Annotated in this window: 227 protein-coding genes and 1 tRNA gene (2 of these 228 cut by a window edge); 123 read left to right on the top strand and 105 right to left on the bottom strand. The window is 71.7% G+C overall.

The features are described from left to right. Window positions 1–366, bottom strand: partial view of a TetR/AcrR family transcriptional regulator gene (locus ELY19_RS19850; RefSeq protein WP_126197827.1) — the 5' portion only. The gene continues 198 nt to the left of window position 1, outside the view; the window shows 366 of its 564 coding nt (coding positions 1–366); its start codon is at window positions 364–366; the stop codon falls past the left edge of the window. 103 nt (window positions 367–469) lie between these two features. After that, window positions 470–3,286 carry an aconitate hydratase AcnA gene (acnA, locus tag ELY19_RS19845; RefSeq protein WP_126197825.1) on the bottom strand — a complete coding sequence of 939 codons (2,817 nt, stop codon included), beginning with the start codon at window positions 3,284–3,286 and terminating at the stop codon, window positions 470–472. Window positions 3,287–3,455: 169 nt separating this feature from the next. Here acnA and ELY19_RS19840 point away from each other — a divergent pair, with 169 nt between their 5' ends. From ELY19_RS19840 to ELY19_RS19805, 8 genes are all read left to right on the top strand, one after another. Further along, on the top strand, window positions 3,456–4,106 hold the full coding sequence (locus ELY19_RS19840; protein WP_126197823.1) for an Rv1476 family membrane protein: 651 nt from the start codon (window positions 3,456–3,458) through the stop codon (window positions 4,104–4,106). Between the two features lie 240 nt (window positions 4,107–4,346). Further along, entirely contained in the window at window positions 4,347–5,840 is a 1,494-nt protein-coding gene (locus ELY19_RS19835) for a C40 family peptidase (RefSeq protein ID WP_126197821.1), read from the top strand. Between the two features lie 97 nt (window positions 5,841–5,937). Beyond that, entirely contained in the window at window positions 5,938–6,999 is a 1,062-nt protein-coding gene (locus tag ELY19_RS19830; RefSeq protein ID WP_126197819.1) for an AAA family ATPase, read from the top strand. A 2-nt stretch (window positions 7,000–7,001) separates the two neighbouring features. Further along, on the top strand, window positions 7,002–7,967 hold the full coding sequence (locus ELY19_RS19825; RefSeq protein ID WP_126197817.1) for a DUF58 domain-containing protein: 966 nt from the start codon (window positions 7,002–7,004) through the stop codon (window positions 7,965–7,967). Window position 7,968: 1 nt separating this feature from the next. Beyond that, window positions 7,969–8,952 carry a VWA domain-containing protein gene (locus ELY19_RS19820; protein WP_126198952.1) on the top strand — a complete coding sequence of 328 codons (984 nt, stop codon included), beginning with the start codon at window positions 7,969–7,971 and terminating at the stop codon, window positions 8,950–8,952. Between the two features lie 120 nt (window positions 8,953–9,072). Beyond that, window positions 9,073–9,798 carry a 3-oxoacyl-ACP reductase FabG1 gene (gene fabG1, locus ELY19_RS19815; protein ID WP_126197814.1) on the top strand — a complete coding sequence of 242 codons (726 nt, stop codon included), beginning with the start codon at window positions 9,073–9,075 and terminating at the stop codon, window positions 9,796–9,798. A 68-nt stretch (window positions 9,799–9,866) separates the two neighbouring features. After that, the gene (gene inhA, locus ELY19_RS19810; protein WP_126197812.1) at window positions 9,867–10,709 is read left to right on the top strand and encodes an NADH-dependent enoyl-ACP reductase InhA; all 843 of its coding nucleotides are present in this window, start codon (window positions 9,867–9,869) and stop codon (window positions 10,707–10,709) included. Then, window positions 10,706–11,719 carry a ferrochelatase gene (locus tag ELY19_RS19805; protein ID WP_126197810.1) on the top strand — a complete coding sequence of 338 codons (1,014 nt, stop codon included), beginning with the start codon at window positions 10,706–10,708 and terminating at the stop codon, window positions 11,717–11,719. Before inhA ends, ELY19_RS19805 begins: the two co-directional genes overlap by 4 nt. Window positions 11,720–11,725: 6 nt before the next feature. On the opposite strand, the gene ELY19_RS19800 is transcribed toward ELY19_RS19805, so the two are convergent. Then, window positions 11,726–12,502: an Rv1486c family protein gene (locus tag ELY19_RS19800; RefSeq protein WP_126197808.1), complete on the bottom strand. Its 777-nt coding sequence runs from the start codon at window positions 12,500–12,502 to the stop codon at window positions 11,726–11,728. Window positions 12,503–12,688: 186 nt separating this feature from the next. Here ELY19_RS19800 and ELY19_RS19795 point away from each other — a divergent pair, with 186 nt between their 5' ends. From ELY19_RS19795 to ELY19_RS19770, 6 genes are all read left to right on the top strand, one after another. Continuing rightward, the gene (locus tag ELY19_RS19795; RefSeq protein WP_126197806.1) at window positions 12,689–13,807 is read left to right on the top strand and encodes a phosphotransferase family protein; all 1,119 of its coding nucleotides are present in this window, start codon (window positions 12,689–12,691) and stop codon (window positions 13,805–13,807) included. Further along, the gene (locus ELY19_RS19790) at window positions 13,804–14,943 is read left to right on the top strand and encodes an Rv3169 family protein (protein WP_126197804.1); all 1,140 of its coding nucleotides are present in this window, start codon (window positions 13,804–13,806) and stop codon (window positions 14,941–14,943) included. Before ELY19_RS19795 ends, ELY19_RS19790 begins: the two co-directional genes overlap by 4 nt. 41 nt (window positions 14,944–14,984) lie before the next feature. Beyond that, window positions 14,985–15,806 (top strand): DUF3097 domain-containing protein, encoded by an 822-nt coding sequence (locus ELY19_RS19785; protein WP_126197802.1) that lies wholly within the window; start codon window positions 14,985–14,987, stop codon window positions 15,804–15,806. A 35-nt stretch (window positions 15,807–15,841) separates the two neighbouring features. Continuing rightward, window positions 15,842–16,465, top strand: a complete 624-nt coding sequence (locus ELY19_RS19780) for a TetR/AcrR family transcriptional regulator (protein ID WP_126197800.1) — start codon at window positions 15,842–15,844, stop codon at window positions 16,463–16,465. 69 nt (window positions 16,466–16,534) lie between these two features. Then, window positions 16,535–17,440, top strand: a complete 906-nt coding sequence (locus tag ELY19_RS19775) for an AurF N-oxygenase family protein (RefSeq protein WP_126197798.1) — start codon at window positions 16,535–16,537, stop codon at window positions 17,438–17,440. Continuing rightward, on the top strand, window positions 17,437–18,201 hold the full coding sequence (locus ELY19_RS19770) for a DUF4873 domain-containing protein (RefSeq protein WP_126197796.1): 765 nt from the start codon (window positions 17,437–17,439) through the stop codon (window positions 18,199–18,201). Before ELY19_RS19775 ends, ELY19_RS19770 begins: the two co-directional genes overlap by 4 nt. A gap of 1 nt (window position 18,202) precedes the next feature. Here the strand turns inward: ELY19_RS19770 and ELY19_RS19765 are convergent, their stop codons facing one another. Continuing rightward, the gene (locus ELY19_RS19765; protein WP_126197794.1) at window positions 18,203–19,078 is read right to left on the bottom strand and encodes an alpha/beta fold hydrolase; all 876 of its coding nucleotides are present in this window, start codon (window positions 19,076–19,078) and stop codon (window positions 18,203–18,205) included. 67 nt (window positions 19,079–19,145) lie between these two features. Between ELY19_RS19765 and ELY19_RS19760 the strand changes: the two genes are divergently transcribed. Together ELY19_RS19760 and ELY19_RS19755 are read left to right on the top strand one after the other, a co-directional pair. Continuing rightward, a complete protein-coding gene (locus ELY19_RS19760; RefSeq protein ID WP_126197791.1) occupies window positions 19,146–19,577 on the top strand; it encodes an NfeD family protein in 432 nt (143 codons plus the stop codon). 26 nt (window positions 19,578–19,603) lie between these two features. Then, window positions 19,604–20,890, top strand: coding sequence for an SPFH domain-containing protein (locus ELY19_RS19755; protein ID WP_227966981.1), 1,287 nt, complete (start codon window positions 19,604–19,606; stop codon window positions 20,888–20,890). A gap of 21 nt (window positions 20,891–20,911) precedes the next feature. On the opposite strand, the gene ELY19_RS19750 is transcribed toward ELY19_RS19755, so the two are convergent. The 3 genes from ELY19_RS19750 to ELY19_RS19740 all read right to left on the bottom strand — a co-directional run bounded on the left by ELY19_RS19750 (window position 20,912) and on the right by ELY19_RS19740 (window position 23,354). Further along, a complete protein-coding gene (locus ELY19_RS19750; protein WP_227966980.1) occupies window positions 20,912–21,520 on the bottom strand; it encodes a hypothetical protein in 609 nt (202 codons plus the stop codon). Window positions 21,521–21,528: 8 nt separating this feature from the next. Continuing rightward, window positions 21,529–22,131 carry a hypothetical protein gene (locus ELY19_RS19745; RefSeq protein ID WP_126197787.1) on the bottom strand — a complete coding sequence of 201 codons (603 nt, stop codon included), beginning with the start codon at window positions 22,129–22,131 and terminating at the stop codon, window positions 21,529–21,531. 65 nt (window positions 22,132–22,196) lie between these two features. Then, window positions 22,197–23,354: a TDT family transporter gene (locus ELY19_RS19740; RefSeq protein WP_126197784.1), complete on the bottom strand. Its 1,158-nt coding sequence runs from the start codon at window positions 23,352–23,354 to the stop codon at window positions 22,197–22,199. A gap of 71 nt (window positions 23,355–23,425) precedes the next feature. Between ELY19_RS19740 and ELY19_RS19735 the strand changes: the two genes are divergently transcribed. Then, entirely contained in the window at window positions 23,426–24,355 is a 930-nt protein-coding gene (locus tag ELY19_RS19735) for a LysR family transcriptional regulator (protein WP_126197782.1), read from the top strand. Here the strand turns inward: ELY19_RS19735 and ELY19_RS19730 are convergent. The 5 genes from ELY19_RS19730 to ELY19_RS19710 all read right to left on the bottom strand — a co-directional run bounded on the left by ELY19_RS19730 (window position 24,303) and on the right by ELY19_RS19710 (window position 29,242). After that, a complete protein-coding gene (locus ELY19_RS19730; RefSeq protein WP_126197780.1) occupies window positions 24,303–25,094 on the bottom strand; it encodes an ABC transporter permease in 792 nt (263 codons plus the stop codon). The two genes, ELY19_RS19735 and ELY19_RS19730, sit on opposite strands and share 53 nt — an antisense overlap. After that, entirely contained in the window at window positions 25,094–25,954 is an 861-nt protein-coding gene (locus ELY19_RS19725) for a 2-aminoethylphosphonate ABC transporter permease subunit (RefSeq protein ID WP_126197778.1), read from the bottom strand. The genes ELY19_RS19730 and ELY19_RS19725 overlap by 1 nt, the downstream gene beginning before the upstream one ends. Continuing rightward, complete coding sequence (locus tag ELY19_RS19720; protein WP_126198951.1) at window positions 25,951–27,015, bottom strand: ABC transporter ATP-binding protein; 1,065 nt, start codon at window positions 27,013–27,015, stop codon at window positions 25,951–25,953. The genes ELY19_RS19725 and ELY19_RS19720 overlap by 4 nt, the downstream gene beginning before the upstream one ends. A gap of 26 nt (window positions 27,016–27,041) precedes the next feature. After that, window positions 27,042–28,073: a 2-aminoethylphosphonate ABC transporter substrate-binding protein gene (locus tag ELY19_RS19715; protein ID WP_126197777.1), complete on the bottom strand. Its 1,032-nt coding sequence runs from the start codon at window positions 28,071–28,073 to the stop codon at window positions 27,042–27,044. Between the two features lie 65 nt (window positions 28,074–28,138). Further along, window positions 28,139–29,242 carry a TIGR03364 family FAD-dependent oxidoreductase gene (locus ELY19_RS19710; RefSeq protein ID WP_126197774.1) on the bottom strand — a complete coding sequence of 368 codons (1,104 nt, stop codon included), beginning with the start codon at window positions 29,240–29,242 and terminating at the stop codon, window positions 28,139–28,141. A gap of 155 nt (window positions 29,243–29,397) precedes the next feature. Between ELY19_RS19710 and ELY19_RS19705 the strand changes: the two genes are divergently transcribed. Both ELY19_RS19705 and ELY19_RS19700 read left to right on the top strand, forming a co-directional pair. Next, entirely contained in the window at window positions 29,398–30,162 is a 765-nt protein-coding gene (locus ELY19_RS19705; protein ID WP_126197772.1) for a GntR family transcriptional regulator, read from the top strand. Next, entirely contained in the window at window positions 30,159–30,860 is a 702-nt protein-coding gene (locus tag ELY19_RS19700; protein WP_126197770.1) for a phosphonatase-like hydrolase, read from the top strand. Before ELY19_RS19705 ends, ELY19_RS19700 begins: the two co-directional genes overlap by 4 nt. Before the next feature lie 19 nt (window positions 30,861–30,879). Here ELY19_RS19700 and ELY19_RS19695 read toward each other — a convergent pair whose 3' ends face one another. Then, window positions 30,880–31,569 carry a TVP38/TMEM64 family protein gene (locus tag ELY19_RS19695; RefSeq protein ID WP_197715937.1) on the bottom strand — a complete coding sequence of 230 codons (690 nt, stop codon included), beginning with the start codon at window positions 31,567–31,569 and terminating at the stop codon, window positions 30,880–30,882. A 120-nt stretch (window positions 31,570–31,689) separates the two neighbouring features. Here ELY19_RS19695 and ELY19_RS19690 point away from each other — a divergent pair, with 120 nt between their 5' ends. From ELY19_RS19690 to ELY19_RS19670, 5 genes are read left to right on the top strand one after another with little or no spacing between them, the layout of a single operon-like run. Beyond that, the gene (locus tag ELY19_RS19690; protein ID WP_197715936.1) at window positions 31,690–33,483 is read left to right on the top strand and encodes a methylmalonyl-CoA mutase family protein; all 1,794 of its coding nucleotides are present in this window, start codon (window positions 31,690–31,692) and stop codon (window positions 33,481–33,483) included. 1 nt (window position 33,484) lies between these two features. Continuing rightward, window positions 33,485–35,719 (top strand): methylmalonyl-CoA mutase, encoded by a 2,235-nt coding sequence (scpA, locus tag ELY19_RS19685; protein WP_126197768.1) that lies wholly within the window; start codon window positions 33,485–33,487, stop codon window positions 35,717–35,719. Beyond that, a complete protein-coding gene (meaB, locus tag ELY19_RS19680; protein WP_126197766.1) occupies window positions 35,719–36,699 on the top strand; it encodes a methylmalonyl Co-A mutase-associated GTPase MeaB in 981 nt (326 codons plus the stop codon). The genes scpA and meaB overlap by 1 nt, the downstream gene beginning before the upstream one ends. A gap of 20 nt (window positions 36,700–36,719) precedes the next feature. Further along, on the top strand, window positions 36,720–37,118 hold the full coding sequence (locus ELY19_RS19675) for a helix-turn-helix domain-containing protein (protein WP_416222714.1): 399 nt from the start codon (window positions 36,720–36,722) through the stop codon (window positions 37,116–37,118). A gap of 48 nt (window positions 37,119–37,166) precedes the next feature. Beyond that, window positions 37,167–37,625, top strand: coding sequence for a VOC family protein (locus ELY19_RS19670; protein ID WP_126197764.1), 459 nt, complete (start codon window positions 37,167–37,169; stop codon window positions 37,623–37,625). Window positions 37,626–37,632: 7 nt separating this feature from the next. On the opposite strand, the gene ELY19_RS19665 is transcribed toward ELY19_RS19670, so the two are convergent. Together ELY19_RS19665 and ELY19_RS19660 are read right to left on the bottom strand one after the other, a co-directional pair. After that, complete coding sequence (locus ELY19_RS19665) at window positions 37,633–38,283, bottom strand: helix-turn-helix transcriptional regulator (protein ID WP_126197762.1); 651 nt, start codon at window positions 38,281–38,283, stop codon at window positions 37,633–37,635. 15 nt (window positions 38,284–38,298) lie between these two features. Then, window positions 38,299–39,735, bottom strand: a complete 1,437-nt coding sequence (locus ELY19_RS19660) for an amidase (RefSeq protein ID WP_126197760.1) — start codon at window positions 39,733–39,735, stop codon at window positions 38,299–38,301. A 160-nt stretch (window positions 39,736–39,895) separates the two neighbouring features. On the opposite strand from ELY19_RS19660, the gene ELY19_RS19655 reads away from it, so the two are divergent. Genes ELY19_RS19655 through ELY19_RS19640 form a run of 4 tightly spaced genes read left to right on the top strand, consistent with a single transcriptional unit; the run spans window position 39,896 to window position 43,720 of the window. Continuing rightward, the gene (locus tag ELY19_RS19655; protein ID WP_126197758.1) at window positions 39,896–40,363 is read left to right on the top strand and encodes a flavodoxin domain-containing protein; all 468 of its coding nucleotides are present in this window, start codon (window positions 39,896–39,898) and stop codon (window positions 40,361–40,363) included. A 59-nt stretch (window positions 40,364–40,422) separates the two neighbouring features. Further along, window positions 40,423–42,069 (top strand): thiamine pyrophosphate-binding protein, encoded by a 1,647-nt coding sequence (locus ELY19_RS19650; RefSeq protein ID WP_126197755.1) that lies wholly within the window; start codon window positions 40,423–40,425, stop codon window positions 42,067–42,069. Further along, the gene (locus ELY19_RS19645) at window positions 42,066–42,698 is read left to right on the top strand and encodes an SRPBCC family protein (RefSeq protein WP_126197753.1); all 633 of its coding nucleotides are present in this window, start codon (window positions 42,066–42,068) and stop codon (window positions 42,696–42,698) included. Before ELY19_RS19650 ends, ELY19_RS19645 begins: the two co-directional genes overlap by 4 nt. Before the next feature lie 11 nt (window positions 42,699–42,709). Continuing rightward, window positions 42,710–43,720 carry a 3-oxoacyl-ACP synthase III family protein gene (locus tag ELY19_RS19640; RefSeq protein ID WP_416222727.1) on the top strand — a complete coding sequence of 337 codons (1,011 nt, stop codon included), beginning with the start codon at window positions 42,710–42,712 and terminating at the stop codon, window positions 43,718–43,720. A gap of 9 nt (window positions 43,721–43,729) precedes the next feature. On the opposite strand, the gene ELY19_RS19635 is transcribed toward ELY19_RS19640, so the two are convergent. After that, window positions 43,730–44,974 carry an alpha/beta hydrolase gene (locus tag ELY19_RS19635; protein ID WP_227966979.1) on the bottom strand — a complete coding sequence of 415 codons (1,245 nt, stop codon included), beginning with the start codon at window positions 44,972–44,974 and terminating at the stop codon, window positions 43,730–43,732. A 99-nt stretch (window positions 44,975–45,073) separates the two neighbouring features. Here ELY19_RS19635 and ELY19_RS19630 point away from each other — a divergent pair, with 99 nt between their 5' ends. Next, window positions 45,074–46,372, top strand: coding sequence for a TrpB-like pyridoxal phosphate-dependent enzyme (locus tag ELY19_RS19630; RefSeq protein ID WP_126197748.1), 1,299 nt, complete (start codon window positions 45,074–45,076; stop codon window positions 46,370–46,372). A gap of 10 nt (window positions 46,373–46,382) precedes the next feature. Here the strand turns inward: ELY19_RS19630 and ELY19_RS19625 are convergent, their stop codons facing one another. The 7 genes from ELY19_RS19625 to ELY19_RS19600 are packed head-to-tail and all read right to left on the bottom strand — an operon-like array spanning window position 46,383 to window position 54,246. Continuing rightward, entirely contained in the window at window positions 46,383–46,754 is a 372-nt protein-coding gene (locus ELY19_RS19625) for a hypothetical protein (protein WP_126197746.1), read from the bottom strand. 55 nt (window positions 46,755–46,809) lie between these two features. Continuing rightward, on the bottom strand, window positions 46,810–49,335 hold the full coding sequence (locus tag ELY19_RS19620; protein ID WP_164711661.1) for a sensor domain-containing protein: 2,526 nt from the start codon (window positions 49,333–49,335) through the stop codon (window positions 46,810–46,812). Next, window positions 49,332–50,210, bottom strand: a complete 879-nt coding sequence (locus ELY19_RS19615) for a Gfo/Idh/MocA family protein (protein ID WP_227966978.1) — start codon at window positions 50,208–50,210, stop codon at window positions 49,332–49,334. The genes ELY19_RS19620 and ELY19_RS19615 overlap by 4 nt, the downstream gene beginning before the upstream one ends. Then, entirely contained in the window at window positions 50,207–51,670 is a 1,464-nt protein-coding gene (locus tag ELY19_RS19610; RefSeq protein WP_126197743.1) for an amino acid permease, read from the bottom strand. The genes ELY19_RS19615 and ELY19_RS19610 overlap by 4 nt, the downstream gene beginning before the upstream one ends. An 11-nt stretch (window positions 51,671–51,681) precedes the next feature. Next, on the bottom strand, window positions 51,682–52,515 hold the full coding sequence (locus ELY19_RS23895) for a styrene monooxygenase/indole monooxygenase family protein (protein ID WP_232015644.1): 834 nt from the start codon (window positions 52,513–52,515) through the stop codon (window positions 51,682–51,684). A 35-nt stretch (window positions 52,516–52,550) separates the two neighbouring features. Continuing rightward, window positions 52,551–52,985 (bottom strand): 3-hydroxyacyl-CoA dehydrogenase NAD-binding domain-containing protein, encoded by a 435-nt coding sequence (locus tag ELY19_RS23890; protein WP_227966976.1) that lies wholly within the window; start codon window positions 52,983–52,985, stop codon window positions 52,551–52,553. A 37-nt stretch (window positions 52,986–53,022) separates the two neighbouring features. Continuing rightward, window positions 53,023–54,246 carry an acyl-CoA dehydrogenase family protein gene (locus ELY19_RS19600; RefSeq protein WP_126197741.1) on the bottom strand — a complete coding sequence of 408 codons (1,224 nt, stop codon included), beginning with the start codon at window positions 54,244–54,246 and terminating at the stop codon, window positions 53,023–53,025. 101 nt (window positions 54,247–54,347) lie between these two features. Between ELY19_RS19600 and ELY19_RS19595 the strand changes: the two genes are divergently transcribed. Together ELY19_RS19595 and ELY19_RS19590 are read left to right on the top strand one after the other, a co-directional pair. Next, a complete protein-coding gene (locus tag ELY19_RS19595) occupies window positions 54,348–55,601 on the top strand; it encodes a PA0049 C-terminal domain-containing protein (protein ID WP_126197739.1) in 1,254 nt (417 codons plus the stop codon). 116 nt (window positions 55,602–55,717) lie between these two features. After that, window positions 55,718–57,358, top strand: a complete 1,641-nt coding sequence (locus tag ELY19_RS19590) for an AMP-binding protein (RefSeq protein WP_126197737.1) — start codon at window positions 55,718–55,720, stop codon at window positions 57,356–57,358. 18 nt (window positions 57,359–57,376) lie between these two features. Here ELY19_RS19590 and ELY19_RS19585 read toward each other — a convergent pair whose 3' ends face one another. Genes ELY19_RS19585 through ELY19_RS19565 form a run of 5 tightly spaced genes read right to left on the bottom strand, consistent with a single transcriptional unit; the run spans window position 57,377 to window position 61,732 of the window. Further along, on the bottom strand, window positions 57,377–57,994 hold the full coding sequence (locus ELY19_RS19585; protein ID WP_126197735.1) for an ASCH domain-containing protein: 618 nt from the start codon (window positions 57,992–57,994) through the stop codon (window positions 57,377–57,379). A 4-nt stretch (window positions 57,995–57,998) separates the two neighbouring features. Continuing rightward, window positions 57,999–58,472: a mycothiol transferase gene (locus tag ELY19_RS19580; protein WP_126197732.1), complete on the bottom strand. Its 474-nt coding sequence runs from the start codon at window positions 58,470–58,472 to the stop codon at window positions 57,999–58,001. Further along, complete coding sequence (locus tag ELY19_RS23885; RefSeq protein ID WP_126197730.1) at window positions 58,459–59,496, bottom strand: nucleoside hydrolase; 1,038 nt, start codon at window positions 59,494–59,496, stop codon at window positions 58,459–58,461. The genes ELY19_RS19580 and ELY19_RS23885 overlap by 14 nt, the downstream gene beginning before the upstream one ends. 44 nt (window positions 59,497–59,540) lie before the next feature. Further along, the gene (locus ELY19_RS19570) at window positions 59,541–61,007 is read right to left on the bottom strand and encodes an SDR family NAD(P)-dependent oxidoreductase (protein WP_126197728.1); all 1,467 of its coding nucleotides are present in this window, start codon (window positions 61,005–61,007) and stop codon (window positions 59,541–59,543) included. A 14-nt stretch (window positions 61,008–61,021) separates the two neighbouring features. Beyond that, on the bottom strand, window positions 61,022–61,732 hold the full coding sequence (locus ELY19_RS19565) for a hypothetical protein (RefSeq protein ID WP_126197726.1): 711 nt from the start codon (window positions 61,730–61,732) through the stop codon (window positions 61,022–61,024). Between the two features lie 69 nt (window positions 61,733–61,801). On the opposite strand from ELY19_RS19565, the gene ELY19_RS19560 reads away from it, so the two are divergent. After that, on the top strand, window positions 61,802–62,326 hold the full coding sequence (locus ELY19_RS19560) for a gluconokinase (protein ID WP_126197724.1): 525 nt from the start codon (window positions 61,802–61,804) through the stop codon (window positions 62,324–62,326). Window positions 62,327–62,329: 3 nt separating this feature from the next. Here ELY19_RS19560 and ELY19_RS19555 read toward each other — a convergent pair whose 3' ends face one another. Beyond that, the gene (locus ELY19_RS19555; RefSeq protein ID WP_126197722.1) at window positions 62,330–63,496 is read right to left on the bottom strand and encodes an NADH:flavin oxidoreductase; all 1,167 of its coding nucleotides are present in this window, start codon (window positions 63,494–63,496) and stop codon (window positions 62,330–62,332) included. A 23-nt stretch (window positions 63,497–63,519) separates the two neighbouring features. Next, entirely contained in the window at window positions 63,520–64,686 is a 1,167-nt protein-coding gene (locus tag ELY19_RS19550; protein ID WP_164711659.1) for an MFS transporter, read from the bottom strand. A gap of 64 nt (window positions 64,687–64,750) precedes the next feature. Here ELY19_RS19550 and ELY19_RS19545 point away from each other — a divergent pair, with 64 nt between their 5' ends. After that, window positions 64,751–65,365, top strand: coding sequence for a TetR/AcrR family transcriptional regulator (locus ELY19_RS19545; RefSeq protein ID WP_164711658.1), 615 nt, complete (start codon window positions 64,751–64,753; stop codon window positions 65,363–65,365). Window positions 65,366–65,368: 3 nt separating this feature from the next. Here ELY19_RS19545 and ELY19_RS19540 read toward each other — a convergent pair whose 3' ends face one another. Then, complete coding sequence (locus ELY19_RS19540; protein WP_164711657.1) at window positions 65,369–66,358, bottom strand: DUF4185 domain-containing protein; 990 nt, start codon at window positions 66,356–66,358, stop codon at window positions 65,369–65,371. Between the two features lie 95 nt (window positions 66,359–66,453). Between ELY19_RS19540 and ELY19_RS19535 the strand changes: the two genes are divergently transcribed. Further along, window positions 66,454–66,699, top strand: coding sequence for a hypothetical protein (locus tag ELY19_RS19535; protein WP_126197714.1), 246 nt, complete (start codon window positions 66,454–66,456; stop codon window positions 66,697–66,699). A gap of 40 nt (window positions 66,700–66,739) precedes the next feature. Here ELY19_RS19535 and ELY19_RS19530 read toward each other — a convergent pair. After that, window positions 66,740–66,825, bottom strand: a tRNA-Leu gene (locus tag ELY19_RS19530). Window positions 66,826–66,928: 103 nt separating this feature from the next. Between ELY19_RS19530 and ELY19_RS19525 the strand changes: the two genes are divergently transcribed. Then, entirely contained in the window at window positions 66,929–68,269 is a 1,341-nt protein-coding gene (locus ELY19_RS19525) for a M20/M25/M40 family metallo-hydrolase (protein WP_126197712.1), read from the top strand. Between the two features lie 36 nt (window positions 68,270–68,305). Further along, window positions 68,306–68,842, top strand: coding sequence for a YbhB/YbcL family Raf kinase inhibitor-like protein (locus tag ELY19_RS19520; RefSeq protein WP_126197710.1), 537 nt, complete (start codon window positions 68,306–68,308; stop codon window positions 68,840–68,842). 72 nt (window positions 68,843–68,914) lie between these two features. On the opposite strand, the gene ELY19_RS19515 is transcribed toward ELY19_RS19520, so the two are convergent. Genes ELY19_RS19515 through ELY19_RS19505 form a run of 3 tightly spaced genes read right to left on the bottom strand, consistent with a single transcriptional unit; the run spans window position 68,915 to window position 71,324 of the window. Beyond that, entirely contained in the window at window positions 68,915–69,991 is a 1,077-nt protein-coding gene (locus ELY19_RS19515; protein ID WP_126198945.1) for a quinone-dependent dihydroorotate dehydrogenase, read from the bottom strand. Window positions 69,992–70,017: 26 nt separating this feature from the next. Next, window positions 70,018–70,269 (bottom strand): DUF5703 family protein, encoded by a 252-nt coding sequence (locus ELY19_RS19510; RefSeq protein WP_126197707.1) that lies wholly within the window; start codon window positions 70,267–70,269, stop codon window positions 70,018–70,020. Window positions 70,270–70,277: 8 nt separating this feature from the next. After that, window positions 70,278–71,324: a YncE family protein gene (locus ELY19_RS19505; RefSeq protein WP_126197705.1), complete on the bottom strand. Its 1,047-nt coding sequence runs from the start codon at window positions 71,322–71,324 to the stop codon at window positions 70,278–70,280. Between the two features lie 63 nt (window positions 71,325–71,387). Between ELY19_RS19505 and ELY19_RS19500 the strand changes: the two genes are divergently transcribed. Further along, window positions 71,388–72,233, top strand: coding sequence for an undecaprenyl-diphosphate phosphatase (locus tag ELY19_RS19500; protein ID WP_126197704.1), 846 nt, complete (start codon window positions 71,388–71,390; stop codon window positions 72,231–72,233). On the opposite strand, the gene ELY19_RS19495 is transcribed toward ELY19_RS19500, so the two are convergent. Next, window positions 72,220–73,083, bottom strand: a complete 864-nt coding sequence (locus ELY19_RS19495) for a LysR family transcriptional regulator (RefSeq protein WP_126197702.1) — start codon at window positions 73,081–73,083, stop codon at window positions 72,220–72,222. The genes ELY19_RS19500 and ELY19_RS19495 overlap by 14 nt on opposite strands. A gap of 70 nt (window positions 73,084–73,153) precedes the next feature. Between ELY19_RS19495 and dapA the strand changes: the two genes are divergently transcribed. From dapA to ELY19_RS19475, 4 genes are all read left to right on the top strand, one after another. After that, on the top strand, window positions 73,154–74,050 hold the full coding sequence (gene dapA / locus ELY19_RS19490) for a 4-hydroxy-tetrahydrodipicolinate synthase (RefSeq protein WP_126197701.1): 897 nt from the start codon (window positions 73,154–73,156) through the stop codon (window positions 74,048–74,050). Between the two features lie 71 nt (window positions 74,051–74,121). After that, the gene (locus tag ELY19_RS19485; RefSeq protein WP_126197700.1) at window positions 74,122–74,781 is read left to right on the top strand and encodes a histidine phosphatase family protein; all 660 of its coding nucleotides are present in this window, start codon (window positions 74,122–74,124) and stop codon (window positions 74,779–74,781) included. Next, entirely contained in the window at window positions 74,778–75,359 is a 582-nt protein-coding gene (locus ELY19_RS19480; protein ID WP_126197699.1) for an Rv2134c family protein, read from the top strand. The genes ELY19_RS19485 and ELY19_RS19480 overlap by 4 nt, the downstream gene beginning before the upstream one ends. Before the next feature lie 6 nt (window positions 75,360–75,365). Then, a complete protein-coding gene (locus ELY19_RS19475; protein ID WP_227967234.1) occupies window positions 75,366–76,136 on the top strand; it encodes an Rv2133c family protein in 771 nt (256 codons plus the stop codon). 22 nt (window positions 76,137–76,158) lie between these two features. On the opposite strand, the gene ELY19_RS19470 is transcribed toward ELY19_RS19475, so the two are convergent. The 4 genes from ELY19_RS19470 to ELY19_RS19455 all read right to left on the bottom strand — a co-directional run bounded on the left by ELY19_RS19470 (window position 76,159) and on the right by ELY19_RS19455 (window position 79,135). Further along, window positions 76,159–76,341 carry an SCO6045 C-terminal-like domain-containing protein gene (locus tag ELY19_RS19470; RefSeq protein WP_126197698.1) on the bottom strand — a complete coding sequence of 61 codons (183 nt, stop codon included), beginning with the start codon at window positions 76,339–76,341 and terminating at the stop codon, window positions 76,159–76,161. Beyond that, a complete protein-coding gene (locus tag ELY19_RS19465; RefSeq protein ID WP_126197697.1) occupies window positions 76,338–77,204 on the bottom strand; it encodes an MbnB/TglH/ChrH family RiPP precursor modification enzyme in 867 nt (288 codons plus the stop codon). Before ELY19_RS19465 ends, ELY19_RS19470 begins: the two co-directional genes overlap by 4 nt. Further along, window positions 77,201–78,115 (bottom strand): TIGR04222 domain-containing membrane protein, encoded by a 915-nt coding sequence (locus tag ELY19_RS19460; RefSeq protein WP_126197696.1) that lies wholly within the window; start codon window positions 78,113–78,115, stop codon window positions 77,201–77,203. The genes ELY19_RS19465 and ELY19_RS19460 overlap by 4 nt, the downstream gene beginning before the upstream one ends. 99 nt (window positions 78,116–78,214) lie before the next feature. After that, a complete protein-coding gene (locus ELY19_RS19455; RefSeq protein ID WP_164711656.1) occupies window positions 78,215–79,135 on the bottom strand; it encodes a TIGR04222 domain-containing membrane protein in 921 nt (306 codons plus the stop codon). A gap of 248 nt (window positions 79,136–79,383) precedes the next feature. Between ELY19_RS19455 and mshC the strand changes: the two genes are divergently transcribed. Both mshC and ELY19_RS19445 read left to right on the top strand, forming a co-directional pair. Further along, window positions 79,384–80,628 (top strand): cysteine--1-D-myo-inosityl 2-amino-2-deoxy-alpha-D-glucopyranoside ligase, encoded by a 1,245-nt coding sequence (gene mshC / locus ELY19_RS19450; protein ID WP_126197694.1) that lies wholly within the window; start codon window positions 79,384–79,386, stop codon window positions 80,626–80,628. 25 nt (window positions 80,629–80,653) lie between these two features. Continuing rightward, window positions 80,654–80,965, top strand: coding sequence for a hypothetical protein (locus ELY19_RS19445; protein WP_126197693.1), 312 nt, complete (start codon window positions 80,654–80,656; stop codon window positions 80,963–80,965). A gap of 5 nt (window positions 80,966–80,970) precedes the next feature. On the opposite strand, the gene ELY19_RS19440 is transcribed toward ELY19_RS19445, so the two are convergent. Beyond that, complete coding sequence (locus tag ELY19_RS19440) at window positions 80,971–81,834, bottom strand: PAC2 family protein (RefSeq protein WP_249337281.1); 864 nt, start codon at window positions 81,832–81,834, stop codon at window positions 80,971–80,973. Window positions 81,835–81,887: 53 nt separating this feature from the next. Here ELY19_RS19440 and metH point away from each other — a divergent pair, with 53 nt between their 5' ends. Both metH and ELY19_RS23555 read left to right on the top strand, forming a co-directional pair. Then, window positions 81,888–85,493, top strand: a complete 3,606-nt coding sequence (metH, locus tag ELY19_RS19435) for a methionine synthase (RefSeq protein ID WP_126197691.1) — start codon at window positions 81,888–81,890, stop codon at window positions 85,491–85,493. After that, entirely contained in the window at window positions 85,493–85,669 is a 177-nt protein-coding gene (locus ELY19_RS23555; protein ID WP_164711655.1) for a hypothetical protein, read from the top strand. Before metH ends, ELY19_RS23555 begins: the two co-directional genes overlap by 1 nt. Before the next feature lie 140 nt (window positions 85,670–85,809). Here ELY19_RS23555 and ELY19_RS19430 read toward each other — a convergent pair whose 3' ends face one another. Next, window positions 85,810–87,522, bottom strand: coding sequence for a bifunctional metallophosphatase/5'-nucleotidase (locus ELY19_RS19430; RefSeq protein ID WP_126197690.1), 1,713 nt, complete (start codon window positions 87,520–87,522; stop codon window positions 85,810–85,812). A gap of 84 nt (window positions 87,523–87,606) precedes the next feature. On the opposite strand from ELY19_RS19430, the gene ELY19_RS19425 reads away from it, so the two are divergent. Then, window positions 87,607–88,269, top strand: a complete 663-nt coding sequence (locus tag ELY19_RS19425) for an HAD family hydrolase (RefSeq protein WP_126197689.1) — start codon at window positions 87,607–87,609, stop codon at window positions 88,267–88,269. Here the strand turns inward: ELY19_RS19425 and ELY19_RS19420 are convergent. Together ELY19_RS19420 and ELY19_RS19415 are read right to left on the bottom strand one after the other, a co-directional pair. Beyond that, complete coding sequence (locus tag ELY19_RS19420) at window positions 88,256–88,636, bottom strand: hypothetical protein (RefSeq protein WP_126197688.1); 381 nt, start codon at window positions 88,634–88,636, stop codon at window positions 88,256–88,258. The two genes, ELY19_RS19425 and ELY19_RS19420, sit on opposite strands and share 14 nt — an antisense overlap. A 140-nt stretch (window positions 88,637–88,776) precedes the next feature. Then, entirely contained in the window at window positions 88,777–90,675 is a 1,899-nt protein-coding gene (locus tag ELY19_RS19415) for an alpha/beta hydrolase (RefSeq protein ID WP_126197687.1), read from the bottom strand. 36 nt (window positions 90,676–90,711) lie between these two features. On the opposite strand from ELY19_RS19415, the gene ELY19_RS19410 reads away from it, so the two are divergent. Further along, window positions 90,712–90,975 (top strand): phosphoribosyl-ATP diphosphatase, encoded by a 264-nt coding sequence (locus ELY19_RS19410; RefSeq protein ID WP_068525912.1) that lies wholly within the window; start codon window positions 90,712–90,714, stop codon window positions 90,973–90,975. A gap of 34 nt (window positions 90,976–91,009) precedes the next feature. Beyond that, entirely contained in the window at window positions 91,010–91,855 is an 846-nt protein-coding gene (gene hisG, locus ELY19_RS19405) for an ATP phosphoribosyltransferase (RefSeq protein WP_126197686.1), read from the top strand. Window positions 91,856–91,889: 34 nt separating this feature from the next. Here the strand turns inward: hisG and ELY19_RS19400 are convergent, their stop codons facing one another. Next, window positions 91,890–92,759 carry a thioesterase family protein gene (locus ELY19_RS19400; RefSeq protein ID WP_126197685.1) on the bottom strand — a complete coding sequence of 290 codons (870 nt, stop codon included), beginning with the start codon at window positions 92,757–92,759 and terminating at the stop codon, window positions 91,890–91,892. A 64-nt stretch (window positions 92,760–92,823) separates the two neighbouring features. Here ELY19_RS19400 and ELY19_RS19395 point away from each other — a divergent pair, with 64 nt between their 5' ends. From ELY19_RS19395 to ELY19_RS19375, 5 genes are all read left to right on the top strand, one after another. After that, window positions 92,824–93,651, top strand: coding sequence for a tRNA (adenine-N1)-methyltransferase (locus tag ELY19_RS19395; protein ID WP_126197684.1), 828 nt, complete (start codon window positions 92,824–92,826; stop codon window positions 93,649–93,651). A gap of 33 nt (window positions 93,652–93,684) precedes the next feature. Beyond that, complete coding sequence (gene arc, locus ELY19_RS19390; RefSeq protein ID WP_126197683.1) at window positions 93,685–95,412, top strand: proteasome ATPase; 1,728 nt, start codon at window positions 93,685–93,687, stop codon at window positions 95,410–95,412. A gap of 69 nt (window positions 95,413–95,481) precedes the next feature. Further along, window positions 95,482–98,079: an ATP-binding cassette domain-containing protein gene (locus ELY19_RS19385; protein ID WP_126197682.1), complete on the top strand. Its 2,598-nt coding sequence runs from the start codon at window positions 95,482–95,484 to the stop codon at window positions 98,077–98,079. A 63-nt stretch (window positions 98,080–98,142) separates the two neighbouring features. Continuing rightward, window positions 98,143–99,633 carry a depupylase/deamidase Dop gene (gene dop / locus ELY19_RS19380; protein WP_126197681.1) on the top strand — a complete coding sequence of 497 codons (1,491 nt, stop codon included), beginning with the start codon at window positions 98,143–98,145 and terminating at the stop codon, window positions 99,631–99,633. A gap of 22 nt (window positions 99,634–99,655) precedes the next feature. Continuing rightward, entirely contained in the window at window positions 99,656–100,096 is a 441-nt protein-coding gene (locus ELY19_RS19375) for a nitroreductase family deazaflavin-dependent oxidoreductase (RefSeq protein ID WP_416222726.1), read from the top strand. Window positions 100,097–100,211: 115 nt separating this feature from the next. On the opposite strand, the gene ELY19_RS19370 is transcribed toward ELY19_RS19375, so the two are convergent. Continuing rightward, window positions 100,212–100,457: a hypothetical protein gene (locus ELY19_RS19370; RefSeq protein WP_227966972.1), complete on the bottom strand. Its 246-nt coding sequence runs from the start codon at window positions 100,455–100,457 to the stop codon at window positions 100,212–100,214. Then, window positions 100,454–100,597 (bottom strand): hypothetical protein, encoded by a 144-nt coding sequence (locus tag ELY19_RS23880; RefSeq protein WP_227966970.1) that lies wholly within the window; start codon window positions 100,595–100,597, stop codon window positions 100,454–100,456. The genes ELY19_RS19370 and ELY19_RS23880 overlap by 4 nt, the downstream gene beginning before the upstream one ends. Before the next feature lie 74 nt (window positions 100,598–100,671). On the opposite strand from ELY19_RS23880, the gene ELY19_RS19365 reads away from it, so the two are divergent. The 4 genes from ELY19_RS19365 to ELY19_RS19350 all read left to right on the top strand — a co-directional run bounded on the left by ELY19_RS19365 (window position 100,672) and on the right by ELY19_RS19350 (window position 103,316). Beyond that, window positions 100,672–100,866, top strand: coding sequence for a ubiquitin-like protein Pup (locus ELY19_RS19365; RefSeq protein WP_126197679.1), 195 nt, complete (start codon window positions 100,672–100,674; stop codon window positions 100,864–100,866). Between the two features lie 23 nt (window positions 100,867–100,889). Then, window positions 100,890–101,666, top strand: a complete 777-nt coding sequence (prcB, locus tag ELY19_RS19360) for a proteasome subunit beta (protein ID WP_126198943.1) — start codon at window positions 100,890–100,892, stop codon at window positions 101,664–101,666. Continuing rightward, on the top strand, window positions 101,663–102,379 hold the full coding sequence (prcA, locus tag ELY19_RS19355; RefSeq protein ID WP_126197678.1) for a proteasome subunit alpha: 717 nt from the start codon (window positions 101,663–101,665) through the stop codon (window positions 102,377–102,379). The genes prcB and prcA overlap by 4 nt, the downstream gene beginning before the upstream one ends. A 70-nt stretch (window positions 102,380–102,449) precedes the next feature. After that, entirely contained in the window at window positions 102,450–103,316 is an 867-nt protein-coding gene (locus ELY19_RS19350) for a CPBP family intramembrane glutamic endopeptidase (protein WP_126197677.1), read from the top strand. Here ELY19_RS19350 and ELY19_RS19345 read toward each other — a convergent pair. After that, window positions 103,309–104,028 carry an SDR family NAD(P)-dependent oxidoreductase gene (locus ELY19_RS19345; RefSeq protein ID WP_126197676.1) on the bottom strand — a complete coding sequence of 240 codons (720 nt, stop codon included), beginning with the start codon at window positions 104,026–104,028 and terminating at the stop codon, window positions 103,309–103,311. The two genes, ELY19_RS19350 and ELY19_RS19345, sit on opposite strands and share 8 nt — an antisense overlap. Before the next feature lie 54 nt (window positions 104,029–104,082). On the opposite strand from ELY19_RS19345, the gene ELY19_RS19340 reads away from it, so the two are divergent. The 8 genes from ELY19_RS19340 to ELY19_RS19305 all read left to right on the top strand — a co-directional run bounded on the left by ELY19_RS19340 (window position 104,083) and on the right by ELY19_RS19305 (window position 112,873). Beyond that, the gene (locus tag ELY19_RS19340) at window positions 104,083–104,649 is read left to right on the top strand and encodes a TetR/AcrR family transcriptional regulator (protein ID WP_126197675.1); all 567 of its coding nucleotides are present in this window, start codon (window positions 104,083–104,085) and stop codon (window positions 104,647–104,649) included. Window positions 104,650–104,675: 26 nt separating this feature from the next. Beyond that, window positions 104,676–106,034, top strand: a complete 1,359-nt coding sequence (gene pafA, locus ELY19_RS19335; RefSeq protein WP_126197674.1) for a Pup--protein ligase — start codon at window positions 104,676–104,678, stop codon at window positions 106,032–106,034. A gap of 54 nt (window positions 106,035–106,088) precedes the next feature. Continuing rightward, the gene (locus tag ELY19_RS19330; RefSeq protein WP_126197673.1) at window positions 106,089–107,063 is read left to right on the top strand and encodes a helix-turn-helix transcriptional regulator; all 975 of its coding nucleotides are present in this window, start codon (window positions 106,089–106,091) and stop codon (window positions 107,061–107,063) included. Further along, window positions 107,060–108,034: a helix-turn-helix transcriptional regulator gene (locus ELY19_RS19325; protein ID WP_227966968.1), complete on the top strand. Its 975-nt coding sequence runs from the start codon at window positions 107,060–107,062 to the stop codon at window positions 108,032–108,034. The genes ELY19_RS19330 and ELY19_RS19325 overlap by 4 nt, the downstream gene beginning before the upstream one ends. A gap of 95 nt (window positions 108,035–108,129) precedes the next feature. Further along, window positions 108,130–108,384, top strand: coding sequence for a Sec-independent protein translocase subunit TatA (tatA, locus tag ELY19_RS19320; RefSeq protein ID WP_126197672.1), 255 nt, complete (start codon window positions 108,130–108,132; stop codon window positions 108,382–108,384). Window positions 108,385–108,398: 14 nt separating this feature from the next. Further along, a complete protein-coding gene (tatC, locus tag ELY19_RS19315; protein WP_126197671.1) occupies window positions 108,399–109,403 on the top strand; it encodes a twin-arginine translocase subunit TatC in 1,005 nt (334 codons plus the stop codon). Beyond that, entirely contained in the window at window positions 109,390–112,140 is a 2,751-nt protein-coding gene (locus ELY19_RS19310) for a DEAD/DEAH box helicase (protein ID WP_126197670.1), read from the top strand. Before tatC ends, ELY19_RS19310 begins: the two co-directional genes overlap by 14 nt. Window positions 112,141–112,210: 70 nt before the next feature. Then, on the top strand, window positions 112,211–112,873 hold the full coding sequence (locus ELY19_RS19305) for a DUF4333 domain-containing protein (protein WP_126197669.1): 663 nt from the start codon (window positions 112,211–112,213) through the stop codon (window positions 112,871–112,873). Window positions 112,874–112,912: 39 nt separating this feature from the next. Here the strand turns inward: ELY19_RS19305 and ELY19_RS19300 are convergent, their stop codons facing one another. Then, a complete protein-coding gene (locus ELY19_RS19300) occupies window positions 112,913–113,866 on the bottom strand; it encodes a 5'-3' exonuclease (protein ID WP_126197668.1) in 954 nt (317 codons plus the stop codon). A 17-nt stretch (window positions 113,867–113,883) separates the two neighbouring features. On the opposite strand from ELY19_RS19300, the gene ELY19_RS19295 reads away from it, so the two are divergent. Both ELY19_RS19295 and ELY19_RS19290 read left to right on the top strand, forming a co-directional pair. Next, complete coding sequence (locus tag ELY19_RS19295) at window positions 113,884–115,008, top strand: M24 family metallopeptidase (protein ID WP_126197667.1); 1,125 nt, start codon at window positions 113,884–113,886, stop codon at window positions 115,006–115,008. Window positions 115,009–115,029: 21 nt separating this feature from the next. After that, on the top strand, window positions 115,030–116,484 hold the full coding sequence (locus ELY19_RS19290; protein ID WP_126197666.1) for a sugar porter family MFS transporter: 1,455 nt from the start codon (window positions 115,030–115,032) through the stop codon (window positions 116,482–116,484). Here ELY19_RS19290 and ELY19_RS19285 read toward each other — a convergent pair. Further along, window positions 116,481–116,885: a PPOX class F420-dependent oxidoreductase gene (locus tag ELY19_RS19285; protein ID WP_126197665.1), complete on the bottom strand. Its 405-nt coding sequence runs from the start codon at window positions 116,883–116,885 to the stop codon at window positions 116,481–116,483. The two genes, ELY19_RS19290 and ELY19_RS19285, sit on opposite strands and share 4 nt — an antisense overlap. A gap of 41 nt (window positions 116,886–116,926) precedes the next feature. On the opposite strand from ELY19_RS19285, the gene ELY19_RS19280 reads away from it, so the two are divergent. From ELY19_RS19280 to ELY19_RS19265, 4 genes are read left to right on the top strand one after another with little or no spacing between them, the layout of a single operon-like run. Continuing rightward, window positions 116,927–117,712: an SDR family NAD(P)-dependent oxidoreductase gene (locus tag ELY19_RS19280; RefSeq protein WP_126197664.1), complete on the top strand. Its 786-nt coding sequence runs from the start codon at window positions 116,927–116,929 to the stop codon at window positions 117,710–117,712. After that, window positions 117,709–118,848: a precorrin-6y C5,15-methyltransferase (decarboxylating) subunit CbiE gene (gene cbiE / locus ELY19_RS19275; protein WP_197715935.1), complete on the top strand. Its 1,140-nt coding sequence runs from the start codon at window positions 117,709–117,711 to the stop codon at window positions 118,846–118,848. The genes ELY19_RS19280 and cbiE overlap by 4 nt, the downstream gene beginning before the upstream one ends. Continuing rightward, the gene (gene cobM / locus ELY19_RS19270) at window positions 118,845–119,603 is read left to right on the top strand and encodes a precorrin-4 C(11)-methyltransferase (protein ID WP_126197663.1); all 759 of its coding nucleotides are present in this window, start codon (window positions 118,845–118,847) and stop codon (window positions 119,601–119,603) included. Before cbiE ends, cobM begins: the two co-directional genes overlap by 4 nt. Further along, window positions 119,603–120,343, top strand: a complete 741-nt coding sequence (locus ELY19_RS19265) for a cobalt-precorrin-6A reductase (RefSeq protein ID WP_126197662.1) — start codon at window positions 119,603–119,605, stop codon at window positions 120,341–120,343. The genes cobM and ELY19_RS19265 overlap by 1 nt, the downstream gene beginning before the upstream one ends. A gap of 5 nt (window positions 120,344–120,348) precedes the next feature. Here the strand turns inward: ELY19_RS19265 and ELY19_RS19260 are convergent, their stop codons facing one another. Further along, window positions 120,349–121,434 carry an ROK family protein gene (locus tag ELY19_RS19260; protein WP_232015596.1) on the bottom strand — a complete coding sequence of 362 codons (1,086 nt, stop codon included), beginning with the start codon at window positions 121,432–121,434 and terminating at the stop codon, window positions 120,349–120,351. A gap of 223 nt (window positions 121,435–121,657) precedes the next feature. Between ELY19_RS19260 and ELY19_RS24015 the strand changes: the two genes are divergently transcribed. From ELY19_RS24015 to ELY19_RS19225, 7 genes are all read left to right on the top strand, one after another. After that, window positions 121,658–123,202, top strand: coding sequence for a sugar ABC transporter ATP-binding protein (locus ELY19_RS24015; RefSeq protein WP_197715933.1), 1,545 nt, complete (start codon window positions 121,658–121,660; stop codon window positions 123,200–123,202). Next, on the top strand, window positions 123,199–124,212 hold the full coding sequence (locus tag ELY19_RS19250; protein WP_227966966.1) for an ABC transporter permease: 1,014 nt from the start codon (window positions 123,199–123,201) through the stop codon (window positions 124,210–124,212). Before ELY19_RS24015 ends, ELY19_RS19250 begins: the two co-directional genes overlap by 4 nt. A 37-nt stretch (window positions 124,213–124,249) precedes the next feature. After that, window positions 124,250–125,293, top strand: coding sequence for a substrate-binding domain-containing protein (locus ELY19_RS19245; protein WP_126197660.1), 1,044 nt, complete (start codon window positions 124,250–124,252; stop codon window positions 125,291–125,293). After that, complete coding sequence (locus ELY19_RS19240) at window positions 125,283–126,443, top strand: Gfo/Idh/MocA family protein (protein WP_126197659.1); 1,161 nt, start codon at window positions 125,283–125,285, stop codon at window positions 126,441–126,443. The genes ELY19_RS19245 and ELY19_RS19240 overlap by 11 nt, the downstream gene beginning before the upstream one ends. Then, window positions 126,440–127,453, top strand: coding sequence for a sugar phosphate isomerase/epimerase family protein (locus ELY19_RS19235; RefSeq protein ID WP_126197658.1), 1,014 nt, complete (start codon window positions 126,440–126,442; stop codon window positions 127,451–127,453). The genes ELY19_RS19240 and ELY19_RS19235 overlap by 4 nt, the downstream gene beginning before the upstream one ends. Window positions 127,454–127,585: 132 nt before the next feature. Beyond that, the gene (locus ELY19_RS19230; protein WP_126197657.1) at window positions 127,586–127,915 is read left to right on the top strand and encodes a nuclear transport factor 2 family protein; all 330 of its coding nucleotides are present in this window, start codon (window positions 127,586–127,588) and stop codon (window positions 127,913–127,915) included. A 5-nt stretch (window positions 127,916–127,920) separates the two neighbouring features. Beyond that, complete coding sequence (locus tag ELY19_RS19225; RefSeq protein WP_126197656.1) at window positions 127,921–128,187, top strand: hypothetical protein; 267 nt, start codon at window positions 127,921–127,923, stop codon at window positions 128,185–128,187. Here ELY19_RS19225 and ELY19_RS19220 read toward each other — a convergent pair. After that, complete coding sequence (locus ELY19_RS19220; RefSeq protein ID WP_227966965.1) at window positions 128,168–128,521, bottom strand: MerR family transcriptional regulator; 354 nt, start codon at window positions 128,519–128,521, stop codon at window positions 128,168–128,170. The genes ELY19_RS19225 and ELY19_RS19220 overlap by 20 nt on opposite strands. A gap of 27 nt (window positions 128,522–128,548) precedes the next feature. Here ELY19_RS19220 and ELY19_RS19215 point away from each other — a divergent pair, with 27 nt between their 5' ends. Both ELY19_RS19215 and ELY19_RS19210 read left to right on the top strand, forming a co-directional pair. Beyond that, the gene (locus ELY19_RS19215) at window positions 128,549–129,349 is read left to right on the top strand and encodes an alpha/beta fold hydrolase (RefSeq protein ID WP_126197655.1); all 801 of its coding nucleotides are present in this window, start codon (window positions 128,549–128,551) and stop codon (window positions 129,347–129,349) included. 17 nt (window positions 129,350–129,366) lie between these two features. Next, window positions 129,367–129,954: an isochorismatase family protein gene (locus ELY19_RS19210; RefSeq protein ID WP_126197654.1), complete on the top strand. Its 588-nt coding sequence runs from the start codon at window positions 129,367–129,369 to the stop codon at window positions 129,952–129,954. A gap of 21 nt (window positions 129,955–129,975) precedes the next feature. Here ELY19_RS19210 and ELY19_RS19205 read toward each other — a convergent pair whose 3' ends face one another. From ELY19_RS19205 to ELY19_RS19165, 9 genes are all read right to left on the bottom strand, one after another. Further along, window positions 129,976–130,407, bottom strand: a complete 432-nt coding sequence (locus tag ELY19_RS19205; RefSeq protein WP_126197653.1) for a PPOX class F420-dependent oxidoreductase — start codon at window positions 130,405–130,407, stop codon at window positions 129,976–129,978. Window positions 130,408–130,462: 55 nt separating this feature from the next. Then, complete coding sequence (locus ELY19_RS19200) at window positions 130,463–131,668, bottom strand: MFS transporter (protein ID WP_126197652.1); 1,206 nt, start codon at window positions 131,666–131,668, stop codon at window positions 130,463–130,465. Beyond that, window positions 131,665–132,576: an alpha/beta hydrolase gene (locus ELY19_RS19195; RefSeq protein WP_126197651.1), complete on the bottom strand. Its 912-nt coding sequence runs from the start codon at window positions 132,574–132,576 to the stop codon at window positions 131,665–131,667. Before ELY19_RS19195 ends, ELY19_RS19200 begins: the two co-directional genes overlap by 4 nt. Before the next feature lie 88 nt (window positions 132,577–132,664). Then, window positions 132,665–133,510, bottom strand: a complete 846-nt coding sequence (locus tag ELY19_RS19190) for a helix-turn-helix domain-containing protein (protein WP_126197650.1) — start codon at window positions 133,508–133,510, stop codon at window positions 132,665–132,667. Between the two features lie 80 nt (window positions 133,511–133,590). Next, entirely contained in the window at window positions 133,591–133,881 is a 291-nt protein-coding gene (locus ELY19_RS19185; RefSeq protein ID WP_126197649.1) for a DUF1330 domain-containing protein, read from the bottom strand. 16 nt (window positions 133,882–133,897) lie between these two features. Beyond that, on the bottom strand, window positions 133,898–135,376 hold the full coding sequence (locus tag ELY19_RS19180; RefSeq protein ID WP_126197648.1) for a precorrin-2 C(20)-methyltransferase: 1,479 nt from the start codon (window positions 135,374–135,376) through the stop codon (window positions 133,898–133,900). After that, window positions 135,373–136,008 carry a precorrin-8X methylmutase gene (locus tag ELY19_RS19175; RefSeq protein WP_126197647.1) on the bottom strand — a complete coding sequence of 212 codons (636 nt, stop codon included), beginning with the start codon at window positions 136,006–136,008 and terminating at the stop codon, window positions 135,373–135,375. Before ELY19_RS19175 ends, ELY19_RS19180 begins: the two co-directional genes overlap by 4 nt. 9 nt (window positions 136,009–136,017) lie before the next feature. Then, the gene (locus ELY19_RS19170) at window positions 136,018–137,004 is read right to left on the bottom strand and encodes a ferredoxin-like domain-containing protein (protein ID WP_227967231.1); all 987 of its coding nucleotides are present in this window, start codon (window positions 137,002–137,004) and stop codon (window positions 136,018–136,020) included. A gap of 71 nt (window positions 137,005–137,075) precedes the next feature. Continuing rightward, window positions 137,076–138,146 carry a beta-ketoacyl-ACP synthase III gene (locus tag ELY19_RS19165; RefSeq protein ID WP_126197645.1) on the bottom strand — a complete coding sequence of 357 codons (1,071 nt, stop codon included), beginning with the start codon at window positions 138,144–138,146 and terminating at the stop codon, window positions 137,076–137,078. A 170-nt stretch (window positions 138,147–138,316) separates the two neighbouring features. Here ELY19_RS19165 and ELY19_RS19160 point away from each other — a divergent pair, with 170 nt between their 5' ends. Next, window positions 138,317–138,934 (top strand): TetR/AcrR family transcriptional regulator, encoded by a 618-nt coding sequence (locus ELY19_RS19160; RefSeq protein ID WP_164711653.1) that lies wholly within the window; start codon window positions 138,317–138,319, stop codon window positions 138,932–138,934. Next, entirely contained in the window at window positions 138,931–139,413 is a 483-nt protein-coding gene (locus ELY19_RS19155; RefSeq protein ID WP_126197643.1) for an FAS1-like dehydratase domain-containing protein, read from the top strand. Before ELY19_RS19160 ends, ELY19_RS19155 begins: the two co-directional genes overlap by 4 nt. A 6-nt stretch (window positions 139,414–139,419) precedes the next feature. Here ELY19_RS19155 and ELY19_RS19150 read toward each other — a convergent pair whose 3' ends face one another. The 3 genes from ELY19_RS19150 to ELY19_RS19140 are packed head-to-tail and all read right to left on the bottom strand — an operon-like array spanning window position 139,420 to window position 142,276. Further along, the gene (locus ELY19_RS19150) at window positions 139,420–140,058 is read right to left on the bottom strand and encodes a LutC/YkgG family protein (RefSeq protein ID WP_227966963.1); all 639 of its coding nucleotides are present in this window, start codon (window positions 140,056–140,058) and stop codon (window positions 139,420–139,422) included. Next, window positions 140,055–141,491 carry a LutB/LldF family L-lactate oxidation iron-sulfur protein gene (locus ELY19_RS19145; protein ID WP_126198937.1) on the bottom strand — a complete coding sequence of 479 codons (1,437 nt, stop codon included), beginning with the start codon at window positions 141,489–141,491 and terminating at the stop codon, window positions 140,055–140,057. The genes ELY19_RS19150 and ELY19_RS19145 overlap by 4 nt, the downstream gene beginning before the upstream one ends. A gap of 44 nt (window positions 141,492–141,535) precedes the next feature. Continuing rightward, on the bottom strand, window positions 141,536–142,276 hold the full coding sequence (locus ELY19_RS19140) for a (Fe-S)-binding protein (protein WP_197715931.1): 741 nt from the start codon (window positions 142,274–142,276) through the stop codon (window positions 141,536–141,538). Between the two features lie 161 nt (window positions 142,277–142,437). On the opposite strand from ELY19_RS19140, the gene ELY19_RS19135 reads away from it, so the two are divergent. From ELY19_RS19135 to ELY19_RS19110, 6 genes are all read left to right on the top strand, one after another. Then, a complete protein-coding gene (locus tag ELY19_RS19135; RefSeq protein WP_126197640.1) occupies window positions 142,438–143,199 on the top strand; it encodes a FadR/GntR family transcriptional regulator in 762 nt (253 codons plus the stop codon). Window positions 143,200–143,209: 10 nt separating this feature from the next. After that, window positions 143,210–146,797 (top strand): cobaltochelatase subunit CobN, encoded by a 3,588-nt coding sequence (gene cobN / locus ELY19_RS19130; protein WP_126197639.1) that lies wholly within the window; start codon window positions 143,210–143,212, stop codon window positions 146,795–146,797. Window positions 146,798–146,908: 111 nt separating this feature from the next. Further along, window positions 146,909–147,451, top strand: a complete 543-nt coding sequence (locus ELY19_RS19125; protein WP_126197638.1) for an FxsA family protein — start codon at window positions 146,909–146,911, stop codon at window positions 147,449–147,451. Window positions 147,452–147,465: 14 nt separating this feature from the next. Further along, a complete protein-coding gene (locus ELY19_RS19120; RefSeq protein WP_126197637.1) occupies window positions 147,466–149,028 on the top strand; it encodes an amidohydrolase in 1,563 nt (520 codons plus the stop codon). Beyond that, entirely contained in the window at window positions 149,025–150,560 is a 1,536-nt protein-coding gene (gene lnt / locus ELY19_RS19115; protein WP_126197636.1) for an apolipoprotein N-acyltransferase, read from the top strand. The genes ELY19_RS19120 and lnt overlap by 4 nt, the downstream gene beginning before the upstream one ends. After that, window positions 150,557–151,315, top strand: a complete 759-nt coding sequence (locus tag ELY19_RS19110; RefSeq protein WP_126197635.1) for a polyprenol monophosphomannose synthase — start codon at window positions 150,557–150,559, stop codon at window positions 151,313–151,315. The genes lnt and ELY19_RS19110 overlap by 4 nt, the downstream gene beginning before the upstream one ends. 69 nt (window positions 151,316–151,384) lie before the next feature. On the opposite strand, the gene ELY19_RS19105 is transcribed toward ELY19_RS19110, so the two are convergent. Next, a complete protein-coding gene (locus ELY19_RS19105; RefSeq protein ID WP_126197634.1) occupies window positions 151,385–151,720 on the bottom strand; it encodes an RNA polymerase-binding protein RbpA in 336 nt (111 codons plus the stop codon). 65 nt (window positions 151,721–151,785) lie between these two features. On the opposite strand from ELY19_RS19105, the gene ELY19_RS19100 reads away from it, so the two are divergent. From ELY19_RS19100 to ELY19_RS19085, 4 genes are read left to right on the top strand one after another with little or no spacing between them, the layout of a single operon-like run. Further along, entirely contained in the window at window positions 151,786–152,121 is a 336-nt protein-coding gene (locus ELY19_RS19100) for a hypothetical protein (RefSeq protein WP_126197633.1), read from the top strand. 29 nt (window positions 152,122–152,150) lie between these two features. Further along, window positions 152,151–152,963 (top strand): hypothetical protein, encoded by an 813-nt coding sequence (locus tag ELY19_RS19095; RefSeq protein ID WP_126197632.1) that lies wholly within the window; start codon window positions 152,151–152,153, stop codon window positions 152,961–152,963. 28 nt (window positions 152,964–152,991) lie between these two features. Next, on the top strand, window positions 152,992–153,600 hold the full coding sequence (locus tag ELY19_RS19090; RefSeq protein ID WP_126197631.1) for a CPBP family intramembrane glutamic endopeptidase: 609 nt from the start codon (window positions 152,992–152,994) through the stop codon (window positions 153,598–153,600). A gap of 38 nt (window positions 153,601–153,638) precedes the next feature. Beyond that, window positions 153,639–154,295 carry a L,D-transpeptidase gene (locus tag ELY19_RS19085; RefSeq protein WP_126197630.1) on the top strand — a complete coding sequence of 219 codons (657 nt, stop codon included), beginning with the start codon at window positions 153,639–153,641 and terminating at the stop codon, window positions 154,293–154,295. Window positions 154,296–154,374: 79 nt separating this feature from the next. Here ELY19_RS19085 and ELY19_RS19080 read toward each other — a convergent pair whose 3' ends face one another. After that, window positions 154,375–155,859 carry a flavin-containing monooxygenase gene (locus ELY19_RS19080; protein WP_126197629.1) on the bottom strand — a complete coding sequence of 495 codons (1,485 nt, stop codon included), beginning with the start codon at window positions 155,857–155,859 and terminating at the stop codon, window positions 154,375–154,377. 120 nt (window positions 155,860–155,979) lie between these two features. Next, on the bottom strand, window positions 155,980–156,444 hold the full coding sequence (locus ELY19_RS19075) for a Rieske (2Fe-2S) protein (protein WP_126197628.1): 465 nt from the start codon (window positions 156,442–156,444) through the stop codon (window positions 155,980–155,982). Window positions 156,445–156,470: 26 nt separating this feature from the next. On the opposite strand from ELY19_RS19075, the gene ELY19_RS19070 reads away from it, so the two are divergent. Then, window positions 156,471–156,956, top strand: a complete 486-nt coding sequence (locus ELY19_RS19070; protein WP_126197627.1) for a DUF2231 domain-containing protein — start codon at window positions 156,471–156,473, stop codon at window positions 156,954–156,956. Window positions 156,957–157,002: 46 nt separating this feature from the next. On the opposite strand, the gene ELY19_RS19065 is transcribed toward ELY19_RS19070, so the two are convergent. Both ELY19_RS19065 and ELY19_RS19060 read right to left on the bottom strand, forming a co-directional pair. Beyond that, a complete protein-coding gene (locus tag ELY19_RS19065) occupies window positions 157,003–157,521 on the bottom strand; it encodes a gamma carbonic anhydrase family protein (RefSeq protein ID WP_126197626.1) in 519 nt (172 codons plus the stop codon). A 9-nt stretch (window positions 157,522–157,530) separates the two neighbouring features. Beyond that, window positions 157,531–158,253, bottom strand: a complete 723-nt coding sequence (locus ELY19_RS19060; protein ID WP_126197625.1) for a VIT1/CCC1 transporter family protein — start codon at window positions 158,251–158,253, stop codon at window positions 157,531–157,533. Between the two features lie 27 nt (window positions 158,254–158,280). On the opposite strand from ELY19_RS19060, the gene ELY19_RS19055 reads away from it, so the two are divergent. Further along, window positions 158,281–159,438 (top strand): iron-containing alcohol dehydrogenase, encoded by a 1,158-nt coding sequence (locus tag ELY19_RS19055; protein ID WP_126197624.1) that lies wholly within the window; start codon window positions 158,281–158,283, stop codon window positions 159,436–159,438. Between the two features lie 13 nt (window positions 159,439–159,451). Here ELY19_RS19055 and ELY19_RS19050 read toward each other — a convergent pair whose 3' ends face one another. The 4 genes from ELY19_RS19050 to ELY19_RS19035 all read right to left on the bottom strand — a co-directional run bounded on the left by ELY19_RS19050 (window position 159,452) and on the right by ELY19_RS19035 (window position 162,885). After that, entirely contained in the window at window positions 159,452–160,858 is a 1,407-nt protein-coding gene (locus tag ELY19_RS19050) for a hypothetical protein (protein ID WP_126197623.1), read from the bottom strand. 174 nt (window positions 160,859–161,032) lie between these two features. Then, window positions 161,033–161,680 (bottom strand): DUF305 domain-containing protein, encoded by a 648-nt coding sequence (locus tag ELY19_RS19045; protein WP_126197622.1) that lies wholly within the window; start codon window positions 161,678–161,680, stop codon window positions 161,033–161,035. Window positions 161,681–161,760: 80 nt separating this feature from the next. Beyond that, on the bottom strand, window positions 161,761–162,168 hold the full coding sequence (locus ELY19_RS19040; RefSeq protein WP_227967229.1) for a DUF6153 family protein: 408 nt from the start codon (window positions 162,166–162,168) through the stop codon (window positions 161,761–161,763). A gap of 39 nt (window positions 162,169–162,207) precedes the next feature. Then, window positions 162,208–162,885, bottom strand: coding sequence for a FadR/GntR family transcriptional regulator (locus ELY19_RS19035; RefSeq protein WP_126197620.1), 678 nt, complete (start codon window positions 162,883–162,885; stop codon window positions 162,208–162,210). A gap of 84 nt (window positions 162,886–162,969) precedes the next feature. On the opposite strand from ELY19_RS19035, the gene ELY19_RS19030 reads away from it, so the two are divergent. Next, window positions 162,970–164,208, top strand: coding sequence for a CynX/NimT family MFS transporter (locus tag ELY19_RS19030; protein WP_126197619.1), 1,239 nt, complete (start codon window positions 162,970–162,972; stop codon window positions 164,206–164,208). Window position 164,209: 1 nt separating this feature from the next. Here ELY19_RS19030 and ELY19_RS19025 read toward each other — a convergent pair whose 3' ends face one another. The 3 genes from ELY19_RS19025 to ELY19_RS19015 all read right to left on the bottom strand — a co-directional run bounded on the left by ELY19_RS19025 (window position 164,210) and on the right by ELY19_RS19015 (window position 167,809). Further along, complete coding sequence (locus ELY19_RS19025; protein WP_227966961.1) at window positions 164,210–164,797, bottom strand: vitamin K epoxide reductase family protein; 588 nt, start codon at window positions 164,795–164,797, stop codon at window positions 164,210–164,212. 41 nt (window positions 164,798–164,838) lie between these two features. Continuing rightward, window positions 164,839–167,205 (bottom strand): ATP-binding cassette domain-containing protein, encoded by a 2,367-nt coding sequence (locus tag ELY19_RS19020; RefSeq protein ID WP_126197618.1) that lies wholly within the window; start codon window positions 167,203–167,205, stop codon window positions 164,839–164,841. A gap of 115 nt (window positions 167,206–167,320) precedes the next feature. Next, window positions 167,321–167,809, bottom strand: coding sequence for a hypothetical protein (locus ELY19_RS19015; protein ID WP_126197617.1), 489 nt, complete (start codon window positions 167,807–167,809; stop codon window positions 167,321–167,323). 48 nt (window positions 167,810–167,857) lie between these two features. Between ELY19_RS19015 and ELY19_RS19010 the strand changes: the two genes are divergently transcribed. Continuing rightward, entirely contained in the window at window positions 167,858–168,052 is a 195-nt protein-coding gene (locus tag ELY19_RS19010) for a hypothetical protein (protein WP_126197616.1), read from the top strand. Window positions 168,053–168,823: 771 nt separating this feature from the next. Here the strand turns inward: ELY19_RS19010 and ELY19_RS19005 are convergent. The 3 genes from ELY19_RS19005 to ELY19_RS18995 are packed head-to-tail and all read right to left on the bottom strand — an operon-like array spanning window position 168,824 to window position 170,726. Next, window positions 168,824–169,240, bottom strand: a complete 417-nt coding sequence (locus ELY19_RS19005; protein ID WP_126197615.1) for an arsenate-mycothiol transferase ArsC — start codon at window positions 169,238–169,240, stop codon at window positions 168,824–168,826. Beyond that, entirely contained in the window at window positions 169,237–170,310 is a 1,074-nt protein-coding gene (arsB, locus tag ELY19_RS19000) for an ACR3 family arsenite efflux transporter (RefSeq protein ID WP_126197614.1), read from the bottom strand. The genes ELY19_RS19005 and arsB overlap by 4 nt, the downstream gene beginning before the upstream one ends. Then, entirely contained in the window at window positions 170,307–170,726 is a 420-nt protein-coding gene (locus ELY19_RS18995) for an ArsI/CadI family heavy metal resistance metalloenzyme (RefSeq protein ID WP_126197613.1), read from the bottom strand. Before ELY19_RS18995 ends, arsB begins: the two co-directional genes overlap by 4 nt. Before the next feature lie 103 nt (window positions 170,727–170,829). Here ELY19_RS18995 and ELY19_RS18990 point away from each other — a divergent pair, with 103 nt between their 5' ends. Continuing rightward, window positions 170,830–171,183, top strand: a complete 354-nt coding sequence (locus ELY19_RS18990) for an Rv2640c family ArsR-like transcriptional regulator (protein ID WP_126197612.1) — start codon at window positions 170,830–170,832, stop codon at window positions 171,181–171,183. 95 nt (window positions 171,184–171,278) lie between these two features. On the opposite strand, the gene ELY19_RS18985 is transcribed toward ELY19_RS18990, so the two are convergent. Beyond that, window positions 171,279–171,548, bottom strand: a complete 270-nt coding sequence (locus ELY19_RS18985; protein ID WP_126197611.1) for a DUF7218 family protein — start codon at window positions 171,546–171,548, stop codon at window positions 171,279–171,281. A 71-nt stretch (window positions 171,549–171,619) separates the two neighbouring features. Here ELY19_RS18985 and ELY19_RS18980 point away from each other — a divergent pair, with 71 nt between their 5' ends. Both ELY19_RS18980 and ELY19_RS18975 read left to right on the top strand, forming a co-directional pair. Beyond that, window positions 171,620–172,375, top strand: a complete 756-nt coding sequence (locus ELY19_RS18980; protein WP_126197610.1) for a DUF998 domain-containing protein — start codon at window positions 171,620–171,622, stop codon at window positions 172,373–172,375. Window positions 172,376–172,424: 49 nt separating this feature from the next. Further along, window positions 172,425–173,081, top strand: coding sequence for an MBL fold metallo-hydrolase (locus tag ELY19_RS18975; RefSeq protein WP_126197609.1), 657 nt, complete (start codon window positions 172,425–172,427; stop codon window positions 173,079–173,081). Between the two features lie 25 nt (window positions 173,082–173,106). On the opposite strand, the gene ELY19_RS18970 is transcribed toward ELY19_RS18975, so the two are convergent. The 4 genes from ELY19_RS18970 to ELY19_RS18955 form a co-directional block, all read right to left on the bottom strand. Next, the gene (locus ELY19_RS18970; protein WP_126197608.1) at window positions 173,107–173,394 is read right to left on the bottom strand and encodes a DUF1905 domain-containing protein; all 288 of its coding nucleotides are present in this window, start codon (window positions 173,392–173,394) and stop codon (window positions 173,107–173,109) included. Between the two features lie 12 nt (window positions 173,395–173,406). Then, window positions 173,407–174,105: an LGFP repeat-containing protein gene (locus ELY19_RS18965; protein WP_126197607.1), complete on the bottom strand. Its 699-nt coding sequence runs from the start codon at window positions 174,103–174,105 to the stop codon at window positions 173,407–173,409. Window positions 174,106–174,205: 100 nt separating this feature from the next. Continuing rightward, window positions 174,206–175,786, bottom strand: coding sequence for a 5-oxoprolinase subunit B/C family protein (locus tag ELY19_RS18960; RefSeq protein WP_197715930.1), 1,581 nt, complete (start codon window positions 175,784–175,786; stop codon window positions 174,206–174,208). Continuing rightward, window positions 175,773–177,113: an MFS transporter gene (locus tag ELY19_RS18955; protein WP_126197605.1), complete on the bottom strand. Its 1,341-nt coding sequence runs from the start codon at window positions 177,111–177,113 to the stop codon at window positions 175,773–175,775. Before ELY19_RS18955 ends, ELY19_RS18960 begins: the two co-directional genes overlap by 14 nt. 131 nt (window positions 177,114–177,244) lie before the next feature. Here ELY19_RS18955 and ELY19_RS18950 point away from each other — a divergent pair, with 131 nt between their 5' ends. Genes ELY19_RS18950 through ELY19_RS18940 form a run of 3 tightly spaced genes read left to right on the top strand, consistent with a single transcriptional unit; the run spans window position 177,245 to window position 179,758 of the window. Continuing rightward, window positions 177,245–177,943 (top strand): GntR family transcriptional regulator, encoded by a 699-nt coding sequence (locus ELY19_RS18950; RefSeq protein ID WP_126197604.1) that lies wholly within the window; start codon window positions 177,245–177,247, stop codon window positions 177,941–177,943. Window positions 177,944–177,948: 5 nt separating this feature from the next. Further along, entirely contained in the window at window positions 177,949–178,863 is a 915-nt protein-coding gene (locus ELY19_RS18945; RefSeq protein ID WP_126197603.1) for an SMP-30/gluconolactonase/LRE family protein, read from the top strand. Window positions 178,864–178,876: 13 nt separating this feature from the next. Next, entirely contained in the window at window positions 178,877–179,758 is an 882-nt protein-coding gene (locus ELY19_RS18940; protein WP_126197602.1) for a 3-hydroxyacyl-CoA dehydrogenase family protein, read from the top strand. Here ELY19_RS18940 and ELY19_RS18935 read toward each other — a convergent pair. Beyond that, a complete protein-coding gene (locus tag ELY19_RS18935; RefSeq protein WP_126197601.1) occupies window positions 179,745–180,371 on the bottom strand; it encodes a LysE family translocator in 627 nt (208 codons plus the stop codon). The two genes, ELY19_RS18940 and ELY19_RS18935, sit on opposite strands and share 14 nt — an antisense overlap. Window positions 180,372–180,696: 325 nt before the next feature. Here ELY19_RS18935 and ELY19_RS18930 point away from each other — a divergent pair, with 325 nt between their 5' ends. The 3 genes from ELY19_RS18930 to ELY19_RS18920 are packed head-to-tail and all read left to right on the top strand — an operon-like array spanning window position 180,697 to window position 184,099. Continuing rightward, window positions 180,697–182,058, top strand: coding sequence for an MFS transporter (locus tag ELY19_RS18930; protein WP_416222713.1), 1,362 nt, complete (start codon window positions 180,697–180,699; stop codon window positions 182,056–182,058). 6 nt (window positions 182,059–182,064) lie between these two features. Further along, a complete protein-coding gene (locus ELY19_RS18925) occupies window positions 182,065–183,267 on the top strand; it encodes a lipase family protein (RefSeq protein ID WP_126197600.1) in 1,203 nt (400 codons plus the stop codon). A gap of 4 nt (window positions 183,268–183,271) precedes the next feature. Then, entirely contained in the window at window positions 183,272–184,099 is an 828-nt protein-coding gene (locus tag ELY19_RS18920) for an SDR family NAD(P)-dependent oxidoreductase (protein ID WP_126197599.1), read from the top strand. A gap of 99 nt (window positions 184,100–184,198) precedes the next feature. Here the strand turns inward: ELY19_RS18920 and ELY19_RS18915 are convergent, their stop codons facing one another. Then, window positions 184,199–186,436: an NADP-dependent isocitrate dehydrogenase gene (locus tag ELY19_RS18915; protein ID WP_126197598.1), complete on the bottom strand. Its 2,238-nt coding sequence runs from the start codon at window positions 186,434–186,436 to the stop codon at window positions 184,199–184,201. 157 nt (window positions 186,437–186,593) lie between these two features. On the opposite strand from ELY19_RS18915, the gene ELY19_RS18910 reads away from it, so the two are divergent. Continuing rightward, on the top strand, window positions 186,594–187,538 hold the full coding sequence (locus ELY19_RS18910) for a DUF808 domain-containing protein (protein WP_126197597.1): 945 nt from the start codon (window positions 186,594–186,596) through the stop codon (window positions 187,536–187,538). A 1-nt stretch (window position 187,539) separates the two neighbouring features. Here ELY19_RS18910 and ELY19_RS18905 read toward each other — a convergent pair whose 3' ends face one another. Together ELY19_RS18905 and ELY19_RS18900 are read right to left on the bottom strand one after the other, a co-directional pair. Beyond that, complete coding sequence (locus tag ELY19_RS18905) at window positions 187,540–188,367, bottom strand: MerR family transcriptional regulator (RefSeq protein ID WP_126197596.1); 828 nt, start codon at window positions 188,365–188,367, stop codon at window positions 187,540–187,542. Between the two features lie 34 nt (window positions 188,368–188,401). After that, the gene (locus ELY19_RS18900; protein WP_126197595.1) at window positions 188,402–189,112 is read right to left on the bottom strand and encodes a lysoplasmalogenase; all 711 of its coding nucleotides are present in this window, start codon (window positions 189,110–189,112) and stop codon (window positions 188,402–188,404) included. Window positions 189,113–189,140: 28 nt separating this feature from the next. Here ELY19_RS18900 and ELY19_RS18895 point away from each other — a divergent pair, with 28 nt between their 5' ends. The 4 genes from ELY19_RS18895 to ELY19_RS18880 all read left to right on the top strand — a co-directional run bounded on the left by ELY19_RS18895 (window position 189,141) and on the right by ELY19_RS18880 (window position 194,397). Beyond that, on the top strand, window positions 189,141–190,421 hold the full coding sequence (locus ELY19_RS18895) for a serine hydrolase (protein ID WP_126197594.1): 1,281 nt from the start codon (window positions 189,141–189,143) through the stop codon (window positions 190,419–190,421). Between the two features lie 206 nt (window positions 190,422–190,627). Continuing rightward, complete coding sequence (katG, locus tag ELY19_RS18890; RefSeq protein ID WP_126197593.1) at window positions 190,628–192,847, top strand: catalase/peroxidase HPI; 2,220 nt, start codon at window positions 190,628–190,630, stop codon at window positions 192,845–192,847. A 138-nt stretch (window positions 192,848–192,985) separates the two neighbouring features. After that, window positions 192,986–193,753, top strand: coding sequence for an acyl-CoA thioesterase domain-containing protein (locus ELY19_RS18885; RefSeq protein WP_126197592.1), 768 nt, complete (start codon window positions 192,986–192,988; stop codon window positions 193,751–193,753). Between the two features lie 119 nt (window positions 193,754–193,872). Then, window positions 193,873–194,397 carry an LGFP repeat-containing protein gene (locus tag ELY19_RS18880; protein WP_164711652.1) on the top strand — a complete coding sequence of 175 codons (525 nt, stop codon included), beginning with the start codon at window positions 193,873–193,875 and terminating at the stop codon, window positions 194,395–194,397. 13 nt (window positions 194,398–194,410) lie between these two features. Here the strand turns inward: ELY19_RS18880 and ELY19_RS18875 are convergent, their stop codons facing one another. Further along, entirely contained in the window at window positions 194,411–195,262 is an 852-nt protein-coding gene (locus tag ELY19_RS18875; RefSeq protein WP_126197590.1) for a class I SAM-dependent methyltransferase, read from the bottom strand. A gap of 60 nt (window positions 195,263–195,322) precedes the next feature. Beyond that, window positions 195,323–196,744, bottom strand: a complete 1,422-nt coding sequence (locus tag ELY19_RS18870) for a non-ribosomal peptide synthetase domain-containing protein (protein ID WP_126197589.1) — start codon at window positions 196,742–196,744, stop codon at window positions 195,323–195,325. A 110-nt stretch (window positions 196,745–196,854) separates the two neighbouring features. On the opposite strand from ELY19_RS18870, the gene ELY19_RS18865 reads away from it, so the two are divergent. Continuing rightward, complete coding sequence (locus tag ELY19_RS18865; protein ID WP_126197588.1) at window positions 196,855–198,225, top strand: sugar transferase; 1,371 nt, start codon at window positions 196,855–196,857, stop codon at window positions 198,223–198,225. Here the strand turns inward: ELY19_RS18865 and ELY19_RS18860 are convergent. Genes ELY19_RS18860 through ELY19_RS18845 form a run of 4 tightly spaced genes read right to left on the bottom strand, consistent with a single transcriptional unit; the run spans window position 198,222 to window position 201,086 of the window. Then, window positions 198,222–199,319, bottom strand: coding sequence for an IS630 family transposase (locus tag ELY19_RS18860; RefSeq protein ID WP_126194392.1), 1,098 nt, complete (start codon window positions 199,317–199,319; stop codon window positions 198,222–198,224). The two genes, ELY19_RS18865 and ELY19_RS18860, sit on opposite strands and share 4 nt — an antisense overlap. A 51-nt stretch (window positions 199,320–199,370) precedes the next feature. Next, window positions 199,371–199,742, bottom strand: a complete 372-nt coding sequence (gene acpS, locus ELY19_RS18855) for a holo-ACP synthase (protein ID WP_126197587.1) — start codon at window positions 199,740–199,742, stop codon at window positions 199,371–199,373. Continuing rightward, a complete protein-coding gene (locus ELY19_RS18850) occupies window positions 199,739–200,842 on the bottom strand; it encodes a glycosyltransferase (RefSeq protein WP_126197586.1) in 1,104 nt (367 codons plus the stop codon). The genes acpS and ELY19_RS18850 overlap by 4 nt, the downstream gene beginning before the upstream one ends. A gap of 7 nt (window positions 200,843–200,849) precedes the next feature. Next, window positions 200,850–201,086 (bottom strand): acyl carrier protein, encoded by a 237-nt coding sequence (locus tag ELY19_RS18845; protein ID WP_227966958.1) that lies wholly within the window; start codon window positions 201,084–201,086, stop codon window positions 200,850–200,852. A 125-nt stretch (window positions 201,087–201,211) separates the two neighbouring features. Here ELY19_RS18845 and ELY19_RS18840 point away from each other — a divergent pair, with 125 nt between their 5' ends. Genes ELY19_RS18840 through ELY19_RS18810 form a run of 7 tightly spaced genes read left to right on the top strand, consistent with a single transcriptional unit; the run spans window position 201,212 to window position 208,740 of the window. Continuing rightward, window positions 201,212–202,180 carry an amino acid--[acyl-carrier-protein] ligase gene (locus ELY19_RS18840; RefSeq protein WP_227966957.1) on the top strand — a complete coding sequence of 323 codons (969 nt, stop codon included), beginning with the start codon at window positions 201,212–201,214 and terminating at the stop codon, window positions 202,178–202,180. A gap of 17 nt (window positions 202,181–202,197) precedes the next feature. Further along, window positions 202,198–203,241, top strand: a complete 1,044-nt coding sequence (locus tag ELY19_RS18835) for a glycosyltransferase family 4 protein (protein WP_126198933.1) — start codon at window positions 202,198–202,200, stop codon at window positions 203,239–203,241. Beyond that, complete coding sequence (locus tag ELY19_RS18830) at window positions 203,238–204,377, top strand: glycosyltransferase (RefSeq protein WP_126197584.1); 1,140 nt, start codon at window positions 203,238–203,240, stop codon at window positions 204,375–204,377. The genes ELY19_RS18835 and ELY19_RS18830 overlap by 4 nt, the downstream gene beginning before the upstream one ends. Then, window positions 204,374–205,615 carry an oligosaccharide flippase family protein gene (locus ELY19_RS18825; protein WP_126197583.1) on the top strand — a complete coding sequence of 414 codons (1,242 nt, stop codon included), beginning with the start codon at window positions 204,374–204,376 and terminating at the stop codon, window positions 205,613–205,615. The genes ELY19_RS18830 and ELY19_RS18825 overlap by 4 nt, the downstream gene beginning before the upstream one ends. Continuing rightward, window positions 205,612–206,607 (top strand): CgeB family protein, encoded by a 996-nt coding sequence (locus ELY19_RS18820; protein WP_126197582.1) that lies wholly within the window; start codon window positions 205,612–205,614, stop codon window positions 206,605–206,607. Before ELY19_RS18825 ends, ELY19_RS18820 begins: the two co-directional genes overlap by 4 nt. Next, the gene (locus ELY19_RS18815) at window positions 206,594–208,186 is read left to right on the top strand and encodes a hypothetical protein (protein ID WP_126197581.1); all 1,593 of its coding nucleotides are present in this window, start codon (window positions 206,594–206,596) and stop codon (window positions 208,184–208,186) included. Before ELY19_RS18820 ends, ELY19_RS18815 begins: the two co-directional genes overlap by 14 nt. Next, entirely contained in the window at window positions 208,171–208,740 is a 570-nt protein-coding gene (locus ELY19_RS18810; protein ID WP_227966956.1) for a YdcF family protein, read from the top strand. Before ELY19_RS18815 ends, ELY19_RS18810 begins: the two co-directional genes overlap by 16 nt. On the opposite strand, the gene ELY19_RS18805 is transcribed toward ELY19_RS18810, so the two are convergent. The 3 genes from ELY19_RS18805 to ELY19_RS18795 all read right to left on the bottom strand — a co-directional run bounded on the left by ELY19_RS18805 (window position 208,712) and on the right by ELY19_RS18795 (window position 211,192). Further along, window positions 208,712–209,890: an APC family permease gene (locus ELY19_RS18805; RefSeq protein WP_232015642.1), complete on the bottom strand. Its 1,179-nt coding sequence runs from the start codon at window positions 209,888–209,890 to the stop codon at window positions 208,712–208,714. The genes ELY19_RS18810 and ELY19_RS18805 overlap by 29 nt on opposite strands. 62 nt (window positions 209,891–209,952) lie before the next feature. Beyond that, window positions 209,953–210,408, bottom strand: coding sequence for an SRPBCC family protein (locus tag ELY19_RS18800; RefSeq protein WP_126197579.1), 456 nt, complete (start codon window positions 210,406–210,408; stop codon window positions 209,953–209,955). 46 nt (window positions 210,409–210,454) lie between these two features. Further along, entirely contained in the window at window positions 210,455–211,192 is a 738-nt protein-coding gene (locus ELY19_RS18795) for an esterase/lipase family protein (protein WP_126197578.1), read from the bottom strand. Window positions 211,193–211,312: 120 nt separating this feature from the next. Here ELY19_RS18795 and ELY19_RS18790 point away from each other — a divergent pair, with 120 nt between their 5' ends. From ELY19_RS18790 to ELY19_RS18780, 3 genes are all read left to right on the top strand, one after another. Then, window positions 211,313–212,479 carry a zinc-binding dehydrogenase gene (locus ELY19_RS18790; RefSeq protein ID WP_126197577.1) on the top strand — a complete coding sequence of 389 codons (1,167 nt, stop codon included), beginning with the start codon at window positions 211,313–211,315 and terminating at the stop codon, window positions 212,477–212,479. A 14-nt stretch (window positions 212,480–212,493) separates the two neighbouring features. Next, window positions 212,494–213,345, top strand: a complete 852-nt coding sequence (locus tag ELY19_RS18785; protein WP_126198931.1) for an exodeoxyribonuclease III — start codon at window positions 212,494–212,496, stop codon at window positions 213,343–213,345. Between the two features lie 66 nt (window positions 213,346–213,411). Next, the gene (locus ELY19_RS18780) at window positions 213,412–214,281 is read left to right on the top strand and encodes a MetQ/NlpA family ABC transporter substrate-binding protein (RefSeq protein WP_227966955.1); all 870 of its coding nucleotides are present in this window, start codon (window positions 213,412–213,414) and stop codon (window positions 214,279–214,281) included. Here ELY19_RS18780 and ELY19_RS18775 read toward each other — a convergent pair. From ELY19_RS18775 to ELY19_RS18760, 4 genes are read right to left on the bottom strand one after another with little or no spacing between them, the layout of a single operon-like run. Beyond that, window positions 214,214–215,392 carry a cation:proton antiporter gene (locus ELY19_RS18775; protein WP_126197576.1) on the bottom strand — a complete coding sequence of 393 codons (1,179 nt, stop codon included), beginning with the start codon at window positions 215,390–215,392 and terminating at the stop codon, window positions 214,214–214,216. The genes ELY19_RS18780 and ELY19_RS18775 overlap by 68 nt on opposite strands. 10 nt (window positions 215,393–215,402) lie before the next feature. Beyond that, on the bottom strand, window positions 215,403–215,915 hold the full coding sequence (locus ELY19_RS18770; RefSeq protein ID WP_126197575.1) for a hypothetical protein: 513 nt from the start codon (window positions 215,913–215,915) through the stop codon (window positions 215,403–215,405). 34 nt (window positions 215,916–215,949) lie between these two features. After that, window positions 215,950–217,089 carry an alpha-hydroxy-acid oxidizing protein gene (locus tag ELY19_RS18765; protein ID WP_126197574.1) on the bottom strand — a complete coding sequence of 380 codons (1,140 nt, stop codon included), beginning with the start codon at window positions 217,087–217,089 and terminating at the stop codon, window positions 215,950–215,952. 22 nt (window positions 217,090–217,111) lie between these two features. Then, window positions 217,112–217,909, bottom strand: coding sequence for an alpha/beta fold hydrolase (locus ELY19_RS18760; RefSeq protein ID WP_126197573.1), 798 nt, complete (start codon window positions 217,907–217,909; stop codon window positions 217,112–217,114). A 76-nt stretch (window positions 217,910–217,985) separates the two neighbouring features. Here ELY19_RS18760 and ELY19_RS18755 point away from each other — a divergent pair, with 76 nt between their 5' ends. Next, a complete protein-coding gene (locus ELY19_RS18755; protein WP_126197572.1) occupies window positions 217,986–218,429 on the top strand; it encodes a flavodoxin domain-containing protein in 444 nt (147 codons plus the stop codon). 81 nt (window positions 218,430–218,510) lie between these two features. Here the strand turns inward: ELY19_RS18755 and ELY19_RS18750 are convergent, their stop codons facing one another. The 4 genes from ELY19_RS18750 to ELY19_RS18735 are packed head-to-tail and all read right to left on the bottom strand — an operon-like array spanning window position 218,511 to window position 221,638. Continuing rightward, window positions 218,511–219,008: a DUF4395 domain-containing protein gene (locus tag ELY19_RS18750; RefSeq protein WP_126197571.1), complete on the bottom strand. Its 498-nt coding sequence runs from the start codon at window positions 219,006–219,008 to the stop codon at window positions 218,511–218,513. Window positions 219,009–219,065: 57 nt separating this feature from the next. Continuing rightward, window positions 219,066–219,500, bottom strand: coding sequence for a MarR family winged helix-turn-helix transcriptional regulator (locus tag ELY19_RS18745; protein WP_164711651.1), 435 nt, complete (start codon window positions 219,498–219,500; stop codon window positions 219,066–219,068). Window positions 219,501–219,508: 8 nt separating this feature from the next. Further along, the gene (locus ELY19_RS18740) at window positions 219,509–221,068 is read right to left on the bottom strand and encodes a flotillin family protein (protein WP_126197569.1); all 1,560 of its coding nucleotides are present in this window, start codon (window positions 221,066–221,068) and stop codon (window positions 219,509–219,511) included. 42 nt (window positions 221,069–221,110) lie between these two features. Next, the gene (locus ELY19_RS18735; RefSeq protein ID WP_164711650.1) at window positions 221,111–221,638 is read right to left on the bottom strand and encodes an NfeD family membrane protein; all 528 of its coding nucleotides are present in this window, start codon (window positions 221,636–221,638) and stop codon (window positions 221,111–221,113) included. 115 nt (window positions 221,639–221,753) lie between these two features. Between ELY19_RS18735 and ELY19_RS18730 the strand changes: the two genes are divergently transcribed. After that, window positions 221,754–222,526, top strand: partial view of an MFS transporter gene (locus ELY19_RS18730; protein WP_126197567.1) — the 5' portion only. The gene runs 601 nt beyond the window's last position; only the first 773 of its 1,374 coding nucleotides appear in the window; the start codon lies at window positions 221,754–221,756; its stop codon lies off the right edge, out of view.

Genomic DNA, 222,526 nt, shown 5'->3' with positions numbered 1-222,526 from the left:
CTCGGCGCTCCGCTCGGTCCACTCGGCACGGAAGTCGCCGTCGTTCTTGAGCCGGCGGGCGATCTCGAGCCGGGTCCCGAGCCAGTCGAACCGCTCCGGGTGGCTCAGCATGTCGCGCATGACCTGCACGAGGCCCTCCTCCGCGGCGATGTCGGCCATTCGCTCCGCATCCTCGCGAGCCAGCGCGAGGAAGAGCGCGTCCTTGTCGCGGAAGTGGTGGAAGATCGCCCCGCGGGACAGATCGGTCGCGGCCTCCAGCCGCCGCACCGTGGCCCCGTCGTAGCCGTACTCGGCGAAGCACGTGCGCGCACCGTCGAGGATCTGGCGGCGTCGTGCGGCGAGGTGATCGTCGCTCACCTTGGGCATGTGGATGCTCCTGATCGAGGGGACGGTTGCTTCGTGTCCGCTACGCGAACGGCGGGCCCGGCCCCTGGGGCCGGACCCGCCGTCACTGGTCGAAACTCCGCGATCAGCTGTTGACCATGTTCCGCAGCACGTACTGCAGGATGCCGCCGTTGCGGTAGTAGTCGGCCTCACCGGGGGTGTCGATGCGGACGTCCGCATCGAACTCCACCTTCGTGCCGTCCGTCTTGGTCGCGGTCACGTGCACCGTCTTCGGCGTGACGCCGTTGTTCAGCTCCGTGATGCCCTCGATGTCGAAGGTCTCGGTGCCGTCCAGGCCGAGGGTCTTCCACGACTCGCCCTTGGGGAACTGCAGCGGGATCACACCCATGCCGATGAGGTTCGAGCGGTGAATGCGCTCGAAGGACTCGACGATGACGGCCTTGACGCCGAGGAGGCTGGTGCCCTTGGCCGCCCAGTCGCGCGAGCTGCCGGAGCCGTACTCCTTGCCGCCCAGGACGACCAGCGGGGTGCCGGCGGCCTGGTAGTTCATGCACGCGTCGTAGATGAACGACTGCGGGCCGCCCTCCTGCGTGAAGTCGCGGGTGTAGCCGCCCTGGGTGCCCTCGAGCCCGATGGTGTCGAGCACCCGGTTCTGCAGGCGGATGTTCGCGAACGTGCCGCGGATCATCACCTCGTGGTTACCGCGCCGCGAACCCAGCGAGTTGTAGTCCTTGCGGGCCACTCCGTGCGAGTCGAGGTACTGCGCGGCCGGGGTGCCGGGCTTGATCGGGCCCGCCGGGCTGATGTGGTCGGTGGTGACCGAGTCGCCGAGCAGTGCCATGACGCGGGCGCCGGAGATGTCGCTGACGGGCGCCGGCTCCATGGTCATGCCGTCGAAGTACGGGGCCTTGCGGACGTACGTCGAGTTCTCGTCCCACTGGAAGGTGTCGCCCTCGGGGGTGGCGAGGTTCTGCCAGCGGTGGTCGCCCTCGAACACGGTCGAGTAGGACTTGCGGAACATGTCCTGGTTGATCGCGTTCTTGATCGTGTCGTCGATCTCCTGCGCGGACGGCCAGATGTCCTTGAGGTAGACGTCGTTGCCGTCGTGATCCTTGCCCAGCGAGTCGGTCTCGAAGTCGAAGTCCATCGTGCCGGCGAGGCCGTAGGCGATGACGAGCGGGGGCGACGCCAGGTAGTTCATCTTCACGTCGGGCGAGATGCGGCCCTCGAAGTTGCGGTTACCCGAGAGCACCGCGACGACGGTCAGGTCCTCGTCGTTGACGGCCTTGCTGATCTCGTCGGGCAGCGGGCCGGTGTTACCGATGCACGTGGTGCAGCCGTAGCCGCCGAGGTAGTAGCCGAGCTTCTCGAGGTACGGCCACAGGCCGGCCTTCTCGTAGTAGTCGTTGACGACCTGCGAACCCGGCGCCATGTTGGTCTTGACCCACGGCTTGGTGGTCAGGCCCTTCTCGACCGCGTTGCGGGCGAGGAGGGCAGCGCCGAGCATGACCGAGGGGTTCGAGGTGTTGGTGCAGGAGGTGATGCCCGCGACCGCGACGGCGCCGTGGTCGAGGATGAACTCGCCGCGCTCGCCCTTGACGCGCACCGGCTTGCTGGGGCGGCCCTCGGCACCGTTGGCGGCGGACTGGACGTTGACGGCACCGTCGTCGGCGAACGACAGGGCCGCAGGATCGGAGGCCGGGAAGGACTCCTCGACGGCCTCGTCGAGCTGGGTGTGCGCAGCGGGGTGCTGCTCCTCCACGTAGTTGTGGATGTCCTTGCGGAAGGCCGTCTTCGACTCCGAGAGGAGGATCCGGTCCTGCGGGCGCTTCGGGCCGGCGATCGACGGGACGACGGTGCTCAGGTCCAGCTCGAGGTACTCCGAGTAGGCGGGCTCGTGGTCGGGGTCGTGCCACATGCCCTGCTCCTTGGCGTACGCCTCGACCAGCGCGAGCTGCTGGTCGGTGCGGCCGGTCAGGCGCAGGTACTTGATGGTCTCCTCGTCGATCGGGAAGATCGCCGCGGTGGAGCCGAACTCCGGGCTCATGTTGCCCAGGGTCGCGCGGTTGGCCAGCGGCACCTCGGCGACGCCCTTGCCGTAGAACTCGACGAACTTGCCGACGACGCCGTGCTGACGCAGCATGTCGGTCACGGTGAGCACCACGTCGGTCGCGGTGACGCCCGGCTGGATCTCACCGGTGAGCTTGAAGCCGACGACGCGGGGGATGAGCATGGAGACCGGCTGGCCCAGCATGGCCGCCTCGGCCTCGATGCCGCCGACGCCCCAGCCCAGGACGCCCAGGCCGTTCTCCATCGTGGTGTGCGAGTCCGTGCCGACGCAGGTGTCCGGGTAGGCCTGGCCGTTGCGGGTCATGACGACCGGCGCGAGGTACTCGATGTTCACCTGGTGGACGATGCCCATGCCCGGGGGGACGACCTTGAAGTCGTCGAACGCGCCCTGGCCCCAGCGGAGGAACTGGTAACGCTCGCCGTTGCGCTGGTACTCCAGGTCGACGTTGCGCTCGAGGGCGTCCGCGGTGCCGAACACGTCGAGGATCACCGAGTGGTCGATGACCATGTCGGCGGGGGAGAGCGGGTTGACCTTGTTCGGATCGCCGCCCAGCGCGGTGACGGCCTCGCGCATCGTGGCGAGGTCCACGATGCAGGGCACACCGGTGAAGTCCTGCATGATCACGCGCGCCGGCGTGAACTGGATCTCGACGCTCGGCTCGGCCGAGGGGTCCCAGTTCGCCAGGGCGTTGATGTGATCGGTGGTGATGTTCGCGCCGTCCTCGGTCCGCAGCAGGTTCTCTGCGAGGACCTTCAAGGCGTAGGGCAGCTTCTCGGTGCCGGGCACGGCGCTGAGGCGGAAGATCTCGTATGACTGATCGCCCACCTCGAGCGTGCCGCGCGACGAGAAGGAATCGATGCTCTTGCTCACGTCAGCTCCACTCAACGTTTTGTGGTGTGCACCGACGGGCTGTGTCGGTGCCTGAAGTCCATAATACAGTACGCTTGTCCTGTGAGAGTTCATCGGGCTGGAACTCCCCGGACGCAGCTCATTGTGCCTCGTTCCGGGCGGCGCCGTGGGCGTGTCGTACTGTGAGGCCATGGGGCCGCTGCCGATTCTCACCGAAGTGCCGACCGACGTGGACCTGTCCGCGCTCCAGGCGGACCTCGCCGTCGACGGCGTCGCCGTGCTCAACCCCGCGCACGCCGATTCCGTGCCGCAACTGGTCCAGGTCGTCAAGGACGCGCGGGCGCAGGGGATCGAGAACTTCCAGGTGATCGTCCTCGCCCACGACTACAACCCGGACACCTCGTTGCGGGACCTCGGCACCGAGCTCGGCAAACGCATGAAGGCCGACGGTGAGGACACGGTCACGATCCTGGTGATGTCGCCGGCGCAGGTGGCCGGGTACTCGACCCAGCTCTCGCGCTACCAGATCGAGAAGGGGCAGGACGGCTACACCGGCCGGCTCGCCCTCAACAACCCGCCGAAGGCCGCGCACGACTTCGCCGCCGTCGCGCACGACGCGACGTTCCCGTGGACGGGTTTCACCGTCGGTCTGGTCCTCCTCGTCGCCGCACTCGCAGGCTGGGCGCGCGTCGTGACGCGCCGCCGTAGCCGTGCGGTGGACGCCGCCCGCAGGGCGGCCGCGGCGGATGCCGCACCCGTCACCGTCGGGGCGGGTTCGAACGACGTCGTGACGGCGACGTCCGAAGAGAATGGCGGCTCCGCTGTTCGATCGAACGAATAGCGCACATTCATTCGAAATTCCAGCTGTGTAATTCTCAGCTGCTGTCCGTTTCGCAAGCAATGGCGACATCGGGGATCCCTGCTGGTCAGTGGGCTGTTCCGGCTACTCACATGTGTGTAATTTGCGGTTCCTGTTTTCTATTGTTGTGAAAGTGCCGTACGGTACGAATGAAGCCAATGTTGTGCGTGTGAACCATGCGTACTCATCGGGATGAACGAGTCTTGAGTTGAGGGAGACACCTTGAGGCGTACGGCACACCCCGCCACGAATCTCGCTGCGCGGTCGTTGCTCGCGGCAGTCGCCACCGGGTCACTGGTGGCCGGCTCGCTCGCGGGCGCCGGATCGGCCTTCGCCGAGCCCAACGGCCCCGACGCCAATCCCGCCAACGTCGTCGCCGCGCTGGTCGACCGACTCGCCCAGGCCGACCAGCGGATCGCGGACCTCCGCGGGGACGTCGCGGCGAAGCGCCAGTCCGTCAACCGCGCCGTGGTCGACCTCCAGGCCGCCCGCGACGCCGCTACCGCGGCGAATGGCGCGATCAGCGTCTCCGAGGCCGCGGTCAAGGAGTCCGACGCCAAGATCAAGACCGCGCAGGACGCCTTCGACCAGGTGGTGCGCGCCGCGTACGCGCAGGGCAACAGCGCCGGTGCGCTGGTCAACACGCTGGGCGGGAACGATCCCGGTGCCGCGGTCGACCGCGCCACCACGCTCCGCATCGTCGCCGATAAGCAGAAGACCGCACTCGGCGATCTCCAGGCCGCGAAGAAGCGCGCCGAGGCCTCGCGTACCGCCGCCCGCGCCGCGAAGGTGCAGGCCGACGCCGCCACCGCTGCGGCCGCTGAACGCAAGACCACCGCCGAGGACTCGATCACCCAGACCGTCGCCGCCCTGACCACGCAGCAGCAGGAGCAGGCCAAGCTCACCGCGCAGCGGGAGTTGGCGCAGCGGGCGCTCGACCAGGCCAAGCGCGCCGAGGACCGCGCCGCGCAGCAGAAGATCTACGCGCAGTACGTCGTCGACGAGCAGCAGACTCAGCAGATCGCCGCGCCGGCCGCGCCCGCCGCGCAGCCGGCGGCTCCTGCGGCCCAGGCCGCGGCACCGGCCGCGCCCGCGGGGCAGGCCGGCGCCGCCGACGGCTCCGATCCACTGGCGGCCGCCCGGAGCTTCGCGCAGGGCATCGTCGGGCAGGCGTCCTCGTGGTTCACCAATCCCTTCGGCGCGGTCACCGGCCAGGCGGCCCCCGCGGGCCAGCAGCAGCCGACCGCGCCGGCCTCGCAGGCCGTCCCCGGTGTGTCGAGCATGAGCGGTGCGCAGATGATCGAGACGGTGATCCAGCGCGGCATGTCGGTCATCGGTGTGCAGTACGCCTGGGGTGGCGGCAACGCCTGGGGAGCGACCAAGGGTGTGCGCGACGGCGGCGTCGCGGACAGCTTCGGCGACTACAACCGCATCGGCTTCGACTGCTCCGGCCTCATGGCCTACGCCTACGCCGCGGTCGGTATCGCGCTGCCCAAGTACTCGGGCTACCAGTACACGACCGGAACCAAGGTGCCGATCAGCCAGCTCAAGCGCGGCGACATGGTCTTCCGCGGCCCGGGCGGCACCCAGCACGTGGCCATGTACCTCGGGAACAACCAGATCCTCGAGTCGCCGCAGTCCGGCGGCGCGGTGCGCATCGCCCCGTTCGACGCCTCGACGTTCCTCTCCCAGGGCGTCCGCGTGATCAACAGCTGACTCCGCGCCATTCAGTACGCTCGGGGGAACGGGCCGGCGCGGTCCGGGATCGGACGGGTCCTGACGGGCCGGGGGAACGACGACGAAGGGGACGTGCGTGACGCACTCACAGGTGCAGGACACCGCCTCGAGCGATGAGGTCAAGCTGCTGGAACGGGCGGTCTACGAGGTCAAGCGCGTGATCGTGGGCCAGGACCGGCTCGTCGAGCGGATCCTGGTCGGCATGCTCGCCAAGGGCCACGTGCTGCTGGAGGGCGTTCCCGGCGTCGCCAAGACCCTCGCGGTCGAGACCTTCGCGACGGTGGTGGGCGGGTCCTTCTCCCGCATCCAGTTCACTCCCGACCTGGTGCCCTCCGACCTCGTCGGTACCCGCATCTACCGCCAGGGCAAGGAGCAGTTCGACACCGAGATCGGCCCGGTCTCCGCGAACTTCCTCCTCGCCGACGAGATCAACCGCGCTCCGGCGAAGGTGCAGTCCGCGCTGCTCGAGGTCATGGCCGAGCGCAAGGTGTCGATCGGCGGGCAGACCTACCCGATGCCCGATCCGTTCCTCGTGCTCGCCACCCAGAACCCCATCGAGAACGAGGGCGTGTACCCGCTGCCCGAGGCGCAGCGCGACCGCTTCCTGTTCAAGGTCGTCGTCGGCTACCCGTCGATCGAGGAGGAGCGGGAGATCGTCTACCGCATGGGCACCGTCCCGCCCGTGCCCTCGCAGATCCTCGACCCTGCGACGGTGCAGCGCCTGCAGCGCGCCGCGAGCGAGGTCTTCGTGCACCACGCCCTCGTCGACTACGTGGTCCGGGTCATCGCCGCGACCCGCACGCCGCGCGAGTTCGGCCTCGACGACGTCGCCTCCTGGATCACCTACGGCGCCTCGCCGCGCGCGACCCTGGGCATCGTCGCCGCCGCCCGCGCCCTCGCGCTGCTCCGCGGCCGCGACTACGTGGTGCCGCAGGACGTCGTGGAGATCATCCCGGACGTCCTGCGCCACCGCCTCGTCATGAGCTACGACGCCCTCGCCGACGAGGTGACTCCGGATCAGGCGATCACCCGCGTGCTGCAGACCGTCGCGCTGCCCCAGGTCGTCGGCCAGCCCGTCCCGCAGCAGGCGGCGCCCGCCCCGCAGCAGTACGCCCCGGCGCAGCAGCACCAGAGCTGACGATGCCGGCCACACCCTCCGGCTCCACTCCCGGCCCCCGGCACAGCCCGCTCCCGAGCTTCGCCGGCGGCGAGGTCGACGAGGCTCGCATGCAGGCCTCGTTGAAGATGCTCGAGCTGCTCGTGCGCCGGCGGCTCGACGGCGTCCTCAAGGGCGACCATCAGGGGCTGCTCCCCGGCCCGGGCTCGGAGCCGGGGGAGTCGCGCCCGTACACGCCCGGCGACGACGTGCGCCTCATGGACTGGTCCGTCACCGCCCGCACCACCCACCCGCACGTGCGGCAGATGATCGCCGACCGCGAACTGCAGACGTGGATCGTCGTCGACCTGTCGGCGTCGATGGACTTCGGTTCGACGGGCGGCACGAAGCGCGATCTCGCCGTCGCCGCATCGGCCGCGGTCGTGCACCTCGTCAGCGGCGCCGCGAACCGCGTCGGCTGCCTCGTCACCAACGGCACGCAGCTGGTCCGCGTGCAGCCGAAATCGGGTCGCGCGCAGCGGCAGAAGGTGCTCAAGGCCATCGCCACCGCGCCGCGCGCCGTCGAGGGCACCCGCGGCGACCTGCGCGTCGCGCTCGACGCCCTGCGCCGCCCCGAACAGCCCCGAGGCCTCGTCGTGGTGATCAGCGACTTCCTCGGCGACGTGGACTACGTGCGCGAGCTGCGCGGCATCGCCGCGCGGCACGAGGTGCTGGCGGTCGAGGTCCTGGATCCGCGCGACGTCGAACTCCCGGCGGTCGGGGAGATCACGCTCCGCGACGCCGAGTCCGGCGCCGTGCGCGACCTGACCGTGACCCCCGAGCTGCAGCAACGGTTCGCCGCCGCGGCACAGGAGCACCGCCGGCGGGTGGCCCGGACGCTGCGCGGCGTGGGTGCGCCCGTCCTGGAACTGCGCACGGACCGCGACTGGCTCGCCGACATCGTGCGGTTCGTCGCCGCACGTCGACGTGGATTGGCTGGTGCTTCCTGACATGGGCGGACTGACCTCGCTCGCCACCCCGATCTGGCTGCTCGGCATCCTCGTCGTGCTCGCCATCCTCGCGGGGTACGTCTACAACGAGCGGCGGCGCAGCAAGCGCGCGCTGAAGTTCGCGAACACCTCCGTGCTCGATTCCGTGGCCCCGCCCGGACCCAACCGGTGGCGGCACGTTCCCATCGCGCTGTTGAGCATCGGCCTGATCCTGCTCATGATCGCGCTGTCCGGGCCGCAGGCGATGCGGAAGGTCCCGAGGAGCAAAGCGACCGTCGTGCTGGTCGTCGACGTCTCCCTGTCGATGAAGGCCACCGACGTCAGCCCCAACCGGCTCGATGCCGCCAAGGAGGCGGCGAAGAAGTTCGTCGGCGAGCTCCCTCAGGGCATGAACCTCGGCATCGTCTCGTACGCCGGCACCGCGCAGCTGCTCGTCTCGCCCACGCCCGACCGCTCGCTGGCCACCAACGCGATCGACCACCTCGACCTAGCGCAGCGCACCGCCACGGGAGAGGGCATCTACGCGGCGATCCAGTCGATCAAGAACATCCGGGACGTGTTGGGCGGCAAGGACGCCGCGCCGCCGGCCCGGATCATCCTCGAGTCCGACGGCAAGCAGACGGTGCCCGTCGATCTCGACGATCCGCGGGGTGGCTTCACCGCAGCCCGCAAGGCGAAGGAGGAGGGCATCCCCATCTCCACCATCTCCTTCGGCACCCCGAACGGCACCGTCGAGATCGACGGCCAGAACATCCCGGTCCCCGTGGACGACGCCTCCCTCAAGCGGATCGCGGACCTCTCGGGCGGACAGTTCTTCTCGGCGTCCTCGCTCAGCGACCTCAACGAGGCCTACGGCACCCTGCGCGACGAGATCGGCTGGGAGATGCAGAAGGGCGACAACTCGCGGATCTGGGTGCTCTGGGGCACCGGCCTCCTCGTGCTCGGCGCCGCCGGCGCGGTGCTGTTCAACCGGCGCCTACCGTGACGTCCGGGGCGCGGGGAAGAGCCGGGATCGGCGCCGACGGTGCCGTGCGGCGCGCCCGCCCGACGACTCGCTCAGCCGGAGATTTCCCGGCTCGCGAGCGCGATTGATAAGTTGGCACCCATGTCGACTTCTGAATTCACGCCCCGGTCCGTCCTCGTCACGGGCGGCAACCGTGGCATCGGCCTCGCGATCGCACAGCGCCTCGCCGCCGACGGCCACAAGGTCGCGGTGACGCACCGCGGCTCCGGCGCCCCCGAGGGCCTGTTCGGCGTGCAGTGCGACGTCACCGACACGGAGTCGGTCGAGGCCGCGTTCAAGACGGTTGCCGAGCACCAGGGCCCCGTCGAGGTGGTCGTCGCCAACGCCGGCATCACCGAGGACACCCTGCTCATGCGCATGAGCGTCGAGAGCTTCGAGAAGGTCATCAACTCGAACCTCACGGGCGCCTTCCGCGTCACCAAGGCCGCCACCCGCGACATGCTCAAGAACCGCTGGGGGCGCTTCATCTACCTGGGCTCGGTCGTCGGCCTCATGGGCACCCCCGGCCAGGCCAACTACGCCTCCTCGAAGGCCGGCGTCATCGGCCTCGCCCGCTCCGTCACCCGCGAGCTCGGCGCCCGCAACGTGACCGCCAACGTCATCGCGCCCGGCCTCATCGACACCGACATGACCCGCGAGCTCCCCGCCGAGTACGTCGAGGGCGCCGTCAAGCAGGCCATCCCCGCCAAGCGCATGGGCCAGCCCGAGGAGGTCGCGGCCGTCGTCTCGTTCCTCGCCTCGGACGACTCCGCCTATGTCTCCGGCAACGTCATCAACGTCGACGGTGGCCTGGGCATGGGCCACTAGGCCCCGCCCACCCGCACCCCGACGGCGCACCGTCGAACCAGCCCACGAGAACTGAAGGAGGCACGTCCGTGACCGGACTGCTCGAAGGCAAGACCATCCTCATCACCGGCATCATCACCGATGCCTCGATCGCCTTCTCGGCCGCCAAGGTGGCCCAGGAGCAGGGCGCCAAGGTGATCATCACCGGCATCCCGGAGCGGCTCCGCCTCATCGACCGGATCGCCAAGCGCCTCCCGCAGGAGGTGCCGCCCGCCATCCCGCTCGACATCACCGATGAGGAGTACCTCGGCGGCCTGGCCGACAAGGTGCGCGAGCTCGCGCCCGAGGGCATCGACGGCGTGCTGCACTCGATCGCCTTCGCGCCCCGCACCCTCATGGGCCCGGACGCGCTGCCCTTCCTCGAGGGCCCCGGCCCCGACGTGGCGAAGTCCTTCGAGATCTCCGCCTGGAGCTACGCCTCGCTCGCCCGCGCCGTGCTGCCCGTCATGAACGAGGGCGGCTCCATCGTGGGCATGGACTTCGATCCCCGCACCGCGATGCCCGACTACAACTGGATGGGCGTGCAGAAGGCCGCCCTCGAGTCGGTCAACCGCTACGTCGCGCGCGAGGTCGGCTACGCCAAGAAGATCCGCTCGAACCTGGTCGCCGCCGGCCCCATCAAGACCCTCGCGGCCAAGGCGATCTCGGGCACCGCGACCGACGACGCCAAGAAGCTCAACATGCTCAACCAGTACTGGGACGGCGCATCGCCCATCGGCTGGAACGTCGACGACCCGGAGGTCGTGGGCAAGAGCATCTGTGCGCTGCTCTCGGACTGGCTGCCCGGCACCACCGGCTCCATCGTCTACGTCGACGGCGGCGCCAGCCACAACACCTGGTTCCCCGAGGACATGATCAACGCCCAGTCGTGAGCCACGACGCACTCCTCGTGCTCTCCTTCGGAGGGCCCGAGCACCCCGATCACGTCCGGCCGTTCCTCGAGAACGTCGTGCGCGGCCGGGGAGTACCACCCGAGCGCCTGGACGCCGTCGAACAGCACTACCTGCGGTTCGGCGGCGTCTCGCCGATCAACGAGCAGAACCGCTCGCTCATCGCGGCGGTCGAGGCCGAGTTCGGCCGCCGGGGCCGGGAGCTGCCCGTGTACTTCGGCAACCGGAACTGGCATCCGATGGTCGAGGACACCGTCGCGCAGATGAAGGACGACGGGGTGCGCGACGCGCTCGTTTTCGCGACCTCTGCGTGGGGCGGCTTCTCCGGCTGCCGGCAGTACGACGAGGACATCGCCCGCGCGCTCGCGGCAGTCGGAGCCGGTGCGCCCCGGTTGACCAAGCTCCCGCAGTTCCACGACCACGAGCTGTTCCTGGAGTGCTTCGCCGACGCCGCGACCACCGCCCTGGCGGCGGTGCCCGCCGGATCGCGGCTCGTGTTCACCGCCCACTCGATCCCGGACGCCGCGGACCTGAACGCCGGCCCGCCCGGGGTGTCGCGGTTGTACTCGACCCAGGTCCGCGACGCCGCCGCGAACGTCGCCGCACGGCTCGGGGTCGACCACGACGTGGTGTGGCAGTCCCGCTCGGGGCCGCCGCAGGTGCCGTGGCTCGAGCCCGACATCTGCGATCACATCCAGGCGCTGTGGGACGACCGCGTGCCGGGCGTGGCGGTCGTGCCGATCGGCTTCGTCTCCGACCACCTCGAGGTGATCTGGGACCTCGACACCGAGGCGAAGGACCTGGCCGGCGAGCTGGGCATGCCCTTCGCCCGTGCCGCCACGCCGATCGGTGATCCCCGGTTCGCGGCGATGGTGGCGGACCTCGTCGCCGATGCCGATGCGGGCCGATCGAGCGGGCTCGGTGTCAGCGTGGACGGCGCCGCCTGTGTCGAGGGCTGCTGCCCCGCGGTGCGGCGGCCCGTGCGCTCGTGAGCGGGATCAGAGTCGGAGCTCGTCCCGGCAGACGGCGTTGACCGCGGCCACCCGCGCGGCGCGGACGGTGCGCCACAGGTCGCGGTAGGCGGCGTCGCCGCCCTGCGCGGACGCGAGAGTCAGTCCGGCGTACGGGTTCTCCGCGCCCGCGACCAGCAGGATCGCCTCCACCATGCCCGCGCTGTCGAGCACACGGTGCGCCCGCTCGGTGGCAGCGCGGGGGAGCCGGTGCCCACCGAGGTACCGGGTCAGTTCCATCACCACGCCCCGCGGATCCGACGCCGCGTCCGGGGCGGGCGGCAGGCTCGCCAGCGCCGACGGCGCCTCGCGCACCGCGTCGCGCAGCGCGTGCTCCGCCGCGCCCAGCGAGACCGGATCGGGATCGACGAGCGCGGGCTCGTGCAGGAACGCCTGCCAGCGCATCACGTCGCCGGCCTCGGGCGTCGGCACCAGGGCGATCGTCGACGTCGCGCCGTCGAAGAGCACCACCTCGCCGCGGGCCATCGCGGCCTGTTCCAGGTCCGTGCCCGCAGGCAGGCCCCGGGCGTCTCCCGGCGCCGGCAGCAGCAGCCGGACGGCGTGCGGCTCCAGCGCACGGATCTCCGCCAGCAGGTCGGGGAGGTCGCCGTCGACGACGGACTGCACCGGCGCCCATTCGCCGAGCGCCGCGAGCAGCTCGTCGGTGCCCGCCGAGCCCGCCAGCCACGCCGCCGACCACACCGCGAAGCCCTGAGCGGGCCCCGCGGTGGCGCGACGGGCGAGGGTGATGACGGGAGAACTCATGGTCGCCCATCGTAGTCGCGGTACCCGCTGAGATGTGCGATGCAGCGGCGCGACGGCCGCGACACGCGTTGCGGGCGCCGCTGGGGCGCACATCTCAGCGCCTCGCGCGGGGACCGTGCGCTGCGCCCGCCGCCGAATTCCTGAAACATGTTCTAGCAAAGGTCGCGCGGATCTACCCTGACCTGCATGACCGAATCGGACACCTTCGCCGAGCAGGCCCGCCCGGCCTCCTCACAGCGCACGCCGGACGAGGTGCGCGCCCAGTTGCAGCAGTGGTTCGCCGCGCGCGAGCCGGGCGCCGAGGTGCTCGATCTCCAGGTCCCGCAGGGCAACGGCATGTCGAGCGAGACCCTGCTCGCGACCGTCCGGTTCGGCTCCGACGAGCGGCGCCTCGTCATCCGCGTCGCGCCCCGGCCGGAGTCCGACCCCGTGTTCCCGACCTACGATCTGCCCGCGCAGTTCGCCGTGATGCGGCACGTCGAGTCCTACGGTGTTCCGGCCCCGTCGTGCCTGTGGGGGGAGGAGGACTCCGCGGTGATCGGCGCGCCGTTCCTCGTGATGGACCGCGTCGACGGCGACGTGCCGCCCGACGTCATGCCCTACACCTTCGGTGCCTGGCGGCCCGATTCCACCGACGCGGACCTGCGGGAACTCGCCGACGCCTCGGTGGACGTGCTCGCCACCATCCACGCCGTGCCGGCGCCCGCGCCGGGCGTCGTGCCGACTCCCGGACCCGGGGAGACGGCGCTCGCCGCGCACCTGCGTCGGCTGCGGGCGTTCTACGACTGGGCGGCGCAGAACCACGGCGGAGCGCCGCTGCTCGACCGCGCGCTGGACTGGGCCGAGAAGCACCTGCCGGGCCACGCCGACCAGGTGCTCCTCTGGGGCGATGCCCGCATCGGCAACATCATGTACGGCGGGCCGTCCGGCACCACGCCCGTCGCCGTGCTCGACTGGGAGATGGCGACCGTCGGCCCGTGTGAGCTGGACCTCGGCTGGTTCGTCTACCTGCACCGGTTCTTCCAGGACCTCGCCGAGCTCGCCGGGCAACCGGGCCTGCCGGGCTTCCTGCGCCGCGCCGACGTGGAGCGACGGTACGCGGAACGCACCGGCCACGTCCCGCGGGACATGGACTTCTACACCGCCTACGCGGCGATCGTGCACGGCGTCATCATGTACCGGATCCAGACCCGCGCCATCGACTTCGGAGCCGCGGCCGCGCCGCAGAACCCCGACGACATGATCCTGCACCGCGCCGCCATCGAGGCGATGCTCGCCGGCACCTACTGGGAGGCGCTGCCATGACGGCGCAGTGGGCCGGTTCGCCACTGTCCCCGGCGGACGACCTTCCCGTCCACCAGGTCGCCGAGGTGATCCGCCACCCGGCCACCTCCGACCGCAACTTCTACGACCGCTACTACTTCAACGCCCACAACGGCACCGCCGACGAGCCCTTCCTGGTACTCGGCCTCGGCGTCTATCCGAACCTCGGCGTCGTCGACTGCTTCGCCGTCGCGCGTCACGGCGACGACCAGATCGTGTTCCGCGCGTCCAGGGCCCTCGGCGCCGACCGCGCCGACACCGCGGTGGGCCCGATGCGCGTCGCAGTGCTCGACGGCCTGCGGCGCCTGCGCGTCACCCTCGAACCGGGCGCGGACTACGACCTCGCCTTCGATCTCACGTTCACCGGCACCGGCCCGGCGCATCTCGAGCCGCGGCACTTCCACCGCCAGCTCGAGCGCGTCACCTTCGACACACAGCGGTTCGTGCAGGTCGGGTCCTGGGCGGGCGGCCTCACGGTGGACGGGGAGAGCTTCGACGTGAGCACCTGGCGCGGCAACCGCGACCGTTCGTGGGGCGTGCGCCCGGTCGGCGAGGCCGAGCCGCCCGGCCGCCGGGTCACCGAGGCCGGCACCTTCTTCTGGATCTACTCCGTACTCGACCTCGCCGACGCCGCGATCTGCGTGGTCCTGCAGGAGGACGCGCAGGGTCGTCCCGTCGTCGAGGACGCCACCTGGATCCCGCACGACGGTTCCGCGCCGCGCTGGCTGGGTCACGTCGCGCACGACGTCGACTTCGTGCCGGGCACCCGCCAAGCCCGCGCCGCCCGGCTGACCTTCACCGGGTCCGACGGTGCCGCCACCACGGTGGACGTGCGGATCCTGCTCGCGAACCATTTCGGCTTCGGCACCGGCTACGGGCTGGACCAGGACTGGCGGCACGGCATGTGGCAGGGCGAGGAGAAGGTCGAGGGCCGGCGCTTCCGCGTGCCCGACCTCGACGCGAGTCTCACGATGCTGGTGCCCGTCGAATACCTCGCCACGTGCACCGTCCGGCATCCGGACGGGCGCAGCGAGGAGGGCGAGGGACTGTTCGAGTTCGGCGCCATCGGCCCGCACGCGCGGTACGGCTTCACGCAGTACGTCGACCCGGCCCCGTAGATCCCCGGTTCCGGCCGTCCTCTCGACTACCGTTGAGCGCCGTGGCGAACAGCTATGGAGACATCTACGCCGGGCACGCGAGCCGGAGAGCCCGCGCCGTTCCCGAGGTTCCGGCCGACCGCGACCTCGTCGTGGAGGACGCGGCCACGGGGTTCTGCGGGGCTGTCGTGGGCTTCGACAAGAGCTACGACGGGGACTTCGTCAAGCTCGAGGACGGCCGCGGCGCCGTGCGGGTGTTCGCGATGCGCAAGGCCGCCTTCCTCATCGACGGTAAGCCCGTGACGCTGGTCAAGCCGCGGGCGAAGGCACCGTCGGGCCCGCAGCGCAGCGCGTCCGGATCCACCCGGGTGGAGGGCGTGAAGGCCCGCGTCGCGCTGCCGAGCCGGATCTGGGTAGAGGGCATTCACGATGCCGCGCTCGTCGAACGCGTCTGGGGACACGACCTGCGGGTCGAGGGTGTGGTCGTCGAACAGCTCGAGGGCCTCGACCACCTCGGCGCCCGGCTCGCCGAGTTCCAGCCGGGTCCGGGCCGCAAGGTCGGCGTGCTCGCCGACCACCTCGTCGAGGGCTCCAAGGAGTCCCGCATGACCCAGTCGCTCGGCGAGTACGTCATGGTGACCGGCCACCCGTTCATCGACATCTGGGCCGCGGTGAAGCCCTCGTCCGTGGGCATCGACGCGTGGCCCGACGTTCCGCGGGGTGAGGACTGGAAGACCGGTACGTGTGCGCGCCTCGGGTGGGGTACCCCACAGGACGGCTGGCGCCGCGTTCAGGGTGCCGTCACCTCGTTCCGCGACCTCGACGCGTCGCTCATCGGCGCCGTCGAGCGGCTCGTCGACTTCGTCACCGATCCGTCGGCCTGACCCGATCAGCGGGTTTGCAGGGATAGAATCCGCAGGTGGCATCGACCCCGACGACGAAACCCGACACCCGGCAGCAGATCCTGCGCGCGGCGCTCGACTGGGTCGATGAGGCGGGTCTGACGCGGATCTCGATGGGTGCGCTGGCCAAGCGCGCCCGCCTGGCCCGGGCCACGCTCTACCAGCACTTCACCGGCAAGGACGCGCTGGTCGAGGCCGTGGTGTCCAGCGAGCTGGACAAGTTCTACAGCCGGATCCACGCCTACGCCGACGCGATCGAGGACAACGATGAGCGGCTCGCGGCCGGTTTCGGCTACGCCTACGCGTACCTGCGCGAGCACCGTGCGCTGCAGCGCGTCCTCGCCGTCAACCCGGCGCTGATCCTGCCGTACATCCACGGCGATTCCCCGCAGATCAAGCAGGGGCGGCGCTTCTTCCTGCAGGAGATCCGCCGCGGCGAGTACCGCGACGACGCCGACGTCGGCGCCCTCGCCGACTTCTTCGTCCGGCAGTTGCACTCCCTGCTGCTGACGCCGTTGCCGGCAGTCGAGGGCGCCGCCGACGGCCCTGACCACCGCGGCCCGAGCTCCGCGAACGTCGAAGCGGGCCGCCGGTACGCGGAGACGTTCGTTCTGCCTGCGCGGGCCCAGTTCGTGCCGTAGACAGGCCTTGTACCTGCTCGAATAGACAGAATGCTTTACTCTGTCTGCCTTCGGTGTTACGTTCGCCACATGACCGATACGACTCTGCCCGAACGCACCCGAGACGCGGTTGCCGACCGGCTCCTCGGCGGCTCCGTGAAGCGCTCCTACGCACCCGTCGTGGACATCGACTGGGACGCTCCCATCGACCCCGACAAGTTCTTCCTGCCGCCGCACATGTGCACCCTCTACGGCACCGACCTCTGGAACGGCATGACCCGCGAGCAGCAGATCGAACTGTCGCGCCAGGAAATGGTCAACCTGCTGTCCATGGGGATCTGGTTCGAGAACCTGCTCAACCGGCTCCTGCTCCGCGAGTTGCTCTCCAAGGACCCCACGTCGCGCGATTCCTTCTACTCGCTCACCGAGATGGGTGACGAGTGCCGGCACATGGTGATGTTCGGCAAGGTCATCGACCGCGTCGGCGCGCGTCCCTACCGCCTGCGCGGTTGGCAGCTCGCGGTGGTGAAGTTCGTGCTGGCGCCGGTGATCCGCGGCCAGGCCGTCTGGATCGCCGCGCTCGTCGGCGAGGAGATCTTCGACGCCCAGCAGCGGCAGATCAAGGACGACCCCGAGCTGCAGCCCATCGTCGCCCGGCTCATGCAGATCCACGTGACCGAGGAGGCGCGGCACATCGGCTACGCCCGCGACGGCGCCCGGCGCGGGCAGGCCGATCGCAGCCGGTTGCAGACGCTGCTGGTGGGCAACCTGCACGCCGGTGCGGCCTTCGGCTTCCGCATGCTGTTCGCGAACCCGCGCATGTACGCCCGCGTCGGCCTCGACCCGAAGGCGGCCTACCGCGCCGCGATCACCAACCCGCACCACATCAAGGCCAAGCAGGACGGCTTCCGCGACCTCGGCCGGTTCCTCGACTCCGTCGGCCTCATGGGCGGATTCGCGCGGTGGTCGTGGAAGAAGGCGGGGTTCCTGGCGTGATCGCCGAGGAGCAGCCGCGGATCGCCGTGATCGGGTCGCGTGTACCCGGGATCGACGGGACCGTCGTGGCACCGTCGGACGTGGCGGGCCTCCGGTTCCGGCCCGACCGCGACGCCTGGACCCTGACCACCCCCGCCGGAGCGACCGACTACGACCTCGTCGTGCTCGCGGGCACGACGGCCGCGATCGAGGTCCCGGCCCTGGACCCGCGGGTCGTCCCGCCCGGCACCGTCGGGCCCGCGGACGCCGAGCGCGCGTACCTCGGCATGCTCGTCGACGGGGTGCCCAACCTGGTCCTCACCGACGGCTCGTCGCTCCAGGTCACCACGCTGCACGCGTGGCTGCGCTGGATGTACACGGAGGCGGCGACGCGACTGCTGTCACGGCCGCCGGTGACCGCGCGGTGGATCCACAAGGGGCGCCGGGCGCCGTCGCGGCCGGATCGGGACGCGATCGACCTGTCCAACGACCACGTGCGCGACGAGGGCGTCTACGCCGGCGAGGCCGTGCTCCGGTCGGGCGACTACGAGGCGGTCTCGCCCGTGCGGCTCGCCGGGCACCTCGAACCCCTCGACGGGAACTACCACTGGTACGGCACCGTCGACGATGCGGAGATCGGTGCGGCGCTGAAGAAGATGCCGCGCGGCAGCGTCACCGTGTCGGTCGCCGGGGGAGAGGCGTCCCCCGCGATGGTGACCGACAGGACCGTGTGGGGGACCTACCGGCTCGTCGGCGTCGGTGCGCCCCCGTATCCGCTCTGACTCAGTCCACCATCGCCGGCCCGGCGACGAGTCGGCGGACCTCGTCGACGATCACCTCCGGATCGGTCAGCGGAACCTGGTGCCCCGAGTTCGCGGCAACCACGTGCCGTCCCGCGGGCGAGGCCGCGGCCCGCCCGGCGTGCGCCTCGTTGACCCGCGCGCGCACCGCCTTCCCGAGGCCGCCGCTCTTCGCCCCGGACACGACGGTGACGGGCAGGTCGCCGAGGTCCGGCGCGGATCCCCGCCACGACTGCAGCTCCGGATAGAACGTCTTCAGCTCCTGCGCCATCGTGTCGATCGCCCGCGGCGTCGTCGCCTCGCGGGCGAGGTCCGCCCGGACGTCCGCCGGTGCCCGACGGAAGGCGAGCCCGCCCAGGAGTCGGAGGATCCCAGTGCGGGCGAGCCCGCGCATCACGGTCATCATGATCGCTGCGCGCCGGCCTGCTCCCTCCCGGAACATGTCGTCGGCCGCCTCGTCGGACGGGTCCACCAGTACCAGGCCGGCGATCCGGTCGGGCCGCCGCGATGCGGCCAGGCGCACGATGACCCCGCCCAGGCTGTGGCCGACGAGGACGAACCGGGCGCCGTCGCCGTCGTCGAGACCGTCGAGCAGGTCGTTCAGGTCGTCGGCCATCCGCCCGAACGTGCGGTCGGCCGCATCGGGCTCGCTCCGGCCGAGCCCGGACCGGTCGTACACGACGGCCCGTGCGAAGCGGGCGACGGCCGGTTGCACAGTGCCCCAGCTGGATCGAGTGCCGCCCGCACCGGCCTCGAAGACCACGACCGGTGCGTCACGGGGGCCGTCGAGCTGGGCGGTGTGCAGCCTCCTGCCGTCGCGCGTGCTGAAGTATCTGCTCGTCCCCTGGGTGTGCGGCATGGCCACAGGGTAGCGGCGCGCCCTGACGGTTCTCGCCCGTCCTGTCCGATTCTGGCAGGATCGAGGTATGGCAGCGGCGCTCTGGCTCATCGGCGCGATCCTGCTGGCCGCGGCGGAGACGGCGGCCGGCGAGTTCACCCTGCTCATGCTCGGTGGCGGGGCGCTCGTGACCGCCGGCGCCACGGGCGTGTTCGGCCTGCCGCTGTGGGCCCAGGGAGTCGTCTTCGCCGTCTCATCGGTGCTGTTGCTCCTGGTTGCCCGGCCGCCGCTGCGGCGGTACGTCGAACGCCGCCGCGGTGACGCTCCGTCGTACCTCGAGTCGCTCCCCGGGTCGAAAGCGACGGTGCTGCAGTCCGTCTCGGGCGACGCCGGGCGGGTGCTGATCGGCGGCGAGGAGTGGTCCGCACGGACCCCCTACGACGGTGCGCCCATCCCCGTCGGCGTGGAGGTGACCATCGTCGAGATCGACGGCGCGGTCGCCGTCGTGGTCGACAGCTGATCGAAGACCAACGGAGAGGAAGATCCATGGAGGGCATAGGAATCGGGCTGGTCGTACTCCTCGTACTGATCCTGGCGGCGGTGGTCGTCCTGGTGAAGGCACTGGTGCTGGTGCCACAGGCGCAGGCCGCGGTGATCGAACGGCTCGGCCGCTACACGCGCACGGTGTCCGGCCAGCTCGCGCTGCTCATCCCGTTCATCGACAAGGTCCGCGCCCGGGTGGACCTCCGCGAACAGGTGGTCTCCTTCCCGCCGCAGCCGGTGATCACCGAGGACAACCTGACCGTCAACATCGATACCGTGGTGTACTTCCAGGTCACTCGCCCCGAGGCAGCCGTCTACGAGATCAGCAACTACGTCGTCGGCGTCGAGCAGATCACCACCACCACCTTGCGGAACGTGGTGGGCGGCATGACGCTCGAGGAGACGCTCACCTCGCGCGAGGTCATCAACGGCCAGCTCCGCGGCGTGCTCGACGAGGCCACCTCCCGCTGGGGCCTGCGCGTGGCCCGGGTCGAACTGAAGTCGATCCTGCCGCCTCCGACGATCCAGGAGTCGATGGAGAAGCAGATGAAGGCGGACCGCGAGAAGCGCGCGACCATCCTCGCCGCCGAGGGGCATCGCGAGGCCGCGATCAAGTCCGCCGAGGGCGACAAGGCCAGCCGGATCCTCCTCGCCGAGGGTGAGCGCCAGGCCGCCATCCTCTCCGCCGAGGCCGATCGGCAGGCCGAGATCCTGCGCGCCGAGGGGCGCAGGGCGGCCTCCTACCTGGAGGCCCAGGGCGAGGCCAAGGCCATCGAGACCACGTTCTCGGCGATCAAGTCGGGTCGGCCGACGCCCGAGCTCCTCGCCTACCAGTACCTGCAGACGCTTCCGGAGATGGCGCAGGGCGACGCGAACAAGGTCTGGGTGGTGCCGAGCGACTTCAACGCCGCGCTGCAGGGCTTCATGCGCAACCTCGGCACCCCGGGTTCCGACGGTGTCTTCCGGTTCGAGCCGTCGGAGGACGACACGGCGGCGGCACCGGACATCGACACCGAGGGCTGGTTCGACACGCCCGAGCCCGTCTCGCCCGTGGTCGTGACGAAGGACGAGGTGCCCGACGCGCCGGCGGCCGCATCGGCATCCGTGCCCCCGGTGCCGGAGCCCGCGCCGGGCGACCCGTCGACCGCCGCCGCCCGGCTCCCGCTCGGCCAGGCCCAGGGACAGCTGGGGCAGGGACAGCTGGGGCAGGGACACACCCGGTGGCAGAAGCTCACCCAGCCCGAGGCGGGAGAGCCCGAGCCGCAGACGCCGCAGGAGCGCGACGACTGAGCTGCGGGCGTCGGGCGACGGTCAGCGGCCCACCGCGACCGCGACGCCCGCACAGGCGGCCGCCCACAGCACCGAGACGAAGGTGCCGATGATGAACTGCTCCGCGGCGCCGGGGTGACGCAGCTCCGGGTACCGGGCGAGGCCCTTCGCGGCGACGATCACCGCGAGACCGCCGCCGAAGTTCGCGAGCACGCACACCGTGATCGCGGCGCGTTCGAGAACGCCGATCGCGAGGCCGCCGCGCAGCGGGGATGCGGGTACCGGCTCATCGGCGGGCGGGTCCTCCGCCCGGCCGTCACCCTCGGTCGCGCCGGCACCCTCCGTCCCCTCCGGCTGCGGTTCGTCCGTGGAGGGGGCGGGAGGCTCGGTGCCGGGCTCGTCGGCGCCCGTGGCACCGGCCAGTGCGAACGCGGCGGTCACGAGCGCGCTGCCGCCCGCCATCGCCGCGAGGACGGCGGCGACGCGGACGGCGGCCAAGCCGACACCGTGGGCGGCGGGGGCGGCCAGTGCCACGGCCGCGGCGGCGCCCAGCAGCACCGCCGGCACCGCGGCCCACGCGAGTCCCGATGTGCCGCCGCGCCGCGCCGCGAGCACGCCGGTGGCCGCCGCGGCGAGCAGCAGTGCCACCACCGCCGCGATCATCGGCCCGCCCCCGCGCTCGCCGTGTCCGCCTCGGTCAGCAGGTCCACCGCGAGGGCCCGGCCCGCGGGCTCCACTGACCAGCCCGCCGCCGCGGCGCGCTGCGACGCGGCCTGCCGCGAGATGCCGAGCTCCGCGGCCGCCGCCGTGATCGACATGCCCGTGTTCAACAAGGCGGTCACCTCCTGCCCCTCCCGTGATCTGCGGCCCACGATAAGGCCGAGCACCGACAGGATCGCCTCGGCGCGCGCGGCGGAGGCCCCGTCGGTCCCCCGGACCTGCACGGGGACCGCCGTGCTCTTCGCCGCCTCGACCGCCTCCCGCGCCGCCTCGTAGGCGCGGCCGCGCCCCGCGCGGGTCTGGGCGGGGAGTGGCGTCTCGACGGGGCCCACGCCGAGGCCGACGCTCCAGTGCCCATCGGTGAGAAGTGCGAGCGCGGCGTCGACGGCGACGGTGGCCTCGTCCGTGACGGCCTGCAGTTCGTCGCCCGCCGTACGGTCGGGCGCGCGGAGCCACGCGAGCGGTGCGAGCAGCGCGTGGGCCGCCTCCACGCGGTCGATGTCGGCGCGGCTGCCCCGCTGGTCGGCGGTGAGAACGAACATATCGCAAGTGTATGGGCTTGCCTAGGGTGATAGCAAGGTCGTGGTCTTGCGGCCTTGGTCGAGGCTCAGGTCAGCTCGGGGTGCCGCAGGAGCGCGCCACTGACGACGGCGCGCGGTGCGGTGCCCCTGGCCGCGAGCGCCCACCCCGCCACCAGGCCCAGGAAGTAGGCCACCGCGAGCACCCCGTACCCGGTCGCGCCCGTCGCCACCGTCATGGCGCTGAAGCCCGTGGCGCACGTCCCCACGGGGAACGTGAACGACCACCAGGTCAGCGCGAACGGCAACCCTTCCGCGTCGGCCAGTGCGGTGCGGGCGGTGAGGGTCAGCGCGACCGCCGTCCACATCAGCACCGCCACCGTGACCGTCCACCCGTAATCGGTGCCGAAACGCTGCAGCGCGGCGGCCGCATCCGGTCCCACCGCGAGGTGGGCGTTGGCGCCGAGCCCGTTCGCCGCGGTGATCGACTGCCCGAGCGGGCCGAGCACGATCCAGGCGGTCGGAACGATCGCCGGGGTCCACGCCGGCCCCCGGAGCAGGCGCAGGATCACGGCGGGCAGTACCAGCAGCGCGCTGACGAGGGTGAAGGCGAAGCAGCCGTAGCTGAACCACAGGAGCGCCGTGCGCGGCACGCCCGCGGGCGTGTACGGGAGCAGCACGGCCCCACCCGCCGCGGTGACCATGGGGGAGACGACCGGCATGAGCCACCCCGCGAAGGCGGCATCCGCGCGGTAGTGGCCGCCGCGGAACATCAGGGCCGGGATCAGGACCGCGAAGAACAGGCCCAGCGCGGAGCCGACCGTCCAGAGGGTGATCCCCACGACGAGGGCGGCCCGGAGTCCGATCCAATCCCTGCCCACCACTACGGCCCCGATGCCGACGGTGAGGAAGGCCATCGCCATCGCGCCGTAGAAGTTGCCGATCACGGGATCGCGGTGATGCCGGCGGGCGAACGCGGGATACCGGATCCAATGCGCGACGGTGCCGGTCGTCAGGATCGTGAGCAGGATCGCGGCCAGCGCCCAGACCGCGGCGGCAACGGTGCGGAGGCCCGGCACGTGGATCGGGAGGCCGACGGCCGCGGTGGCGACGATGCCGGTCCCCATCACCGACGCGAACCAGTTCGGCGTCAGGTTGGACACCGCCTCGCCCGGGGCCCGGAGATCGCGCAGCAGAACGCCCCGAGCGGGGCGGGTGGTGCGGGAGTCGGTGGTCGTCGCGTGCATGACGACCACACTGTCGCCGGCGGTCGCGACCCGGAACCCACAGGACGTCTATCTACCCATAGAATAGGGCTATGGAGATGCCGTCCGTCGAGTCGTTGCGCCTGCTGGTCGCCGTCGCCGACCTGGGGTCGATCTCCGCGGCCGCTCGCGCGTGCTCGATCTCCCAGCCCAGCGCCAGCTCCCGCCTGCGGCACCTCGAACGCCAACTGCGCCTCGACCTGTTGGACCGCCGCACCCGCGGCGCCGAACTCACCCCGGAAGGTGCCGCGGTCACCGAGTGGGCGCGCTCGGTGGTCAGCGCGATGTCCGCCCTGCAGACCGGTGCCGAGGCGCTGCGCTCCGACCACACCGTGCGCATCGCGTGCAGCCAGACCATCGCCGAGTACCTCATGCCTGCCTGGCTCGCCCGGCTGCGCGAGCACACCGACGAGCCCGTGCACCTGACCGTCGGCAACTCGGCCGCCGTGATCGCCGAGGTGCGGAGCCACATCGCCGACCTGGGCTTCATCGAGGGCCCGACGGTGCCCGACGACCTCGCGTCGCGCTCGGTGCGGATCGACCGGATGGTGCTCGTCGCCGCCCCCGGCGATCGGCTCGCCCGACGGCGCGACGACCGCCCCGTCACCGCGGCGGAGTTGGCGGACCTGCCGCTCGTCACGCGCGAGCCGGGCGCGGGAACCCGCGACGCGCTCGAGGCCGCGCTGCGGCGGGTCGGACTCCCGCCGAACCCGCACGCGGTGGCGCTCGGAACGAACGCGGCCGTCAAGATCATGGTCGCCGCGGGAGGCAGAGCGGCGGTGCTCAGTGAGCTCGCGGTGGCGGCGGAACTGCGCGACGGTCGCCTCGTCGAGATCCCCACCGCCGGTGTCGATCTGCATCGGCGCATGCGCGCGGTGCGGCGCAAGGACGCCGCACCGCGCGAGGTGGTCGACACCTTGCTCGCCGTTGCTAGCGGGCGCGCCGCCGGAACGCCGAGAGCACACCGAGGATCACCACGGTGACCAGCACGAGGAACATCGTGTTCGCGGCCGCACCGAAGAGGTCGCCGCGGTCCGACTGCGTGAACACCGTGACCGGCAACGTGCGCCAGGACGCTGGGTAGACCATGATCGTGGCGCCGAGTTCGCCCATGCACAGGGCGATCGACAGGCCCGCGGCCGCCGCGATCGACGGCAGGAGCAGGGGCAGCCGCACCGTCACGAGCAGGCGCACCGACGACGCACCGAGCGAACCACCCACCTTGTCCAGCATCGGATCCAGCTGCGAGACGGCAGCCGAGACCATCGAGTAGGCGAACGCGAAGACCAGGATCGCCTGCACCAGGATCACGATCGACGGGGTGCCGCCCAGCACCAGCGGCGGTGCTGAGAAGGCCACGAGCACGCCCAGGCCGACCACCACCGACGGGACCGCCACCGGGAGGTGGAAGAACGCGTCGACGGCGCCGCGGAGCCGGCCTGGCAGGCCCGGGACGGCGAGCGCCGCCCAGGTCCCGGCGACCACCGCGACGGCCGACGCGAGGAGCGCGGTCTGCACAGAGACGCCGATGCTGGCCGCGTTCTCGGGCGTGAACACCCCGGCGACGTGGTCCATCGTCAGAGCGGACGGCAGCACCGAGGTCCAGCTCGCACTGAACGCCGTGACCACGGTGACGGCGATCGGGGTGATCACCAGGGCCAGCAGCACCACGGCGAACACCACCCAGACGGCGGCGCGGGCCGCCGGATTGCGCACCAGCATCAGCGCACTCCCTTCCGCACGAGCAGGCGGTACGTGACGTACGCGCCGATGGAGATGACCAACTGCACCGTCGCCAGGACGGCGGCCGAGGCGAAGTCCTGGCCCACGATCGAGCGGGTGTAGATGAGCATCGGCACCGTGATGACGTCCTTGGCGCCCGTGAACAGCACGATCCCGAACTCGTTGAGCGTGAGCAGGAAGGTCAGCGAGCCCGCGGCGGCCAGAGCCGGAAGCACGGCGGGCAGGATGACGCGGGCGATGATGCGCAGCGGCCCCGCGCCGAGCGACGACGCGACATCGATCTGCACCGTCGGGAACTGGCCGAACGCCGCGAGCATCGGGCGCACGACGAACGGGGTGTAGAAAGCGATCTCGGCGAGGACCACGCCCCACAGCGACGTCGTGAACGACCCCGTCGGCACGCCCAGGGCCTGCGCCACGCCCACCGGACCGAGCAGCACGCCGAGCGCCAGCGGGATGAGGAAGCTGGGGAAGGAGACCACGACCTCGATCAGCCGCGCGACCGCCGCTGTCCCGGGGAAGGGGACGAACGCCAGCACCAGCGCGAGGAACGTGCCGGCGATCAGGCATCCGGCCGTCGAGAGTGCCGCGACCTTCACCGTCGTGCCCAGGGCGCTGAGCACCGCGCCGTCGGTGAGGGTGTCGCGCCAGGTCGCGAGGCCGGCGGGGCGCTCCGCCTTGTCGGTGAACGTGCGCGCCACGATCCCGACCAGCGGATACACGACGGCGACGAGGATGAACGCGACCGGCGGCAGCACCCACACCCAGCGCGGGACCGCGTGGCCCGGCTCGGCCGACGGTGCCTGCGGAGCGGTCGGGGCGTCGAGAACAGCGGTCACCTGGGCACCACCATGACGTCGGCGGGAGCGACCTCGACCCACAGCGTCTCGGCCCGCAGGGGCGCCTCGGTGAGCACCGGCACGTCGACACCGATCGTCTCGCCCGTGTCGGTGACCCGCGCGGTGACGTGTCGGACGGCGCCCCGCCATTGCTCCTGCTCGACGGTCACCCGCAGCCCGTTCGACGGTGCCGTGCGGGTGAACCGCCACGCCCACGGCCGGACCGCGAGGAGGTGGTCACCGTCGGGCAGCGGCCGGGAGGTGCGCAGCGCTCCGCCCGGCAGGACGTCCGCGCCGCCGAGGAAGGTCGCGGTGAACCGCGTCGGCGGGCGGTGGAAGAGCTCCTCGGTGGTGCCGATCGCCTCGAGCCGGGCGTCGCGCATGATCGCGACCCGGTCGGCCAGGGCGAGCGCCTCGCTCTGATCGTGCGTCACGTAGACCATCGCGACGTCGGGGAGCTCGCGGCGCAGGCGCTGCAGTTCGCCGAGCATGTCCTTGCGCATCCCGGCGTCGAGTGCGGACAGCGGCTCGTCGAGCAGCACGACGTCCGGGCGGGTGGCGAGCGCGCGGGCAATGGCGACGCGCTGCTGTTGCCCGCCGGACAACTGCCGCGGCAGACGATCCGCGTACTCCGCCATGCCGACCATTCCGAGTACCTCGGCGACGCGGGGCGCGATCTCCGCGCGATCCGCGCGGCGCGACCGCAGGCCGAAGGCCACGTTCTTCGCGACGGTCATGTGCGGGAACAGGGCGTAGCTCTGCACGACGATGCCGATGCCGCGCTTGGCGGGCGAGAGGTGCGTGACGTCGCGGCCGTCGATGGTGACGGTGCCGGACGAGACCCGTTCGAAGCCGGCGATCGCCTTGAGAGCGGTGGACTTGCCCGAGCCGGACGGTCCGAGCAGGGCGACGGTCTCGCCGCGGGCGACCTCGAAACTGCAGTCCCGCAGGGCGACCGTGTCGCCGTAGGCGACGCTGACGTCCTGGAGGCCGACGGCGACCGCGCGGCGGACCGTGCGGTCCACCGCGTCGTCGTCGAGGCCCTTGGGCGCGGCGGACAGGGCGGAGCGGGCGTCCTTCGGCGCGGTCACTGGCCCGTGGCCTTCTCGTACGCCTTGACGTCCGCGTCCAGTCCGCCGAGGACCTCGTCCCAGTTCGGGTACCAGATCTCGACGCCGTCGAGAGCCGTGCGAAAGGCGTCGGCCTCGGGGCCGGAGGCGGTGACGTCCGAGCGGACCGGTGCACCCCAGGCACGCGCCGGAACGTTCTGCTGGACGTCCTTGGAGAGCAGATGCTCCATGAGCTTCGTGCCGTTACCCGCGTGGGGCGCCTTGTCGGCGAGGCCCATGTAGTACGGCAGTGGCAGCGTGGTGCGCTTGCCGTTCCAGGTGGGGTAGAAGACCTCGTAGGCGACCTTGTCGGCGGCGATCGCCGCGAGGGCCATCTGGACGTCGGAGTTCGCGACGGTCAGCTCGCCCTTGGAGGTCTTCGGGCCGAGCTTGCCGGTGGACGTCGACGGGCCGACGTTGTTGGGCTGGAGGTCGGCGAGGTACTTCAGCGCGGCCTCCTTGCCCATGACGTGCTGGAGGAGCAGCAGCAGCGCGGTGCCGTCGCCGGCCTTGCCGGGCGTCGAATACTGGATCTTCTGCTTGAACGCCGGACCCGTGAACTCGGACCAGTCGGCGGGCTTGGGCTGCGCCGCGGTGTTGCGGATCATCGCGAAGTAGTTGTTGACCACCGCCACGTAGGTGCCGTCGGCGGCCTTGAGCTCCGCCGGCACCGCCGAGGTGTCGACGGCGGACTTCGCCAGGGAGCCCTGCTGCTGGGCCTGCTGGATGAACGGGGGCAGGGTGACGAGGACGTCGACCTGCGGATTCGCCTTCTCCTTCTGGGCGCGGGAGACGACCTCGCCCGAGCCGGCTTCGACGAGCGCGACCTTGACGCCGGTGCGGCGGGTGAAGTCCTCGAACTCGGCCTTGTACCAATCGCCGAGGCCGTCGGCGCTGTAGACGGTCACGGTGTCCGAAGATCCGGTGCCGCCGCCGGTGCCGCCGCACGCGGCGACGGCGAAGACCGCGGCGACGGCCGTGATCGCGGAGAGGGATCGGGTGATACGCATGGGGGAGTGCCCTTCGTTCGAGTGGAGCGGAGGTGGTGGTCGGGTTGTGACGGTGTTCGGTGGGGTCAGGCCGGGAAGTGCCGCCGGGCGAAGCCGTGGGCGATGGTCATGCCGACACCGGAGGTCACGATGCGCACGCTGAGGCGCTCCTCCGGTTCGGCGACGAGGTAGGGGCGGAGGGGACTGGAGGCGTAGACGCCCTGCCAGCGCTCGATGATCCGCAGACCTTCGACGCCCAGGACCCGGGTCGCTTCGGCGCGGAGGATCTCGGTGACGGACTCATCGAGGAACGGGTCGACGGTGCGCTCGGTGTGGTGGGAGTCGCCGATGAGCAGGGTGCCGTCGGGACGCTGCGTGAACATGACGTTCGCGTCGATGCCCAACAGGTCGGGCCGGTCCGCCTCCATCCGCGCGCGGAGGGCGGCCGCGGCGCTCGTCTCGGCGAAGGCCGCGTAGCGCAGGAGTGAGGTCGCGGTGAGGACCGCGGGGGTCACGGCCGCGCCGGGGTCGGCCGCGCGGGCCATCTGCAGCGCGCACCGGTCCACCCGGTGCTCCTCGGCGAGGGTGGGGTAGAGGTGATCGAGGTCGTGTCCGACGCACACGATCACCCGCTGTGCCTCGATCGGGCCGCGGCTGGTGTGGGCGCGGGTGCCATCGAAGCCGAGGTAGGCGGTGCCGAAGCGGACCTCGGCGCCGGGCTGCGCGCCGACCCAGGCGGCCAGTCGCGCGACGGTGACCCGCGGGTCGACGCGCAGGTCCGCGAGCAGCGCGGCGCCGCCCACCACGTCGCCGGCGCCGCCGGGCAGTTCCCCGCGGACCTCGTCCGGGGTGCGGAGGGCGACCTCGCCGGGCCGGGCCGCGGCGAGTTCCTCGAGCACGGCGAGCTCGGTGGCGTGGCGCGCGACCGCGAGGCCGCCGGTCGCGCGGACTCCGAGGCCGGCCCGGCCGTCGAGGTCGAGCCAGCGCTCGCGGGCCAGGTGCGCGAGCTCGGCGAGGTCGCCGGACTGTCCGGTGACGCACGCGTGCCCGAAGTTCCGGATGGAGGCGCCCACGGCGCGGCTGTCGCGCTCGACGACGGTGACCGTCAGGCCGCGGTCCAGGGCCTCCACGGCGTGCGCCAGACCCACGATCCCGGCGCCGACGACGAGGACGTCCGTTGCGGTGTTCATGGCTCCCAGCCTGGCGTCCCGGTGCGACCCTTGGCAAGACGGATCGCTCGATGTCTATACAAGTTGGCTAGCTGTACATCGAGGTAACACGGTCGTTCATCGACTGTTCACCGACAGTGCAGGTCTGAATCGGTCTCACTTGTATACTCAGTGGCGTGGTCGCAGCTCAGCCCCTTCATCAACGCCTTGCCGCGGAGTTCCGTGCGCGCATCGCCTCCGGCCGCTGGCCGGAGGGCGAGCAGGCGCCCAGCGAGGCGCTGTTGTGCGAGGAGTTCGGCACGTCGCGCGGGCCGGTGCGCCAGGCGCTGGCCACCCTGCGCGCGGAGGGCCTGATCGTCGGCGGTCAGGGTCGCTCGCCGATCGTCCGCCGCAACGTCCCCAGCCATAGCGCCAGCGCCCTCGGCTCGTTCACCGCCTGGGCCCGCGAACAGGGCCGTGAACCCGGACAGCGCACCACCCTCCAGGCCCGCGTCCCCGCGTCCCCGGACATCGCCGAGCGCCTGCAGGTGGAGCCGGGGGAGCCCGTTCTGGAGCTCCGCCGCGTCCGCACGCTCGACGGTGCTCCCGCGCTCTGCGAGACCATGCACTTCGTCTGGTCGCTCGGCAAGCGCCTGATGGAGTTCGACCCGGACACCGGCTCGGTGAACCGCTTCCTCCTGGACGCCGGCGCCGACCTGTACGCCTCCACCCATCAGATCGATGCCGTCGCCGCGACCGCCGAGGACGCGGCGCAGCTCGGCCTCGCGGAGGGCGCGCCGCTGCTGCGGGTGCGCCGCACCACGACCGACGCCGCCGGCGACGTCGTCGAATACGGCGAGGACCGCTACGTCCCCGGTGTGACCACCGTGATCGTCGAGAACCGACTCTTCGCGGCGCCGAGCCCGGCGTTGCGCTCCGTCCCCGTCAGGAGAGATGCATGACCCGCACCATCGACCTCGTCGCGCTGGACATGGCCGGCACCACCATCGACGACGGCGGCGCCGTGTACGAGGCGCTGCGCGGCGCCGTCGAGGACGGCGGTGCGGCCGTCGCGCAGGCCGACCTGCAGGTGTGGATGGGCACCGACAAGGTGGAGGCCATCACCAACCTGCTGCGCCTCGGCGGTGTCGAACCCACGCCCGAACGGGTCGACGCGGGTTTCGCGCGCTTCCGCGAGCGCCTGCAGGAGGCGTACGCGTCGACCCCGCCCACCGCGATCGACGGGGTACCCGCCGCGCTCGCCGGGCTCCGCGGACGGGGGATCAAGGTCGCGCTGACCACTGGTTTCGACGACGCCGTCGCCCTGCCACTGCTCGCCGCGCTCGGCTGGAAGATCGGCGACGGTGCGGACGCGACCGTCGACGCCGTGGTCACCACCTCCGACGTGGCCGCGGGGCGCCCGGCGCCGTACATGATCCACCGCGCGATGGAGCGCACCGGCGTCCGCGACGTCCGCCGCGTGCTCGCCGCGGGCGACACGGCCGTCGACGTGCAGGCCGCGAACAATGCGGGCGCCGTGTCCGTGGGCGTCCTTACCGGCAAGGCCGACCCGCAGATGCTCGCCGATGCCGGCGCAGACCACGTGCTCGGCGGCGTCGTCGACATTCCGGCATTGCTCGACGGAGCGGCGCAGGACTGAAGGCTTGCGCTTGCCTGCGTCAAGCCTCTCGGCTTGCAGGCATCCGGGCGTCGAGGAGCAGCCCGGCGATGCCGGTGGCCATCAGGACCCCGCTGATCACGACGAGCCACGGCGAGGACTCGCCGGTGAGCGCGTCGCCCAGCAGGACGACGGCGATCGTGCCGGGCGCGAGCCCCGCCACCGTCGCCCCGAAGTACGGCCAGAACGGGACCGGGGACAGCGCCGAGGCGTAGTTGACGAGCGAGAAGGGCGCGGCGGCGATGAGCCGCAGCGAGCCCACGGCCAGCCATCCCCGGGCCCGGAGCCGGGCGGCGATCGGCGCGTAGGCGCGGTGCTCCCGGGCCCGCGCGATGACGCGCGACGGGTGCCGGCGGTCGATCTCCCGGACGCCGAGGAAGGCGACCGACGCCGCGACGGTCGACGCCGCCATGCACACCGCGATCCCCACCACCGGGCCGAACAGGAACCCCGCGGACACCGTGAACATGGTGCGCGGGATCGGGAGGATCGTGACCACCGCGTGCGCGACGAAGAACAGGGCGAGGAACCACGGTCCCGTCGAATCCGCCCAGGCCCGGATCGTGGCGGCGCCGGGGTGCGGCAACAGCATGCCGAGCGCGACCAGTCCGAGGATCACGGCACCGCCGACCGCCGCCCGGACCACCAGTCCGCGGTCGCCGGGCCGGATCCGAGATTCGTTGGCACCCACGGGACGACCCTACTGGGGCGTAGCGAACGCAATCGGTTAACGTGGGTTCTCGGACGCCGTTGTGACGCGACGGCGCGTGCGCGGCCGTGCGTGTGCGCGGCCACAGGTGAGGAGGCCCACGTGGTGGACAGTCCCTTTGAGGCGTGGCGTGAGTCCGTCGGCGCCGTGCTCGCGAAGTCGCGCGGCGGGACGCCGCCCGAGGACCCGATCGCCGCGTTGACCACCCCCACCGAGGACGACGGGGTGCAGATCGCGCCGCTCTACTCGCAGCGGGACGAGTTGCCCGAGGCGCCCCTGCCCGGCGCGTTTCCCTTCGTCCGCGGCGGGAACCCGACCCCGGACGTGCGCCTGGGCTGGAAGGTCGCCGAGCGCTTCGACGGCACGACGGACTCGGCGGACGTGCTCGGCGCGCTGGAGTCCGGTTCGAGCGCGCTCTGGTTGACCCGTCCCGATCCCGCCCCGCTGCTCGAGGGCGTCTACCCGGACATGGCGCCGATCCTGCTCACCGCCGGCGGCCGCGCGGCCGACGCCGCCGCGCAGGTGTACGCGGCCCTCGACAGGGCGGCGCAGTCCGACGCCTACCGCGCCGACCTGGTGCGTGTCAGCCTCGGTGCCGCACCGCTCACCTCGCAGGTGGTCGGTCGTTCCGACGTCACCCTCGACGAGGCGGTCGAACTGGCCGGTGCCGCCGATGCTCGCGCCGAGGACGTCCGCGCGCTCGTCGCCGACGGTGCCGACCTGCACAACGCCGGCGCGACCGCGGCGCAGGAGCTGGGCCTGACCGCCGCCGCAGCGCTCGACCAGGTGCGCGCTCTCGTCGCCGCGGGCCTCCCCGTGGCCGCCGCGCTGCGCCAGCTGACCGTGCGGCTCGCGGCCACCGACGACCAGTTCCTCACCCTCGCCAAGATCCGCGCCTGGCGCACGGTCTGGGCGCGGGTCGCGCGGCAGCTCGGCGCAGCGGAGGCCGGCAACGCCCCCGTGCACGCCGTCACCTCGCTCGCCGCGACCACCCAGCGGGATCCCTGGGTCAACATGCTCCGCACCACCGTCGCCGCCTTCGGCGCGGGCCTGGGCGGCGCCGACTACGTCACCACCCTCGACTACGACGAGGCACTGCCCGGCGGCGTCGACGGGTACTCCGCCGCCTTCGCGCGACGGATCGCGCGCAACACCCAGCTGTTGCTGCTCGAGGAGTCGAACCTCGGCCGCGTCGTCGACCCCGGCGCCGGCTCGTGGCACGTCGAGTCGCTCACCGACGACCTCGCCCGCGCGGCCTGGGCCGTTCTCCAGTCCGTCGAGGCCGCGGGCGGGTTCGCCCGCGGTGCGGCCGAAGAGACCATCGCGACGCAGCTCGGAGAGTCCGCCGACCGCCGCGACGCCGCCGTGGCCCGGCGCGCGAAGAAGCTGACGGGGGTGAACGAGTTCCCGAACCTGGCCGAGCCGCCGGTGGCACCGTCGGCCGCGACCAACGGCCCCGTCGTTCGGGCCCACGCCGCGCCGTTCGAGGCCCTGCGCACCCGTTCGGACGCCTTCCTGCGCGAGCACGGCGTGCGTCCGCGGGTCCGGATGGTGACGATCGGTACCGTCGCGCAGCACAACGGCCGCTCGACGTTCCTGACCAACCTCCTCGCCTCCGGCGGCATCGAGACGGTCCTCGACGCGGCCGAGCAGGCCGCCGGCGCGGCCACCCTCGACGGCACGCCGGGCGCGAAGATCGCCGCGCTGGCCGGATCCGACGCCGGGTACGTCGAGGAGGGCGAGGCGCTGGCCCGCGCTCTGCGCGACGAGGGCTGGCTGGTGCTCCTGGCCGGTGCGCCGGGCACCGTCGACGACGGCCTCATCGACATCTATCTGCACGCGAAGATCGACGCCGCCACGGCGCTGGACGATCTGCTGACCCGGCTGGGGGCATGAGATGACTGACACCACCATCGGCAGCTTCGCCGACGTCCCGTTCGAGGAACTACCCGGCGCGACGCCGTCGTCCGCCGACGTCGACGCCTTCGTCGAGGCCTCCGCGGCGGCGTACGCGTACACCCCGGAGCAGCTCACCTGGACGACTCCGGAGGGGATCGACGTCAAGCCCGTCTACACGCGGGCCGACCGCGACGCCGTCGCCGCGGCGGGGTACCCCGTCGACTCCTACCCGGGCGCGGTGCCGTTCCTGCGCGGCCCGTACCCGACGATGTACGTCAACCAGCCGTGGACGATCCGGCAGTACGCGGGCTTCTCGACCGCCGCGGAGTCCAACGCCTTCTACCGGCGGAACCTCGCCGCCGGGCAGAAGGGCCTCTCGGTGGCCTTCGACCTGGCGACGCACCGCGGCTACGACTCCGACCATCCGCGCGTCACCGGCGACGTGGGCATGGCCGGCGTGGCCATCGACTCGATCCTCGACATGCGGCAGCTCTTCGACGGCATCGACCTGGGCGGCGTCTCCGTCTCGATGACCATGAACGGCGCGGTCCTGCCGATCCTCGCGCTCTACGTGGTGGCCGCGGAGGAGCAGGGCGTCGGCCCCGAGAAGCTCGCCGGCACCATCCAGAACGACATCCTCAAAGAGTTCATGGTGCGCAACACCTACATCTATCCGCCGGTGCCGTCCATGCGGATCATCTCCGACATCTTCGCGTACACCTCGCAGAAGATGCCGAAGTTCAACTCCATCTCGATCTCCGGCTACCACATCCAGGAGGCCGGGGCCACGGCCGATCTCGAGCTCGCGTACACCCTCGCCGACGGTGTCGAGTACATCAAGGCAGGCATCGAGGCGGGCCTCGACGTGGACACGTTCGCGCCGCGCCTGTCGTTCTTCTGGGGCATCGGCATGAACTTCTTCATGGAGGTCGCCAAGCTCCGCGCCGCGCGCCTGCTGTGGAGCGAGCTCGTGGCCGAGTTCGACGCGAAGAACAGCAAGTCCCTGTCGCTGCGCACGCACTCGCAGACGTCCGGCTGGTCGCTCACCGCGCAGGACGTCTTCAACAACGTCGCGCGCACCTGCGTCGAGGCGATGGCGGCGACGCAGGGCCACACCCAGTCGCTGCACACCAACGCGCTCGACGAGGCCATCGCGCTGCCCACGGACTTCTCCGCGCGCATCGCCCGCAACACCCAGCTGGTGCTGCAGCAGGAGTCGGGCACCACCCGGCCGATCGACCCGTGGGGCGGCTCGTACTACGTCGAGACGCTCACGCACGAGCTGGCCGAGCGCGCCCGCGCCCACATCCGTGAGGTCCAGGAGGCCGGCGGCATGGCGAAGGCCATCGGCGAGGGCATCCCGAAGCTCCGCATCGAGGAGGCCGCGGCACGGACGCAGGCGCGCATCGACTCGGGCCGCCAACCCGTGATCGGCGTGAACAAGTACCAGGTGGCCGAGGACACCGCGATCGAGCTGCTCAAGGTCGACAACTCGAAGGTCCGTGCCGAGCAGCTCGCCAAGCTCGAGCGGCTGCGCGCGGAGCGCGACCCTGAGGAGGTGCGGGCCGCCCTCGCGAACCTCACCCGGGCGGCGTCCGCCGAGGGCGGGGCGAACCTGGAGAACAACCTCCTCGCCCTGGCGATCGACGCGGCCCGGGCCAAGGCCACCGTCGGCGAGATCTCCGATGCACTGGAGCAGGTCTACGGCCGGCACCAGGCCGAGATCCGTACGCTCAGTGGCGTGTACCGCGACGAGGCGGGTTCCGCCGATAACATCCAGACCGCTACCGAGCTGGTCGAGAAGTTCGAGGAGGCCGACGGCCGCCGTCCCCGCGTGCTCATCGCCAAGATGGGGCAGGACGGCCACGACCGCGGCCAGAAGGTGATCGCCACCGCCTTCGCCGATCTCGGCTTCGACGTGGACGTGGGCCCCCTGTTCTCGACGCCCGAGGAGGTCGCGCAGCAGGCCGCCGACAACGACGTGCACGTCGTCGGCGTCTCGTCGCTGGCCGCCGGGCACCTGACGCTCGTGCCCGCGTTGCGCGACGCGCTCGCGGAGGTCGGCCGACCGGACATCACGATCGTGGTCGGCGGCGTCATTCCGCCCGGCGACTTCGACGAGCTGTACGCGGCCGGCGCCTCGGCGATCTACCCGCCCGGCACCGTCATCGCCGATGCCGCGGTGAACCTGCTGCACGAGCTGGGGAACAAACTGGGGTACTCGCTGGCGTGATGACCGTCGCCGAGCTCGCGGAAGGGGTCCGGGCCGACAAGCGCGCCGTGCTGGCGCGCGCGATCACCCTCGTGGAATCGCGGCGCCCCGACCATCAGGCCCTCGCGCAGGAACTCCTGCTCGCGGTGACCCCGGGTCCCGACGCGCCGATCGCCACCCGGGTGGGCATCACCGGCGTGCCCGGGGTGGGGAAGTCGACCACCATCGAGGCGCTGGGCAACCACCTGATCTCGCTGGGGCACAAGGTCGCCGTCCTCGCCGTGGACCCGTCGTCCACCCGCAGCGGCGGATCCATCCTGGGCGACAAGACGCGCATGGGCACCCTCGCCGTGAACCCGCGCGCGTACATCCGGCCGTCGCCCACCTCGGGGACGCTCGGCGGCGTCGCGAAGGCCACGCGCGAGACGATGGTGCTCATGGAGGCCGCCGGCTTCGACGTGATCCTGGTCGAGACCGTCGGCGTCGGGCAGTCCGAGGTCACCGTCGCGAACATGGTGGACACGTTCGCCTTCCTCACCCTGGCGCGTACCGGCGACCAGCTGCAGGGCATCAAGAAGGGCGTGCTCGAGCTCGCGGACGTGGTGGCGGTCAACAAGGCCGACGGCGATCACGTCGTGGAGGCGCGCGTCGCGGCCCGCGAGCTGTCGAGCGCGCTGCGCCTGATCCACCCGCGCGGTTCCCTGTGGCGCCCGCCCGTGCTCACGCAGAGCGCCGTCGAGGGCACCGGCATCCCCGAGTTCTGGGACGCGATTCTGCGGCACCGCACCACCCTGCAGGAGGCGGGGGAGTTCGACCGCCGCCGCCGGCAACAGCAGGTCGACTGGACCTGGACGATGGTCCGGGACGCGATCCTCGGCCGCGTCGAGCACTCCGACGGGGTCCGTTCGGTGCGGTCCGAGGTCGAGGCCGCGGTCCAGGACGGCTCGCTGACCCCCGCCCTCGCGGCGCAGCGGATCCTCGACGCCTTCGACGGACGCTGACGCGCGGGATCTGCGCACCCGTGCCTGAGCTGTCGCCCCGGGAGGACGTCAACCGGCGCCTGCTCCGGGCACGGGACGCGATGGACCGGCACTACGCGGAGCCCCTCGATGTCCCGGCGGTGGCGCGGATCGCGCACATGTCGGCCGCCCACTTCTCCCGGGAGTTCGCCGCGGTCTTCGGCGAGACGCCGCACAAGTACCTGCAGCGCCGCCGGATCGAACGCGCGATGGCGAGGTTGCGCGACACCGACCTGGCGATCACCGACATCGCGTTCGACGTGGGCTTCGGCTCGTCCGGCACGTTCAGCCGGACCTTCCGCAAGATCGTGGGGCGCTCGCCGTCCCTGTACCGCCGCGAGGTCGCCCCGGTGCGCGCCCCGGGGTGCGTCATCCGGGCGTGGACGCGGCCGTCGGATTGAGCAGTTTCGGATAAGCGGAGCCCACGCGGGCTTCGTAGGCTCAGTGCCATGTTCACCTCCATCGCCATCACGTCCGTGTTCGTCCTCGACCAGAACGAGGCCCTCGACTTCTACGTCGGCAAGCTGGGCTTCGAGGTCCACGACGACGTCGACATGGGGTTCATGCGCTGGCTGACCGTCGCACTGCCGTCCGAGCCGCAGCGCCAACTCCTCCTGGAGGTCCCGGGAGTGGCCGGCGGTAGCCCGGAGACGACCGCCGCGCAGCGGGATCTGCTCACCAGGGGTGCGCTCGGCGTGGCCTGCATCCTCACGACCGACGACTGTCGCGCCGCCTACGCGAAGCTCAGCGCCCAGGGCGTCGAGTTCACCGAGGAGCCGCAGGAGCAGCCCTACGGCATCGACTGCGCTCTGCGGGATCCGTTCGGCAACCAGATCCGGATCACCCAGCCGAAGCAGGGCCCCGTGGAGATCACCCAGGCCGACGTGGACCGTTGGTCCGGGGCGTGAGCCCACGTCAGGGCAGCAGGCGATCGCGGGCCGCGCGCGCCACCGCGGCCGCGCGACTGGACACGCCCAACTTGGCGTAGATGTGCTCGACGTGCGACCCGACGGTCGAGAGCGCGATCCCGAGTGCCCCGGCTATTCGGCGGTTGGTCGCACCGTCGGCCAGGAGGCGCAGCACGTCAAGTTCCCGGGCCGTCAGCACCGTGCCCGACGGTGCCGTCGCGTTCCGCGCCAGGGCGACCAGCTGTGGGCACAGCCACACCAGGAATCCACGGGCATGCGGCGGGACGTCGGGACTGTCGAAGCTGAGATGCATCGCCCCGATCAGCTCGGTGCCGTCGGTGAGGGCCATCGACGTGCCCTCGCGGAACCCCGCGGGCGCGAGCAGCGATCGGGCGGTGGGACCGTTCCGGAATCCGGGGAGGTCCTCCCAGAACAGGGGGCGCCCCGGATCGGCGACGACCGCCGTGAACGCGGGCTCGGCCTCTATCGAGCCCGCGAGGTACCGCCGGACCGGCTCGCGGTAGCCCCACGTGATGTGTGGTCGCATCACCGCCCTCGAGGACTCCCGGAAGCAGAGCGCCCCCGCGGCGGCGGGGAGCGCCGCGCGCGTGAGTTCGACCAGCCACTGCGCGTCGGCCACCGGCGGGGACGTCGTCATGCCGTCATTGTGTCGTCACTCCGCCAGCGCCGGAGTCGAATCGAGCCACGGGTTCACCTGCTCCAGCACCGCTCCCACGGCGAGCACCACGGCGTCGGCGTGGTGCCCGCCCGCGATCTGCAGTCCCACCGGCAGCCCGCCGGCCGTGAAGCCCGCCGGGACGGACAGTGCCGGCGCGGTGAGCATGTTGTACGGGTAGGTCAGCAGCCAACCGAGGAGACGGCGACGGAGCGGTTCACCGTCGAGCCACTCCGGGGCGAACCGGTCGTTCGGGAACGCCGCCGTCGCCAGCGTCGGGGAGATCAGCACGTCGTAGTCGTGCATGAACGCGGCGTACGTGTCCCACATCGCACCCTGGAAGACGTCGGCGCGACCGATGTCGACGGCGGTGAGGTGCTCGCCGGCGAGGATCACGTCGATCAGTTCGTCGTCGACCGTGCCCCGTGAAGCCCGCCAGTCGAGCAGGTCGTGCTCGGAGGCGAAGGCGGGAAGCCAGACGCCGTTCCACATCGCCTCCTCCGGATCGCCCCAGGCGGGCGTCGCCTCGGTCACGGTGGCGCCGGCCGTCGCGAGTCGCTCGACGGCGGCCGCGCAGATCCCCGCCACCTCCGGGTCGACGTGGCCGAAACCCAGGTCGGGGGAGTAGGCGACGCGCAGGCCTTCGGCGGTCGCTGCGCGCACGGCGGATCCGAACGAGGAGCCCGTCCGCGGGAACGACATCGGATCGCGACTGTCGGCCCCGGACACGACGTCGAGCATGAGGGCGGCGTCGGCGACGGTCCGCGTGATCGGGCCGTGATGGGCCCACTCGTAGAACCGGCCGGGCATGATGGTCTGCGGCACGAGGCCCCTGCTCGGTTTGAAGCCGACGACCCCGCACAGTGCCGCGGGCACCCGCACCGAACCCCCGCCGTCGCTCCCCTCGGCGAGTGGCCCGAGTCCTGCGGCCACGGCCGCGGCCGCGCCGCCGGACGAGCCACCGGGCGTGTACCCCGCGCGCCACGGGTTCTGGGTCGGGCCGAACAGATGATTGTCCGTTCCGCCGTAATAGCCCGATTCGGGGGTGTTGGTGCGGCCCAGGAAGAGTCCGCCCGCGGCGGCGAGCCGCTCCACGATCGGCGCGTCCGCATCGGCGACCTGATCCTTCAAGGGCAGCATCCCGAACGTGAGTGGGCGTCCCTTCTGCGCGGTGAGGTCCTTGATCGTGTACGGCACGCCGCCGAGCGGACCGAGGTCATCACCCGCCTCGCGGCGCCGGTCGAGCTCCGCCGCGTCGGCGCGGACCTGCTCGGCGTCGAAGTGAACGATCGCGTTGAGAGCGGGGTTGATCCGCTCGACGCGGTCGATCACGGCCTCGGCGACCGAGCGCACGGAGACGCTGCCCTCGGCGACCCGGGCCGCGAGATCGGTGGCACTGATCCAGGTGAGATCGACGGCATCGGAGGTGGTCATAGTGGCTCCTTCTTCTCTGGTCCGTGTCGAACGCTAGGCAGGGCGCCACCGCGGTGGTATCGGACGAATGCCCGATACCGGCCGTCGCCCGGAAGTCGTACGGTGCGCGGCCGGGACCGGCTGCGGGGCGGGGGCCGCCGGTCCGTGTCACGATGGGGCCATGTCGGCACTGGTGATCTGCGCGTCCTCCCACCACGGCAACACCCGGAAGGTGGCCGATCGGATCGCCGGGGTGCTGGCCGCGCCGGTGCTGGCGCCCGCCGAGGTGACTGAGGAGCAGATCGACATCGCTGACCTGGTCGGATTCGGCTCGGGCGTCTACTGGATGGCCTTCGACCCCGAGCTCGTCCGTCTGGTTCGTGGGCTCACGGCGAGGCCCCGTGGCACCGCTTTCGTCTACGCCACCAGCGGTCTGCCGGAGACGCCGCTGCGTCGGTACACCCGCGCTCTCGCGGACGAACTCACCACGGTGGGCTTCCACGTCGCCCCCGAGGTGTTCCACTGCCGCGGCTTGGACACGATGGGCCCGTTCGCCCTGGTCGGGGGCATGAACAAGGGACGTCCCAGCGCCGTGGATCTCGCCGCCGCGGAGGGCTTCGGCCGGCGACTGGCGCGATCGCAGCCTTAAGCGGACGGCGTTCGCCTGCTCGGTTGTGGTGCGCATCACACCGGCCTACTGTGGGATCCGTGACGCAGAAGGTCGCGGACGTGATTGCAAATGCTTTGTATGCGTACGGTTTTCGTCACGCGTACGGCATTCACGGCGCCAACTCCGAGGACCTCTTCGCCGCCCTCCTCCGCGCGCCCGCCGGCCGTCGCCTGACGGTGACGATCGCCAAGCACGAGTTCGGCGCGGGGGCCATGGCCGACGGCTCGGCCCGCATGACCGGCCGTCCCGGTTGCCTGATCGCGACCTCCGGCGGGGCGGCCATGAACTGCGTTCCGGCCCTGGCAGAGGCGCATCAATCCCGATCGCCGGTCCTCGCGCTGATCGGCAGCCCCCCGACCGCTGCGGAGGGGCGCGGTGCCTTCCAGGACATGTGCGCCGCCCCGCGCACCGTCGACGCGCTCGCCGTGCTGCGCGGAGTCACGGGCTTCGCCGCCAAGGTCTCCGTCCCGGAGGACCTGGCTCCCGCGCTCGACGGGGCACTCGCGGCCCTCGAGCAGGGGCTGCCCGCAGCGCTCCTGCTGCCCAAGGACGTCCAACTCGCGGAGCACTCCGGATCGGTGAACCGTGCCCCCGCCCCTCCCGGCCCGGAGGCTCCGTCGGACGAGGTGATCCGGCTCGTGCGCGCATCACGCAGGCCCCTGATCCTGCTCGGTGAGGCGGCGTCCCGGGCGGGGCTCGCCGGCCCGGTCGCCGAGCTCGCCGCCGCCACGGGCGCGGTCGTCGCCGTCGGACCCAACGGCCGGGACGCCGCGCCGCGGACCGGCGTCGTGGGCGTCGCGGGCGTCATGGGCCATCCGTCGGTGCCCCGCGTCGCCGCGGAGGCCGACCTGATCCTCACGCTGGGCACCGACCTCGACCTCATGGACCGCAGCGGACTCGACGCCGCGCTGGACGTCACCTGCGCGGTGCACGTCGCCGCCGAGCCGCCGCTGCGGGAGGTCACGATCCACGAGTCGGCCCGCGACCTGACCGCGTACACCCGAGCGCTCGCCGGTGCCGCGGGCGCTCGCCGGCGGACCCCGTGGACCGACACCGCCCCCGTACCGATCACGGTGCCCCGGAACGACTCGGGGCTGATGACCTGCGCGGACGCCGTCGACGCGCTGGCCGCCGCGATCCCGGGCGACGCCCTGGTGTTCGCCGACGCCGGTAACGCCGGCGCCGCGGCGGTCCATCGCCTTCCGCTCGGCACCGGGACGCGCTTCCTGGTGGCACTCGGCATGGGCGGCATGGGGTTCGGCATCGCGGCCGGCATCGGCGCCGCGATCGCCACCGGCCGCCCCACCGTGATCCTCGCAGGCGACGGCGCGTTCTTCATGCACGGCATGGAGATCCACACCGCGATCGAGGCGGATGCGCCGGTCCTGCTCGTCGTGCTCAACAACGACGCCCACGCCATGTGCGTGGCCCGCGAGGAGAAGTTCTTCCCCGACCTGACCAGTATCAACCGGTTCCGGCCGAGCCGGATCGCCGACGGCCTCGCCGCCATGTTCCCGACCCTGCCCGTCCGCTCGGTCACCACGCCCGACGGTGCTCGGTCCGCCGCCGCCGCGCTCCTGTCCGGCCCCGGCCGCGGACCGTCGTGCCTGGAGATCGCGACCGACCCCACGGAGATCCCGCCGTTCACAGCGCTGCTGCCCGACACCGCGAAGGAGCGTTCATGATCCCGGCGATCGACATCGAGGGAACCATCCGGATCGAGAGTCACCCGCGCCCCGTCGCGCAGCCGATCCTCGTCGACCGACTCCGGTCGGTGTACCCGCACCAGCAGATCTACGGCGACTTCTGCCCGGTGCAGTCCTACGTGGACGCGCCGCCCGACGAGCTGTACGACTGGCTGTCCGACACCAGGTCGCTGGAGGAGTGGACCTACAGCCTGCGCGGCTTCCGGGAGACCGACGAGCCGGGCCTGTGGGTCGCGCGCGACATGCTCGGCGCCGACACCGAGATCTACACCCGCACCGTCGCGCACCCGGACGCGCGGACCGTCGACTACCACTGCGCCTGGGATCAGGGGAAACACCTCTGGATGATCTACCTGATGCGGATCGTCGACGCGCAGCCGGTCCTGAACCGGCCCGGCTCCGTGGTGCTGTGGGTCAACTGCCACCACCCGTTCTACGACGACAACCCCTATCCGGAGACGGCGCCGCCCGGACGGCCCGTGTGGGTCGGCGACCTGTGGGACACGTTCTCCGCCGGTCACCAGATGGAGTTGGAGAACCTCAAGGCCATCGCCGAGCACCGGCACGCGCAGGGAGAGCCGGTCAAGCCCGCCTGGATGGCGTCATGACCGCCCCGGCGCTGAACCCGCGCATCGTCGGCCTCGCCTCGTACCTTCCCGAGAACCGCGTCCCCGCGGACTACTTCCGCGAGTACGCCGACGCCGACAGCCGCACGCTGACATCGAATCCGATGTTCGCGCCGCCCGCGTACCGGCACCACGCGGCCGCGGGGGAGTCGAACGTCGACCTCATGTGCGCGGCGATCGACCGGCTCCGCGAGCAGGTCGGCGACGAGGCCCTGCAGGCCGACGTGGTCCTGAGCCACTCGCAGCTGCCGGACCTGCCGGTCGTGGGCTGCGGCGGTGACGTGGTGCGGCGGCTCGGCACCCGGCCGTCGCTGGTGCTGGACATCCACAACGGCGGCTGCGCTGCCTTCCTGCTCATGCTGCACCTGGCGCGCACCATGTTCACCGCCGGCACCGCGCGGTCGGCGTTGCTGCTCACCGCGACCAACGCCGCCGGCAACGTCTTCACCCAGGACCGGGTGCGAACGCTGCCGCAGGCCGCGATCCCGGGTGACGGCGCCGCGGCCGCGCTCGTCGTCGCCGACCCGCAGGCGGGAGGGCTCGAGGTCCGGGAGGTGGTGTGCGCGCAGCACAGCGAGTACGCCGGCGACATGACCGCCGCCGTGGAGCCGCCACGCAAGTACTGGGAGGCCGGCGAGGGCCAACTGCACGTCGGCTTCACGGAGGCCAAGATCGCGAAGGTGTTGGCCCGCGGCAACCGGCTCGTCCCGGAGGTCGCGCTCGCCGCGGCCGCCGCGGGCGGGTTGCGCGGACAGGACGTCGGGCACCTCGTCACCAACCAGCCCAACCGCACCTTCCTGCGGAACTGGCGCGAGGCGCTCGAGCTCCCGCCCGAGCGGCACCCCGATACCTTCGACGAGTGCGGCAACCTGTTCGCCGTGGGCGTCCCGCACACCTTCGCGACCGCCCGCGCCGACGGACGGATCGGCGCCGGCGAGGACGTCGTGCTGGCCGCATTCGCGCACGCGGGCGACTTCGCCGCCGGGGCCCTCCTGCGCACGTAGGCGGAGCGCCTAGCCGGGCAGGCCGAGCCGGCGGCCCAGCCAGTCGAGTTCGGCGGTGAGCCCGCCCGACCACACCGAGAAGTCGTGCCCGCCGCGGAGGCGCAGGACGCGCGCATCCATGCCGGCCGGGCCGGCGGCCGCGGCGAACCGTCCGGCGGCCGCGGAGGACGCGGCGTCGCCGGTGCCTGCGACGAGCACCCCCGCGGAGTCCGGGTAGCGGCGCAGCGATAGTTGCGTCATCGGGTCGGCGAGGGCGTACGCTGCGCGGTCGCCGGCGAAGGCTTCGCGGATCGTGGCCTCGCGCCCGCCGCCGAGATCGGGCTCGGCCTCGGGGGAGAGCGCGAGGAAGGTGCGGAAGACGTCGGGGAACCGCGTGGCCAACTGGAGCGCGCAGGTGCCGCCGTAGGAGTACCCGCCCACGGCCCAGGCCCGCGGCGCGGTCTCGACGGCGAGGTTCTGCCGCACCCACGCGGGCACGTCCTCCGCGAGGTAGGTGGCGGCGCGGGTGCGTCGCGAGTCGGCGCACAGCGGATTCTCGAACTGCCCGCCCGTCGCGTCCGGCACCACCACGATCGGGGCGGCGCCGCCGCGCCGCTGCGCGTAGGCGTCCATCGTCCGTGCGAGCCGCCCGCCCGCGAACCAGTCGCGCGGCGAGCCGGGCTGCCCGTGCAGCAGCACGAGCACCGGAAGCCGCTCGCGGGCACCGGACAGGTAGGCCGGCGGCAGGTAGACCAGAGTCCGCCGGGCGGCGAACCGGGAGCGGGTGGGCGGTACCGTCGCCCGGACGACGACGCCGCGCTCGGCGTTCGTGCCGGGGGAGGGGCGCGGCACCGTCGCCGGATAATCCACCGGCAGCAGGTCCTCCACCGAGGGGTACGCCGAGTACAGCGAGTTCACCTGGCCCGCACCCATGAGGATCACGAGGCCGACCGCGGGGGCGCTGAGCGCTGCGGACCGCCACGACCGGGACCGGGCGATGCTCACCCCCGCCAACAGCAGGGCCAGGACCCCGAGGGCGATCCACAGCAGCACCAGCGGGTCGAGGCGGTCGGGGAAGGGCTTCCACACGAACTCGACGAGGTAGTCGACGACCGCGGTGAGCGCGAGGGCGGCACCCACGCACGCGAACACCGCCCGGGCCGAGCCCGTGCGCCGGGTGACGCTGAGCAGCCCGGCGAGCGCCGCAGCGCCGGCCATCAGCAACAACAGGGGCACCGGACCCGCCGTGAGCTGCAGATTCCGCAGCGGGCTCACCGGTCACCCTCCTGTCCTCGCACGCGCTCAGGATAGGAGGCTTCGATAAGACGGACCTGTGGGGAACCGGCGGAGACCCGTCGTTCTACCCTGTGATCCATGACACTCTCGGACGCCGCCCCGCACCAGGACATCACCACCGTGGAGGTACCCACGCACTGGTACAACCTGGCCGCGGAACTCGACACCCCGATCCCGCCGCACCTGCACCCGGGCACCCGGGAGCCGGTGCAGCCGGAGGACCTGGCCCCGCTCTTCGCGTCCGGGCTCATCGCTCAGGAGGCGTCGACCGAGGCGTACCACGAGATCCCCGAGCCGGTCCGCGAGATCCTGGCCATGTGGCGCCCGTCGCCGCTGATCCGCGCCCGCAAGTTCGAGCAGGCGCTCGGTACCACCTGCCGCATCTACGTCAAGTACGAGGGCGTCAGCCCCGTCGGTTCGCACAAGACGAACTCGGCCGTCGCCCAGGCGTACTACAACGCGATCGACGGTGTGCGGAAGCTGACCACGGAGACCGGCGCGGGCCAGTGGGGCAGCGCTCTCTCCTTCGCGGGCGCCCAGTTCGGCATCGACGTCGAGGTCTGGCAGGTACGCGCCTCCTTCGACTCCAAGCCCTACCGCGGCCACCTCATGCGCACCTACGGCGGCACCGTGCACCCCAGCCCGTCGGACCTGACCGAGGCCGGTCGCGCGATGCTGGCGAAGGACCCGGACACCACCGGCAGCCTCGGCATGGCCGTGTCGGAGGCCGTCGAGGTCGCGGCGCAGGACCCCGAGGCGCGCTACGCCCTGGGCAGTGTCCTCAACCACGTGGTGCTCCACCAATCGGTGATCGGCCTCGAGGCCGTCGAGCAGCTGAACCTGCACGAGAAGGGCGCCGATGTCGTCTTCGGCTGCGCGGGCGGTGGTTCCAACCTCGCGGGCCTCGCCTTCCCCTTCCTGCGCGAGAAGATCCACGGCCGGCAGGACCCGCGCATCGTCGCGGCCGAGCCGGCGGCGTGCCCGTCGATCACGAAGGGCGAGTACCGCTACGACCACGGCGACGTGGCGGGCTCGACCCCGCTGCTGAAGATGCACACCCTCGGGATGGACTTCGTCCCGGACCCCATCCACGCGGGCGGCCTGCGCTACCACGGCATGTCGCCGGCGCTGAGCCACACCGTGGAACTGGGCCTGGTCGAGGGCGTCGCGATCGAGCAGAACGATGCGTTCGCCGCGGGTGTGCTGTTCGCGCGGTCGCAGGGCATCGTGCCGGCCCCGGAGGCGACGCACGCCATCGCGGCGGCCGCGGACTACGCCCGGGAACACGCGGACGAGGTGCTCGTCATCGGCCTGTCCGGTCACGGCCAGCTCGACCTGCCCGCCTACGCGGAGTACCTGTCGGGAGGCCTGGCCTGACGGTGCGCCGCTACGCCTCCGGCGCGTCCGGGGGCGGCGTCGGCGAGCCCAGCGATCGCCGGATCTCCTCGAGCCTGGCCTTCGCCGCCTTCTCGCGCTCGGCGAAGGCCCGTTCCGCGTCCTGCGCGGCGGCCGTGCCGTGCGCCAGTTCCTCGGCGCCCAGCGCCGTGGTGGTGCGTCGCTCGATCTTGTCCCGGACGTGGTCGAAGGTGGGGACGCCCGCCGCCGTGTAACCGGTGACCTCCTCGTAGGACGGCGCCACGGGCCCGCTCGGCGGCGGGTCGACGATCTCCGCGTCGATCGGCTCGGGCGCCGCCGCGGCCGGCTCCGGGGGTACGGGCCGGGAGGGCGGAGGCTGCGCGGGGTCGCCGGGGTGCGTCATGTCCCCAGGGTAGCGCCGGACGGCGGACTTCCGGCCGCGCCGACGGCGGCCGTCGTCACTGCGCCGCGGCCGGGTCCGCCCACCGCGGCAGGCGGTCGATGTCGACGGGGCGGGACCAGAGGAAGCCCTGCGCGTAGTGGGCGCCGGCCGCGGCGAGCGCGGCGGACTCGGCCGGGCATTCGATCCCCTCGGCGATGACGTCGAGGTCGAGGGCCCGGGCCATGGCGACCGCGGCGTCGAGCATCGCCTCGAGTTGCGGGTCGTCGTGCCCCGTCGACGCCGTGACCACGGAGCGGTCGATCTTGACCAGGGCCAGGTTGAGGTCGCGCAGTTGCGCGAGACTCGACCAGCCGGTGCCGAAGTCGTCCAGCGCGATCCGGATGCCGAGCTCGATCAGGCGGTGCGTCGCCGCCAGGACGTGCCGCTCGGGCACCACGCGCTCGTTGATCTCGAGGATGAGCCGGGCGGGTTCCAGCCCGCTCCGCGCCAGCGCGTCCTCCACCACGTGCGGCAGTTGCGGGTCGGCGAGGTCCTCGGAGGCGAGGTTCACCGACACCCAGCCGAGCTCGGGGGCCGCGGCGAAATCGGTACAGGCGCGGTCCAGGACGATGCGCGCCAGGTCGGGGAGCATCCCCAACGCCTCGAGGTGGGGGAGGAAGCCCGCCGGGCTGAGCTCCTCGCCGTCGGGGCCGGGCATGCGGGCGAGTGCCTCGGCGCCCACCATCGCACCCGTCGCGAGGTCGACGACCGGCTGGTAGCGCACCACGACCTCGCCGCGCGCGATCACGGACCGGATGTGGGTCGCGAGGGCCACGCGTTCCTGCTGCGGGGCGTGCAGGCCGGCCGAGTGCTGCACGATCCGGTTGCGCCCGTCGCGCTTGGCCTGCAGGAGCGCCAGGTCGCCGTCGATGAGGAGCTGGGTGATGCCGTCGTCCGCCGCGCCCGATTCGACGAGACCGATCGAACAGGTGACGGTCAGGTGCACCCCGTCGACCTCCACCGGCCGGGCCATCGCGCCCCGGACGCGCTCCGCCCAGTCGGCGGTGCGCCGCGCCGCGTCCACGCGCGGGCGCAGCACGACGAACTCGTCGCCGCCCAGCCGCGCGACCAGGTCGGTGGGCAGGCTCGCCGATTGCAGTCGCCGGGCCACCACCTGCAGTACCTGGTCTCCGATCTTGTGCCCGAGCGAGTCGTTGATCCGCTTGAACGAGTCGAGGTCGATCCACAGCACGGCGAGCGCGTCCCCGTCGGCCCGGCGCTGCTCGACGACGTCCGTGGCGCGCTCGATGAACCCGGCCCGGCCCAGGAGCCCGGTGAGGTCGTCGTGATCGGCGCGCCACCGCAGCCTGCGGTTGAGCTCGCGGATCTCGGACTCGGCCCGGCGCCGCTCCGTGATGTCCGTCAGGGTGCCGATCAACCGGGTGGGGACGCCGTCGGGGCCGACCTCCATCGCACGACCGCGATCGTGGACCCACCGCCAGCTGCCGTCCTTGGTCCGCATGCGGTGCTCGACCGAGAACTCGGCGATCTCGCCCCGCACGACCGCCTGGATGATCCTCCACGACCGGGCGTAGTCGTCCGGGTGCACGCGGCTCGCCCAGTCGTCGAGGGTCTCGCCCAGGTCCTCGGCGGCGTAGCCGAGCAGTGCCCGCCACTGCTGCGATCGGAACACCGATCCCGACGGGACGTCCCAGTCCCAGATGCCGTCGCCCGCGCCGTCGATCGCGAACTGCCAGCGCGCCTCGGCGTGCTGGAGCAGGTCCTGATCGCGGCGCGCGGCCGTGATGTCGCGGGAGATGCCGATGAGGCCCACGACCTCGCCGTCGGCGCCCCAGTAGGGGGCCTTGTTCGACAGGTAGGTCCGCAGCTCGCCGTCGACCTCCGGGTACTCCTCGACCTCGTTGCCGATCCCGGAGTCCATGATCTCCCGGTCCGTCGCCATGAGGGTCTCGGCGATGGCGGGGAAGACGACGGTGTCGTCGGAACCGATCGCGAGCGCCGGGGAGATCCCGGCCAGCTCCGCGACCGCCGAATTGATGTACTGGTACCGGCCCGCCCGGTCCTTGATGTACACCAGGTCGGGTGCGGCGTCGATCACGGCCTGGAGCAGGCTCGCGACCCGCTCCGAGTGATGCGCCGATTCGGCCACGCGCTCCTCGAGGCGGCGCTGCGCGTCGCTCATCGCGCGCACGGAGGCCACCCGTTCGGAGATGTCGCGGGTCAGTCCCGCGATGTAACGGCGCCCGTCGATCTCGTGGCAGAACAGGTGCGCCTCGATGGGGAAGGTGCTGCCGTCCTTCCGGCGATGCATCGCGGGGATCACGCGCATCGTGCCGGCCATCGCGAGGTCCCAGTTGAGGCGCGCCTCGTCGGCGCTGACCTGCACCACGTCGAGCGCGTTCATGCGGAGCAGCTCCGCGCGCGTGTAGCCGGTGCTCGTGCACGCGGCGGCGTTGACGGCGACCAGCCGGCCGTCCTCGTCGTGGACGAAGAAGCCGTCGAGCGACCGCTCGATGAAGGCCCGGGCGACCTCGGGCCCCGGCGACGCGGGGCCGCCCGCGCCGCGCGACCCCGCGCTCACCGGGCCGCCGGACCGGCGGCGGCCCGGATCTGCGCGATCACGCGCTGCAGGTCGAGCCCGTGGCGCACGTTCAGCGGATGGTCCGTGCCGGCGGCGACGGACGCGAGGAATTCGTCGAGCAGCACGCGGAAGCACGCGATCGACGGGGTCTCACGGCTCTCCAGCACCGCCAGCCCGTGCGCGGAATGGGCGGACACGCGCATGACCGTCGGGAGGACGGGGGTCCGCAGTGACAGCGAGAGGGACGAGGCACCGCCGCCCTCGTGACCGAGCTGGGCGGTCCAGGTGTCGCTCGTCGCGTCGTACCGGGCGGCGTCCACGCCGGTGATCGGTCCGGCGGCGGCGTCGAGGAGGTCCAGGACGTGCGGCCCCACATCGAACAGCGCGCCCTGTTCGTGGCGCCACGTGGACGCCGCGAACCTGCCGGACAGTGCCGCGCCGGAGAGCCACTGCGCCTCCGCGGCGACGGGCCCGAGCTCCGCGGTGCGGGCGAGGAAGTCCCGGGTCTCGGGCGCGAAGCGGCGGGTGAACGCGACGATCGAACGGACGCCGGCGGCCTCGACCGCGTCGGCGAGGGCGACGGCGCCATCGAGGTCCAGGGCGATCGGCTTGTCGAGGACGAGGTGCCTCCCGGCCCGGGCCGCCTGCACGGCCAGCTGCGCCTGCACGTCCGGTGGCACGGCGAAGGCGACGGCGTCGACGGCGTCGAACAGCTCCGCCGGGGAGGGGAACGCCCTGGGGAAGACCTCGGCCGCTGCCGCGGGGTCACGGGCCCATCCGCCCACGAAGTCGACGGCCGGATGCGCGGCCAGTGCCGGGGCGTGGGTCTCCCGCGCCCAGGGACCCGCTCCGACCAGACCGATGCGCACCGTCACTCGCCAGAGTCTGCCACGCCCGCCTCCTTCCCCAACACCGAGTGGCGCCGACCGTAGAGGAGATAGATCGCGACGCCGAGCGCGAACCACACAAGGAAGCGCAGCCACGTCGCCACGGCGAGGTTCAGCATGAGGTAGATGCAGGCCAGGCCCGAGAGGACCGGGATGACGGGGGAGAAGGGAACCTTGAACGGGCGCTTCAGGTCCGGCTTGGTGCGCCGCAGGATCGGCACCGCGAGGGAGACGAGGAGGAAGGCGAAGAGCGCGCCGATGCTCACCATCTCCGAGAGCGCCTCGATGGGGATGAACCCGCCCATGAGGGCGCACACCACGACGATGATCACCGTGAGCCGAGTCGGCGTGCCGAACTTCGGCGACACCTTGGCCACGGACGGCGGGATCAGGCCGTCGCGGCCCATCGCGTAGCCGATCCGACCCATCGTCACCAGTTCGACCAAGATCACCGACGTCAGGCCCGCGACCGCGGCGATGGCGACGAGGTCGCCCGCCCAGGACGCCCCGACCACGTCGAACGCCTTCGACAACGGGGCGCTGGAATCGATGTCGGTGTACTTGACCATGCCGGTGAGGACCACCGAGACCAGCACGTACAGCAGCGTGCAGGCGAGGAGCGTGCCGATCAGGGCGCGCGGCATGTCGCGCTCGGGCCGCCGGGCCTCCTCGCCGAGGTTCGCCACCGCCTCGAAGCCGGTATAGGCGAAGAAGACGACCGCCGCGGCGGTGAGGATGCCCGCGACGCCGAAGTGCGACGGCGCGCCGCCGAGGATCGTCTCGATCAGCGGCCGGTCCATGGTGTTGCCCGTGGACTCCGCCGGCACCGACTCCGGGACGAACGGCACCAGGTTGGAGCGGGTGATGAAGAAGGCGCCCACGATCACCACGAACACGGAGATCGCGACCTTCACCAGCACCAGCAGGTTCGTCACGCGGGCGGACTCCCGGATGCCGACGGTGGCGATCACGCCGAGCACGACGATCACGAGGATCGCACCGACGTTGACGGGCGCCTCCTCCGTGAACAGGTGCGGTGGCAGTCCGAACAGGTCCGCGAGGTAGCCGGACCAGCTGCGGGAGACGACGGCGGCGCCGAGCCCGAATTCGAGGAGCAGGTCCCAGCCGATGATCCACGCGAAGACCTCGCCGATCGTGGCGTATGCGTAGGTGTAGGCGCTGCCCGCGGTGGGGACGGCGGAGGCCAGCTCGGCGTAGCAGAGCGCCGCGAACAGGCTGACCACGCCCGCGACGATGAAGGAGATCGCGATGCCGGGACCGGCGTTCACCTTGGCCTGTACGCCGGTCAGGGTGAAGATGCCGGTCCCGATCACGATGCCGACGCCGAAGCCGATCAGGTCGAACAGCCGCAGATCGCGCCGCAGGCCGCCCTCCGCGGCACCGTCGGCCTTGATCCTGGCGAGGGGTTTCGTCCGCAGGATGTCCATTCCGCGGGACGCTACACCCGTTCGTACGCCTCCGCAGACTTCTTCGCGTCGTCGATGAAGCGCTCGACGTCGGCCTCGGTCCGGAAGTCCAGGATCGGGGCCGGCTCCGAGAGCAGGCCGAACAGCGCGGCGCCCACGGTGTCGTCGGCCACCGCTCCGGCGAACAGCAGGCCGGCGGCGAAGGCGTAATCCGGGTCGCCGAGGAACAGGCGGGTGACCTCCGCGGCCGCGTGGCCGCGCTCCTCCCAGTGCCGGTCGAACTGGTCGGTGATCCACTCGGCGGTGAAGTCCGAGCCCCGGGCCTCGATGGCCTTGGCCAGCGCGGCGACCTGGATCAGGCCGGTCTGGGCGCCCTGTCCGGCGATCGGGTCGAAGGCGATCGCGGAGTCGCCGAGCGCGAGGACGGGGCGTCCGCTGCGGGTGTACCCCACGCCCTGGCGCACCGTCGGGGTGACGGCGCCGCGCAGCCACGAGTGGCGGTCCTTCTCGATGACCCGGAGCTTCTCGATGTCGGGCAGGTCGTCGGGGAAGTAGTCGCGGTAGATGCTCACGACCACCTCGAGGGCGCTCTGCGCGTCGGTGACCTCGCCCCAGCGCTGCACCCAGTCGCCCTCGGGCTTGGCGAAGCCGAGGACGCTCCAGGTGGCGCCGGCGTCCTTGTGCCAGTAGGGCCCGATCCAGATCTCGCCGTGGTCGGTGTGCAGGTTGAAGACGTTGTGCGCCCCGGCGCCGTGCCCGCGCGCGGTGAAGACGTCGTCGCCGTGCCCGAGGCCGGTGAACGCCGCGGCGAGCAGGTGCCGCTGCGGGCTGCGGTAGACGGTGCGCGCCTCGTCGACCGGGAACAGGCTCGACAGTCCGCCCTTGCCGGTGGAGACCAGTGTCAGGTCGTGCGCGGCGGCGATGGCGTCGAGTTCCTCGGGGTGACGGTCTCGACGTGGACGGTGCCGCCCGCCTGCTCGAACAGGCGGATCCGGTCGTACGCGCGCAGCCGCACGTCGATACCCGCGGCCGTGTAGGTGAAGTCCGGGTCGAAGGCGAGCACCTGCTCGAGCGCTCCCGGTTCGCCGGTGTTCAGGCGGGTGTTCATCCCGGTGGACAACGGCGCGTCGGGGTAGAGCTCCTCGACCAGCGTGTGGTCGACGTCCCGCGAATGCCCGAAGAGGACGGCGGTTCCGGTGGCGGGGACGTCGTCGCGGAGCTGCTCCGCGGTGCGGTCGCTGTAGAGGTCGACGGGGTGGCCGGCGCGGGCGAGGACGAGCGCGGCGGTGGCTCCCACCACTCCGGCGCCGATGATGGCGATGCGTGCCTGGGTCATGGTCGTGCCTTTCGGTGGTCGGTCTTCTCGGGGGCTACTACGCGGAGGGGGCGGGGGTCGTGGTGCGGGCGCCGGCGTTCCAGGCGTAGGGGAGGTCGGCGCCGTTGAGCAGCAGGTCACCGATCGCTCGGGCCTTCTGGATCGCCGGGTTGTGCACGGCGAGGGTGCGGGCGTTGCGCCAGTGCCGGTCGAGCCGCAGGTCCGCGTCGACGATCGACGCGCCGCCGACCTCGAACAGGTCGGTGGTGGCTTTGAGCACCGTGTCGATGACCGCGAGCTGCGCGTGCGCGGCCGCCAGCTCGGCCTCCGGCACGAGGTCCTCGTGAACGCGACGGTCCGCGAGGGTCGCGTCCAGCACGTCGGCGACGGCGAGCACGGACTGCTTCGCCGTCCAGGCCGCGCTGGAGAGCCGGCCGATCACCTGCTGGACGAGCGGGTCGTCGCGCTGCAGGTCGGCGGCCGCGTGGGAGAAGGTGCGGGTGCGGGCGCGCACCCAGGCCACGGTGTCGTCGGTGGCGCGCTGGGCGATACCGGCGAGGCCCGCGAGCTGGACGAGCTGCAGGTACGACGTGGCGTACGTGGCGCCCGGGGCGCCGTATCCGGGACCGAGGATCCGGTCGGCGGGAACGGCGACGTCGGTGAACACGGTGGTGCCGCTCGCGGTGAGGCGCTGCCCGAAGCCGTTCCAGTCGTCGACCCGTTCGACGCCCTCGGCGTCCGCGTCGACGAGGACGCCCACCCGCTCGCCGTCGAGGTCGGCCGCGACCAGGATCCGGTCCGCGTACAGGGTGCCGGTGGAGTAGAACTTGGTCCCGGTCAGCCGGTACGTCCCGTCGTCCTGCTTCGTCAGGGTCGTGGCGTACCCGCCCACGGAACCCGCCCCCGGTTCCGTGATCGCATTGCCGACGACGGTGCCGTCGACGACCGCCCGGAGCCACGCATCCCCCTCGGCGGTGTTCGCGAGCCGCTGGTCCTCGACGAAGTTGACGTGGACGCGCAGCGCCTGGGGAATGTTGGAATCGGCCGCCGCCAGGTTGATGAGCTGCCGGAAGAACTGGCGCAACGTCACCCCGCCGCCACCGAGCTCGCGCGGCACCCGGAGGGCGGTGAAGCCGGCCTCCCTGAGCTGCGCGATGGGCTCGTGCACGAGCTCCCGCTCCCGCTCGCGGGCGACGGCGCCCTCGGCGATCCGGGCGTAGACGGGGCCGAACGCGGCATCGAGTTCGGCGTCGGACGTGGGTGCGGAGAGCGAGGTGGTCATGGCGGACAACTGTGGTCCGCGAACGATCTGCTGACGAGGGTTCGCCGCGCCGTGAACGTATTCCGGCTGAGGCGAGCGCCGCGGTGGCCTAGGTTCGATGGATGTTCCGTCGTCTCGTTCACGCCGTTTCCCTCTCCACCGTCGGCGCCGTGGTCGCCGGCGCACTGATCGCGCCGCCGGCCGCCGCGGACGGCCCGGCGACGACACCGACCGCCGAGGAACGGCTGTACGGCGCCGGGGAGGTGCCCGGCCGCCTCGTCGCCTCCGCAGGGTTCGATCGGTACCCGCACGACCTCGGCCGGGCGCTGGCCGCGGCGCGCTCGGCCGACGAGGCGGAACGCGCCGCGGAGCGGGCCTCCCGGGACGTGTGGCGCGCGGCGGTCCGGCGCGCGCAGAGCGGCGCGGAGGGCTTCACCGCCGACGACCGGCCCCTCTACTGGGCGCGGCTCGCCATGATCCGCTCCGTGCGTGACTGGCGTCCGGCGTTCGCCGTGTCCGATGCCCGCCGCGCCGCGATCGTGACGACCGTCGACGAGGTCTCGCGCGGCCAACGGCGCGCGCCCTCGGGGCGGACGGTGCTCGTGACCGGATTCGACCCCTTCCGTCTCACCCGCGACATCCGCCAGGGCAATCCGTCCGGGGCGATCGCGCTCGCCCTCGACGGCACGCGGATCGACACGCCGAGCGGGCCCGTGACCGTGGTCGCGATGCTGTTCCCGGTGCGGTGGCGCGACTTCGGTGCGGGCATGGTGGAGCGTGCCGTGACGCCGTTCCTGCGGCCCGGACCGTCGCGTGCGGTGGGCTTCACGACGGTGAGCCAGGGCAGGCCGGGCAGGTTCGACCTGGAGGCGATCAACGGCGTCTGGCGGGGTGGCGCGGTGGACAACGAGGGCGCCTGCTTCCGCGGGGAGGCACCGGTCGCCGGAGTCGCGCCGCAGTGGACCCGCAGCACGCTGCCGATGGCCGCCGTCATCGCCGCAGCCGCGGGCCGCTACCCGGTGGTGCGCAATTCCGAGATCGCCTACGCCACGGGGACGAATCCGGCGGTCTCGACGGTGTGCGATCAGCCCCCGACGGCGGCGACCACGACGACCGGCGAGCCGCCGGCCGGGGCGCTCGCGCGGCAGGGCGCGGGTGGCGACTACCTGTCCAACGAGATCGGTTACCGCGTGACGCTGGTGCGCGACCGGCTCGCCGCCCCCGTTCCGGGCGGTCATCTGCACACCCCCGTGCTCGACGGGCTGCCCGCGGACCGGGGTGTCCTCGAGTCGGCCCAGTACCGGGCGAATCTGGCGGCGATCGTCGCCCAGGCGCGGTCCGTGGTGGCGGTGGCGGCCCGCGGGGAACGCGGCTGAGCGGGATCTCCGCACGTTTCGCGGTCGATTCCGCCCCGCGCGACACTAGAACCTGTTACAACTAGAACACGTTCTGCCGAGCTGAACGGGTTCGCAGGTCAGGAACAGGAGTGCGCATGAAGTTCAACCTCGCCGATGTCTTCGAGGCGGTCGTCGACGCGGTGCCCGAACGGATCGTCTTGAGCTACGAGGGCGATCAGACCTCGTACGCGGAGATGGACGGGCAGGCCAATCAGGTGGCCCACCTGTTCGCCGCGCACGGGATCGGCGCCTTCGACCACGTCGCGCTGTTCCTCAAGAACAGCGTCGAGCACGTGCAGTCGCTCCTCGCGCTGATCAAGATCCGCGCGGTCCCGGTCAACGTGAACTACCGCTACACCGGGCCGGAGCTGGAGTACATCTTCACCAACTCCGACTCCCGCGGCATCGTCGTCGAGATGGCCGAACACCAGCGCACGCTCGCCGGGCTCATCGGCACGCTGCCGGAGCTGCGCACAGTGTTCGTCGTCGGCGACGTCACCCCCGAGCTCGCCGCCGCCGTCGACGATGCTCCCGGCGTCTCGCTGGTGCCGTTCGCGGACGCCGGATCTCAGTCCGAGGAGCGCGATTTCGAGGAGCGCACCGGCGAGGAGCACTACATCATCTACACCGGCGGCACCACGGGCTACCCCAAGGGCGTGGTCTGGCAGCACGACGACTTCTTCCGCAAGCCGCTCTCCGCCGGCGTGCCCTACGGCGGCGAGCCCCGCACCACGCTGGAGGAGGTCGGGCAGGGCGCCAAGGACTTCCCGCCGTTGGCCTTCCTCATCGCGGCCCCGCTCATGCACGGCGCGGCGGCGTACTCGCTGTTCACGTTCTTCGTGCTCGGTTCGAGGGTGATCCTCGAGCGCGACTTCAAGGCCGCCGAGATCGTGCGCAACATCAAGCGCGATCAGACGCAGACCATCCTCATCGTGGGCGACGCCATGGGGATCCCCCTGGTCGAGGAGATGGAGAAGCAGAAGGACACCGCGGACTTCTCGTCGCTCTTCTCCATCACCTCGGGCGGCGCGATCTGGTCCAAGCACGTGCGCGACCGCATGGCCGCGATCAAGCCCGAGCTGATCCTGCGCGACAACTTCGGTGCCTCCGAGTCCGGCAACGACGGCGTGATGCAACTCGACGAGAACGGCAACCTGCACGCTCCGCCCACCGACAAGATGATGGTGGTCGACGAGTCCTTCCAGCAGATCACGACCCCCGGCGAAGTGGGCTACATCGCGCGCGTCGGCAACGTCCCGCTCGGCTACTACAACGACCCCGAGAAGTCCGCACGCACCTTTCCGACGCTGCCCGACGGTCGCCGGATCTCGGTCCTCGGCGACATGGGCTACCCGGCGGAGGACGGCGGCATCGTCTTCCTGGGGCGCGGCAGTCAGTGCATCAACACCGGCGGCGAGAAGGTCTACGCCGAGGAGGTCGAGGCGACCCTGCACGGGCACCCCGCGATCTCGGACGCGCTCGTGGTGCCCGTGCCCGACGCCCGTTACGGGCAGCGGGTCGCGGCCGTCATCTCGGTCGCGGAGGGCCACGAACGCCCGAGCATCGAGGATGTGCAGACCTTCGCCCGAGGCGAGCTCGCCGGGTACAAGGTGCCGCGCACCATCGTCTTCGTCGACCAGGTCAAGCGCACCCCGGCCGGCAAGGCCGACTACCGCTGGGCGAAGTCCACGGCCGAGGACGCCGCGCAGGAGGCGGCGGAGGGCCAACCCGCGTAGGCGCCCTGCGCACCCGGATCACCGCGATCGCACCCAGGCCAGGTAGGCGGCGCCGCGGGGCGACAGCTCGTAGCCGACCTCGTGGCTGATCGTCAGACCCATGCCCTTGAGCTTGCGGATGTCGGCCTTCATCGGCAGCAGGTCGACGCCGCGCTCGGCGGCCAGCTCCTTGGAGACGACGTGCGGGTGATCGCGGATCCATGCCAGGATCTCACTCGTCCACGGACCGCTCTCCCGCGCGTCGAGCCGGGCCAGGCGCTTCGCGATGGCCTCGAGCTCGGCGTCGTCGGGCAGTTGTTCCCGCAGGGCGAGGCGCGGATCCTCGCCCGCCCACTCGAGGTGGATGCGGTACACGTGCTCGCCGCCGCGGGCCGAGCGCTCCCGCCGGGGCGCGCCGGGATCGCGGGGCGCGAGCAGTCGGCGCAGTGCCGCGGCGTCCTTGACGCCGGCCGCGCGGGCGGCGCGGTCAGTGATCCTCTCGACGTCGGGGACGCGGGTGACGCGGGTGAAGCGCAGCAGCCCGGCGGGTGTGAGCTGGGTGCCGCCGACCTTCACCCGCGGCGTGTCCCACCGCCGGTACTGCGTGGTCACACGGCCGTCGCGGACGCCCTCGGCGATCGCCTTCGGAATGAGCATGGCATCAGTCTGCGCGCTCCGCCACGACGTCGCGGCAGATCTCCATGTGCCCGGTGTGCTGGGTGAGCTCGCGCAGCATGTGGGTGAGCACCCACTCCGGGGTCGCCGTGGCGGCGTTCCGCCGGGTGGTCCCCGTCGCTTCCGGATTTCGGATCCCGGTGGCCGCCACCGCTGCCCACCGCGGCAGGTCGGTCCGCAGGCGCGCCACGATCGCTCGCGCCTCATCGACCGTGCCGGTCGCATGGAACTCCGCGGACCGGTCGCGGGGGATGTCCTCGCCGGCCATCAACGAGCCGCCCCAGTAGCCCAGCGCCCCGCCGACGTGGGTGACGAGCGCGAACACCGAGTTCACCCCGGGGACCGGGGGAACGGCGTTGACGGCCGTGTCGTCCAGGTCGTCGAGCACGCGGTCGATCGTGTCCAGCGTCTCCGCGGCGACGTCGAGGAACGCCGCGATCTGGCCCTCAGCCGCGGCCACGGGCCAGTCCTGCGATCGCGTCGAGGAGGTCGTCGAAGAACGCCACCTGATCGGTGGCGACAGCGACCTGCGCCGTGTCGGGCCGGTTCCAGGCGCCGTGCACGTCGGCGATCGTCGTTCCGCGGGTGAGCGATCCGGTGAGTTCCACATCCACAGGGTAGGCCCGCGTCTCCACGATCGTCGGATCGAGTGCGACCGCCGCGGCGAACGGGTCGTGCATGTGCGCGATGTAGCCGAGGTCGTGGTCGCGGTGGAACTCGAAGTAGAACCGCACGGCGTCCGAGACGGCCCGGACCACGGGATTGCTCGCAGCGGACCGCGTACCGTCGGCGTCCTCGGGGTCCAGGCACTCGGCCGGGCTGCTGCCGGCGGCGTCGGCGAGCCGCAGCACGTGGTCCGGCGTGAGCTCGATGGTCTCCGTGAGGTCGAGCGGGCACAGGATCGGCAGCGGGGTGCCGGTGCCGTCCAGCTCGCCGTACGCGCGCAGCACCTCCCAGAGCGATTCGGGATCGACGGCGACGTTCCACTCCGATGTCGGCGTGGTGTTGCCGGGGTGCCAGAAGACACCGCCCATGATGACGAGCCGGCGGAGGCGGGTGAGGATCCCCGGATCGTCGCGCAGGGCGAGCGCGAGGTTCGTGCAGGGTCCGGTCACGAGGGCGACGACCTCACCGGGGTGGGCGCGGGTCAGATCCGACCACGCCTGCGGCCCCGTGATCTCCGACGGTCCGCGGCCGGGCGCCGGCAGCTCGGCGTAGCCGACGCCGAACGGTCCGTGCGTCTCCTCGGTGGTCATCAGCGGGGTGGACAGCGGTGCGTCCGAACCGGGGTGGACGGGGATGTCGGTGCGGCCCAGCAACTCCAGCCAGCCGAGGTTGTTCTCCACGACCTGCGGCGCCGGCACGTTGCCGGCGGTCGAGACGATGCCGAGCAGGTCCACACCGGGTCTGCTCAGCAGGTACAGCAGGGCCAGGGAGTCGTCGACGCCGGTGTCGCAGTCGAACAGGACCTTCGTTTCCGCCACGAGGACAACCCTATCCGCCCGTCACCGCGGCGGTGGTACGCCCGTCACCACGGCGAGGGCTTGTAGTCCTTGAGGAAGCACCCGTAGAGGTCGACACCGTTCTCGCCCTGGACGATCGGGTCGTAGACGCGGGCGGCACCGTCGACCAGGTCGAGCGGCGCCCGGAAGCCCTCGTCGGCGAGGCGCATCTTGGTGTGGTGCGGGCGCTCGTCGGTGATCCAGCCGGTGTCGACGGCGGTCATGAGGATCCCGTCCTGCTCGAACATCTCCGCGCTGGACGTGCGGGTGAGCATGTTCAGCGCAGCCTTGGCCATGTTCGTGTGCGGGTGCCCGGGGCCCTTGTATCCGCGGCCGAACTGGCCCTCCATCGCGGAGACGTTCACGACGTACGTGCGGCGCGCGGGCGAGGCCGCCAGCGCGGGGCGCAGCTTCGAGATGAGGATGAACGGCGCCACCGAGTTGCACAGCTGCACCTCGAGCAGCTCCAGCGGCTCGACCTCCTCGACGGTCTGCACCCAGGAGTTGGTGTGCACGAGGTCGGGGAGGAGGCCGCCGGCGTCGATCGCGGTGCCGGCCTCGATGCGCGCGGCGGACGACGAACCGCCGCGCAGAGCCAGTGCGGTCAGCGCCGCCGGGTCGAGGGCCGCGAGGTCGCCCGTGACGCCGCCGGTGTGCCCGTCGAGGGCCTCCGTGAGGGCGGCGGGGTGGGCGGAACTGGCGCGGCCGAACCGGATGATCCGGTTCTCGAGCTCGGGTGGGACGTCGCCGGATTCGGCGTCGACCAGCGCCGAGTAGGCGCCGGGGGAGCGACGCACCGTCTGCGCGGCGTTGTTGATGATGATGTCCAGCGGGCCGCGGGCGGCGACGGCGTCGGCCATCGCACTCACCTGCGACGGGTCGCGCAGGTCGATGCCCACGATGTGGAGGCGGTCGAGCCAGTCGGCGCTGTCGGCGAGCGCGGCGAAGCGGCGGGCGGCGTCGGTGGGGAAGCGTGTGGTGATGGTGAGATCGGCACCGTCGCGCAGCAGGCGCAGGGCGATGTACATGCCGATCTTCGCCCGTCCGCCGGTCAGGAGCGCGCGCCGGCCGGTGAGGTCGGTGGTGGCGTCCCGTTTCGCGTGGCTGAACGCCGCGCACTCGGGGCAGAGCTGGTGGTAGAAGGCGTCGATCCGGGTGTACGGCTGCTTGCAGATGTAGCAGCTCTGGGGCCGCAGCAGCTCGCCCGCGCTGTCGCCGACGGTGGGCGTGGTCAGGAGGATCCCCGCCGTCTCGTCGTCGATCCGCTCGGCGTTGCCGGTGGCGGTGCGTTCGAGGACGTCGCGGTCTGCGGCCTTGACCTTCGCACGGGCCGCCTTGCGGCGCTCGCGCTTGAGCAGCTTGAACATGTGCCCGACGGCGCGCTGCACCTCGACGGACTGCGGATCGCCGTCGTCGAGCAACGCGGCGGCCTCGAGCACGCGGTGGAAGGCGGCGAGGTCGTCCGGGGAGATCGGGGCGGGGGTTTCGGGCATGGGGAGATTGTCCCTCATCGCCCGAGCGGTACCGTCGCCTCGTCCGCGGTGAGCTCCAGCGTGACCGCATCCCGCTCCCACCGCACATCCGCGATGGTGAGGGCGTCGAGCGCGGGCGGCACCACCCGCGGGCGGATCTCCTTGACCCACGAGTCGATCGCCCACGCCACGGGAATGGGCACCGGGACGATGCTGACCGGCATGGACAGGTCGGTCGCCCGGAACACCAGCCGCCCGTGGCGGACGCGGACCGCGACCACGACCCGAAGGTCGACGCCCAGGCCGAACGCCACGGGCAGGCCCACGGTCATGGCCAGCGCCCGCCTGCGCGGCAGCAGCGCGACGGACCGCACGGTCACACCGGCGTCGCCGGCCTGCGCCCGGTCCGCGACGTGCCGGATCCAGCTCAGCCGCAGCGTCGCGGTGGCGGCCAGCGCCTCCAGGTGCAGGCCGCCGGGTACGGGGGAGACCCCGCGCGCACGTCCGTCGAGCAGGATTGCGTGCGGGCCGGCGCCGACCGTCCGAGAGTCCACGGCGACGGCGGCGAGACGACGCACCGCGAGCTGGAGCAGGACGGGGCGGCGGGAGAGGACCACCGCCGGGGCCGCACCGAGGACCGGAGCGCAGCGCCGGGCCAGTCCGGCGCGCAGTGCGGCTCGGGCGAGGAGTTCGGCCGCGCAGATCGCGGTGCACAGCACCACGAGCACGGCGACGGCGACCCACATCGGACCCCACCCCCATCGTCTGCCCGGTTTCGCGCGCGGGCGTCCCGCGGCTCGTGATGTACTCGACGAGTGTCCACTATCCAGATCTGCGTGATGGGAGTATCGGGCTCGGGGAAGTCGACGGTGGGTGCCGAACTGGCCGCCCGCCTGGGCCGCGGCTTCGCCGACGGCGACGACTTCCACAGTGAGGCCAACCGCGCGAAGATGAGCGCGGGACAGCCGCTGACCGACGAGGACCGGTGGCCGTGGCTCGCGACGATCGGCGCGTACCTGCGCGACGAGATGATCGCCGGGCGCCCCACCGTGGTCGCCTGTTCGGCGCTCAAGCGGGTGTACCGGGACCGGATCCGCGCCGCGGGCGCCAGCGTCTACTTCGTGTTCCTCACCGGCAACGAGGAGCTCCTGCAGCAGCGGATGGAGAGCCGGGCCGGCCACTTCATGAAGGCCGGGATGCTCGAGTCGCAGCTGAGCATTCTCGAGCCGCTCGAGCCCGACGAGTTCGGCGTCACCGTCAACGTCTCCGGCGACGTCCCGCAGATCGTCACGGAGGCGCTCGCCGACTTCGCGGCGACGGAGGTCCCGGGGATCGCCTGACCGTCAACCCGCCTCGGCGACGGGGCAGTGGGTGCGGGTGTAGATGGTGGGCATGCACAGGTTGCAGTGGGTGCAGCGGTCCGGCTCGACGGGGTTCTCCTGCATGCGTCGCACCAGATCGGGCGTGCGGAGCAGGCCGCGGCCCATCGCCACGAACTCGAAGCCCTCGGCCATGGCCCGGTCCACCGCAGCGCGCTCGGCGATCCCGCCGAGCAGGACCAGCGGCATCGTCAGTGCGGCCCGGAAGCGCCGCGCGAGTCCGAGCAGGTAGGCGGGCCGGTACGGGTACTCCCGCAGGAAGACGGGGCCGGCGGCGCGCAGCCCGACCCGGAGCGCGGGGCTGGGGAACGCGGCGGCGAACTCGCGCCGCGGCGGCGTGCCGTGGAACAGGTACATCGGGTTCAGCAGCGAGCTGCCGGCGGTGAGCTCGAGCGCGTCGAGCGTGCCGTCGGACTCGAGCCAGCGGGCGGTACGGAGGGCGTCGTCGGGGCTCAGCCCACCGGGTACGCCGTCGGTCATGTTGAGCTTGGCGGTCACGGCCAGGCGCCCGCCGACCGCGCCGCGCACCGCCTCCGCGACTTCGCGGGCGAGGCGTGCGCGGCCCGCGAGATCGCCCCCGTAGGCGTCGCGGCGACGATTGAGCAGGGGGCTGAGGAAGGCACTGATGAAGTAGTTGTGCCCGAAGTGCAGCTCCACGGCGTCGAATCCGGCGTCCTCGGCGAGGAGTGCGGCATCGGCGTGCGCTCGGACCAGGTTCCGGATGTCCGCGGTGTCCGGACGCAGCGTGGGGCGCAGCGCGAGCGGGCTGATCATCCGGCTGGGCGTCACCGGCCGACGGTGCTGGGCCCCGTCGGCGACCGGTCCGGCGTGTCCCAATTGCGCGGCGACCGCGGCTCCCTCGGCATGGACGGCCGCGGTCAGTCGGCGCAGGCCGGGCACCGCTTCGGCCCGCATCCACAGTTGCCGACGCTCGGTTCGGCCCTCCGGCGCGACGGCGCAGTAGGCCACCGTCGTCATGCCGACGCCGCCGCGCGCGAACTGCGCATGGAACTCGATCAGGTCGTCGGTCACCAGGGCGTCGGGCGTACGACCTTCGAACGTCGCCGCCTTGAGGATGCGGTTGCGCAGGCCGATGGGGCCGAGTGCGGCGGGGGCGAAGGCGTCCTCCATCCCCGGATTAGAACACGTTCCGGTCAGTCCCGGGTGGCGAACGCAGCGGTCAGGCCCCCGAGCGCGAGGACGACCGCGGCTCCGAGGGCGACAGCGGTGAGCCCGCCGCCGAGAAGGGCGTCCAGCGGCGCACCGAGACCAGCCCCACCGAAGATCGTGACGGTGTAGAGCGACGCGGCGGCGCCGATCGCCGGGGCGCCGAGCCGGGTGACCTCCGCGACCACGGACGGCGCGGCGAGCGCGATCGCCCCGACGAGGAGGAACAGGCCGGCGCCCACCGCGACAGTCGCACCGGCGGCGCAGACCAGTGCGCCCGTCACCGCCAGGGCGACGGCGGACAGTATCCGGGTGCGCGCCGCGACGGCGCCGAAGCGCAGCGTCAGCACGGCGGCGAGGATCACGGCAGGCAGCGAGCTCGCGCGCAGGATCAGGAGCGTCGCCGGCGACCAGCGCCCGTCGGCGGCGAGCGCGGTGTACAGCGCGACGAGCACGCTGAGGAAGGTCAGCCCGGTGCAGTAGAGCAGCACGAGCCGCGGCCGCGTGAGCAGGCCGGGCACAGCGCGGTACACGGCCGTGGGCGAGGGCCGCTCACCGGCCGGAGCGACGTCGCCCGGGAGGAGCACCGCAGCGGCCACCGCGGCGACCGCTGCCGCGACGGCGAAGACCACGAGGACGCCGGCGATCCCGGCCGAGGTCGCGATCAGCTGCGCCGCTACCTGACTCACCACTGCGGAACCGAGCCCCGCGCCGATCGCGGCCGTGTTGAGGGCGACGCGCGCCGACGCCGGCGCCGTCCGGGCGATGTACGCGAGGGTGGCGGGCGTGAACGCCGCGGCGGCGAGCCCTTGGGCGGCGCGGCCGAGGAGGAACCACGTGGCCGACGGCGCGAACGCGGTGAGGACGGTGACCGCCGCGGTCGCGCCGGCGCTCGCGACCATGAGCCGGCGCGCTCCCACGCTGTCGGCGAGCGGTCCGAGCGCGAGGATGCCCACGGCGTACGCCAGGGCGAAGACGGTGCTGGCCAGGGCCGCCGTCGATGCCGACGCCCCGGGCAGGGCCCCGATCTCGGCGCCCAGGGGCAGGACGACGTAGAGCTCTCCGACGATCGGGAGCGCCCCCAGAGCAGCGATCGTGCCGGTGCGGAGGAGGGCGGGGCGGGCGGCGGTCCCGGAGCGGGTGGGCGTCGTCATGCCGCGAACGTAGCAACCGTACGGTTGGCGCGTCAACCGAATGGTTGGCGGTAGCCTGTCGATCGTGACCGACACCGCCGGATACGAATCGACGCCCACCAGCGAGGCGCTCATCGCCGCCGCCCGCGCGGAGTTCACGCGGCGGGGGTTCGACGGAGCGCGCGTCGCGCGGATCGCCGCCGAGGCCGGCGTCAACAAGGAACGCATCTACGGCTACTTCGGCAGCAAGGAGGGGCTCTTCGAGGTCGTCATGGCGAAGGCGCTCACCGAGCACGTCGAGCACAGCCCCTTCCTCGAGGGACAGACGCTCACCGACCACGTCATGGCCGCCTACGATCATCACCGCCGCGACCCCGAGCTGGTCCGGCTGCTCATGTGGGAATCGCTGCACTACGACGCGGACGCGGGGGAGACGCCGCCCTTCAGCGACGGCCGCCGCGCGTTCTACCGCCGTAAGGTGGAGCGGCTGCGCGCGGTGACCGGCGGCACCGACGACCTGCGCGCCGCGATCGCCCTGTACGCCGCGATAGGCCTGCAGGCCGCACCGTTCATGATTCCCCAGCTGGGGGCCGTCATCCTCGGCCGGCCGCTGTCCGACGACGAGGTGCAGCGGTACCTGCGGCCGCTGATCGAACAGACGGTCCGGTTCATCGAGGAGCGCCTGGCCGAGGACGGGTGAACCTCAGGGGCGGCGCAGCGCGCCGGTGAACATCATCGACTTGTACGGATGCCCCACCGCGGTGTTCCACTGCGAGACCACCAGCCGCGCCGAGTCCATCGTCGATCCCGGGACGAGATAGCCGCCGTAGAGTTGCGCCACCCGGCCCGCAGCATGATCCTCGTCCTGCCACGAGCTGCCCTGCAGCAGCGTCACCGGATCGGACCAGAGCCCGTCGATCCGGTCGGCGAAGCGCGCCGCGATCCGGTACCCCGCGGCGTCGAAGTAGGTCAGCACCCAGGTCCCCTCCACGATCGACAGGCACAGCTCGCCGTACCCCTGCCCCAGCGCCAGGTCCGTCGGCGGGTTGCCCCAGGCCCATCCCGTCTCCGGCCGCCAGCCCCAGGACTCCCACTCGACGTTGACGCCCTTGCGGAGAGTGCCGAGGGTCTCGGTCCGCATCCGATGCAGCCGCAGCCCCTTGTCCCGGGTGAGACCGCCCGTGGACACGGTGTACGTGTGACCGTCGGGCGCCGGGCACATCGCCCACATGCACCATGCGCCGTCCGCGTGGCCCGCGTTGTACTGCGCGACCTCCCGCCAGGTGGCGGCACCGTCGTCACTGCGCCACAGGCCCGTCTGCACCACGGTGTCGAGGCTCTGCATGGTCATCGTATGCAGGTAGAGGGCACCGTCGGCGCGGACGCAGGTCGTGGGCAGGATCGTGGTGAAGTGCCCGGTGTCGTGCGAGTAGTCGAGCAACTGCCGCGCGCGCTCCGGATCAGGCCCGGCGGGCCGGCTCATGACGCCGTTGCGGTCGCCGAACAGGCCGACGGGGGACCGCCACTCCCCGGCGCCGATGCTCAACCCCTCGAAGGTGTCCCCGAAGACGTAGAGCACCTCGTCACCCACCCGGCACGGGATGCCGAGGTCGGTGCCGCCGACCCCGAACCGGGTGACGGGCGTGATGTCACGGAGCTTGCGGAGCCGGGCGGGCTCGGTCGACTGGGGCACGTCGTCAGACTGCCAGACGACGCGGCCGCCCGCGCCGCGGATGCGGATCGCGGCGATCGGCTGTGCGTGCGCCGCGCCGGGAGCACGATGGGGGCATGGACACGTTCACGGGACGCGAACTGTACGAGGCCTTCCACGCGGACTACGACGCCATCACCGATCGCGATGCGCGGATCTTCGACGCGGAGGGCCGGCTCCTGGCCGCGGGGCGCCTCTCGGGATTGCGGCTCGATGAATCGAGCGGCACCGAGAAGGTCGAGTACAGCTTCCTGTCGCTCCACGACGACGTGCCCTGGGAGCCGACGCACCGCATCGAGCTCGCGCCCCAGCCCGTCCAGTAGAAAGACGAGAACCCCGGCCGGAGCCGGGGTTCTCGTTCTGTGCGCGGAGGGGGACTTGAACCCCCACGTCCGTTAATAGGACACTAGCACCTCAAGCTAGCGCGTCTGCCATTCCGCCACCCGCGCTGGGAAGCTCGTTCACAGTAATCCACACGCGCCCGCGAAACCAAATCGGCACGTCGGGGCACCCGTGGGCCCGCTCGGACGGGTGCCGGTCCGTGGTACTCATATGGGTGTGGCTACTGCAGTGAACGCACTCGACGAGGTCGTCGAGACCGTGAGCACCCTGATCCGATTCGACACCACCAACACGGGCGAGCTCGAGACCACGAAGGGCGAGGCCGAGTGCGCCCGCTGGGTCCAGGCCCGCCTCGAGGAGGTGGGCTACGAGACGGTGTACGTCGAGTCCGGGCAGCCCGGAAGGGGAAACGTCTTCGCAACGCTCAAGGGCGCCGATCCCCGGCGCGGCACGCTCCTCGTGCACGGCCATCTCGACGTGGTGCCGGCCGAGCCCGCGGACTGGAGCGTGCACCCGTTCTCGGGCGCCGTGGAGGACGGCTACATCTGGGGCCGCGGTGCGGTCGACATGAAGGACATGTGCGGCATGATGCTGGCGCTCGCGCGCCAGCTGAAGTCCACCGGCACCGTCCCGCCCCGCGACATCATGTTCGCCTTCCTGGCCGACGAGGAGGCCGGCGGCACCTGGGGATCGCACTGGCTGGTGCAGCACCGGCCGGAGCTCTTCACGGGCGTCACCGAGGCCGTCGGCGAGGTCGGCGGCTTCTCCCTGACCGTCGACACCCCGTCGGGCGACAAGAAGCGGCTCTACCTCGTCGAATCCGCGGAGAAGAGCATGTGCTGGATGCGCCTGACCGCCAAGGCGCGCGCCGGGCACGGCTCGTTCGTGCACGAGGACAACGCGGTCACCCTCCTCTCGGAGGCGGTCGCGCGGCTGGGACGCCACACGTTCCCCCTGGTCCTCACGGACACGGTGATCGCCTTCCTCCGCGCCCTCGATCGCGAATCGACGATCGACATCGACGTCGACGGCCCCGACCTCGAGGGGCAGCTCGCGAAGATCGGCGGCCTCGCCCGGATCGTCGGGGCCACGCTGCGCGACACCGCGAACCCCACGATGCTGCGAGCGGGATACAAGGCGAACGTCATCCCGCAGACCGCGGAGGCCGTCGTGGACTGCCGCGTCCTGCCCGGGCGGCAGGCCGCGTTCGAGAGGGAGCTCGACGAGATCCTGGGCCCGGACATCGAGCGCGAATGGATCACCAAGCTCGACTCGTACGAGACGCAGTTCGACGGTGACCTCGTGGACGCCATGAACGAGGCGATCCTGGCGTTCGACCCCGAGGGGCGGACCGTCCCGTACATGCTGTCGGGCGGGACCGACGCCAAGGCCTTCGCCAAGCTCGGGATCCGCTGCTTCGGCTTCGCGCCCCTGCGGCTCCCCGAGGAGCTGGACTTCGCGGCCCTGTTCCACGGCGTCGACGAGCGGGTGCCCGTCGACGCGCTGACGTTCGGCACGCAGGTCTTCGAGCACTTCCTCCTGCATTCCTAGACCACCCGAGAACCGCGCAACACGAGAGGATCCGAGATGACCGTTCCGTTCGATCCGTACGCGGGGCTGCCGGCGCTGCCGGCGCTCACCGTCACCTCCGAGAGCATCACCGACGGCGCCGAGCTGCCCGTCGCGCACCGCAGCGGCATCATGGGCGCGGGCGGCGAGGACGTCTCGCCCCAGCTGTCCTGGAGCGGCGCGCCCGCCGAGACCAAGTCCTACGCCGTCACCTGCTACGACCCCGACGCGCCCACGGCCTCCGGATTCTGGCACTGGGCGGTCGCGAACATCCCCGCCTCCGTCACCTCCCTCGCCGAGGGCGCGGGCGACGGTGCGCCCGGCTCGCTGCCCGAGGGCGCGGTGACGCTCAACAACGACGCGAGCCTGCCGCGGTACGTCGGCGCGGCGCCGCCCGCCGGGCACGGTCCGCACCGGTACATCTTCGTGGTCCATGCGCTGAACGTGGAGAAGCTGGATCTTCCGGCCACGGCGACACCCGCGTACCTCGGCTTCAACCTGTTCGGCGCCGCGATCGCCCGCGGCTCCATCACCGCCACCTACGCGCAGGTGTGATCACCACGAAGGCCGCGCCCCGGGAAGCCCCAGGGGCGCGGCCTTCGTCGTCCTGCGATCGTGGGGGACGCCTCAGCGGCGGTCCACGCCGACGGCCTCCGAGATCGACGCGAAGCCGTCGGCGCGCAGCCGCGCGGCCAGTTCCTTGTGCACCGACCGCGTCCACGTCGGCCCGCCGTAGATGAACTGCGTGTACACCTGCACCAGCGAGGCACCCGCCCGGATCCGCTCGTAGACGTCGTCGACCGTCTCGATACCGCCCACGGAGATGAGCACCAGATCATCGCCGACGCGGGTGGCCAGGCGGCGCAAGACCTCGAGCGACCGCGCCTTGACCGGACGCCCCGAGAGGCCGCCCGCGCCGATGGCCTCGACCTCGGCGTCCGGCGTGGTCAGGCCGGCACGGCCGATCGTGGTATTGGTGGCGACGATGCCGGCGAGACCCAGGTCCTTCGCCAGGTCCGCGACGGCGTCGACATCCTCGTCCGCGAGATCCGGTGCGATCTTCACCAGCACCGGAACGGTGACCGTGTCGAGCACTGCCTGCAGCAGCGGGCGCAGGGACTCGGTGGCCTGCAGGTCGCGCAGACCGGGGGTGTTGGGGGAGGAGACGTTGACCACGATGAAATCGGCCAGCGGGCCGAGCAGCATGGCACTGACCCGGTAGTCGTCGGCCGCACCCTCGAGCGGCGTGACCTTGGTCTTGCCGATGTTGGCGCCGATCGGCACCGCGGAGGGCCCGGCGTCGCGCTTGCGCAGCTCGTTCGCCGCGGCACCGGCGCCGTAGTTGTTGAAGCCCATGCGGTTGATGAGCGCGTGGTCGGCGGGGAGCCGGAAGAGCCGCGGCGCCGGGTTGCCGGGCTGGGCGTGCGCGGTCACCGTACCGATCTCAGCGAAGCCGAAGCCGAGCGCGCCCCAGCCGTTGACCGCGCGGGCGTTCTTGTCGAATCCGGCGGCCAGCCCGACGGGCGCGGGGAAGCGGACGCCGAAGACGGTCTGCTCGAGGATCGGATCGCGGTGCGCCAGACCCCGTCGAATCCCGGCCCGGACCGGCGGCACCGCGGTCGTGCCGCGGATCAGGCCGAACACCCAGTGGTGGATCCGCTCGGGCGAGACGAGGAACAGCACGGTCAGGAGCGACCGGTAGATCGCCTGGGACATCGCCGACATGGTGCTCACAACCCCTTCGTGGCGTCCGGCGGCAGCATGCCGGACGTTTTCGTGCGTTTACGGCGCAGCAGGACCCGGCGTGAACCGTCGGTGTACAGCCGCACGCGGGACAGCTCCCACCCGCCGAACTCGGCCTCGATGGCGAGTCGCATCGCCGCGGTCACACGCGATACCTCGCGCGGCAACCTCAGCGGCAGGAAATCGTACTCCTCGTCGCTGAAACCGCCGCTCTCCCGTGCGTCGGCGCTCATCGTCATACCGGCTCCTAGCGGGTGGGGATCGCCTGGATGCCGGCGCCCGACGCCGACTGCACGTACAGGGTGCCCGTCTTCGCGTCCACGGCGATCGCGTTCGGCTGGCGGACCGTGGGGAAGAGCTTGCGCTGCTCCGGAATGCCGGTGTTCAGGGCGTAGCCGACGACCTCGTTGGTCGCGGTCCGGGTGAGCCACATCAGCTTGTCGGTCTCGTCGTAGTCGACCGCCCAGGGCGCGCTCTTCTCCGGGTACAGGAACTTCTCCATGAGCGGTTGGACGGTGTACCCGATCACCTGGTTCTTCCCGGTGTCCACCGCGAACACCCGGCCGTCCGGCGTGATCGACGCGTTCGTGATGCCGCGGCCCACCCGCAGGCCCTTGCCCATTGTCCGGCCCGCGACGTCGACCTCGGTGAGCGACGCCTGCAACCGGTCGACCACGGCCACGTCGCGCCCGTGCACCAGGATTCTGCTCGCCTCCACGGGGCCGGGGATGCTGGTCGGTTCCTTCGCCGTCCGCAGCGCGACGACGTCGCCCGATGCGGTACCGGCGACCGCCCACACCGCGTCGTCGTTCGCCTCGTCGTAGGCCGCCACGGACAGCACATCGCCGCTGAGGCGCTGCGTGAAGCCCGCCTTGTCGCCGTCGATCTGCACGACCGCGTTCGTCGTCGCCACGAGGAAGCCCGCGCCTCGACGACCCTTCGGAACCACCTGGTTCGCGCGGCCGTCCGTGCTGATCCGCGTGACTTCCTTCAGCCCACCGTCGACCGTGTACAGCACCACCTCGTTCCCCTCGATCGCCGCGAGGCGCCGGCCGACGGGGTCGAAGGCCAGCCCCTCACCGGCGGCGGCGGGCAGCACCGTTCCGGCGGGCGCGGTGGCCGGTTCCGGGGCGAGGGCGGGCTGCGCGGGAACGATCGTCGGACGGTCCTCACGGGCGGGCGTCGTGGAGCAGCCGGCGATGCCGACCGCGGCCACGAGCGCCAGAGCCGCGAGCCGAAGGGCGCCGGGAGCGGAGCGAGCGGGCCGGGGTAGGGGCGCGAATGTGCGGGTCATGATCCCTCGAAACTACCGCCCCGGACCCCGCCCGGCTCCGGCCGGTAGCCTGCCCGGGTGGACATGACGTGGTTGCAGGCGATCGTGCTCGGACTGGTGCAGGGTTTGACGGAGTTCCTCCCCGTCTCGTCCTCGGGGCACCTGCGGATCGTCTCGGAGCTCTGGTTCGGCGACGACGCCGGCGCGTCGTTCACCGCGGTCACCCAGCTGGGCACCGAGCTGGCCGTCCTGATCTACTTCGCGCGGGACATCTACCGCATCGTGGTCGCGTGGTTCCGCGGGCTGTTCGACCAGGCGGAGCGGGGGGTGGACTACCGGATCGGCTGGTACGTGATCATCGGCACCATCCCGATCGGCGTGCTGGGCTACCTGTTCAAGGACGAGATCCGCACGGCGGCGCGGAACCTGTACCTCGTGGCGACCATGCTCATCGTCTTCTCGATCGTCATCTTCGCCGCGGAGTACGTCAGCTCCAAGGTGTACGCGAACCGGCAGCGTCCGCTCGAGCAGGTCACGGCCCGCGACGGCATCCTCATGGGCCTCGCGCAGTGCCTCGCGCTGATCCCCGGCGTCTCCCGGTCGGGCGCCACGTCGAGCGCGGGCCTCTTCCTCGGTCTCACCCGCGAGGCCGCGGTGCGCCTGTCGTTCCTGCTGGCGATCCCCGCCGTGACCGCGTCCGGCCTGTTCAGCCTGCCGGATGCCTTCGCCCCGGCCGGCGAGGGCCTCCACGCGTCCGGGCCGCAACTGCTGGTCGCGACGGTGATCGCCTTCGTCGTGGGCTACGCGGCGATCGCCTGGCTGCTGAACTTCGTGGCGAAGCACTCGCTGAACTGGTTCGTCGGCTACCGGATCGTCGTCGGCTTCCTGGTCCTCGGCCTGCTCTGGGGCGGGGTCATCAGCGCGACCTGAGCGTCGCCCGCGCCGCGCCGATGAGCGGATCCGCGCCGGCGCCGCGCCGGTACGCGAGGGCGGTGTGCCGGACCACGTCGAGCGGGGTGAGGAGGACGTCCTCCGGGACGTCGACGGCGGCCAGGTCCGGGATCACGGCGACCCCCTGCCCGGCCTCGACCAGCGCGAGAACCGCGGCGAAGTCGTCGGTGCGGTGGCGTACGCGGGGCGTGAACCCGGCGTTCTCGCAGGTGCGCACCGTGGCGTCGTCGCACATCGTGCCGACCGTGCCGGAGATCCAGCGCTCCTCGGCGCAGTCGCCCAGGGCGCGGGGCCGGTCGCGCCGGGTGGCGAGGTGCACGGCCTCGTCGAACAGCGGCTCGGTGTCGAGGGCGGGTTCGTCGCGGACGGGGAGGCAGTCGTAGCGCTGGATCAGCGCGACGTCGAGCCGCCGCGAGCGCAGTTCCTCCGGTGCCGTCGCCGGATCGATCTCGGTGACGCGCACGCGCAGCAGTGGATGGTCGCGCGAGAGCCGCAGCAGCGCCGGGGTCACGACGGTGCGCATCGCCGAGCTGAAGGTGCCGATCCGCAGTTCGCCGGCCACCTCCCCGCCGAGGCCGTCGAGGTCCGCGCGGGCCTGTTCCAGTCGCGCGAGCACCGCATCGGCGTGCCCGACGAGGACCCGCCCCGCCTCGGTGAGCCGGACGCTGCGTCCCGTCCGCTCGAGCAGGGGGCGCCCGGCCTCCCGCTCCAGGGTCGCGAGCTGCTGGGAGACGGCCGACGGCGTGTAGTCCAGCGCCTGCGCGACGGCCGCGATCGTGCCGCGGAACGAGAGTTCGCGGAGAAGTCGCAGGCGGTGCACGTCGAGCATCAGTTCAGCTTACGCTCGACATCGCAATCTCGCGCTGGACCTTGCGCTCGTCGTGGCGGACGCTGAGATCATGCAGCTCACCGGCCTCCACGTCCCGCTCGTCACGCCCTTCGCCGCGGACGGCACCGTCGACCTCGGCTCGCTCGAACGCCTTGCGCACGAGACCCTCGCCGCCGGCGCCGACGGCCTGCTCGCGCTCGGCACCACCGGCGAGCCCGCGACCCTGACCCCGGCGGAGCGGGCTGCCGTGATCGACCGGATCGGCGGGGTGTGCGCCGAGCATCGCGCCGTGTTCACCGTCGGCGTCGGCACGAACGCGACCGACGACACCGCCGCGGCTCTCCGCCGGATCGACGGTCGGGCCGGCTTCGCGCTCGTCGTGGTGCCCTATTACACCCGTCCCTCCGAGGCGGGCGTGATCGAGCACTACCGCCGCGTCGCCGCCGCGAGCCCGGTGCCGGTGATCGTCTACGACGTGCCGCAGCGCACCGGCCGCACCCTCTCGCTCGACACGCTCCTCGCCCTCGCGGCCATCGACGGGGTGGGCGGGTTCAAGCACGCCGCGGGCGGCGTGACGGAGACGACGGTCCGGCTGCTCGCGGCGATCAACACCGCCACGCCCGGCGCCGTCTCGGTCCTCGCCGGCGACGACCCGTTCGTCGGCGCGCTGCTGGCCCTCGGCGGGCACGGTGCGATCTCCGCCTGCGCCAACGTCGCCGCGGGGGAGTTCGCCGCGCTCGTGGCGGCCTGGCGCGAGCACCGGCTCGAGGAGGCGCGCGTCATCGGTGGGGCACTCGCGGGCCTCGCCGCGGCGCTGTTCGCCGAGCCCAACCCGACGGTCATCAAGGGCGTCCTGGCTTCCCAGGGCCGCATCGCCACCCCCGCCGTGCGCCTGCCGCTGCTGCCCGCGTCCGTCGGTGCCGTCACCGCGGCGACGGCCCTCCTCCGGTCCGCGGTGGCCGCGTGAGCGCCCGGGCGGTTATGCCCTGAGCGATCACGGCCCCGGTCCGGGCACCCCGCACGCCTAGACTCGGGGGTATGACCGTGATCCTGCTGCGCCACGGCCGCTCGACCGCGAACACGTCCGGGGTGCTCGCGGGACGGGCGGAGGGCGTCGCGCTCGACGACGCCGGCCGCGCCCAGGCGGCCGACCTCGTCGGCCGCCTCGCCGACGTCGAGCTGGTGGCCGCCGTGCGTTCCCCGCTGCTGCGGTGCGAGCAGACCCTCGCACCGCTGGCCGCCGCCCACGGCCTCACCCCCGAGGTCGACGACCGGCTCGTCGAGGTCGACTACGGCGCCTGGACCGGCCGGGCGATCAAGGACCTCCTGCAGGAGCCGCTGTGGAAGGTCGTGCAGGAGCAGCCCTCCGCTGCCGTCTTCCCCGACGGGGAGGGGCTCGCCGACGTCCAGGCGCGGGCCGTCGCCGCGATCCGCGACGCGGACCGGCGGTTCGTCGCGGAGCACGGTCCCGGTGCGGTGTGGGTGGCCTGCAGTCACGGCGACGTCATCAAGGCCGTCGTCGCCGACGCGCTCGGCACGCATCTCGACCAGTTCCAGCGGTTGTTCGTCGCGCCCGCGTCGGTGTCGGTCGTGACGTACGGCCCGGCGCGCCCGCTCGTGCAGTGCGTCAATTCGTCCGGTAGCGTCACGCTGCCCAAACGTCCAGCCAAGGAGGCCACGGTGGGAGGCGAGGCATGAGCCGCTCCGTCCACGTTTTCCGCACCCCCGACAGGTTCGTCGTGGGTACCGTCGGACAGCCGGGTGACCGCGCGTTCTACCTGCAGGCCGTGCACGAGTCCCGCATCGTCTCGGTGCTGCTGGAGAAGCAGCAGGTGCAGGTGCTCGCCGAGCGCATCGCCGCACTCCTCGACGAGGTGGCGCGCCGCTTCGGCACCGCGATGCCGGCCGCCGACGCACCGATCACCGACCTGCAGCCGCTCGTGATGCCCGTGGACGCGGAGTTCCGGGTGGGGACCATGGGCCTGGGCTGGGATTCGGAGGAGAAGGCGGTGGTGATCGAGCTGCTGGCGATCACCGAGCAGGAGCTCGACGAATCCGTGGTGCTGGCGGACGACGCCGAGGAGGGGCCCGACGCGGTCCGCGTGTTCCTGACCCCCGCCGCGGCGCGGGAGTTCGCGAACCGCTCCGAGAAGGTGCTCGGCGCCGGCCGGCCCGCGTGCCCCCTCTGCGGCGAGCCGCTCGACGCCGACGGGCACATGTGCGTGCGCCTCAACGGTTACCGTCGCGGCGCCGCGTTCGGCGCCGAGGAGGAGTAGGTGGACCTGACGGTGGACCTCGAGAGCGCCGATCTGTCGATCCTCGGCCGGATCACCAGTGCCTCCAACGCCACCCTGCTCTGCGACCTCGGCGACACGGGCGAGCGCGCGGTCTACAAGCCGGTCCGGGGCGAGGTACCGCTGTGGGACTTCCCGGACGGCACGCTCGCCGGGCGGGAGGTCGCGTCCTACCGCGTCTCCGAGGCGCTCGGCTGGGGCCTCATCCCCGAGACCGTCCTGCGTGACGGTCCGCTCGGGCCCGGAATGGTGCAGCGCTGGGTCGAGGAGCCGGACGACTGCCCCGACCTGGTGGACATCTTCCCCCTCGACGGGGTGCCCGAGGGCTACCTGACGGTGGTGACCGGGTACGTCGAGGACGCCGACGCACCGGACGGCCTCGACGAGGTCGCGCTCGCACACGCCGACGACGCCCGCCTGCGCCGCCTCGCCGTGCTCGACGTGCTCATCAACAACGCCGACCGCAAGGGCGGTCACGTCCTCACCGGTCCCGACGGTCGTGTGCAGGGCGTGGACCACGGCATCTGCCTGCACGCCGCGCCGAAGCTCCGAACCGTGCTGTGGGGCTGGGCCGGGCGCCCGGTGGGCGACGACCTGCTCGCCGACATCGAGGCCTTCCGGAGCGCTCCGCCCGACCTGGCCGGCCTCATCACCGACGAGGAGCAGGCAGCCCTGGTGGGGCGGGCCGACGTGCTCCTCGAACTGGGTGCGATGCCCTTGCCGACGCCGAGCCGGCCGATTCCCTGGCCGCCGTTCTGACGCTCCTCCGTCCGACGGGGCCTCACCCGCGCCGTCGCCACCATCGCCGGCGGCGGGCGTCCTCGGCGTGCCCCGCGTGCGCGTCCCGCTTGTGCCGGCACACCGCGCCCGCGGCGGCGACCTCGTGCGGGTCGAAACCCTCGGGCACCGGGCCGTCGGCGACGAGCGCCCGGACCAGGGCCTCCTGGCGTTCTCGCAGGCTCATGACCACTCCTGTCGCGCGCGGTCGGTGATCGGTGCACACCCGCCCGCCGCGGCGATGGCGTCGAGCTCGTCGAAGAGCTCGCGAGCCGGCGGATAGCGGCCGTCGCGCTCGAGCATGAGCGGCACGTCGACGCGCTCCCGGAGCGCCGTGACCAGCTCGAGTACGTCGTCGTTCACCGGGTCGGTGTGCGTGTCGTGGTAGTGGCCGCCGGCCTCGGAACCGCCCGCGACGTGACTGTAGGCGATCCGGTCGACGGGCAGCCGGGCCAGCTCCTCCTGCGGGTCGAGGCCGCGATTGCGGGCGTTCGCGTACACGTTCGCCACGTCGAGCACGAGCAGGGCGCCCGTGCGATCCAGCAACTCGGTCAGGAACTGCGCCTCCGAGTACTCGTCCTCCGGCCAGCGCAGGAACGCCGCGATGTTCTCCACCGCCAGCGGCACAGGCAGCCCGTCCTGCGCCCTGGTGATGTTGCGGACCAGTACGTCGAGCGCTTCCCGGGTGCGGGGCACGGGAAGCAGATGACCGGCCTCGATCCCGCCCGCGCGCACGAAGGCGATGTGCTCGCTGACGAGTGGCGCGCGAAACGCCTCGGCGCACGCCGCCAGGCGGCGGACGCGTTCCGGCTCCACGTCGTCGGCACCGCCGAGCGAGAGGGCGACGCCGTGCGGCACCAGCGGCACGCCGCGATCACGCAGGTCGACGAGCAGCGGGTCGGGCTCGGCGCGGCCTCGGCGCAGACGGACGGATTCGGCGATCACCTCGCAGAAGCCCGGCCGGAGATCGGCGATGACGCCCGCGATCTCGCGCCGCCAGCCGAGCCCGAGCGGTCCGAGGGCGAGAACGGTGCGGGTCACGGTGCTCATCCTCCGCACCCGCCGCAGCCACCACAACCCCCGCAGCCGCCGCACCCTCCACCGCCGTCCCCGCCGCTCGACGCTCCGCCGCAGGAACCGCCACCGTCGCCCGACGCCTCGGCACTCCCGGCGAGTTCGACGCCGCCCGCGAAGGCCTCGTCGAACTGCCAGAGCGCGGCCGTCCCGAAGACGGCCACCGACAGCCCCACGGCCGCAGGACCGTACGTCGCCCAGGCGGGCTTGCGGGAGGGAGCGAGGTACGCGAGGCGATCCTTCTCGGCTGCGAGGAGTCGCCGCCCGGCGCGCGTCGCACGTTCGACCGACCACAGCTGCGGACAGACGACGACCAGGACGATCACGGACGGGACGAGGACGCCGGGAAGGATGCGGATGTCGGCCGCCGAGTCGGCGAGCACCATCCGGATGAACGCGGTGGCGGCACCTCCGACGGCGGCCGCCGTCACCGGGGCCGCACCCAGTCGCATCCTCCACCGGTCCGTCGCCGAACGCAGGTAGCCCCGGGCGGCGACGCGCTCCTCCAATGCGTCGAGCTCGTCCGCGAGCGCGACGCCGATCTCGTTCACCGTGTACGCCGAGCGGCCGTCGCAGTACGCATGGACGGCCCGGACGAACGGATCGGCACCGGCCGGCAACGGCGGCCGCGTCGTGTTCCCGGCCGCGGGCACGCACCCATCGGCGCGCAGCTCGGCGAGCGCGACGACGACCGGCGCCCGACGGTTCCGGACGCACGCCAGCTCGACCGCGCTGAGCGGCGGATCGACGACGGTGCGCCGCCACGGCGCCGCCGCGAGCCGCCAGACCAGGGCGAGCGCGATGCCACCGAGCAGCAGGAAGAGGTACCACCGGGTCGTGGTGGGGAGCAGCGCTTCGAGGACCGTCTCGAGGGTGGTGCGGGACATGACGTTCACCTCCTGGTGAATGGGTTCGACGGGATCCCGGCACCCTCGCTGCTGAAGGCCCGGTGAAGCGGGTTCGTGACGTCGGAGGCGGCCGGCGGCTCAGCCGCCGCAGCCGCCGCCCCCACCGCAGCCGCTACCTCCGCCACACGACGATCCGCCGCCGCAGGAGGATCCACCGCACGTGAACGCGCTGCCGCAGGACGAACCGGAGCCGCCGCTGCCGGTTCCGCCCGCCACGGCCATCGCCGCGGCGTAGCGGGGGTCGATCTGCCAGAGGGCGGCGGTGCCGAACAGGGCGACGGACAGGCCCACGGCCGCGGCGCCGTAGGTGGCGAAAGCGGGCCGGAGGACCGGCCGCAGGTAATTCGCTCGGGCGCGCTCTGCGGCCAGGAGGCGTCGACCGGCAGGCGTGGTGCGGGGGACCGTGAGCAGCACCGGAAGGACGAACACCGCGGTGACCAGCGACGGCACGAGCACGCAGGGGAGAACCGCATCGGCCGGTGCATGCCGCGCGACGATGAACACGGGCGTGCCCACGATCCCCGCGACGGCGACGGCGGCCACCGGGGCGGCGCTGAACCGGCTCCGCCAGCGCTCGGCGCTGGTGCGCAGGTAGCCGCGCTGCTCGAGGCCCTTCTCCAGCTCGCGCAGGGGGCGCAGCTGGTCGTGCAGGAGCAGGTCGACGGAGAACTGCGAGCCGTCGAGACGATGCAGCATGCGGCGGGTGAAATCGTCGGTGGTCGAGGGCAGCGGGCGGGCGGGATCGGCACGCCCCTCGGCGTCGAGGTGCTCACCCGCCCTGAGCAGGCCCATCGCCGCGAGGAGCGGCGCCTGCCACGACCGCAGGCAGGCGATCTCGGGCACGGTGAGCGGTGGCTGCTCGATCACCGGCCGGCGGACGGCGGTGAGAAAACGCCAGGTCACGCCGAACGCGATCGTGGCGAGCAGGCAGTAGAGGAACCATCGGGACTCGGCGGGGAACAGGCCATCGAGAGCGTTCTCGAATGTATTGCGGGACATGCGATTCACCTCCTGGGGCGACCGGTCGTTCAAGGTTGGGTAAAGCATGGCGGCGGATCGCGCTCCCCGCTAGTCGCGGGGAGCAAGAGTTTCCTGAGAATCCTTGCGGCACAGGATCGCCCCATGTCGGAGGCGGTGTCCGAGGTGTCGGCGATGACCGCGGGGCGGGTTCACCGCCGACGATCGCGGCCCTCGGCCTCGGTCCGGCCCGGAATCCACGCCCGGATGCGGGCGCATAGGGTGGGGGCATGCGTTCCTGGCCGACCCCCACCGTTCCCACCGTGCCCGGACCGTCGGTCCCGCTGCGTCTCTACGACACGTCCGACGCCGCGGTGCGTCCGGTCAACCCCGGCGCGGTCGCCGGGATGTACGTCTGCGGCATCACCCCGTACGACGCCACGCACCTCGGGCACGCCGCGACGTACCTCGCGTTCGACCTGGTCAACCGGGTGCTGCGGGACAACGGTCACGATGTGCACTACGTGCAGAACGTGACCGACGTCGACGATCCGCTGTTCGAGCGGGCCGACCGCGACGGCATCGACTGGCGCGATCTCGGCGCCCGGGAGACGGACCTGTTCCGGGAGGACATGGAGGCGCTCCGGGTGATCCCGCCGCGGGACTACATCGGCGCGGTCGAGTCGGTGGACGAGGTCGTCGAGTACGTCGGGCGGCTCCTGGCGACCGGCTCGGCGTACATCGTCGACGATGCCGAGTACCCGGACGTGTACTACCGCTCGGACGCCACCGAGCAGTTCGGCTACGAGTCGGGTTACGACCGGGCGACGATGGAGACGTTCTTCGCCGAGCGGGGCGGCGACCCCGACCGGCCCGGCAAGCGCGACAGCATCGACCCGATCCTCTGGCGCGCCGAGCGGCCCGGCGAACCGTCGTGGCCCTCGCCGCAGGGGCCCGGCCGCCCCGGCTGGCACATCGAGTGCGCCGCGATCGCCGCGAACCGGCTGGGCGCGACGTTCGACATCCAGGGCGGCGGTAGCGACCTGATCTTCCCGCACCACGAGTACTCGGCGGCGCACGTGGAGGCCGCGACCGGCGAGCGGCGCTTCGCCCGGCACTACGTGCACGCGGCCATGATCGGCCTCGACGGCGAGAAGATGTCCAAGAGCCGCGGCAACCTCGTCTTCGTCTCGAAGCTGCGCCGCTCGGGCGTCGACCCCGCCGCGATCCGCCTGGGCCTGTTCGAGGGCCACTACCGGCAGGACCGCCCGTGGTCCGACGAGGTGCTCCAGCGTGCGCTCTCCCGGCTCGACCTGTGGCGTCGCGCGTTCCGGGCTTCATCGGCTCCCGACGGGGACGAACTGATCGGCCGCGTCCGCCGCTACCTCGCCGACGATCTGGACACGCCGCACGCCCTCGCGGCGATCGACGCCTGGGCCGAGAAGGCCGTCACCGTGGGCGGACCCGACGCGGGTGCGCCGGCCGCCGTGGCGACCGCGGTCGACGCGCTGCTCGGCGTACCTGCCACGGCCTGACAGCGCGACACGATATATTGCGCCTGTGAGGACCGTCAGCGAGCTGGCCCCGGATCTGACCGAGGGCGTGTGGACCGTTCAGACCCGCACGTCCACTTACGTGGTCGATCTGGGGGAGATGACCCTGATGCGCGCGCCCGGCATCGGCGGCGATGCCGAGGACGAGCAGTGGAGCATCAGCTCGCTGCGCCGCGATTCGGAGGACATCCCGCTGCTCGGGATCAAGAGCTGCCGGGTCGGCGAGTCGGCGCAGTTCTGGGTCCGTGCCGCGGATGATCCGGACGTGCGCACCTGGCGCATCACCACGCCGGTCGTGTCGATCGAGCGGATCGGCTAGCACCCTTACGGGCCGGTACCCGGATCCCGCCGCCGCAGGTACTTCTCGAACTCCTCCGCGATGGCGTCGGCGTCGATGTGCTGCTCGACGTCCTGGGCCTCCGCGTCGCCACGCTCCTCGAGTCCCCGGACGTAGTCGGCGACGTCCTCGTCGTCCTCGGTCATCTCGGTCACCGAGGCCTCCCACGCCTCGGCGCGCGTCGGGAGATCACTGAGCGGAACAGCGAGGTCGAGCACCTGCTCCACGCGCTGCAGCAGTGCGACGGTCGCCTTCGGGTTCGGGGGCTGGGACACGTAGTGCGGCACCGCGGCCCAGAACGAGACCGCGGGGAAGCCGGCACGCACGCAGGCGTCCTGGAGGACGCCGGTGATCCCCGTCGGGCCCTCGTAACGGTTCTGTTCGAGCCCGAAGCGCTTCGCGGACTCCGCGTCGTAGCCCGCGCCGGTCACGGGTACCGGACGGGTGTGCGGCGTGTCCGCGAGGAGGGAACCGAGGATGACGACGCTGTCGATGTGCAGCTCGGAGAAGATCGCGAGCAGCTGGTCGCAGAAGGCCCGCCAGCGAAAGTTCGGCTCGGTACCGCGCAGCAGCACCACGTCGCGGTCCGCCTTGGGCGGCCGGCACACCGAGAGGGTGGTCGACGGCCACTCGACGGCGCGCGTCACACCGTCGACCTGCTTGATGATGGGCCGGTTGACCTGGAAGTCGTAGAAGTCGTCGGAGTCGACCTCGGTGATGAGCTGCGCGTCCCAGGTCAGTTCGAGGTGCTCGACGGCGCCCGACGCGGCGTCACCCGCATCGTTCCAGCCCTCGAACGCCGCGATGAGGACCGGGCGGTCGAGCTTCGGGAAGGACGTCACTTCGATCAGAGTACGCGCCGGTCGTGAGGATTCGATTTGCCCGCACCCACTACCCTGGGACTATGACCCGTACGCATCAGCAGCCGCTGCAGTCGAGTTTCCTGGAGGCGGCCTCGAGCCGTGTTCTCATAGGCGACGGTGCGATGGGCACGATGTTGCAGGCAGCGGACCTGTCCCTGGACGATTTCCTGGGGCTGGAGGGCTGCAACGAGATCCTCAACGACACCCGTCCGGACGTCTTGGAGGAGATCCACCGCGCGTATTTCGCGGCGGGAGCGGACGCGGTGGAGACCAACACCTTCGGGTGCAACCTGTCGAACCTCGGGGACTACGACATCGCCGACCGGATCCGCGAGCTGTCCGAGAAGGGTACGGCGATCGCGCGGAGGGTGGCGGACGAGTTCGCCGCGGACGGCACGCCGCGGTTCGTGCTGGGCTCCATCGGCCCCGGTACGAAGTTGCCCACGCTGGGACACACGTCCTTCGCCGTGATCCGGGACGCGTACGCGGAGGCCGCGCGCGGCATGCTCGACGGCGGTGCCGACGCCTTCCTCATCGAGACGTGCCAGGACATCCTGCAGTCGAAGGCCGCCGTGCTCGGCTGCCAGGTGGCGATGGAGGAACTGGGCCGGCGCATCCCCGTCATCGTCCACGTGACGGTCGAGACCACGGGCACCATGCTGCTCGGCTCCGAGATCGGTGCCGCGCTCACCGCGCTGGAGCCCCTGGGGATCGACATGATCGGCCTGAACTGCGCGACCGGCCCCGCCGAGATGAGCGAGCACCTGCGGCACCTGTCGCGGCATTCGACGATCCCGGTGTCGGTCATGCCGAACGCCGGCCTGCCCGTGCTGGGCAAGAACGGCGCGGAGTACCCGCTCACCCCGGAGGAACTGGCGGAGGCCCTCTCGGGTTTCGTCGGCGAGTTCGGCCTGAGCTTCGTGGGCGGCTGCTGCGGCACCACCCCCGAGCACATCCGTCAGGTCGCCGAGGCCGTGCGCACGGTCGAGCGTGCCGGGCGCGCGCCGCAGACCGAGAGCGCGATCAGTTCGCTCTACACGTCGGTGCCGTTCGCCCAGGACTCGTCGATCCTCATGATCGCGGAGCGGACGAACTCGAACGGCTCCAAGGCCTTCCGCGAGGCGATGCTCGCCGGTGACCACGACAAGTGCGTCGACATCGCCAAGGACCAGATCCGCGACGGCGCGCACATGCTCGACCTCAACGTCGACTACGTGGGCCGCGACGGCGCCGCCGACATGGCCGCGCTCGCCGCCCGGCTCGCGACCGCGTCCACCCTGCCGATCATGATCGACTCCACCGAGCCCGCGGTCATCACGGCGGGCCTGGAGCACCTCGGCGGCCGCTGCGCCGTCAACTCGGTGAACTACGAGGACGGCGACGGGCCCGAGTCGCGCTTCACCAAGATCATGGAGCAGGTCGTCGCGCACGGCGCCGCCGTGGTGGCGCTGACCATCGATGAGGAGGGCCAGGCCCGCACCGCCGAGTGGAAGGTCCGGATCGCCGAGCGGCTCATCGCGGATCTGACGGGCAACTGGGGGCTGTCGCTCGACGACATCATCATCGACCCGCTGGTCTTCCCCATCTCCACGGGCCAGGAGGAGGTCCGACGGGACGCCCTCGAGACCATCGAGGCCGTCCGGATCCTGCACGAGAAGTACCCGAGCCTGCACTTCACCGTCGGCCTGTCGAACGTGAGCTTCGGCCTCAACCCGGCCGCGCGGCAGGTCCTGAACTCGGTGTTCCTGCACGAGCTCACCGAGGCCGGGCTGGATTCGGCGATCCTGCACGCCTCGAAGATCCTGCCGATGAGCAAGATCCCCGACGAGCAGCGGGAGACGGCACTGGACCTGGTCTACGACCGCCGCGGCCTCGACGGCCTGCGGTCCGGCGGCGACCCCGACTACAACCCCCTGGCCAAGCTCATGGCCCTGTTCGAGGGCGTCTCGGCGGCGTCGGCGCGCGAGTCGCGCGCACAGGAGCTCGCGAAGTTGCCGCTGTTCGAGCGCCTCGAGCGCCGCATCGTCGACGGTGAGCGCGAGGGACTGGACGCCGACCTGGACGCGGCGCTCGAGGAGAAGCCGGCGCTGTCGATCATCAACGACACGCTGCTCAGCGGTATGAAGACGGTCGGTGAGCTGTTCGGTTCGGGCCAGATGCAGCTGCCCTTCGTGCTGCAGTCCGCCGAGGTGATGAAGGCGGCGGTCGCCTACCTCGAGCCGCACATGGAGAAGTCCGACGACGACGCGGGCAAGGGCCGGATCGTGCTCGCGACGGTCAAGGGCGACGTCCACGACATCGGTAAGAACCTCGTCGACATCATCCTCTCCAACAACGGCTACGAGGTCGTCAACATCGGCATCAAGCAGCCGATCGCCGCCATCGTGGAGGCCGCGGAGGACAAGCACGCCGACGTCATCGGCATGTCCGGGCTGCTGGTGAAGTCCACCGTCGTGATGAAGGAGAACCTCGAGGAGCTCAACACCCGCGGTCTGGGGGAGAAGTACCCGGTGCTGCTGGGCGGCGCCGCACTGACCCGCGCCTACGTCGAGAACGACCTCGCCGAGGTGTACGCGGGCGAGGTCAGCTACGCCCGCGACGCGTTCGAGGGCCTGCGGCTCATGGACGACATCATGGCGCTCAAGCGCGGCGAGGGCCCGGACCCGGACAGCCCCGAGGCTATCGCCGCGGCGGAGAAGGCCCGCGAGCGCAAGGAGCGGCACGCCCGCAGCCGCCGCATCGCCGAGAAGCGCAGGGCCGAGGCCGCGCCCGTCGTGGTGCCCGAACGCTCCGATGTGGCGCAGGACTTCGAGGTCGCCACCCCGCCGTTCTGGGGCACCCGTGTGGTCAAGGGCATCGCGATCGGCGAGTACGCGTCGCTGCTCGATGAGCGCGCCCTGTTCTTCGGCCAGTGGGGCCTGCGCGGCGCCCGCAAGGGGGAGGGACCGTCGTACGAGGAACTGGTCGAGACCGAGGGACGGCCCCGGCTGCGGTACTGGCTCGACAAGCTCAAGGCCGAGAAGATCCTCGACCACGCCGCCGTGGTCTACGGCTACTTCCCGGCGGTGAGCCACGGGAACGTCATCGACGTGCTGGAGTCACCGGAACCCGATGCGCCCGTGCGCTACTCGTTCGAGTTCCCGCGGCAGCAGCGCGGACGGTTCCTGGCGATCTCGGACTTCATCCGCGACCGCGACACGGCCGTCGCGCGGGGCCAGGTCGACGTCCTGCCCTTCCAGTTGGTCACCATGGGGCAGCCGATCGCCGACGCCGCCAACGAGCTGTTCGCGGCGAACAGCTACCGCGACTACCTCGAGCTGCACGGCATCGGCGTCCAGCTCACCGAGGCCCTCGCGGAGCGTTGGCACCAGCGGGTGCGGCAGGAGCTGATCCTGCCCGGCGGCCGCACGGTCGCCGACACGGATCCGGCGGCGGTCACCGACTTCTTCGACCTCAAGTACCTCGGCGCGCGCTACAGCTTCGGCTACGGCGCCTGCCCCGATCTCGAGGACCGCGCGAAGATGGTCGACCTGTTGCAGCCCGAGCGGATCGGTGTCGTGCTGTCGGAGGAGCTCCAGCTGCACCCGGAGCAGTCCACCGACGCCTTCGTCCTCACCCACCCCGAGGCGAAGTACTTCAACACCTAGTGGACGACTACAGGCTGCACCTGCAGGCCGGCGAGCCGGGCGAGGAGGGCGCCTGGTTCTGGCGTCTCGACGACGCCGCCGGCCTGCAGATCGCCGCGTCATGGGCCGCGTCGCTCGCGGACGCCCTCGACGCCGTGAAGCGGGTGTCCGCGGACCTGGGCCTCGACGACGGCTGAGCGCGGGGCCGATCGGCGTCAGCGCAGTGCGGCCAGGTCGACCACGAGAGGGTGTGCACCGTCGACCACGGTGCGCCCCGTCATCGTCGGCCCCTCGTACGCGCAGTCCACCGTGCGCGCCGACTCCGGCGAGATCATCGCTACAGCTTCGTGATCCGGCTGGTGGGCACCTTCAGCTCCGGAGTGGCCTGCAGGTACTTCTCCAGGGCATCGAGGTCGATGCCGCCGACCGTGAGGTCGGTGGACCGGGTGAAGACGCTGAAGCCGTCGCCGCCCGCGGCGAGGAAGTTGTTCGTGGTCACCCGGTACTTCGCGACCGGGTTCAGTGGCTGGTCGCCGACCTTGACGCTCTCGCGCACCACCTTCCGGTTCGGGGCGCCGTTCGGGTCGTAGCTGTACGTGATTCCCGACGGTGCCAGGATCGTCGTCTTGGCGGGGTTCTGCCACTGCTGCTCGAGGAGGTCGATGATCTCCTGGCCGGTGAGCGAGACGGTGACGACCTGATTGCCGAAGGGCTGCACCGTGTACGCGGCGCCGTACGTGACGTCGCCGCCCTTGAGGTCGGCGCGGACGCCGCCCGGGTTCATGAGGGCGATCTGCCCCGCGGCCTCGTTGGGCGGGCGAGTGGTGAACAGCATCGCATCGGCGATGACGTCGCCGAGCGGGGAGTCGCCGCCGGGGAAGGGCTCCCGCTTGAGATCCGTGGGGATCCTCCCGATCACCCGGTCGGCACGGGGCTTGGCCTCCTTCTCGTAGAACTCGACGAGTCGCTGGGTGGCGGCGTCGGCGGGGAGGTCACGACGCACCACGCGGTTCACCGCCGTCGCCTTCGCCGCGGGACCGCTGAAGTCGAGGGTGATGTCGGTGATGAGGCGGCCGTAGGAGGCGGCCTGCGTGACGGTGCGGCCGTCGATGGTGCAGGTGTAGGCCTGGTGGGAATGCGCAGTGACGAGCGAGGTGACGGCCGGGTCGATCCGCTTCGCCAGGTCCGGCACCGGCGCGGAGACGTCGTTGCACGCGTTCGGGTCGGCCTCGCCCGATCCCTTCTGCGCCCCGCCGTCGTGCATGGTCGCGACGATCGCCTGTGCGCCGGCGGCCTTGATCTCGGGGACGTACTTGTTGATCGCCTCGGCCTCGTCGCCGAAACTGTAGCCGCGCACGCCCTCCGGCGCGACGATGGTCGCGGTCTCGGGCGTGACGGTGCCGATGACGGCGATCTTCTTCCCGCCGACCTCGAACATCTTCCACGGCACGGTGCCGGGCGGGAGCTGGCCCTGCTCGTTGGTCACGTTCGCGGCGAGGTACTGGTACGCGGCGCCGGTGAAGGGCTCGCCCGGCTCGCACCCCTGCGGCGCGCAGCCGCCCTTCTGCAGCCGCTCCAGCTCGATGGTGCCGTGATCGAATTCGTGATTGCCCACCGAGCTCGCCTGCAGGCCCACGGAGTTGAGGAACTTGACCGTCGGTTCGTCGCGGAAGAGCGCGGAGACCAGGGGGCTCGCGCTCACGAGATCGCCCGCTGCGACGGTGAGGTTGTTCGGGTACTGCTTCTTGAGCCGCTGCAGGGCGGTGGCGAAGTAGGCCGCGCCGCCGGCCTCCTGGCCGCCGATCTTGCCCGTGGAGCCGGTGGGCGGCTGCAGGTTGCCGTGGAAGTCGTTGAACGCCAGCAGGTGCACCTGGTCCGGGTTCGCGGCCGGCAGGTCGTCGACGCCGGGCACCGTGAAGCTCGCCTTCGAGGTCGACGACGCCGCGCCGGAGGACGACGGCCCCGCCTCGTTCCCGGAGGTGCCGCAGCTCGCGAGGAGCGCCGCGGTCGCGGTGAGGGCCAGGGCGGCGGACAGACGACGATTGCGCATGGCACGAATTCGAACACAGGCAGCCATCGTTCGGATGACGAATGAATTAACACCCCGTGCGCGCGCCGACTTAGGGTGTTCGGCATGACCTCCCCGTCACTGCCCGCCGCGGTCCTCTTCGACATGGACGGCACCCTCCTCGACTCCGAGAAGCTCTGGGACATCGCCGTCGCCGAGTTCACCCGCGACCTGGGCATGGAGATCACCCCGGAGGCGCGCGAGTCGACGCTGGGCAACGCCACCGCGGACGCGCTGCGCAAGCTCTTCGACTTCGCGCAGGTCCCGGAGGCGGACCGCGACTACGCCGGGGCGGAGCGGTGGGTCTCGAACCGGGTCGTGGAACTGTTCGACGGCGGGATCCCGTGGCAGCCCGGCGCACGTGAGACCCTGGACCTCCTGGCCGCGGCCGATGTCCCGCTGGTCCTGGTCACCAACACGATCCGCGAGGTCACCGAGCACGCACTCGGTACCCTCGGGCGCGACCGATTCGTGGCCACCGTCTGCGGTGACGAGGTGCCCAGCCCCAAGCCCGCGCCGGACCCGTACCTGCGCGGCGCGGCACTGGTGGGCTTCCCGGCGGCCGACTGCGTCGCCGTCGAGGACTCGCCGACGGGCTCGCGCTCCGCGCTCGCCGCGGGTTGCACGGTCCTCACCGTCGGTCCCGAACCGGTGCTCGACGGTGCGCGTCACCTCGGCACGCTGACGGGCGCGGCGCTGGTGGACTTCGCGCCGCTCAGCCGACGCTGAACGCGGCGTCCCCCGACCGGCAGGTGGCGGGCCCGCGCCCCTCGGCCGCGGTGCACCGCCAGCCTCCCGTCTCGAGGGTGACCGGCTGACCGTCGGCGTGGGAGACCGCCGCCGCGTAGGCTCGCGCCGCCCGGAGCACCCGGACGCAGTTCGCGGAGCCGCTGCGGATCACGACGGGCGCCTCGTCCTGGACCGTGGCGACGGTGCCGCACACGGTGTCGGCGGAGGCGAGTTCGACGCCGTCGGTGGGCTGCGCCGACGGCGCACCGGAGGTTCCCGCGATCGCGGAGAAGCTGACCGAGCTCGCCGCCGAATCGTCCTTCTGCGCCGCGCATCCGGACGCCGCGAGCAGAAGCAGGGCACACATCGCTGACCACCGTCGGTTCATTTTCTGGAAACTAGCGGCGACGGCGCGGTCGCGCTCGCTCAGACCAGCCGAAAGTGCTGGGCATCACGGTGTTCGTGCGGAGAGAGCCCCGCCACGCAGGCGCGGGCGGCGCTCGCGCGCTACTTCTCCGCGCCGTCGATCGCGGCGCTGGCCATCACGGCCATCCGGACTCGCTCCGTATCGGCCGGCGTCCAGTCCGCGGGCGGGAGCACGGCGGCGAAGGCGTCGACCACGGCGGTGCCGTAGTTGTGGCCGTGCCCGTCCGGGACGCCGGCGGCGTTGGCGAGGTCGGCGGTGACCTGCCAGAACGTGACGAACGGGTACCACGCCATCGCCGGGCTACGGTCGCGCCCGGGCGGCTCCCGCAGCCAGTCGGGCTGCCGCAGCATGAGTTCGGGCGACCACCAGACCACCGGATCCGACGGGTGCTGGACGTAGACGATGTGCGGCGCCAGCCATTCCGGACCGCCGCTGCCGCCCTCGCCCGTCAGCGGCCGCCGACCGTCGGTGAAGCGGACGATCAGCCCGTCGGTGTAGGTCGGCAACACCTCGGGGGTGCCCAGGTCGCGCCGGTCGGTGATCGCGGAGTGGATCGGGTTGGCGCGCGGCGGGCCGAGCCAGACGACACCGTCGACCTTGTCCCGGATGTCGGGCAGCCCGGCGAACGCGCCCTCGCCGGCGCGGGTGCCGAGACTCTCACCCATGACCAGGAGTTTCGGGCGCGAACCGACGGGGCGCGCGCGGACGTCCGCCACGACGGCGTCGATGAGCCGTTTGCCGGAGGCGAGGGACGCCTCGCCGTCGGTGACGAAGGAGATCCAGCTGGGCAGGTACGAGTACTGCATGGCGACCAGGGCGACGTCACCGTCGTACATCAGTTCCACCGCCCGGGCGGCCGTCGGGTTCACCCAGCCGGAACCGGTGGTCGGCACGACCACCACGTGCCCCCGGTCGAGGGCGCCGGTGCGGGCCAGCTCCCGATGGAGCAGGGCCACTCGATCCTCGGGGGTTTCCGCGTTCTCGAGACCCACGTACACCCGGACCGGTTCGGTCACGGGGCGCGTGGTGAACCGCGCGATCTCGGCGGCGCGCAATCCGCCCGAGACGAACTTGCGGCCCTCGTTGCCGAGCCCGGACCACCGCGCGGCCGACGCCTCCGAGCCCGAGCGCCAGCTCTCCGCGGGCTGCGGGAACTCGGGCAGCTCCTGGTCGTTGGTCGCCGAGGCGAGGGTGTTGGCGGTCGCGGTGAAGGCACGGAAGCCCACATCGTTGACGGTGAACGCCACCAGCAGGACCACGAGGCCGAAGCCCAGTACCTTCGCGGCGGGCTGCGGCACCCGCAGGTACCTGTTGGCGCGCCGCGCCAGGAACAGTCCCAGATCGCGGAGCACGCGGAAGGTGGAGATCAACGCCGCGGCCACGAGGAAGGCCGCGATCGGCGTGAGCACGTACCAGAGGTTCGAACCGGGAGGCATGCCCATGAGGGCCCGGATATCGTCCTGCCAGCGCTTCGCGGCCACCATCATCGCCAGGCCGCCCACGAGGACGCCGAGCACGATCAGCGCCCGCCAGACCGGTACGAACCGCGCGCGCCGCGGGTCGTCGCGGATCGGGTGCGCACGCACCAGCAGGTCGACGACCACCCACTTGAGCAGGACGCCGATCGCGTAGCCGATCACCGCGTTGATCCCCGAGACGATGCCCTGGAAGAACCAGGACCGCGGGAGCAGCGACACGGTGAGGCTGCTCATGAGGAACAGGCCGCCCACGAACAGCCCCGCGAAGTCGAGATGCAGCAGGCTCCAGGCCCACGCGAGCAACGGATGCCGCGCCGCGAAGTCCTCGTAGTTCTCGCGCAGGAACCGGTCGGGATCCCGCGCGGCGCGCACGAACCGCAGTCGCGCCCGGATCAGGGCCCGGGCGTACCGGTACTGCGTGGCGCCCTTCGCGGGCGGGGTGCCGGGCCCGTCCGTATCCGGGGCCGACGGTGCCGTCGCCTCGGTCGCACTGCCCTCCACACGGACCACTCTAGTTCGCGTGGGACAATGACCTTCGTGAAGACCATGGAGACGCTGTTCGCGGAGTTGGCCACCAAGGCCGAGGAGCGGCCCGCCGGGAGCGGGACCGTCGAGGCGCTGGACCGCGGTATCCATTTCCTGGGCAAGAAGGTGCTCGAGGAGGCGGGTGAGGTGTGGATCGCCGCCGAGCATCAGAGCGACGAGGACCTCGCCGAGGAGGCGTCGCAGCTGCTGTACTGGCTGCAGGTGCTGCTGGTCAAGCGCGGCCTGACGCTCGACGACGTCTACTCCTACCTGTAGCCCGGCACACTCTTTCCCGAAGGATCTGACAGACATGTTGCGGGTCGCCGTACCGAACAAGGGCGCGCTCTCCGAGGCCGCCGCCGCCATCCTCAGCGAGGCGGGATACCGCCGCCGCTCCGACGCGAAGGACCTCACAGTCCTCGACAACGCCAACGAGGTGGAGTTCTTCTTCCTCCGCCCCAAGGACATCGCCCTGTACGTCGGCTCGGGCGAGCTCGACATGGGCATCACCGGTCGCGATCTCGCGCTGGACTCCGGCGCGGAGTTCACCGAGCGCCTCGCGCTGGGCTTCGGCCGCTCCACGTTCCGCTACGCCGGTCCGGCCGGAACCGACTGGACCGTCGCCGACCTCGCGGGCAAGCGCGTCGCCACCTCGTACCCCAACCTGGTGCGCCGCGACCTCGCCGCGCGGGGCCTCGACGCCGAGGTGATCCGTCTCGACGGTGCCGTGGAGATCTCCATCCAGCTCGGCGTCGCCGATCTCATCGCCGATGTCGTGGAATCGGGCCGTTCGCTGCGGCAGAACAACCTCGTGGCCTTCGGCGACTCGCTCTGCGACTCCGAGGGAGTGCTCATCGAGCGGGTGGGCGTCGAGTCCGATCGCGCCCGCGACCAGCTCACCGCGCGACTCAAGGGCGTCGTCTTCGGCCGTCAGTACGTGATGCTGGACTACGACTGCCCGCGCACGCTGCTGGACCGCGCGGTCGCCGTCACGCCCGGCCTGGAGTCGCCGACCGTGGCGCCCATGGCCGACGACGATTGGGTCGCCGTCCGCGCGATGGTGCTCCGCAAGGACGCCAACGGCGTGATGGACGATCTCGCGGAGCTCGGCGCCAAGGCGATCCTCATGACGGACATCCGCAGCTGCCGCTTCTGACCGCCGCCGTCGGGATCCGCCGAGCCGCGCGCCGTCAGCGCGCGGCGACGAGCAGCGTCTGCGCGCCGACGGCGAATGCCCCGGCTCCGTCGTACAGGCGCGAGACGGTCGTGCCGATGCCCTCGCCGCCGACCAACTGGTCGCCGATCAGTCCCACCCAGCCGTCCACGGGCCGCGGCGACCGGTGGAAATGCACCGTCATGTCCATGTTCATCCAGGTCACCGCGGTGGGATCGAGGTAGGCGGAGATGCCGTTCGCGGCGTCCACCACCGAGAACACCTGCACCAGCGGCGACGGCTCCTCGCCGGCGACGAGCGGCATCCGCGCCCGGACCCAGCACTGCTTGACGCCGTCGGGGCCGTCGGGCCCGTCGACGAACTTCCATTCGCAGGCGGCCAGGAATCCCTGGTCCTTGAGGTGCTGGAAGAAGCCGGGCATGACGCCCTGCTCCGCGCCCGCGGGCGGCAGCGCGGGGGAGAGGTCGCGAGCGATGGCCGAGGTGTCCGACGCGGCGAGCGCCCAGGCCTGCGCCCGCGCAACGGTGCGGTACTCCCCGGCGGCGTCGACACAGTCCATCTCCGCGGCGATCAGCGAGATCGTCCGACCGGGCCGCGCGACCCACGCCCGCACCCGGGTCCGGGTGATCGGCACGACGCCGAGCAGGTCGATCGTCACCCGGGAGATGGCGAGCGACGGCGCCGACTGGGCCCGCTCGCTGCGCTCCCGGCGCCCCGCCCCGACCAGCTTCTCCATGGCGCGCACCATGATCGCCGCGGGCGGCGCACCGTGCTGCATGGTGTCGGCCCACACGCTCGCGGTCGACGGCGTGGGGTCGAAGACCTCGTATTCGAACCCGTCCGCGTCGACGGTTCCGGCGGGGTGGAAGAACGCGTTATCGGCCATGTACCAGTCCTACCGATAGGTCGGATTCGCACCGCGACCGGGGTGGCTGGGAGGATGTTCCCCCATGGCGAACAGTGGACCCTTCGTAGTGGGCGACCGAGTGCAACTGACGGACGCGAAGGGCCGGAAGTTCACCGTCCACCTGGAGGCGGGCAAGGAGTTCCACACCCACAAGGGCGGCATCCGGCACGACGAGCTGATCGGCGCGCCCGAGGGCAGCGTGGTCAAGGCCGTCAACGGCACCCCGTACCTCGCCCTGCGGCCCCTGCTCACCGACTACGTGCTGTCGATGCCGCGCGGCGCCCAGGTCATCTACCCCAAGGACGCCGCCCAGATCGTGGCCGAGGGCGACATCTTCCCGGGCGCGCGCGTGCTCGAGGCCGGCGCCGGTTCCGGCGCACTCACCTGTTCGCTCCTGCGCGCGGTCGGTCCCGAGGGCTCGGTGACCTCCTGGGAGGTGCGCGAGGACCACGCCGAGTACGCGGCGCAGAACGTCGAGGAGTTCTTCGGCGGCCGTCCGGACAACTGGAACCTGCAGTTGGGCGACCTCGCCGACTACGACGGACCGCAGGTGGACCGCGTGGTCCTCGACATGCTCGCCCCGTGGGACGTGCTCGACGCGGTCGGCAAGGCCCTGGTACCGGGCGGCGTCCTCACGGTGTACGTGGCGACCACCACCCAGTTGTCCAAGGTCGTGGAGGCTCTCCGCGAACAGGCGCTGTGGACCGAGCCGCGGTCCTGGGAGGCGCTGGTGCGCGAATGGCACGTCGTGGGGCTCGCGGTGCGTCCCTCGCACCGGATGCAGGGCCACACGGCGTTCCTCGTCACCTGCCGGCGCCTCGCCGACGGCACGGTCGCGCCGCGTCCGCAGCGGAGGTCGAACAAGGGGTAGCGTGAGAAGTCCCCACGGAAAGGGAGTTCACTCGTGACGGAACCGGATCCGACTCGTTCCTCGGCCGCGCCGGCGGACTCGTCCGCCCCGCAGGCCACGTCCGCGGCCGCGCTGCGCGAGCGCGTCGATGCGCTCACCACCCGCAACGCGAAGCTGCTCGAGACGCTGCGCGACGCCCGCAATCAGCTGCTCACGCTCCGCGAGGAGGTCGAGCGGCTCGGCCAGCCCCCGTCGGGCTACGGCGTGCTGCTGGGCACCTACGAGGACGACACCGTGGACGTCTTCACCTCCGGGCGCAAGATGCGGCTGACGTGCTCCCCGAACCTGGACGTCGCGTCCTTCCGCACGGGCCAGACGGTGCGCCTCAACGAGGCGCTGACCGTGGTCGAGGCCACCGAGTTCGAGACGGTCGGGGAGATCTCCACCCTCCGCGAGATCCTCGACAACGGTGCCCGTGCCCTGGTCGTGGGCCACGCCGACGAGGAGCGCGTGGTGCGCCTCGCAGCCCCGCTGGCCCTGCAGGCCTCCGACGATCCCGGCGTGGACGAGTTCGGCCTGCCGCGCCGCAAACTCCGCGTGGGCGATTCCCTGCTCGTCGACACCAAGGCGGGTTACGCGTTCGAGCGGATCCCCAAGGCCGAGGTCGAGGACCTGGTGCTGGAGGAGGTGCCGGACGTCGATTACTCCGACATCGGCGGCCTGGGCCGGCAGATCGAACTGATCCGTGACGCCGTCGAGCTGCCCTTCCTGCACAAGGACCTGTTCAAGGACTACTCGTTGCGGCCGCCGAAGGGCGTGCTGCTGTACGGCCCGCCCGGCAACGGCAAGACGCTCATCGCGAAGGCCGTCGCGAACTCGCTCGCGAAGAAGATCGCCGAGGTCCGGGGCGACGACTCGCGCGAGGTCAAGTCGTACTTCCTCAACATCAAGGGCCCCGAGCTGCTCAACAAGTTCGTCGGCGAGACCGAGCGGCACATCCGCCTGATCTTCCAGCGAGCGCGGGAGAAGGCGTCGGAGGGCACGCCCGTCATCGTCTTCTTCGACGAGATGGACTCGATCTTCCGCACCCGCGGGTCGGGCGTCAGCTCCGACGTCGAGACCACGGTCGTGCCGCAGCTGCTGTCGGAGATCGACGGTGTCGAGGGCCTGGAGAACGTCATCGTGATCGGTGCGTCGAACCGCGAGGACATGATCGACCCCGCGATCCTGCGGCCCGGCCGCCTGGACGTGAAGATCAAGATCGAGCGCCCCGACGCCGAGGGCGCGATCGACATCTTCTCGAAGTACCTCACGGCGGCGCTGCCGATCCACGAGGAGGACCTCGCCGAGTTCGGCGGCGATCGCGAGGCCTGTGTCAAGGCCATGATCGAGCGGGTCGTCGAGCGGATGTACGCGGAGACCGACGACAACCGGTTCCTGGAGGTGACCTACGCCAACGGCGACAAGGAGGTCATGTACTTCAAGGACTTCAACTCGGGTGCGATGATCCAGAACGTCGTGGACCGCGCGAAGAAGCACGCCATCAAGGGCTTCCTCGAGACCGGCCAGCCGGGATTGCGCATCACCCACCTGCTGGAGTCCATCGTCGAGGAGTTCGCCGAGAACGAGGACCTGCCGAACACCACGAACCCGGACGACTGGGCGCGGATCTCGGGGAAGAAGGGCGAGCGCATCGTCTACATCCGCACCCTGGTGACCGGCAAGAACTCGAGCGCCTCCCGCGCGATCGACACGGAGAACAACACCGGGCAGTACCTGTGACCCACCGGGCTCGCACAACAAGCGCGGCATAAGCCCAGGGCAAGCGGCGTCTGAATAGAATGCTCCGTGATGAGTACGGATACCGCGGTTCTCACCGTCACTGTGGACGGGCAGACGCTGACCTTCGCCCCCGGTAAGACGGTGACCTTCGGGCGCACGCTCGAATCCGACGTGACGATCAACCACCCGTTGGTCTCGCGGACGCACGCCGTGGCGTCCGCGGGACCGACGGGATGGGTGCTCACGGACCGCAGCACCAACGGGGTGTTCACGGGCGGTGTCCGGCGGCCCACGATCGCGCTCAACGGAACCCAGCAGCTGATGTTCGGCGATCCGCGCAGCGGTGCCCCCGTGACCTTCTCGGCCGCGCCCCGGTCGAACACCCCGCCGCCACCGCCGCAGCGCACGCCGCCGCCCGCGACACCGCAGCAGCCGGTCCAGCAGATACCCGCGGCACGGCGCGCACCGTCGAACCCGGTGCCCCGGCCGCATCCCGCGCCCGCCCCGGGCGCCGGCGGGCCGCCCGCTCCGCCGGCGGGCACTCCGCGAGCCACCCCGGCGCCGCCGTCCCGCCCCATGCCCCTGCCGCCGCGTCAGGAGGCGGCGCCATCCGCGCCCGTCCAGTCGTCCGGCGTCCCGCCCAGGCCGACGGGGGACGTGGCGCCGCACCTGCGCGCCATGGCGGGCAACACGGGGTTGTACCAGGTGGCGAAGATGCCCTCACTGCCGGTGGGAACCGGCCAGATGACCATCGGCCGCACCCCCGAGAACGACATCGCGATCGGCGACATGCTGGTCTCGCGCCGCCACGCGCGCCTCCTCACGGGCCCGCAGGGGCTCGTCATCGAGGATCTCGGTTCCGCGAACGGCACGCAGGTCAACGGCCGCCGCATCGCCGGCCCCACGTCGCTGCGCGACGGCGACCTGGTCACCGTCGGCAACTCCGACCTCATCGTCGAACAGGGCCGGCTCGAGCGGCCGAAGGCGCAGGAGTTCGCGGGCGCGGGTCTCGCCGTCCAGGGCATCACGCTCACCGTCGACGGCAACAAGACGCTGCTCCACGGCGTCGACTTCCGCGCGGCGCCCGGAACGCTGACGGCCGTGATCGGGCCGTCCGGCGCGGGGAAGTCGACGGTGTCGCGGGTGGTCTCCGGCGCGGTGACGCCCACGGCGGGGCGCGTCGAGTTCGAGGGCCGCGACGTGCACCGCGACTTCGATGCGCTGCGCTCCCGCATCGGCATGGTCCCGCAGGACGACGTGCTGCACCGCCAGCTCACCCTGCAGCAGGCGCTCCGGTTCGCGGCCGAGCTGCGCCTGCCACCCGACATGTCCAAGGCGGACCGCGACCAGGTGATCGACGGCGTCCTCGCGGAACTGCAGCTCACCGAGCACAAGCAGACCCGCGTGGACAAGCTCTCGGGCGGCCAGCGCAAGCGCGCGTCCGTCGCGATGGAGCTGCTCACCGGACCGTCGCTGCTGATCCTCGACGAACCCACGTCGGGCCTGGACCCGGCGCTCGACCGGCAGGTGATGCAGACGCTGCGCCGCCTCGCCGACGCGGGCCGCGTGGTCATCGTCGTGACCCACTCGCTGACCCACATCGACATGTGCGACCAGGTGCTGTTGCTCGCGCCCGGCGGCAAGACGGCGTACTGCGGCTCGCCGAAGGGCGTGCAGGCAGCGATGGGCACCGGAGACTGGGCGGAGATCTTCGACTTCACCGCCAAGCAGCCCGACGTCGCGTGGCAGCGCTACCGCTCGGCGAATCCGGCCCCGCCGCCGCCCGCCCCGACCGGCGCACCCCCGAACCCGGCCAAGGCCCCGAAGGCCTCGGTCCGCAAACAGCTCTCGGTCGTCGCGCGACGGCAGCTGCGGTTGATCCTCGCGGACCGGGGTTACCTGGTCTTCCTCCTGCTGCTGCCGCTGGTGCTCGGTGGAATCACGTTACTCACGCCCGCCGACGACGGCCTCGCCTCCCCGTACTCGCTCCCCGACGGGTACAGCGGCGCGAAGATGATCCTCGTCCTGCTGGTGGTCGGGGCGTGCTTCATGGGTGCGGCGCTGACGTCGCGCGACCTCGTGGGAGAACGCGCGATCTACCAGCGCGAACGGGCCGTGGGCCTCGGCCCGGGTGCGTACCTCGCGGCGAAGACGCTCGTGTACTTCGTCGCGGCGACGATCCAGGCGATCATGATGATGGCGATCGTGATCGTCGGCGTGAAGCAGTCCACTGCGCAGGGATCGGTGCTGGCCAGTGCGCCGGTCGAGTTGATCATCGACATCGCCATCCTCGCGTGCGTGTCCACACTGGTGGGCCTGCTGATCTCCGCGTTGGCGAAGTCCAGCGAACAGGTGATGCCCATGCTGGTGGTCGTCGTGATGGTGCAGCTGGTGATGAGCGGCGGCCTGTTCGCGCTGCACGAGCGCGTCGGACTGGAGCAGATCTCGTGGCTGTTTCCGTCGCGCTGGGGCTTCGCGGCGAGTGCGTCCACCGTGGAGCTGCAGAAGCAGGTCGACGCGGTCTCCGGCCGTCCGACCATGCAGGCGATCGACCCGCTTTGGGACTCGACGCCGGCGCAGTGGGGCATCGCGATCGGCGTCCTCGTGGGTACGGCCGTGGTGCTGTGGTTCGCGACCTGGTTCCGGATCTCGCGGTCCTCGCGATAGCGCTCGGCGGCCGGGCCCGGACCTGCCGCAGGATGCGGACGTCCCAGCGATAGGCTGGGCGGCATGCAGCGCATCATCGGTACCGAGGTGGAATACGGGATCTCCGCGCCGAAGGACCCGACGGCGAATCCGATCCTCACCTCGACGCAGGCGGTGCTGGCGTACGCGGCTGCGGCCGCTGTTCCCCGCGCGAAGCGCACGCGGTGGGACTACGACCTCGAATCGCCGCTGCGGGACGCCCGCGGCTTCGACCTCGGGCGCGGCGGGCCGGCGCCGATCATCGACGCCGACGAGATCGGCGCCGCGAACATGATCCTGACCAACGGGGCGCGGTTGTACGTCGACCACGCACACCCGGAGTACTCGGCCCCCGAGGTCACCGACCCGCTCGACGCGGTGATCTGGGACAAGGCGGGGGAGCGGGTCATGGACGCCGCGGCCCGCTACGCCTCGACGGTGCCCGGTGCCCCCGCGCTGCAGCTGTACAAGAACAACATCGACGGCAAGGGCGCCTCGTACGGGACGCACGAGAACTACCTGTGCAGCCGCGAGACTCCGTTCGCGTCGATCGTCACCGGGCTGACGCCGTTCTTCGTCACCCGGCAGGTGTTCTGCGGCAGCGGGCGGGTGGGCATCGGCGCCAGCGGCGACGAGCCCGGGTTCCAGCTCTCGCAGCGCGCCGACTACATCGAGGTGGAGGTGGGCCTCGAGACCACCCTCAAGCGCGGCATCATCAACACCCGCGACGAGCCCCACGCGGATCCCGACAAGTACCGGCGACTGCACGTGATCATCGGCGACGCCAACCTCGCCGAGACCGCCACCTACCTCAAAGTGGGCACGTCGGCCCTGGTCCTGGACCTCATCGAGGCGGGCGTCGACCTGTCGGACCTGCAGCTCGCCGCGCCGGTGACCGCGGTGCACCAGGTCTCGCGCGACCTCTCGCTGACCGCTCCGCTCGAGCTCGCCGACGGCCGCACGATGACGGCGCTGGACATCCAGCGCGTGTACGCCGACCGCGTCGGCACGTTCCTCGAGGGCTCAGACGACGCCCGCGCGCTCGATGTGCACGCCACCTGGGTGCGTGTCCTCGACACCCTCGCCGACGATCCGCTGCGGCTCGCGGACGAGCTCGACTGGCCGGCGAAGCTGCGCCTGCTCGAGGGGATCCGGCAGCGGGAGGGCCTGGGCTGGGCGGCGTCGAAGCTGCAGCTCGTGGACCTGCAGTACTCCGACGTGCGGCTCGACAAGGGGCTCTACAACCGGCTGGTGGCGCGCGGTTCCATGAAGCGGCTGGTCACCGAGCAGCAGGTGATGGACGCCGTGACCACCCCGCCCGAGTCGACCCGGGCGTACTTCCGCGGCGAGTGCATGCGCCGGTTCGGAACCGACATCGCCGCCGCGAGCTGGGATTCGGTGATCTTCGATGTCGGGGCCGAGTCGCTGGTGCGCATCCCCACCCTGGAGCCGCTCCGGGGCACGAAGGAGCACGTCGGCCGGCTGCTCGACGACGCCGCTTCCGCGCGCGAGCTCGTCGATTCTCTGCGAGGCTAGGGACATGGACATCGGTCGCGAGGTGGGCAGGCTCTACGCGAAGGCGTTCCCCGAGGTGCTCAAGGCGCACGGTGAGCTGTACGTGCGGTCGGGCGGCCGCATCGGTCACAAACTGCTCTTCGGCGTTCCCAGCCTGATCGTGCGGACCGTCGGCGCGAAGTCGGGGGCGCCCCGTACCACCGTCCTGACCTATGTGCGCGACGGTGACGACTACGTCGTCGTCGCCTCGAAGGGTGGCGCGCCGCGGAATCCGGCGTGGTTCCACAACATGGTCGCCTCCGGCACCGTCGACGTGCAGGTCGGGACCGAGCGGTTCCCGGCCACCGTGGAGGCACTGAAACCCGGCGATGCCGACTATCGGCGGCTCTGGGATCTCGCCGATGCGAACAACGGCGGTCGCTACTCCGCGTACCAGCGCAAGACGTCGCGCCCGATCCCGGTCGTCCGGCTCCGTCCAGCCTGAGTCGGCGCGCCGTTCTGCCGTCCCGCCGCTCTCCCGCGGGTGTTTCTCGCCGATCAGCGGGTTGCAACCCACTACCCGGGGAACAACTCCCGCGGGAGAGCGGCGGACCGTCGGGCTACATACCGATCGCGAGGTTCCGCGCGTAGTTCACGCGGTCGTAGATGTCCTTGACGGCGAACGGCGAGTACACCGGGACGCTGGTGGTGTACGAACGCCCCTCCGGGCCGATGACACTGACCTGCACGAACCCTTGGGTGCGGTCCTCTTTCGCCAGCAGGAAGAACAGCGAGAACAGGCACACGACGAAGGCGCCGACGATGGCGAGCACGATCGCCCAGGTGGGGATCGCACGGGTGGTCACGCTGTGGTCCGCGACGTCCACTGCGCACCCGCGATCGGGAACGTGCCCACCGGCGTGATCACCTCGGTTCGGGTGCAGTGGATGTCACCGATGCTCACGAGCACCGGATCGGGCATGCTGGGCGGCGTGTACGGATCCACGGCAGCAGTGTAGGCCGGTAGTGTTGGTACATCGGGTCGAGCGGCCCGGATTCGGTCGCTAAGGAGGCAGCGAGATGGCGCAGGAGCAGGTCAAGCGTGGCGGCGGCGGGGACGACGAGGATCCTGCGGGCGGCCCGTCGGGTGCCGGCCAGGAGCGCATCGAGAAGCTGACCGACGAGACGGACGATCTGCTCGACGAGATCGACGACGTGCTCGAGGAGAACGCCGAGGACTTCGTGCGCGCGTACGTGCAGAAGGGCGGCCAGTGACCCCGTCGCGGCGCGGCGAATCGATGCAGGTCATGCGCGGCGGATCGTCGTTCGTCGAGCATCTGGCCGCGGTGGCGCCCGAGGCGCTGCCCGGTCGGCGCAGCGGATCGGACGGTGGGCCGGACGTCCCCCACGGGACGACGATCGTGGCTGTCGCGTTCGACGGGGGCGTGCTGCTCGCGGGTGACCGCCGGGCCACGATGGGCAACCTCATCGCGCAGCGCGACATCATCAAGACCTTCGTCACCGACGAGTTCACCGCGGTGGGCATCGCCGGTACTGCGGGGATCGCGAAGCAGATCGTCAAGCTCTTCACGGTGGAACTGGAGCACTACGAGAAGATCGAGGGCGTTCCGCTCACCTTCGAGGGCAAGGCGAACCGGCTGGCCGGCATGGTGCGCGGCAACTTCGGTGCCGCCCTGCAGGGGCTCGCGGCCGTACCGCTGCTGGTCGGTTTCGACGAGTCCGAGGCCCGCGGGCGGATCGTCTCGTACGACGTCACCGGCGACTGGCACGACGAGGTGGGCTACCACTCGATCGGCTCGGGCTCGGCCTGGGCGAAGTCGTCGATCAAGAAGCGCTTCCGGCCCGGCCTCGACGCCGACGGTGCGCTCGACGTCGCGGCCGAGGCCCTGTTCGACGCCGCCGACGACGACACCGCGACCGGCGGTCCGGACGTGCTGCGCAAGTTGTACCCGACGGCGATCGTCGTCACCGCCGACGGTGCGGTGGAGATCGCGGAGGAGGACGTCGCCGCCGCGACGGACCGCGTCATCGCGGCGAGGGGAGGCGAGAAGTGACGTTCCCGTACTACGCGTCCGCCGAGCAGATCATGCGCGACCGCTCGGAGCTGGCGCGCAAGGGCATCGCCCGAGGTCGCAGCGTGGTGGTGCTCAAGTACGCCGACGGGGTGGTCTTCGTCGCCGACAATCCGAGCTCACTGAACAAGGTGAGCGAGATCTACGACCGGATCGGCTTCGCCGCCGTCGGCAAGTACAACGAGTTCGAGTCGCTGCGCCGCGCGGGCATCCAGTTCGCCGATACCCGTGGCTACCAGTACTCGCGCCGCGATGTGACCGGCTGGTCGCTGACCAACGCGTACGCGTCCACGCTGGGAACCGTGTTCACCGAACAGGCCAAGCCCTACGAGGTGGAGCTGTGCGTCGCCGAGGTGGGTACGCCCGAGAACACCGGGTCGCGGCTCTACCGGGTCGGGTACGACGGCTCCGTGGGCGACGAGAAGCAGTTCGTGGTCATGGGCGGTCAGACCGAGACGATCACACCCGTACTCACCGAGGGCTACGCCGACGACCTGGATCTCGCAGCCGCCGTCTCGCTCGCGGTGAAGGCTCTGGGGGCGCCGGCCCCGTCGAACGGCTCGGGCGCCGCGTCCGAGGCGAAGACCTTCCAGGCGGGCGAGCTCGAGGTGGCGATCCTGGACCACAACCGTCCCCGCCGTGCGTTCAAGCGGCTCTCGGACGACCGGGTCGCGGAGTTGCTGGGCCGAGGGTAGCGCTGGCACCACCGCGAAAGCGGGGTTCCGGGCCCGTGACCGCGGACCGTCGATCCGGTGTGCTGGAGGAATGAACGACACCTCCGTGCACCGGCGCGGCATCGCCTGGTTCCTCGCGCTCACGTTCCTGCCGTCCTGGGGTCTGTGGTTCGCCGCGTACGGGCTGGGCCACCCGCTCGACGATCCGGCGATCCAGTTGGTCACCGCGGCGTTCCTCCCCGCCATCGCGGCCTTCGTCGTCCGCATGTGGATCACCCGGCAGGGGCTGGCTGGGGCGGGCCTGCGGCCGCAGCTGCGGCTGCGGTGGCGGTGGTACGCCGCCGCCCTCGCGATCCCACTGGTGCTGCTGGCGATCGCACTGCCGGTGGGATTCGTGACCGGCGTGATGACGATGCCCGCGGACGGGATCCCCGCACACCTGCAGGCCGTGGCCTTCGGCCCGCTCGTCATGGTCGTCTTGGCGCCGGTGTTCTTCGGCGAGGAGTTCGGCTGGACCGCGTACCTGCGGGGCGCGGTGGCCGATCTGCCCGCGCTCAGGGGGCGGCCGACGGCGGCCTCCGCGGTGACCGGCGCGGTCTGGGGCGCGTGGCACTGGCCGCTCGCCTCGGTCGGATACTTCAGCTTCGAGCCGCCCCTGCGCGATGTGCTGCTGCTGATCCCGCTGTGGATCGTGATGTCGGTGCTGCTCGAGATCGTGTGGAGCACACTGTGGTACGGCTCCGGCAGCATCTGGCCGACGTCCATCGCGCACGCCGGCTTCAACCTGGTCTTCTCGGCGACGATCGGGGAGTTCCTGCCGCCCGAGGCCCTGATCGCGGCCTTCATCGTGCCCAGCGTCGCGCTCGTGCCACTCGCGATCCTGGCGTACCGCATCGATCACCTCCGCCGTGGCAGGGCAGTCGCCACGAGGACGCCGGTGGCCGCAGCGGTCAGCTGATCACATCGACCAGCACCTCGCCGGCGTCCCGTTCCTGCACCATCCGCCACACCCGCTCGGCCAGGTCGTCGGGACGCAGGGTGATCGCCGCCAGGTCCGCCTCGGGCGCGCTCGCCCGGGTCGCGGCGGCGATGTCACCGCCGTCGATCATGCCGCCCACCGTCAGTGTCCCCGCGTAGACGCCCTCCGGCGCCAGGGCGGCGTGCAGATTGAGCGCGTAGGCCCGATACGCGGCGGCGACGAGCGCGAGCCCGCCGACGTCGGGCATCGGGACCACGGCGCTGAGACCGCCGGCGAAAACGACGGCACCGCCGTTCGTGCGGAGGTCCGGCAGCACCGCGCCGGCGAATTCGACAGCCGGGGCCACGGTGGCGAGGGCGGCGGTCGCGCCGTCGGGGCCGAGCTCGGTGACCGGGCCCATGGCGACGGGAGCAGCGGCACCGTAGTAGGCGGCGTCGATGCGGCCGAAGTGCTCCCGCACCGTCGCCACGAGGTCCGCGGCGGCACCGGGAACGGACACGTCGACCGGGAAGGCCGTCGCGTCGACACCGAGCGTCCGCAGTTCGCCGACGTATCCGGGGTGACGGGCCGCAGACCGGGACGCCAGTGCCACGCGGTAACCCCGTCTCCCGAAGGCGCGGGCGACCGACATGCCGAGGCCGGGGCCGGCGCCCAGGACGAGGAGGACGGGGGCCACATTAGTTGAGGTCATACTCAACTTCGTACCAGAACATGAGGGACCCCTCAAGATCGGTAGTCTCGGGGCATGTCTCCCCGCGCGGACGCGGTCCGCAACCGCCGCAAGCTGCTCGACGCCGCAACACGGTTGTTCGCCGAGCAGGGCATCGACGTGCCGCTCGACCGGATCGCGAAAGAGGCGGGCGTGAGCATCGGCACGCTCTACAACAACTTCCCGGATCGGGGCGCGCTCCTCGACGAGTTGCTCCCCGAGCGGCTCGCCGAGCTGGAACGACTGGCTCGGGAGAGCGCCGCCGAGCCCGACCCGTGGACCGGGTTCGCCGGCTTCCTCGAGGCGATGTTCGCCGGCCAGGCACGCGACCGCGCCGCGAACGAGGCGATGGCCCGCGGCCCGCTCGGCGACGTCGACCTGATGGCCGAATGCGGTCGCTCGGGCAGCGCCGTACGGTCCGTCCTCGACCGCGCGCACGCCGCGGGGGCGGTCCGCGCCGATTTCGACCACCAGGACCTGGCGGCGCTCATGGTGGCGGTCGCGGCGGTCATCCACGCCACCCCCGGCGACGATCGGCGCTGGCGCCGGCACCTCCGTTTCCAGCTCGACGGCGTGCGCGCACGACGGGGCTGCGCCGCCTGACCCGGGCCGCGGGGTATGTTCGTGAAGTGCAGCGCCGAATCATGGGAATCGAGACCGAGTTCGGTGTCACGTGTACTTTTCACGGGCACCGTCGACTGAGCCCCGACGAGATCGCCCGGTACCTGTTCCGGCGTGTGGTCTCGTGGGGCCGCAGCTCGAACGTCTTCCTGCAGAACGGGTCGCGCCTGTACCTCGACGTCGGCAGCCACCCCGAGTACGCGACCGCGGAGTGCGATTCGGTCCTTCAGCTGGTCACGCACGACAAGGCCGGCGAGCGCGTCCTCGAGGACCTGCTGCTCGACGCCGAGCAGCGGCTGCAGGACGAGGGCATCGGCGGCGACATCTACCTGTTCAAGAACAACACCGATTCGGCCGGCAACTCCTACGGCTGCCATGAGAACTACCTCGTCGGGCGCGTGGGCGAGTTCTCCCGCATCGCCGACGTGCTGCTCCCGTTCCTGGTGACGCGGCAGCTGATCTGCGGCGCGGGGAAGGTGCTGCTCACGCCGAAGAACGCGACGTACTGCCTGAGCCAGCGCGCCGAGCACATCTGGGAGGGCGTCTCGAGCGCCACCACGCGGAGCCGGCCGATCATCAACACCCGCGACGAGCCGCACGCCGACGCCGAGAAGTACCGGCGGCTGCACGTGATCGTGGGCGACTCGAACATGTCCGAGACGACGACCATGCTCAAGGTGGGCACCGCGCACCTCGTGCTCGAGATGATCGAGGCGGGCGTGCAGTTCCGGGACTTCTCCCTGGACAACCCGATCCGCGCCATCCGCGAGGTCAGCCACGACACCACCGGCCGGCACGAGGTGCGCCTCGCCGGCGGGCGACAGGCGGGTGCCCTGGACATCCAGCGCGAGTACTACGCCAAGGCGGTCGACTACCTCGCCACCCGCGAGCCCGACGAGCAACTCAGCCGGGTCGTCGACCTCTGGGGCCGCACGCTCGACGCCGTCGAGACGCAGGACTTCTCCGGGGTCGACACCGAGATCGACTGGGTGATCAAGCGCAAGCTCTTCCAGCGGTACCTCGACAAGTATTCGATGGACCTCTCGGACCCCAAGATCGCGCAGCTCGACCTCGCGTATCACGACATCAAGCGCGGCCGCGGCGTGTTCGACGTGCTGCAGCGCCGCGGGATGGCCGCGCGGGTCACCACCGACGAGGCCGTCGACGCCGCCGTGAAGAATCCGCCGGAGACGACTCGCGCGAAGCTCCGCGGCGACTTCATCACCGCTGCCCAGGCCGCCGGCCGCGACTTCACCGTCGATTGGGTGCATCTCAAGCTCAACGATCAGGCCCAGCGCACCGTGCTGTGCAAGGACCCGTTCCGCAACGTCGACGAGCGCGTCGAGCGGCTCATCGCGTCGATGTGACCCGACATCGCGTCGATGCGGGCCGAGCACGCGTATAGAACGTAAGATCGACACGTGGCAACTTCGCGGATCGAGCGTCTCACCAACCTGGTGATATGCCTGCTGTACACGCAACGCCCGCTGGACCGGGACTACATCCGGAAGAACGTCTTCGGGTACGACCCGGAGTCCGACGACGAGGCCTTCGAGCGCATGTTCGAACGCGATAAGGCGGACCTGCGCGAGCTGGGCGTCCCCATCGAGGTGGCGCCGGTGTCGCGGATCAACTCGGCCGTCGGATACCGGATCGCTCTCGACGAATACGCCCTCGGTGATATCGACCTCGACCCCGAGGAGGCCACCGCGGTGGCCGTGGCCTCGGCCCTGTGGCAGTCGCCGGAGCTGTCGGCGGCGGCGCAGTCCGCGGTGCAGAAGCTGCGTGCGGGTGGGATGGACGTCAACGGTCCGGGCGCGGGCGTGAGCCCCGGGATCGCGCCCGACCGCGGGGCCGAGGGCGCACTGCTCGCGATGCTCGAGGGGGTGGATCGACGCCGTCAGGTGACCTTCGAGCACCGCGCGAATCCGGCGCAGCCCTACGTCGATCGCACGCTGCACCCGTGGGGCGTGGTCACCTTCCGCGGCAGCGCGTACGCCGTGGGACACGACGTGGCGCGCGACGCGGTCCGCACCTTCAAGCTCAGCCGGGTCCGCGGCGGCGCCGTCACGAGCAGCCCGGCCACCGTCCGGCCGCCGGAGGGCTTCGACCTGCACGCGCACGTGGTCGCGACCGTCGCCGAGCGCGACCCGGTGGGCACCGCCCGGCTGTGGGTCGCACAGGGCAAGGGCGACGGTTTGCGGCGCCTCGCGTCGGCCCAGGCGGACCGCGACTTCCGGGGCCGGCCCGGCACGGAGCTGACGGTGGAGATGCGGTCGGTGGACGCGGTGGCGCGCGAGGTCAGCGGCCTCGGTCCCGACGCGGTGGTGTTCGAGCCGGCGCAGCTGCGCGACGCCGTCGTCGAGCGGCTCACGGCATTGGCGGGGGAGCGATGAGTACGCAGTCGAAGCAGCCGAGCCGGCAGATGCAGCGCCTCGCGCGCTGGCTCAACGTGATCCCGTACTTCCGCACCCACCCGGAAGCCGACCTCGAGCGGGCGGCGGCCGACCTGGGCGTCACCGTCGCCCAGCTGCGCAAGGACATCACCGGGCTGACGATGTGCGGCCTGCCGGGCATGTTCCCGGGCGACCTCATCGAGATCGACTACGACGAGGCGGGCGTCGACATCGAGTTCAGCGCGAATCTGGACCGTCCGCTCAAGCTGACCGGTCCCGAGGCGGCGTCGCTGCTGCTCGCGCTGCGGGCACTGGCCGATTCGCCGGGAGTGGCCGATCCCGCGGCCGTACTGCGGGCCATCGCCAAGCTGGAGGCCGCGGTCGCCGGCGCCGGCCGCGACACCGTCGCCTCGATCGACGGCGCGCCGGACACGGGCCCTGTCGCGGCGATCGCGGGCACCGTCCGCGGAGCGCTGCGCGACGGCCGTGCGCTGCACCTGCGCTACTACTCCGCCACCCGCGACGCCGCCACCGAACGCGACGTGGATCCGATCGCCCTGGACACCTTCGACGGACACAGCTACCTGCAGGCCTGGTGCCGCTCCAGCGAGGGGCTGCGCATGTTCCGGCTCGACCGGATCGACGAGGCCGTCGTCCTCGACGAGCCCGCTTCGGTGCCGCAGCACGTCGAGCCCGCGTCGGGCCTGTTCGACGGTGCCGCCGCCGACGAGCTGACCACCGCGACGCTCGACGTCGGGCCGGGCGCCGCGTGGGCACTCGAGTACCACCCCTTCACCGTCCTCTCGGACGAACCGGGCGGCCCCGTCACCGCGACGATGCAGTACGCGACCGAGTCGTGGATGGTGCGGTTCGTGCTCAGCTTCGGCGGCGAGCTCACTGTGCTGGGCCCGCAGTCGCTCGCCACGGCCGTCGCGGAGCGCGCCGCGGCGGGACTCGCCAACTATTCATGAAGAGGTCACCTCGGCCGCGCCGCCGGCGAGCCGTCGGGGTGGACGCGGTCCGGTAGTCTCGATGGAGATATTCGCGAAGTTAGTGAGGCAGCATCATGGGGCTCACCCATTCTCCTTGGGCATGGATCATCATCGCCGTCGTCCTGCTGATCCTGTTCGGCGGTAAGAAGCTGCCGGACGCCGCCCGCGGGCTCGGCCGGTCGCTCCGCATCTTCAAGAGCGAGATGGACGAGATGAAGACCGAGGGCGAGAGCAAGACGGCCGCCCCGAAGCCGCAGGCGCAGGTCACCGAGCAGCCGATCGACGTCCAGACGGTGCAGCCGTCCGAGGCCGATCACAAGTCGGCGTAGCCGCCCCTGCCCCTTTGAAGATCCCGTTCGATCCGCGTCGCCGCCGTGCCGTCGTCAATCCCGACGGCACGATGTCGATCGTGGAGCACCTCTACGAGCTCCGGACCCGCCTGCTGTGGTCCCTCGCCGCGATCGTCCTCACCTCGATCGTCGGCTTCTGGTGGTACAGCCATGGCCCCTTCGGCCTGCCCTCGACCGGCCACCTGCTGACCGGACCGTACTGCGACCTCCCCGCCACCTCCCGCGCGGAGATCACGCGGGACGGCGAGTGCCGGCTGCTCGCGACCGGCGTCTTCGACCAGTTCAACCTGCGGCTGAAGGTCGCCGTGGCCACCGGCGTGCTGCTGGCCTGCCCGGTGTGGCTGTATCAGATCTGGGCGTTCATCGTGCCGGCCCTGCACCGCCAGGAGAAGCGCTACACGGCGGTCTTCGTCACCCTCGGCGGCACCCTGTTCGTCGCCGGCGCGGTGCTCGGCTACTTCATGATCACCAGCGCCTTCAGCTTCTTCCTCACGGTCGGCAATGAGACCCAGGTGACGGCGCTGCAGGGGCCGGAGTACTTCAGCTTCGTCCTCACGGTGATGGCGATCTTCGGCGTGAGCTTCGAGTTGCCGCTGTTCATCGTCGCGCTCAACCTCGTCGGCGTACTGCCGTACACCAAACTGGTGAAGTGGCGCCGCGGCATGCTGCTGTCGATGTTCATCTTCTCCGCCGTCATCACCCCGTCCGGCGACCCCTTCACCATGCTCGCGTTGGGCGCGGCGCTGGCCGTACTCCTGGAGTTGTCGATCCAGTTCGCCCGGTTCCACGACCGGCTCAAGGCCAAGCGCGGCACCGGTGACGCCTGGGAGGGCGAGATCGACGACGAGACGGCATCGCCGGCACCGTCGGCCCCGCAACCGATCGGCGCGTCCTCCGGCCCATCGAGGAGCGCCCTCGCCGCACCCGCGCCCGTCGGCCGACCGGAGAAGGTCACGCGCACGTCGATCCCGCGTTCGGGGTTCGATGACGTCCTCTGAGTTCGACGGCTTCACCTCGGCGCTCGACTTCACCCTCGACCCGTTCCAGGTCCAGGGCTGCCGCGCTCTCGAGGAGGGCCGCGGGGTGCTCGTGTGCGCACCGACCGGTGCCGGCAAGACCGTGGTCGGGGAGTTCGCGGTCCACCTCGCGCTCGCCGGCGGCACCAAGTGCTTCTACACGACGCCGATCAAGGCGCTCTCCAATCAGAAGCACGCGGAGCTGACGGCCCGCTACGGCGCGCAGAACGTCGGCCTGCTCACGGGCGACACCGCGATCAACTCGTCCGCGCCGGTGGTCGTGATGACCACCGAGGTCCTGCGGAACATGCTGTACGCGAACTCGACCACCCTCGACGGCCTGAGCCACGTGGTGATGGACGAGGTGCACTACCTCGCGGACCGGTTCCGCGGCGCCGTGTGGGAGGAGGTGATCCTGCACCTCCCGCAGGACGTCCGGCTGGTCAGTCTCTCGGCGACGGTCTCCAACGCCGAGGAGTTCGGCGCCTGGATCAGCGAGGTCCGCGGCAGCACCGAGGTCATCGTCGACGAGCACCGCCCGGTACCGTTGTGGCAGCACATGCTCGTGGGCCGCAGACTGTTCGACCTGTTCGACACGAAGGCGTTGCGCACGGCCCAGGAGTCCGGGCAGAAGAACCTGGTCCTGGACGCCGACCTCGTGCGCTACGTCAAGCAACGCGAATCGCTGGACCGCAGTTTCGACCCCGGCATCAACAGCCGGACGGGCCGGCGCTCCAGCGGCCGGGGCCGCCCGCAGGCCACGCGCCGCCCGATCCCGCGGCCGGACGTCATCGCCCTGCTCGACGCCGAGGGACTGCTGCCCGCGATCACGTTCGTCTTCTCCCGGTCCGGTTGTGAGCAGGCTCTGACGCAGTGCCTGCGGTCACCGGTGGTGCTCACGGACCAGGAACAGGCCGAGGAGATCGGCCGCATCATCGACAAGCACGTCGCCGAGTTCTCACCCGCCGACCTCGATCTGCTCGGCTACGAGGAGTGGCGCGCGGCCCTGCTGCGCGGCTTCGCGGCCCACCACGCCGGCATGCTCCCGGCCTTCCGGCACGCGGTCGAGGAGCTCTTCGTCAAGGGTCTGGTGCGGGCCGTGTTCGCCACGGAGACCCTGGCACTGGGCATCAACATGCCCGCGCGCACCGTCGTGCTGGAGCGCCTGGTCAAGTACAACGGCGAGTCGCACGTCGAGTTGACGCCGGGCGAGTACACCCAGCTCACGGGACGCGCGGGCCGCCGCGGCATCGACATCGAGGGCCACGCGGTGGTGCTGTGGCAGACCGGGGTGCGCCCGCAGGAGGTCGCCGGTCTCGCCGGTGCCCGCACCTTCCCGCTGGTCAGCTCGTTCTCGCCCGGCTACAACATGTCGATCAACCTGCTCGACCGCCTCGGGCGCGACGGCGCCGAGCGGCTGCTCGAAGCCAGCTTCGCGCAGTTCCAGGCGGACCGGTCGGTGGTCGGGCTGGCGAAGCGGGTCGAGCGGGGCGAGAAGGAACTCGCGCAGCTGAGCGCACAGATCACCGAGGCCGCGGGCGGCGCCGACTACCTCGAGTACGTCCGGCTGCGCGAGGCGGTCCGCGCGCGGGAGCGGTCGTTGCGGCGCGAGCACCTCGCCGATCGCCGGGACGGCGCCGCCACGGCGCTCGCCGAGCTGCGGCGCGGCGACGTCATCGCGGTGACGGGCGGGCGCCGACGGGGCCTCGCCCTGGTCGTGGAGCCCTCCGGGGACCGTCGCGATCCCAAGCCCGTGGTGGTGACCGAGAGCAGCTGGTCCGGCCGGGTCGGCGCGGCCGACTTCGTGGGCGACGTGGCGGTCCTCGGCACGCTCCGGGTGCCGAAGAACGCCGACTACCGCTCCGGGCGCGGCAAGCGGGACCTCGCCTCGACACTGCGCAACAGCAACATCTCGGCGCCCCGCCAGCAGGCGAAGGCGCCCCGCCCCGCCGCGACGGACAGCCGGCTCGCGGACCTCCGCGCCCGGATGCGGGCACACCCCGCGCACACCGGACAGCGGGCGCCAGAGCTGGACCGCCTGGCCGAGCGGTACGCCCGGCTGGAGCGCGAGGTCACCGGATCCGCGGCGACGGTGCGCGCCACCACGTCATCGCTCGCCGTCACATTCGAGCGGATCGTTGCGCTGCTCGGAGACCGCGGGTACATCGAGACGGTCGACGGCGAGTCCGCCCTCACCGATGCGGGGCACCGCCTGGCCCGCGTCTACAGCGAATCCGACCTGTTGGTCTGTGAGTGCATCGAGGACGGGGTGTTCGACGGGCTCGATGCGGCGGGCCTCGCCGCGGTGGTCAGCGCGCTGGTCTTCGAGTCGCGCGGCGAGCGCGGCGGGATGCTCCTCACCGGGGAGAAGGTTCCGGGCGCGGTGCGCTCCGCGCTCCGCGACGTCGCCGACCGGTGGACCGACATCGTCGCCGCCGAGGCGGCTCATCGCCTCGAACCCAGCCGCGAGCCCGATATCGGCTTCGTGGCCCCGATGCACCAGTGGGCGTCGGGCGGGACCCTCGCGGCCGTGCTGCTCGCCGCGGGTGAGCGCGGCAGGCCGCTGCCCGCGGGCGACTTCGTGCGCTGGTGCCGGCAGGTGATCGACCTGCTCGATCAGATCAAACAGACCTCGTTCGACACCCGGCCCGGCCTCGCCACCGTCGCCACCGCCGCGATCGCCGCGGTCCGGCGCGGCGTGGTCGCGGAATCGGGTTGATGATCGGGTATCTTGACCGAAGAGGCGTACGTCGTCGGCCGTCGGCGGGCGACAGGGGAGGAGTGGACTCATGAGCAACCCGCAGGATCCGAACCAGTGGGGGCAGCAGGGTTGGCAGCAACCGGGCCAGCAGCCTCCGCAGGATCAGACCCAGATCGCACCGCAGTACGGACAGCAGGGCTTCGGCGCGCCGGCGGGTGACCAGACCCAGATCTCGCCCCAGTACCAGGGCCAGTGGGGCCAGCCGCAGCCGCAGGGCCCGCAGGGCCCGCAGTACGGCGGCTACCAGCAGCCGCAGCCGCCGCAGTTCGGCCAGGACCAGTTCGGGCAGCAGCCCGGTCAGCCGGCACAGTTCGCGGGCCAGCAGTTCGGGCAGCAGTTCGGCCAGCCGGGGTTGGGGGCCCCGAAGAAGTCGAAGACCGGCCTCATCGTGGGCATCGCCGCCGGGGCGATCATCCTGATCGTGGCGATCGTCGTGCTCGTGGGGTGGCTTTCGGGCGCGTTCTTCAGCAAGAAGTTCGACAACGCCAAGGTCAACGAGGGCGTCACGAAGGTGCTCAAGGACAGCTACAACGAGACCGACACCAAGGACGTGAACTGCAAGACCGACGGCGTTAAGGTCAAGGCCGGTGAGACGTTCACCTGCACCGCCTCGATCGGCGGCAAGGACAAGACCGTGCAGGTCAAGGTGCTCGACGACAGCGGCAAGTACCAGGTGGGCGCGCCCTCCTGATGCCGGGGCCCGCGGCGTACGCCGCCGCGGGCCGTCCCGTCAGCCCGCGAGAGCGGACAGCAAGCGGTCCACCTGCGCCCCGATCCGCAGTTCCTCGGCCAGCTCGGCCAGGCGCTGCGGATCGCGTGCTTCGCGGGGCAGCGCGTCCGATCCCGACAGCGCGACATCGGCGTCGCGCTGCACCCACACCACGTCCCATGCGGCGTCCAGGTAGTCCGCCGACGCCGTGATCGACGCCGCGGCTCGCGCAGCCAGCGGCGACGGCGTCGCCGCGGCGGCCTCGCGGATCGCCGCGAGCGAGCCGTACTGCAGGAGCAGTTTGGAGGCCGTCTTCTCGCCGATCCCGGGGACGCCGGGAAGTCCGTCGGACGGATCGCCCCGCAGCAGGGCGAGTTCGGCGTACGCCTTTCCGGCGCGGTCGAGCGGCAGCCCGTACCTCTCGGCGACCTCGGCCGGCCCGAACATCTCCGCCTTGGCGATGCCCCGGCCGATGTACAGGCAGCGCACGCCGGGAGCGGCGTCATCGGCCACCTGCAGCAGGTCGCGGTCACCCGAGACGACGATGACCGGGTCGGTGCGCTCGCGCGCGGCCAGCGTGCCGAGGACGTCGTCCGCCTCGAGCCCCACGGCGCCGCCCGTCGCGATCCCGACCGCATCGAGCACCTCGAGGATCATGTCGACCTGCGGCGAGAGCGTGTCGGGCACCTCCTCGGCGCTCCCGTCGCCGTCCTCGGCGACCCGGTGCGTCTTGTAGGTGGGCAGCAGCTCCACCCGGAAGGCGGGGCGCCAGTCCAGGTCGAGACACGCCACCAGGCGCCCCGGGCGGTGCGTGGTGATGAGCTGTGAGGTCATGTCGAGGAAGCCGCGCAGCGCGTTCACCGAACGGCCGTCGGCGGCCTTGACCTTGTCGGGGATCGCGTAGAAGGCCCGGAACCAGAGGCCCGCGGAGTCGAGCAGCATCAGTGGGCTCGCGTCGTTCGTCACGGGAATCATCGTGTCACAATCGGATCATGAGTAACCCCCACTCCTTTCCCGCCTCGGTGTACGCGACCCGTCTCACCCGAGCCCGGCAGCTCGCGACCGATGCGGGGACTCCGCTCGTCATCACGCCCGGACCCGATCTCGCATATCTGACCGGGATCGTCAGCGAGTCCTTCGAGCGGCTGACGGCACTCGTGATCACCGATGCCGGCTTCGGCCTGGTGGTCCCGCGGCTCGAGCTCGCGATCCTGGGGGACTCCGCGGTGCCCGGCCTCGGCGATGCGGGCGTGGAGCTGTCCGTCGTGGACTGGGTCGACGGTGACGACCCGTACGCCCTGGTCCTCGGCCTGCTGGCCGGTGCCACGACGGTGGCCGTCGCGGACGCCGTGCCCGCGCTGCACCTCGTGCCGCTGCTGGACCGCGGTCTGAGCGCGCGTCTCGCGACCGACGTGCTGCGCCGCCTGCGGATGATCAAGGACGCCGCCGAGCTCGATGAGCTGCGGGCCGCGGGCGCCGCGATCGACCGCGTGCACGCCCGCGTCGGCGACTTCCTCAAGGTCGGGCGCACAGAGCGCGAGGTGGCCGACGACATCGCCGCCGCCATCGTCGAGGAGGGGCACACCGAGGCCGCGTTCATCATCGTCGGCTCGGGACCGCACGGGGCCGACCCGCACCACGAGGTCTCGGACCGCGTCATCGAGGCCGGCGACATCGTCGTCGTGGACATCGGCGGGCCGCTGGCCTCGGGATACAACTCGGACTGCACCCGCACCTACGCCATGGGCGAGCCGCCCGCGGAGGTCGCCGAGCAGTACGCCCTGCTCGAGCGGGCCCAGCGCGCCTCGGTCGAGGCCGTGCACCCGGGAGTGAGCGCGGAGGCGATCGACGCCGCGGGCCGCGAGCTGCTGGCGGCCGCCGGTCTGGGCGAGAACTTCCTGCACCGCACCGGTCACGGGATCGGGCTCTCGGTGCACGAGGAGCCCTACATCGTTGCGGGGAACGACATCGCGGTGGAACCGGGCATGGCGTTCTCGATCGAGCCGGGAATCTACTTCAGTGGCCGATGGGGAGCCCGGATCGAGGATATCGTCATCGTCACCGAGGACGGCTGCGAGCCCGTGAACACCAGGCCGCACAGTTTGACGATCCTCTAGCAGCGACGGACCGGAGGCACTATGACGCACGGCGGCGGCACCACGGCCGACGGCCCCTCGATCTTCGAGGAGGGGGAGGGCAACAGTAGCCGGGTCGTCCAGATCGCGATCGTCGCGGCGATGGGCGGCCTGCTGTTCGGCTACGACAGCGCGGTCATCAACGGCGCGACCAAGGCGATCGAGAGCCGGTTCGGCATCCACGGGTACGCGCTCGGCTTCGCGGTCGCCTCGGCGCTCCTCGGCGCCGCCGCGGGCGCGATGACCGCGGGCCGCATCGCGGACCGGATCGGCCGGCTGCGCGTCATGCAGATCGCCGCCGTCCTGTTCCTGCTCAGTGCGCTCGGGTGCGCTTTCGCCACGCACACCTGGATGCTGATCCTGTTCCGCGTGGTCGGCGGGGTGGGCGTGGGCGTCGCGTCGGTCATCGCGCCGGCCTACATCGCCGAGGTGTCACCGGCCCGGATCCGCGGCCGGCTCGGGTCGCTGCAACAGATGGCGATCGTCCTCGGCATCTTCCTGTCGCTGCTGGTCGACTGGCTGCTCGCCTCGCTCGCGGGCGGCGCGTCGAACGATCTGTGGCTGGGCATGGAGGCCTGGCGGTGGATGTTCCTCGTGATGGCGATCCCCGCGATCGTGTACGGGGTCGCGTCGACGATGATCCCCGAGTCGCCGCGCTACCTCGTCTCCCGCCATCGGATCCCCGAGGCCCGCCGGGTACTCACGATGCTGTTGGGCGAGAAGAACCTCGACATCACCGTCACACGGATCGAGGAGAGCCTCGCCGGCGAGGAGAAGCACTCGTGGCGCGACCTGGTCAAGCCCGGCGGCGGCATCTACCCGATCGTCTGGGTGGGCCTGCTGCTGTCGATCTTCCAGCAGGCCGTCGGCATCAACGTCATCTTCTACTACTCGAACATGCTGTGGCAGGCGGTGGGTTTCGAGGAGTCCCAGTCGAACCAGATCAGCGTCTTCACCTCGATCGTCAACGTCGTCGTGACGATCGTCGCGATCATGCTGGTGGACCGCATCGGCCGCCGTCCGCTGCTGCTCACCGGCTCGATCGGCATGACGGTGTCGCTCGCCACGATGGCCGTCTGCTTCAGCACCGCCGAGATCGTCGACGGCAAACCGAGCCTCACCGGCGTGATGGGTGTGCTCGCACTGGTGGCCGCGAACCTCTTCGTGATCTTCTTCGGCGTCAGCTGGGGACCGGTCGTCTGGGTGCTGCTGGGGGAGATGTTCCCGAACCGGATCCGCGGCGCGGCGCTGTCGCTGGCGGCGGCGGCGCAGTGGGCGGCGAACTGGGCGATCACCGTGACCTTCCCCAAGATGGAGGGCAACCTCACCCTGGCCTACGGGTTGTACGCGACCTTCGCGCTGCTGTCGCTCTTCTTCGTCTACCGATTCGTGCCGGAGACCAAGGGCAAGACCCTCGAGGACATGCACGGCGAGTTGCCGCCCGCGCGGTCCCGCTAATCGCGTAGCGTGCTCGATCCCAGCACCCGGGTGACGTCGATCTCGATCACCACGCGCTTCGGGTTCTCCCGCGGCGGCTTGTAGCGAACGGCGTAGCGCGCCTCGGCGTCCCGCACCGACGCGGCGTCGGTGCGGACCCGTGCCGGCCCCTCCAGGGTGAGCCAGCGGGCACCGTCGACCTGCGTCAGGGCGGCGTACCCGCCCCGCGCAGCGTTGCGCGCCTTCTGGCTGTCGCCGGAGGTGATGACCCGCGCCACGCCGGTGCCGGCGTCGTAGGTGAAGGCGATCGCGACGGTGTGCGGCGTTCCGTCGGCGCGCAGCGTACTGAGCGTCGCGAGGTGGCGCTCGGTCACGAAGGCGAGGGCGTCGGGATTGAGGACGGGGCGGTCGTCGTTCGGCACACGGTCACGGTAGCCGGACGCCGCGCGTCTAGTCTGGTCCGGTGACTGCGGACAGGATTCCCGACGGGGCGGTGCTCCTCCTGGGCGGCCGGAGCGAGGTCGGCCTGGAGGTCGTCCGCCGGATCGCGCCCGGCCGCGACGTGATCCTCGCGGCCCGGCGCCCGGAGCATCTGGACGTGCAGATCGCGACGCTGCGCGAGGTCGGCGCCACGGGCGTCTTCCCGATCGAGTTCGACGCCGACCGCACGGAGCGGCACGCCGCGTTCCTCGACGAGGTCGCCGACCGGTTCGGCCGGATCGGCGTGGCGGTGGTGGCGTTCGGCATCCTCGGCGACCAGGCCCGCGCGGAGGCCGACCCCGCGCACGCGGTGCAGATCGCGCAGACCGACTACGTGGCGCAGGTGTCGATCCTCCTCGGGCTGGCGAAGCTGCTGCGCGACCAGGATCCGCGCGCGGGCGGCCGCGGGGCGATCGTCGCCTTCTCCTCGGTCGCCGGGGTGCGGGTGCGCAAGGCCAACTTCGTCTACGGGAGCACGAAGGCGGGGTTGGACGGCTTCGTGCAGGGCTTCACCGATTCGTTGCACGGGACGGGGATCCAGGTGCTGCTCGCCCGGCCGGGCTTCATCGTCGGGGCGATGACGCGCGAACTCATGGCCTCCGGCGTGAAACCGGCGCCGTTCAGCCGTACCGCCCCGGAGGTCGCCGAGGCGACGGTGCACGCGCTGCGGCGCGGCCGCCGGGTCGTGTGGATCCCGCCCGTCCTGCGCCCGCTCTACGCGGCACTGCGGTACGTCCCGCAGGCGGTGTGGCGGCGGATGCCGCGATGACGGTGACGGTGGTCGGCATCGGCGCCGACGGATGGCCCGGGCTTACCGACGTCGCGCGTCGCACGCTCATGGACGACGCGACGGTGATCCTCGGCGCGCCACGCCAGCTCGAGTACCTTCCCCGCGGTGTCGCCGCGATCGCCCGACCGTGGCCGACGCCGCTGCTGCCCGCGATCGACGAACTGGCCGACGGCGTGCACGTGCTCGCGAGCGGGGACCCGATGTTCTACGGCGTGGGCGCGACGATCGCGCGCCGGCGGCCCGACCTGGACCTGCGGGTGATTCCCCACTTCTCGTGCTTCGCGCTGGCATGCGCCCGGCTGCGGTGGCCCGCCGAGGAGGTGACGGTCGTGTCCGCAGTGGGACGCGACCCGTCGCAGCTGGTGCGGGCGCTACGGGCGGGCCGCAGGGTCGTGGTGCTCAGCGAGTCCGGCGTCACGCCCAACGCGGTCGCCGACCTGCTGCACGACGCCGGACTCACCGCCGACATGACGGTGCTCGAACAGCTCGGGGGTTTCCGTGAGAAGGTCCGGCCCTGGCAACGGTCGCTGGCGTTCGACGACCTCAACGTGATCGCACTCGACCCCTCCGAGCCCGCCGGGTCGTTCGTGTTCGAACACGACGGCCAGATCACCAAGCCCGACGTGCGGGCGATGACGGTGGCGGCACTGCGGCCGACGCCGGGCTGGATCTGGGACTTCGGTGCCGGCTCCGGATCCGTCGGGATCACCTGGGCACTGCAGGGCGGTGGCTCCGTCGCGGCGGTGGAGCGGCGCGCGGACCGCGCTGAGCGGGTGACGCGCAACGCCGCGCGTGCCGGTGTGCCCGCCGAGGTGATCGTGGGCGACACGGCGGACCTGACCGCGGAACTCCCCGTCCCGGATGCGATCTTCATCGGCGGCGGCCTCACCGAGGCCCTCGCGGCGACGTGCGTCGGCATCCTCCCCGTGGGTGGCCGGCTGGTGGCGAACACCGTGACCGTCGAGGGGCAGAACGTGGCCGCCCTGCTGCGCACCCGCTTCGGTGGCGAGCTTCGCAGCTACACGGTCTCCGACCTGGAGCCGCTCGGCGCGGGCACGGCGTGGCAGCCGCGCCGGCCGATCGTGCAGTGGGTGTACGTGAAAGGCGAAGCGTGACGGTCTACTTCATCGGTGCGGGACCGGGCGCTCCCGACCTGCTCACCCTCCGCGGCGCAGAGCTGCTGGCCCGGTGCACGGTGTGCCTGTACGCGGGATCGCTGGTACCGCAGGAGATGCTGGACCGTTGCCCGGCCGGGGCGAGGCTGATCGACACCGCCCGGATGCCGTTGCCCGAGATCGTCGACGAACTCGTGGGCGCGCACCGCGACGGGCTCGACGTCGCGCGCCTGCACTCGGGCGACATCTCGCTCTACTCCGCGTTCACCGAGCAGGCCCGCCGGCTCGACGCGGCCGGCGTGCCGTACGAGATCGTCCCCGGCGTGCCGGCGTTCGCCGCCGCTTCCGCGGCGCTGGGCCGGGAACTGACGGTGCCCGGCGTGGGTCAGTCCCTGCTCATCACCCGCGTGTCCACACTCTCGACGGACATGCCCGCGGGGGAGGACCTCGCGTCCCTCGCCCGGACCGGGGTGACGCTGGCGCTGCACCTCGCCGCGCACCGCGCGCAAGCCCTCACCGACGACCTCGTGCCGTACTACGGCGCCGACTGTCCCGTGGCGGTCGTGGCGTTCGCCAGCCGCGCGGACGAGCGGATCGTGCGCTGCCGGCTCGCGGACCTGCCGCAGCGGCTCGCCGCGGAGGGGATCACCAAGACCGCGGTGATCTTCGTCGGGAAGGTGCTCGACGCGGACGCCTTCGAGGAGAGCTACCTGTACTCGGCGCGGCGATTGCGCCCGCCGGGAGCGAGCCACTGATGCGGCGCGTACTGGTCCTGGGCGGAACGGCCGAGGCCCGCGAGTTGGCGCGGATGCTGCACGACGACCCGCGGTTCGGCGTGCTGAGCTCCCTCGCCGGCCGCGTGGCCGATCCGCGGCTGCCGGTGGGGGAGACGCGGATCGGGGGGTTCGGCGGACCGTCGGGCCTCGCCGCCTTCCTGCGCGAGGATCACGTCGATGTGCTGGTCGACGCGACGCACCCGTTCGCCGCTACGATCTCCCGCAACGCCGCCCTCGCCGCGGCGACGGCGGAGGTGCCGCTCCTCGCCCTCGTCCGGCCGTCGTGGGAGCCCGAGGCGGGGGACCGGTGGACCCGCGTGCCGACGGTGGCCGCTGCCGCGCGGGCTCTCGCGCGGCGGGGCGGCGGGCGGGCCCTGCTCACCACCGGCAGGCAGGACGTGCACGAGTTCGCCACTCTCGACGACTGGTGGTTCCTGATCCGTGTGGTCGACACACCGGAGGGCGTCCTGCCGTCCCGGCACACGGTGATCCGGGGTCGGGGACCGTACACGCGGACCTCGGAGCGAGACCTGTTGCGCGAGCACGCGATCGACGTCCTGGTCACGAAGAACAGCGGCGGCGACCTCGTCTCGGCGAAGCTGTCGGTCGCGCGGGAACTCGGTGTCGACGTGGTGATGGTCGACCGGCCCGAGCGGCCGCCCGTGCCGGCGGTGACGACCGCGGCGGCCGCGTACGCCGATCTCGTCGCGAGGCTCTGAACGGATCAGGCGGTCTCCGCGAGGCTCTCATCGACCGCCGCCGACGAGAAGACGTGGTCGATCACCATATCGGCGGCGCCCACCACGCCGGCGTGATGTCCGGTGCCGGACGCGACGATCTGCAGGGTGGAGGTGGCGAGGGGGATCGAGCGGCGGTACACGACCTCGCGCACTCCTGCGACCAGGGACTCGCCCGCGCCGGCGAGTTCGCCACCGATCACGATCACGGCGGGATTGAGCAGGCTCACACAGGACGCCAGGACGGTGCCGATGTCGCGTCCCGCCTGGCGCACGAGTGCCGAGGCTCGTGAGTCGCCGCTGCGCACCGCCTCCACGACGTCGGCCACCGACGCGATGGGCTCGCCCGCCTCGCGCAGGCGCGCGATCATCGCGGTTCCCGAGGCGACGGCTTCGAGGCAACCGACGTTCCCGCAGTGACAGACGACGTCCTCGGCCGCGGGCAGGGCGACGTGCCCGAGGTCGCCGGCGGTGCCGATCGCGCCGCGATTGAGCACTCCCTCGGAGATGATGCCGGCGCCGATGCCGGTGGCCGCCTTCACGAACAACAGGTGTTGCGCGTCCGGCCACCCGGCGGCGCGCTCGCCCAGCGCCATGAGGTTGGCGTCGTTGTCGACGAGGACGGGTGCGCCGAGGACACCGAGGTGTGCCACCACGTCGTACCCGTCCCAACCGGGCATGATCGGCGGACTCGTCGGCCGGCCGGTGGCGTGTTCGACGGGGCCGGGCAGCCCGACGCCGACGCCTGCCAAGCGGGGGCCCGCGACCTCGTCGAGCAGGCGCCGCCCGACGGCCAGTACCTCGTCGAGGACCGCCTCCGGCCCGTCCGCGATCGGGCGGTCCCAGGCGTGTTCGGCGAGGACCGATCGATTGAGGTCCAGCACGGCGGCGACGGCGTGGGTGGCGCCCAGGTCGACGGCGAGGACGACGGCGTGCCGGGCGTTCCACGCGACACGACCGGCGGGGCGGCCGCCCGTCGAGGGCATGTCCTCGGTCTCGGTCAGGTATCCCGCGGCCACGAGAGCGTCGACGCGGGTGCGGACCGTCGACCGGGACAGGCCCGTCTGTTGCACGAGCTCGCCCACGGTGCGCGGGCGCCCGTCACGGAGAAGTTGGAGCAGGTCACCGGCTCCCGTGCCTGCCGACCGCGCGCGCGGAACAGTCGTCCGTTGCCTACTGGCCGCAGTCATCGCCGTCACCTCCTCCTACGTCGTTCCGAGACTACCCGACACACTTATGGTCGAGTCAACGCATCTTTTGTTGACAATCGACATATCTCACCTTAGTGTCCCGGCTATGACCTGCATCACATCCGAGCCTGGCCCCCCGGCGCTGCGCATGCGGGGGATCGTCAAGGCGTTCCCGGGCGTCCGAGCCCTGGACGGTGTCGACCTCGTGGCCCGCTCGGGCGAGGTCCACTGCCTGCTCGGGCAGAACGGCGCGGGCAAGTCGACGCTCATCAAGATCCTCGCGGGGGCACACCAGCCCGATGCGGGGCGTATCGAGTTCGGTGGCGTCGAAGTCGAACTCGGCACCCCCCAGGCCGCGCTGAGCCAGGGCGTCGCCACCATCTACCAGGAGCTCGACCTGATCGACGGCCTCTCAGTGGCCGAGAACATCTACCTCGGCCACGAATTCGCGCGCGGCGGGGCCACGGCCCGCGGCCGCACCAACGCCGCGGCCGCCGCTCTGCTCGCGCGCCTGGGTCATCCCGAGCTGGCACCGACTCGGGAGGTGGGCTGGCTTCCCGCTGCAGCGCAACAGATCGTGTCGATCGCGCGGGCCCTCTCCCACCTCGGCGAGCAGGACGTGCACAGGCAGGTCGTGATCATGGACGAGCCCACCGCGGTGCTCGACTCCGGCGAGGTCGACGGCCTGTTCGCAGTGGTCGAGCGCCTGCGCGCGGCGGGCGCGGCCATCATCTACATCTCGCACCGTCTGGAGGAGATCCGGCGGATCGGCGATCGGATCACCGTGCTCAAGGACGGCCGCACGGTGGCGGAGGACCTCGCCGTCGCGGACACACCGGCCGGCGATCTCATCGCGCTCATGACGGGCCGAGAGATCGAGCGCGTCTACGACGACCTGCCGGCGTTGGACGAGGCCGACGAGCCGGTTCTTCGCGTATCCGGCCTGACCCGGCGCGGCGAGTTCGGCCCCATCGACTTCGACGTCCGCCGCGGCGAGGTCTTCGGACTCGCCGGCCTCGTCGGCTCGGGCCGCAGCGAGATCCTCGAGACCGTCTTCGGTGCACGCCGGTCCGACGCCGGCACCGTCGAGCTCGGCGGGCGGCGGGTTCGAACCGGATCGGTCTCCGCCGCCGTCGCCGCCGGAATCGGCTTGTGCCCGGAGGAGCGCAAGTCGCAGGGGCTGGTGCTCGACGACACGATCGCCCGTAACGTCACCCTCGCGAGCATCCCCGCCTGGTCGCGGGCCGGGATCTCCAGCAGCTCCGCAGAGCGGACCGCCGCGCAGAGCGTCGCGGAGCGGGTCGACCTGCGCCCTCCCGACGTGGATCGGATCGTCGGCACGCTGTCCGGCGGCAACCAGCAGAAGGTGGTGCTCGCGCGGTGGCTCCTCGGGGACTGCCGCGTGCTCCTGCTCGATGAACCCACCCGCGGCGTCGACATCGGCGCGCGCCGCGAGATCTACCAGCTGATCACGGATCTCGCGCGCCGCGGCGTGGCGATCGTCGTCGTCTCGAGCGAACTCCCCGAGGTCCTCGGCCTGGCACACCGCGTCACCGTGATCGCCGACGGTCGGCAGGTCCACACCGGGCCGAGCGCCGAACTCGACGAACACCGGGTCCTGGACCTGGTGATGGAAGGGAAGAGACAGTGACGGACACCGTTGAGACGACAGCCGCCGCGGAGAGCGCACCTGCGCGCCACCTGCCTGCGGGATTCGTCCGACTCCTGGGACTCGCCGTCGCCCTCGTGGCACTGTGCGTGATCGGACTCGCGACGGCCGGCGGACGGTTCGGGTCCGTCGACAACCTGATGACGGTGCTCCGGCTCGCCGCTGTGATCGGCGTCGTGTCGATCGGCATGACCTTCGTGATCACCGGGCGAGGCATCGATCTCTCCGTGGGCGCGATCGTCGCGCTCGCCTCGGTCTGGGCTACCACGACCGGCACGCTGGCCCTTGCGGATTCGATCGGATGGCCGGTGATCGTGTTCACCGCGCTGGTCGTCGGCGCGGCGACCGGCCTCGTCAACGGCGTACTCATCGCGTACGGCCGTATCGTGCCCTTCATCGCCACGCTCGCGATGCTCGCCGGCGCCCGCGGCTTGGCGGAGATCCTGTCCGACAAGAAGACCCAGATCGTCACTCATCAGCCGTTCCTGCGGATCTTCCAGGCGGACGTGCTGGGCATCCCGGTGATCGTGCTCATCTTCGCGCTCGTGGCAGCCGGGGGCTGGTTCCTCCTCAACCGCACCACATTCGGCCGTCGGACGTTCGCCGTCGGCGGCAATCCCGAGGCCGCGCGGCTCGCCGGGATCAAGGTCGCCCGCCACACCGTCCTGCTGTACGTGCTCGCGGGCCTCGCCTGCGGCATCGCCGCGCTGATGCTGATGGCGAGGACGACGACGGGCACCTCGACGCACGGCAGCCTCTACGAACTCGACGCGATCGCGGCGGTGGTGATCGGCGGAACCCTGCTCAGCGGCGGCCGCGGAACCATCGTCGGCACGGTCCTCGGCGTGCTCATCTTCACCGTGCTCACCAACATCTTCACCCTCAACAACCTCTCCGTGTCCGTTCAATCCGTCGCCAAGTTCTGCATCATCATCGGCGCGGTCCTCCTCCAACAGCACCTCGCGCGCCGTGCCGAGCGCCGCCGCACCTGAACCGATCGCCGCACCCCTCATCACCGAAAGGCCCCTCATGTCCCGACATCCCCTCCGCCGCGGAGCCGCCACCGTCGCGCTCGCCGCGACCGTCGCGCTGTCCCTGACGGCGTGCACCAACTCCGACTCGTCCACCCCCGGTACCGGCGGGGGCGCCGCACAATCCGGAGCCAACGACGCTCCCGGGAAGAAGGTGAAGATCGGGTTCTCCGCTCCTGCCGCCGATCACGGCTGGATGGCGGCGATCACCTCGCTCGCCAAATCGGCCGCGGGACGCTACGGGGACGTGGACTTCCGCCTCTCCGAGGGCACGAGCGATGCCAGCCTTCAGATCTCGCAGGTCGAGACCTTCATCAACGACAAGGTCGACGCCATCGTGATCCTGCCCGTCGACGGGAGTGCTCTGACCCAGGTGGCACAGAAGGCCACCGACGCCGGTATTCCCGTGGTGAACGTCGACCGCCGGTTCTCGAGCACCACCGCCGCCCGAACCACGCTGCTCGGCGACAACTTCGGCATGGGCCGTTCCGCGGGACGCCACATCTGCGCGGCGGCGAAGGGACGGAAGGACGCGATCGTCGCCGAGATCCCGGGTATCGACTCGCTGCCGCTCACCCAGGAACGGTCGCGGGGCTTCGGCGAGGCACTCGCGACGTGCGGCCTCCGGGTCGCCAACCGGGTCGCCGCCGACTTCACGGTGGAGGGCGGCGAGCGTGCGGCGTCGAACCTGTTGCAGGCGGCGCCGAAGATCGACTTCCTGTGGAACCACGACGACGACCAGGGCGTCGGCGTGCTGACCGCGATCACGCAGGCCGGCCGCACCGAACTGACGATGATCGGCGGCGGTGGCTCGAAGAACATGATGCTCGAGATCCAGAAGCCCGACTCGGTGGTCAAGGCCACGGTGCTGTACCCCGCGACACAGGGCGCGGACGCCGTCCGCCTCGCACGGCTCATCGCCCAGGGCAAGGGCCTCGCCGACCTGGACGAGGTCGCGGTGCCGAAGGAGATCACGCTGTCGGCGCCGGTGGTCGATGCGTCCAACGTCGGCGAGTACATCGGGACGGCGTATGCGTCCTGATCGCATCGGGATCGGACAGGTCGGCTACGCCTTCATGGGGCGGGCCCATTCCCAGGCGTGGCTCGCCGCCCGGGAGTTCTTCACCCCGGGGCGCATCCCCGAGCTGACGACCCTCGTCGGGCGCGACGAGGCCGCGACGCGCGCCGTCGCCGAGCGCTTCGGCTGGGCGGGGATCGCCACGGACTGGCGGGACCTGCTGAACCGCAGCGACATCGGCCTCATCGACATCTGCACATCCGGTGATTCCCACGCGGACATCGCCATCGCGGCCCTCGAGGCGGGCAAGCACGTCCTGGTCGAGAAGCCGATGGCGAACACGCTCGCGGAGGCCGAGGCGATGGCACGCGCGGCCGAATCGGCGCGCCGGCGCGGCGTGCGAGCCATGGTCGGCTTCACCTACCGTCGCGTCCCGGCCCTCGCGCTCGCCCGCCGGATCGTTGAGCGCGGCGGCATCGGCCGCGTCCACTCCGTCCGCGGGCAGTACCTCCAGGATTGGCTCGCCGATCCGGCGGCTCCGTGGACCTGGCGGCTGGACCGGGCTCGGGCCGGGTCCGGTGCGCTCGGCGACATCGGGGCGCACGTCATCGACCTCGCGCAGTACGTCACCGGCGATACGATCCGGGCCGTGAGCGGCACCCTCACCACCGTGTACCACCGGCGGACCGACGACACCGGGACGGAGCGCCCGGTGACCGTCGACGACGGCTGCGATGTCGTGGCGCGGTTCCGCTCGGGCGCGAGTGGGACGTTCACCGCCACGCGCCTCGCGACCGGCCGCAAGAACGCCCTCCGGCTCGAGGTCAACGGTGAATCGGGTGCCCTGGCGTTCGATCTCGAGGACATGAATCACCTCGAGTACTACGACGCGGCCGATGGACCCGATGCGGGCTTCCGACGGATCATGGTGACCGATCCCGAGCATCCCTACCTCGCGGGATGGTGGCCACCCGGTCACAGCCTCGGTTACGCGCAACCGTTCACCCACCAGGCGGTCGACCTGCTCGACGCGATCGCGGAGGGCGCCGATCCCGCACCGTCGTTCGACGACGGCCTGCAGGTGCAGCGCGTCCTCGCGGCGATCGAGGAGAGTTCCCGCACCGGGCGGTGGGTCGACACCGACGTCCACCACCTCCAGGAGGCACACCGATGACCCGACCGATCGTTCTGTTCACCGGGCAGTGGGCGGATCTGCCGTTCGAAGAGGTCGTGCGCCGCGCCGCGGAGTGGGGTTACGACGGGCTCGAGATCGCCTGCGGCGGAGATCACTTCGACGTCCGTTCCGCCCTCGAGGATCCGGCGTATCTGCCGGCGAAGCGACGCCTGCTCGACGAGCACGGCCTGCGGGTGTGGGCGCTGTCGAACCATCTCACCGGGCAGGCGGTGTGCGACGACCCGATCGACGCCCGGCACCGAGCGATCCTGCCGGACCGGGTGTGGGGGGACGGCTCCCCGGAGGGCGTTCGGACCCGGGCCGCGGACGAACTCGCGGCGACGGCCCGCGCAGCGGCGGCGTTCGGGGTTCCCACGGTGACCGGATTCAGCGGCTCGTCGATCTGGAAGTACGTCGCGATGTTCCCACCCGCGACCGAGGAACAGATCGACGCCGGCTACCGGGACTTCGCGGACCGCTGGAACCCGATCCTCGACGTCTTCGACGAGGTCGGGGTGCGCTTCGCCCTCGAGGTGCACCCGTCCGAGATCGCCTACGACTATTGGACGACGGTGCGCGCGCTGGAAGCGGTGGAGCACCGTCCCGCCTTCGGGCTCAACTTCGACCCGTCGCACATGGTCTGGCAGGACCTGGACCCGGCGGGCTTCCTGTACGACTTCGCGGACCGGATCTACAACGTGCACTGCAAGGACTCCCGGCGCCGCATCGGCAACGGCAGGAACGGCCGCCTCGCGTCGCACCTCCCGTGGGGCGACCCGCGCCGCGGGTGGGACTTCGTATCGGTGGGCAGGGGCGATGCCGACTGGGAATCGATCTTCCGCATGCTGAACACGATCGACTACTCCGGTCCGCTGTCGGTCGAGTGGGAGGACGCGGGCATGGACCGCTTCGACGGTGCCCCGGAAGCCCTCGCGTTCGTCCGCGCTCGACAACTGAATCCGGCCGCGGGAGCCTTCGATGCCGCCTTCGCGCAGCGCGCGGGCGACTGACCGCACGTCCCCGTCGATCCACAAGGAGAGCTTGTGGAAACGCCCGGAATTCGAGCGGCAGCGTCGGCCGGTCGCCCCTACGATGGCGGTTGTGGAATCGCAACCCCACGGACGTACGACGAGGAGACGCGCATGACGAACATCGACATCCCCAGCCCGGTCGCCGAGTTCATCGATTCGGTGAACGCCGGCGACGAGAAGGCCTTTCTCGACGCCTTCACCGCCGACGGTTTCATCGACGACTGGGGGCGGGTCTTCGGCGACCGTGCCGCGATGCAGGGGTGGAGCGCGAAGGAGTTCATCGGCGCGAAGGGCGTGCTGACGCCGGAGAAGGTCACCGTCGACGGCGACACCGTCACGGTGGTGGGCGACTGGCGGAGTACGCATGCCAACGGCCTCAGCGAGTTCACCTTCGTCGTCGCCGGGGACCGCTTGAAGTCCATGACGATCCGCGAAGGCTGACGGCCGTGCGGACGGTCGTCATCGTCACACTCGGGATCGTGCTGGCGCTGGCGTTCCTCGCCGTCGGCCGCAGGTCCGGGTCGGTGGGTCCACAGCGCGCCGCGATCGCCTTCGTCGTGCTCTGGACGCTGGCGATGATCGCCAACCTCGCCGTCGGCGTCTCGCACGGCTACACGGTGGCCGAGGAACTCCCGATCCTGGTGGTCAACGTCCTTCCCGGCGCCGTCGTGGCACTGGTGGGCGCCCGCCTGCTCACCCGAGAAGCGCACTGACGGCGGACCGCCTCCGGGTAAGCTCCTTGAGATCCGCCTCGATGCGCGCGAGGGTGGCACGCATGGTCGCCTCGATCGCGGGACACAGGTCGACCGTCCGCTCGTCCCGCGCGCACGGCAGGATGGCGCGGATCGCGTCGGTGTCGAATCCGGCGTCGAGCAGGCCGCGGATTCGGCGCACCTGCGCGGCCGCGCCCGCGCCGTAGACGCGATATCCCGTGGACGTGCGCTCGGGCAGCAGGAGCCCCTTCTCCTCGTAGTACCGCAGCGAGCGCGCGCTCGCGCCGGTGACCGCGGACAACTCGCCGATCAGCATCTCGCCCTTGACCTTCACACCGGCGTCAACCCGCAGACTGCACGCATGTATTCCGGTCGCGCCACCCACATCCTGTCCGAGTCCGGCACCGCCGTCGTCGATCGCGGCGCGGGCCCCGTCGTCGCGCTCGCCCACGGCGCGGGCGGCGGGGTACTCGAGAACTTCTCCGTCCTGCTCGATCACGCCCCCGGCCTGCGCTTCGTCGGTCCGTCCTGGCCCGGGTCCGGCGGAACCCCGCTCACCGCGGCACCGCTCGCGCTCGAGGACCTCGCGGACCGCACCGTTGCGGCTGCCGTGAGCCGCGGCGCCGTCCGGTTCCCCATCGTCGGCCTCTCCCTCGGAGCGGCCGTCGCGGTCACCGCAGCGCACCGCCATCCCGATCACGTCTCGGCACTCGTGCTCACCGTCGGCGTCGCGCGCTCGGACTTCCGGGTCCGGACGGTCACGGACACGATCCGCGTCCTCGCCTCGGCCGGCGTCCGCGACGAGCTCGCGGCGTACGTGGTCTCCGTCGCATCCTCGGACGCGACTCTGCGCGTCCTGCCGCAGGCGGAGATCGAGGAGGCGCGGATCGCGGTCCGCGACACGATGCCGGAGGGGATGGCCGCGCAGTTCGATCTCGCCGGGCGCGTGGATGTCACCGGTCTCCTGCCCGGGATCGCGGTCCCCACCATGGTCGTCGTCGCCGGCGGCGACCGGTTGGTTCCCGCCGACATCGCGCGGGAGTTCGGGGCGATCCCGGGGTCCCGCGTCGTCGAATACGCCGGAGCCGGGCACATCTTCACGCCGCCGGAAGCCGGCGAGTGGGCCGGCGAGGTCGCCGACTTCCTGCGCGCTACGGAGTGAGCGCGCATGATCGGGGCATGACAGCTGCTGTACTCGCCCTGCACTGGCAGGTCAACGTGATCGAGCCGGAGGGCTTCTTCGGCCCTATGCTCGCGGCGCCGGTCGCCGAGTCCGGCGTCGTGGACCGGGCCGCCGCGTTCCACGACGCGGCGCGGGCAGCGGGCGTACCGGTCATCTTCACCCGGTTCACCGTGCCCGAGGGGGAGGGCGACCTGGTGCGGAACACCGCGTTCATGCAAGCGGTGGGCGCGGCCCAGGATTCCTTCCGCCCGGACGCCAGCGGCACGCGGATCATCGCCGCGATGGCGGACCAGCCGACGGCGGTCTACGACAACCAGCGCCTTTCCGGACTGGCGGGGCCCGCGACGGACTGGCTCGCGGAGCACGGGATCGACACTCTCTACCTCACCGGTGTCGCGACCAATCTCACGGTCGAGCAGACCGCGCGGCACGGCACCGACCTGGGGCTGGTCGTGCACGTGGTCGAGGACTGCGTGGCGGCGGCCGATCCCGCGGTGCACGCGGCATCGCTGGCGAACCTCGACCTCGCGACCGCGGGCAGGGTCACCGCCGTCGAGGCGCTCCGCCGCTTCGGCGCGGCCTGAGCGACACGAGGCCCGGTCGCGTCAGCGCAGCCTGGCGCCGTAGACGTGGGTGATCTGCAGGACGAGCAGGACCCGGCGATCGGCGACCATCGCCTCGCGGTACTCACGCCAGTCGGGGTGTTCGCCGGCGCCGCTGCGGTAGTAGTCGACGAGGGCGTCGACCTCGGGGCCGTCGGGGTCGGTCGACGGACCGATGAGCGTTGCCGTGCCCTCGGCGGTGGCCCAGGTGTAGCCGTCCGCGCTGGTGAACTCGATCGCCGCGCGCGGATCGCGGCGCAGGTTCGCCTCCTTCGCGCGGCCGGCGGTCATGGACACCAGGATCCGGTCGGCGTCCGCGTCGTACACCGTGGTGACCGGCGAGAGCTGCGGCATGCCGCTGGCGCGAAGCGTCGCGAGGACGCCGAGGCGGCTGGAGGCGATCAGGCTGCGGGGGTCGAACTCGGACGGTGCCATGGTCGGTCCAACGCCTCGCCGGCCCCGCCTGTTCCGGGGCCGGCGAGGCGGAGTGTCAGACCCGCACCTCGTCGACCCGCATACCGGCCCGCGGAACGCGGCGCCGGCGCTCCACGACGATGCTCCCGGTGGCGAGCAGAGCACCCGCCCCGCTGAGGGCGACGCCGATCCAGACCGGCGCCAAGGGTCCGCCGCCGGCGCTGATCCCCACGCCGCCGAGCTGGGCACCCACGGCGTTGCCGAGGTTGAACGCGGCGATGTTCGCGGACGAGGCGATGAGGGTGGCGGTGCCGGCGTTCCGCAGCACGCGGAGCTGGAGCGAGGGCACCGTCGCGAATCCGATGAGCCCCATGGCGGCGAGCGCGACCGCGACCAGCGGTTTCGATCCGGCGGCCAGTGCGACCGCGGCGATGCCGAGCGGCAGGACCGCGGCGAACAGGAGCAGCGCGCGGTCCGCATCCCGGTCGGCGGCACGGCCGCCGACGAGGTTGCCGGCGAACAGGCCCAGCCCGAACAGTACGAGAAGCCAGGGAATCGCGGCGGCGCCGAAGCCGGTGACGGACCGCAACAGCGGCTCGATGTAGGTGAAGGCGCCGAACAGGCCGCCGAAGACGAGCGCTGTGACCCCGCAGGCGACCCAGACGGAGGGGCGCAACAGCACCGACAGCTGGGCACGCACCGAGGTCGTTTCGGCGGACGGGTTCGGCACCAGCGCGGCGATGGCCGCCATGGCCACCAGCCCGATCACCGCGACCGCGACGAACGTCGCCCGCCACCCGAACCGGTGACCGAGGGCGGTGCCGGCGGGAACCCCGAGCACGTTGGCGACGGTGAGTCCGGCGAACATCAGCGCGATGGCGGACGCCTGGCGGTCGGGGGTGACCAGCCGCGCCGCGAGTACGGCGCCGATCCCGAAGAAGCCGCCGTGGCACAGCGCGGCCAGGATCCGCCCCGCCATGACGAGTTCGTACGTGGGTCCGGCGGCCGACAGCGCGTTCCCCGCGACGAAGAGCGCCAGCAGGATCAACAGGGCGGTCTTCGGCGGCCGCGCCACGAGGGCGAGCGTCACCGTGAAGGCACCGAGGACGACGCCCAGCGCGTATCCGGTGACCAGGCCGCCGGCCGCGGGGATGCTCACGCCGAGGTCGTTCGCGACGTCGGAGAGCAGCCCGGTGATGGAGAACTCCGTCAGCCCGATCCCGAAGCCGCCGGTGGCGAGCGCGAGCAGTCCCGGGTGGAAGCGCTGCGTCGTGGTTGTCATCGTGTTCCGTTCAGGGTCAGGCGCAGCCAGGCAGCGAGGTCGCGCTGGAGATCGGCGGCCGCGTCGAGCACCGCATCCATCCAGTAGAAGCCGTGCAGGGTGCCGGGGTAGTCGCGGTACTCGACGGTGACGCCGGCGCCGCGGAGCGCGGCCGCGTACTCGGCACCGTCGGGCCGGAGCACGTCGTACTCGGCGGTGCCGACGAACGCGGGCGGGAGCCCGGAGTAGTCGGTCGCGTCGAGCGGTTGTGCGCCCTCGGGTGCCGGGCCGGGTCCGAGGTAGTGGTTCCAGAACCACTCGACGTCCGCGGCGGTGAGACTCACGTCGCTATCGGACAGCTCCGTCGCCGGGGAGTGCCGGCGCAGCGACGGGTACAGAAGCGCCTGAGCCGCCACGGCCGGCCCACCGTGATCGCGGACCCGCTCGACGAGGGCCGCGGCGAGCGTTCCACCCGCGCTGTCGCCGACGACCGCGGTGCGCGCGGGATCGACGTCGAGTGCGCCGGAGGCGATCCAATCCAGCACGGCGGCAGCGTCGTCGACGGCCGCCGGGTAGGGGTGCTCGGGCGCCTTGCGGTAGTCGACGGTGACGATGGTGAATCCCGTGGCGCGCGCGAGGAGTCGAGCGGGTTCGTCGCTGATCTCGATGTCGGCGATCACGAAGCCGCTGCCGTGCAGCATGAGCACGACGGGACCGCCGGGCGGACCGTCGCGGTAGACGCGCACGGGGAGGGACGATCCCGGGCCGACGACGTAGGTGTGCCGCACGTGGGCGATCTCGGGTGCCGGGCGTTGGAGGTCGAGGTAGCCGCGACCCGCGCGGCGGGCCTCGGCGACGGTGGAGGCGTGTACCGGTGCGGCGTCCGCCGTGGCGGCGAGGTGGGCGGCGGCCTGGGGGTGCAAGGGCATGGCGGTCCTTCGTTTTTCGGGCAGCGCTCATCGCCGGGAGGCGCGTCCCGGTGGCGCTACGGGGGAGTGGGTGAACGGGGGGGAGGTCTCAGCCGGCGACGCGGTGCCGCAGCAGGGTGAGGGCGTCGTCGTCCGGGCTGCCGGGCACGGCGCTGAAGGCGATCATGCGGGCACCGTCGGACTCGGGGAGGTGGAGCATCTGGTAGCAGAGGTCGAGCCGGCCCACCCAGGGATGGTGGAAGTGCTTGATCCCGTTGGTGCAGAGCTCGACGGCCTGGAGCGCCCACAGCCGGGCGAAGTCGCGGTCGAGCGCGAGCTCGCCGAGCAGGCGGCGCAGCGCCGCATCATCGGGGAACTGCGCCGCGACCCAGCGGAGCGACGCGACCGCCAGCTCGGCCTCGAACTCCCAGTCGACGTAGAGCGACCGTACTTCGGGGTCGAGGAAGGTCTGCCGGACCTTGTTGGGCGGCGTCTCGGCGTGCTGCGCCTCGAACGCCACGTGCGGGGCGAGAACCGCGTGTCCGAGGCGGTTCCAGGCCAGGACGTCCTGATTGCGCGAGAGCACGACGGCGGGTGTGTCCATCGCGTCGACGAGCTGACGAACGCCCGCGAACCCGGCGCCATCGCGGTCGATCGGCGCGGCGCCCTCGCCGGAGGGGTGCGCGAGCTCGAGCAGGTGCAGGCGTTCCACCTCGCTGAGCCGCAGCGCTCGGGCCAGCGCAGTCAGGACCTCGTCGGAGGGATTACCCGCGGCTCCCTGCTCGAGCCGGGTCAGGTAGTTGACCGACACGCCGGCGAGGTCGGCGAGCTCCTCCCGTCGCAGGCCCGGGACGCGACGACGGCCGTAGCTGGGGAGGCCGAGGTCGTCGACGTCCACCGCGGCGCGTCGGGAGCGGAGGAACGAGCCGAGAGTCGGGGCGGTCTCTTCGATCATGTCCCCGAGTCTGGTCCACCCCGGGCGAGGTTTCCTGCCCCTGCGAGGGGCAGGAGACCCGTTCGGCGGATGAGTCCAGGTCAGGAGCCTTCGCAGATGCGGATCTCGCGCACGGCGCCATCGCCCAGCGCGGCGAGGGCCTCCTGGTACGCGGGGGAGTCGTGCGTGGCGATGGCCTGCTCGAGGCTGTCGAACTCGATCATCGTGGTGCGCTCGATCTTCCCGGCCTCGTAGGCGACGGCGGCCTGGCCACGGACGATGAAGCGCCCGCCGCCCTCGGTGATCGCCGGCCCGCCGAGGGCCGCGTACGCCGCCATCTTCTCGGGATCCTTGATCTCCTGGTAGAACGCGATCCAGTACGCCTTCGCCATGTCCGTCTCCTTCTTCTCAGTACCTACGGGGAGTGTGCACGATCCGGCCGCCGGAGCGCTCGGTGACCTCGGTGCGCGAGGACCCGACGATGAGCAGGCAGCGCATGTCCACCTGCTCCGGGTCGAACGCCCCGAGGGTGGTGACCGTGAGCGTCTCCTCCGGCGAGCCCACGGCGCGACCGACGACGACCACGGTCTCGGGGGAGCGCACCTCGAGCAGCACGTCACGCATCCGGACGAGCTGCTCACGACGCGTCTTCGACGCCGGGTTGTACACCGCCAGCGCGAGATCCGCGGCGGCCACGGCGCGCAGACGCTGCTCGATCACGTCCCAGGGCTTGAGGTAGTCCGAGAGGGAGAGCACCGCGTAGTCGTGGCCGAGGGGCGCGCCCACCCGGCTCGCGACGGCGTTGGCCGCCGTCATCCCCGGAAGCACTCGGACGGTGACGTCGTGGAAGGCGGGGTCCGCGGCGACCTCCGCGACGGCCGAGGCCATGGCGAACACCCCCGGATCGCCGGAGCTGACCACCGCCACGCGTGCACCGGCCTGCGCGAGTTCCAGTGCGTGCCGGGCACGGTCGGCTTCGACGCGGTTGTCGGAGGCGTGCACGCGTTGCCCCGGGCGGGGGCGGACACGATCGGTGTAGGTCTGGTAGCCGACGAGGTCCGTGGCCTCGGAGAGCTCGTGCCGCACCTCCGGCGTCGTCCACGCCTCGTCGCCGGGTCCGAGGCCGACGACGACCACCTCCCCGCGTCCGTCCGACGGGGCCGCGGGCGCGTTGATCCGGCCGGGCACGAGCACTGTCGCGAAGTACGGCACGTCCTCGGCGCTGACGTCGCCGACCGCCAGCACCCGCTCGTCCGCGCGGCTGGCCCGCTCGACGTACCACGCCGCGCCGTCGCGATCCGCGTCCCGCAACGCATCACGCACGGTCGGGAAGGTCCTGCCCAGCTTCATGATGGCCGCGGCGTCGGTGTCGGCGAGTCGTCGCCGCAGCTCGGGCTCGGGAAGGGTGCCGGGCAGCACGGTGAGCACCTCGTCGGCCTCGACGAGCGGGACGCCGGTGGCGGCGGCCGCGGCGCTGACGGAGGTGACCCCGGGAACGACGATGCACTCGAACCGGTCGCGCAGCCGCTTGTGCATGTGCATGTACGAGCTGTAGAACATCGGGTCGCCCTCGGCGAGCAGCGCGACGTTCCGTCCCGCGGCGAGGTGCTCGGCGAGTTCCTCGGCGGCGCCGGCGTAGAAGTCGTCGAGCGCGCCGCGGTAGCCACCCGGGTGATCCGTCGTCTCCGTCGTCACCGGATACATCAGCCGGATCTCGGTGTGGTCCTCGCGAAGGTAGGGCGCGGCGCACGCCCGCGCGTTCGAGCGGCCGTGGCGCGCACTGTGATAGGCCACCACGTCGGCCTCGGCGATGATCCGCGCCGCCTTGACGGTGACCAGTTCCGGGTCGCCCGGTCCCACGCCGACGCCGTACAGGATCCCCGTCACAGCTCCTCCTCCCGCGCCAGCGCGTTGAGCGCCGCCGCCGTGATCGCGCTTCCGCCCCGGCGGCCCAGCACGGTGATGTACTCGACGCCCAGCCGGCCCGCCTCGGCGACCAGCGCGTCCTTCGACTCCGCGGCGCCGATGAAGCCCACCGGGACGCCCACGACCACCGCGGGTCTCGGCGCGCCCGCCGCGAGCAGGTCGAGGAGATGGAACAGGGCGGTGGGCGCGTTACCGATCGCGACGACGGCGCCTGCCAGGCGATCGCCCCACAGCTGTAGGGCGGCGGCACTGCGCGTGGTGCCGAGATCGGCGGCCAGCGCCGGCACCCGCGGGTCGCGGAGCAGGCACAGCACCTCGTTGTCGGCGGGGAGGCGCTTGCGGGTCACGCCGTGCGCCACCATGTTCGCGTCGGTGAGGATGGGGGCGCCGGAGGCGAGCGCGGACCGTCCGGCGGCGACGGCGTCCGGGGAGATGCGGATATCGCGATCGAGGTCGGTCTGACCGGCGGCGTGGATCATGCGGACCGCCACCGCCTCCGCGCCGGCGGCGAACGCGGTGAGGTCGGCCTCGGCGCGGATCGTGGCGAACGACCGCCGGTAGATCTCGGCGCCGTCGGTGAGGTAGTCGTGCACCCGGGAAGTCTATTCGCCGGGCTCGCCGGACACGACCACCCGTCGGTGTTCGCCCGACGGTGCGCCGCATCCGCGGTCGCAGGCGACCACGTGGACGCGCTCGTCGTCGGCGATGCCGCCGGCGATCTCCGCGGCGCGGGTGAGCGAATCGCCCTGCGCGCGGGCGCATCCGTGGTCGCCGACGCAGGCGCTCACGCGCAGCAGCGGGGCGGCGGCGTCGAAGATCAGTCCCATCGGGGCGAGGACGCGCACCACGGTCTCCGCGGCGCCCTCCTCGAGGCCGTGCACGTGCAGGGTCCGCCACGGAGTGACGGTGATCGGGTGCTCGACCGCGGCCACGAACCGCGCCGTGTGCGGGTCGAGCCGGCCGAGCGGCACGCCCATGCCGAGCGTCACCGAGCCGTCGGGCCGGTCGAACCAGCCGACCGGTGGCGGCACGGGCGGCGCGGGCACGTCGCGGGGGCCGGTCACCGCCCCGCCGAGGGCGGCCGCGATGCGCTCGGCACCGTCGGAGAGCTCCCGGACGCGCCACTCGTCGCTGCGTACGTCGAGGAAGGCCTGCGCGGCGTCGAGCAGCGCGTCGACGGTGCCGGGCAGGTCGGTCGGGTGGCCGTCGAGGTGCAACGAACCGCCGCGGACCTCGGCGTCCGCGGCGAGCGCCGCCACGTCGCCGCCGTCGTCGAGGGCGAACAGGAACCGGCCCGGCAACTCGGCGAGGCCGGCGCGCGCCCGCAGCCCCTCGTCGAGACGTGCCGCCACCTCGCGCAGACCGTCGGCGAGGGGCGAGGCGACGATGTTGCGCACCCGCTCGTGGGTCTCCGAGGGCAGCAGCCCGGCGGCGGCGAGTCGAGCCCGGGTGGCCTCGAGGTCCGCGATGCCGCGGAGCTGCACGTTCCCGCGCGAGGTGAACTCCAGGGGTTCGCCGCCGGCGAGGTCGGCGAGCAGGTCCAGCTGTGCGGGCTCGAGGGCGCCGCCCGGCAGCCGAACCCGGACCAGGGCACCGTCGGCCGCGGCGTGCGGTCGCAGGACCCCCGGGCAGGCGTCGGGCTGCTTCGGCTGCAGTGCGATCAGTCCTCGAAGTGGACCGGCGGCAGGGTGATGACGTGGCCGGCGTAGGCGAGGCCGGAGCCGAAGGCCATGACGAGCGCGGTCTGGCCCGGCTTCGCCTTCCCGGTGCGGAGCAACTCCTCGACGGCGAGCGGGATGGACGCGGCGGACGTGTTGCCGGTGGTCACGATGTCCTCGGCGATCACGCAGTCGTCGCGCAGCTCGAGGGCCTTGATGAGCACCTGGGTGATGCGCAGGTTCGCCTGGTGGGGCACGAAGACGTCGATGTCCTTCGAGGTCAGGCCGGCGAGCTTGAGCGCCTCCTGGCAGGCGGGCAGCAGCGCCGTCGCGGCCCAGCGGAAGACTTTGCGGCCCTCCATCCGCAGGAACGGGCGCACGGGGGCCTCGACCGCCCCGGCCGTGTCGTCACGGTAGGCGTGCACCTCGTCGAAGTAGGTGCCGAAGTCCTTGTCCTGGTAGATCGCGGTGGTGAAGTCGCCGTCGGCGCCCCACGAGACCTGGGAGACCCCCACCTCCTCGGTCGGTCCCAGGACCGCGGCGCCGGCACCGTCGGCGAAGATGAACGCGCAGGTGCGGTCCTCGGGCGAGATGAGGTCGGAGAGCCGCTCGACGCCCACGACCACCACGTACTTGGCGGTGCCGGCGCGGATCAGGTCGGTGCCGACGGCGGCCGCGGTGGTGAAGCCGGAGCATCCGGCGGTGATGTCGAAGGCGGGGATGCCGACGCGGCCGAGCTCCTTGGCGATCTGCGGCGCCAGCGACGGGCCCAGCTCGAGGCGGGTGTTGGTGGCGGAGATGACGCAGTCGATCTGCTCCGGGTCGATGCCTGCGGCCTTCACCGCGCGCTCGGCGGCCTTGACCGACATCGCGAGGATGGTCTCGTCGTCCTCGGCGAAGTGCCGCGACTCGATGCCCGAACGCGTTTTGATCCACTCGTCGCTCGAGTCGATCTTGTCGACGATCTCGGAGTTGGGCACGACGCGCCGCGGACGGTAGGCGCCGATCCCGAGGTAGCTGACATTCGACTGCTCAGCGGGGGCGGGAGGGGCGATCCGGGCAGGGGCGGTCATGCGTGAGGTACTCCGTTCGGGGGATGGCGCGAGTGAACCATTCGGTTCATCGACCCGTCATTGGTAACATGAACCGAGCGGTTCAAACAAGCGCCGCCACGCCGCGTGGCGACTTCCCCCCCACCGGCGCCCCGTCGTCACCGTCGAGAGTTGAGGAGGGTCAGGCACCGATGCCCGCCGCCCCCAAGCCGCGTCCCCGACCTCGGGTCCGACTGGTCAACACCGCGCTCAATCTGGTCGGCCGCCACGGCTTCGCGGACGCCGGCCTGGCGGAACTCACCGCACAGTCGCAGGCCTCGAAGAACTCGCTGTACCAGTACTTCCCCGGCGGCAAGGCGGAACTGGTCGAGGCGTCCACGTCCTTGGCCGGCCGCCGCCTGTTGCGGTACATCGACGCAGCGACCTCGAAGGGAGAGCCGCGGGAGTGGATCGGCCGGTTCATCGAGCTGTGGAAGCGCGTCCTGGTCCGGTCCGAGTTCCAGGTCGGGTGCCCCCTGCTCGCGGCCGCGCTCGCCGACGGCGAGCCGCGGGTCCAGGATGCAGCGACGGCCGCGTACACCGAGTGCGAGCGCCGGTTCGCCTCCGCGCTCGTGGATTACGGCGTGGAGGAGCGCGGGGCGCTGGTCTTCGCGTCCGTGTTCATGAGCTCGATCGAGGGTGCCGTCGCCCGCGCCCGCGCGGCCCGCGACATCTACCCGCTGACCGATGTCTACCACTCGATGATGGCGCTGCTCGACCTGACCATCGCGGCCCCCGACACGGTGCGGGGCGCTACAGTCGCCGAATGACCGACGGCGACGACACCCTCTGGCTGGACGATTGCTACTCCGTGGACGCGGAGAGCCTCCGATCGTACGGCCGGGCCACCCGTTCGCCGCACGTGCCGTACGCGAGTAGCCGGATCATCCCGCGCGATACGCCCGTGCCGCCGCTCATCATCGCCGACCCCGTGTTCAAGGTCGCGGCGCGGCTGCTCGCCGAGCAGATCGAGGATTTCAACGTCGGCCGACTACTGCACGTCTCGCAGACCGTCCGTCAGGTCGAGCCACTCCGCATCGGCGACGTCGCCTCGCTGGGTGCCCGCGTCGCCGACCGCGTGACGAGGGCGGGGATCGACCTGTTCACCGTGGACTGCGTGGTGCGGGTCGGCGGTGGCACCCGGATCGAGACGTCGAGCGTCGTCGCGTACGCCGGCGGTGACGATGCGAACACCGACCTCGTCGATGCGGCCGCGCCCGGCATCGTCATGCACGGCGCCGTGCTCTGACCACGCTCACTCCACGACGATCACCCGCAGGTTCCGGGGCCCGTGCACGCCCTCGACGCGATCCAACTCGATATCACTGCTGGCGCTCGGGCCGCTGATCCAGGTCAGCGGCCGGACGTGGGCACCGGCGTCGCGGAGCCGGGCGACGGCCGCCGGCACGTCGTCGACGATCCGGTCGGCGTGCACCACGCAGACGTGGACGTCGGGCACCAGGGTGACGGCCCGCCGCCCCTGCCCCGCGCCGTGGTCGAGGACGATCGTCCCGGTGTTCGCTATCCCGATGGTGGCGGTGGTGACCACCGCCGCGGCGGCGTCGAGCCGGTGCGGCGCGAGGTCCTCGTCGTCGAGCCACGGGACCGGGCCCGGCACGAGGCGCCGGACCACGTCGTCGCCGAGCACGCCGGCGGTCCCGTCCACGGGTCCGAGCGCTGAGCGGACCGTCGGACCGAGGTCGGCGGGGGCGCACCGCCGCACCTCCGCCCGGTAATCGGCCACCCGTTCCGCGAACCGGTCGACGACCCCCAGGTCGCCGGTACCGACGGGTCGGCCGTAGCTCCACGGGACCGGCGTCTCGGCGGTGTCGGGATCACCGACATCGGCGAGCGCGGCCCGGACCCGTCCGAGGATCTCCTCGCGCGCCGTCACCGGTCGTCCCACCCGTCGCGCTCGCGGGCCCACCATTGCCGGAAGGTCTCCGTCGGAGGTACCGGGGTGTCGCGCTCAGTGCTCCACCCGCGCATCGGGCCCGGCAGCCTGCCGAAGGTCCCGCGCGTACGGAAGACCCGTCCGGTGACGGTGGCGGCGCGCTGCGCCGCGCGCAGCCGTCCGGGGCGGTCGAACATCCACGCCGCGCCCCTCATGGCCGCCGCCTCCGGCTTCGGGATGCCGCCGCGCGCCTCGTCGACGACCCGGGTGCGCAGGTGGACCAGCAGGTCCGGAATCGGGATCTTCACCGGGCACGCGTCGAAGCACGCGCCGCACAGGGTGGAGGCGTACGGCAGCGAGGCGTCGACCTCGGACGACGTGCCCCGCAGTTGGGGCGTGAGGATGGCACCGATGGGGCCGGGGTACACGGAGCCGTAGCTGTGCCCACCCACCCGCTCGTACACCGGGCAGACGTTGAGGCAGGCCGAGCAGCGGATGCAGCGCAGCGCGGAACGGCCCACCTCGTCGGCGAGGACGTCGGTGCGGTGGTTGTCGAGGAGCACGATGTGCACCGCCTCCGGGCCGTCGCCGTCGCCGGCCGGCCCGGTCCAGATGGAGGTGTACGGGTTCTCCCGCTCGCCGGTGCTCGAGCGGGGGAGCACCTGGAGGAAGACCTCGAGGTCGGCGAAGGTCGGCAGGATCTTCTCGATGCCCACCACGGAGATGAGGGTCTTCGGCAGGGTCAGGCACATGCGGCCGTTGCCCTCGGACTCGACCACGACCAGTCCGCCGGTCTCGGCGATGGCGAAGTTGGCCCCGCTGATGCCGACCTCGGCGCGGAGGAACTTCTCGCGCAGGTGCAGCCGCGCCGCCTCGGCGAGCCGGGCGGGTTCGTCGGTGAGGTCGTCGGGGGCGGCCCGGCCGACCTCTTTCATCCGGCGCAGGAAGATGTCGCGCACCTCGGTGCGATTGCGGTGGATCGCGGGCACCAGGATGTGGCTGGGCCAGTCCTCGCCGAGCTGCACGATGAGCTCCGCGAGGTCGGTCTCCCAGGCGTCGATGCCGGCGGCGGCGAGAGCCTCGTTGAGTTCGATCTCCTGCGTCGCCATGGACTTCACCTTCACCACCTCCTCGGCGCCGGTCGCCCGTACCAGGTCGACGACGATCCGGTTCGCCTCCTCCGCGTCGCGGGCCCAGTGCACGACGGCACCCGCGGCGGTCGCGGCGGCCTCGAACTGCTCGAGGTAGCGATCGAGGTGCCGCAGGGTCCGGTTCTTGATCGCCTCCGCGGCGTCGCGCAACCGTTCCCAGTCGTCGAGCTCACCGACGACGGCGGCGCGCTTGCCGCGGATGACGGAGGTGGCGTGGGCGAGGTTGCGGCGCAGCGTGGTGTCGCCGAGCGCCTCGCGCGCGGCGGCGGGGAACGCCGGCATGCCGACGAACGTGCCGGTCACGCCGACGTGGGGATGTCCGGCGGTCACGGCCCGCCTCCTTCGGTCGATGCCAGGATCTCGGCGAGGTGCACGGTGCGGACGCCGTCGCCCTGACGCGACAGCAGGCCGCCGATGTGGGCGAGGCACGAGTTGTCGCCGGCGACGAGGTAGTCCGCGCCGGTGCCGCGGACGTGCGCGGTCTTGTCCAGGCCCATCGCCACGGAGACGGCGGCGTTCTTCAGAGCGAAGGTGCCGCCGAAACCGCAGCACTGGTCGGCGTCCGGCAACTCGACGAGGTCGATGCCGCGTACCGCGCGGAGCAGCCGCAGCGGGCGGTCGCCGACGCGGAGCATGCGGAGCGAATGGCAGGTCGGGTGATACGTGACGCGGTGCGGGAAGAAGGCGCCCACATCGGTGACGCCGAGCACGTCCACGAGGAACTCGCTGAGCTCGTACACCCTGGGCGCCAGGTCGTCGACGGCGGCGCGGAGCCCGCGGTCGCCGGCACGGTCGGCGAGCCCCGGATACTGGTGTCGCACGGAGCCGACGCACGAGCCCGACGGGGCCACGACGGCGTCGTACTCGGCGAAGACCTCCACGAAGCGGCGCACGCCCGGTATCGCCTCGTCTGCGTAGCCCGTGTTGGTGAACATCTGTCCGCAGCAGGTCTGGGCCGGCGGGAAGGCGACGTCGACGCCGAGGCGCTCCAACAGCCGGACGACGGCCTTCGGGGTCCCGGGCCACATCGTGTCGTTGAAGCACGTGGCGAACAGGGCGACCTTCACGACGGCGCCGTCCGGGCGCGACGGGAAAGCGGGTGAGGCATGGAGATCTCCAGGACGGGCTGAGGCGGAGCGATCAGTGCTGTGGTCTGACCACAGGATCGACGCTAGGGTGGCGGGCATCACATGTCAACCGATCCGCGCTCTCCTGGAAGGCTGAGCACATGACGCTCGACGCACCGGACTGGCGACCCGTCGCCCGCACCCGCACGTACCAGCTGGTGATCAGCGCCATCGAGGATCAGATCCTGGCGGGTTCGCTCCGCGTGGGCGACGCGTTGCCTCCCGAGCGCGACCTCGCCGCGCGACTGGAGGTGAGCCGCCCCGCGGTCCGGGAGGCGCTGCGGGTGCTGGAGGCGCAGGGCGTCGTCACCTCCGGGACCGGGAGCGGCCCGCGCGCCGGCACCTTCGTCAGCGCCATGCCCGCCGACTCCCTCGCGCACTTCCTCCGCCTCCACATGGCGCTCACCAACTTCGAGTTCCCCGAGATCGTCGAGGCGCGAGTACTGCTGGAGCGCTCCTCGGTGTCCCTCGCGGCCCGCGACGCCGACGCGGCGGCCCTGGCCCCGGTCCGTGCCGCACTCGCCGCCATGGACGCGGCCGGGGAGGACCGCGCGGCCTTCAACGACGCCGACACCGAGTTCCACACCGCGATCGCCGAGGCCTGCGGAAATCGCCTCGTCACGACGGTGACCGTCGCCATCCGCGGCGCCCTGCGCGCGGGGATCCTCGCCGCGTTCGAGCAGATCGAGGACTGGCCCGCGCTCACCGCGGTCCTGCAGGACGAGCACCGGGCGATCCTCGCGGCGATCGAGGCACGGGACGCGGGCCGCGCCGCCGATCTCACCGAGGCGCACATCCGCGGCGCCTATCGCCGCCTGCCCGGACTGCACTCGGGAACGATCCTCGGAAACGGCGCCCACTAGGGTTGGGGCGGTGATCCTCCTCCTCTCCACCTCGGACACCGACCTCCTCAGCGCGAAGGCCAGCGGCGCGGACTACCGCTGGGCCAATCCGGCCCGGATCAGCGTGGAACTGGACCTGCCCGGCCTGCTCGACGGGGCCGACGTCGTGGTGGTCCGCATCCTCGGCGGTCGCCGGTACTGGGAGAGCGGCCTCGACGCCCTGGCCGCGAGCGGCAAGCCGGTCGTCGTGGTCTCGGGGGAGCAGGCGCCCGACGCCGACCTCATGGAGGCGTCGACGGTGGCCGCCGGCGTCGCCACGCAGGCGCACGCCTACCTCGCCGAGGGCGGACCGAATAATCTGGCGCAGCTGTACCACTTCCTATCGGACACCATCCTGCTCACCGGCGACGGCTTCGCGCCGCCCGTGACGGCCCCGCAGTGGGGTGTCGTGCCGCGCCCCGCGGCGGTCACCGCGGCGGACGGTCCGCAGATCGGCGTGCTCTACTACCGCGCCCAGCACCTCGCGGGGAACACCGCCTACATCGACGCGCTGGCCTCGGCGATCGAGGCGCGCGGAGCGGTCGCGGTGCCGATCTTCTGCGCCTCGCTGCGCACCGCCGACGACGCCCTCTTCGCCGAGCTCGGCACCCTCGACGCCCTGGTGGTGACAGTGCTCGCCGCGGGTGGCGTCAACGCAGCGGGTGCCGCGGCGGGCGGCGACGACGAGTCGTGGGACGTCGGCCGCCTCGCGGCGCTGGACATCCCGATCCTGCAGGCCCTGGCGCTCACCACCTCTCGCGAGCAGTGGGAGGGCAGCGACGACGGCCTCAGTCCGCTCGACGTCGCGACGCAGGTCGCGATCCCGGAGTTCGACGGCCGCATCATCACCGTGCCCTTCTCGTTCAAGGAGATCGGCGACGACGGCCTGCCCGCCTACGTGCCCGACCCCGAGCGCGCCGAGCGGGTCGCGGGACTCGCACTGCGGCACGCGCGGCTGCGCAGCATCCCGAATGAGGAGAAGCGGATCGCGCTGATGCTCTCGGCGTATCCCACCAAGCACGCCCGGATCGGCAACGCCGTCGGCCTGGACACACCGCAGTCCGCGCTGGAGTTGATCCGCCGGCTGGCCGCCGCCGGCTACGACATCGGCGATCCGGCGGAGGTTCCGGGGCTGGAGGCCGACGACTCGGACGCCTTCATCCACGCCGTCATCGCCCGCGGCGGCCAGGACCCCGACTGGCTCTCGGACGAGCGCCTCGACGGGAGCGAGGTCACCGTCGACCCCGCGACCTACCGGGCCTGGTTCGCGACGCTCCCACAGGACCTGCGCGAGGCCGTGACGGAGCACTGGGGCGAGGCTCCCGGCTCGCTGTTCACGACCGGCTCCGGTGACATCGCGATCGCCGCGCTGCGGTTCGGCAACCTCACGGTCATGGTGCAGCCGCCGCGCGGCTTCGGCGAGAACCCCGTTGCGATCTACCACGACCCGGACCTGCCGCCGAGCCACCACTACCTGGCGAGCTACCGGTGGCTGGCCGACCGCGACCACGGTTTCGGCGCCGACGCGGTGATCCACCTCGGCAAGCACGGCAACCTGGAATGGCTGCCCGGCAAGACGCTCGGCATGTCCGCATCCTGCGGGACCGACGCCGCGCTGGCCGACCTGCCGCTGATCTACCCGTTCCTGGTCAACGACCCGGGCGAGGGTACCCAGGCCAAACGGCGCGCGCACGCGGTGCTCGTGGACCACCTCATCCCGCCCATGGCACGCGCCGAGAGCTACGGCGACATCGCGCGCCTCGAGCAGCACCTCGACGAGTACGCCAACGTGCAGAGCCTGGACCCGGCGAAGCTGCCGATGATCCGGCAGCAGATCTGGACGCTGCTGCAGGCCGCCAAACTCGACCACGACCTGGGCCTGGAGAACCAGCCCGACGAGGACGCCTTCGACGACATGCTGCTGCACGTGGACGGCTGGCTGTGCGAGATCAAGGATGTGCAGATCCGCGACGGTCTGCACATCCTGGGCGCGGCCCCGTCCGGCGAGGCGGAGACCGACCTGGTGCTCGCGATGCTGCGCGCCAAGCAGATGTGGGCGGGCTCCGTGCACACACCGGGCCTGCGCGAGGCCCTGGGCCTGGAAGAAGGCGCGGTGGGCGGCCCCGAATCCCGGACGAAGACGGACGAGTTCGAGGCCCGGGCCCGCGAACTGGTGGTCGCCGCGGCGGCCGCCGACTGGGCACCGTCGGCAATGCCCGGCCTGACCGACGATCCGGCCGTCGCGAAGATCCTCGACTTCGCGGCGACGGAGATCGTGCCGCGCCTGCGCCGCACGGGCGACGAGATCGCCAACGTGCTGCGGGCCCTCGCGGGCGGATTCATCCCGGCCGGGCCGTCCGGCTCACCGCTGCGCGGCCTGGTGAACGTGCTGCCCACGGGGCGCAACTTCTACTCGGTGGATCCGAAGGCCGTGCCGTCGCGGCTCGCGTGGGCGACGGGCCAGGAGCTGGCCGCCTCGCTGCTCGCGCGGTACCGGGACGAGCATGGCGAGTACCCGCGCTCCGTCGGGCTGTCGGTGTGGGGAACCTCGGCCATGCGCACCGCCGGCGACGACATCGCGGAGGTCCTCGCACTGCTCGGCGTCACGCCGGTGTGGGACGAGCAGTCCCGCCGCGTCTCCGGCCTCGAGGTCATCGGGCTCGAGGAGCTGGGCCGCCCGCGCATCGACGTGACCGTCCGCATCTCCGGCTTCTTCCGCGACGCCTTCCCGCACGTCGTGGCGATGCTCGACGACGCGGTCCAGCTGGTCGCCCGTCTCGACGAGGACGATGCCTCCAACTACGTCGCGGCGCACACCCGCGCCGCGCTGGCGGAGCACGGCGACGACCGTCGCGCGACGACCCGCGTCTTCGGCTCCAAGCCGGGCACGTACGGGGCCGGTCTGCTGCAGCTCATCGACTCGAAGAACTGGCGCAGCGACGCCGACCTCGCCGAGGTCTACACGGCCTGGGGCGGGTACGCGTACGGTCGCGGGCTCGACGGTGCGCCCGCAGCCGACGACATGCGGGCGGCGTACCGGCGGATCAACGTGGCGGCCAAGAACATCGACACCCGCGAGCACGACATAGCCGATTCGGACGACTACTTCCAGTACCACGGCGGGATGGTCGCGACGGTGCGGCACCTCACGGGGTCCGATCCCGAGGCGTACGTCGGCGACTCCACCCGCCCCGACTCGGTGCGCACGCGCACGCTGAGCGAGGAGACGAACCGGGTCTTCCGGGCCCGCGTCGTGAACCCGCGGTGGATGGCGGCGATGCGCCGGCACGGCTACAAGGGCGCCTTCGAGATGGCCGCGACGGTGGACTACCTCTTCGGCTTCGACGCCACCGCCGGCGTGATGGCCGACTGGATGTACGAGAAGCTCACCGAGAACTACGTCCTCGATCCCGAGAACCGCAAGTTCATGGAGGAGTCGAACCCGTGGGCGCTCCACGGCATCGCCGAGCGGCTGCTCGAGGCCTCCCAGCGCGAACTGTGGAAGGCCCCGGACCCCGAGCTCCTCGCCGCCCTCCAGCAGGCCTACCTCGACACCGAGGGCGACCTCGAGGACCGCTGATCGAATTGAACACAGTTTCTGTTCAGCCCGACCTGGGCTTTCCCTGACAGGAACAGTGTTCAATTGCGAGGGGGCGGGGAACCTTTCGCCCGGTTCACCCGTTGTACCGGTATGAAGCTCTTCGCGTTCCTGACCTACCTCGTCGTGGAGATCGCGGCGTTCGCCGGGCTGGTGTCCTGGCTCGGCTTCGGCTGGGCGGTGCTCGCCATCATCGGCGCCACCGTGCTCGGCGTCGTCATGCTGCGGCGCACCGCCGCCGGCGTGCTGCGCGACCTCGGGCGGGCGCTCGACGGGCAGCGGTCCGCGGGTCCGGCGCTCATGGACACCGCGATCCTCGCGGCGGCCGTCTTCCTGCTCGCCGTGCCCGGCGTGGTGAGCACCGCGCTCGGCCTGCTCCTGCTGGTCAAACCCGTCCGCGCGGTGGTCCGCCCGGCGGTCGCGTACGTCGGCGCCAAGCGCGTCGCATCGTTCGTCGAGGAGTCCGGCCTGGTCACCGTCCTCGCGGGGCAGCCCCGCGGATACGGGACCGTCGTCGACGGTGACGTGATGTCCGGCCCGGACGGTGACGTGGGCCGCGAGCGGACCGACGAGCCGATCGTCGACGTGACGCGGTACGGGCCCCGGCCCGGATTCCGCGAGTTGCCGCCCGCGTAGCAGACTGGTCGTCCGTGACCACCGAACTACTCGTCGGCGGGCGGATCTACACGCCCACGTCCACCACCGCCACCGCGATCGCGGTGGAGAACGGCGTCATCACCTGGATCGGGGAGGACCGCGCCGCGCGGGCCCTCCACCCGGACGCGCGAGTCACCGACCTCGACGGGGCGTTCGTCGCCCCCGCCTTCGTCGACACCCACGTCCACCTGACCGCCACGGGGCTCGCCCTGACCGGCCCGGACCTGTCCGGCGGCCCGGAGGCGGTGCGGGCCGCGCTCGCCGCCACCCCCGGCGAGACCGTGATCGCCCGCGGCTGGGACGACACCACATGGGAGGGCACGCTCCAGCGCACCGACCTCGACGAGAATCGCGTCGTCTACGCGGCCCGGGTCGACGAGCACTCCGCGCAGGCCAGCACCGCACTGCGCGCTCTCGTCCCCGGTCTGGAGGGGCTCGCCGGCTTCTCGCCCGACTGTCCGCTCACCGCCGCCGCCCACCACGCCGTCCGCGCCGCCGCCCTCGCGGCGCTCAGCAACGCGCAGATCACCGCCGCGCAGACCGCGGCCCTCGACGCGGCAGCCGCCGCGGGCATCGCCGCCGTCCACGAATGCGGCGGGCCCGACATCGCGGGCGAGCGCGACTTCACCCTGCTCGGTGCCCTCGACCACGGGGTGCGCGTGCGCCGCTACTGGGGCGAGGCCGCCCGCGACGCCGACCACGCCCGCGCGCTCATCTACCGCACCGGGGCCGACGGCCTGGCGGGCGACCTCTTCGTGGACGGCTCGCTCGGCAGCCGCACCGCCCTGCTGCACGCGCCGTACGCGGACGCACCGTCCAACGGCGTCGCGTACCTCGACCAGGAGACCGTGACCGCGCACGTCCTGGCGTGCACCCGGGCCCGGATCCAGGCCGGCTTCCACGCCATCGGCGATGCCGCGGTCGCGCGGGTGGTCGCGGCCTTCGCGGCGGCCGTCGACGCCTTCGGCGGCCCCCGGGTCGCCTCCTGCGGGCACCGCGTCGAGCACGCGGAAATGGTCACGTCGGACGAGGCCGCGAAGCTCGGCGACTGGGGCGTGAACGCGTCGATGCAGCCGCAGTTCGACGCGCTGTGGGGCGGACCGGGCGGGATGTACGCCCGCCGCCTCGGCACCGAGCGCGCGGCGGCCCTCAACGACTTCGCCCTGCTCGCGAAGAACGCCGTACCGCTGGCCTTCTCGTCGGACTCGCCCGTCACGCCGCTCGACCCGTGGGCCACGCTGCGCGCCGCGGTGCAGCACCGCACGCCCGGCAGCGCGATCTCGCCGCGTGCCGCCTTCGCCGCCGCGACCCGCGGCGCGTGGCGGGCCGGGGGAGTCCGCGACGGCGTCGCCGGGACACTGGTCGCCGGGGCGCCCGCGACGTTCGCCGTCTGGGACGCCGACGAGCTGGTCGTGCGGGCACCGTCGGACGCGGTGCAGCGCTGGTCGACCGATCCCCGCGCTGGCGTCGCGCCGCTGCCCGACCTCGCGCCCGGCGCGCGCCTGCCCCGCTGCCTGCGCACCGTGGTCGACGGCCGGACGGTGTTCGCGGCGTGAAGACCCTGGTCCGCGGGGGAGCCGCGCTGCTCGCCGGCGTCGCACTGTTCTTCGCGTTCCCGCCCGCGGGGCTGTGGTGGCTCGCGCCCCTCGGTGTCGCGGCGCTGGTCGTCGTGCTCGCCACCCGGGAGCGCCCGACGCTGCGCGGCGGCTTCGGATACGGCTTCCTCGCCGGGCTCGGCCTGTTCATCCCACTGCTCAAGTGGATCGACTCCATGGTCGGCGCCCTGCCGTGGATCGGCCTCGGCATCACCTGCGCCCTGTACTACGGCGCCTTCGGTCTGATCGCGACCCGTGTCACCCGCGCGCCCGGCGGCCCCCTGTGGGTGGCCGCGGGCTTCGCCGTCACCGAGTGGGCGCGCGCGTCGTTCCCGTTCGGCGGCTTCCCGTGGGGGCGCCTCGCCTTCAGTCAGGCCGACGGTCCGCTGCTGGCCCTCGCCCGGTACGTCGGGGCGCCCGGCCTCTCCTTCGTCGTCGCGCTGCTCGGCGCGTGCTTCGCCGCCGCCGGCGTGGCTGCGTACCGGCGCGCGGACCGTCGGGCGTTCCTGCTGCCCGCGGCCGCAACGGCCCTCGTGGCGATCGGCGCGGCGGCGGCCTGGCCGGCCGTGGGCGCGCCGTCCGAGGGGCGGACGGTGACGGTCGCCGCCATCCAGGGGAACGTGCCGGAGCAGCGCTGGGACGTCGCGACCCAGCGGGAGGCGGTGCTCACCAACCACCTGAACGAGACGCACCGGCTCGCGACGGAGATCCGCGAGGGGCGGCAGAAGCAGCCCGACGTGGTGATCTGGCCGGAGAACTCCTCGGACGTCTCACCCGAGCGCGATCCGGACGTCGCGGCGCGGATCCGCGCCGCGTCCGCCGATGTGCGGGCGCCGATCCTCGTCGGCACGGTCCACTACGACGGCACCGGCCGCTACTACAACAGCATGATCCTCATCGACGCGAACGGCCCGATCGAGCGACACGACAAGGCCATCCTGCAGCCCTTCGGCGAGACCATGCCGATGCGCGAGTTCTTCCGCATGTTCAGTGACTACGTGGATCTCGCGAACGACTTCACCCCGGGGTCCGGGCCCGGCGTGGTCCGGCCCAACGGCGTGCCCCTCGGGGTCGCGACCTGCTACGAGGTGGCCTTCGACCGGGCGCTCCGGGCGTCCGTCGAGAACGGGGCGCAGGTGCTCACCGTGCCGACCAACAACGCGACCTTCGGCCGCACCGGCATGACCTACCAGCAGCTCGGCATGTCCCGGGTGCGGGCCGTCGAGCTCGACCGCGACGTCGTGGTCGCGGCCACCACCGGCGTGAGCGCCCTCGTCCGTCCCGACGGCGAGGTCAGCCGGCAGACCAGCATCTGGACGGCCGACCACCTCGTCGAGACGATCCGCCTGCGCGACGGCCTCACCCCGGCCGCGCGGCTGGGGGATTGGGGCGAGGTCGCACTGCTCGTGGCCACCCTCTGCGGAATCGCGATCGCGATAAGGCACGATGGAGGTCTGTTTCAGCCCCGCCCCCGGACCGAGGAACCTGCATGAGTGAGACGTCAGCGCCGTCGTCGAAGACGCTGGTGATCATCCCCACGTACAACGAGCTGGAGAACCTGCCGCTCATCGTGGGCCGGCTGCACCGGGCGCAGCCCGGTGTCGACGTGGTCGTGGTCGACGACAACAGCCCGGACGGGACCGGGGATCTCGCGGACTCGATGGCCGCGGCGGACGAGCGGATCCACGTGCTGCACCGGGCCGAGAAGAACGGGCTGGGCGGCGCGTACATCGCGGGCTTCAAGTGGGCCCTCGAGCGCGACTACCGCGTGATCGTCGAGATGGACGCCGACGGCTCGCACGCCCCCGAGCAGTTGGAGCGTCACCTCGCCGCGATCGACGCCGGGGCCGACCTGGTGATCGGCTCGCGCTATGTCTTCGGCGGCAAGACAGTGAACTGGCCGCTGTCGCGCCAGCTCATCTCGCGCGGCGGCAACGTCTACAGCCAGATCATGCTCGGCACCCGGATCCGTGACATCACGGGCGGCTACAAGGCCTTCCGCCGGGAGACCCTGGAGGGCCTCGGGCTCGACGAGGTCGAGTCGCTCGGCTACAGCTTCCAGATCGACCTGACCTGGCGTGCCGTGCAGGCCGGGTTCACCGTCGTCGAGGTGCCCATCACGTTCACCGAGCGGGTGATCGGCGACTCCAAGATGAGCGGCTCGATCTTCAAGGAGGCGGCGACCCTGGTGCCGAAGTGGGGATTCCAGGCCCGCAAGCGCAAGCTGCAGAAACTGCGCGGCAAGTAGGACCGCAGGAAACACCGAAGGGCCCCGGATCTCTCCGGGGCCCTTCGTGTTCGTCGGACGAACCTCGCGCTACTTTCCGCGCCGTGCCTTGAGCAGGTCCAGCCGCTCCTTCAGGAGCTCCTCGAGCTCGCTCTCGGACCGCCGCTCCAGCAGCATGTCCCAGTGCGTGCGCGGCGGCTTCGCCTTCTTCTCCTCGGGTGCGACCCCGTCGATCAGGGTGCCCTCGAGCCCGTTCTTGCACAGCCACGTACCGGGGATCTCGGCGTCGTCCGCGAACGGGACGTCGAACTCCTCACCGTTGTCCGTGCGGTACCGCGCCACCCGGCGCGGAGCGAGGTCGTGGTCCCGATCCGTCTCATAGCTCACCGCGCCCAGGCGGCTGCCCCGTAGAACTCGATCTGCCATGCTTCTCCCAACCTCTCGCCTACGCCGAACATTCCCAGTCTACCCGGTTCATTAGACTGCGGCCCATGACCACCGCTCGCCGTCGCAGGTCCGCCGCGTGTGCGTGGTGCGGCCGCGAGGTGGTCTCCGAGGGGCCGGGCCGGACGCGCAAGTACTGCCGGCGATCGTGCCGGCAACGCGCCTACGAGGCGCGGACCGCGCTCGCCGGGACGTCCCTGCCGCCGGATTCCGTGGTCCTCACCGCGGAGGAGGCCGAGTCGCTCGGGGAGCGTATGTTCGAGGTGCGCTGCGCAGCGGAGGACGTGCGCACCGCGCTCGCCGAGGGCGCCGGCCAGGACGAACTCGCCGAGCTCGCGGACCGGCTCGTCGAGACCGCGCGCGCCGCGGAACGCCTGCGCTGACCCGCGCCGAACCACGAGAGGGATGTTCGATGACCCACGCCCGGACCCGGCTCGCCGCGGTACTGATCGCGATGCTGCTCGCCGTCGCCTCGTGCGCATCGGACAAGCCCACGCCGGTCATCTCACAGGAGCCGGCGCCGCCGGCGCCCGCGGCGCTGCCGGCCGACTGGAACGAGTCGACCGTGCAGGTGCCCACCGACGCCGGCACGGCCGTGTACGTCTCGCCGCGCAATCCGCAGCGGCTCCGCGCCGCACTCGTCCTCGCCGGGCCGGATCGCGCGGGCCAGATCGCCGCGCGGGAGCTGTCGGTGATGCTCGCGCAGCACGGGGTGGCATCCCTGCGGTTCGACGGCGCACCGTCGGGCACACCGGACTACGCGGCTCAGCTGGATCGCGCCGGCAAGGCGCTCACGGCACTCGCCGAGCGCGCCGGGCTCGGCGACGACCGGCTCCTCGCCGTCGGCCACGGCACCGCGGCGGCACTCGCCCTCGCGCTCGGAACGGGCGGCACCGGGCGCGCGCCGCTGCCGATGGCGCTCGTGGAACCCGTCCTGACGGGCCTGCCGTCGGGCACGCCCGACGTGCTGCGGACCGCGATGACCCTGCCGCCGCAGAAGCACAACATCGTCACCTGCTCGGACGCGGACGTCGCCGTCGACTGCTCCGCCACGCAGGACCTGGTCGACGTGATGACCGGCACCCACGCCAACTACGTGCGCCTGCGCGGGGTGAGCCACGCCCTGCAGGAGGACACCTCCCGCGATCCCTCCCGTTACGGCAGCGACCTGCCCTTCTCCGCCACGCTGTACCGCTCGCTGGGCTCCTGGGTGACGATGCAGTGAGCCCGGCGATGCGACACCCGGCTCAGCGATGACCGGGCGACGGGGCGCCCCGGCGTTGGCGACCGGGGCGGCGGTGGCCTGGTCCAATGCCGTCCTGCCGAGGCTCGCGAGCCGGTACGGGTGGACGCGCGACGCACGCTCCGCGGCGACGCTCGCCTTCTGCGCCGCCGACGCCGCGCTGGCCCGGACCCGGGTGCCGACGGCCGCCGGCGTCGCCGCCGGGGGTGCGCTCGCGGGCGCCGGGCTCGCGCTCGTGCGGCCCGTGCAGCGGGAGGCACCGTCGAACCGGGCGACGTGGATGCTCGTCGACATCCCCCTCGGCACCGCACTGCCGGAGGAGATGCTCTTCCGCGGGTCCCTCACGCCGACGCTGCAGGCGGCGTACGGGCGGCGAGTGGGCGCCGTGGCGAGCCCGCTGGCGTTCGGACTGTGGCATGTCGGTGCCGCACGAAGCGCTCACGACCCCGTATTTCCGACAATCGGCGTCACCGCGGGCTTCGGGGCCCTGATGGACGCCCTTGCCCGGAGAACCGGCAGGTGGTGGCCCTGTTTCCTGGCCCACTGGATGCTTAACGCCGGCGGTGTGATCCTCAGCTCCGGTTCAGTGATTTCTTCACCTGAGCCCCTCGACCCGTAGAATCGTGCGCAAAGCTTGATACCGCAGGAGGAACAACGATGACTGACCGGAACCTCGGTCCCACCGGCGTCACTCGCCGCGGCTTCGCACGCCTCGGCGCGGGCGCGGCAGCGGCGATCGTCGCGGCCACGGCCTCCGCGGCCGTCGCGGGCGCGGCTCCCACGACCCCGTCGCGCCCGACCACGCCGCGCCCGACGGGTCCGTCGAAGCCGGCCGGCGCCACCGAGACGAGCGAGACCGTCGCGGCGTCGCCCGAGCCTCCTGTCGCCACCAAGACCGGCTGGGTCGCCCTGGCGGACGACAACACCAAGCAGATCACCATCTGGCACAACGGCGAGGTCGTCAAGACGATGCCGACGTCCTTCGGCACCGACAAGCACCCCACGCCGAACGGCACGTACTACACCATGGAGAAGAAGCGCGACATGTACATGGACTCGTCCACGTACGGCGTGCCGGTCGACTCCCCGGAGGGGTACCGCACCTACGTCGAATACGCGACGCGCATGTCGTGGAGCGGCATCTTCGTGCACGCCGCCCCGTGGTCGGTGAACCAGCAGGGCGTGTCCAACGTGAGCCACGGCTGCCTCAACGTGAGCACCGCCAACGGCAAGTACTTCTACGACAACTTCCCGATCGGCTCGCCGATCGTCGTGCGCAACACCGTCGGCGGCACCTACGTCCCGGGCTCCTGAGCCCGGTCGCCGGACCGAACGGAAGAACCCGCCCCCTCCATCGAGGGGGGCGGGTTCTTCCGTTATCGGGATCAGCCGATCAGACGCCGGCCTTCGACGGTGCCGCGATGGTTCCGAACTTCAGCTCGGGGGCGTCCACGCGGGAGCGCTGGTAGTCCAGCGAGTCCAGCACGAAGTTGTGCCGGATCATCCACGGCTGCTCGGTCGCGGCCTTGGGCATCGCGTCGGGCGAACGCTGCACGTAGCCGGAGGTCAGGTCCAGCGCGGGGTGCTCGGTGAGGACATGGTCGCCGACCTGGGGCTCGACGTGCGTGTAGCCCTTGACCACCATGTGGTTGAGCAGGCGCGCGATCCCGCGGGCCGAGATGTCGGCGCGCAGGGTCCAGGAGTTGTTGGTGTAACCGATGATGAACGCGAAGTTCGGCACGCCCTCGAGCATGTAGCCGTTATAGGCGAACTTGTCGTTCGGCTTGATCGGAGCACCGTCGACGTTGACCTCGACGCCACCGAAGGCCAGCAGCTGCAGGCCGGTCGCGGTGATCACGATGTCGGCCTCGAGCTCGCGCCCCGAGGACAGGCGGATGCCGGTCTCGGTGAAGGTGTCGATGGTGTCGGTGACCACCTCGGCCTTGCCGTCCTTGATCGTCTTGAACAGGTCGCCGTTGGGCACCACGCACAGGCGCTGATCCCAGGGCTCGTACTTCGGCTTGAAGTGGACGTCCACCTCGTAGCCCTCGGGCAGCATGGCCTGGTTGAGCTTGCGCAGGAACTTGCGCGAGGTCTTCGGGAAGGAGCGCGCGAGAACGTACTGCCCGACGTTGATGACGGCGTTGACGTTGCGGGTGATGTTGTGCGCGACCTGGGCGGGCAGGACCTTCGCACCGAACTTGGTGAGGGGGTCGGCGTTCGGGACCGGCAGCACGTACGTGGGGGAGCGCTGCAGCATGATGATGTGCTCGACGTCGTCGGCCATCGACGGGATCAGAGTGATCGCGGTGGCGCCGGATCCGATGACCACGACCTTCTTGCCCTTGTAGTCGAGATCCTCGGGCCAGTGCTGCGGGTGCACGACCTGGCCCCGGTACTGGTCGATGCCGGGGAAGGGCGGCTCGTAGCCGGCCTCGTAGTTGTAGTAGCCGGTGCAGGCCACGAGGAACCGCGACTGGTAGACGACCTTCTCGCCGTCGCGCTCGGCGGTGAGGGTCCACAGGTCGGTCCGGGAATCGAAGTCGACGGTGCCGACCCGGGTGTTGAAGCTGATGTTCTTGTCGATGCCGAACTTCGCGGCGGCCTCTTCGATGTAGGCCTTGATCTCCGGGCCACTGGCCAGACGGTTCGTGCCCTTCCAGGGCAGGAACGGGTAGCTCAGGCTGAAGATGTCGGAATCGGACCGGATGCCGGGGTACTTGAACAGGTCCCAGGTACCGCCCATCTCGGCGCGCTGCTCGAGCACGGCATAGCTGAGGTGCGGTACCTCGTTCGACACGCGGTACGCCGTGTCGATGCCGGCGAGCCCGGCGCCCACGATGAGCACGTCCTTGTAGATCGCCTCGGGATTGGCCACGGGAGCCTCCTCGTTGATGTGGTGAAGGTCCCGGCAGAGGCTGCCTACTGAGACCCGTTCAATAACGTTCCTGTCATGCTACAACGCGGTAGCTTTCGGGTCCATGTCTATCACTCGCCGTCAGCCGACGACGAGTTCCTCCCCGTCACGGCGCACCGGGGCCGAGGCCAGGGCCGCCTTGGCGGGCCCCTTCTCGACCGCGCCGGTACCTCCGTTGAACCTGCTCCCGTGGGCGGGGCACTCGAGGGTGAGCCCGTCCTGGGCCGACACGGTCGCGCCCTGGTGGGTGCAGGCGGCGTCGAAGGCCACGAACGTGCCGTCGGTGGGCTGGGCCACCACGTAGGGCTTCGGGCCTGCGATCACCACGGCGCTCCCGACGGGTACCTGGGCCACGGGGACCCGGGCGCCTCTGCCCGGCGCCGATCCACCGCTGGAGCCGTCGGCGGGGGTGGACCCCGACGCGGTGTCGTCGGACTTCGAGGTCGTTCCACAGGCCACCGCGACGGGCAGGATCGCGATACCGGGAAGGGCCGCGAGGACCGCGCGCCGCGTGGGGCAGAAGCTTGGCTGAGTTGTCTGCGTCACGGGGTCCACTCTGCCAGCATTGATGCGTGCTCACCGAGATCGCGGGAATTCCGAGTCATCCGCTGTTGGTCCACGCCGCGGTGGTGCTGTTGCCGCTGGCGGCGTTCGCCCTCGTGCTCGCCGCGTGGTGGCCCGCCGCGCGTACCCGGCTGGGCGCAGGACTCCCCGTGTTCGCGCTGGTCGCGGCGGTGGCGTGCTACCTGGCGAAGGAATCCGGCGAGAAGCTGGAGCAGCGCCCGTCGATGGAGGGGATGCGCGAGCAGATCGCCGGCCATTCCACCCAGGGGACCGCGACCTTCCTGTGGTCGCTGGGGTTGCTCGTCGTGGCGGTCCTGGTGTGGGCCGGGTCCAGCCCCGTCGTCGCCTCGCGCGCCTCCGGGGCGACGGTGCTGTCCGGTCGCGCGGGGACCGTCGTGCTGGGGGTGGTGTCGACGGTGGCCGCGGCCGCGTGCATCTGGGGCGTGATCGCCGCCGGGCACTCCGGCGCGACGATGGTGTGGTCCGGGCTCTGAGTGCGCGCGCTCCGGGGCCCCGGCCCTGCGCCCCGGACTCGGAGGCCTACGCCGGGCCGGTCTGCGTCGAGTGGGCCTGCGTGAGGAACTGGTAGCCCGCGGCGTTCGCCGTGATGCCGGCGCGCTCCTCGTCGGACAGCTCGCGTCGCACCTTCGCGGGCACGCCCGCGACCATCGACCCGGGCGGCACCTCCATGCCCTGAGGAACGAGCGCGTTCGCCGCGATCAGGCTGCCGGCGCCGATCACCGCGCCGTTGAGCACGACCGCGCCCATGCCGATCAGCACGTCGTCGCCGACGGTGCAGCCGTGCACGACCGCATTGTGGCCGATGGACACCCGCGCGCCGACGGTCAGTGGGAAGCCCGGGTCGGCGTGCATCGCCACACCGTCCTGGACGTTGCTGTTCTCGCCGATCACGATCGGCGTCGTGTCGCCCCGCACCACGGCGCTGTAGAAGACGCCGACGCCCGGTCCGAGTTCGACGTCGCCCACCACGGTGGCCGTCTCGGCCACCCAGGCCGTTTCGGCGACGCGGGGCGTCTTGTCTGCGAATCGTGCGATCACGGTGTCTCCTCAGGCGATTCCGGTGGTGCCGAGGAGCTTACCCACGGCGTAGGTGACGGCCATCGCGATGAGGCCGCCGAGCACGACGCGGGCGGTCGCGCGCCGGACCTCGGCCCCACCGAGCCGCGCCGAGACGAAGCCGGTGAGCGCGAGGCCCACCAGTACGGCGACGACGATCGCGAGGATCCGCTGCGCCTCGATCAGCGAGGCGAGGATCGGAATGGCCGCTCCGATGCTGAACGAGACGGCCGACGACAGGGCGGCCGCGACCGGGCTGGTGAGGTTCTCCTCGTCGATGCCGAGCTCGGCGTCGAGGTGCGCCTGCAGCGGGTCGTTCGCGGTGAGCTCCTCGGCGACGCGACGCGCCGTGTCGGGGGAGAGGCCCTTCCGCCGGTAGATCTGCTCGAGCTCGGCGAACTCGTCGTCGGGCATCTCGGTGAGTTCGGCCTTCTCCTTGGCGATGAGCGCCACCTCGGTGTCGCGCTGGGTGCTCACCGAGACGTACTCGCCGAGCGCCATCGACACGGCGCCCGCGGTGAGGCCTGCGATGCCCGCGGTGAGGATCGCCGAGGACTCGCCCGTCGCGGCGGCCACGCCGATGACGATGCCCGCGGTGGAGATGAGCCCGTCGTTCGCACCGAGGACGCCGGCGCGCAACCAGTTGAGACGGTCCCCGACCGCGGCGTGGTGCGGCTCGAATTCGTGTGTGCCTTCACCGATCTGCTCAGCCATGCGGAGAAGTCTAGGTACGTTCGTCACATGACTGCAGCGCAGATAGGACTTCCCCGTCGGCTCACGGTCGGAGGCGGGGCGCTCGCCGACTCCGGTCGCCTGGTCAAGGACCTCGGGTTCTCGCGGCCCGTGGTCGTCACGGATGCCTTCCTCTCCGCGCAGGGCACCGTCGCGCGCCTCGTGGCGGCGTTGACCGGCGCGGGGTGTGAGGTCTCCGTCTTCGACGGGACGGTGCCCGACCCGACGACGGACTCGCTCGGCCCCGGTCTCGCCGTGGTCCGCGAGCACAGCGCGGACTGCGTGATCGGCCTGGGCGGCGGCAGCCCCCTGGACACCGCCAAGGCGCTCGCGGTGCTCGCCGCGGGCGGGGGCGCCATGCGGGATTACAAGGCGCCGACGGTCACCGTCGGGCCCGCGCTTCCGGTGATCGCGATCCCGACGACCGCCGGCAGCGGCAGCGAGGCCACCCAGTTCAGCATCATCACCGACAGCGCGAGTGACGAGAAGATGCTCTGCCCGGGGCCGGCCTTCTTGCCCGTGGCGGCGATCGTGGATTACGAGCTCACGCTGTCGATGCCCGCGCGCCTCACCGCGGACACCGGGGTGGACGCGCTCACGCACGCCATCGAGGCGTACGTGAGCCGCAAGGCCAACCCGTTCGCCGACGGCTTCGCGCTCACCGCGATCTCGACCATAGCGGCGAACATCCGCGCCGTGTACGCCGACGGCGCCGACCGGCCAGCTCGCGAGGCGATGATGCTCGCCGCGACCCAGGCGGGGATCGCGTTCTCCAACAGCTCCGTCGCACTGGTGCACGGGATGAGCCGGCCCATCGGAGCCCACTTCCACGTGGCGCACGGCCTGTCGAACGCCATGCTGCTGCCCGCGGTGATGCGGTACTCCGTGGGGTCGGCCCCCTCGCGTTACGCGGACTGCGCCCGCGCGTACGGGCTGGTGGGGGAGACCGACGAGGCGCTGGGGCAGGCGCTCGTCGCCGCGATCGAGCAGCTCTGCTCCGACCTCGCGGTGCCCACGCCCCGGGCGTACGGCATCGACCGGGCGAGGTGGGTCGAGCTGGCGCCCCTGATGGCCGAGCAGGCGCTCGCCTCCGGTTCACCGGGCAACAATCCGTGCGTGCCCGGCGCCGATGAGATCGTCGCGCTGTACGACGAGGTCTACGGCTAGGCCGCTTGCAGGTTCAGAGCTGGGCCGCGGGCTCGGCGGCCTCCGGTGCGGCAGCCTCCTGCGAGGACGTGATCCGCTCTGCGGGGGCTGCGGCCTCGTCCGGTGCCGGGGACGTCGACTGCGCGTCCGCGGCGGGCTGTGACGGTGCGGGCGACGCGTCGTGGGGCTCGGCCGTCTCGGTCGGTGCCGACGGCTCGGTCGGAGCTGTCCGGTCGGCGGAGGACTGCTCCGGCGAAGCGGACTCGACGGGATCCCCGTCCTGCCGCGACGGCGTGCTCGAATCGACGACGGGCGCGACGGACCGCTGCCCGTCGCGGGCGACGAGGTCGGCGACGCTGACCGCGTCCTCCCGGTCGGTGCCGTGGCGCGCGGGCGAGGGCATCGGATCCGCGGGCGGCGCGGCGGGCACCCCGGGGATCAGGCCGGAGTCACCGGGCTCGGGTACCGGGATCAGGGTGTTCAGGAGCTGGTCGAACTCCCTCGGCACGGGAATGCCGTTGCGGCGGAGCATCCAGCCCCACGGATTCTCGCCCGTGTCGATCGACACCCACGTCGTGCCGTCCTCCGCCCAGGTCCGCTTGACGGTGCCGTTCGCGTAGGTCTCGACGGTGACGGTGGCGCCGTTGCGGGTCTCGGAACGGGTACCGACGGGCGTCTCCGGGGTCGATCCCGGGGTGAAGGGCTCGCCGGTGATCGGGGAGTAGCGACCGATGTTCTCCGCCGTGTACACGGTGCCGTGCATCAGGAAGCCCGGCGGGAAGTAGAACGCCGCGATCACGGGGTTGATCCCCATTCCGCAGCCGAAGTCGCCCTTGACGCAGATGCTGACCACGGTCGCGCCCGATGCTCCGTCGTTGCGGACGGGTCCGGTGTGCAGACCGGGGATGCCCGCGGGAATCAGGTTCCATGCGCCGGAACGGATGAAGCTGGGGCTGCCCTGTTCGATGACGGTGATGCCCGCGGTCCCGTCGGACGGCCGCGGGTGGTCCTTCCCGTAGCGCAGGACCGCGAGGCCCACGACGTCGGCGCCCTGCGAGATCGTGTAGACCACGACCTGTTCGTTCGGGTCCTGCTTCGCGGCGGTCAGCGCCTCGACGGTCGCCGTGGCGCCGATGTCGTTGGACTGCGCGTAGGTGTGCTCACCGTCGCTGCTGAGCGCGAAGCCGGGAAAGCCGATGCCGAAGACGGCGGGGTGCTGGACGAGAACCGGCGCGGGGCCGGTGTGGTCGCGGCTGATCCGGGCCCACTGGTCCTTGCCGGTCGGATCGTTCGCCCCGCCGACGACGATGATCGTCTTCGCCGCGACCCGTGCCAGGAGATCCGCGCCGCCACCGGTGAGGGCGAGCACACCCGCGAGTCCTGTCCCCGCCGCAGCGAGTGCAATCGGCCGGGGCTTGCGGAGGGCGTGCCTCGCTGTCATCGTTGCTCACTTTCTCGAAGCAATGACGTGGGTCGTCGGTGCGCTGCTGATTGTGCCCGGAGAGTGTTCGAGCGGAGACGTTTCGCCCGTTTCCGCGAGGCGCCCAGGCGGACGGCGGGCTGGGCGTGGTCGCCGCCGCGATGATTGAGCGGCGACCACGCCCCGTCGAGTGCGTTACGCCAGGAGCTTCTCCATGCGGGCGATCTCCGCCTGCTGGCCGCTCTTGATCTGCTCGGCGATCTTCCGGTTCTCCGGGTTCACGCCCTTCTGCAGCTCGGTGTCCGCCATGGTGATGGCACCCCTGTGGTGGGCGATCATCATGGTCAACCATTCCCGGTCGAACGCAGCGCCCCGCAGCGAGCGGAGCTCGTCCATCTGCGCGGGCGTCATCATCCCGTCCATGGCGTGGTCCATGGACGCACTGGGGGCCGGCGCGCCCCACTGCGCGAGCAGGCGAGTGAACGCGTCCATCTCGGGCTGCTGCGCGCCCTGGATCTCGGCGGCCAGCTCGACGACCTCGGGGCGTGCCCCCTTACCGTCGACGAGCTTCGCCATCTCGACGGCCTGGGCGTGGTGCGGGTACATCATCGTGGCGAAGTCGACGTCGGCATCGTTGAACTGTGCGGTGACGGCTCGACTCGACGGTGCCGCGCCCGTTCCGTGACCGGAGTGGCCGGCCGTGCCGGTCGCGGTCGCGCTGGACGTGGCCGCGCTGGATGTGGCGGTCTCGGACGACTCGCCGGACGTGCACGCGCCGAGCAGCACGGCACCGGCGGCGACGGCGGACAGGGCGGTGGCGATGCGGATACGTGAAACGGTCATGGGTCTTCCTCTGCGAGGTGGGTATCGGTCTGAAGGGTCGGCTCAGCGCGCCGCGGCCGCGGGCCGCGCGCGGGCGTCGATCAGACTCGGAGTACGCAGAGTTGGGCGAGGTCGAACACCGTCCATGGAGGCGGCCCGCGCGCGAGTGCGGCGAGCGTGACCGGGGTGGGGTCGGGGGCACCGTCGGCGAAGGGGAGTACTGCGACGAGCGAGGGCGCGCTCACGGTCTTGTGCACGACCACCGTGCCCGCGCAGTCGTGGGACTCGTGGTCGTGGACGGCGTCCACGGTCTGCTTCTGCGCGGACGTGCCGTGATCGGCCTGTTCGAGCGAGGTTCCGGCGGCGGAGACGCTGCGGGGTGCGCTGTGGTGAGCGGTCGCGCCGGCCGCCGCGGTGGGCATCGCCATGGGCAGCACGCCCAGGTGCATGAGGAGGACGCCGAGCCCGAGGAGGACGGCCATGGTGGCCGCAGTCCATCCGCTCCGCATCGTCCGCACGGGCCGAATCATACCCCAGAGGGGTATTGGTCAGCGCTCGCGGAGACGAACCTCCGCGAGGAGTTCGCGCGCGGCCGCACGTGCGGCGGGCGCATCGCCGGCCGCGACGGCGTCGATGACGGCGACATGTGCACATTCGTACGAGGTCGCGAACCCCACCGGGAACTCCTGGAGATGCTCCTGCAGGACCGGCACCAGCGAGTCGTAGAACTCGAGATATATCGTGTTGTGACTGGCGGCCACCACGCCGCGGTGCATCGCGAGATCGGCCGCGATGGCCTCCCTCTCCGCACCGGGGTCGACCCGTTCGGGCGACCACAATCGGTTCCGGACCTCCAGGAGCCGGCGGAGTTCGGTGACGTCGTCGTCGTCGCGGCGCTCTGCGGCGAGACCGGCCGCGGTGACCTCGAGCGCCTCGCGCAGTTCGAGCAGATCGGTATCGCGCGCGGCGGAGAAGTAGTCGCCCAGTGTGGACGTGGCGCATGCGGAGAGCACGTAGGTGCCCGACCCCTGACGGCGTTCGAGCATGCCGGCGTGCACGAGGGCCTGCACGGCCTCGCGGACCGTGTTGCGCGCGGTACCGGTGAGCTCGCGGAGTTCGGTCTCGGTGGGTATACGACCGCCCACGGGCCATCGCCCGCTGGCGATCTCTCCGCGGAGCTGTTCTGTGACCTGCGCTATCAAGGTCTGCCTACGTACCGGTTGCATCACAGTCATCCTATCCGGCCGGAAACCGTCTTGCCGCCATACATCCATTCATCCTATGATTTGGGTCGACTGTAAGGAGGGCGAATGACCAGCATCGCGACCGAGCCGCAGGAGGCCGATCAGACCATGGTGCGATCCGTGAAGCAGGGGCGGCTGCTCGTACTGCTCGCGATCGTCCTGTTCGCACTCACACTGCGCACCGCGGTCACGTCACTGACACCGCTGCTCACGCGGATCAGCGAGGAGCTGCACTTCGGCGCGACGATCATCGGTGTCTTCGGCATGCTGCCGACCGCCATGTTCGCCGCGGCGGGCATCGTGACGCCGTTCCTGACCACGCGCATCGGCCTCGAGCGCACGACCCTTCTCGCCGTCGCCGCGACCGCGATCGGCATCGGTGTGCGCTCGCTGATGGGTGGGACGCTCGGCCTGCTGGCCTTCTCGTGCCTGGCCCTGATCGGCATGGGCGTCGGCAACGTCGTGCTGCCGCCGCTGGTCAAGCGGTACTTCTCGGACAGCGTCGCCGTCCTCAGCACCGCGTACCTGACGTGCGTCCAGCTCGGCACCATGGTGCCCGCGCTCACCGCGGTCCCGGTCGCGGACGCGTACGGCTGGCGCGTCTCGCTCGCGATCTGGGCGATCATCCCCGTCGCCGCATTCCTGCCGTGGCTCGGCATCGTCGTCGCGCGACGCGGCCACGACGTGGAGGACGTGACCGCGGAGGCACCGTCGGAACCGACGGGCCGCATCTGGCGCTCGCCCCTGGCCTGGGGCGCGGCCGCGATGTTCGGCATGACGTCGCTGAACACCTACGCCATGTTCACCTGGATCCCGACGATCCTCTCCGACGCGGGCGGCAGCGCGGCGCTCGGCGGCAACATGGTCGCGCTGTTCTCGGGCGTCGGATTCGTCGCGACACTCGTGATCCCGGGACTCTGCGCCCGGATGGAGAACCCGTTCCCGCTGGTGATCGTCTTCCTCGGTTGCTTCGTGGTGGGCTTCCTCGGCCTGCTGTTCGCCCCGATGACGCTGACCTGGGTCTGGGTGATCGCGGCGGGACTGGGCCCGACGACGTTCCCCATGGCCCTCACGCTGGTGAATCTGCGCACCCGAACGGGAGCGGGCTCCGCCTCACTGTCCGGGTTCATGCAGGGCGTGGGTTACCTGGCGGCGTGCGCCGGACCGCTCGGATTCGGGCTGCTGCACGAGGCCACCCACGGGTGGACCGCGCCGTTCCTGATGTTGTTCGGTTGCCTCGTCGTACTCGGTTTCGGCGCCTACCAGGCGTGCAAGCCGCGCATGCTCGAGGACACCTGGAACTGATCTAGAACTTGCTGCTCCAGTAGTCCCAGAACTGCACCGCGATCAGCGTCAGCACGACGATGTACCAGAGCAGCACGAGCGCGGCCAGCAACTGCTTGACCTGCTGCGTCGCCTTCGGCCCCAGCGCTGCGGCCACGGCGGTCGCGAGGACGATGGGCATGATCGTCCAGACGAGCATGCACCACAGGCAGAGCGCGTGGATCACGAACAGGCTCGAGTAGATCAGGAAGATCACGAGCGCGATGCCCGCGGCGGCACCGATCGCCAGCCCGGTCCAGAACCAGCGGGGGAGGTCGACGCCGCCGAGCGCGAGCACGCCGGCGACGATCACCACCGAGAACGAGGCGATGCCGATCAGGGGGTTGGGGAAGCCGAAGAGCGACCCCTGCCAGGACTGCATGACGGAGCCGCAGGAGATCGTCGGGTCGAGGCTGCACCCGGGGACGAAGTTCGGGTCCTCGAGCAGCCTGATCTTGTCGATCGTCAGCATCGCCGAGGCCAACAGCCCCAGGACGCCGGTCACGAGCAGCAGGATCCCGGTGGTGCGACGGTTCGGTGAAGGGGGCCCGACGGCCTCGGTGGTGGTCACGTCAGCGATGGTAGGCGACGAACCTGAAGGCCCCGGCACCGTCAGGCGTCCACGTAGGCCGCGAGGTGCTCGCCCGTGAGGGTCCCGCGTGCGGCCACCAGCTCCGACGGGGTGCCCTCGAAGACCACCCGGCCGCCGTCGTGCCCGGCGCCCGGCCCGATGTCGATGATCCAGTCGCCGTGTGCCATCACGGCCTGGTGATGCTCGATGACGATGACCGATTTGCCTCCGTCCACGAGCCGGTCGAGGAGTCCCAGGAGCTGCTCGACGTCGGCGAGGTGGAGGCCCGTGGTCGGCTCGTCGAGGACCAGGACACCGCCCTTGTCGCCCATGTGCGTGGCCAGCTTGAGTCGCTGGCGCTCGCCTCCCGACAGCGTGGTCAGCGGCTGCCCCAGCCCGACGTAACCCAGCCCCACGTCGCTGAGGTGACCGAGGATCTTGTGCGCCCCCGGGATCCTGGCCTCGCCGTCACCGAAGAACTCCAGCGCCTCCGCGACGGGCATGGCGAGCACCTCGCTGATGTCCTTCCCGCCGAACCGGTACTCGAGCACCGCCGCCTGGAAGCGTTTGCCCTCGCACTCCTCACAGGTGGTGGAGACGCCGGCCATGATCCCGAGGTCGGTGTAGATCACGCCCGCCCCGTTGCAGGCGGGGCAGGCGCCCTCGGAGTTCGCGCTGAACAGCGCGGGCTTGACGCCGTTGGCCTTCGCGAAGGCCTTGCGGATGTGGTCGAGCAGTCCGGTGTAGGTGGCGGGGTTACTGCGCCGACTGCCCTTGATCGGGGTCTGGTCGACGGTGACCACGCCCTCACGGGGGCTGATCGAGCCGTGGATGAGCGAGCTCTTGCCCGACCCGGCGACCCCGGTGACCACAACGAGCACGCCGAGCGGCACGTCGACGTCGACGTCCTGGAGGTTGTGCTCGGACGCGCCGCGCACCTCGAGCACGCCCGACGGTGCCCGGACCGCGTCCTTGAGGCGCGCACGGTCGTCGAGGTGGCGGCCGGTGAGCGTGTCCGCGGCACGCAGACCGTCGACGGTGCCCTCGAACACGATCTCGCCGCCGGCGGTGCCGGCCTTCGGGCCGAGGTCCACGACGTGGTCCGCGACGGCGATCGCCTCGGGTTTGTGCTCGACGACGAGGACGGTGTTGCCCTTGTCGCGCAGTCGCAGCAGCAGGTCGTTCATCCGCGCGATGTCGTGCGGATGGAGCCCGATGGTGGGCTCGTCGAAGACGTAGGTGATGTCGGTGAGAGAGCTGTTGAGGTGCCGGATCATCTTGGTGCGCTGGGCCTCGCCGCCCGACAGCGTGCCTGCGGGGCGGTCGAGGGAGAGGTACCCGAGTCCGATCTCGACGAAGGAGTCGAGGGTCTGCTGGAGGTTCTCGATGAGCGGCGCGACCGAGGGGTCGTCAACGGTGCGGATCCACTCCGCGAGCTCGTTGATCTGCATGGCGCAGCAGTCGGCGATGGAGGTGCCGTTGATCTTCGACGAGCGGGCGAGTTCGGACAGCCGCGTACCGTCGCACTCGGGACAGACGGCGAACGTGACGGCGCGCTCGACGAACGCGCGGATGTGGGGCTGCATCGCGTCGACGTCCTTGGACAGGAAGGACTTCTGGATCTTCGGGATGATGCCCTCGTAGGTGAGGTTGATCCCTTCGACCTTGATCTTGGTCGGCTCCTTGTAGAGCAGGTCGTCCAGTTCGCGCTTGGTGTACTTCGCGATGGGCTTGGCGGTATCGAAGAAGCCGCTGCCGCGGTAGATGCGCCCCTGCCAGCCGTCCATGCTGTACCCGGGGATGGTGAACGGTCCGTCGTCGAGCGACTTGCTGTCGTCGTAGAGGGCGGTGAGGTCGATGTCGCTGATGCTGCCCCGGCCCTCGCACCGCGGGCACATGCCGCCGGTGATGCTGAAGGTGACCTTCTCCTTGACCTCGCGGCCGCCCTTGTCGTGCTTGACGGCGCCGGCGCCGCTCACCGAGGCCACGTTGAAGGAGTAGGCCTGCGGCGAGCCGATGTGAGGGTCGCCGAGCCTGCTGAACAGGATCCGCAGCATGGCGTTCGCATCGGTGGCGGTCCCGACGGTGGAGCGCGGGTCGGAGCCCATCCGTTCCTGGCCGACGATGATCGCCGTCGTCAACCCGTCGAGGACGTCCACGTCGGGGCGTGCGAGCGTGGGCATGAAGCCCTGGACGAATGCGCTGTAGGTCTCGTTGATCAGCCGCTGGGACTCCGCGGCGATGGTGCCGAAGACGAGCGAGCTCTTGCCCGAGCCGGAGACGCCCGTGAACACGGTCAGCCGGCGCTTCGGGAGTTCGATACTGACGTTCTTGAGGTTGTTCTCCCGCGCTCCGTGGACGCGGATCCTCTCGTGGCTGTCGGCGGCGTGCGGGGCGGACTGCGGCATGGGCGCTCCTGATGGACTCGTGCGGCAACCGCACCAGCGTACCGGCGCGGACCCTCGGCAAAACGAAAGCCGAGCACGCCCGGGGGCGTGCTCGGCTAGGCGGCTGGGGGAGTCGTCACTCGTTGTACTGGGAGAGCGAGACCTCGGTCCACTTGTAGCGGTTGCCCGGGGTCAGGGTGGCGCGACCGAAGCCCTCGAGGTCCTCGAAACCGCTCCAGTTGTCCTCGCCATCGGTGAGGCCGAAGACGTAGACGTCGGTCCCCAGCAGGTGCTGCACACCCACGGTGTAGCCCTCGACGTTGGTGACCAGCATCGGCATGCGGTGCATGTCGACCATGAGGTCGTTGTCCTCGGGGTTGAAGGAGATGAGCTTCTCACCCGAAGCGGACAGCTGCCACTTGATCTTGTCGACGGGGCCGTCCTTCTCGGAGAAGTCCAGCAGCTCCGCGAGGCGGAGCGCGCAGTCGGCACTGTAGGTGGCGATCAGCGAGCCCGTCTGGCGCACCCGCCCTTCACGCTCGACTCGCTGAGCACGGAGCTCCTCGTCGTGCTTCCGGACGAGTTCTTGCGCGCGCTTGAGGACGGAGAGGTCATCATTGGTCATGGTGTTAACAATAGCGTTATCCGACCATCGATGGTTAATGTTCCCCCCATGCGCGCGCGTGTCGCCGCCGAATTCTCCTGTGAATCGATGCCGGCCGCCGATAGGGTGGCGCATGCGCGTGGCAGCCGCCTGCGCGAACCGGTTACTCGCCGTGGCGATCTGACGGAAGTTGACGAGCGATCCGCGCTGCGCGGCCCGCCGCGCAGCGCGCTGGTCAGACGCATTGTCAATCACGTCAATTAAATCAATCATTCGTGAAATTGAATCTATCGCCATTTGTCGCGTATTGGAACTGGCGAGCACCGACGTCGGACGAGCAAGGCTCAAGCCGGGCAGACTGAACTGGACGGTGTCCTCGAGTGAGACGTCGACCTTCGGTGCGGCCGCGAATTCCCCACGACTATGCCTGCCCATCATTCCTCCTTGCTCACACGAACGAATTCCCACGCGTCCGTGACTCACCATGCGTCACAAGAGTAAGAGAGGAACAATTGCGATTGCAATAGTCTGCGGAGTGAGCAATGTCCCGATACGTCGTTCGGCGGTCACCGATCCCGGCGTGCGACATCGCTCGCCGAACGGGCAGGACATATTCGTCACTGTGACGTATTAACTAGGACACCGCGGGGAGGACAGGACAGAGGGCCTGTCGTCAGCGCGACACCCGCACAGCGCCAGCGACGGTGAACGCATCGGGACGGACATCGGACCGGCGGGCCGAAGGCGAGAAAGCGGCCGGCGAGACCGGGCGGCGGTGTGCGCACCGAACCGAGTGCGGCGGTGCCTAAACCCGTCTGGGTCGTGTTGATGACCAAGGCGCCGGCGGGAGCCGCAGCGCATATCCAGTGATGTCGTCGGAAACACCGACTCCGGAACCGAGACCGAGAGATCCGAACCGCCCGGAGACACCCAGTCGGCGTCCGCTTCCCCGTTGTACCGATAATCTACATTATGACATTACGTGCCGGCTCGGTCACACGGCGCCATACGGGTCTGCACGAACCCGGTCGCACCTCACCGCGCGCCCGCGACGCCCAGCGACACGGCGAGTGCCCCCACTCTGGCGGCGATGTCGTCGCGGACCAGCCGCATCCGCTCGATCCCCTCGATACCCCGTTCGGACGGCTCGTCGGTGATCCACCGCTCGAACCGAACCCCGTCGGGGACGTCGAGGTCCGCCTCGGCCCCGAGCACGACCACGCGGTCGACCGTCGCCAGCAGCGCGGGATCGATCGGCTTCGGCACCTCCCCGGTGATATCGACGCCGACCTCGGCGAGCGACGCGGCGGAGAGGCGGTTCACCGCAGCCCCGGGCGCCGTGCCGGCCGAGTGCACGTCGACGGCATCCCCGACGACTGCGCGCATCAACCCGGCGGCCATCTGGGACTTGCCGCCGTTCTTGACGCACACGAAGAGGACGGACGGGCTCATCCGAGGGTCCTTTCCGGGGTGAAGCGGCGACGCAGCGCCAGCGAGACGTAGACGAGGGCGACAAGGACGGGAACCTCGATGAGCGGGCCGACAACACCGGCGAGGGCCTGGCCCGACGATGCGCCGTACGTCGCGATCGCGACGGCGATGGCGAGCTCGAAGTTGTTCCCCGCCGCGGTGAAAGCCAGAGTCGTCGTACGGGAGTAGCCGAGTCCCATCGACGCCCCGAGTAGGTACCCGCCGCCCCACATGACGGCGAAGTACACCAGCAGCGGCAGCGCGATGCGGGCCACGTCCCCCGGACGCGAGGTGATCTGCTCGCCCTGCAACGCGAACAGCACGACGACGGTGAACAGCAATCCGTACAGCGCCCAGGGGCCGATGCGCGGCAGGAACCGGGACTCGTACCAGTCCACGCCCTTCGTCCCCTCCCCGATCCGCCGGGACAGGTATCCGGCGACGAGCGGAATGCCGAGGAAGACCAGAACGGACGCCGCGATCTGCCCCGGCGAGGTGGTGATCCTCGCCTGCTCGAGCCCCAGCCATCCGGGCAGGACGGAGAGGTAGAACCAGCCGAGGGCGGCGAACATCACCACCTGGAAGACGGAGTTCAACGCGACGAGCACGGCGGCGGCCTCGCGATCGCCGCACGCGAGGTCGTTCCAGATGATGACCATCGCGATGCAGCGGGCCAGACCGACGATGATCAGCCCGGTGCGGTACTCCGGGAGGCCCGGCAGCAGAGTCCAGGCGAGCGCGAACATCAACGCCGGTCCGAGAATCCAGTTCAGCACGAGCGAACCCAGGAGGAGCCTACGGTCGCCCGTGACGGTTCCGAGACGGTCGTACCGAACCTTCGCCAGCACCGGGTACATCATGATGAGCAGACCCGCGGCGATCGGCACGGAGACACCGCCGACCTGCACCTTCTCCAGCGCCGGACCGAACCCGGGCACGGCCCGGCCGAGCATCAGCCCGACGACCATGGCGAGACCGATCCACAGCGGGAGGAGCCGGTCCAGGGGCGACAGCTTCCCCGCGACGGGGGTCCGGGTCGACGGTGCGGTCACCGTGGCAGGCAATCGCACGAGGCGTCCGACGCCGGCGCGCCGCCGAACGTCGCGGAATCCGCGAGGACGGTGTACACCTCCCAGCGCTCTCCCCCGGGAGCTGCCGCCCACACCTTGTCCTGCGTCGCGAAGCAGCAGGTGGTGCCGATCTCCTCGTCGTCGACCATTCCGGCCTCCGCGAGACGGGCGATCTCGGCGTGCACGGCGTTCGAGGATTCGACCTCGACACCCAGATGGTTGAGCGTGCCGCCCTTGCCGGGATTCTCGATGAGCACCAGCTTCAGCGGAGGGTCGGCCACCCCGAAGTTGGCGTAGCTGGGCTCGACCTTCGCCGGCCTGACGCCGAAGAGCTTGCTGTAGAACGCGATCGACGCTTCCAGGTCGTCGACATTGAGGGCGAGCTGCACACGAGCCATGGTGGCGACCTCCGAAGTCGGGTGACGGGGTGTCGAATGGGCGACAGGTCAGTCCTACGCCACCTCTTCGACATATGTCAAAAGAGTGCGTATGGTTCACTCCATGCCCAAGGCGTTGCCCGTCATCGACATGTCCGACCCCGTCTGCTGCGCCCCCGTCGCCGCGACACCCGCCGACGATGCCACCGCCCTCGATGTCGCACTGCGCCTCAAAGCTCTCGCCGACCCGGTCCGGGTCAAACTCCTGTCACTGCTGTTCACCTGTGGCGAGCCGTGCACGACGGGCGCGCTTGCGAATACGATCGGACTCACCGAGTCGACCGTCAGCCACCATCTGGGACAGCTCCGGACCGCCGGCTTCGTCGCCTCCGAGCGGCAGGGGATGAACGTGCGCCACTCCCCTCGTCGCGAGGCGTTGAGCGCGCTGTGCACAGTGCTCGACCCGAACTGCTGCTGACCGCAACCTGGGCGCGTTCCGATCGGTGGGCACGTGCCACGTGATGCCCGGGCTCGGTGTCCCGACAACCGAATCGCGGCCGTGCCACCGATTCGTCAGTGGTTCCGGAGCTCGTCGATCAGCGCGGCCTTGCGCTTCGACGAGTAGCCCGTCAGGCCCAGTTCCTTGGCGCGCGCTCGGAGTTCGTCGACGGTCCACTCCTCGTAGGGCCGCGCGTGCCCACCGGCCGCCCCGACCGCGGATCGGCCCCGGTTCGCCGCGGCGTTCGCGATCCGCGCAGCCTTCTCCTTGGAGTCACCCTTGTCGCGGAGTTCGTCGTACAGTTCACCGTCCTTCACGGACGGTCGCGCGTTCTTCTCGGCCATGTTCCCGACCGTACGCCCGAACGGAGATGCACACCACAGCGTGCAGCGAGACTTTCCCGTAGAACTACTGAATGCGGCTAAACATCTCGCGCCTCCCCTCGACCCGCCCCGCCACCACACTCAGCAGGCGCCGGACGGTCACGGCCGGGACGCTCCTGACCGCCACCGTCGGCTACTTCCTGACAGAAGTGCTCGTCGCTCGGCAGTGGCCGCGCCCGTACAGCTGGACGAACAACATGATCAGCGATCTGGGCGTCCCCGAGTGCCTTGGCGACCTCCGGCGCGACGGGGGTCTCGCGGTCTCGGACCGCTTCGTGTGCTCCCCCTGGCACCCACTCATGAACGCCGCGTTCGTCGCGGTGGGCGCGCTCGGGATCGCCGCGGTGATCGCACTGCGCCCGCTGCTCCCCCGTCCGTGGGCGACCGTGGCGCTGGTACTCGGCGCGATCAACGGCATCGCCCTCGCGTGCGTCGGTCTCTTCCCCGGTAGCGCCGGCGAGTTCCCCGGCGGCCCGCCGGCGCGCATCGTCGTGCATCCGATCGCCGCGTACGTCGAGCACGTCACCGGGATGGCCCTGATGGGCCTCGCCGCCGTCCTCCTGATCCGGTCACACGTCCGGCTCGCAGCCCTCACCGCCGTGTGCTTCGCGATCTCGGGACTCGCCGCGCTGATCATCCCGTGGGCGAATCCGATCGGGACCGGCGGCACCGAGCGGGCCGCGATCGACCCCTTCCTCTGGTGGCGATGCGCACTCGGTGTCACCCTCCTCGCACTCGCCCTGACCACGAAGCCGCGCACGAGTCCGCAGGACCGCGTCTTGACCTGAAGTTTCCTTGAGGTCGTAGCGTCGGGCGCACCCCACGAGAGGACATCCGATGCTCACCACCATCCGGCCCGACCTGCTCGAGACCCCGACGTTCTCGCCGTTCCCGGGCTTGACCACGCACGCCTACCTGTGGACGCCCTCGTCGGGTGGCACTGTCCTGTTCTACTCCCCCGGCGACGCCGCGGACTTCGACGCGATCGCCGCGCACGGCGGCATCGCCCACCAGTACCTCAGCCACCAGGACGAGGCGGGCCCGTTGCTGAGCGCGATCGCCGAGCGGTTCGGCTCCGTCCTCCACGCCCCGGCGGGCGACCTCGCGGCGATCGCGGAGCACGCCGTACCCGGCGTCGTGCTCGCCGACCGGGCCGTCGACGACAACGGCGTCGAGACCATCCCCACACCGGGCCACACGCCCGGGAGCACGTCCTTCCTGGTCACCGGGTCCGACGGTGCGCGGTACCTGTTCACCGGCGACACTCTCTACCGCGGCGCGGACGGGCGCTGGAACGCCGGCTACATCCCCGGCCTGAGCAACGGGGAGCAACTGCTCACGAGCCTGCAGGTGCTCGGCGACCTGGAGCCGGATCTCGTGGCCTCGAGCGCCTTCGCGGGCGAGCGCGGAGCGCACGCGGTCGATCCCGCGGACTGGCGGCACACCGTCGCCGAGACCGCGGACCGGTTCGCGACGGGCGTCCTCGCCCGCTGACGACGCCTGCCGGGCGCCGGAGCACTCAGTTCAGGCGCTCCGTGAGGTGCACCTCGACCTCGTCACCATCGGTCTTGCCGATCCGGCGGCGGATCGCCGCGGCGACGGGCAGTTTGTGCGTCCCGTCGCCCAGGGCCATGAACGACGAGGTGAAGGGCACGCCGTCGACGGTGCCGGCGACCTTGACCAGGCCGCGGGTGCCGAAGATCTCGGCCGAACCCGGCAGCTGCACGCACGTCCACGTGTCGCCCTCGCGCACCTTGCCGAGGACGGCGGTGAAGGTGATGTCGATCGGTCCCGCGGTATCGGCCATGGCTGTGCCCTCCTAGATTCCGGCCGGTACGACCGTGCCGTTGACGGTCACCTCGACCTTGCCGGTCCGCGGATCGAAGGTGATCCTCCCGTGCTCGAACGTGGTCTGCTTGACCGCACCCGCCGTGGTCTCGTCGCTGGTCACCGCGCCCAGTGGGCCGGCGGAGCCGTTCCTGCCGGCGGGCGAAGGCCTGCCGTCGGGGCCGCGCTCGACGTTCCAGGCGTCCCGGATTCGCCCCCAGGTGATGTACGCGGGCGTACCCGCCGCAGCGTTCCTCGCGGTGATCACGCCGCCCTTGAACTGCTGGAAGATCACGCCGCTCTCCCGGGTGCCGGCGTTGTGATCGCCGGTGAGGACCACCCCCAGGGCCGTGCGCTGCGCCTGCGTCGCGGCGCTGTACTTCGCGGCGATCGGACCGGTCAGGGTGACGTCGCTGCCGTCGGCGCCCTTCACCTTCACCCCACCTGCCGGCACCGGCGCAGACGATCCCGTAGCGCGGGATGCGGACGCGGACGACGCGGCCGTCGCGGACGACGCGGGAGCGGACGAGGCCGCGGGCCCGGCGGACGAAGCGTCGGCCGCCGAGGTGACCGCCGACGTGGCCGCCTCGCCCTTGTCCGAGTCGCCGTTCCCGCACCCCGCGACGACCAGGGATGCGGCCGTCAGGCCTGCGACGACGCCGATGATCCGCCGAGCTGCGATCTTCCTCATGGGTCCTTCCGGTGGTGCTCCGAGTCGACCGAGCGGCCGTTCGGAGACCGCTCGTTCCCCGACGTAACCACATCCGGACGCTGCGGACCGGCGGTTTCACTCAGGCGCCGACCGGTCCTTCCACCGCCACGAAGCGCACGGGCGACCCCAACGGTAGCTGGGCCAGCAGGTCCAGGTGGTGCTCGGCCACGACGGCGAGCACCGGATATCCCCCGGTGGTCGGGTGGTCGACGACGAAGACCACCGGCTGCCCCGAGGGCGGAACCTGGATCGCACCGGGCACCAGCGCCTGGCTCTGCACCTCGCCGTCGGCGCGCGCGAGCGGCTCGCCGGTGAGTCGCACGCCGACGCGGTCGCTGTTCGGAGTGACCTCCCACCGCTCTTCGAGCAGGTGCTCCCAGGCGCCGCCGGGGAAGAGCTCCGCGTCGGGCCCGCGCAGGACGTCGAGTACCGTCGGCCGACTGCCGTCCGGCACCTCGGGCACCGGTTCGGGTTCGCCGACGGCCGTCCGCGGGGCGCGCCCGACGGGCAGCACGTCGCCGGCCGTGACGGGGGCCGGCCCGAGGTTGGCGAGGGTGTCCGTGCTGCGACTGCCCAGCACGGCGGGAACGTCGACCCCGCCCCGCACGGCGATCACGACCCGGAGGCCGGCCGTGACCGGTCCGACCTCGAGGAGGTCGCCGTCGTCGAGGGCGAAGGGGCGCCCGCGCTCGACGGCGCGCCAGTGTCCGTCCGGCGACTCCACGACGAGCGGCGCGTCGGCACCCGTCACGGCCAGGACCTGGTCCCCCACCGCGACGAGTTCCACGCCCCCGCCGGCGTTCTCGATCGCGGCCGCGCCGCGAGGGTTACCCACCAGCCGGTTGGCCTGTCGGAGCGCGCCGCGGTCCGCGGCTCCCGATCGGGTGACGCCGACGCCGGCGCGCCCGGGGCGCCCCCGGTCCTCCACGAGGCTCTGCAGTCCCGTCTCCCGCACGACGAGTCCCCGCGCCGGGCGCGCGGCGGCCCCGCTCGGCGCGGGCGTCGCCGGCTCGCTCGGCGCGGGCGTCGCCGGCAGGGTGACACGACGGCGGGCGGCGACGAACCGCACGCGCGTGCCCGGCACGAGCAGCGCGGGGGGCTCTCGGTCGAGCGACCAGAGTTCGGCCTCGGTCCGGCCGATCAGCTGCCAGCCGCCCGGCGAGGTACGCGGGTAGACCGCGCTGTACTCCCCCGCCAACCCGACGGATCCCGCGGGCACCCGAACGCGGGGCGAGCGCCGGCGGGCGATCTCCGGAGACGGCTCGGCGCCGCGGAGGTACGCGAATCCCGGGGCGAACCCCAGGAAGCCGACGTGCCAGGTGCGTTCGGTGTGCATCCGGACGACGCCCGCCTCGTCGGTGCCGAGCTGCTCCGCGACATCGCGCAGATCCTCACCGTCGTAGACGACGTCGATCCGGACGAGCGGGCCGTCGGCGAGGACCGACTCCGGCGGCGTCATGGCCGAGAGGGCGCTCGCGGCAGCCGCGGCGGACCGCGGACCGTCGAACAGGACCGTGACCGTTTCGCCCCCGGCGACGAGGTCGCACTGCCCGGGCAGCGGTTCCGCCGCGAGGAGGGCACGGAGCGGTTCGACGGTGCCGGGCGTCACGCGGACGCGGACGCCGCGGTCCCCGAGACGCCGGACGTCAGCGAGGGACATCCGCACCATCCGGGGCGTCGGCGAGCAGTTCCAGTTCCTCCTCGGGTGCGGGATCGCGGCCGATCGCCATGCCGGCGACGGTCGCGACTGCGGTGACGGCGACGTACGCCGCGATGATGACCCACGAGTCGGTCCAGCGGAACAGCACGGTGAAGATGAGCGGCGCCATGCCGCCGCCCACGACACCGGCGAAGGTGTAGGCGAGCGAGCTGCCCGCGTAGCGCAGGCGCGCGGGGAACTGCTCGGTGATGAACGCCGCCTGCGGGCCGTACATCAGGGCGTGCAGCGACATCCCGACGACGACACCGATCGTCAACAGCACCCGGCTGCCGGACTGGATCATGAGGAACAGGACGGGAACCCATGCCGCGGTGAGGATCGCGCCGATGCCGTACACGAGTCGCCGGTTGAAGCGGTCGGTGAGGGAGCCGGCGAGCGGCATCGCGAAGACCTGTACCGCGGAGCCGGTGAGCACCGCGGTCAGGACGTGGCTCGTCGGGAAGTCCAGTTCCTTGGTGGCGTAGCTGGCGAGGAAGACCGTGAGCAGCGAGTACAGCACATCGGGGCAGATCCGCGAGAGCGCCGCCGCGAGCAGCGCGCGGGGGTGTCCGCGCAGCACCTCGGAGATCGGCGCCTTGGGCTGCTCGGCGCGCTCGGCGATCGCCTGGAAGACGGGCGTCTCCTCCAGCTTGAGGCGGATCATGAGGCCGAAGACCACGAGCACCGCGGAGAGCAGGAAGCCGATGCGCCAGCCCCAGTCGCGGAAGGCGTCCTCAGAGAGCACGGCCGCGACCAGGGCGAGGACGCCATTGGCCATGAGGTTGCCGACGGGCACGCCGATCTGGGCCGCGGAGGCCCAGAAGCCGCGCTTGCGCGGGTCGCCGAACTCGCTGGAGAGCAGCACGGCCCCGCCCCACTCGCCGCCGACCCCGACGCCCTGGGCGAAGCGCAGGAGCACGAGGATCGTCGGGGCGATCACGCCGATGGTGCCGTAGCTCGGCAGGACGCCGATGAGGACCGTCGCGACGCCGATCAACAGGAGCGTCGCGACGAGGACGTTCTTCCGGCCGATGCGGTCGCCCAGGCGGCCGAAGACGACGCCGCCGATCGGGCGGGCGAAATAGCCGACCGCGAACGTCGAGAACGACAGCAGGAGCCCGATGAACGGGTCCTCCGCGGGGAAGAAGACGTGGGGGAAGACGAGCGCGGACGCGACGGAGTACAGCGCGAAGTCGTAGTACTCGAGAGAGGTGCCGGTGAGGCTGGCGATGTACGCCTTGACGGCACCCTTCGGGGCGTCGCCCGGGACGGGCTGGGCGGTGGACATGGGTGGTCTCTTCTCGCTCGGGCGGTCGGACGCTGATGTGATCCACACCATAATCGATTGTTGAACAATCTGTCACCCCTGTTGCCCCGATTTGTTGAACAGGTTCGCGGCGCGCTCCGTAGGATCGGGCCGTGACCACCGGGAGGCAGCGCGGCCACGCCGCGGCGGACGCGGCCCACGACCTGCGCCGCGCCATCGTCGAGGGCACCCTCCGGCCGGGGGATCCGCTCCGGGAGGAACGCCTGGCCGCGGAGCTCGGAGTATCCCGGAACACCCTGCGCGAGGCGATGCGGACGCTGGCCCACGAGGGGCTGATCGTGCACGAGGCCAACCGCGGCGCCCGGGTGACAGTGCCCACGCGCGCGTCCGTGCGGGACATCTACCTGGTCCGGCGCACCGTCGAACCGCCCGCGCTGCGCACCGCCGGCCCGGAACACCCCGCCGCCGTCCGGATGCGCGACGCGGTCGCGACGGCGCTGGCCGCCGCAGACACCGGGGACTGGCAGGCGGTCGGCACGGCCGATCTCGAGTTCCACCGCGCGATCGTGGGTTTGAGCGACAGCCCCCGACTCGACGCCGTCCTCGACTCGATCCTCGCCGAGCTGCGCCTCGCGTTCGGCGCGATCGCCGACCCCGAGTTCCTCCACGCCCCGTTCCTCGACGACAACGTGACGATCCTCGAGACCTTCCTCGACGGTCGCGGCGACGCCGCGGCAGCCCTGTTGGAGCAGTACCTGCTCCGCTCCGAGGAGACCCTGTTCGGCGCGCGGCCGGTCTCGAAGATCACACCGTCGACAACGGCCGCACCCGGCTCCGCCGCCGTAGAATAAGTTATATGTTCGAAGCAATTCTGGCGCTCGGCATCCGCAGCGGCTCGATCGTCCGCGTGACCCTCCCCGACGGCGCGACCGAGACGCTCCACACGGTCGAGGCCGGCGCGTCCCCGGACGGCGTGATCGCCGAGGGCGGCCGGATCTACTGGACCACGATGGGCCGCCCCACCCGCGTCCCCGGGACCGCCGGCGAGGCCGGCCTCGACTACTCCGCCCGCACCGGCGGAGTCCACTCGATCCGGTCCGACGGCACCGATCCGCACGACCTGGTCGCCCCGGGCGCGATGACGACCGGGAAGCAGCTCGCATCCGACGGTTCCGGCCGGCTCTACTGGGGCGACCGCGAGGGATGCCGGGTCAGCACCGTCCGCACCGACGGCACCGGGCTGCGCGACCTCGTCGTCAACCCACCGGCACCCGACCGCCTCGCCGAGTGCGTCGGTGTCGCGGTCGACCCCGCCCGTGGCCACCTCTACTGGACCCAGAAGGGTCCCGCGAAGGGCGGCCGGGGCCGGATCCTGCGCGCGGGCCTCGAGCTACCACCCGGTGCATCACCGTCCGACCGCGGCGACATCGAGACCCTCTGGGACGGCCTGCCCGAGCCCATCGACCTGGAGATCGTCGGCGACGCGCTGTACTGGACGGACCGCGGCGCCGCCCCCGACGGCAACTCGCTCAACCGGGCCCCGCTCCCCGCGGCGGGGGTCCCCGGTTCCCCACCCGAGATCCTCGCGGGCGGCTTCGACGAGGCCATCGGCCTGGCCGTCGACGCGCCGTCGGAGGTGGCCTACGTCTCCGATCTCGGCGGACGCATCTGGCGGGTGCCGCTCGACGGTCGCGCCCCGGAGGTCCTCGTCGACCTCGGCACGCCCGTCTCCGGCATCGTCGGCCTCCGCGCCGACGCCGATCAGCACTGAGAACGGAGTCGACATGCCCCTCCCCTTCACCTTCGACGACATCCGCCGGCGCCCGGTCGCCGTGATCGGCGCGGGCACGCTCGGCCGCCGGATCGCCCTCATGTTCGCGACCCGGGGCGGCGACGTGCGCATCCACGATCCGAACCCCGACCAGCTGCGCGCCGCCGTGGACCACGTCACGCGAACGCTGCCGGACACCATCGCCCGCCGCGGGTCGGGCGAGGCGGGGCGCGCCATCGCGTGCGGCGACCTGCCCTCCGCGCTCGACGGTGCCTGGCTGGTCGTCGAGGCCGTTCCGGAGCGGCTCGACATCAAGATCCCGCTGTGGGGCGAGATCGACCGGGCGGCGGAACCCGACGCGATCCTCACGACGAACTCGTCGTCGTACGCCTCACGCCTGATGAGCGAGCACATCCGGGACCGGACCCGCTTCTGCAACCTGCACTTCTACATGCCGCCCAGCGCCAACGCGGCCGACGTGATGTCGGACGGTGAGACCGCCCGCGAGGTGATCGACACGCTGCTCGCGGTGCTCCCCGAGTTCGACGTGCACCCGTTCGAGGCGCGCCGCGAAAGCACCGGCTTCATCTTCAACCGGGTCTGGGCGGCGATCAAGCGCGAGTCGCTGGCCGTCGTGGCCGAGGGGGTCGCGCGGCCGGAGGACGTCGACGGGATGTTCCGGATCAACTGGCACATGCCGGCGGGACCGTTCCAGATGATGGACCGGGTGGGCCTGGACGTGGTCCTCGACATCGAGGACCACTACGCCGCGGAGAACCCGCATCTGCCCGACGGGCCACGCCGGCTCCTCCACGAGTACGTCGACGCGGGCAGACTCGGGGTGAAGACCGGCGCGGGCTTCTACGACTACCCGCCGTCGGCTACCGCTCCGTGACCAGCTTCGCGCCGAAGCCGATGAGCGCGACCCCGGCGACGCCGTCGAGTACGCGGCGCGTCCGCGGGGTCCGCATCCAGCGGGTGACCGTACCCGCCGCCGCGATGAGCACCCCGCAGTACACGGCGGTGAGGGCGATGTACACGCCACCGAGCGCGAGCGTCGTCCACGTGACCGAGTAGCCCGCGGGCACGAACCCCGGGAGCAGGCTCACGAACAGGACGCCGATCTTGGGGTTGAGGACGTCGGTGAGGAAGCCCGCGGTGAATCCGCCACCGCGCCAGGACGACTCCACCGGCTGCGTGGGGCTCTCCCCCAGTGCCGTGCCACGGACCACCGCCCGCAGCGATTGCACGCCCATGTGCACCAGGTAGGCGGCGCCGAGCAGCTTGAGCGCGGTGTACCCGTACTCGCTGGCCCGGAGCATCGCCGAGAGCCCGAGGACCGCCGCGACCACCCACACCACGAGGCCGCTGAGCACACCGAAGCCGGTGCGGATTCCGGCGCCACGGCCGCCCCGCACCACGCCGCGGACGACGACGAGGGTGTCGGGGCCGGGAAGCACGACGAGGACCGTGGCGGCGGCGGCGAACGAGAGCAGGGCGACGAGCATTCGACGATCCAAGCAGGTCCCGGGGGCCGCGCGGACATCGGCCTCGGCCTGTCGTCCACCGCGGTGCGGCGCCTCGCCCACCGGAGGGCTCGTGGCGCCTGCGCACCGGCACCGGCCGCCGGACGTCGCGCGGCCCGGGTCTCGTAACCTGGAGCGGAACCCTTTCCCGCGCAGAACGGACAGCCATGCTCATCGCCGAGGCCGCGCGCCGCCGCCACGCCGGAGGACACGCGGAAGGCGGCGCCCGCTGAGCACCTCGGAACCGGTCACCTATCCCCGCGCCGCGGTCGCGGTGCTGTGCGCTGCGGGGATCGTCGTCGCCCTCATGCAGACGATCATCGTGCCGTTGATCCCGCAGCTTCCGGGCATGCTCGGCACGTCGCCCACGAACGCCTCCTGGACGCTGACGATCACCCTTCTGGTCGGCGCCGTGGGGACACCCATCGCCGGCCGGCTCGGCGACATGTTCGGCAAGCGCCTCGTGCTCCTCGGGACGATGGCCGCGGTCGCGGTGGGATCCACCGTGTGCGCGCTCGCGACCGCCTTCCTCCCCTTCCTGATCGGGCGCGGCCTCCAGGGGCTCGGCATCGGGGCGATCGCGGTCGGCATCAGCATCCTGCGCGACATCGTTCCGCCGGTACGGCTCGGTTCCGCCGTGGGCACCATGAGCGCCTCCCTCGGCGTGGGCGGCGCCCTCGGTCTGCCCTTCGCGGCGTCGATCGCGCGGCACGTCAGTTGGCACGCGCTGTTCTGGGCGTGCGCGGGGGCGGCCGTGGCGTGCGCCGCGGCCGTCCTGCGATCGGTGCCGGAGGGTCCGGCCGACCCCGGTGGCAGCTTCGACGCGCTCGGCACGATCGGGCTCACGACGGTCCTGACGTGCGTCCTCCTCCCCCTGTCGAAGGCGGCGGAGTGGGGCTGGACGGACCCCCTGACGCTCGGGTTGTTCATCGCGTTCGGCGTCACCGGCGCTGCCTGGTGGCGGTACGAGCTGCGGACCCCGAACGCCCTCATCGACGTGCGCACGCTGCTGCACCGGCCCATCCTGCTCACCAATGCGGCATCGGTCGCCACCGGCTTCGCGTTCTACGCGATGCAGATGATGCCGATCCAATTGCTCATGGCGCCCGAGCAGAGCCCGGCCGGCATGGGGCTCGGAATGGTCGCGGCGAGCCTGGTCCTGATGCCGAGCGGCCTGGTGATGTTCGCCTTCTCCCGGGTGAGCTCGTGGATCACGGACCGGCGCGGCGCCCGGATCTCCCTCGCCGTGGGCGCCGTCGTCATCGCCGGCGGATACCTGGTGCTGCTCCTCGCGATCGCGGGGCCGTGGCCCGTGCACTGGGCCTGGATCCTCGCGTCGAGCGCCCTCGTCGGAGCGGGCCTCGGCATCGCCTACTCGGCGATGCCGGCGCTGATCATGGCGGTGGTCCCGGTGGAACAGACCGGCGAGGCGAACGGGGTCAACGCGCTCATGCGGTCGGTGGGCACGTCGATGGCGACGGCCGTCGTCGCCATGGTGCTGACCGGCGGGACCGTCGTCACCGCGACGCCGGCCGGTCCTGTCGCGACGCCCTCGACCGGCGCGTACACCGCGACCATCGTGCTCTGTCTCGGCGTCTGCGCCGTGGCCACGGTGTGCTCGCTCGCCATCCCCCGGCGCACGGCGGCGCAGGCGACCCGCGACTGTTAGGTTGACGTGGTGCCGATCACGCCGTCCGCCCTGCCCCGCGCGGTGATGACCCGTGTCGGCGGCCTCCTGCGGGGCCTCGCGACACCCGATCCCGTCACGCCGATCGGCCCGCCGAACTGGTCGGGTCTGGACGCGCGCGACCACTCCGGTCCCGCACTCGCGCCGGGCACGCCGATCGACCGGGTACCGCTCGCCGCCGCACTCGGACTCGACGACGCGGACCAGGCGTTCCGCTTCCTGTACGCCACCACCAACCAGCACGGTGCCGCCGTGAGTACCGCGGCGCTGTTCCTCCCCGCGGGCACGGCCCCGGCGGGAGGGTGGCCGGTGATCGCGTGGGCGCACGGCACCGTCGGGCTGTGCGACGACGCGACCCCGTCGGCCCAGCCCCCATCGGAGCGGCAGCAGTTCTACCTCGGACACTGGCTGCGGCACGGCTACGCCGTCGTCGCCACCGACTACGCCGGCATGGGCACCCCCGGCCTGATGAGCTACCTGAACGGGAAGGTCGAGGCGCACAACCTCATCGACTCGGTCCAGGCCGCCAGGGGGCTGGGGCTCCCCCTGGCCCGACGGTGGGCCCTCGTCGGGCAGTCCCAGGGTGCCGGAGCCGCCATGAACGGCGCCCGCCACGCCTCGGAGTTCGGCGCCGACTACGACCTCGACCTGCGCGGCACCGTCGCGACCGGCACACCCGCGAACATCGAACGCGTCGCCCAGTTCCTCCGCCCCTCGTTCCCGCCCGTCGTGCTGCCGCCGCTGACGAACGTCTACGCCGCCTACATCCTGGCCGGACTCCGCGACGCCCGACCGGATCTGGGACTCGACGGGCTGCTCAGCGACGAGGGCCGGCGCGTCGTCGATCTCGCCGAGCGGCTGAGTCTGTACGACGCGCGTGAAGCGGTGCGGGGCGCGCGGATCAGCACCTGGGTGACCGCGCCGCTGCGCAGCGTGCCCGGGATCTACGAGGCCCTGCACGAGCACATGGGCACGCCGACCGAGGGCTACGACCGACCGATCTTCCTCGGGCACGGCCTCACCGACATCGACGTGCCCGTCGCCTCGGGCCTGTCACTCGCCGCGGCCCTCGCCGTGCACCGCCAGCCCGTGACCCTCAAGCTCTACCCCACCGACCATTTCGGCACCGTGTACGCGGCCGCCGACGACGCCGCCGCCTTCCTCGGGGGCGTCATGGAGAACCAGGAGTGATCAGATGAAGGACTTCCACGGCAAGGTCGCCGTCGTCACCGGCGTCGCGTCGGGCATGGGGCGCGAGCTCGCGCTGGAACTGGCGAGGCGGGGCGCGAAGCTCTCGCTGTGCGACTACGACGCCGCCGGGCTCGAAGCGACCGCGGAAGCGGCGCGGGCCCTCGGCGCCGAGGTGCACACCAAGGTCGTGAACGTGGGTGAGCGCGAGCAGCTGCTCGCCTACGCGGACGACGTGGTCGAACACTACGGCGTGGTCAACCTGCTGTTCAACAACGCCGGGATCGCGCACCACGCGAGCGTGGAGAAGACCTCGTTCAAGGACTACGACCGGCTCATGGACGTCGACTTCTGGGGCGTCGTCAACAGCACCAAGGCCTTCCTGCCGCACCTGATCGCGTCGGGCGACGCGCACATCGCGAACACCAGCTCGATCTTCGGGCTGTTCGGCGTGGGCGGCCAGAGCGCCTACAACGCGGCGAAGTTCGCGGTGCGCGGGTTCACCGAGGCGCTGCGGATCGAGATGCTCTCCACGCACCCGCACGTGGGCGTCAGCTGCGTCCATCCGGGCGGCATCAAGACCGACATCTGCAACAACGCGACCGTCGCGGAGGGCCAGGACCAGGCCGCCTTCGCGGACTTCTTCAACAAGCGCCTGGCCCGCACCGAGGCGGACGCCGCGGCGCGCACGATCCTCGCGGGGGTGCAGAAGAATCGCGGCCGGATCCTCATCGGCCCCGACGCCGTGGTCCTGGACCTCGCGGTCCGCGCGGGGGGCTCGGCGTACCAGCGGTTCAGCGCGTTCGTGGACGGGCAGCTCGGCCGCTTCATGTGAGACGCGCGGCCGCCGGGATCGCTTCCCACGGCCGCGCCGCTCGCACGAGCGGAACGAGCACCGCCGACCGAGGTCGGCGGTGCCCGTCGCGGGATCGGGTCAGTCGTCGAGCGACGCGAGATCCGCGTTGAAGGTCGCGCTGGGGCGCATGACCTTCGACATCTTCTCGGGGTCCGGGTAGTAGTAGCCGCCGATGTCGGCGGGCTGCCCCTGGACGGCTCGCAGCTCCTCGACGATGGTGTCCTCGTGCTCGGTGAGGGCCTTCGCCAGCGGCGCGAACTTCGCTGCGAGGTCCGGGTTCTCGGTCTGCGCCGCCAGCTCCTGCGCCCAGTACAGGGCGAGGTAGAACTGGCTGCCCCGGTTGTCCAGCTCGCCCGTGCTGCGCGAGGGCGCCTTGTTGTTCTCGAGCAGCTTGCCGGTGGCGGCGTCGAGCGTGGTCGCGAGGACCTTCGCGGCCGGATTCTCGTTCTTGATGCCCGTGTCCTCGAGGCTCACCGCGAGCGCGAGGAACTCACCCAGCGAGTCCCAGCGGAGATGGTTCTCCTCCGTGAGCTGCTTGACGTGCTTGGGCGCCGAGCCGCCGGCACCCGTCTCGTACATGCCGCCGCCGGCCATGAGCGGGACGATCGACAGCATCTTCGCCGAGGTGCCGAGCTCGAGGATCGGGAACAGGTCGGTGAGGTAGTCGCGCAGGATGTTGCCCGTCGCGGCGATGGTGTCGAGTCCGCGCATCGCGCGCTCGAGGGTGTAGCGCATGGCGCGCACCTGCGACATGATCTGGATGTCGAGGCCCTCGGTGTCGTAGTTCTTCAGCTCGGCCTTGACCGCCTTGATGAGCTCGTTCTCGTGCGGGCGGTACGGATCGAGCCAGAACAGGACGGGCATGCCCGAGTTGCGGGCGCGGTTGACGGCCAGCTTGACCCAGTCGCGGATCGGGGCGTCCTTGACGGTGCACATGCGCCAGATGTCGCCCTCCTCGACCTCCTGGGAGAGGATGACCTCGCCGGTGGCGTTGTCGACGATGTTGGCGGTACCGGCCGCGGGGACCTCGAAGGTCTTGTCGTGGCTGCCGTACTCCTCGGCCTTCTGCGCCATCAGGCCGACGTTGGGGACGGTGCCCATGGTGCGGGGATCGAAGGCGCCGTTGGTCTTACAGAAGTTGATGATCTCCTGGTAGATGCGCGCGAAGGTGGACTCCGGCATCACGGCCTTGGTGTCCTTCGGACGGCCGTCGGCGCCGTACATCTTGCCGCCGGCGCGGATCATGGCGGGCATCGAGGCGTCGACGATCACGTCGGACGGCGAGTGGAAGTTGGAGATGCCGCGCGCCGAGTCGACCATCGCCAGCTCCGGGCGGTGCTCGTGGCAGGCGTGCAGGTCCTTGACGATCTCCTCGTGCTTGCTGGCGGGCAGCGTGGCGATCTTGTCGTACAGGTCGCCGAGACCGTTGTTGACGTTGACCCCGAGCTCGTCGAAGAGCGCCTGGTGCTTGGCGAAGGCGTCCTTGTAGAAGACCTTGACCGCGTGACCGAAGACGATGGGGTGCGAGACCTTCATCATGGTGGCCTTCACGTGCAGCGAGAACATGACGCCGGTCTCGTAGGCGTCCTGCATCTGCTCCTCGTAGAACTCGAGCAGCGCCTTCTTGCTCATGAACATCGAGTCCATGACGTCGCCCGCACCGAGCTTCACGCTCGGCTTGAGCACGTGAGTCTGGCCGTCGGCGGTGACGAGCTCCATGCGCAGGTCGCGCTCGCGGTCCAGCGTCGTGGACTTCTCGCCGTGGTAGAAGTCGCCGTGCTTCATGTGCGCGACGTGGCTGCGCGAGGCCATCGACCACTCGCCCATGCTGTGCGGGTTCTTGCGGGCGTACTCCTTGACGGCGCGCGGCGCACGGCGATCCGAGTTACCCTGGCGCAGCACGGGATTCACGGCGCTGCCGAGGATGGTGGAGTAACGCGTCGCGATGTCGCGCTCCTCGTCGGTCTTCGGCTCGGAGGGCAGGTCCGGGATGTCGTAGCCCTTGGACTGCAGTTCGGCGATCGCGGCCAGCAGCTGCGGCACCGAGGCGCTGATGTTCGGGAGCTTGATGATGTTGGCCGACGGATCCTGGGTCAGCTCGCCGAGGGCCGCGAGGTTGTCCGGCACCTTCTGCTCGTCGGTGAGGCGCTCGGGGAATGCCGCCAGAATGCGCGCCGCGACCGAGATGTCGCTCGTCTGCACGTCGATACCGGCGGGCCCGGCGAAGGCGCGGATGATCGGCAGGAACGACGCGGTGGCCAGAAGTGGGGCCTCGTCGGTCAGCGTGTAGATGATGGTCTGCTGCTGCGCACTCATGTGTGTTTGCTTCTCCCGAATGTCTTGGTCGGTCGACTCTGTACGAACTGCTCTGTCAGTCTCCATGTAACGGTTCCTCCATTATCCTCCCCCACGCCGACGACCCGCGACGGCAGTCCGGCAAACGCGCGCCGCCTGCGCCGATTACGCTGTCGCCATGGCCGGAGGACTCGCTGCCCTGCTCGACGACATCGCCGCCCTCGCGCGGCTCGCCGCCGCGTCGGTCGACGACGTCGCGGCCGCCGCCGGCCGGGCGAGCGTGAAGGCCGCGGGCGTCGTGGTCGACGACACCGCCGTCACGCCGCGGTACGTGCAGGGCATCAAGCCCGAGCGGGAGCTGAGCATCGTCGCGCGCATCGCGAAGGGCTCGCTGCGCAACAAGCTGGTCTTCATCCTGCCCGCCATCCTCCTCCTGAGCTGGCTCGCGCCGTGGGCGCTGACGCCCATCCTCATGCTCGGCGGCACGTATCTCTGCTACGAGGGCGCCGAGAAGATCTGGGAGAAGATCAGCGGGCACGCCGACCCGGCCGAGCCCTCGTCGACGACCGGTCAGGTCGACGAGGACACCGTGGTCGCCGGCGCCATCCGCACCGATTTCATCCTCTCCGCGGAGATCATGGTCATCGCCATGAACGAGGTCGCGAGCGAGGCCCTGTGGTCGCGGGCGCTGATCCTCGTGGTCGTGGCGATCCTCATCACCGCGCTGGTCTACGGCGTCGTCGCGCTCATCGTCAAGATGGACGACGTGGGCCTCGCGCTGGCCCAGCGCCCGTCGGAGTTCAGCCGCCGTGTCGGCACGGCGATGGTCAAGGCCATGCCGAAGGTGCTCAGCGTGCTCGCGAACGTCGGCATCGTCGCCATGTGCTGGGTCGGCGGCCACATCCTGCTGGTGGGACTCGACGAGCTGGGGTGGCACTGGCCCTACTCGGTGGTGCACCACTTCGAGACCTGGGCGCACGACCTGGTCCCCGCCATCGGCTCGGTGATCGGCTGGCTCGCCAACACCCTGGGCTCCGCACTGTTCGGCCTCGCGGTGGGCGCCGTCGTGGTCGTGATCGTGCATCTGATCGGCAGGCTCCGCGGCGCCCCCGCCGAGCACTGAGCTACCGGATCGGCACCACGACGCGGGTCCGCAGCTCGGCCTCGGGAACCGCGCAGGGGTCGTTGAGGTACACGGTGAAGTGGTGCGTCGCGACATCGTCGACGGTCCGCGCCGCCGTCAGGCCCCGTTCGGCGATGTGCGCGCCGATCAGCTCGTGCGCCCGTGGGATCGCCTCGGCGTAGGGCCCCTCGACGACTGCCTCCACCGCGCGCGTCGACGGGGCGTCGACGACGGTGAGCGGCGCCGCGGCGACGGTGCCGGCGGGCACCTCGAAGAACACGGACTCGTCCACGTCGGACTCGCGGAACTCGTCATCGTGCTCGATGCATCCGCCGGGGCCGGCCGGGGCGATCCCCTGCTCCTGCAGGGCGGGGAGGAAGCGCTCCCAGAGGAGGCCCTCGCCGGCGTAGTCGGGGACGGTGCCGCGCAGGTGCACGAGCGTGCGGGCGGGCAGGGTGGTGAGGGAAACGGTGTCGGTCATGGTGGGCTCCCGGATCAGGGTGTCGATGAGGCGGAGCCGGGCGGCGGCGTCCGCTGCGGCCGCGGCGACCTCGAGACGCTGCGCGCGCAGGGCCTCGTCGAACGCCGGGGTGCCGCGGACGGCCAGGAGGGCCCCGATGGCGGACACGCCGAACCCCACGTCCCGCAGCCTGCGGATCGCGGCGGCGTCGGCGAGTTGCGCCGGCGCGTACCGGCGGTAGCCGCTCAGCGGGTCGACGTGGGCGGGCACCAGGACACCGTGGGTGTCGTAGTGGCGCAGCATCCGCACGCTGATCCGGCTGAGCGAGGAGAACCTGCCGATGGGCATGAGGTCAGGGGTGTCGGTCACGGTCACCACTGTGTCGCCTCACACGGTGTGAGGGTCAAGCCCCGGCGCGGGGCTCCGGATCGATTCGCCCGGCGCGCGCGGCACCGTCGGCGATCAGGAACTGCGCGCCGGTGTACGTCGCCATCACGGCGCCCTCCATCCACGCGGGCGGATCGGTGAGGACGAACTTGCGCAGACCGAGGATCGAATCGCTCAGCAGGAACAACCCGGCGCCGGCGAGTGTCGCACGCCGGGCGTCGGCGGGGATCTGCGGGCCGAGCACCGTCGCCGCCGCGGCGGTGCCGCTGAGCATCACCGAGTAGCCGGCGAGCACGGGCGCGAGCGCCGGCGCGGTGCGGTACGCGGCGAGCAGTGCGCGCGGGGCGCCCACGGCCCACGCGGCGCCGACGGCGGCGGGCTTGGCGGGTGAGGCCTCCGGGTCGCGCTGGGCGAGGAGCCCGCCGATGTACGCGGCGTGCCCCGCGGCGAAGGCGCTCGCGCCCAGGGCGAAGTGCTTCGGCTCGTCGCCGAGCAGCGCCACGTCGCCCACCCAGCCCCCGGCCTGACCGGCGAGGGTGCTCCGGCACAGGGGCGAGCGACGCACCCGCGGGTCGGACGCGAAGGACGCGGCGAGCGTCGGCAGGAGCAGGGGTTTGGTGAACCGCCGCGCGCGGTGGTGCGCGGGCTTCGGCGAGGCCGAGAGCGCGGTGTCGACCGCGGCGAGGGCGGCGTAGGTGAGCTTGAGGACGGTGCTGGCGCGGGTCACCGCGCCAATCTATCCGTAGGCTCATGCCGTGAGCAGCGACACCGTGCCGGCCCCCGCACCCGAGGAGGGCCGCATCCGCGTCCCGCGCGACCTGGACGCGATCACCGACGTCGGCGCCGAGGACCACGCCGACGTGGACCCGCGTGCGATCGAGCGGATCTGGCTGGCGGCGCGCTCCTGGTACGCGGCGGGCATGCAGCCGGCCATCCAGGTGTGCGTGCGGCACCGGGGCCGGGTGGTGCTGGACCGGGCGATCGGCCACGCCCGCGGTAACGGCCCCGATCTCCCCTCCAATCGGGACGAGGCCCCCGAGCCCGTGCCGGTCACCGTCGACACCCCGTTCTGCACGTACTCCACGGCGAAGGGCGTCGCGGTCACCCTCCTGCACCGGCTGATCGAACGCGGCGACCTCGATCTCGAGGCGCGGGTCGCCGACTACATGCCGGAGTTCACCAGCGACGGCAAGGACCGGATCACGGTGCGGCACGTGCTGACCCACAGTGCCGGTATCCCGATCAACACCGGGCCGAAACCGGACCTCACCCGCTCCGAGGACAGCGAGTACACCCGGGCGATGCTCGCCGGCATCAAGCCCGTCTACTCCCCCGGGCGCCTGCACTTCTACCACGCGCTGACCTGGGGTCCGCTCGTCCGCGAGCTGGTCCTGGCCGCTACCGGACGCACGATCCGCGAGATCGCGGCGACGGAGATCCTCGGTCCGTTGGGCTTCCGCTGGACCAACTTCGGCGTCGCCCCCGAGGATCTGCCCGCCGTCGGCCTGAGCTATGCGACGGGGCGGCCCGCGCCGCCCGTGATCGAGGCCGCCTTCCGCAAGGTGGTGGGCGGCACCATGCAGCAGATCGTCCCGATGTCGAACTCGCCGCAGTTCCTCACCGGGATCGTGCCCTCGTCGAACCTCGTCTCGACGGCGCACGAGCTGTCGCGGTTCGCGGAGGTCCTCCGCCGCGGGGGCGAGCTCGACGGTGTCCGCGTGCTCCGCCCGGAGACCCTCTCGGCGGCGACGCGCCAGGCGCGCCGGTTGCGCCCCGACTTCGCCACGGGCGGCGCCCCCCTGCGCTGGGGCACGGGATACATGCTGGGCTCGGACCGGTTCGGCCCCTTCGGCCGGAATGCGCCCGCGGCGTTCGGACACACGGGGCTGACGGAGATCGCGATGTGGGCCGACCCGGAGCGCGACCTCGCGGCGGCGGTCGTCTCGAGCGGCAAGCCCGGGAGCCACCCGGAGGCCAAGCGCTACCCCGCGCTCCTGGATGCGATCACCGGCGCCTTCCGGCGCTCCGCGGACTGACCCTCCGACAGCGATCGGGACGCGCACGATAGGGCATTCCTACCGCATCGATAGGGCGTTTCACCTCGACTTTCCAGGATTTCTAGAATAATTCCAGAAAAGCTGGAATCCGGGGCTTCGCGGACGTACAGTGGGTGACGCGCGGCCCGCCAGCCCGGCCGCTCCGCTTCAACAGCCGTACACACATCCGTACCGAGAGGAACGCCGTGTCCGAGGATCAGACCACCTCCCCCCAGGAACAGACGAGCGGAAGCGGCGGATGTCCCGTCGCCCACGGTTCGCTGCGCCCGCCCGTGGCCGGCGGTGGCAACCGCGACTGGTGGCCCGACGAGGTCAACCTGAAGGTGCTCGCGAACAACCCCGCCGAGGGCGACCCGCTCGGTGCCGACTTCGACTACGCGGCCGCGGTCGCCACGCTCGACGTGGACGCGGTCCGCGCCGACATCGTCGCCGTGATGCGTGATTCGCAGGACTGGTGGCCCGCTGACTTCGGTCACTACGGCCCGCTGTTCATCCGCATGGCGTGGCACTCCGCCGGCACCTATCGCACCACCGACGGGCGCGGCGGCGGCGGCGCGGGCCTGCAGCGCTTCGCTCCGCTCAACAGCTGGCCGGACAACGTCAGCCTCGACAAGGCCCGTCGCCTGCTGTGGCCGGTGAAGCAGAAGTACGGCCGCAAGCTCTCGTGGGCCGACCTGATCCTGTTCGCGGGCAACGTCGCCCTCGAGGACATGGGCTTCACCACCGAGGGCTTCGCCTTCGGTCGCGCCGACGTGGCCGAGCCGGAGGACGTCTACTGGGGCCCGGAGCACACGTGGCTGGGCTCCGACGGCCGCTTCTCCGGCAAGCGCGAGCTCGATCAGCCGCTCGGCGCCACTCACATGGGTCTGATCTACGTCAATCCCGAGGGCCCCGAGGGGGTTCCGGACTTCATGGCCGCCGCGGACGACATCCGCGAGACCTTCGGCCGCATGGCGATGAACGACGAGGAGACCGCGGCGCTCATCGTCGGCGGGCACACCTTCGGCAAGACGCACGGCGCGGGCCCCGTCGAGAACGGACCCGAGCCCGAGGCCGCGCCGATGGAGCAGCAGGGCCTCGGCTGGAAGGGCGGCAACGGCACCGGCGTCGGTAAGGACGCGGTCACCAGCGGCCTGGAGGTCATCTGGACCCACACGCCCACCAAGTGGGACAACAGCTTCCTCGAGATCCTGTACAGCAACGAGTGGGAACTCTTCCAGAGCCCTGCGGGCGCGAACCAGTGGCGCCCGAAGGACGGCGGCTGGGCGAACTCGGTCCCCGAGGCCTTCGGCACCGGCAAGACCCACCCGTCGATGCTGACCACAGACCTGTCGCTCCGCTTCGACCCGATCTACGGCGAGATCACCAAGCGCTGGCTGGACAACCCGCAGCAGCTCGCCGACGCCTTCGCCAAGGCCTGGTTCAAGCTGCTCCACCGCGACATGGGACCGACCTCGCGCTACATCGGACCGCTGGTCCCCAAGACCGAGCACCTCTGGCAGGATCCGGTCCCGGCTCCCGAGGGGGCGCCGATCGACGCGGCGGACGCCGACGCCATCACGGAGCGGATCCTGGCCACCGGCCTGACCACCGCGCAGCTGGTGAAGACCGCATGGGCCGCCTTCTCGTCGTTCCGCCGTACCGACAAGCGCGGCGGCGCCAACGGCGGCCGTCTCCGCCTGCAGCCGCAGGCCGGCTGGGAGGTCAACGAACCCGACGAGCTCGCGCAGGTCATCCGCACGCTCGAGGGCGTCGTCGAGGCCTTCAACGCGGAGTCGGGCAAGAAGGTCTCGTTCGCCGACGTGGTCGTCCTCGCGGGCAACGCGGGCGTGGCGCAGGCGGCGAAGGCCGCGGGCGTCGATGTGACGATCCCGTTCACCCCGGGCCGCACCGACGCCACCCAGGCGGACACCGACGTCGAGTCCTTCGCGGTGCTGGAGCCGCGCTTCGACGCCTTCCGCAACTACGTCGCCAAGGGTGCGCCGATGCCTGCCGAGTACCTCCTCGTGGAGAAGGCGAACCTGCTCGGCCTCACCGCGCCGGAGATGACCGTGCTGATCGGCGGTCTGCGCGTCCTGGGCAACAACTACGGCGGCTCCGAGGCCGGCGTCTTCACCGATCGCCCCGGCGTCCTGAGCAACGACTGGTTCGTGAACCTGCTCGACATGTCCACGAAGTGGGCGCCCGCGTCCGACGACGACTCGACCTACGTCGGCACCGATCGCGCGACGGGCGAGAAGAAGTGGACGGCCACCCGCGCCGATCTCGTCTTCGGCTCGAACTCGATCCTCCGCGGCATCGCCGAGGTCTACGGCGCCTCCGACGCCGGCGAGAAGTTCGTGGGCGACTTCGTGGCAGCCTGGACCAAGCTCGCCAACGCAGACCGGTTCGATGTGAAGGCCTGATCCTCTTCCACGGCCGGAACCCGCGCCCCGTACACCGCTGCCGGTGTCCGGGGCGCGGTCGTTCCGGGACCCCAATTCCAGTTATTCTTCATTAACCCTGATCGCGATCAGCGCCGGTCGCAGGCGTACGCTCACCCCATGCCGTACTTCGACCGGGTCTCCGCGACCGCGTTCCGCCCCACCGAACACGTCTCGGGCGGCTGGAACACCGCCGAACAACACATCGCTCCCCCGATGGGACTGCTCGCGCACGCCGTGGAGCAGGACCGCGACGCGCGGCGCGACGACGGCCTCCAGGTCGCACGACTGTCCTACGACATCCTCGGCACCCTTCCCATGGACGTGGTCGAGGTCGCGGTCCGCGTCGTCCGCCCGGGCCGCACGATCGAACTCGTCGAGGCGACCCTCAGCCACGGCGGGCGCACCGGACTGGTCCTGCGCGCGTGGCTGCTCGACCGCCGCGACACACGCGCCGTCGCGGCGTCCGAGCTGGACCCGATCGCACCGCCCGAGCGGATGCCGGAGTGGGACCCCGGCACCGTCTGGCCCGGTGGGTACATCGCCTCCGCGCGCACCCGGCGCTGCGAGACGCACCCCGGCCGCGCCGAGTACTGGGTGGAGTCGGACGTACCGCTGCTCGACGAGCCGACCGGTCCGGTCGCGCGTGCGGCGCGACTGTTCGACATCGCAAACGGGATGACACCCCGGTTCAGCCCGGAGGAGGTCGCGTACCCGAACCTCGATCTCACAGCGCATCTGTTCCGCGACCCCGTGGGCGAGGCGATCGGTTTCGCGACGCGGGTCTCGACCGGACCCGACGGCGCAGGTCTGACGCATTCGGTCATTCACGACATCACGGGCCCCGTGGGAACGGTGGATCAGATACAAACGGTGCGTCTGCGCTGAAATCCAGTCAAGAGTGTGGTTACATTCCGAGCGTTCAATTCACCCTGCCGAAGGGAGCTCTCATGAATACTCGGATCACACGGACGCTTGGTGCAGTAGCCGCCACCGCCGCGCTGACCGTGGCACTCACCGCGTGCAATGAAGCGAAGGACACCGCGAACGACGCGAAGGACGCCGCCACCTCGGCGGCGGGCAGCGCCGCCTCCGCAGTGACCGGCGCCAACGGCGCGGGCGAGTCCGGAGCGAACGGCGCCGGTGCGGAGTCGAAGGCCGTCGTGCCGTCGACCAGCATCGCAACCCCCGGCGGCACCGAGGTGACCATCACCGAGGGCCCGATCAGCGCGGAGTACGCGAAGTACGGCTACGAGAAGGGACACCTCGGCGCCCCGCTCGGCCCGGTATCGGCGCTGCCCGACGGCAAGGGCAAGTACCTCACGCTCAAGGGCGGCACGATCTACTGGTCGGAGGCCTCCGGTGCGCACGTCGTGCACGGCGTGATCGGCGACAAGTGGGGCGAGGCCGGCCATGAGACCGGCAAGCTGGGCTACCCCACGAGCGACGAGACCGCCGAGAACGGGTCGATCAAGCAGACCTTCCAGAACGGGACGATCACCTTCCGCGACGGGGTCGCAACGGTCTCCTGATCCCCGACGACGGTCACGGCGCCGTCCCGACGTACACCGTTCGCGCGGTCAGCACGAACACGTCGGGGCGGCGTCGCACGTTGTGGGGGTCGGCCGGGTCGGTCAGCCGGCGCAGCACCTCGGCGTCGTCCGGGTCGAGACGGTCGGCCATCCTCAGGTAGCGGCCGAGCATGTGCGCGACGGCGGTGCGGGTCCGGTCGTCCAGCGGGGCCGGCCGGTCGACCAGGAACGTCCGGGCCCGCACGTCGCGCAGACCTGCGGAGCGCAGCATCGCGGGCCAGTCCTCCGGCACGTCGACGGTGCCGTCGAGCGCCGCCCGCATCTCCCCGAAGCCGGTCGCCTGCAGGGCATCGAGCCGTTCGGCGAGGCCCGGTCTGCCGAGGCCGATGTCGCGCGGCAGGAATCGCAGGGGCAGGCCGCCCTCCGCCACCGCCAGCACGCCGCCGGGCGCGAGCCGGGCCGCGAGTGCGGCGACGGCGGCGCCCTGGTCGCCGAGGTGGTGCATCGTCTGCGCGGTCCAGATGAGATCGGCGGCGGGGAGGCCGGCGAAGCCCTCGGGCAGGTCGGTGCGCAGCACCTCGATCGGGTGCCCGGCGGCCGCGCCGCGGCGACGAGCCCGGTCCAGCAACGTGGCGTCGCCGTCGACGGCGACGACACGCGCCGACGGGAACCGCGCCGCCAGCGCCGCAGTGACGACGCCGGGGCCGGCGCCGACGTCGAGCACGGTCCCGGGCGCGGGCACGAGCTCGCCGATCGCGTCGAGCGCCTGCGTCGCGTACGGCAGCAGGACCTCGCCCTCCGCCTCGAGCTCGGGCGCGAGGTCCGCCCAGTCCGGGTGCGTGTGCATGTGCGCGTGCTTCGTCATGGATCCACCGTGCCCCGCCTACTCGTCACACGGCAAGATGTCATGCCGTTCCGGCAAATCTCAGGCTCGGCGAACCCGGACTCCGGGCGGGAGCACCGCCCGCGCGCCGGCGAGGCGAGCCGGATCCACGCCGCGCAGCACGACGGTCACCGGCGGCCCGGTCCGCACCTCGACCGCGTCCGCGGCGAAGCCCGCGGCCACGAGCGCGCTCCGCATCCGCTCGGGCACCGCCCAGCCACCCGGGACCGCGATCCGGTCCGGGTCCACCGGCCGGGCGACGACCGCGGGCAGCGGCCGGTCCGGCGCGGCCAGGGCCGCACGCAGGAACGCCGCGATCGCGTCCACATGCGCGGCCGCGCCCGCGGCGTCGTACAGAGCGGGGTGGAAGACGCCGTCCACCACGAGATCCGCGTCCGCCTCGGGGTACACGGAGAGCAGGCAGTCCGCGACGGGCCCCCATGCCGCCACGTCGAGCGACCACCCGGCCGTCCGGACGTCCGGCAGCACGTTGACGATCGGTCCGTAGAGCCGTCCCGTGCGCCACGCCGCGGGGACGCTCGTGATCAGGTTCTCCGGTCGCTGTCCCGCGGCGATCCGGTCCGCGGCCTCGGTCAGCCAGCGCCGCACCTCGCCGGCGAGCGCGGCGGGCGTGGCATCGCGCGGCACCGTCAGCCGGGTGGGGACCACGGCCGTCCACTGCACCGGCGTCGCCCGCTCGAGAGCGGTCCGGCGCAGCGACGCCGTGACGCCGACGTGCGCCTCGGCCGCGCCGAGATACCGGGCGGTGTAGGCGGCGACGACGGCGACGGCCTCCGCGGGCCACTCCCTGCGATCGACGATCCCGGGCACCGTCAGCCGCGCCCGGTGCTGCACGGGGTGGGACGCGGGCGGGGCGACCCGGTCGACGAAGGCGATCTCGCGGCCGGGATCCCCGACGCCGTCCGTGGCCGCGGACCAGAAAGCGGTGTCGGGTGGGCGCGCCGGCGCGGTGGCGGCCGCGAGCCCGGTCAGGTCCCCGAGCCGCTCGACGGGCAGCGTCGCACCGTCCGCCTGGGCGGCCCGGAGGCGCGCGACGATCCGGCGGAAGACCCGGGTGACGGCGTAGCCGTCGAGCACGGCGTGATGGGCGAGCACGCGGACCAGGTGCGCCCCGCCCACCTGGACGATCGCCACGCGCACCAGCGGGCCACCGTCGAGGGGCAGCGTTCCCGCCGCCCGCCACGCGCGGTACGCCCGCTCCGACGCGAAGCTCTCCACCCGGACGGGGGCACGTTCGGCGCTCACGAACCGGGGCTCACCGTCGACCACGATGCCGAGTGCCGCGGCCTCCGTCTCGGCGAGGGCGTCCGCAGCCGCGGACGCGAGGACCCCGGCATCGACCGGCAGTTCCGTCCGCCACGCCGCGTCGATGACCATCGCCCGCGATCCCGCGTGCTGGGCCGTGAGCGTCAGCATCGCGGCCTGGGACGGGAGGGGCTGCACGGCGCTCACCCTACGCGCGCGGGCCGCGGAGACTGCACGGGTTGTCACAGGAACGCACCGGTGTCCTATATTCGAGCGACGGAACAACGTCGGAAAGGCCCGAGGAGCGCATGAGCACGAACGGTGCCCCGGCCGGCAGCGGCCGCCGCATGCGCCGCCATTCGTGGGCGCTCGCGCTGATCGATCTCCTCGTCGTGTTCGCGTTCCTCATGGGCACGATCCCGTCGACACCGTCGGATCCCGCCCGCGCGGTCCAGAGCCTCGTCGGCGCCGTGCTCGCCGTGGGCGTCTTCTCCGTGTTCGGGCTCTACCGCACCCGGATCACGCTCAGCGCGCTCGATTCCGCCCCGCAGCTGGCGATCGCCGGCTGGATGCTCGCGCCCATCGGCGTGACCACCATCTGGCAGGACGATCACGCCCAGCTGATCGGCGTCGCGGCCTGCTGGGCGCTGCTGTTCGCGGCGCGGGTCGTCTACTACGCCGCGGTCCGCCGGCACCGCGCGCAGCACCCGGATCGCGGCGGCCGCACCCTGGTCATCGGCGGCGGCAAGGTCGCGGGCGAGCTCGTCCATTCGATGTTCATGTTCCCGGAGTACGGCCTCCGCCCGGTCCTCGTCATGGACGACGACCCGCTCGACGCGACGGCGTTCCCCGTGGAGGTGATCCCGCGCCGGAACGACCTGGCCCGGCTCATCAGCGAACGCGCGATCGACACCGTGATCGTCGCCTTCTCCCGCGACCGCGACTCCACGCTGGTCGAGCCGCTGCGCGATTGCGACACCCTGGACTGCGAGATCTACGTGGTCCCGCGGCTGTACGAGTTCGTGCATCAGGACCGGGACATGGACCGGATCCACACCACCCCGCTGGTCCTGGTGCGCCGCCTGGCGCTGCGCTCGAGCCACTGGCGCGTCAAGCGCGTCACCTCGTTCCTGACCTCGCTGATCGGGCTGGTCCTGCTCTCTCCGCTGCTGCTGGTGGTCGCGATCGCGATCAAGGTCCAGGAGCCGCGCGCGCCGATCCTCTTCCGGCAGACCCGTGTCGGCCAGGACGGCCGCCTGTTCTCGCTCTACAAGTTCCGCACCATGCGGCCGGTGCCCGACGAGGAGTCGGACCGCGACTGGACCGACGAACGACTCCGGATCACGCGCCTCGGCCGGTTCCTGCGGCGCCACTCCATCGATGAACTGCCGCAGCTGTGGAACGTGGTGCGCGGCGACATGTCGGTGGTCGGCCCGCGCCCGGAGCGGCCGCACTTCGCGAACCGGTTCGGCGCCGAGATCCCCGCCTACCAGTCCCGGCACCGCGTCATGGTGGGACTGACGGGATGGGCCGCGATCCATGGGCTCCGCGGCGACACGGACATCCGCGACCGCGCCTCCTACGACAACTACTACATCGAGAACTGGAGCCTGTGGCTCGACGTGAAGATCCTGCTGATCTCCGTCGGCACGGTGCTCTTCGGCCGGGGCGGCCGCTAGTGGCGCGGGTTTGAAGTTGTTGGACGGTTCGCCTTCTCGAGGATCTGCTCGGCGGTCTTGGTCCAGACGAACGGCTGTGCTCTCGGGTTCCAGCCGTCGATGAACGCCCGGATCTTGGCGTTGAGGTCCTGGACGGAGGTGAACACGCCGCGCCGGATGGCCTGTCGTTCGACGATCCCGAACCAGGCCTCGACGAGATTCATCCAGGAGGCGTGTGTCGGGGTGAAGTGCACGACGATCCGGGGATGCTTGGCGAGCCAGGCCTTGACGTTCGCATGCTTGTGAGCTGCGTAGTTGTCCATCACCAGGTGCAGCTCGACCGGGTTGCCGTCGGAGTCGAGCACGTCGCGGTAGGCCCGCTCGATCTGACGCAGGAACGCCAGGAACTCCTGGTGCCGGTGCTTGGGTTTGAGGGCGGCGGTGACCTTGCCGGTCGCGATGTCGAGGGCGGCGAACAAGGTGGTGGTGCCGTGCCGGTAGTAGTCATGGGAGCGGCGTTCGACCTTCCCGGGCTGGGTCGGCAGGATCGGCACCGTCCGATCCAGGGCTTGGATCTGCGACTTCTCATCCACGCACAGCACGATCGCGTTCTGAGGCGGGTTCAAGTACAGGCCGCAGATGTCGGTGACCTTGCCGACCAGCTCGGGGTCGGTGGAGAACCGGAACGATTCGGCCTTGAACGGTTTGATCCCGTACGCGCGCCACGCCCGCGCCACCGCGGCCGGCGACACCTTGATCCGGGCGGCGAGCAGCCTCGTCGACCAATGCGTCACCCCAAGGCTTTTCGGCGGCGGCGTGAGCGTTGCGACGATGATCGCATCCTGATCGAGCTCCCGCGGCCGGCCTGGCCGAACCCGATCGGACAGGCCCTCCAGGCCACGCTCGAGATACCGATCCCGCCACGCGATCACCGTCGTCCGGCTCGCATCGACCAACTCAGCGATCCGCTGATTCGACTCACCATCAGCGGCCAGCAACACGATCCGCGCCCGCTTGGCCGCGGACGCCCGCACCGAAGCGGACCGGGTCCACGACTCCAGCACCTCCCGATCACCATCGCGCAGCGTCAACGCCGGAGCAGGATGATTCGCCATGCCTCAATTCTCGCAGGCACCAAACTGTTCAATGATTAACGACACGCGCCACTAGCCGCCGGCCACCTCCGCCACCACCACCGCCGCGGCGGAGGCGTCGGTGTGGGTGAGCGAGAGCTCCGCCCGGATCCAGCCCTGCTCGCGGGCGTGCGCGGCGAGGCCGCCGTGCAGCCGCAGCTCCGGGCCGCGGGGTGTGCCGACCACCTCGACCTCGCGCGGCGGCGTGGCCGCGTCCGGCCCGAGGCGCAGGGCCTTGACCGCCGCCTCCTTGGCCGCCCAGCGCGCCGCGAGGCGGCGCGCGTCGCCGGCGCAGTCGGCGATCTCCCCCGGCGTGTAGACGCGCCGGAGGAACCGGGTCCCGAACCGCGCGATCGACTCCTCGATGCGCGCCACGTCGGCGAGATCGATCCCCACCCGGTTCATCGCACTGCCGCCGCGACGATCGCCCGCATGCGTTCCTGGAACGCCGGCACCGAGAATGCCTCGGCGTGGGTCCGGAGCGCCACCGCGTCGAAGTCCCCCGGGCGCAGGGTCCGCATCGCCGCGGCGAGCGCGTCCGTGAAGGGCTCGTCGGGCCCGTCGGGCACGAGCACGCCGGAGAGTCCGGGGACGACGGTGTCGAGCGCGCCTCCGGCGGCCCGGGCGAGTACCGGGGTGCCCGCCGCCATCGCCTCCACGGGAACGATGCCGAAGTCCTCCTCGCCGGGCATGACGGTGGCGATCGCCGCGCGCTGCAGCCGGACCATCTCGGCGTCCGATACCCGGCCGAGGAACACCGTCTCGTCGCCCGCGATGCGCCGCAGGGCGGCCGCGTGCCGCCCGTCCCCCGCCACGACGAGCCGCACACCGGCGCGCTGGGCCGCCCGGATCGCGAGGTCGACGCGGCGGTACGGCACGAGCCGCCCCGCCACCAGGAAGTAGTCGCCCGCAGTGCCGCCGGGCGTGAACCGCACGACGTCGACGGGCGGCGGGACGACTCGCGCCGGAACGCCCCACCAGCGCTCGATCCGCTCCGCGACCGCCGTGGAGTTCGCGACCACGACGTCGAGGTGCGGTACCGCCGCGGTCTCCACGGCGCGGGCCCGCGCGGCGAGCGCCGCCAGCGCGAGGCGGCCGGGGACGCCGAGGGCCTCGCCGGATCGCAGTTCCGGCGCCCACGCCCACCGGGCGGGCGAATGCACGTAGGCCACGACCGCGGCGCCGGGCCAGGACGGCGCCGCGGAGACCGCCATGGCGTGGTGGCTGATGACGACGGCGTCGACCCCCGCGTCCACACGGTGCCGGCGCCACGCGGCGGGCGCGAACGGGATCAGCGGAGCATGCGAGCGCCGGCCGAGTGCCCGGTGCACGGGATCGAGGCCCGTGACGACGATCCGGTCGCGGAGCTCGGCGGGGACGCTGCGCGGGTCGGCGAAGGCCACGTGGAGTCGTGCGGTCGGCCAGGCGTCGACGAGCGCGCGCGCGACGTTCTCCGAGCCGCCCTGTTCGGTCCATCGCTCGTGGACGACGGCGATCCGGGTCATCGCCGCCTCATCCGGCGAGCTCGCGGACCGTGGCCGCAAGCGAATCCAGAGTGCTGAATGTGTTCTTCGTCATGGACGCGTCTGGGAACTCGATAGTGAATCGGTCTTCGATAGCCAGCATGACGTTCACGGCCGCGTGCGACGTGAGCCCCAAGGCAAACAGATCATCACCACCCGCAATTTCCGCGATCGGCCTGGTCAACCGCCCGTGCGCCGCCACGATCGAGCGAATCGCCTCGTCCACCGCGCCTCCCACCAGCATCGCGTCGCGGCCGCATCCCGCCCGCGACTCCCTTTGCAGTCGCGAGTCCCGCGCCTCCGCCGTACACCCTAGCCTGGTAACGTGTTGCAGTGACAACGGTTCCAGCCATGGAGAAGAGACCGATGACGCAGGCCGCAGCACCCCGTGCGCTCGAGGTTACTGACCTGCACGCGCGTCAGCAGGAGTTCCGCAGCTCGCTCTTCGACGCGGGCCTGCTCGTCCCGTCGGGCGTGGACGGCGTGTACGGCCAGGGCGCGGCGTTCGCCGAGCTGACCGCGGCGGTCGATGCGCTCATCGGCGCAGCGGTGCGCGACGTGCACGGCGGCGCCGCCACCGTCCTGTCCTTCCCGCCCGTGATGCCGCGCGACTACCTGGATCGCACGGACTACATCGCGTCCTTCCCGCAGCTCGCCGCGGCGGTCTCCACCTACACCGGCGGAGACGCCGAGCACCGGCTGCTCCTCGCGGGCCGCAACGCCGGCCACGACTGGGGCGGCCACTTCCACGCGAGTGACGTCGCGCTCGTGCCCTCGGCGTGCCACTCGGTCTACCCGGTGCTGACCGGGCAACTCCCCCGGGACGGCGCGTGGGTCGACGTCTCCGGCCACTGCTTCCGGCGCGAACCCTCCGCCGACCCCGCGCGGATGCAGTCCTTCCGCATGCGGGAGATCGTGCGCGTGGGCTCGGCGCGCGCCGCCGTCGCGCACCGCGACACCTGGGTCGCCCGCGCCGCCGACCTGCTCTCCGACCTCGGCCTCACGGTCCGGCAGACGCCCGCGACCGACCCGTTCTTCGGACGCGCGGGCCGCATGCTCGCGGCCAATCAGTCGGCCGAGAACCTCAAGACCGAGATCGTCGTGCCGATGTACGGCGAGGACGCACCCGGGGTCGCCGTGGCGTCCAGCAACTACCACCGGGATCATTTCGGGGTGCACTTCGACATCACGACCGTGGACGGGGCGCCCGCGCACAGCGCCTGCCTCGGCTTCGGCATCGAACGGATCGCCCTCGCGCTGCTCGCCGCGCACGGCCTCGACCGCGCGGCGTGGCCCGCGGCCGTGACCGCGCAACTGTGACGGCGGTCCGCGTCCACCTGACCGGGTCCACCTGGCCGGGCGCGGCGCCCGGCGGCCTGCCCCGGTATTTCGCCGACCTGTTCGCCGCCCTGCGGCGGCGCCCCGACGTGGCCGCCAGTGCCGCGGCCTTCGGGGATCCCGAGCCCGGCGGCAGCACCTGGGGACCGGACGTAGGGTCGACGGCGGCACGGGTGCGCGCGTCCCGCCGACCCGCGCCCGACGGCACCGAGGTCCTGGACCGCCACTTCGCCCTGTTCGGGCCCGCGCCCCGCGGCACGGCGCTCGTGACGCACTTCCACGGGCCGTGGGCGCAGGAGAGCGCCGCGGCCGGGGAGAGCCGGGCCGCGGTCGCGATCAAGGCCCTCGTCGAGCGTGCCCGCTACCGCGGCAGCGACCGCTTCGTGGTGCTCTCCCAGGCCTTCGCCGACGTCCTGGTGGAGCGGTACGGTGCGGACCGCGGCGCGATCGCCGTGATCCCGCCCGGCGTCGACCTCGCGCGGTTCCCCGCCGCCCCCGAGCCCGACGGCGTACCCCGGGTCCTGTGCGTCCGGCGGCTCGAGCGCCGGATGGGCATCGACGTGCTCCTGCGGGCGTGGCCCGGGGTGCTCGCCCGGCACCCCGACGCCCGGCTCGACCTCGTGGGCGACGGCTCGCAGCGCGGCCTTCTCCGGCAACGCGCCGCCGAGCTGGGAATCACCGATACTGTGACGTTCGTGGGAACGATCGACGACGCCGATCTCGCGCGCCGGTACGCCGCCGCCACGGTGACCACGGTCCCGTCCACGGCCTGGGAGGGTTTCGGCCTGGTCGCCCTCGAGTCGCTCGCCTCGGGCCGGCCACCGGTGGTCACCGACGTCGGCGGCCTGCCCGACGCCGTCCGCGACCTCGCCCCCGACCTCGTCGTCCCCGCGGGCGATGCCGACGCCCTCGCCGAGCGCCTGGCCGCGGGCCTCGACGGCGCCCGGCCCGCCGCGGCGGCCTGCCGCGCTCACGCCGAACTGTTCGGCTGGGACGTCGCCGCCGCCCGCCACGCGTCGCTCTACCGGGCGGTCGCGGCGTGAGCGCCCGTCGGCCCGTCTTCCTCGGGCACACCGCTGCCCCGTCGGGCGCCGAGCTGGCCTTCGCCCGCCTCGCCGGGGAACTGCGGCGCCGCGGCGTGCCGGCGTCCGTGGTGCTCCTCGCGCCCGGCCCGCTGACGGACGTCCTCGAGGCCGCCGCCGTGCCCGTCACCGTCGTCCCGGGCCACCCGTCGACGGTGCGCCGCACCGCGGGCCCGGTGGGCCTGCTCCGCGGCGCCGTCGGCCTCTACCGCGCCGGACGGCGCCTCGCGCCGCTGCTGCGCGCCGCCGAGGCGGACGTCGTGGTCGCGGAATCGACCAAATCGCTCGTCGTGGGGGCGGTGGCGTCCCGCCGCACCGGCATCCCCCTCGTGTGGCAGGTGCACGACCGGTTGAGCGCCGAGTACTTCGGCCGCACCCGGTTCCCGCTGCGGCTCCTGGGCCGCATGGCCGCGTCCGGATACCTCGCCAACTCGCGCGGGACCCTGCGCACCATCTCCACCGGCGGGAGCCCGACCGCGGTGTGCCATCCGGGCGTCGACCTGAGCACTCTCCCGGCCCCGGCGCCCCAGCGCGCCCCGAAGGACGTGAAGGTCGCGATGATCGGGCGGATCACGCCGTGGAAGGGCCAGGACCTGCTGCTGCGCGCGCTGGCGCAGATGGAGGCGGAGCCCGCGGTGCGGTTCGTCGGCGGCGCCCACTTCGACGGCGACGACCAGTACCTGGCGGAGCTCGAGGAGCTCGCCGAGCGGCTGGGCATCGCGCACCGGGTGACCTTCACCGGGCACGTCGCGGACCCGATGGCCGAGGCGGCGGACGCGGACGTCGTGGTGCACTACTCGCGGCTCACCGAGCCCTTCGGCCAGGTGGTCGCCGAGTCCATGGCGGCCGGGCGGGTCGTCGTCGCCGCGCGGGCCGGCGGACCGACGGAGCTCATCGTCGACGGGGAGAACGGCGTCCTGGTCGCACCGCGCCGGCCCGACCTGCTGGCGGTCGCACTCGACGCGCTGATCGCCGACTGGGAACTGCGCGAACAGCTCGGTGCCGCGGCCGCCGACCGCGGCCGCGACCTCGATCTCAGGACCTCCGCGGCGATCGCGGACTCCCTGCTGGCACGGGTGGCGCGGGACGTGCGATGACGCGGCGGCTCCCCGGCTCCGCGGGTGTGGTCCGGGACGTCGTGCTGGTCTCGGCCGGCCGGTACGGCCAGTACGTCATCACCCTCGTCACGATTCCGCTGTGCGCGCGGCTCCTCGGTCCCGCCGGGATGGGGCTCCTGGCGGTCGCGATGTCCACCTACTTCCTGGGCGCCCTCTGCACCGACCTCGGCATCACGGCGTTCGTCGCCGCCCGGGCCGAGAAGCCGGGGCTGGCTCGGCTCCGCGGCGACTACGCCGGGCTCCGCGCGACGGCACTCGCCGTGTTCACCGCACTGTTCCTGCTGGCGGCGGTGCTGCCGGTGCCGCACGCCGTGGAGATGGGTGCCCTCGGCCTCGTGGTCGGGTCGGTGAGCGCGTGCGGCGACGACTGGGTGCTGCTCGGCACGGGCCGGTTCGGTGCGGTCGTGATCCAGCAGACCGCCGGCCGCACGGTGTACCTCGCGCTGCTGATCGCCCTGCTGCCGCACGCGCGGACCCCCGAGGTGGCGATGGGCTGCCTGCTGGCGGGCAACCTGGTCGCGGTCGGGTGGTCGTGGGCGCGCACGCTCCGCGACCACGGGCGGCCCGCGCGGCCGGGGTCACCCGTGCCGCTGCTGCGCACGGGCGGCCCGGTGCTCACGGCACGACTGCTGTCGTCGTCGTACGGGCCGGGCGCGGCGACGGTCTTCGCTCCAGCGCTCTCGCCGCACGCCCTGGGACTGTTCAGCGCGAGTGATCGCCCCGTGCAGGCGGCCGGCTCCCTGCTCGACGCCGTCGGGGTGAGCCTGCTCCCCCGGCTCGCGCGCCGCGACACCGCCGCGTTCTGGGCGACCGCCCGCCGCGGCATCGCCCTCGTCGCCGCCGGCGGTGCCGTGCTCGCCACCGCCGCCACCGTGCTCGCTCCGTGGCTGGTCCCGCTCATCTTCGGCGCGGAGTTCGACGGTGCCGTCCCGCTCCTGCAGCTGCAGGCGTGGGCCCTGCCCGGCCTCGCGGTCGCATCGTTCGTCGCCACGGCGGTGTTGCCGGTACTGGGCGATGCCCGCGGTGTGCTGCTGGCCGGTGCCATCGGGGCGTGTGTCGTCGCCGTGGCCGCGGCGGTCGCGCTGGGCGACCGCGACCCGCGGACCGTCGTCCTCGGTATCGTCGCGGCACAGACCGCCGCCGCGGGCTTCTCGGTCCTGCGGGCGCGACGGCTGGAGGCGACGGCCGTGCCGTCCGCGGCGGGAGGCGCACCATGAGGATCCTGTTCGCCGGCGACGACTGGTACGGCAGCAACGCCCGCTCCCTCGCCGAGGGCTTCCGCCGGGCCGGCCATGAGGTGACGGTCGTCGACACCACGGCGGTCACGCTGCCCCGCCGCGGCAGCCCCGCCTGGTGGTACGCCAAGCGCACCGGACGGCGCGCTCCCGGCACGGTCGAGGCCGTGCACCGGCGGCTCGAGGCGGAGCCCGTGCCGGATCTGCTGTTCTGTTACACCGCGGTGCACCTCGACCAGGACCGGCTGCTCGCGCTGCCCGCCGGCCGGCGGCTGCACTACAGCGCCGACGACGTGTCCAACCCCGTCAACACCACGCCGGAGTACCTCGCGGCCGAAGCCGGCTGGGACGCGATCGTCACCACCAAGACGCACAACGTGCCGGAGCTGATCGCGCGCGGCGCGCGGCGCGCGATCCTCGTGCGCAGCGCCTACGACCCCGCGTGGCACCGTCCGGTGGCGCCCCGTTCGGCCCGGCGGTACGCCGCCGGATTCGTCGGCAACGCGCGCCCCGACCGGGCCGCGCTCGTGACGGGGCTGGCCACCCGCCTGGGGCCGGAGTTCTACCTGGCGGGTCCGGGGTGGCGCCGCCGGCCCGCCGTGCTGCGCAGCCGGGCGACGGTGCGCGGCCCGCAGTACGGCACGGCGCTCTCCGCGGCCATCGCGGCCGTCGACGCGAACCTCGTGCTGCTCAACTCCGACAACCGCGACACCCACACCTGCCGGACGTTCGAGGTGCCCGCGGCGGGCGGGCTGTTCGTCGGGCCACGGACCGACGAACACGCCGAGCTGCTCGCCGACGGGCGGGAGGCCCTGCTCTACGACGACCCGGCGGAGATCGACGACATCGTCGCGCGCGTGCGCGCCGACCGCCCGGCCGCGGCGCGGATCGCCGCGGCCGGGCACGCCGCGATCACGGGCGGCGGGCACACCTACGCGGACCGGGCGAGGGAGATCGTCGATGCCCTCGACTGAGACGACGGAGCTGCGCACCTACTTCGGCCCGGCGGACGCGCCCCTCTACGGCGCGCTGCACCTGCCGGCCTCGCGGCGCGTCCGCGGCGCCGTGCTGCTCGTACCGTCCGTCGGGAAGGAACAGCACGACGCCCTGCGCGGGCTGCGCCGCCTCGCCGCGCGCCTCGCCGCGGACGACCTCGCCGTGCTCCGCTTCGACTTCCTCGGGACCGGCGACTCCGCCGGTGCCGCCGGGCTGCCCGGCGCGGCGAACGACTGGGTCGCGTCGGTGCGGCACGCCGACGCGTACCTGCGCGGGCTCGGGGTCGGCGCGCCCGCCGTGGTGGCGCTCCGCGCGGGTGCGGCGATCGCGGGCGCTGCGGGCCTGACCCCGCCCGCGGCGGTGCTGTGGGACCCGCTCGGCGGCCGGGCCTTCGCCCGCGCGCAGGCCGCGCTCGCGCGGATGGCGATCGGCGGCGGGCCGGACACGTGGATCGGTCTCGACGTCCACCCCGACGCCGTCGCGGAGCTCGGCGCGCTGCCGTCCGACGGCCTCAGCGCGCCCCGGCTCCTCGTCGCCGCGCGCCCCGGCGCGGCGACGGTGGGCCCGGTCGATGCGGATCGCCTCGTCGTCGCGGGGATGCCGGAGTTCGTGGAGCCCAGCGCCCACCTCGTCCGCGTCCCGGACGCCGCGGTCGAGGAGATCGCGGCCTGGCTGGGGGCCGCACTGCCCGGTGGGCCCGGCGTGGCCGTGGACCCGGTCGTCCGGACCGTGGCGCGGTGGGACGGCGTGGAGGAGCGGATCGAGGACATCGGCGGCGCGGCGGCGATCCGCACCCTTCCCGCCGACGGTGACGTCCGACGGTCGGTGCTGCTCTGCGCCACCGCCAACGACACCCGGCACGGGCCGAACCGCGCCTGGGTGCAGGTGGCCCGCGACGTCGCCGCCCGCGGCGGGGCGGCCCTGCGCTTCGACCGTCGCGGCTGCGGCGAGTCCGGCGCCGTCGCCGCCGGCGAAGCGGTGGCCCTGTTCCCCCCGACCGGCGTGGACGACGTGATCGCGGCCGCCCGATCGCTCGACGGCCCGCTGCTCACCGCCGGGGTGTGCTCCGGTTCCTGGTACGCCGCCCACGCCGCGCGGGCGGCCCGCGCCGACACGGCGGTCCTCGTGAACTCGGTGCTCTACTCGTGGCGGCTCAAGCCCGGCATCGCGGCGGCGCCCACCGCGGACCTCGGGGTGCCGCGCTCCGATCCCGCGTTCGCGCGCAGCCCACGGGGGCGCATCAAGGAGGCGCTCCGCACACGACTGCCCTACCCGGCGTGGCGGCTGCTGGGCCTGCGCGGCGTCACCCAGGTCCCGGAAGTCCTCCTGCGCCCCGTCGTCACCGGCGGGACGGACGCGGTCCTGATCCTCGCGCCGCCCGACGCCGCATGGTTCGACGGGCAGCGCGGCCCCGAGGGCCTGCGCCGCCTCGCCCGACCGTCCGGAGCGGGCGGCGTCCGCACCGTGCGGCCGGGGGCCGGTGACCACCCCGCGTATCACCCCGATGTGCGCGCGGATGTTGCAACCGCGATACTGCTGTGGTGCGAACAGCGGTGACCGGAGGTCGGAGGGCGCGTCGCCTCGCCGTGTGCGTCGTGGTGCTCGCGCTCCTCGCCGCCGTCGGCATCGCGCTGGATCGCGCCTACCTCCAGCCGAAGATCGACCGGCAGCTGCAGCCGGCGGACGCCATCGTCGTCCTCGGCGGCAACCCGTACGAGCGGTTCGAGCACGGCCTCCGGCTCGCCGAGCGGGGCCTGGCGCGGCAGGTCGTACTCTCCAACTCGGTCGGGGCCGAGGACACGCGCATGCAGGAGCTGTGCGCCCGGACCATCACCGGCGTGCAGATCACCTGCTTCCTCCCCCAGCCGTGGACCACGCGGGGCGAGGCGCAGGAGGTGCAGCGCCTGGCGAGCGCCCGCGGATGGAACGACATCATCGTGGTGACCACGACCGCGCACCTCGAACGTGCCCGCTTCATCCTCGAACGCTGCTACGACAAGACGCTGCAGATGACGGACTTCCCCGAGAGTCGCGGCGCCGCGGAGACGGTGTTCGGCTGGGGCTACCAGAGCGCCGGGTGGCTCAAGGCGCTGTATCAGACGGGCTGTTAGCGCGGGTCACGGCGTACGCCGCGGCGCCGACGACCAGCACCACGATCCCCGCCGATACCGAGCCCGCGGGCAACGAGAGGGCCACGGCGAGGCATCCGGCCAGGCCCACCGCCGGGACGATCCGTGCCCGTAGCGCGGTGTCGAGCGTCCACGCGGACGCGTTCGCGACGGCGTAGTAGACGAGGACCGCGAACGAGGAGAACCCGATGGCGGCGCCGAGGTCGGCGGTGGCGGCCACGACGGTGACCACCGCGCCGACCGCGAGTTCCGCGCGCACGGGCACGCGGCGTCGTTCGTGCACCGCGGCGAGGGCGCGCGGCAGGTGACCGTCGCGCGCCATGGCCAAGGTGGTGCGCGACACGCCGAGGAGGAGCGCCAGCAGCGAGCCGAACGCCGCGATGCACGCGGTGACGGTGACCGCGGCCACCGGGAATCCCGACGCCCGCGCCGCGTCGGCGAGCGGCGCACCCGACGCCGCGAGCGCGTCCGTGCCCAGGACGGCCACCAGCGCGACCCCCACGAGCGCGTACACGCCGAGGGCGACGGCCAACGCGACGAAGATCGCGCGCGGCAGGGTGCGTGCAGGGTCGCGGACCTCCTCGCCGAGAGTGGCGATGCGGGCGTACCCGGCGAACGCGAAGAACAGCAGGCCCGCGGCTTGGAGCACCCCGAACGGCCCCGCGGCGGCACCCTCGGCCAGCCGGAACGGCTCCGCGGCGCCGGAGGTGACGGACGCGACCACCACCGCCACGAGGACGGCGAGGACCACCGCGACGACCACCCGGGCGACCCGGGCCGAGCGCTCCACGCCCGCGACGTTCAGCGCGGTCACCGCGACGACGGCCGCCGCCGCGACGGCGTGCGCCTGATCCGGCCACGCGTACGTGCCGACCGTCAGCGCCATGGCGGCGCACGACGCGGATTTGCCCACCACGAAGCTCCACCCCGCGAGGTGTCCCCAGAAGGGGCCCAGCCGCTCCCGGCCGTAGACGTAGGTCCCGCCCGACTGCGGGTATCGGGCGGCCAGGCGCGCGGAGCCGGCGGCGTTGCAGTAGGCGATCACGGCGGCGATCCCCAGTCCCGCGAACAGCGCGGACCCCGCCGCAGCGGCCGCCGGCGCGAAGGCCACGAAGACGCCCGCTCCGACCATGGCGGAGAGGCCGACGGTGACGGCGTCGCCGAGGCCCAGTGTCCGGCGCAGACCGGGGTCGGTCACCGGTTCTCGGCGCGCGCGGCGAGCCGGTCGACGGACGCCGCCAGACGGTCCGCGGTGGTCGCCCGGGCCCGCGGAAGGCGCTGCTCGTCGTGCAGGTCCGTCCAGTCGTAGGTGTGGGTGACGCGGGTGCCGCCGTCCGCGAGCGGCGCTAGTTCCCACCTCCAGAGGTGTCCCGGGGCGGGCTCGCCGACCGGGGAGGGCCGCCACGCGATGAGCCGCCCCTCGTCGAACTCGGTGACGTGGTTCTCGCGGACCTGCCCGTTGGTGAGGGTCATGGTGAAGACGTCCCCCACGCCGCGGACCCGTTGCCCCGGGGCGGCCTCGGTCAGGTTGTCGTTGCCGTCCCATTCGGGCTGGCGTGCGGGGTCGGCGATCAGGCCGAAGACGAGGTCCGCCGGTGCCGCGACGTCGCGGGTGGCGGAGACGATGCGGGTGTCATCCGATGTGCTCACGCAGTCATCGAACCAGGTCCACCCGCATCGTGCCCAGTGATGGAATCTACTTGCGGTTCATGTCGACGCTGTTCTCGTACGTGACCGAACCCTCCGGCGAGTCCACCCACTGACCGGGGCAGTTCCCCCGCAGCGAGCTCACGACGAGGGGCACCACGCGGGGGTCCCAGGCGAGCCACGCGTGGTCGAACGACGCGGCGGCCGGAAGGTATCCCTGCACCGAGGCGCGGCACTGGCGGCCGTCGAGGTTCCCGGACAGCGGATCGCGCGTGCTGCGGATCGAGTAGAACTCGGTGGGTCCGGGCGTATCGAGGCCCGCGTTCAGCTGGTTCAGGATGGCCGAGCCGTTGCACGCCCCGTTCGCGGGTGCGGGCAGCACGCACCCGGTGGGCGACCCGTACTCGACCCCACCCAGCACGACCGATCGGGCGACGTCCCTGCTGCCCCCGAGAACCTTGACGTAGTAGCGGCTGCTGATGGCACCGGAGCTGTGCGAGACGATCGAGACCCTCCGCTTCGGTGCGGCCTGCTTCGCCTGATCGACGGCCGCCTTGAGCTGTCCCGCCTCCCTACGGTGATCGAAGCCGGGCAACCACAGGTTCTTCACCTCGAAGCCCGCGTTGCGGAGGTTGGTGTTGAGGGGCTCGTACACCTCGCCGGGCGCGATCAGGCCGGCGTAGACGATCACGAGATCGCGTTGCTCGGCGTGTGCGAGGGCGGGGACGACGGATGCTGTTCCCAGCGCGACCGCAGCGGCCGCGAGCGTCTTCTTCAGAATTTGCACTCGCAAAACATACATCAACGCCTGCGATTACGACATTCCGGTGAAGTTTTCCGGCAGCCGTGTCCCCGAAGACACCCGGCGCGCCGAGCGCCGCACCTCGTCCCCGTTATTCTCGGGTGTATGAAAGCTGTCGTCTGCACCGAGGGTCGGCTGACCGTCGAAGACCTGCCCGCCCCCAGCCCCGCCCGCGGGCAGGTGCTGCTGAACGTGGTCCGTACCGGGATCTGCGGCTCCGACCTGCACGCCCGCCACCACGCCGACCTCGTCGCCGACCTCGCCGCGAAGGCCGGGTACCCCGACTGCATGCGCACCGACCAGCGCATCGTCATGGGCCACGAGTTCGTGGGGACCGTGGCCGAGTACGGCCCCGGCTGCCGCAAGCGCTGGCCGGTGGGCACGCGCGTGGTCTCCCTCCCCACGCTCATGGTGGGTAGCGAGCCGCAGCTCGTGGGCCTGTCCGAGCGCTCGCCCGGCTCGTACGCCGAGCAGGTGCTCGTCCAGGAGTCGATGACCATGCCCGTCCCCGGCAAACTGTCCGACGAGGAGGCCGCGCTCACCGAGCCGATGGCCGTCGCCTGGCACGCCGTCCGCCGGGCGGAGGTCGGCCGCGGGCAGACCGCGATCGTGATCGGTTGCGGCCCGATCGGTCTCGCGGTCATCGCGATGCTCCGCGCGTCGGGCGTGAAGAGGGTCATCGCGAGCGACTTCTCCCCCGGCCGCCGGGCGCTCGCGAAGCAGATGGGCGCCCACGTCGTGGTCGACCCGCGCGAGCAGCAGCCCTGGGACGCCTACAAGCAGCCCCGCAACGAGATCCGCCGGGCCACCGACATGTTCAAGCTCGGCGTGAGCACCATGGACAAGCTCACCCTGGTTCCCGGCCCCGTGCCGTGGTGGCACGCCTTCCGGATCGCGGACAAGATCGGCGAGACGCCGTCCGGCCCGGTGGTCTTCGAGTGCGTCGGCGTGCCCGGCATGATCAACTCGATCATCGAGGCCGCGCCGCTGCGCTCGCGCGTCGTGGTCGTGGGCGTCTGCATGGAGCCCGACACGATCATGCCCGCCCTCGCCGGCAACAAGGAGATCGACCTGCGGTTCGTCTTCGGCTACGACCCGGGCGAGTTCCACGACACGCTGCACATGATGGCGAACGGGAAGGTGGACGTGAAGCCCCTCGTCACGGGCACCGTCGGGCTGGGCGGTGTGGCCACGGCGTTCGACGCGCTCGGCGACCCCGAGGTGCACGCCAAGATCCTCATCGACCCGTCGAGCACGGCGACCGCGCCCTGACCGCGGCGGTCGCCCTGCGGGTCGGCACGTTCAACGTCAACGGTATCCGGGCAGCGCGGCGGCGCGGTTTCGACGCCTGGCTCGAGGGCCGGAACCTCGACGTGCTCGCGCTGCAGGAACTGCGCTGCCCACCCACCGAGGTGGGCACGTTCCCCGGCTATCACGCCGCGATCGACTGCGGCTCGATCCCGGGACGCAACGGGGTGGCGATCCTGTCCCGGGAGACACCGTCGGCCGTGCGCACGTGGGCGAGCCACCCGCCCCGAGCCCGCGGGTTGGCGGAGTACGCCCACGAGGGCCGGTACGTCGAGGCCGACCTCCCCGGCCTGACGGTGGCCTGCCTGTACCTGCCCAAGGGCGGCCTGCCCGCGCACCTGCAACGGCCCGGGAACATGCGGGACACCCCGGACGGCGGGGCCAAACACGCGCGGAAGATGCGCTTCCTGAACGGTTTCGCGCGCGAGCTCGACCGCAACCGCCGGGCCGCGCTCGCCGCCGGGCGCGAGTTCCTGCTGCTGGGCGACCTGAATCTGGCGCACCTCCCGCACGACGTCACGAACTGGCGGCCGGCGCAGAAGATGGAGGGCTTCCTGCCCGAGGAGCGGGCGTGGTTCGGCGCCCGGCTCGGCCCGCGGCGGCTCGTGGACGTGGTGCGCACCCTGCACGGCGACCGGCCCGGCCCACTGTCGTGGTGGAGTTGGGCCGGTGCGTCGTTCGCCAAGGACGTCGGCTGGCGCATCGACCACCACCTCGCGACGCCGCGCCTGGCGCGGGCGGCGCGATCCGTCGTCGTGGACAAGGAAGCGTCGCCCGATGCGCGCCTGTCCGACCACGCGCCGGTGATCGTGGAGTACTCCCTCGGCTGAGACGCACGGGATCACCGTGACCGCAACCCTTTCCGTCGCCGACGCGGCGCAGCAGAGTGGATCGTCGTGAAACGAACGGCTACCGCCATCCTCGCAGTCCTGCTGTCCCTCGTCGCGGTCGGCACCACCGCCTGCTCGAGCGGCACCCCGTCGAACGAGATCAAGCTGGGGGTGGTCGACATCGGCAAACCCCACTGGAAGGTGTTCACCGATGTCGCCGCGGAACACGGTTTCAGAGTGAAGCTGGTGTCCTTCGCCGACTACAACGCCCCCAATCCCGCCCTCGCCGATGAATCCATCGACCTCAACCAGTTCCAGCACGTGCGCTACCTCGCGGCGTACAACATCAAGAACAGCGTCCGGCTCACCCCGGTCGGCGCCACCCAGATCTACCCGCTGCAGCTGTACTCGAAGCGGCACCGCTCGATCGACGCGCTGCCGCAGGGCGCCACGATCGCCCTGTCGGACAACCCCGCCAACCAGATCCGCCCCCTGCTCAGCCTCAAGGCCGCGGGCCTCGTGACCTTCCGCGACGGTGCCGGCACCTGGCAGTCCTCGCTGTCCGACGTCGACCGGGCACGGTCGAAGGTCACGCTCGTGACCCTGGACCCGACCCAGATCGGCCCCGCTCTCGACAGCGTGGACGCCGGGTTCGTGGACGACACCTTTGCGGTGAAACTCGGGCTGACGAGCAAGGACTCGATCTACACCGACGACCCGCGGCGTCCCGATCTGGCGCAGTACGTGAACATCTTCGCCGCGCGCGAGAACGATCCCCGGATCGGGGACTACACGGCGCTCGCGGCGCTGTACCACGACCGGCGGGTGCACGACGCCGTCGTCGAGGACTCCGGCGAGAAGGCGATCTTCACGACGGAGACGCCGGACGCGCTCCGGACGACGCTGGCCCGGGTGGAGCAGTCGCTCCGGAGCTAGCGGCGGGGCCGGCGGCGAGGGACACCCCGCCGATGGTGACGAGGGCGCCGAGGATCAGTGCGGCGCCCTCGCCCGCGGCGAACAGGTGCATCTGCTCGCCGACGGTGACCGCAGCCACGGGCACCCCGATCTGTGCCGCGGCCAGCACGCCCAGTGGCACCGGCAGCCCGGCGAACCGCATCGCGACGTGCGCCGCGATCGCACCGAACCCCAGGGCGAGCCCCAACAGGATGAACGACGGGTGCGCGACGAGGTCACGCAGATTCACCCGGGCGCCCAGCCAGACGAAGAACAGCGGCGCGAGGAAGCCCTCGCCGAGCGCGAAGAGTTGTGCCGCCATCCGGCGCGGCTCCCCCACCGCGGAGACGGCCAGGCCCAGAGCGAAACCGGCCAGCATGACCGAGACGTGCATCGTGGTCGCGATCGCCGCGAGCAGGAACAGCGCCACCAGGCTGATCCGCAGTTGCAGCGCGAACTCGCGCTCCTCCGAGAACCGCTCGATCCGGCCCCGGAGCCCGCTGTTCTCCGACCAGCGCAGGAGCAGGTACAGCACGAACGCCGCGCCGCCCACCGCGAGTGCCCCCAGGGCCGCCCGGCCCGCCGTGGGCGGGTCGATGACCAGGGGCAGCGCGACCACGCACACGGTGTCGGCGATCGCGACCTGCGCCGTCAGCGCCAGCACCGGCCCGCCGGTCAGATGGTTGGCGTTGATGACCGGCAGCACCACGGCCGCCGACGACGACGCCATGAGCACCGCGTACAGCGCGGCGTGACCGGTGCCGAAGGCCGCCGCCAGCCCGGTGCCGAGGACAGCGGCGATGACGCCGACCGCCGCCGCGCGGATCGCGCCCGAGCCCAGCGCCGCCCGCACCGCCGGATCGCGGACCGGGACGTGTGTGCCGGCGACGAACATGACGATCGCGAAGCCGATGTCGGCGAGGAACGCGAAGGTCGGCTCGGTGGCGTCGAGCACCCGGAATCCCGTCGCCCCGAAGACGACGCCCGCCAGCATCGGGCCGAGGATCAGCGGCAGGTGCCAGGAACGCTTCGCGGCGAGCAGCGGCCCGAGCAGGCCCAGCGCCGTGATGAGCGCCAACGTCGAGAACGTCATTGCAAGGACGCTACTCCGCGCGAGCCGCCCAGTACCCCCGAAGTTCCTGCTCCGACGCCGATTTCACCACCAGCTCCCCGTCCTCGTCGTCGAGGAGGCACACGATCTCACGCGGGAACGCGTCCTCCGCGATCAGCTCCGCCTTCGCTCGGCGCATCGCGCCGAGCAGCGCGTACCCGTAGCGGGCGTACGCCGCGTCCCACGCGGCGTCGTCGAGTCCCTCCACCGCGTCGTTGAGCCGGTCCTGCCAGCCGTCGAGCGGCGGCCGCTCCGCCCAGGCGTCGTCCGAGCGCGGCCACGCGGGCGGATCCCAGAGCTCGCGCGGCGGCACAGATTCGACGGTGCCCAGCGCCGGGTGCGGCAGCCGGATCACCGAGCCCTGCTCGGCGTAGAAGGCGGTCAGGGCGTACGCGTAGGGCAACTCGCCGTCGGCCTGGTAGACGAGCGCCCGCGCGACGGTCCGCAGCTCCGCGCACACCGCGTCCTCGAAGCCGAACCAGTCGAAGTCCGCAGCACCGGTCACCGATCCGGCCCGCTCACTGCGCTCCCGGCGCCGCTCATCGTTTGACGACGTGCAGGTCGGCGAGCGTGGTCAGGCAATCCGCGGCCATGGTCAAGTCGGCCTCGGCGAGCATCGACCGGAGGACGTGCTCGACTCCCGCCGCACCGCCCAGGGTGAGCCCGTAGACGTAGGGGCGCCCGATGCCCGCGAGCGTCGCGCCGAGGCCCACCACCCGGAGGATGTCGACGCCGTCCCGGACGCCGCTGTCGAAGGTGACGGGAAGGCCCGCGTCCAGGACGCCCTCGAGGTGGCCGATCGCCGGGAGCCCGCCGTTGGCCTGCCGGCCGCCGTGGTTCGAGCACGCGATCGCGTCGACTCCCTCCGCGGCCGCCTTCCGCGCGTCCTCGGCGTGGCAGATGCCCTTGAGGATGATCGGCAGGTCCGTGACCCGGCGGATCCGCGCGACGTCGTCCCAGGAGAAGGTGGGCTTGCTGAACAGGGAGGACCAGACGATCCCCGCGTGCAGCGGCGGCGGGTTCTCGACGCCGCACAGCTCGATGAACCGCGGGTCGGACAGGTAGTTGGCGAGGCACCGGCCGCGCAGGAAGGGGATGTAGCCGTTGCGCAGGTCCCGCGGACGCCACCCCAGGCTGCCGGTGTCGAGGGTGATGGTGAGCGCGTCGAAGCCGGCCTTGTCGGCCCGGCGCACCAGGTTGTCGGTCAGCTGATCGTCCTTCGTCGGGTACAGCTGGAAGGCGGCGAAGGAGTCGCCGCGGGCGTCGGCGATCTCCTCCAGCGGCGCCTCCGAGAGCGTCGAGTACATCGCGGCGACGTTCAGGTTCGCGGCGGCGCGCGCGACCTCGAGGTCGCCGTTCTCGTGGACGAGGCCGTTCACCCCGACGGGGCAGAGGATCACCGGGGCGTCGAGCTCCGCACCGAGGAAGGTCGTCGACATCTCGCGCACGCTGCGGTCGCGGAGCATCCGCGGGACGAAGCCGTAGCGCCGCAGCTCCGAGACGTTCGCGTCCTGGGTCGTCTCGTCGCCGGCGCCGCCGCGCACGTAGTCGAACAGGGAGTGGTCGAGCACCTGCTGCGCCCGTGCCTCGAGGTCGCCGAAGGTGTAGGGGAAGTGGCGGTGCTTCGCGAGCAGCCCTTCCGCGTAGATCCCGTCCTGGAAGCTGCCGTAGTCCGCCATGCGTGGACGGTAGCAGTGGCGCTCAGGGCGCGGTGAGGAAGTCCAGGGCGTCGGCGGTGGCCGCCGGCTCCTGCAGGTGGTATCCGTGCCGCACACCGCGGTACACGCGCATCCGGGCACCGTCGATACCGGCGCGCAGGATCTCGGCGTTCTCGGCGGGGCACATACGGTCGTCGGCGCCGTGCAGCACCAGGGTGGGCGCCTCGATCCACGGCAGGGCCGCTGCTGCGTCGTGATCCGTGCTCGCGGCGAAGTGTGCGCGCTGGGCCGGGAGCGACCGCGGCTGCGCGAGGATGGCCTCGGCCGCCTCGGGATGCGCGGCGAGCCAGTCGGGCGTGAAGAACAGCTCCAGCAGGGCCTGCCGGTCCGAGCGGACGAGGATCCGGAGCACCTCGCTGGGGCGCGCGACGCCGTGCGCGTCTCCGACGGTCGTGGCACCGAGGATCAGCCGCCGCACCCGGGCGGGGTGGTCGGCGGCGAGCCACTGCGCGGCGCGACCGCCCATGGAGAAGCCGTACACGTCGACGGCCTCGCCGATCGCGCCGTCCGCGCGCGCCGCATCGAGAACGGCGAGGGCGTCGGCGGCGCAGTCGCGGGTGCTCCACCCGCGGGGGAAGGCGTCGTCGCTCGCCCCGATGCCGCGGTGATCGAAGGTGATGACGGGGCCGGCGGCGCGGAAGTCGTCGACGAGCGGCGCCCACGACGATCCCGCGAGTGCCTGGCCCGCGACCAGCAGCACCCCGGGGCCGGTCGCGCCGGTCGCCGCGGGGTGGACCTCGTAGGCGAGCCGGGCGCCGTCGACCAGGGTTGCGTGAGCCATGGCGGCAAGCCTAGGAGGTCACACCGACGGGACGCAGCTCACGGTGCGAGGTGAGCCTTGGCTAGAATCTCCTCCCATGTCTGTTCACATCTTCTACGGTTCCTCGACCGGCACCGCCGAGGGCGCAGCGAACGCCATGTACAACGTGTTCGCCAAGGCCGGCTCCGTCGAGCTGCACGACATGATGGACGGCGAGATCGACGCGCTGGATCCCGCGGACTTCCACGTCTTCTCGTGCGCCACGTACGGCGAGGGCGAACTGCCCGCCGGCACCACCGAGTTCTTCGAGGATCTGCTCGAGGCGGCCCCCGACCTGTCGGGCCTGCGCTTCGCGGTCTTCGGGCTCGGCGACACCATCTACGTCGACACCTACAACGCCGCCGGCAAGACGATCGTCAAGCACCTCACGGGGCTGGGCGCCACCCAGGTGGGCGACCGCTTCGAGCACGACAACTCCGGCACCGACGATGTGGACGAGAAGGCCGTCGAGTGGGCCGAGGAGATCGTCGGCCTGATCTGACGTCCCGCCGAGGGACGGCACCCTGACAGACGAACGCCGCCGCGGAGCGATCCGCGGCGGCGTTCCTTCGTTCGAGGGCCGCTAGTGCGGCACGGTGAGCGTCGGCGGCGCGGTGTTCACGCCCGCGCAGGCCTCGCACACCGAGGCGGGGATGACGCCGCGGCGCTGCAGCCACCCGAAGACGATGCAGCCGAGGCACACGCCCGCCGCCGATTCCAACAGCGCGGCCACCACCAGCAGGCCGAGCACGACCTGGGCCGCCACGTGGTTCCCGGTGAGGAACAGCGCGAGCGCGACCGTCGAGAAGACGAGGCCGATGGTCTGCGCGAACCGCTTCGGCGGGCCGGGCACCAGCTTGGCCGGGCCGAGCTTCGGCGCGATGACGTGCACGGACAGCCGGCCGAAGGGCGAGTAGCGCGGGCCGCCCGCGACGCGCAGCGCGAAGCCGAGGGCGAGGGCGGCGTAGAGCCACCACTGCCCGGCGACGATGGTCACCACCGCGAGGACGACCACGAGGCCCGCGGTCGCGCGGGCGGCGTACTCGTTGACCGGGTTCGGGAAGGAGAAGAGACCACTCACGCGGCTGAGATTATCGCCGCGCCGGGCCGCCGCCCAGGGTTGCGCTCGCCGTGATTCTCATGCGGGTGGATCCTCCCCCGCGGCCAGCCTCAGGAGCAGGGGCACGGCATCGCGCAGCCGGGCGGCCTCGTCGGCGGTGAGCTGCGCACTGCCGGTCTCGACCAGCCAGGCGTCCTGGGCGGCGTCGCGCGCGTGGAGCACCTCCCGGCCCCGCGCCGTCAGGGCGACGGGCCGCCGGCGCGCGTCGGAACCGTCCGCGTCGTCCTGGAGGAAGCCGCGCCGACGCAGGTCGGCGACGGCGGCGGACACGTTCGATCGCCGCATCGCGAGCCGGTCGCCGATCGCCGTGGGGAAGGCGTCCGCGCCGAGGGCCTCGACCGTGGCCAGCACGAACAGTTCGGAGCCGCGGAGCCCCGCGGCGGGCAGCTGCCGGAGCCGTTGCTCCAGCAGGCCCACCGCGAGGCGGAGCGCCTCGGCGTCGCCGGGCTTCACGGCGACGGTTACTCGTCGCCGACGGTGACCGGCGCCTCGGCCTCGGCGGCCGGAGTGCCGACGACGGATGCGGCCTGCGCGGGCGCGTCACCGTCGAGCAGCTTCGACAGGTCGATGCCCTGCGTCCGGAGCGCGGAGACGATGGACGCGATCGACTGCGCGGACAGGCCGAGCAGGCCTCCGGTGGCGTCGTTCTGGCCGCCGCCGATGATGTTGATGCTGTCGATCGCCGCGGTGGCCTCGGACTGGGACCGGACCGCGCCCTCGATCGTCGCGAGCACCTGCGGCACCAGCAGCAGGCGCGCCGCGTCGGCGCTGTACTTGTTGAAGGCCTCGGCCTGTGCCTGCTTGCCCGCCGCGTCGGCGCGCAGCTCGGCCTCGAGGGCCTCCGCCGCGGACTTCCGGGCCGTCGCCTTCGACTCGCCCTCGAGCCGGATGGACTCGGCGTGCACCTCGGCCTGCGCGAGCTTGCCGGCCGCGTCGGCGCGGAGCTCGGCCTCGACGGCGGCGGCGGCCGACTTGCGGGCGTCGGCGGCCGATTCGCCGTCCAGGCGGGTCGAGTTCGCGCGGGCCTCGGCGGTGAGGATCGCCGACTGGCGTTCGCCCTCGGCGCGGGTGATGGCGGCCTGTCGCTGCGCCTCCGCGGGCGCGATCACGTCGGCCTCGAGCGCGGCCTCGGCCTGCGCTCGACGCTTGCGCTCCACCTCGGTCCGGGCCTCGATCCGGGCGGCCTCGGCCTCCTCGAGCGCGATGCCGACGTTCTTCTCCGCGCGGGCCTTCGCGAGCGGCCCCGCCTGGTCGGCCTCCGCGTTCTGCGCCTCGGTCTGGGCGCGGAGCTGGGCGATGCGCACGTCGCGGCTCTGCTGGGCCTCGGCGATCGCGGTCTCGGCCTCGGTCTGCGCGATCTCGCCGGCCCGGCGGGCGTCGGCGGACCGGATGAGCGAGTCCCGCTCGGCCTCCGCCTTGCCGATGTCCGCGTCGCGCTTGACCTCGGCGATGCGCTTCTGGCCGAGCGATTCGAGGTAGCCGTTGCGATCCTCGATCCCGGCGATCTTGAGGATGTCGACCTCCATGCCGATGCGGGCGAGGTCGCCGCCCGCCTCCTCGACCACGCCGCGGGCGAGCGCCTCACGGTTGCTGTTGAGGTGCTCGACGGTCATGGTCGCGGCGATGCCGCGGAGGCTGCCGGCCAGGATCTCGTTGATCTGGTTCTCGAGCTCCGCCATGTTCGCGGTGAGGAACCGCTGCGCGGCGGTGCGGGTCATCTCGTCGGTGGTGCCGATGCGCACCAGGCCGACGGCCTGCAGTTCGACGGGGACGCCGTCGATGCTGCGGGCGTTGTTGAGCGCGATGCGCACTTCGAACGGGCGCAGCGGCATGTAGTCGACGCGCTCGAGCCCCGGCACCTTGAACCGGGCGCCGCCGCGCACGACCTTCATCTCGCCGCGGCCGGTGAAGATGGCCACCTGGTCGGGCGGCGACTTGATGTAGTTGTGGAAGAAGATCCACAGGGCCAGCAGGATCACGATCACCGCGGCACCGGCCGCGATGAGGATCGATACGGTCATTGATTCCCTCCCTCTGCCGGGCGTCCGGCCCGGCGCTTGTGATCAGGCCTGAGTCTTGAGCGGCTGCACCACCAGGCGGTCCCCGTCGACGTCGACGATCAGCACCTGCTGACCGTCGGGCGCCGAGGCGCCGGAGTCGACCAGCACGGCGGTCGTGGTGGCGCGCACCGACTCCGAGTCGATGTAGCTCACCCTCCCCCAGCCGCCGGCGGGGATCTCCATGCTGAGTTCGCCGATCGTTCCGACCGCGGCGCGGAGCCCCGCGACGGTGCCGGTCTGCGCCCGGCGCATCGCGCGGAGCACCAGCATGAGCAGGCCGTACGCGGCGACCCCGGAGGCGGCGGCCGCACCCACGACGACGGGCATCGACAGCGACGTCCCGGCGGAGAGCGGCCAGCCCACCACCCCGAAGACGCCGACGGCGGCGGCCAGTGCGGGCGCGCTCAACCAGGGCAGGCCGGCGTCGGCGCTGCCGACCTCGACTCCCCCGATCTCGAAGTCCCCCAGGATCAGTGACGCGATCAGGACCAGGATCCCGACGACGGCACAGACTGCGAAAGCGGTAACCACGGGCGCCTCCTCTGCGCTCGGATCTCCTATTTGCAGTATAGCAAACATTGCGTACGAGGCGTGCGCACTCTCGACACACTTCCCATCCTATTAGTTGTGAACATATAATCCTTGTATGCCTACAAGTAATTTGGGGCCGGGCGCTCTCCGCGCACTCGTCCTCGTGGCCTGCAGCCTGAGCCTGCTGATCTCGTCGATGGACGTCACGATCGTCAACGTCGCCCTCCCCGAGATCGGCCGGCAGATGGCCGCGTCGATCACCCACCTGCAGTGGGTCGTCGACATCTACACGCTCACACTGGCGAGCCTGCTCGTCCTCTCGGGCGCGACCGCCGACCGCTTCGGCCGGCGCCGGGTCTTCCGCATCGGGCTCACCGTCTTCGCGGCGGGGTCCCTGCTCTGCAGTCTCGCGCCCACCGTCGACGTGCTCATCGCCGCCCGCGGCATCCAGGCGGTCGGCGGCTCGATGCTCACCCCCGTGGCACTGTCCATCGTCACCGCCGTGTTCACCGAACCCGCCGAACGCGCCCGCGCGATCGGTCTGTGGGGGGCGGTCGTCGGGGTGTCGACCGCCGTCGGGCCCCTCGCGGGCGGTGTGCTCATCGACACCCTCGGCTGGCGGTCCGTGTTCTGGATCAACCTCCCGATCTGCGCCGCCGCACTCGCGCTCACCTACGCCGTGGTCCCCGAGTCCAAGGCCGCAGTGCCCCGCAGCATCGATCCGCTCGGCCAGGTGCTGGCGATCGCGGTCATGTTCACGGCGGTGTTCGGCCTCATCGAACGGGCGCCCCTGATGTTCGCCCTCACGACCGCAGCCCTCGCCGCGTTCATCGCACACGAGCGGCGGCACCCGTCGCCGTTCATCGACCTGCGCTTCTTCCGCAGCAT

The sequence above is a fragment of the Tsukamurella paurometabola genome (assembly GCF_900631615.1).
GTDB classification, from domain to species: domain Bacteria; phylum Actinomycetota; class Actinomycetes; order Mycobacteriales; family Mycobacteriaceae; genus Tsukamurella; species Tsukamurella paurometabola_A.
Note: the sequence above shows the minus strand (reverse complement) of the source record. Positions and strands in the feature narration are given on the sequence as shown.

Bases quoted from the DNA above. Each gene is read 5' to 3' on its own strand.
- ELY19_RS18775 (WP_126197576.1), bottom strand. From the start codon at position 215,392: ATGACGTTCTCGACGTTGGCGCTCATCACGGCGCTGGGCCTGCTCGGG.
- dop (WP_126197681.1), top strand. From the start codon at position 98,143: ATGCAGCGCATCATCGGTACCGAGGTGGAATACGGGATCTCCGCGCCG.
- ELY19_RS18860 (WP_126194392.1), bottom strand. From the start codon at position 199,319: ATGGCGAATCATCCTGCTCCGGCGTTGACGCTGCGCGATGGTGATCGG.
- ELY19_RS19760 (WP_126197791.1), top strand. From the start codon at position 19,146: ATGGCAGCGGCGCTCTGGCTCATCGGCGCGATCCTGCTGGCCGCGGCG.
- ELY19_RS18875 (WP_126197590.1), bottom strand. From the start codon at position 195,262: ATGACGAAGCACGCGCACATGCACACGCACCCGGACTGGGCGGACCTC.
- ELY19_RS19500 (WP_126197704.1), top strand. From the start codon at position 71,388: ATGACGTGGTTGCAGGCGATCGTGCTCGGACTGGTGCAGGGTTTGACG.
- ELY19_RS19755 (WP_227966981.1), top strand. From the start codon at position 19,604: ATGGAGGGCATAGGAATCGGGCTGGTCGTACTCCTCGTACTGATCCTG.
- ELY19_RS19495 (WP_126197702.1), bottom strand. From the start codon at position 73,083: ATGCTCGACGTGCACCGCCTGCGACTTCTCCGCGAACTCTCGTTCCGC.
- ELY19_RS19035 (WP_126197620.1), bottom strand. From the start codon at position 162,885: ATGCAACCGGTACGTAGGCAGACCTTGATAGCGCAGGTCACAGAACAG.
- ELY19_RS19385 (WP_126197682.1), top strand. From the start codon at position 95,482: ATGAGTACGGATACCGCGGTTCTCACCGTCACTGTGGACGGGCAGACG.
- ELY19_RS19395 (WP_126197684.1), top strand. From the start codon at position 92,824: ATGGCGAACAGTGGACCCTTCGTAGTGGGCGACCGAGTGCAACTGACG.
- ELY19_RS23890 (WP_227966976.1), bottom strand. From the start codon at position 52,985: ATGACCCAGGCACGCATCGCCATCATCGGCGCCGGAGTGGTGGGAGCC.
- ELY19_RS19085 (WP_126197630.1), top strand. From the start codon at position 153,639: ATGACTGACCGGAACCTCGGTCCCACCGGCGTCACTCGCCGCGGCTTC.
- ELY19_RS19110 (WP_126197635.1), top strand. From the start codon at position 150,557: ATGAGTGAGACGTCAGCGCCGTCGTCGAAGACGCTGGTGATCATCCCC.
- ELY19_RS18760 (WP_126197573.1), bottom strand. From the start codon at position 217,909: ATGGCTCACGCAACCCTGGTCGACGGCGCCCGGCTCGCCTACGAGGTC.
- ELY19_RS19570 (WP_126197728.1), bottom strand. From the start codon at position 61,007: ATGCCCGAAACCCCCGCCCCGATCTCCCCGGACGACCTCGCCGCCTTC.
- ELY19_RS19290 (WP_126197666.1), top strand. From the start codon at position 115,030: ATGACGCACGGCGGCGGCACCACGGCCGACGGCCCCTCGATCTTCGAG.
- ELY19_RS19420 (WP_126197688.1), bottom strand. From the start codon at position 88,636: ATGTGTGCCCTGCTTCTGCTCGCGGCGTCCGGATGCGCGGCGCAGAAG.
- ELY19_RS19200 (WP_126197652.1), bottom strand. From the start codon at position 131,668: ATGACAACCACGACGCAGCGCTTCCACCCGGGACTGCTCGCGCTCGCC.
- ELY19_RS18820 (WP_126197582.1), top strand. From the start codon at position 205,612: ATGAGGATCCTGTTCGCCGGCGACGACTGGTACGGCAGCAACGCCCGC.
- ELY19_RS19045 (WP_126197622.1), bottom strand. From the start codon at position 161,680: ATGACCGTTTCACGTATCCGCATCGCCACCGCCCTGTCCGCCGTCGCC.
- ELY19_RS18865 (WP_126197588.1), top strand. From the start codon at position 196,855: ATGAGCACGAACGGTGCCCCGGCCGGCAGCGGCCGCCGCATGCGCCGC.
- ELY19_RS19235 (WP_126197658.1), top strand. From the start codon at position 126,440: ATGACCCGACCGATCGTTCTGTTCACCGGGCAGTGGGCGGATCTGCCG.
- ELY19_RS19365 (WP_126197679.1), top strand. From the start codon at position 100,672: ATGGCGCAGGAGCAGGTCAAGCGTGGCGGCGGCGGGGACGACGAGGAT.
- ELY19_RS19480 (WP_126197699.1), top strand. From the start codon at position 74,778: ATGAGCCGCTCCGTCCACGTTTTCCGCACCCCCGACAGGTTCGTCGTG.
- ELY19_RS19305 (WP_126197669.1), top strand. From the start codon at position 112,211: ATGAGCAACCCGCAGGATCCGAACCAGTGGGGGCAGCAGGGTTGGCAG.
- ELY19_RS19700 (WP_126197770.1), top strand. From the start codon at position 30,159: ATGACCCGCACCATCGACCTCGTCGCGCTGGACATGGCCGGCACCACC.
- ELY19_RS19550 (WP_164711659.1), bottom strand. From the start codon at position 64,686: ATGACGACGCCCACCCGCTCCGGGACCGCCGCCCGCCCCGCCCTCCTC.
- ELY19_RS18920 (WP_126197599.1), top strand. From the start codon at position 183,272: ATGAAGGACTTCCACGGCAAGGTCGCCGTCGTCACCGGCGTCGCGTCG.
- ELY19_RS19245 (WP_126197660.1), top strand. From the start codon at position 124,250: ATGTCCCGACATCCCCTCCGCCGCGGAGCCGCCACCGTCGCGCTCGCC.
- ELY19_RS19520 (WP_126197710.1), top strand. From the start codon at position 68,306: ATGACCGTTCCGTTCGATCCGTACGCGGGGCTGCCGGCGCTGCCGGCG.
- ELY19_RS19100 (WP_126197633.1), top strand. From the start codon at position 151,786: ATGACCACCGCTCGCCGTCGCAGGTCCGCCGCGTGTGCGTGGTGCGGC.
- ELY19_RS18765 (WP_126197574.1), bottom strand. From the start codon at position 217,089: ATGGCGGACTACGGCAGCTTCCAGGACGGGATCTACGCGGAAGGGCTG.
- ELY19_RS19800 (WP_126197808.1), bottom strand. From the start codon at position 12,502: ATGAGTTCTCCCGTCATCACCCTCGCCCGTCGCGCCACCGCGGGGCCC.
- ELY19_RS19535 (WP_126197714.1), top strand. From the start codon at position 66,454: ATGGACACGTTCACGGGACGCGAACTGTACGAGGCCTTCCACGCGGAC.
- ELY19_RS19015 (WP_126197617.1), bottom strand. From the start codon at position 167,809: ATGACCAATGATGACCTCTCCGTCCTCAAGCGCGCGCAAGAACTCGTC.
- ELY19_RS18995 (WP_126197613.1), bottom strand. From the start codon at position 170,726: ATGGCTCGTGTGCAGCTCGCCCTCAATGTCGACGACCTGGAAGCGTCG.
- ELY19_RS18960 (WP_197715930.1), bottom strand. From the start codon at position 175,786: ATGTCCCTCGCTGACGTCCGGCGTCTCGGGGACCGCGGCGTCCGCGTC.
- ELY19_RS19300 (WP_126197668.1), bottom strand. From the start codon at position 113,866: ATGATTCCCGTGACGAACGACGCGAGCCCACTGATGCTGCTCGACTCC.
- mshC (WP_126197694.1), top strand. From the start codon at position 79,384: ATGCGTTCCTGGCCGACCCCCACCGTTCCCACCGTGCCCGGACCGTCG.
- ELY19_RS18790 (WP_126197577.1), top strand. From the start codon at position 211,313: ATGAAAGCTGTCGTCTGCACCGAGGGTCGGCTGACCGTCGAAGACCTG.
- ELY19_RS18910 (WP_126197597.1), top strand. From the start codon at position 186,594: ATGGCCGGAGGACTCGCTGCCCTGCTCGACGACATCGCCGCCCTCGCG.
- ELY19_RS19565 (WP_126197726.1), bottom strand. From the start codon at position 61,732: ATGTGGGTCGCCGTCGCCGTGCTCGTGGTGCTGTGCACCGCGATCTGC.
- ELY19_RS19430 (WP_126197690.1), bottom strand. From the start codon at position 87,522: ATGCGCAATCGTCGTCTGTCCGCCGCCCTGGCCCTCACCGCGACCGCG.
- ELY19_RS19740 (WP_126197784.1), bottom strand. From the start codon at position 23,354: ATGCACGCGACGACCACCGACTCCCGCACCACCCGCCCCGCTCGGGGC.
- ELY19_RS19455 (WP_164711656.1), bottom strand. From the start codon at position 79,135: ATGTCCCGCAATACATTCGAGAACGCTCTCGATGGCCTGTTCCCCGCC.
- ELY19_RS18935 (WP_126197601.1), bottom strand. From the start codon at position 180,371: ATGCTCGTCGCCCTGCTCTCGTTCGCCGCCGCCGCCACGGTCCTCGTC.
- ELY19_RS19060 (WP_126197625.1), bottom strand. From the start codon at position 158,253: ATGGCTGAGCAGATCGGTGAAGGCACACACGAATTCGAGCCGCACCAC.
- ELY19_RS19525 (WP_126197712.1), top strand. From the start codon at position 66,929: ATGGGTGTGGCTACTGCAGTGAACGCACTCGACGAGGTCGTCGAGACC.
- ELY19_RS19340 (WP_126197675.1), top strand. From the start codon at position 104,083: ATGTCTCCCCGCGCGGACGCGGTCCGCAACCGCCGCAAGCTGCTCGAC.
- ELY19_RS19485 (WP_126197700.1), top strand. From the start codon at position 74,122: ATGACCGTGATCCTGCTGCGCCACGGCCGCTCGACCGCGAACACGTCC.
- ELY19_RS19050 (WP_126197623.1), bottom strand. From the start codon at position 160,858: ATGACAGCGAGGCACGCCCTCCGCAAGCCCCGGCCGATTGCACTCGCT.
- ELY19_RS19595 (WP_126197739.1), top strand. From the start codon at position 54,348: ATGTTCCGTCGTCTCGTTCACGCCGTTTCCCTCTCCACCGTCGGCGCC.
- ELY19_RS19795 (WP_126197806.1), top strand. From the start codon at position 12,689: ATGACCGAATCGGACACCTTCGCCGAGCAGGCCCGCCCGGCCTCCTCA.
- ELY19_RS19195 (WP_126197651.1), bottom strand. From the start codon at position 132,576: ATGCCCTTGCACCCCCAGGCCGCCGCCCACCTCGCCGCCACGGCGGAC.
- scpA (WP_126197768.1), top strand. From the start codon at position 33,485: ATGACTGACACCACCATCGGCAGCTTCGCCGACGTCCCGTTCGAGGAA.
- ELY19_RS24015 (WP_197715933.1), top strand. From the start codon at position 121,658: ATGACCTGCATCACATCCGAGCCTGGCCCCCCGGCGCTGCGCATGCGG.
- ELY19_RS19425 (WP_126197689.1), top strand. From the start codon at position 87,607: ATGACCTCCCCGTCACTGCCCGCCGCGGTCCTCTTCGACATGGACGGC.
- ELY19_RS19765 (WP_126197794.1), bottom strand. From the start codon at position 19,078: ATGCCGCACACCCAGGGGACGAGCAGATACTTCAGCACGCGCGACGGC.
- ELY19_RS19345 (WP_126197676.1), bottom strand. From the start codon at position 104,028: ATGACCTCAACTAATGTGGCCCCCGTCCTCCTCGTCCTGGGCGCCGGC.
- ELY19_RS19010 (WP_126197616.1), top strand. From the start codon at position 167,858: ATGCGCGCGCGTGTCGCCGCCGAATTCTCCTGTGAATCGATGCCGGCC.
- ELY19_RS18815 (WP_126197581.1), top strand. From the start codon at position 206,594: ATGCCCTCGACTGAGACGACGGAGCTGCGCACCTACTTCGGCCCGGCG.
- ELY19_RS19040 (WP_227967229.1), bottom strand. From the start codon at position 162,168: ATGCGGAGCGGATGGACTGCGGCCACCATGGCCGTCCTCCTCGGGCTC.
- cbiE (WP_197715935.1), top strand. From the start codon at position 117,709: ATGACGGTGACGGTGGTCGGCATCGGCGCCGACGGATGGCCCGGGCTT.
- ELY19_RS19590 (WP_126197737.1), top strand. From the start codon at position 55,718: ATGAAGTTCAACCTCGCCGATGTCTTCGAGGCGGTCGTCGACGCGGTG.
- ELY19_RS18945 (WP_126197603.1), top strand. From the start codon at position 177,949: ATGTTCGAAGCAATTCTGGCGCTCGGCATCCGCAGCGGCTCGATCGTC.
- ELY19_RS19005 (WP_126197615.1), bottom strand. From the start codon at position 169,240: ATGAGCCCGTCCGTCCTCTTCGTGTGCGTCAAGAACGGCGGCAAGTCC.
- acpS (WP_126197587.1), bottom strand. From the start codon at position 199,742: ATGAACCGGGTGGGGATCGATCTCGCCGACGTGGCGCGCATCGAGGAG.
- ELY19_RS19790 (WP_126197804.1), top strand. From the start codon at position 13,804: ATGACGGCGCAGTGGGCCGGTTCGCCACTGTCCCCGGCGGACGACCTT.
- ELY19_RS19205 (WP_126197653.1), bottom strand. From the start codon at position 130,407: ATGGCACCGTCCGAGTTCGACCCCCGCAGCCTGATCGCCTCCAGCCGC.
- ELY19_RS19820 (WP_126198952.1), top strand. From the start codon at position 7,969: ATGGGCGGACTGACCTCGCTCGCCACCCCGATCTGGCTGCTCGGCATC.
- ELY19_RS18965 (WP_126197607.1), bottom strand. From the start codon at position 174,105: ATGAGGAAGATCGCAGCTCGGCGGATCATCGGCGTCGTCGCAGGCCTG.
- ELY19_RS19185 (WP_126197649.1), bottom strand. From the start codon at position 133,881: ATGGCGAAGGCGTACTGGATCGCGTTCTACCAGGAGATCAAGGATCCC.
- dapA (WP_126197701.1), top strand. From the start codon at position 73,154: ATGCAGCTCACCGGCCTCCACGTCCCGCTCGTCACGCCCTTCGCCGCG.
- meaB (WP_126197766.1), top strand. From the start codon at position 35,719: ATGACCGTCGCCGAGCTCGCGGAAGGGGTCCGGGCCGACAAGCGCGCC.
- ELY19_RS19555 (WP_126197722.1), bottom strand. From the start codon at position 63,496: ATGGAGGACGCCTTCGCCCCCGCCGCACTCGGCCCCATCGGCCTGCGC.
- ELY19_RS19135 (WP_126197640.1), top strand. From the start codon at position 142,438: ATGACGCTCGACGCACCGGACTGGCGACCCGTCGCCCGCACCCGCACG.
- ELY19_RS19505 (WP_126197705.1), bottom strand. From the start codon at position 71,324: ATGACCCGCACATTCGCGCCCCTACCCCGGCCCGCTCGCTCCGCTCCC.
- ELY19_RS19155 (WP_126197643.1), top strand. From the start codon at position 138,931: ATGACCGACGGCGACGACACCCTCTGGCTGGACGATTGCTACTCCGTG.
- ELY19_RS19600 (WP_126197741.1), bottom strand. From the start codon at position 54,246: ATGACCACCTCGCTCTCCGCACCCACGTCCGACGCCGAACTCGATGCC.
- ELY19_RS18930 (WP_416222713.1), top strand. From the start codon at position 180,697: ATGCAGACGATCATCGTGCCGTTGATCCCGCAGCTTCCGGGCATGCTC.
- ELY19_RS19295 (WP_126197667.1), top strand. From the start codon at position 113,884: ATGAGTAACCCCCACTCCTTTCCCGCCTCGGTGTACGCGACCCGTCTC.
- ELY19_RS18970 (WP_126197608.1), bottom strand. From the start codon at position 173,394: ATGGCCGATACCGCGGGACCGATCGACATCACCTTCACCGCCGTCCTC.
- prcB (WP_126198943.1), top strand. From the start codon at position 100,890: ATGCAGGTCATGCGCGGCGGATCGTCGTTCGTCGAGCATCTGGCCGCG.
- ELY19_RS19730 (WP_126197780.1), bottom strand. From the start codon at position 25,094: ATGCTGGTGCGCAATCCGGCGGCCCGCGCCGCCGTCTGGGTGGTGTTC.
- ELY19_RS19630 (WP_126197748.1), top strand. From the start codon at position 45,074: ATGACACTCTCGGACGCCGCCCCGCACCAGGACATCACCACCGTGGAG.
- fabG1 (WP_126197814.1), top strand. From the start codon at position 9,073: ATGTCGACTTCTGAATTCACGCCCCGGTCCGTCCTCGTCACGGGCGGC.
- ELY19_RS18975 (WP_126197609.1), top strand. From the start codon at position 172,425: ATGCTCACCACCATCCGGCCCGACCTGCTCGAGACCCCGACGTTCTCG.
- ELY19_RS18985 (WP_126197611.1), bottom strand. From the start codon at position 171,548: ATGGCCGAGAAGAACGCGCGACCGTCCGTGAAGGACGGTGAACTGTAC.
- ELY19_RS19710 (WP_126197774.1), bottom strand. From the start codon at position 29,242: ATGAACACCGCAACGGACGTCCTCGTCGTCGGCGCCGGGATCGTGGGT.
- ELY19_RS19350 (WP_126197677.1), top strand. From the start codon at position 102,450: ATGAACGACACCTCCGTGCACCGGCGCGGCATCGCCTGGTTCCTCGCG.
- ELY19_RS19670 (WP_126197764.1), top strand. From the start codon at position 37,167: ATGTTCACCTCCATCGCCATCACGTCCGTGTTCGTCCTCGACCAGAAC.
- ELY19_RS18940 (WP_126197602.1), top strand. From the start codon at position 178,877: ATGCCCCTCCCCTTCACCTTCGACGACATCCGCCGGCGCCCGGTCGCC.
- ELY19_RS18955 (WP_126197605.1), bottom strand. From the start codon at position 177,113: ATGTCCACCGCCCAGCCCGTCCCGGGCGACGCCCCGAAGGGTGCCGTC.
- ELY19_RS19625 (WP_126197746.1), bottom strand. From the start codon at position 46,754: ATGACGCACCCCGGCGACCCCGCGCAGCCTCCGCCCTCCCGGCCCGTA.
- ELY19_RS18885 (WP_126197592.1), top strand. From the start codon at position 192,986: ATGCCGTACTTCGACCGGGTCTCCGCGACCGCGTTCCGCCCCACCGAA.
- metH (WP_126197691.1), top strand. From the start codon at position 81,888: ATGACCCGTACGCATCAGCAGCCGCTGCAGTCGAGTTTCCTGGAGGCG.
- ELY19_RS18740 (WP_126197569.1), bottom strand. From the start codon at position 221,068: ATGACCGTATCGATCCTCATCGCGGCCGGTGCCGCGGTGATCGTGATC.
- ELY19_RS19020 (WP_126197618.1), bottom strand. From the start codon at position 167,205: ATGCCGCAGTCCGCCCCGCACGCCGCCGACAGCCACGAGAGGATCCGC.
- ELY19_RS19160 (WP_164711653.1), top strand. From the start codon at position 138,317: ATGCCCGCCGCCCCCAAGCCGCGTCCCCGACCTCGGGTCCGACTGGTC.
- ELY19_RS19265 (WP_126197662.1), top strand. From the start codon at position 119,603: ATGCGGCGCGTACTGGTCCTGGGCGGAACGGCCGAGGCCCGCGAGTTG.
- ELY19_RS19105 (WP_126197634.1), bottom strand. From the start codon at position 151,720: ATGGCAGATCGAGTTCTACGGGGCAGCCGCCTGGGCGCGGTGAGCTAT.
- ELY19_RS18915 (WP_126197598.1), bottom strand. From the start codon at position 186,436: ATGAGTGCGCAGCAGCAGACCATCATCTACACGCTGACCGACGAGGCC.
- ELY19_RS19840 (WP_126197823.1), top strand. From the start codon at position 3,456: ATGGGGCCGCTGCCGATTCTCACCGAAGTGCCGACCGACGTGGACCTG.
- ELY19_RS19145 (WP_126198937.1), bottom strand. From the start codon at position 141,491: ATGCCGGCGTTCCCCGCCGCCGCGCGCGAGGCGCTCGGCGACACCACG.
- ELY19_RS18755 (WP_126197572.1), top strand. From the start codon at position 217,986: ATGTCTGTTCACATCTTCTACGGTTCCTCGACCGGCACCGCCGAGGGC.
- ELY19_RS19210 (WP_126197654.1), top strand. From the start codon at position 129,367: ATGACAGCTGCTGTACTCGCCCTGCACTGGCAGGTCAACGTGATCGAG.
- ELY19_RS19735 (WP_126197782.1), top strand. From the start codon at position 23,426: ATGGAGATGCCGTCCGTCGAGTCGTTGCGCCTGCTGGTCGCCGTCGCC.
- ELY19_RS19775 (WP_126197798.1), top strand. From the start codon at position 16,535: ATGACCGATACGACTCTGCCCGAACGCACCCGAGACGCGGTTGCCGAC.
- ELY19_RS19665 (WP_126197762.1), bottom strand. From the start codon at position 38,283: ATGACGACGTCCCCGCCGGTGGCCGACGCGCAGTGGCTGGTCGAACTC.
- ELY19_RS19610 (WP_126197743.1), bottom strand. From the start codon at position 51,670: ATGGACATCCTGCGGACGAAACCCCTCGCCAGGATCAAGGCCGACGGT.
- ELY19_RS19310 (WP_126197670.1), top strand. From the start codon at position 109,390: ATGACGTCCTCTGAGTTCGACGGCTTCACCTCGGCGCTCGACTTCACC.
- ELY19_RS19055 (WP_126197624.1), top strand. From the start codon at position 158,281: ATGACTGCAGCGCAGATAGGACTTCCCCGTCGGCTCACGGTCGGAGGC.
- ELY19_RS19745 (WP_126197787.1), bottom strand. From the start codon at position 22,131: ATGTTCGTTCTCACCGCCGACCAGCGGGGCAGCCGCGCCGACATCGAC.
- ELY19_RS19825 (WP_126197817.1), top strand. From the start codon at position 7,002: ATGCCGGCCACACCCTCCGGCTCCACTCCCGGCCCCCGGCACAGCCCG.
- ELY19_RS19585 (WP_126197735.1), bottom strand. From the start codon at position 57,994: ATGCTCATTCCGAAGGCGATCGCCGAGGGCGTCCGCGACGGCCGTGTG.
- ELY19_RS19095 (WP_126197632.1), top strand. From the start codon at position 152,151: ATGACCCACGCCCGGACCCGGCTCGCCGCGGTACTGATCGCGATGCTG.
- ELY19_RS19715 (WP_126197777.1), bottom strand. From the start codon at position 28,073: ATGCGTATCACCCGATCCCTCTCCGCGATCACGGCCGTCGCCGCGGTC.
- ELY19_RS18980 (WP_126197610.1), top strand. From the start codon at position 171,620: ATGCGGCTAAACATCTCGCGCCTCCCCTCGACCCGCCCCGCCACCACA.
- ELY19_RS19190 (WP_126197650.1), bottom strand. From the start codon at position 133,510: ATGATCGAAGAGACCGCCCCGACTCTCGGCTCGTTCCTCCGCTCCCGA.
- ELY19_RS19230 (WP_126197657.1), top strand. From the start codon at position 127,586: ATGACGAACATCGACATCCCCAGCCCGGTCGCCGAGTTCATCGATTCG.
- ELY19_RS19470 (WP_126197698.1), bottom strand. From the start codon at position 76,341: ATGAGCCTGCGAGAACGCCAGGAGGCCCTGGTCCGGGCGCTCGTCGCC.
- hisG (WP_126197686.1), top strand. From the start codon at position 91,010: ATGTTGCGGGTCGCCGTACCGAACAAGGGCGCGCTCTCCGAGGCCGCC.
- ELY19_RS19645 (WP_126197753.1), top strand. From the start codon at position 42,066: ATGATCCCGGCGATCGACATCGAGGGAACCATCCGGATCGAGAGTCAC.
- ELY19_RS19460 (WP_126197696.1), bottom strand. From the start codon at position 78,115: ATGTCCCGCACCACCCTCGAGACGGTCCTCGAAGCGCTGCTCCCCACC.
- ELY19_RS19510 (WP_126197707.1), bottom strand. From the start codon at position 70,269: ATGACGATGAGCGCCGACGCACGGGAGAGCGGCGGTTTCAGCGACGAG.
- ELY19_RS18825 (WP_126197583.1), top strand. From the start codon at position 204,374: ATGACGCGGCGGCTCCCCGGCTCCGCGGGTGTGGTCCGGGACGTCGTG.
- ELY19_RS19400 (WP_126197685.1), bottom strand. From the start codon at position 92,759: ATGGCCGATAACGCGTTCTTCCACCCCGCCGGAACCGTCGACGCGGAC.
- ELY19_RS18840 (WP_227966957.1), top strand. From the start codon at position 201,212: ATGGAGAAGAGACCGATGACGCAGGCCGCAGCACCCCGTGCGCTCGAG.
- ELY19_RS19215 (WP_126197655.1), top strand. From the start codon at position 128,549: ATGTATTCCGGTCGCGCCACCCACATCCTGTCCGAGTCCGGCACCGCC.
- ELY19_RS19660 (WP_126197760.1), bottom strand. From the start codon at position 39,735: ATGACCACCTCCGATGCCGTCGATCTCACCTGGATCAGTGCCACCGAT.
- ELY19_RS19165 (WP_126197645.1), bottom strand. From the start codon at position 138,146: ATGACCGCCCCTGCCCGGATCGCCCCTCCCGCCCCCGCTGAGCAGTCG.
- tatA (WP_126197672.1), top strand. From the start codon at position 108,130: ATGGGGCTCACCCATTCTCCTTGGGCATGGATCATCATCGCCGTCGTC.
- ELY19_RS19090 (WP_126197631.1), top strand. From the start codon at position 152,992: ATGACCGGGCGACGGGGCGCCCCGGCGTTGGCGACCGGGGCGGCGGTG.
- ELY19_RS19325 (WP_227966968.1), top strand. From the start codon at position 107,060: ATGAGTACGCAGTCGAAGCAGCCGAGCCGGCAGATGCAGCGCCTCGCG.
- ELY19_RS19030 (WP_126197619.1), top strand. From the start codon at position 162,970: ATGACCAGCATCGCGACCGAGCCGCAGGAGGCCGATCAGACCATGGTG.
- ELY19_RS19465 (WP_126197697.1), bottom strand. From the start codon at position 77,204: ATGAGCACCGTGACCCGCACCGTTCTCGCCCTCGGACCGCTCGGGCTC.
- ELY19_RS19125 (WP_126197638.1), top strand. From the start codon at position 146,909: ATGAAGCTCTTCGCGTTCCTGACCTACCTCGTCGTGGAGATCGCGGCG.
- ELY19_RS18850 (WP_126197586.1), bottom strand. From the start codon at position 200,842: ATGACCCGGATCGCCGTCGTCCACGAGCGATGGACCGAACAGGGCGGC.
- ELY19_RS19655 (WP_126197758.1), top strand. From the start codon at position 39,896: ATGTCGGCACTGGTGATCTGCGCGTCCTCCCACCACGGCAACACCCGG.
- ELY19_RS19240 (WP_126197659.1), top strand. From the start codon at position 125,283: ATGCGTCCTGATCGCATCGGGATCGGACAGGTCGGCTACGCCTTCATG.
- ELY19_RS18990 (WP_126197612.1), top strand. From the start codon at position 170,830: ATGCCCAAGGCGTTGCCCGTCATCGACATGTCCGACCCCGTCTGCTGC.
- ELY19_RS18805 (WP_232015642.1), bottom strand. From the start codon at position 209,890: ATGGTCGGAGCGGGCGTCTTCGTGGCCTTCGCGCCGGCGGCCGCTGCG.